Source organism: Kerstersia similis (assembly GCF_965139615.1).
Lineage (GTDB): Bacteria > Pseudomonadota > Gammaproteobacteria > Burkholderiales > Burkholderiaceae_B > Kerstersia > Kerstersia similis.
In genome coordinates this window covers 57,672-288,357 of record NZ_CBCSIQ010000001.1, presented here as the reverse complement: position 1 = coordinate 288,357, position 230,686 = coordinate 57,672, and the positions used below count along the sequence as shown (strand labels likewise).

The following is a 230,686-nucleotide window of genomic DNA, read 5'->3' as shown; positions in this document are numbered from 1 at the left end:
ATCCCCGCGAAGCCTTCAAGGACGCTGACATTGCCCTGCTCGTCGGCGCCCGTCCCCGCGGCCCCGGCATGGAGCGCAAGGACCTGCTGAACGTCAACGCCAAGATCTTCACGGAACAAGGCAAGGCCCTGAACGATGTCGCCAGCCGCGACGTCAAGGTGCTGGTCGTCGGCAACCCCGCCAACACCAATGCCTACATCGCCCAGCAATCCGCCCCGGATCTGCCCGCGAAGAACTTCACCGCCATGCTGCGCCTGGACCACAACCGTGCCCTGACGCAACTGGCCGACAAGGCTGGCGTGGCCGTGGCCGATATCGAGAAGCTGGTCGTGTGGGGCAACCACTCGCCCACGATGTACCCCGACTATCGTTTCGCCACCGTCAATGGCAAGAGCCTGAAGGCGCTGATCAATGATGACGCCTGGAACCGCGACGATTTCATCCCCACCGTGGGCAAGCGTGGCGCCGCCATCATCCAGGCCCGTGGCCTGTCGTCGGCCGCTTCGGCCGCCAATGCCGCCATCGACCACATCCGCGACTGGGTGCTGGGCAGCAATGGCAAGTGGGTCACGATGGGCGTGCCCTCGGACGGCTCCTACGGCATTCCTGAAGGCATCATCTACGGCGTGCCCGTCATCACCGAAAACGGTGAATACAAGCGTGTCGAAGGCCTGGAAATCGACGAATTCTCGCGCGAGCGCCTGGACTTCACGCTGAAAGAACTGCTCGAAGAGCGTGACGGCGTCAAAGACCTGCTATAACCCCATACAGATGCCCGGCCGCATGCAATCGCGGCCAGACACCTGATGATCAACGCCCGCCCGGCATCGCCTGGCGGGCGTTTTCCATTGGCGCGGCCCGCCGTTTCGCGCCCAGGCCGCAGGACTTAAAAGCGCTCGTCCAGAATCGCGGGCATGACCAGTTCCCGCACAAAGCTGGCATCCGAGAGGGCCAGGATGGTGCGCACCATCGCCACCACATCATGCAGCGGCACCAGCTTGCCCTCACCGCGCCAGGCCGCCTGAGACGCAGGCACAGCCAGGTCATCGGTCGTATTGAGATAACCCAATTGCAGGGTGGTCACTCCCAGCCGGGCATCCCGAAACCCTTCCCTCAAGGCATCCCCCAGGCCGTTGAGCGCGCTTTTGGTGGCGCCAAATGCCACCTCGGGACGGCCGCATTGGCGCAGCGCCGAGGTCGAGCCTGTCAGGATCAGGCGCGGCCGTGCCGAGGTCAGCAAGCGCGGCAGCAAATGCTTGATGACCAGCAACGCTGCCGTCACGTTTACATCCACCATGCGCATCAGATCCGCGTCGGCGTCCTGGGTGAAAAAATAATCGGCCGTGAAAGCCTTCTCTTCCCACAGGCCCAGGTTGTAGATCAGGACATCCAGGGATTCCGGCGCGACTTGCGCCAGCTGCGCCGCTGCCGCCGCAGGCGCGGTGAGATCGGCCTCCACCCAGCGGCATGCCACGCCGGGCGGCACACTCAAGATCGCCGGCGTACTTCGCGAGACGCCAATCAAGGTATCCCCCGGCTGGCACAGCCCTTCTGCAAAAGCCCGGCCCAAGCCCTGGCTGGCGCCCACAATCATGATCTGCATCCCTTCCCCTTTCTTGTTTCCACCCGCAACCCAGGGCTGCGCGCACCTTGCCAGGCCTGCTGCCCGAGCGCGGCATTGTGTCACACCCTGGATCGCCGTGCCTGCCGCCAACGCCGCTGCCGTTCCAATCGCCATGGCAAATGCGAACCAGTCTTATGTCTTATATAAGACTATTGCAGCCCCCCTGCTTTTCCCATTACAATACTCAGTGTTTCAAGTCCCTTTTTGCAGGCAAATCAACCATGCTAGAAGCCTACCGCCAACACGTCGCCGAGCGCGCCGCCCTGGGCATTCCGCCGCTGCCGCTGTCCGCCCAGCAAACCGCCGGCGTTATCGAACTGCTGAAGAATCCGCCTGCGGGCGAAGAAGAGTTCCTGCTTGACCTGATCACGCACCGCGTGCCGGCCGGCGTGGACGATGCCGCCAAGGTCAAGGCATCCTATCTGGCCGCCGTGGCCCATGGCACCGAGTCGTGTCCGCTGATCGACCGCTCTCACGCGGTCCGTCTGCTGGGCACCATGCTCGGCGGCTACAACATCAGCGCCCTGATCGAACTGCTGGACGATGCCGAAGTCGGCATGCTGGCTGCCGAAGGCCTGAAGAAAACGCTGCTGATGTTCGACGCCTTCCATGATGTGCAGGAAAAGGCCGAGAAAGGCAATGCCAACGCCCAGGCCGTGCTGCAAAGCTGGGCTGACGGCGAATGGTTCACCAGCCGCCCGGAAGTGCCGGAAAGCATGACCATCACCGTCTTCAAGGTGACTGGCGAAACCAATACCGACGATCTGTCGCCCGCCCCTGACGCCTGGAGCCGCCCGGACATCCCGCTGCACGCGCTGGCCATGCTCAAGAACCCGCGTCCCGGCATCGAGCCTGATGACGCCGGCAAGGTCGGCCCCGTCAAGTTCCTCGAATCCCTGAAAGACAAGGGCCACCTGATCGCCTACGTCGGCGATGTGGTCGGCACCGGTTCTTCGCGCAAATCCGCCACCAACTCGGTGCTGTGGTTCACTGGCGAGGACATTCCCTTCGTTCCCAACAAGCGCTTCGGTGGCGTCTGTCTGGGCGGCAAGATCGCCCCCATCTTCTACAACACCATGGAAGATGCCGGCGCTCTGCCTATCGAACTCGACGTATCGCAAATGGAAATGGGCGACGTCGTTGAACTGCGCCCCTATGAAGGCAAGGCCCTGAAGAACGGCGAAGTCATCGCCGAATTCAAGGTCAAGTCGGATGTGCTGTTCGACGAAGTGCGCGCCGGCGGCCGCATTCCGCTGATCATTGGCCGTGGCCTGACCGCCAAGGCCCGCGAAGTGCTGGGCCTGCCCCCCTCCACGCTGTTCCGCCTGCCGCAGAACCCTGTCGATAGCGGCAAGGGCTTTTCACTGGCGCAGAAGATGGTCGGCCGTGCCTGCGGCCTGCCGGAAGGCCAGGGCGTGCGCCCGGGTACCTACTGCGAACCCAAGATGACCTCCGTGGGCAGCCAGGACACCACCGGCCCCATGACCCGCGACGAGCTGAAAGACCTGGCCTGCCTGGGTTTCTCGGCCGACCTGGTGATGCAGTCGTTCTGCCACACTGCCGCCTACCCCAAGCCCGTGGACGTCAAGACGCACCACACGCTGCCCGAGTTCATCAGCACCCGTGGCGGCATCTCGCTGCGCCCCGGCGACGGCGTGATCCACTCCTGGCTGAACCGCATGCTGCTGCCGGATACCGTCGGCACCGGCGGCGACTCGCACACCCGCTTCCCGATCGGCATCAGCTTCCCGGCCGGTTCGGGCCTGGTGGCCTTTGCTGCCGCCACTGGCGTCATGCCGCTGGACATGCCGGAATCCGTGCTGGTGCGTTTCAAGGGCAAGATGCAACCCGGCGTCACGCTGCGTGACCTGGTCAATGCCATTCCGCTCTACGCCATCAAGCAAGGCCTGCTGACGGTTGCCAAGCAAGGCAAGAAGAACATCTTCTCCGGCCGCATCCTGGAAATCGAAGGCTTGCCCGAGCTGAAGGTCGAACAGGCATTCGAACTGTCCGACGCATCGGCCGAACGTTCCGCCGCAGGCTGCACCGTGCGCCTGAACAAGGAACCGATCATCGAATACATCAACAGCAACATCGTGATGCTGAAGTGGATGATCGCCAATGGCTACAAGGACGAACGCAGCCTGGCTCGCCGCATCAAGGCGATGGAAGCCTGGCTGGCCGACCCCAAGCTGCTGGAACCGGATGCAGACGCCGAATACGCCGCTGTCATCGACATCGACCTGGCCGACATCCATGAGCCCATCGTGGCCTGCCCGAACGACCCGGACGACGTCAAGACGCTGTCCGACGTTGCCGGCGCCACCATCGACGAAGTGTTCATCGGCAGCTGCATGACCAACATCGGCCACTTCCGCGCAGCGTCCAAGCTGCTGGAAGGCAAGCGCGATATCCCGGTCAAGCTGTGGGTGGCTCCGCCCACCAAGATGGATGCCGCCCAGCTGACCGAAGAAGGCCACTACGGCGTGTTCGGCACGGCAGGTGCGCGCACCGAAATGCCCGGCTGCTCGCTGTGCATGGGCAACCAGGCGCAAGTCCGTGAAGGCGCAACGGTGATGTCCACCAGCACGCGTAACTTCCCGAACCGCCTGGGCAAGAACACCTTCGTGTACCTGGGTTCCGCCGAACTGGCCGCCATCTGCTCGCGCCTGGGTCGCATCCCCACGAAGGAAGAGTACATGGCCGATATTGGCGTCATCAATGAAAATGGCGACAAGATCTACAAGTACCTGAACTTCGACCAGATCGCAGACTACAAGGACGTTGCAGACAGCGTCAGCGTGTAATGCAAGGCCGGTGCCCGCACCGGCTACCTCGCACAAGCCCCCCTTCGCAGGGGCGGCTTCAAGAAAGCCATGCCCTATCTGGGCATGGCTTTTTTCATGCCCGTCCGGATCAGAGCGCGGGCTAGGATAAAAGCCTGAACGCGTGCTCCCTCGCCTGCACATGCAGGCGGACAGCCTTTTTTCCAGGCGGTTTTTTTGCCTGTATTTCCCGTTTCTCATATTGGCACTGGCCGCCAGCCTGAGCGCCTGGTCGGCACCCACGCTCGCCGCCCCTGGCAACAATGCCGACATGCTGCTCCACAATGGCCGCATCTATACCGAGAATCCCCAGCAGCCCTGGGTGGAAGCCATTGCCATCAAGGATGACAATATCCTGGCCCTCGAGCGTCAAGGACAACAATCCCTAGCCTGTCATTGAAGCGCTACCTACCCGCGCCGATCCTCATGGCCAGCGTGCCGGCCAGACGCTGAACCCGGAACAGGCCATCCAGCTGGAGGAGGCCCTGCGCATCTTTACCCAGGCAGGCGCCAAGGCCATCGGGCGCGAGGAGCAGACGGGCACACTGGAAGTCGGGAAATCGGCCGACATCATCGTGCTGGACCGTGATCTCTTCACTATCCCGACGGCAGACATCAGCAATACCGAAGTCTTGCTGACCGTGTTCCAGGGCCGCCCGGTTCACACCGCCGTACCAGCCCAGCGCTAAGCCCGGCACCCCGTGGCGGACGGGCACCAGGCCATGGCGCCCCCGGCCACCCGCTACGGCCCTGCGCCCAACCCTGGCCCACTGTCGGGCCCGGCTCGCCGCCATGCCAGAAGCGCCCTGCCGGAGGGCAGCTGCCGTACCACTGACTACAAGGGCGTGGGACGGCAGCTGCCCCCCCTTACAAGCAACCGCTCTTACAGGAAACGCTCCATCCAGTTTGGCAGCGGCAGCGGTGGTTCCTGCCGCCAGATACGCCGGAACAGCAGTCCCAGTTCGGCGCTGCCTGCCGTGTCCTGGCTCTCCCAGGCACTGGGCACGACATGCTGCCACTGCCCCTGAGCATCCTGCTCGGCCATTTTGAAGCGAAAGGTGTAGCTGCCCGGCACCCCCATGCGCAGGTCCGTCACCACCAGCGCGTTCCCGCGCTGGTCATAGCGCAGCCAACCGTCCGTGAACCAGCGCAGCCGCTGATGCAAGGGGTCGGTTGCCAGGGCCTGTGCCAGATCCTGATTCAAGGGCTGGCGCAGCAACTCGGGCGGCGCCTGGTCGAACAGACCACTGACGGCCTCGTAATAGGACCCATCCGGCGTCCGGGCCAGCACCCGCCAGAGCAGGGTATTGAACGGCATGGGCACGCCGCGCAATTCAGTGACCGCCACCCCACGCGCCTGCAACGCCACCGAGACCCGGTGTTCAGCCACCATCCGGCTGATGCAGCCAAAGCCCAGGTACAGGGTGCTGAATACCAGGGCGGCCGCCATCAGGCGGCGGGCCCTGGCCGTGCAGCCACGCCAGACGCCATATATCACCGCGCCCAGCAAAGGCAGGGTATAGACAGGGTCAATGATGAAGACCGCTGCCCAGCTCGCGGGTACCGGTTGCAACGGCCAAAACAACTGAGTGCCGTACACCGTGAACGCATCCAGCAAGGGATGCGTCAGCAGCACCAGCCATAAGGTCAGGAACAGGCGCCGCCAGCCATAGGCCGCCTGCGGCCAGCGCCAGCGTATCAGGCCGGTCAGCACGGCAGCCAGTCCGGTCAGGACGAACAGGGAATGCGAAAATCCGCGATGATAGGTCATCATCGACACCGGGTCGGCATAGCGTATCAGCACATCCAGGTCTGGCAATGTTGCCAGCGCCGCACCATACGCCAGGGCCCGCCGCCCTTGCCATCGTCCCAGCAGGCTACCCTGCAGGGCACCCCCCAGTACTGCCTGTGTCAATGAATCCATACCTGGCTTCTCCCGCCTATCCCTGTCCGTGTGCAACCAGCCGCGCATGCACAAAACATGCCCCGGGCAAGCCCGGCCCTTGTCGGAGCCTAGGCACGGCGGGCTGGCCTCCGCCACCGCTGTCGGGCAAAAAAAACGGGAAGCCGGCCTGAGCCGCCCTTCCCGTTTCCAGCCAGCGGGTGTCCGCCAGCCGCTGCGCCGGGGCATGCCCCGGCCACATTCACTTCATCAAGGCATTACCCTGACGCACGGCACTTTGCAGCGCTTCCATCGCCGGACGCTGGCCCGACAATGCCGCCGCCAAGGCATCATTGAGCACCACGGCGACCTGCGGATAATTCGGCAGGCGGAAGCCGCGGCTGGCCACCGTCGGCGCACTTTCCAGCGAGGCAATCAGTTTCTGCGTCCCCGGAATGCGGTCATAGAAAGACACATCGGCTGCCAGGAAGGCCGCTTGCGTCAGCGGCAGATAACCGGTCTTCTGATGCCACTCGGCAGCCACCACCGGCGTAGCCAGGTAGGCCAGGAACGAGGCCGTCGCCGCATCGGAACCTCGATCGTGCCCCTTCAGCGCCCACAGCGCACTGCCGCTGATGAACGGCTTGCCGGGCTGGCTCGTCACCTGCGAATAGTAAGGCAGCGGCGCCACGCCGAACGACAGCGTATTGGATGCCATCAATTCCCCCAGCGCCCCCGAGCCTGTCGTCAGCACGCCGCAACGGCCGCGCGCAAATGCCAGGTTCGCTTCGTTGTCATTGGGGAATTCCGTCATCAGGTGGCCGCGCTTCCAGCTGGCCATCAGCGAGATATGGCGCATATACAGCACATCGAAATTCAGGCTGGGCTTGCCACGGCCCAGGCCGTTATCCGCTGTGGCATACAGCTTGCCGTTCACCGGCGCCAGGTTCTCCAGGTGCACGGTCAGAGGGTCGCCAGTCGCATAGGCGCATTGCAGATCGGTACGCTCATAGAGCTGCGCCAGTTCGTTCTGCAGATCGTTCCAGGTGCGAGCCGGCTGTGCCGGATTCAGGCCTGCCTTGCGATAGGCGTCGATGTTGTAGAACATCACCGGTACTTCCGCCATCCACGGGAACGCCAGCAGGCGGCCACGGCCATCACGCACAAAGCTGCTGGCCTGCGGCAGGAACCAGGCCTGGTCGCGGATCGGGTGCGTGGCAAGCAACTGGTGCATGGGCAAAATGGCTGCATGTTCCGCAATGACTTCCGGCGAATGCTGGTCACTGATCTGCACCAGTTGCGGCGCATACTTGCCGGCTATCGCCATCGCGGTTTCGCGCGCCAGCTCATCTTCACCATTGAAACCACGCAACACGACCCGGACATTGGCCTGGCTTTTGTTGTAATCCGCGGCCAGTTTGTCGAACTCGGCCTGATTGCGGCCCGTCAACGTATGCCAAACCTGCACTTCCTGCGGCGCGGCCCAGGCGACGGCAGAACCGGATACACCCAATGCCAGCGCCAAGGCCTGGGGCAAGCGACGCATCGCCTGCAGCATATGGCCAGAAAACAAGCGGCCAGAAAACTCTTGTTTGATGCTCATAGATGACTCTGACTTTAAACGCCTAGAAAGGGGAACTCGGGTTCCGGACGACGGCCGGATACGATATCCGCCAGCGCCCGGCCCGAACCGGCACCCATGGTCCAGCCCAGTGTGCCGTGCCCGGTGTTGAGATAAAGGTTGGCAATGCGCGAACGGCCGATCAAGGGCACGTTGGACGGGGTTGCAGGACGCAGCCCGGTCCAATATGCCACGTTGTCGAAATCCAGCGCATCGGGGAACAGCTCTCGCGCTACCCGCGTCATGGCTTCGCAGCGCTTATTATTTAGAGAACGCGAATACCCAGAAAGTTCCGCAGTGCCAGCCATGCGCAGTTTGTCGCCCAGGCGGCTGAACACAATTTTGTGACCGCTATCGGTCAGGCTGGCCATGGGCGCCAGTTCCGGCGCGATCACGGGGAAGGTCGCGGAATACCCCTTGGCGGGATACACCATGCAACGCACTCCCAGCGGACGCAGCAATTGCGGGGAAAAGCTGCCCAGCGCCACGACGAAGGCATCGGCACGCACGATCTCATAATGGCCTTCGGGCGCAATGACTTCCACACCGGTGATGCGCCCCTGCTCGCAAAGCAGGCGCGTGATCCGCGTCGAAAAACGGAAGTTGACACCGGCAGCCTCGGCACGCTGCGCCAGCGCCGCAGTGAATTTATGCACATCACCGCTTTCATCTTCAGGGGTGTAGTCCCCGCCGACGATCAGATGGCGGCTGGGCGCCAGCGCAGGTTCGATCTGCACGACTTCATCGGTCGAAACGACCCGGCGCTCCACGCCGAAATCGCGCATCATGCCGGCCGCTTCCTGGGAATCGTCGAACTCTTCCTGGCTGCGATAGAAATTCAGGATGCCGCGTTCCAGGTGGTCGTACTCAATGGACAGTTCGCGGCGCAATTCACGCAGGGTGCTGCGGCTGTACTCCGCCATCCGTACCATCGCACGGATGTTGCGCGGCAAACGCGAAGGCAGGCACTCACGCAGGAAGGCCGCGCCCCACAGCCACTGGTGCCAGTCCAGCTGCGGACGGAACAGCAATGGCGCATCATCCTTGAACAACCATTTGAGCAACTTCAGCGGCGCATGGGGATTGGCCCAAGGCTCAGCATAGGAAACCGAAATCTGGCAGCCATTGGCAAAACTGGTTTCCTGTGCAGGCCCCGTACTGCGATCCAGCACTTCAACCTCATGGCCTGCCTGACGCAGCCACCATGCGCTGGAAGTGCCTACCACCCCGCTGCCCAACACCACAACTCTCATGCTGTTCCCCCCGTTTTCCAGGATGCAAACCTTTGCTGCGCACATGATTCAGCATGGATGCATGCGCGCGTTGACTCTGATCGCCCACCCCGCAGGCGATAATCGCTGAGTGTAACGCTCCGGCTGCCATCCCGCAGCCCTAAAAAACGACAAGATGGGTGCCGGCCCGCCTGGGCGCTACCGCCAGGCCGTTCACACTTGCAAGGCCGCCAGATCTGCCGCATTGGTAAAGGCATCCGAGAAAAACCGGGCTTCAGACAGGCCCCCACGCTGCAGGAAATCGCGTCTTGCCGCTTCCACCATAGCAGGCGCGCCACAGGCATACACCTGCCAACCCGACAAGTCAGGCAAATCCTGCAAGACGGCCTCATGCACCCATCCGGTCCTCCCTTGCCAGCCGTCCGCTGCCTGCGCATCGGACACCACTGGAATATAGGAGAAATCCGGCATCTGCTGCGCCCACTCACGCGCCTTGGCGTCGTGGTAGAGATCCACCGGCCGGCGCCCGCCCCAGTACAGGCGCACCTGGCGGCGCAAGCCTTGTGCGCGCATGTGCTCCACCATGGACTGCACCGGCGCGAACCCTGTACCGCTGCAGAGCATCACGATGGGCGCAGCGTCATCTTCCCTCAGGAAGAATGAGCCTTGCGGTCCTTCGATGCGCAGGATTTCCTTGATGCGCATCTGCGTCGCGCCGACGCCAAATACATGGTCGGTGAACAGACCGCCAGGCACATGGCGCAAATGCAGTTCCAGGGTTTTGGCTTGCCCCGGCGCACTGGCCACGGAATAGCTGCGTCGCACACCGTCTTTCAAAAGGATATCTACATACTGGCCGGCGTAGTATCGGAAATTCTCCGTCGCCGGCAATTGCAATGTCAGAATGGCCACATCGGCCACGGGGCGCTCCATCGCCAGAACGCGCACCGGCAGCTTGCGGATTTCGATATCCGTCGCCAAACGCACCTGATGGGACTCGATGACCATGTCGGAGGTGGGCGTGACCTGACAGAACAGCGTGTATCCCGCAGCGATATCCGAGGTCGGCAAACTTTGCGCCACGGCACCGCCAGCCTGGAACTCGCCGCTGATCACCTTGCCCTTGCAGCTCGAACAGGCGCCGTTACGGCAGCTGTAGGGCAACACAATGCCTGCCGCAAGCGCAGCATCCAGCAGATTCTGGCCCTCCTCTACGGAGAAGACATGATTGGCGGGAATAACGGTGATGTGATGTGACATGAACGGAAATCATCAATGCCATTCCGGACCCTGCGCGGCCCTGGCCGCCTGGCGACCGGAATGGACCAGACTTGAAAAACTGCGCGGTTTGCCGGCGACTGACCAACGGTCATGGCCATGGCTGCCATACCAGACGATCAATCCCAGGCCCTCAATTCCAGACCCTCGATCTCAAGCCTCCCAGTCCTGGCCGGCAACGCCCGGCCCGACGGCAGCGCGCACATCAGGACAAACATCCTGGCTGCCCGATGAACAGGCCACACGGACAGGTCACAGGCGCCAGGCAGAGCACCAGGCTGTAAGCCGGGTTGCGTCATAGAAGCTTGATTTTAGACGGTATAGCGGCTGAACGGCCAGGGGATGCGGCACCGCTCCCCCCGGACAAGCAGACGGCGGGGATAGCAGGCCGGAACGCGCCATGATGCCACACGACATTGGTGCACGTGCACCCTTCCGATATCGGGTTAGCTCCAAATATCTGCAACATGAAAAATCTGCTTCAATGGATTGCAAACTCGCCCGGTGCGTGACCCACGCTCGCGGCCCTGTCGCCACCTGCCCATACCCTCCGGCACACGGCCAGCACGGATTTCTGTCCCCTTTCATCAAAGCAAGGAGAAATCGCATGCGCAATCCCTTTTTCCCTTTCTTCCGTCGCCAAGGGCCGACCCTCAATATCCTTGCCACCCTCCTGCTTGGCAGCGCCGTGGCCGCAAGCCCGGCACAAGCCCAGACACAGTTCGTCAGTATCGGCACGGGCGGCGTCACTGGCGTGTACTACGCCGCCGGCGGCGCCATTTGCCGCCTGGTGAACAAAGACCGCAAAGACCATGGCCTGCGATGCTCGGTTGAATCCACCGGGGCTTCGGTGTTCAACATCAATACCATCAAGGCCGGGGAACTGGACTTCGGCGTGGCGCAGTCCGATGTGGCCTACAACGCCTATCACGGGGAGGAACAATTCAAGGACGCCAAGTACGACAAACTGCGCTCGGTGTTCTCCCTGCACCCCGAGCCCTTCACCGTCATGGCTCGCAAGGAAGCCAATGTGAAGTCCTTCGACGATTTCAAGGGCAAGCGCTTTAACGTCGGCAACCCCGGATCCGGCACGCGGGCTTCGCTGGAACAGTACCTGGCGGCGCGCGGCTGGACGCTGAAGGACTTTGCGCTGGCTTCCGAACTGCGCGCCGATGAGCACGGCCCTGCCCTGTGCGACGGCAAAATAGATGGCTTCATCTATGGTGTCGGCCACCCTTCGGCCAATATCCAGGACCCGGCCACGACCTGCGGCGCGCAACTGGTGCCGCTGACCGGCCCCGCCGTGGACAAGCTGGTCAATGACCACGACTACTTTGCAAAAGTCACCATTCCTGGCGGCCTCTACCCCAACAATCCCGATGACATCGACACCTACGGGGTGCTGGCCACGGTAGTCACCTCCGCCGATGTGCCTGACGAAGCGGTCTATCGCATTACCAAGGCCGTCTTCGATAACTTCGACGATTTCAAGAAGCTGCACCCGGCCCTGGCGCACCTGACGCCTGAGGAAATGATCAAGAACGGCCTGTCCGCCCCGCTGCATCCCGGCGCGGAGAAATACTACAAGGAGCGCGGCTGGATGTAATGCCCGGACAGTGCGCCATTCCCGGCGCCCTGTCCTTGCGGGGATGCGCCCGACCAGGCCAGGCCGCGCCCCCCGCCCACGGACCGGCTGCGCCGGTACGCCGCAACACAGGAGGCATGCCATGAGCCACACCCCGCAGACACCCTCCACCGATCTCGAACAACTGGTCGCCGACGTCGATCGCGGCGGGCGCAACGCTGGCGGCCTGGCCGGCGCCGTGCTGGCCATCGGCGCCTTGCTCTGGTCGCTGTTCCAGCTCTGGTACGCCTCGCCCTTTCCGTTCGACCTGGGCATAGGCATCTTCAACGACACCGAAGCCCGTGCCCTGCACCTGGGCATCGCCATGTTCCTGGGCTATCTGGCCTATCCGTTCAGCAAACGCTCGCCGCGCGATCGCATGCCGCTCTACGATTGGCTACTGGCGCTGGCGGCCGCTTTCTGCGGCGCCTATCTGTATCTGTTCTACGTCGAGCTGTCGCGCCGTCCCGGGCAGCCTACCCAGTTCGACATCGTTTCTGCCGCACTGGGGCTGGTTCTGCTGCTGGAAGTCACGCGCCGCGCGCTGGGCGCCCCCATGGCCGTCCTCGGCCTGGCCTTTGTCATCTATGCCATGGCCGGCCCCTATATGCCCGATGTGCTGGCCCACCGCGGCGCTTCGCTGGAACGCCTGGCCTCGCACATGTGGCTGACCACGGAAGGTGTCTATGGCGTCGCGCTGGGCGTGTCGGTCTCGTACATCTTCATTTTCGTCCTGCTGGGCTCGCTGCTTGACAAAAGCGGGGCCGGCAACTACATGATGCAGGTGTCCTTTGCGCTGCTGGGGCACCTGCGCGGCGGGCCCGCCAAGGTGGCCGTGGTGTCCTCTGCCGTCAACGGCCTGGTTTCGGCCTCTTCGGTCGCAAATGTGGTCACTGGCGGCATATTCACGATTCCGCTGATGAAAAAAGCCGGCTATGGCGGCATACGCGCAGGCGCCATCGAAACCGCATCCTCGGTCAATGGCCAGCTCATGCCGCCCGTCATGGGCGCCGCCGCCTTCCTGATGATCGAGTACGTGGGCATCCCGTACACCGACATCATTCGCCACGCCATCCTGCCGGCGTCGATTTCCTATGTCGCGCTGTTCTATATCGTGCATCTGGAAGCCCTGAAACTGGGCATTCAGCCCATGATGTCAGCCGGCAAACCGAAAACCCCGCTGCAGAAACTGGCCGGCTGGGGCATGGGTATCTCCGGCACGCTGGTGGTCATGGGCCTGGTCTATTACATCGGCATAGGCGTACAGGCGATGGCCGGTGCAGCGGCCATGTGGATACTGATAGGCCTGCTGGTGATCCTGAACATCTGGCTGCTGCGCATGGCCGCGCGCCATCCCGACCTGCCGACGGATATCAGCATCACCAACCCTCAGCGCCCCGAAACCTGGCCGACCGTCCGGGCCGGACTGCACTTCCTGATTCCCATCGGCGTGCTGGTCTGGTGCCTGAGCATAGAAGAGCTTTCCGCCGGCCTGTCGGCCTTCTGGGCCGCCGTTGCCATCCTGCTGCAAATGGTGACGCAGCGCCCGCTGACGGCCTGGTTCCGTCATCAGGCGACCATGCCGGCATGGCGCCAGGGTGCCACTGAAGCCATCCTGGGCCTGCAGGATGGCGCGCGCAACATGATAGGCATCGCCATCGCCTGCGGCACGGCCGGCCTGATCGTTGGCGGCATCACGCTCACCGGGCTGGGGCTGCGCATGACCGCCTTCGTGGAAATGGTGTCCATGGGCAATGTTCTGGCGATGCTGTTCTTCACCGCCCTGGTCTGCCTGATCCTGGGGCTGGGCATGCCGACCACGGCCAATTACATCCTGATGGCCACGCTGATGGCGCCAGTCATCGTCGAACTCGGCGCCCAAAGCGGGTTGATCATCCCGCTGATTGCCGTGCACATGTTCGTGTTCTATTACGGCATCATGGCCGACATCACGCCGCCCGTGGGCCTGGCTACCTTCGCCGCTGCGGCCATTTCCGGCGAGGATCCGATCAAGACCGGCCTGCAGGGCGTGACCTACGCGCTGCGGACGGCCTTGCTGCCCTTCATGTTCGTATTCAACCCGATGCTGCTGCTCATCGACGTCGAAGGCTGGTGGCAGCTCAGCCTGGTGATCATCGGCGCCACGCTCGCTTCCATGACTTTTGCCGCGGCCACCATGCGCTGGATGCGCGTTCGCGCCAATCCCGTGGAAGTCGTCGTGCTGCTGCTCGTGACCTTCATGCTGTTCCGGCCGGACTGGTTCATGAACCAATTCTATGAGGAATACCGTGAACAGCCGGCTGCCGATATCTATCAGGTCGCGGCCGAGCTGCCTGACAATGGCCGCCTGGTGGCCATCATCCAGGGCTACAACATCGAAGGCGATGAGCTTTCCAAAACCGTGGCCGTACGCCTGCCCGCGCTGCCGGCGAATGCCCAGGCAGCGGCAGGCAGCACCGACGCGGCGGCAGACCCGGCGATGGCGCGCAAGGCGCTGGGCATGCAGCGTCTGGCCCTGGCCGGATTGCAGTTCATGGAATTGGGAGATACGGTACAGATCATGAACGTGCGTTTTGGCAGCACGGCACGCAAGGCCAGCTGGGAACAGGGCTGGGACGTCCGCAGCCTGAAAATCCCCAACCCCGACCGCCCATCGCCGTTTGTCATCTACCTGCCGGCCCTGCTGTTGCTGGCGCTGGTCTGGTGGCAACAAGGCCGACGCCTGCGCCATGCGCCGCCAGCAGGAACGGCGATGATGCCAAGCCGTCTGCGCAACGCAGGCCAGTGACACAAGGATCACAGGCCGAAGGTCAAGCGATACGGGCCGCCATCCTGGCCGGCCCGTATCGCATCAACGCTGGCGCAGTACACGCCTGGCGAATGCCTGGAATTCACCGACGATCCCGCGCCGGAATGCCAGTACGCACAGGACAAAGATCACGCCCATGATGACCGTCACCAACGAACCCACCTTATCCGCCAGCACGTTCTGCAAGGTCACGATGGTGCCGGCGCCCACGACCGGCCCCAGCAGCGTCCCCATCCCGCCCACCAGTGTCATCAGCACGACTTCACCGGACATATGCCAATGCGCATCGGTCAGTGTGGCGAACTTGAACACCAGCACCTTGGTTGCACCAGCCAGCCCGGCAAACCCGGCTGACAGGACAAACGCAAGGAGCTTGTAGCGGCTCACGTCGTAGCCCAGCGAAATCGCACGAGGCTCGTTCTCGCGGATCGCCTTGAGCACTTCGCCAAATGGCGAATGGACGATACGGAAAATCAGGCCGAACGCCAGGACGAAGATCGCCAGCACGACATAGTAGAGATTGATGTCGCTATTGAGATCCAGGCCAAATATCGTGCCGCGCGGGACCCCTTGCAAACCATCTTCCCCTCCCGTAAACGGTGCTTGCAGGAAAAGAAAAAATACCATTTGCGCCAAGGCCAGCGTAATCATCGAAAAATAGATGCCCTGCCGGCGAATCGCCAGCAAACCGATGATCAGCCCCAACACGGCAGCCACGAGCGTACCCGTGATCACGCCCGCCAGCGGTCCGAAGGACCAGACCTTGATCGCATGCCCTGCCACATAGGCGGCTGAACCAAAAAAGGCAGCATGGCCGAACGACAGCAATCCGGTATAGCCCAGCATCAGATTGAATGCACACGCAAACAACGCGAAGCACAACACCTTCATCATCAGAATGGGATACACCAGCGCCGGCGCGCAAAGCCCCAAGATCAACAGGACAAGATAGAGGAACTGCGATGCCTTGAATTTCATGACGCCTCCTTGCCGAACAGGCCCGCCGGACGCAGCACCAGAACAATGGCCATGATGACGAACACGACCGTCGCCGATGCCTCCGGATAGAACACTTTGGTCAGGCCTTCAATCACTCCCAGCCCCAGCCCGGAGAGAATCGCCCCCATGATTGAACCCATGCCGCCAATCACCACCACGGCGAACACGACAATGATGAGGTTGGACCCCATCAGCGGGCTGACTTGCAGCACCGGTGCTGCAAGCACCCCGGCAAGTCCGGCCAGTGCAACGCCAAAGCCATAGGTCAGCGTCACCATGATGGGCACATTGATCCCGAAAGACTGGGTCAGCGCAGGGTTTTCGGTGGCGGCACGCAGATATGCCCCCAACCGCGTCCGCTCGATCATGAACCATGTAAACAGGCACACCGCCAAGGACGCCACAATTACCCAGAGCCGGTACTTGGGCAGGAACATGAAGCCCAGATTGAAGACACCAGTCAGTTGCGGCGGAATGGCGTATGGCTGCCCCGATACGCCGTAGGCATCCCGAAACAAACCTTCCAGGATGAGGGCAAGCCCGAACGTCAGCAGCAAACCGTAGATATGATCCAGCTTATAGAGCCGCCGCAACAGCGTGCGCTCTATCACCATGCCGAACAGGCCTACGGCCAGCGGCGCCAGCAACAGCGACCACCAATAATTGATGCCCAGGTAGTGCAAGCCCATCCAGGCAAACATGGCGCCCATCATGTAGAGCGCCCCGTGCGAAAAATTGATGATGTTCAGCAAGCCGAAAATCACGGCCAGCCCCAGGCTCAACATGGCGTAGAACGCCCCGTTGACCAGCCCCAGCAACAATTGCCCCATCAGCGCGGGCAATGGCACGCCCAAGAGTTCCATCATGGCTCATACCCCCAGGTAGCGGCGCAGCAGGTCCTGCCGTTGCGGCAGTTCCTCGCGTGTCAGCTCGGCCACGGCCTGGCCGTGCTCGATGATGTACATGCGATCGGCCAGCGGCGCTGCAAAAGCGGCGTTCTGCTCGACCAGCAAAATGGTGTAGCCCTGTCCCTTGAGCGTCTGGATCACCAGGCCCAATTGCGCCACGATCACCGGGGCCAGGCCTTCCGATATCTCGTCGAGCAGAAGCAACCGCGCGCCGGTGCGCAGGATACGGGCAAGCGCCAGCATCTGCTGCTCGCCTCCCGAGAGCTTGCCCGCAGGGCTATGCCGCCGTTCCAACAGATTGGGAAACATCGCATAGAGCGCCTCGACACTCATGCCGCCACTGCCGACCCGGGGCGGCAGCAGCAGGTTTTCCTCACAGTTGAGACTGGCGTAAATGCCGCGTTCTTCCGGGCAGTAGCCCACGCCCAGGCGGGCAATACGATGCGGCGGCAAATCAATCGCCTCGCTCCCGTTGATCGTAATGGACCCCGTACGCCGCCCGGTCAAGCCCATGATGGCTCGCAGCGCCGTCGTCCGGCCGGCGCCATTACGGCCCAGCAAGGTCACGCACTCCCCCTTCATGACATTCATATCCAGGCCATGCAGGATATGAGACTCGCCGTAATAGGCATGCAAATTCGTTATACGCAGATATTCGATGCCCATGTCATTGCTCCCCGGCACCGCCCATATAGGCCTCGACCACGCGCGGATCACTGGCGACGGCGGCATAATCGCCTTCGGCCAATATCGCGCCACGCGCCAGCACGGTAATGCGATCGCAGATACCGGACACCACTTTCATGTTGTGCTCTACCATCAGGATGGTCCGGCCCTGCGCCACCTTGCGAATCAAGGCCATCACCCGCTCGACATCTTCATGCCCCATGCCCTGAGTGGGTTCGTCGAGCAGCATCAACTCCGGTTCGAGCGCCAGCGTGGTCGCAATTTCCAGCGCGCGTTTGCGGCCATAGGGAAGCTCGATGGCGATCATGCCCGCGCTGTCCTCCAGCCCCATTTCCGCGAGCAGCGCCATGGCACGACTGTTGAGCTGATCCAGCACGCGCGACGGGCGCCAAAAGTGAAATGACATGCCCAACTGGCGCTGCATGGCGATCCGGACATTGTCCAGCACAGTCAGATGGGGGAATACGGCAGATATCTGGAATGAACGGACGATTCCTTGCCGGGCGATACGCGCCGGTGTTTCACGGGTGATATCGACACCGTTGAAACGGATGGTGCCGCGCGTCGGGGTCAGGAACTTGGTCAACAGGTTGAAGCAGGTTGTCTTGCCCGCGCCATTGGGACCTATCAGGGCATGGATGTGGCCACGTCGAATCTTCAGATCGACGCCGGCCACCGCCACAAACCCCCTGAATTCCTTGGCCAGACCTGCTGTTTCCAGCACGTAGTCATGGTTTGAATCCAAAGTTGTCTCCTTCCTCATCCTTCTATCGGGTGCCTTGTCTCAGGCCTGGGATGCAAGCAGGTTATAGATACTGGAAAAATCCAGTCGGCCATGTCCGGCCTTGCTGTGCAGATCGTACAAATTGCGTGCCAGCGCACCGAGCGGCGTCGGTGTGCCGGTCGCCAATGCGCTTTCCTGGGCCAGGCCGAGATCCTTCAACATCAGATCGACGCCGAATCCATCTGCATAGCCATGGGACGCGGGCGCCTGCGCCATCACCCCAGGGCAAGGGTTGTAAACCTCCAGCGTCCAGTTACGCCCTGAACTGCGCAGCATGACATCTGACAGCACTTGGGGGTCCATGCCGTTGGCGATGCCCAGCCGCAAGGCTTCGCTGGTCCCCGCCATGAGTATGCCCAACAGCATGTTGTTGCATACCTTGACGGTCTGGCCGCTGCCGCAGCCCCCGGCATGGAAAATATTCTTGCCCATGGCTTCCAGCAAAGGCCTGCCCCGCTCGAACGCCGCCGCCTCGCCGCCAACCATGAACGTCAGGGTGCCCGCCTTGGCGCCACCGGTTCCCCCGGAAACCGGCGCATCCAGCATGATGTGGCCGGCTTCAGCGGCTGCCGCAGCGACCTTGCGCGCCACGGCTGGCGCGATGGTGGAGCAATCCACCAGCAAGGTGCCCACGGGCACCTGGGCCAACACGCCCGCTGCGCCCAGATACAACGCTTCCACATGCCGTGAAGCCGGTAGCATGGTGATGACAGCTTCCGCCCCCTCCAGCGCCTGGCTGACCGACCCGCTACGCTGCCCCCCTGCTGCCGCGAACGCTGCCAGGGCGGCTTCGGCCAAATCGTAGCCATGCACCTGATGGCCCGCTGCCACCAGGTTCACGGCCATGGGCAAGCCCATATTGCCCAGTCCGATGAATGCGATCTTCATATTGTCTGCTCCTTGGCGATCACTTCATGGCAATCGTGGTATTGACGCTGCCGCCCTCCGCATCCTGCTGGAACCAGCGTGCCGTCACGGTCTTGGTCTGTGTCCAGAAGCTGATCGCCTGCTTGCCGTTGGGGCCCAGATCGCCCAACTTGGAGGCCCGCGACCCGGTAAAGCTGAAATAGGCAACCGGCACGGGAATTGGCACATTGATACCCACCTGGCCAACGTCAATTTCATTCTGGAATTTGCGGGCGGCCCAGCCACTGCTGGTGAAGATGGAAGTGCCATTGCCATTGGGATTGGCATTGATGAAGGCAATCGCCTCGTCCAGGGAATCCGTCCCGGCCAACAACAGCACCGGCCCGAAAATTTCCTGGTCATAGATTTCCATGCCTGGCCGCACCCCGGAAAACACACTGGGGCCGATAAAATTGCCGCGTTCGTAACCAGGCACCTGATAGCCCCGGCCATCCAGCTCAAGCTGCGCCCCCTGCTCGACGCCGGACTGAATCAGACGCTCGACACGCGCCCGTGCCCTGGGGTTGACCAACGGCCCCAGATCCGCTTCACGATCCATGCCCGGCCCGGCACGCAGCGCACGGGAGCGCGCCACGATCTCCGGCAGCCAATCCCGCGCCTGGCCGACCAGAACAGCCACCGAATTGGCCATGCAGCGCTGGCCTGCGGCCCCGAAGGCCGAACCCAGCAGGTTGTTGATGGCCTGATCCTTATGCGCATCGGGCATGACGATGCAATGGTTCTTGGCGCCCATCATGGACTGCACCCGCTTGCCCGCCTCGGTCGCGCGGCGATAGATATGGGTGCCCACCGCCGTCGAACCGATGAACGACAAAGCACGGATATCCGGGTGATCACACAGGCTGTTGGCCACATCGGCCCCGCCATGTATGACATTGAGCACCCCCGGCGGCACGCCCGCCTGATGGGCCAGTTCCACCAGCAGCATGGTCGAACTGGGCACCTGTTCGGACGGCTTGAGGATGAAGGCGTTGCCGCATGCGATAGCCATCGGAAACATGAAGCACGGCAACATCACCGGAAAGTTGAATGCCGTAATCCCGGCGCCGACGCCCAGCGGCTGCAGCAGGCTATAGACATCAACCCCGGTCGCTGCGTTCTCGGCGATTTCCCCTAATTGGAGGGTCGTGATAGCGCAGGCATGCTCGACCACTTCCAGCCCCCGCGCCACCTCACCCTCGGCGTCGGGCAGGGTCTTGCCATGCTCCCGGGTGATCAGCTCGGCCAGCTGTGAAGTATGTTCGCGGATCAGTTGCTGCAAGCGCAGCATCACCCGCATCCGGGCTCCAAGCGAGGTATTGCGCCAGCTCTGGAAAGCACGTACCGCGCTGGCCACGGCCAACTCGACCTCCTCCGGTGTTGCCAGCGGTACTTGCGCCACCACTTCCTGGGTAGCGGGATTGGTGACATCAAGCCATTGGGTGCTGCGGGAGGGATAAGGCTTGCCATCAATGAAATGCGGAATGCACGGCACAGCCGTTTGCGGCGAACTCATGGTGATACTCCGTGTGAAGGTTCAGGCCAGGTTGTGCTTACTGGACCAGGGGGCAAGTGGAGGCGGACAGCGGCTTGAAGGCCAGGTCAGCCGGAATGGTGGTAATCAGCTTGTAGTAGTCCCAAGGTCCCTTGGACTCCGCAGGCGTCTTGATCTGGTACAGATACATATCGTGAATGACGCGGCCATCCGGACGGATGGAGGCATTGCGCATCACCGCATCGTCAATCGGCAGCTCACGCATTTTTTCCATTACGACCTTGTAGTCATCGGTACCCGCAGCGGCCACCGACTTCAGATAATGCAGCGTGCTGGAGTACACCCCCGCCTGCACCATGGTCGGTTTGTTACCCCGGTGGCGCTGCTCGAAACGCGTCGAAAACTCCCGCGCCCGATCATCCATGTCCCAATAGAAGCCATCGGCAAAAATCAGGCCCTGTGCTGCATCCAGGCCCATCGCGTGGACATCGGACAGGAAGATCAGCAAGGCCGCAATGCTGGGCGAACCGCTGCCGATGCCGAATTCCTGAGCCGTCTTGATGGCATTGATCGTGTCCTGGGCGCCATTGGCCAGACCGATCACATCCGCGCCCGAAGCCTGGGCCTGCAGGAGGAACGAGGAAAAGTCGTTATTGTTGAGCGGGTGCCGGATCGCACCGACCACGGTGCCGCCATTGGCCTTCACCATGTCGCCGGCTTCTTTCTCAAGAGAGTGGCCGAATGCATAGTCCACGGTCAGGAAGTACCATTTCTTGCGCCCCTCCCGCGTCAAGGCGGCGGCAGCGCCGGCAGCCTGGGAATAGGTATCGAACATCCAGTGAAAGCCATTGGGCGCGCATTCGTCATTGGTCAACAGCGCCGTTGCCGGCCCGCTGTACATGGCAATGCCGCCCTTCTCGCGTATCAATTTCTGGATCGCCAGCGCCCCGGCAGAATTGGTCAGATCGACGAAGGCATCGACATGATCGCGATCCATCCATTCGCGTGCCTTGGCGGAAGCGATATCTGCCTTGTTCTGGTTGTCTGCCGACAGCACTTCGATGTTCATGCCTTTGCATTCGGCCTTGAGACAATCCTCCACCGCCATTTGCGCGGCGACCACCGAACCGGCCCCGCCCATGCCCGAATACGGGCCGGCCATATCGGTCAATACACCGATCTTGACCACATTGTCCGAAATCTGGGCCTGTGCAGTACCGCATGCCGCTGCCGTCAGGGCGAGCGCCGCCCAACGCTTGGAATAAGCTGCCATAGTTGTCTCCTCGGGTTGTCAATCGGATAGCCGGCGTACCGGATTCCTGTTTTTTGTGAACCGAGTATAGCGATGCGTTTCTGGGGCAAGTTAGCTAATATATGCAGCACCACTTTGCATTTATGCACAACGACGTTATGCGGCAACGCACAATAAATCATGAATCCAGCCCGCCTGAACTGGGATAACCTGCGCATTTTCCTGGCCGTCGCCCGTGCCCATACGGCACTGGATGCCGCACAACTGCTGGATATGGATCACTCCACCATTACCCGGCGTTTACGCCGCCTGGAAAATGAAATCGGCTCGCTGCTGTTCAGCCGTACCACGCAAGGTCACGCATTGACCCCTGAAGGCACGCGACTGCTGAATCACATCGAAAAGATCGAAGCCACCCTGGGCGCGATGGAATCCGATATCAGCAACGATGCCCAGGCGATCAGCGGCCAGGTCAGGCTCGGTGCCACCGAGGGTTTTGGCTGCACCTTTCTGGCGCCGCACCTTGCGCACTTCTGCGATCAACATCGTGACATCGTGGTGGATCTGCTGGCTGTGCCGCGTTTCGTCAATCTGTCCAAGCGCGAAGCGGATCTGGCCATTACCATTGAGCGGCCTGCAGCAGGGGCTTATGTCGCTTGCAAGCTGTCAGACTACCGGCTCCAGCTCTACGCCACCTCGCGCTACCTCGCCACGCATCCGCCCATTCGCAACCTGCGCGACCTGGCCTTGCACCGGTTGACCGGCTATGTGGATGATCTGGTATTCAGTGCGGAATTGAGCTATCTGGCGCAGATCGCGCCGCAGTCGCGGGTATCGCTGCGCAGCACCAATGTGATCGCCCAATTGCATGCGGCGCGCCAGGGCAAGGCGTTGGCCGTCCTGCCCTGCTTTCTGGCGGCGGACGCCACCGACCTCATCCCTGTGTTGCCGGGCAAGGCGCGCATTACCCGGAATTTCTGGCTGGTCACACCGGCAGAACACCGGCAAGTCACTCGGGTACGGGTGCTGTGGGATTATCTGCGGTCGGTCGCTGAGTTGAACCAGGACTATTTGATGGGCGAAACCACCACCATGCGCTGGCTGGCGCCGCCCCGGCATGAACCGGCAGGCAGGCTTTGACCCTACCCCCACGGAGCAGCAGCGCTCACAGCGCCACTGCCCCGTGCAGGCAACGCGGACCTGCCCTAGCGATTACGCCAAGCCTTCCTCGTCATCGACCGCCCACAAGCGCGGTTGGCGCGGCCGGACATCAAGCTGGCGGCCCTTGCGGGCACGCTTGCCCAGATAGGCCAACAGGCCTTCCCCGGCCAAGACATCCTCCACTTCCTTCTTGCGATAGATACCCGACAAGCGCAAGCCGCCTTCGCCGGCCGCAACGATCTGGGCAATGCTGTCCTTGGCGTCCAGCCCCATCAGAATGGTGCCGCGCCCACCGGCAGCCAGCTTTTTCACTTCAGCCAGTTCAATGACCAGCAGACGCTCCTGTTCCGAGAGCAAGGCCAGATAACGCGCATCGGGAGCGCATGGCACCGGGGCCAGCAGGCTGTCGCCGGGTTCGATCGTGACATATTGCTTGCCGGCACGCTGCCTGCTGGTGGCATCCGACAGTTTGATCTGGAACCCGTAGCCGCTGGCGCTGGCCAGCACCCACCGGCTGTCCGGAGCGCCTGCGAACATGTGAATGATGCGGCTGCGCGGCTCCAGTTCGATCATGCTGGTTACCGGCGCGCCGTCGCCACGCGCCGAAGGCAGGCTGGAGACGGCAATGCTGTAGGCCCTGCCGGTGTCGCTCAGTGCGATCAGCGTATCCGTCGTGCGGCATTCAAAAGCGCCATACAGCGCGTCCCCTGATTTGAAGCCGAATTGCGCGGCATCGTGCCCATGTCCCTGGCGTGCACGCAACCAACCCTGCTGAGAGACGATGACCGTCACCGGCTCATCGAGCACCTTGGCTTCCATGACGGCCCGCTCCGCCGGCTCGATCAGGGTGCGGCGTTCATCACCATAAAGCTTGGCATCCGCTTCGATTTCCTTGACGATGGCGCGCTTGAGCGTCGCCTCATCATCCAGCAAGGCCTGCAATTTTTCCAGCTCCTTGCGCTTGTCGGCCAGCTCCTGCTCGATTTTGAAGCCTTCCAGCCGCGCCAACTGACGCAGGCGCATTTCCAGGATGTCGTCGGCCTGCCGCTCGCTGAGCTTGAAACGCTTCATCAGCGCCTCACGCGGCGTATCCGAATCGCGGATGGTCTGAATGACCGCGTCCACATCCAGATAGACCACCATGCGCCCTTCCAGCACATGAATACGGTCGGCAACCTTGTCGCGCCGGAAGGCCGTCCGCCGGATCACGGTTTCGCGGCGGAACGCCAGCCATTCCGTCAGTATCTCGCGCAGCGAGCGCTGGCGCGGCCTGCCATCCAGCCCGATGCAGACCAGATTGATGGCCGCATTGCCCTCCATGCTGGTGCGCGCCAGCAGGGCCGTCGCGAACTCCTCGCGATCCACGCGCGACGACTTGGGCGCAAACACCAGCCGCACCGGCGCATCCTTGCCGGACTCATCACGCACGGTATCCAGCAGGTTCAGCATCAGCGCCTTGGTCTGCTGCTGCTCGGCGCTGAGCGCCTTCTTGCCTGCCTTGGGCTTGGGGTTGGTCAGGTCCTCGATCTCCTCGAGCACCTTCTGGCCGGACGTCCCCGGCGGCAATTCAGTCACCACCAACTGCCACTGGCCGCGCGCCATTTCCTCATAGTGCCAGCGCGCCCGCGCTTTGATGGAACCCCGCCCGGTACGGTAAATCTGTGCAATGTCCCCCGGCGGCGTAATGATCTGGCCGCCACCGGCAAAGTCCGGGCCGGGCACCATCTCATAAAGCTCTTCGTCCGACAGATTGGGCTTTTTCAGCAGGGCCACACTGGCACGCGCAACTTCGCCCAGGTTATGCGACGGGATTTCCGTCGCCATACCCACTGCGATTCCCGATGCGCCGTTGAGCAGCATGACCGGCAAACGCGCCGGCAACATCAGCGGTTCCTGATAGCTGCCGTCATAGTTGGGGCCGAAATCTACCGTGCCTTCATCCAGCTCATCGAGCAGCAGGCGCGCGAAAGGCGTCAAACGCGCTTCGGTATAACGCATGGCCGCTGCGTTATCGCCATCGCGCGACCCGAAATTGCCCTGGCCGTCGATCAGCGGATAGCGCAGCGTGAAATCCTGCGCCATGCGCACCAGGGCGTCATAGGCCGCCTGGTCGCCGTGCGGGTGGTATTTACCCAGGACGTCGCCCACCACGCGCGCGGACTTGACCGGTTTGGCGCCAGCCTGCAGGCCCATGGCATGCATGGCATACAGAATGCGCCGCTGCACCGGTTTCTGGCCATCGCCCACCTCGGGCAGGGCGCGGCCACGCACCACGGAAACGGCGTAATCCAGATAGGCTTGTTCGGCATACAGCCCGAGCGTCAGATCACCATCCGGATCCTGGTCGGCGTCCCGTTCATCAAAATTGGGGTTGAAATCGTCAGTCATATATCCAGCTCGGCCAGGTTGCCCTTGTCTTCGATCCAGCTGCGGCGCTGCGCCGCTTCGCCCTTGCCCATCAGCATGTTGAACATGCGCCGGGTATCGTCACGGCCCAGCGGCCCGTAAGCCACGCGCTGCAAGCGCCGGGTGTCCGGGTTCATGGTGGTTTCCCACAGATGCTCAGGGCTCATTTCGCCCAGCCCCTTGAAGCGGCTGATGCGCCAGCTATCCTCGCGCACGCCTTCCTTGCGCAATTTTTCCAGCAGGCCGTCCAGTTCGCCCTGATCCAGGCAGTAGATCTTGCGCGGTGGCCGCTTGCCCTGCGCCGGCACATCGACCCGGAACAGCGGTGGCCGGGCCACATAGATGTGTCCCGCTTCCACCAGTCGGGGAAAGTGTTGCAGGAACAGGGTCAGCAGCAACACCTGGATATGCGAGCCATCGACGTCGGCGTCCGACAAAATGCAGATGCGGCCATAACGCAGGCCGGACAGGTCAGGCGTGTCTTCCGGGCCATGGGGATCCACGCCAATGGCCACGGAGATATCGTGGATTTCATTGTTGGCGAACAGGCGGTCACGCTCGACCTCCCAGGCATTGAGCACCTTGCCGCGCAGCGGCAGCACCGCCTGGAAGGATTTGTCCCGCCCCATCTTGGCCGAGCCGCCGGCCGAGTCGCCCTCGACCAGAAACACCTCTGTGCGCGACACATCGCTGGATTCGCAATCGGTCAGCTTGCCTGGCAAGACGGCCACGCCGGAACTTTTGCGCTTTTCCACCTTCTGCGCGGTACGGACGCGCGCCTGGGCCTGGCGTATCGCCAGTTCCGCGAGCTTGCGCCCATACTCCACATTGGAATTGAGCCAGAGATCCAGTGCGCCCTTGACGAAGCCCGACACCAAGCGAACCGCATCCCGGCTGTTCAGCCGTTCCTTGATCTGGCCCTGGAACTGAGGATCCAGCACCTTGGCGGACAACACAAAACTGGTACGTGCAAATACATCCTCGGGCAATAGCTTGATGCCCTTGGGCAGCAGGCCGTGCAATTCCACGAACGACTTCACCGCCTGGAACAGGCCATCGCGCAGCCCCGCCTCATGCGTGCCGCCGGCGGTCGTCGGGATCAGGTTGACATAGGACTCGCGCGCCACCTGGCCCTCGGCCGTCCAGGCCACCACCCAGTCGGCGCCCTCGCCCTGGGCATGATGCTCGTCATCGGCGCCGGCATGCTCGCCGCCTTCGAAGAACGGCACCAGCAACTCCGCGCCATCCAGCGCTTCGGCCAGGTAATCATGCAGCCCGTTTTCATAGCGCCAGGTCGTTACCGCACCGGTTTTTTCCACCTTGAGCACAACCTTCACCCCTGGCAGCAGCACCGCCTTGCTGCGCAACAGGTGGGTCAGCTCGTTGAGCGGAATCGTGGCGCTGTCGAAATAGCGGCTGTCCGGCCAGAGCCGGACTCGCGTCCCCGACTTCTTGCGGCCAGCCTCCGGGCAAGGCGCCAGCGCTTCGATCAGCTCGCCCCCGGCAAAGGCAATGCGATGCACCCCGCCGTCACGCCACACCGTCACTTCCAGCCGCGTGGACAGCGCGTTGCTGACAGATACCCCGACCCCGTGCAAGCCGCCGGAGAACGCATAGGCGCCGCCATCCTGTTTATCGAACTTGCCGCCTGCGTGCAGGCGCGTGAACACCAGCTCCACCACTGGCGCCTGCTCTTCCGGGTGCATGCCGACCGGAATGCCGCGCCCGTCGTCCTCGACCGTCATGCTGCCATCCTGGTGCAAAGTCACCTGGATCTGCTTGCCGAAGCCAGCCAGCGCTTCGTCGGCCGCGTTATCTATGACTTCCTGGAGGATATGCAGCGGATTCTCGGTGCGCGTGTACATGCCCGGGCGCTGCCGTACCGGCTCCAGGCCTTTCAGGACGCGGATGGATGCTTCGTTATATCGCGGTGTCGCCACGCAATTGCTCCGACTACTGTGGAAAAAAACAGACATTTTAAGGAAAGTCGGCGCCTTGCGCTCTTTTACATGCCAAACTTGTCCTCGTTCGCCCTCAAGCAACACTCGGCGCGCCTCTCCAGCCCGCACAGGCTGCCAGAAGGCACGATACAGTGTTATGCTCACAGCTATCAGTATCACCTTATTCATGGGAAACCCAAACGGCCTGGCGCCCCGCCCGGCCTTTCCCGCCACGAGAATCCATCATGAGTGAAGCCATCAAGCACATCAGCGACGCCAGCTTTGACGCTGACGTCCTCAAGTCCTCCCAACCCGTCCTGGTCGATTACTGGGCAGCCTGGTGTGGTCCGTGCAAAATGATCGCCCCCATCCTCGAAGAGGTCGCCCGCGACTTTGCCGGCCGTCTCACGATCGCCAAGCTGAACGTGGATGACAACCCTGAAAGCGCCGCCAAGTATGGCATCCGTGGCATCCCGACGCTGATGCTGTTCAAGGATGGCCAGGCCGTCGCCACCAAGGTTGGCGCTGTCTCGAAGGCCCAGCTGACCGCTTTCCTCGAAAGCTCGCTGTAATTCGCAGTCACGGGGCAGGCCAGCATGGCCCTGCCCCGACGCGCTCGGCGTCCTCTATCGCCGGCCAGCATCTTCTTACGAACAAGTCCTTTCTTTCCATCCCCTCTTTTCTCCGCTCATGCACCTGAATGAACTGAAGGCGCTGCACGTCTCGCAGCTGCTGGAAATGGCCGCGAGCCTGGATATCGACAACGCCAACCGGCTCCGCAAACAAGAGCTGATGTTCGCCATCATGAAGCGCCGTGCCAAGCAAGGCGAGCAGATCTTTGGCGATGGCGTGCTGGAAGTGCTGCCCGATGGTTTCGGCTTCCTGCGTTCGCCCGACACCTCCTATCTGGCCAGCCCCGACGATATCTATATCTCGCCCTCCCAGATCCGGCGCTTCAACCTGCATACCGGCGACTCCATCGAAGGCGAAGTGCGCGTGCCCAAGGATGGCGAACGCTATTTCGCCCTGGTGAAGGTCGATCGTGTCAACGATCAGCCGCCCGAAGTGCTCAAGCACCGCATCATGTTCGAGAACCTGACGCCGCTGCACCCGGATTCTCCGATGCGCCTGGAACGCGACATCAAGAGCGAAGAGAACCTGACGGGCCGTATCCTCGACATCTTCGCGCCCATCGGCAAGGGCCAGCGCGCCCTGGTCGTCGCCAGCCCGAAGTCGGGCAAGACCGTGATGATGCAGCACATTGCCCATGCGATCACGGCCAACTACCCCGACGCCTACATGATCGTGCTGCTGGTCGATGAGCGTCCCGAAGAAGTGACTGAAATGCAGCGCACGGTGCGTGGCGAAGTCGTGGCTTCGACTTTCGACGAACCGGCGACGCGTCACGTGCAAGTCGCGGAAATGGTGATCGAAAAGGCCAAGCGCCTGGTCGAAATGAAGCGCGACGTTGTGATCGTGCTGGACTCCATTACTCGCCTGGCGCGTGCCTACAACACGGTCGTGCCGTCCTCCGGCAAAGTGCTGACCGGCGGTGTGGATGCCAACGCCCTGCAACGCCCCAAGCGTTTCTTCGGCGCCGCGCGCAACCTGGAAGAAGGCGGTTCGCTGACCATCATCGGAACGGCGCTGATCGAAACCGGCAGCCGCATGGATGAAGTGATCTACGAAGAATTCAAGGGCACCGGCAACTGCGAAGTGCATCTGGAACGCCGCCTGGCGGAAAAGCGCATCTACCCGGCCATGAACCTGAACAAATCTGGTACCCGCCGCGAAGAACTGCTCATCAAGGCAGACCTGCTGCAAAAGATCTGGGTACTGCGCAAGTTCATTCACGAAATGGACGATGTCCAGGCCATGGAATTCATCCTCGACAAGATGCGCAAGACCAAGAACAACGCCGAATTCTTCGACATGATGAAGAAGTAAGGCTGACGCGGCCCAGCGCCAGCGTCAAGCAAGGCCAGCCCGGTGCAAGCATCAGGCTGGCTTTTTTTTGCGTCTGCGCTGATCAGTTGCCGGTCGGAATGTAGTTCAGCTCTTCCGCGCGGCTGACGGGCGTGGCAGGTTTTTCCTTTTCCAAGGCCTCGACCTTGGGATCGTTCCAGCTACCGGTCACTTCATACTCCAGCCGCATGGCACGCGCCAGGGGATCCTTCAGCAGCCATTGAGCCAGGAATGTGCCGACCCCGACGACAGGATTGATCACAAACCCCATGGCGACCGATGCACCGCTGACATCCAGATTCGGCGTCACGACGGCGCGCAGGTTCCAGGTTTGCTGTACCAGATCTGTCCCGCCATGCAGCACCACTTCGGCTGCCGGCCCGTCCACTGCCAGCGACTTGATATCCATTTCCGGCCCGGCCAACAGCACGGAACCCGTAATGCTGTCGAAGGGGAAGCCGTCCTTGAAGGCTTCTCCCGGACGCGCCTCCAAGCTCAGAACGCGCGACAAGGATTGCAAAGACAGGACTTCAAGCACCCTGGCGCTGCGTGACCGCATGTGCACAAACCGCCCCTGTTCCAACTGCAGGGCCACCGAACCGCTCAGGCTGCGGCCATCCTGGCGCCAGGGGAAGTCCAGCCAACGCATGCTGGCCGTCGCCTTACCCCGTCCACCGCGCACCGTATCCTCCAGGCCCCAGACATCCAGCCATTTGCCCAGGTCGCTGACCGCCGCATTCAGATTCAGCGCCAGCCCGCGCCCCGGGCCTTCAACCTGCCAATTGCCGGTAGCGCTCAACACGGCACCGGGTTGGCCCAGCACCAGGCTATCCAACCCCCAATCACCGCGTGCATTACGGTTCTTGCCGCGCATCTGCAACTTGCCCAGCGCCTGGCCGCGCCAGGACAGCTGATTCACGGTCACATCCAGATCCGGCAACCGGAAGGCTGAAGACACCGTCCAGTCCGGCCCGTTTGCCGCGCCCGTCACTTCTGTCTGATGTTCTGGATCTTGCGGCCATGCCAGACGGTTGAACTCCGCCAGCAGCACGGGATGGGACGACTGCGGCCGCACGCGCCAGTCCAGGCTGCCGTCCAGCTCACTGCCCTGCACATTGATGCGCCAGCCGCCACGCGGCTGGCTCTCGGCGACCAGATTGACCTGATTCCACTGCGTCGCAAATGCATGCACCCGCTCGGCAGCCAGGCGCACATGCGTCAGCGACGGCAGCACTGGCCGGCCGCCCGGCTCGCCCTCATCAAAATCGCTGATAACCTGATCCCAGGCCGCCCAATCGAATTCAGGCATATGCAAGTCCAGCCCCATGCCGCGCTCGGGCATCGTCAACGCCGATGCGCCCTCGACCAGCGCGCCACGCCAGAAATAGGCCTCACGATGGGCCGGATCATGTTCCAGCCGCAATTCGCCTATGCCGCCAATGCGCGCGGCCAGCACTTCGCTGCCTGCGGCCTGCCCCGGCCGCCAGGAAAACGCCACCGAACGGCGCGCCTGCGCCGCCTTGCCCAGCGGCGCGGGGAAATCCAGGTGGGTGCCCTGCAAGCTGCTGTCCACCTGCAACCACATCTGATCGCTGGCATCCATGCCCAGCCGTGCCTGATAGGGAATCACGCCGCTGAATCGCGCCGCTGCCGCCGCAGGCAGCCAACGCGTCAAACTCTCTGCCGCAAGGGCGCCGTCTATTTGCAGCGCGGCATCCAGATCCTTGCGTGTCAGGCTGCCGCCCAAGCGAAACTCGCCGCCCAGGAAACTGCCTTTGATATCCCTGGCTGCGATCCCGTCATTGTCGAAATCCAGCGATCCGCCCAGTGCGCTGAACACCGGAATCTCGGGCTTGATTTCCACCTGCCCGCCCTGCAAGGCCAACGTGCCCCGAACCTGGCTGTCCACACTGTGCATGAGGGGAACCTCCAGCTTGAGCCCCATGCCCCAGCTGCCGGTGGCACGCACCTGCGGCAACACGGTATGCCCCAGGATCTGCCCAAGATCGGAATGCTGCAGCAGCGCCAGATAATTGCGAGCCTCTCCGGCCAGCGTCGCATCAATGGCCAGATGGGCGCCCTGGCGATACAGATCCGTGAGGATCGCCGTCGCCCGGTTCACGGCCACACGACTCAATGGCCCGGTAACCAGACGCCCCGCATCCAGTTCCAGGCTCAGCACGTTCTGCAGCAGCCGCATGCTGCCATTGGCCTCAACTATGGCCGGCCAGCCCTTGTCTTGGCCGTGCGCCGGCGCATAGTCCAGGTTCATCCCGGTGAAACTGCCTGCCAGTTCGAAGCGGGACTGCTCGTCAGCGGGCGTTTCAAACGGAAACTCATCCAGATTGCCGCGCAGCTGCAACACGCCTTGATTCAGTTGCCCGGACTGCAAGGCCGCCGCCAGCCAGTGCCGGGTTTCCTCATCCACGGCCAAAGGGAAGTAGCGATGCAAGGCAGGCAGAGACAAGCGGGCAATGTCGCCTTGCAAGTCAGCCCAGCCCGCCGCGCTGCCTGCACGCTGCTGCCACTGTCCTTGCAGCGTCAGCGCCAGATCCTCGTTGGCCAGCGCCAAGCGCCGCAGGCCCGCCGACCAGCCCTGGCTGCCCGCGCCGCGCAGCTCGACCACCGCGTCTGCCTGCGCCAGCGGCAAGCGCTGCTCGCCAAACTCTTCCGGCCACCAGAGCGCGGCATCCCGCAACGCGGCATCCACATACATGCGCTGCCCATCCCTGGCTGGCGTCACCCACGCCGGCAGCGCACCTGCCGTTTCAGGCCAGAGCGTCGCCGGCGCGCCATCGGCATAGAAGCGGATGGCGCCGGCCTGCAAGGCAGCCGCCTCGCCTTGCCATGACAGGTCCTGCGCCTGCATATCCAGCACCACATGATCCAGGCTGCCGTCCTGCAGCAGGGCCCAAGCCTGGCCGGATACCCGTCCTTGCTGCAATCCTGCTGCACGCACCGGCAACCAGACGGACCAGCGCGCCAGATCCACGCCCGTCACGGCCGCGTACAGGCGGGCATCCCAGCTCGGCTGGTTGGACAGCGCCTCGAACCAGCGCCGGTCAAACTCGCCTCTCAGCGTCAGGCTGCCAGCTTCGGCACCCGGCTCGGCCGGCAACTGCGCCGACAGGCCGAACGCATGATGTGCAAAACGGTTCAGAAAACGCGCCTGCACCGAGCTCAGCAGCAGTACCGGCGCATCGGGATCATGCAGCTCGTCGCGCCAGCGCACCACGGCATCCCGCACCACCCATTCACGCTGCTTGCCCAGCCAACGCAAGACACGCTCGCTGTCGGCAGGATCCTCGGATGCTGTCTGCCCTTGCGGGCCGGCCAGATGTATCTGTCCCTGCGCATCGCGCCGGATGGATAGATCCAGGCCCCGCACTTCCAGATAGAGAAACAGGGGTTCCCATTGCACCAGGCTGCGCCAGGACATGACTGCCTGCACTTCCGGCAGGCTCAGCACCTCGCCGTCATCGCCCTGGATGCGTATTCCTGACAACTCCAGCCGGGCGTTGAGCCCGAGCCAATCCGCCCTGACCTGTCCGATATCGACCTGCGCCCCCAGGGCGCGCGAGGCGACCCGCTCGATGGCGGGCCGGAACTCATCCACCTGCGGCAATACCGCATAGCGCACGACCAGCAAAGTCCCTGCCGCCACCAGATACACCGACAGCAGCAGCCAGAACATCAGGTGCAGGAATTTCCTCAGCCGGCGCAATGCAGTCCGTCCTCGCGCATGGGTCCTCTTGTTGTATTCTGCTCAAAGCCAAGCAGCATCGGCCCGCCTGCCCCGGCGCTCCTTGCCGGACCACGCATCGCCCGGCAAAAATGCAACCGCACGAACAGGTTTCGATCACTGCTTCTTTGGATAATCAATCGTTATTGCAACTGTGCAATAGGTATATTAGACATCAGAAACCGCTTGCGTTCCCGGCCGCGACGCATGCAAGCCTTTCCGTTGTGCCGCCACTGTCCCGAGCTACCGCCATGACCGCCCTTTCTCCACTCGCCAAGCCATCATCCGGCACCCCGATTGCCCTGCAGTCTGCGCTGCGCTGGTCGGAATACCTGACCCGCCGCCTGCAAGCCCAGCCCGGGCTGCAAACCTTCGTAGAGGCCCTGGCCGCGGCGCCGGTTGACCGGCAAGTCATTGAGCAGCAATTCCAGGAACTGGCGGGCGCCCCAACCGAGACCGTGCTCGATCCGGAGACCGCCAAACGCGTCCTGCGGCAGCTGCGCGAACGCATTTTCTGTGCGCTCATGGTGCGGGATATCGGCGGCCTAGCCCCGCTGGAGGAAGTCACCCAGGGCGTGACGGCGCTGGCGGAACTGGCCGTTGCCACGGCCTATCGCACAATCATGGCCGAACTGATCCGCACGCACGGCACGCCACGCGACCCGGCCACTGGCGCGCCCCAGGAAATGATCATCATCGGCATGGGCAAGCTCGGCGGCGGTGAACTGAATGTTTCCTCCGACATCGACCTGGTGATGCTCTATGGAGAAGAAGGCGAGACGGAGGGACCGAGGAAACTGAGCCATCACGAGTTCTACGGCCGGCTGACGCAACGCATGATGCCCATCCTGGCCGATAACGATATCCATGGCTATGTGTTCCGCACCGACCTGCGGCTACGGCCCGATGGCGATGGCGGACCGCTGGCCTGGAGCCTGGAAGCCCTGGAGCACTATCTCTTGCGCCAGGGCCGGGAATGGGAACGCTATGCCTGGCTGAAAGCACGTGCCTTGCCTGCACGCGCCTTTCCGGACAGCCAGCTCGAAGAACAATGGCAGCAAATGGAAAGCCTGCGCATTCCTTTCGTCTATCGCAAATATTTCGATTTCGACGCCATAGCCGCCTTGCGTGCGCTGCGCGAGCGAATCGGCAATGACTGGAACCGCCGCGCCCACGCCCGGAACGGCATAGAAGCCAGCCATAACATCAAGCTGGGCGATGGCGGTATCCGGGAAATCGAATTCGTGGTGCAGCTCGCCCAACTGATGCGCGGCGGGCGGCAACCCACCTTGCAGGAACGCAACCTGCTGCTCGCCCTGCAGGCGGAACAAGATGCGGGCGTCATCCCTGCCGAAGAAAGCTTGCAACTGGCACAGGCTTACCGGTTTTTGCGCCGCACCGAACATATGCTGCAATATCGTGCCGACGAACAGACCCATTTGTTGCCCGCCGATCCGGAACGCCTGCATCAGCTGGCTGCGGCGATGGGCATGGAAGCCGCCGACTTCGAGGCCACGCTGGCCCGGCACCGTGCCAATGTCACCCGCATCTTTCAGGATGTGTTCCACCTGACCGGCATCAGCCGCACCATCACGCCGGGGAACGACAGCGACAACCCGGACGATGGGCCCGATGTCCATGAAACCCTGGAAGCCCTGGCAAAACAACACTTCCCCACGCAAGCCGATAGCCTGCTGCAGCGCATCCGCGCCATGCTGGGCGGCCACCGCATGCGCAGCCTGCCGGCACTCAGCCGCGAGCGGGTGGAGCGGCTTTTGCCTGCCGTCCTCGAAACGGCGGCACGCACCGACGCCCCCCATGATGCAGCCGTGCGGCTGCTTGACCTGATCGAACACATTTCACAACGCAGCGCCTATCTGGCGCTGCTGGCGGAATACCCAGAAATTCTGACACGCGTGGCCCGTATTGTCGGCGCGAGCCCCTGGGCTGCGCAGTACCTGACCCAGCATCCCTTGCTGCTCGACGGTCTGATTGACTGGCAAACCCTGGCCGAACCCCTGGATGTCCAGCAACTGGCGCAGCAACTGCACAGTGAACTCGACGCCTGCCTGCTGCCAGACGGTACGCCCGATATCGAACGGCAGATGAACCTGATGCGGGACACCCAGCGCCAGGCCAGCTTCCAGCTGCTGACCCAGGATCTCGAAGGGACGCTCAGTGTCGAGGCCCTGGCAGACCAGCTCTCCAGCCTGGCCGATGCGCTGCTGAATGAAACCATTCATCGCATCTGGCCGATGGTCAAGCGCGGCAGCCCGCTGCAGCAGCCCCGCTTTGCCGTCATCGCCTATGGCAAGCTGGGCGGCAAGGAACTGGGCTACACATCGGATCTTGACCTGGTCTTCATCTATGAAGACCCGGACGACAATGCCGCCGAACAATACGCCCGCCTGGGACGGCGCATGACCTCCTGGCTGACCACCATGACCTCATCCGGCCGGCTCTACGATGTGGACCTGCGCCTGCGCCCGGATGGCGACGCCGGCTTGCTGGCCGTCTCTTATGATGCCTTCGCCCGCTACCAGCGCGACCACGCCTGGCTGTGGGAACACCAGGCGCTGACCCGGGCACGCTTTGCCGCCGGCGATACCAGCCTGGGGGAGCGTTTCGAAGCCCTGCGCCGGGAAATCCTGCTGCGCCCGCGCGACCCTCAGGTACTGGCCGCGGAAGTCCGCGCCATGCGCCAGCGCATCAGCGACGGCCATCCCAATCCCACGCCGCTGTTCGATATCAAACACGACCGTGGCGGCATGGTGGATATCGAATTCATCACGCAGTATCTGGTTCTGCGCCATGCCTGCGAGCATCCGGCGCTGCTGGATAACCTGGGCAATATCGCGCTGCTGCGCATCGCCGGGGAACTGGGCCTGCTACCGCCAGAGCTGGCGCGGCAAGCAGGCGATGCCTACCGCGTCATGCGCCGCGTGCAGCATAATCTGCGCATGCGGGGCGACGAAAAGGCCAGGCTGCCCGCTGACCAGATGGCCAGTGAACGTGCGGCCGCCGAACAGCTCTGGCAATTCATCTTCGGCCCCGAACGTCCCTGACCTTTCCCGACTGCCCCGCCCCTATGACTCATAGTGACTCTCCCATGATTACCCTGCATCACCTGGAACACTCGCGCTCGCAGCGCATTATCTGGCTGCTGGAAGAATTGGAACTGGAATACCAGATTCAGCATTACGCCCGCGACCCCGACACCCATCTGGCCCCGGCGGCACTGCTGGCGATCCATCCGCTAGGCAAAGCCCCTGTTCTGACCGACGGCGATGCCGTCATCGCCGAATCCGGCGCCATTATTGAATACCTGACCGATCGCCATGGCGGCGATCACGGGCTGCGGCCGGACCCCGGTACGCCGGAAGCGCTGCGCTGGACCTACTGGCTGCATTTCGCTGAGGGCTCGATGATGCCGCCCTTGCTGGTGGAGTTCATTTTCCGCCGCGTGCGCAAGGCGGATATGCCCTTCTTTGCGCGCCCCATCGCAGAACGCATTGCCGACAGCGTCGAAGAAGCCTTTGTCCACCCCAATCTGGAGCGCCAGCTGGCGTTCATGGAAAGCGAGCTGGCACAGCGCGACTGGTTTGCCGGGGATGCTTTCAGCGCCGCAGACATTCAGCTCAGCTTCCCGCTGGAAGCCGCTGCCGCGCGCGATTGGCTCACACCGGAACAGCACCCGCGCCTGCTCGACTGGCTGGCGCGCATCCATGCCCGGCCTGCCTATCAGCGCGCCCGTGAGCGCGGTGGCCCCTACGAACTTTAAATACCCGCCAGGCTGGCCGCCTGCCCGCTGTGGGTGCGGCCTCCGGACTGCCGGAAACAGCCATATGGTTCCAACGCCATCTCATAAGAGACAGCGCTATACTGGCGATGTCCCGGTCAGTGATCACTTCGACTTTCACGCCGGGCGAGCGTTTTCAGGGCGGGGTGAAATTCCCCACCGGCGGTAGGCGTGTCGCAAGACACGCGAGCCCGCGAGCGCCCGGCAGCCTGTCTGCCGGGGTCAGCAGATCCGGTTCAATGCCGGAGCCGACGGTCATAGTCCGGATGAAAGAAAGCGCGCGAAATCATCTTCCTCGGCCTACGGCCGAAGGCTGTGCTTTCTCGTGTCCTCTGCCCTGATTCTGGAACTCAGTTTTCAATGGGAATACCATGAATCAGTCTCTGTCCCGCAATACCCCTCTTCCCCGCCACACGCCGCGCTATGCCATCATTCAGGCAGGCTGGCATGCGGACATCGTCGGCCAGGCCCGCCAGGGCTTTCTCGATGAGCTGGCCGCGCATGGTTATGCTGCCGATAGCGTCGATACCTACACCGTCCCTGGCGCTTTCGAGATCCCGCTGCATGCCCAGCGGCTGGCACGCAGCGGACGTTATGACGGCATCATCGCAACGGGCTTCGTGGTGGACGGCGGCATTTACCGCCATGATTTCGTCGCCTCGGCCGTCATCGACGGCCTGATGCGCGTCCAGCTGGATAATGATGTGCCCGTGTTCTCCGTCGTGCTCACGCCGCACCATTTCCATGAGCATGACCAGCACCAGGACTATTTCTTCCGCCACTTTTCACAGAAAGGTGCGGAAGCCGCCCGCGCTGCGTTGCAGACCGTTGCCAGCCTGGAGCAATTGCCCACTTCCGCCGCCGAACTCGCCGCCGCCTGAGCGCCGGTTAGCCAAACCCGTGCCCTCGCCCGCCCTGCCGGGCGAGGGCGCAAAAAAATGCCTCTGCTGCTTGGTTGCAGCAGAGGCATTTTCACTTCCGGCCCGACAGCCGCCAGGCCGGAAGTAAGTCTCGCCTGCCCCCAGGTCGGCACTCAGTGAGCGCCGGCGGCCTCCCCGCCGGCGGCCGCCCGATTCGGGCGCTTGGCAATCCAGACCAGCGGGATCAGCATCATGAAGATGATGGCCGACACATAGAAAATGTCATCGGCCGCCAACATGAATGCCTGCTGGTTCAGCAGCTTTTCCACCTGCGCCAGCGCCTGCTGCGCCGACATGCCAGCAGCCTGATAGGTTTCCAGCGCGTGCTGCAAGGCGTCCGAACCCGGCAGCATATGTTCGGCCAGTTGCGCATGGTGCAGGCTCGCGCGCCGCTCCCAGAAGGTCGTGGAGACCGACGTTCCCACGGCGCCGGCCGTGATCCGCACGAAATTGGACAGACCCGATGCCGCCGGCATGCGCTCGGGCGCAATGCTCGATAGCGTCAGCGTCATCAAGGGAATGAAAAAGAAGGCCAGGCCTATCCCCTGGATCAGCGTGGGGATCATGATGGTGCCGAAATCCACCTGGGTATTGAAGCGCGCCCGCATGAACAACACCAGTGCGAAGACCAGGAAGGAGAAGGTCGCATACTTGCGCGGATCCACCCGGGCAATGCTTTTACCGACGTATGGCGAACATACCAGGGCCAACAGCCCCACCGGCGCCATGGCCATGCCCGATTGCGTCGCGGTATAGCCCATGTACTGCTGCAACCATAGCGGCAGCAACACGACATTGCCGAAAAACAGGCCATAGCCGATGGAAATCGCCAGCGTTCCCGTCCAGAAGCTGCGTATCCGGAACAATGCCAGGTCCACGACCGGGTGGCGCTCCGTCAACTCCCAGGCCAGGAAGAATACAAACCCCACCACCGCCACCACCGCGCAGGCCACCACCATCGGAGACTGGAACCAGTCATGCTCCTTGCCGATATCCAGCATGATCTGCATGGCGCCCACCCACAAAACCAAGAGGGCCAACCCGATGCTGTCGATGGGCAAGTTGCGCCGCACGGTTTCGCGATCGCGGAAAATGCGCCAGGTCACGAATACCGCCAGGATGCCCACAGGCACGTTGATATAGAAGATCCACGGCCAGCTCATGTTGTCCGTGATCCAACCGCCCAGCAAAGGCCCGGTCACCGGCGCCACCAGCGTTGTCATCGACCATGCCGCCATGGCCAGCCCCGCCAGCGCCTTGGGATAGCTCGACAACAGCAGCGCCTGCGACAGGGGAATCATGGGGCCGGCCACAAAGCCCTGCAGCACCCGGAAGGCAATCAGCAATGGCATATTCGGCGCCAGGCCGCAGAGCCAGGACGACAGTACGAACAAAGCCACGCTGAGTACAAACAGGCGCACCTGCCCGAAGCGCTGCGACAGCCAGCCCGTCAACGGTACGGAAATGGCATTGGCCACGGCAAAGCTGGTGATGACCCAGGTGCCCTGCGTCGCGCTGACACCCAGGTCGCCAGCAATGGCTGGCAAAGAGACGTTGGCGATCGAAGTATCCAGCACGTTCATGAACACGGCGGCCGATAGCGCCAGCGTGCCCATGGTCCGCGCCCGCCCCTCCAGCGGGGGCAAAGGCTGCATCGCGGCCGTCATGATCAGTTCACGCCCGCGGCCGACGCTGCCATGCCAAGCTTGACGACGGCCTGCGGCGCGCCCAGGTTGGCGGCGACGATGCGCGCCACATTGGCTTCAGCGCCTTCTTCCTGCTGACGATACACCCCGGTTTGCGCAAACGGCTCGGTGCGCGGCGCGCTGGCCAGCATGCCGCCGTCCTTGTCGCTGACCTTGACCTTCACATCCATGGACAGGCCCACGCGCAGGGGATGCTCAAGCAGTTCCTCGCCCGTCAATTCAATGCGCACCGGCACGCGTTGCACCACCTTGATCCAGTTGCCCGTCGCATTCTGGGCTGGCAACAAGGCAAAGGCCGCACCCGTGCCGACACCCAGCCCGGTGATTTTGCCGCTATAGCGGACTTTCGTGCCATAGAGATCCGCCGTCAGCGTGGCTTCCTGGCCCAGTCGCAGGTCACGCAGCTGGTTTTCCTTGAAGTTGGCTTCCACCCATACCTCACGCAGGGGCACCACCGTCATCAGGTTCGAGCCCGCCGACACGCGCTGCCCGAGCTGCACGGTACGCCGCGCCACATAGCCGTCGGTCGGTGCCAGCACCGCCATGCGCTCATTGGCCAGATACGCCTCGCGCACTGCCGCAGCCGCGGCCTGTACCGCCGGGTGATGGATTACATCCGTGCCATCGGTCAGCGCCTGGTTGCTGGACAACTGTTCACGGGCTGCTGCCACCGCTGCTTCAGCCGCTGCCAGGGTGCTACGGGCCGCAGCCGATGCCGCCTCGGCATGCCGCAGTTCCTCGTGCGACACCGCGCCATTGCTGGCCAGCGTCGTGCGGCGCTTGCGGTCGTCCTCGGCGCGTGCCAGATCACTGCGCGCCTTGACGACTTCGGCCTGGCGCAAGGCGATCTGCGCATTCAGGGTTTCGTTATCGGCATACAAAGTCCGTGCCTGACGCACGGCCTGCGCCAGCTGGGCTTCGGCCTGCTCAAGCCGGATATGGGCGTCGGCGGGATCCAGGCGCACCAGCACCTGCCCGGCCTTCACGAAATCCATGTCGTCCGCATAGATGGCCTCGACCGTTCCTTCCACCCTGGGCGTAATCTGAATCACATTGCCCTGGACATACGCATTGTCCGTGGTCTCGTAGCGGCCACCCAGCAACCATTCGTAGGCACCAAAGGCGAGCGCCGCCAGCACCACCACGAAGGTCACGCTCAGCAGCACCTTGCGGCGATGCCTGGTCGCCGCGGGATCCAGCTTCTGCTTGCTACTGCTTTTTACGTCACTCTTTTGCGTGTGATTGTCGTCACTCATGGCAAATTTTCGCTGAACAATGAAAAAACCCGGCGTTTGCCGGGGTGAAAACAACCAGCCTGCCGGCCGGCGCGTGCTTACGCCCGGCCTTGCCGGAACCTGGCGGCCACTAGCCCTGCCAGCAACTGGCGCCGCCCGATCAGGCCCAAAGCATCAAGACAGCCTCTCACGCCTGCCCCGACCTATCCAGCAATGTCTGCTGCATGCGACGCAGATAGGCCTTGAGCTGCGCGACTTCGGTTTCAGAAAAATCCTGGAGCCCCAACTCATGCACATCCCGCAGCACCAGCGGAATCCGGCTGGCCACCTCGCGGCCCTGTTCGGTCAATTCGATACGCACCACGCGCCGATCCGACTGGCAGCGCCGGCGCCGGCACAAGCCCTTGGCTTCCAGCCTATCGAGCATGCGTGTCATGCCACCGGCATCCTGCATACAGCCGCGCGCCAGCTCTGCCACCGTATCCGCCTGCCCGGTATAGAGCTTGAGGATCGGGTGCCACTGCGCGTTGGTCAGGCCGAAAGGCTCCATGCGCCGCTCGATTTCCTGACGCATTGCCGCCAGCGAGGAGCGCATCAACCAGCCCACGCTATCCATCAGGTCATAGGCCTGGATGAATTCCTGTGTTTTGCCTTGGTCTTCCATGGGTGAAAATATTATTTGCCTAGTCAATGACTGTCAAAGCATTGATTGATCCAGAATGAGAAATCGGCTTTGAAATCTGTTTCACTGGCTTACGCCAGCAGGTGCTAATTCAGCAGGCATGCACGCACTCACACGTGCCGCAGCATGGAAAAAGCCCCCGGATTCCGATCAATATCGGTTTCCGGAGGCCAGTTTCTGCAAGACCAAGGGTATCGCGTATCGCTGAGACGCTCAGCTCGGCATATCATCCGCCGGCATCATCAACGCATACCCACGGTTGCGATAACTGCGGATCTGCGGCCTGCCTTCCTGGCCGGCACGCAAGCTGAGTTTGCGGCGCAGGTTGCTGATATGCGTATCCAGGCTGCGATCCAGCGGCTCGATGGAACGCCCCAAAGCGGTTTCCGTCAGATGCTCACGGCTGATCATGGCGCCCGGACGTCGCATCAGGGCGGTCAGGATGCTCGTTTCCGCCGCTGTCAGATAAACCTGATTGCCGCCCACCCGCACTTCCGAGGATGCCGAATCCAGACTCAGGTCGCCCACTTGCAGATACCGGCTGGCCGCATCGGCCTGGCTCACCTGGCGCCGCAGACAACCATGCAGGCGCGTCCAGAGAATATCGAAATCCACCGGCTTGCGGACGTAATCGCTGGCGCCGCAGCGCAAGCCCATCAGCCGCTCGGTATCGCCTTCGCTTTCAATCAGCATCAACACCGGCATATCGGAACGACGCCGCAAGCGGGTCAGCAGCGAAAAACCGTCGTTTTCAGGCAGACCGGCGTCGATGATGGCGAGATCTACCCGCTCATGCAGCACGAAATTCCAGGCGGACTCTCCGTCTGCCGCCAGATGGACAGACAACGGCGCAGCAAGCGCCAAGGCGGGCAGTACCTGGCGCAGCACCGTCGGGCCGGAAACAATCAGGAAAGAAACGGATTTTGCATAGGGGCAGGCGTCAACACGCGGCTCGCCCGCAGGCGGCGCAATAGTCATGTCCTGCTTATCCAGAGAGGCTTGTTGCATAGGACAACAGCGAAGAGTGTTCCGAGGAATTTCCAAAGTATTCAAAAGATACGTATGGAAATCATTTTTTTAGCACAAGGCAAGCAATACCGCAACTTATGATGCGAATCGTTTCTATTTTTAAGTTGAAGATTTGCCAACGCAATACGGCAAAATAAAGATGGCTTAAGACACAGGGGCCAACCTCAAGAAAACAGGGCTTTCCAAAGGCAGAACCAAGGAAAAATCCACACCCATCCCTTGTGTGGCATGCGTTTAAGCCGCTTTCCCCATGACCGCATCCGTTGCTGCGCAGTGCCCCGGCAATATACCCGGATCGCCAGGAAGCGCAAGCGCCATTCACGCGCCCGGATGCAGTGCAAAGGACGCGAACACCCGGCGCCAGGCCAGATCTGGCGGCCATCAGGCCCCGAAAACTTATCCCCAGGGCCTGTGAATAAGTCGGTGGAAAAGCTTGGCATATGTCATGCAAACGCAATAATGACGAGCGGGGCTGGTTGACTGAGCAAAATTTGAACACTGCCGCCATTTTCTCGGCAGCCGCCCTCGTCCAACCTACTCCCGCACCTCCAGCGCGTGCCTTTAGCACCTACCCTCTACCCCTGCCATGCACAGCCGCCGCACCCGCAGCAGGCGGGGGCTGCAGGGCCGGTAGGCAGCGAGCGGCGCCCGCTGCGCTAGCTGCCACACAGCCACCAGCACCGGACTGCGTCAGGAAACCGGCGCAGGCGACAGCGACGCGCGCTGCCCGGCTGCCCTGTTCCCGCAATCACTGATCCAGCGTCGCGCCGCCATCGACCCTCAGATCATGCAGCGTAATATGGCTCGCCCGCGCCGACAGCAAAAAGAGCACGGCATCCGCCACCTCGTCGGCTGTCGCCAGCTTGCGCAGCGGAATGCCCAGACGGTATTGGTCCGGCTCTCCGGCGATCAGGTTCTCGCGAGACAGCTCCTGGCGCAAGGGCGCATACGGCAGCACCATTTCCGTTTCTCCCGGAGACACGATATTGCAGCGCACGCCATAGCTGGCCAGCTCCAGCGCCAGGCAACGTGTCAGCTGGGCAACGGCCGCCATAGAGGCCGCATACGCACCCATGCCCGCTCGCGGCGTTGCCGCCGCACTCGAACCGATATTGACGATCGCCCCCCTGCGCCTGGCCATCATGCCCCGCGCCACGACGCGATTGAAGTTGAATGCCCCCATGGTGTTGACTTCGAACGCCCGCATCCAATGGGCCGGCGCCACCTCCACGATACGCCCCAGCTGCAGCAGGCTGGCCGCGCTGACCAGCTTCTCGATGGGGCCGAGCATCTGCTCTGCGGCGGCAACCGCCAGTTCGACAGCCGCCGCGTCGCTGACATCCAGATTGGCCAGATGCAACTGCGCCGGGGCGGCATCTGCCTCCAATACCTGCAGGCTTGTGCCCAGCTGGTCGAATACCGCTACTTTTGCGCCCGCCGCCAGCAAGCGGCGGGCGAGCACCAGCCCGACCCCACTTGCCGCACCGGAAATCGCAACGCAGACACCGGCAAACTCATCGGTATATCCGTGGTACCCCGCGCTTTCCGACATACCCTTCCCCTTCTTTCATTTTCACGCTCTTCCAGGCCTGGCCGGACATACTTTTTAACATCGACTTCCCCCGGCAGGAGGCCAGGAGGCGGCCTCGTCGTAGAAACCCTGAGACAGAATGAAACTCCTGCCCGCTCGGCGTGGCTAGCCGCAGGGATTCGGCCTAAAATGCCGAGTTCCGGATAAGTTTTGAAAGCCAGCGCCCTAACGCCTGGCTCGCCTGCCATGACGACTACAGACACACTCGCCAACCGTAAACCGCTGCAATTGCCTGCCGGCCGCAAGAAAGTGCTGCTGCATTCCTGCTGCGCGCCCTGTTCTGGCGAGGTCATGGAAGCCATGCTTGTCTCCGGCATCGAATACGACATTTTTTTCTACAACCCGAACATCCACCCGGTACGCGAATACGAAATTCGCAAGGAAGAAAATATCCGCTATGCCGAACAGCACGGCATCAAGTTCATTGATGCCGACTACGACATGGACAACTGGTTCGATCGCATCAAAGGCATGGAAAACGAGCCCGAACGCGGTATCCGCTGCACCGCCTGCTTCGACATGCGCTTCGAGCGCACGGCGCTCTATGCCCACGAACACGGCTATGACACCATCACCAGCTCGCTGGGCATCTCGCGCTGGAAGGACATGAACCAGATCAACGGCTGCGGCGAACGCGCCGCCGCGCGCTACCCCGAACTGGTTTACTGGACCTACAACTGGCGCAAGGGCGGCGGCTCGGCGCGCATGATCGAAATCAGCAAGCGCGAACAGTTCTACCAGCAGGAATATTGCGGCTGCGTCTATTCGCTGCGCGACACCAACCGCCATCGCCGCGACCAGGGCCGCGAACGTATCAAAATCGGTGTGAAATACTACGGCGTGGAAGAAACCTCGCTGGAAGACTGATCCTGCCCGACGCGGCCTGCCCGACGCGCCGCAACCTTCCCCCTGCCCCCGCACAGAGAGCCCGCCATGCCCAGCTCACGCTCACGCCGTTTCATGCAGATAGATGTGTTTTCGGCGCAAGCCTATCAAGGCAATCCGCTGGCCGTGGTGCTCGACAGCGAAGAAATCAGTGATGCCGCCATGCAGCGCTTCGCCAGCTGGACCAACTTGTCGGAAACCACATTTCTGTTGCCGCCCAGCCCCAGCGGCCAGGCAGCCGGGGCGGATTACCGGGTTCGTATCTTCACGCCCGGCGGCGAACTACCTTTCGCCGGCCACCCCACGCTGGGCAGTTGCCATGCCTGGCTGACGGGCGGTGGCAAGCCGCGTACCGAAGGCCTGGTCATCCAGGAATGCGCACAAGGCCTGGTTCCCTTGCGGCGCGACCCCGTCAGCGGCCTCTGGGCCTTCGCTGCCCCTGCCATGGCATGCGGCGACATCGACCCCGGCCAGTATGAGGCACTGCTCCGCGCAGCAGGTTTGTCCGCCGGGCAGGTCAAGGATAGCGCGATCCTGGCCAATGGCCCGACCTTCCGCGCCTTGCTGCTGGATACGCCGGCATCCGTCCTGAACCTGACGCCGGATCTGCCCGCCCTGCATGCCCTGGACATACAGCTGGGCGTGGCCGCACGCCATGCGCCCCCCGGCGGCACGAGCGCAGACCTGGAAGTCCGGGTCTGGTTCAACACCGGCAGCACCTTGACCGAAGACCCGATCACCGGCAGTTTCAATGCCAGCCTCGCGCAGTGGCTGATCGGCCGCGGCCATATGGCCGCGCCATATCTTGCCAGCCAGGGAATCAACCTGGGCCGGGCCGGACACGTGCATCTCTCGCAGGACGACAGCGGCCAGGTCTGGGTAGGCGGCCATAGCAATACCTGCATCAGCGGCGAGGTCATACTCTGACCCATTCCGCAGCCAGGTGCCATCGCGGTTGGCCCACGGCGCTTCGTCCCACAAACCTGCCCTCCGTCGCTGGCCATGCCGCCCATGGAGCAGCGTCAAGGCCGGCGGCGACACACCGGTTACAGCAATTCCTTGCGCAATTCCGCTGCCGATTTCGGTGACAGCAGGCCTGGCGCGACGTCCAGTACGCTGCGTGCCCCCCGTTCGCCCGCCTGCTTCAGCCTGTAGGCTGCCCGTGCGTATGCCACCAGCACGCTGGATGTGAATTCCGGGTTGCTGTCCAGCGCCAGCGCATATTCCATGATCTGCTTGCTGCCTGCGCCCGTGGTGCCGCTGCGGATCACAAAACCGCCATGCGGCATGGCATTGTGTTCCTGGCGCAGCGTCTCGTCGGAAATGAAGGTAACGGTCGTGTCGTAGTCGGCAAAGTAATCCGGCATGCTGATGATGGCCTGGCGAACCTGTTCGGGGTCGGCGCCTTCGGCGAGCACCACGAAACATTCACGCTTGTGCTTTTCACGCGTGTTCAACACCGGCTGCTCGCCATCGCGCACGCGCTGAACCGCTTCCGGTACCGGCACTGTGTACTGCACGCCGCCCTTGACGCCGGGCACGCGGCGCACCGCATCCGAATGTCCTTGACTCAGGCCCTTGCCCCAGAAGGTATAGGTAGCACCTTCCGGCAGGATGGCCTCACCGAACAGCCGGTTGAGCGAAAACAGGCCCGGATCCCAGCCCACGGAAATCAATGCCACGTTGCCGCCAGCCTGAGCCGCCTCATCCACGGCCGCAAAATACTCAGGGATCCGGGCATGCGTGTCAAAGCTATCGACCGTGGTGAAATTACGCGCCAGCGCCGGGCCTTGTTCCGGCAAATCGGTGCGCGAGCCGCCACAGAGAATCATCACATCCACCGCTGCACGGAAATTCCCGATGTCGTCCCACGGATGCACCGGCACAGCGGGATCCAGCAGCGTCACGCTGGCAGGCGGACGCCGGGTGAATACGCCCACCAGTTCCATATCGCCATTCTGTGCCACGGCCGATTCCACGCCACGGCCCAAATTGCCGTAGCCTGCGATGCCAATCCGGATTTTCTTACTCATTGTCCCATTCCATCCAGCCAATATGAAAAACGCCGCCCCTGCCGGCTGAACAGGGCATGACGTACAAAAAAGAAGAAATTTTACCCGCAGCCTCTGTGCGGGCGTCGCTTCAGTCTCAGCGCCCCGGCGCCCCGAAGCGAAAGCTCGATACCGTCACGCCGCCACGGAACCCGGTCTCGTGATAGGTCAGTGCGGCCTGATCCTGCTCTGCCGCCCCGACGGCCACCATGAGCGGCAACAAATGCTCTTCGCGCGGATGCACCTGACGGGCATAAGGCGCCGCTTCCCAATCGAGCAAGGCCTGGGTGCGCTCGGCCGCCGGCAACGCCATGGATGCGCACAGCCAGGCATCGAACGCCGTCGAACTCTCTTGTGCTGCCGGGCCGAAGGCGCGCAGGTTGTGGTAGCTCAAGCCGCTGCCAATGATCAACACCCCTTCCCGGCGCAAGGGCGCGAGCACACGTCCCAGCTCCACATGAATGCGCGGCTCCAGCCCCGCCATCAGCGAGAGCTGCACGATGGGCATATCTGCTTCCGGATAGGCCACCACCATCGGAGAATAGACGCCGTGGTCATAGCCGCGCAGGCCATCGCTGGCCACCGGCAACCCGGCCGCCCGGATCATGGTTTCGACCTGCGCTGCCAGCATCGGGTCGCCAGGCGCCGGATACGTGACATGGTAAGTGTGCTCGGGAAAACCGTAGTAGTCGTAAATCATGGGTGGGCGCGGATGCGCCTGCACTGTGAATGCCGGTGCTTCCCAATGCGCGGACACCATCAGAATAGCCTTGGGTTTAGCGCCGGCATCCTCCGGCATACGGCGCAGCGACTGTGCCAGACCGGCATAGGGGCCATCCAGCATCCCTGCCATCCAGGGCCAGGGACCACCGCCATGGGAAATGAAAAACGTGGGAAGTTCTTGTGTCATGCGAGGCCATTCTTAAAAATAGGGGCGGCACGGCCGGCGCCAGTGCCGGCAACATCCGCTCAGGTATCGGGGGACAGCGTGGGCGCCTGCCCCAGCCGCTCTGCCAGAAATGTCATCAATACCCGCAGTTTAGGCGGCAAGTGCCGGGTTGGGGGATAAAGGATCCAGGCCTGCCCGCTGTAGTGAGTACGGAACGACCACTCGGGCAGCACCTGCAGCAGATGCCCTGCCTGCAGGGACTGGCGCGCGGTGAAATCCGGCAGACTGGCAATTCCGAGATGATGCAGGGCCGCATCCAGTCGTACCCCGGTATGGTTGGCGGCATAGCGCCCACGCACCGGCACCGTCACGCTTTTGCCGGCACGCACGAATTTCCAGCGCGCATCGGCCGGCGCTTCGCCCAGATAGATGCAGCTATGCTGCTTCAGATCCTGCGGATGCCGGGGAGTACCGTAACGTTCAAGATAGGCCGGCGTCGCGCACAGCATGTGTTCTATCGCCACCAGCGGCCGCCCCATCAGCCCCGGCGGCGGCTGATCGGTAATGCGGATCGCCAGATCTATGCCGGCTTCGATCAGATCCAGCGGCCGGTCATCCAGACGCAGCTGGATATCTACCTCGGGGTAGCGCTGCAAGAATTCCGGCATATGCGGATGCAAGACGAAGCGTCCGACGGCCTTGGGCACACTGACGCAAACCCTGCCGCGCGGCACCTCGTCATAGCACCCGGCACTGGCCATCACGGCCTGCGCCGCCTGAACCATGTCCGTACACCCCGCGTACACCTCACGCCCGCTCTCGCTCAGGCGCAGCTTGCGGGTCGTGCGCAGCAGCAGACGGGTCCCCAGCGCTTTTTCCAGCCTGGCCACCGCCCGGCTGGTGGCCGATGGCGTACTGCCCAGCTGCCGGGCCGCGCCGGAAAAACTGCCGCATTCCACCACCCTGGCGAATACCGCCATTTCCGTCAGCAACGCCACATCCTGATTTGTGCTCATAGCGCAAATATTATTTGAATAGACAGGTAATTATCGCTTACGCAGCAATTTCATACACTGGCTTTCAGCACATGCCGTCCCGTTAACCGATACCACCTCTCATTCATTGCACCAGTTATCATGCCTTTGCACCTCAACAGCCCGCTCCTGGATTCCGAGCCCCTGAGCCAGGCTTCCCATCGCCGTATCCGGCTCAAGCTGGACATTCTGCAAGCCCCTGGCTCCTTCAAGATACGGGGCATCGGGCTGGCCTGCGAAAGCTACGCCCGGCAAGGCAAGCAACGCTTCATCGCCTCATCCGGCGGCAATGCCGGCATCGCCGTCGCCTACGCGGGGCGCCGCCTGGGTATTCCTGCCGTGGTCGTGGTACCGCAATCCACCCCTGAACCCGCGCGCGAACGCATCCGCCAGCAGGGTGCGACATTGATCGTGCATGGCGCTGCCTGGCACGAAGCCAATGCCCTGGCCCAATCATTGCTGACCGACACGGATGCCTTCATTCACCCTTTCGATGATCCCTTGCTCTGGCAAGGGCACGCTTCCTTGATAGATGAACTGGCAGCCTGCAGCGCCGCCCCGGATGCCATCGTGCTATCCGTGGGCGGTGGTGGCCTGTACAGTGGTGTCGTGGAAGGCCTGCGCCGCAACGGTTGGGACAAGGTCGCCATCATCGCGGCCGAAACCGCTGGCGCGGACTCCTTCGCACGCGCCATCGCTGCCGGAGAACGCATTGCACTGGACGCCATCACCAGCGTGGCAACGTCGCTGGGCGCCAGGCAAGTCTGCGAACAAGCCTTTCAACTGAGCCGGCAGCATCCGACCCGCCCGGCCGTCGTCAGCGACGCCGCCGCCCTGCAGGCGTGCGAGCGTTTCCTGGATGACCACAGAATGCTGGTCGAACCCGCCTGCGGCGCCGCCCTGGCGCTGCCTTACGATAATGCGCAAGTGCTGCAGGACTACCAGGATATCGTCCTGATAGTCTGCGGTGGCGTGATCCTGCCGCTCAATGCACCGGGATCACAGAGCCCTCATAACGATCGCGGATGAAGGTCGCCATTTGCGGGGATTCTAGGACTTCGGCCAGCCGCGTCACCCGCGCGTCCTGCGCCAATGCCGGGGAAGTCACCAGCACATTGGCATAGGGATTGTCCGCGACACGCTCCAGCGCCAAGGCATCCCGGGCCGGTTTCAGGCCGGCTTCCAGCGCGTAGTTGCCATTGATAATGGCCAGATCCACATCCGGCAGCACCCGTGGCAACAAAGGCGACTCGACTTCGGAAATGCGCAACTTGCGCGGATTTTCGGCAATGTCCGCCACGCTGGCCAGGCCCTTGGACGGATCCTCCAGCCCCGGCCGCAGGCGCAGCAGGCCCTGGTCCTGCAACAGGAACAAGGCGCGGCTGAGATTGCTGGCGTTGTTGGGCAATGCCACCACGGCGCCGTCAGGCAGATCCCTCAGATTGGCATGACGGCGCGAATACAGGCCCAGGGGCTCGATATGCACAGTCGCCACGACGGCGAATTTCTGCCCCAACGCTTCTTCCTGCGTGCGCAGATAGGGCACATGCTGGAAAAAATTCGCCTGCACATCGCCCCCCGCCAACAAGGCATTGGGATTCACACCATTGGGAATTTCAATGATTTTCAGCGCCAGGTCATCCGCCAACTGCCCGGCCTGTTCCAGAATTTCCGCGTGGGGAATGGCGTCTGCCGCGACGATCAATGTCGTTTGGGCGACTGCGCTGGTGCCCATTGCTCCCAGGCAAACCGCCAGGCCGGTCAGTACATGGCGCCATCCTGCCTGGCGGCGCAACGTCACTCCCGCAATATTGTTCTTCATTCTTGCCGCTCCCATAGAAAAATCGCAACCTTCCGGCCATCTGGCCGGCTCGACACTCAGGCAGGCGCGCCCGCCTTTTCGAGCACATCCGCGTAATAGCGTTGCGCCACATCAGGATGGGAGCGCAAACGTCCCTTGAGATAGTTCAGCCCCACCTGGCGCAGCAGCGGGTTGAGCGGATCGGTTTCCGGCCCCAAGGCCTGGGCCGCCAGCTCGGCGGGCAAGCGATAGAGCGGCACTTCCGCATCCAGCCGCGCCCCCAGGAAGAAGGCAACCGACAGGCGATCACGCCCCGACGGTGGCGTCACCACCTGGTGCACCGTCGCGCGCAGATAGCCGTTGGTCGCCAGCTCGAGCAACTCCCCGATATTCACGACGAAAGTGTTCTCGATCGGATGCGCGTCGATCCAGCGCCCGTCCTTGCCTTCGACCTGCAGCCCACCCTGCTCGTCCTGCAGTACAAAGGTGATCAGACCGCTATCCTTGTGCGGCCCGACGCCCTGATCGCTGCCGGTCTGTTCGCGGCCGGGGTAACGGATGATCTTGGCATGTTCGTTGGGCTCACGGCCATACAGCGCGTCGAATGCATTCTCTTCCAGGCCCAGCGCCAGGGCAAAGGCGCGCAGCAAGCGCAGCGTGGTGCGGGTCATTTCCGCTTGCCACGCCTGCAATACCGGACGCAACTGCGGCAAGCTTTCCTCGGGCCAGAGATTTGGCCCCTGCAGGCGTGCCCAGGGCGGCGTATCCGGGCCAATCTCGCGCACGGCGCGTTCGGCGCCGATATCGAACTGTTCGCGCCAATCCTGCCGCCCTCGCGTGTACTCGGCCGCAGCCAGCGAATAGCCGCGGAAATGCGGCGAATGAATCATCTGCACCGTCAGCTTATCGGCCTGGGGCAAGGCGAAGAACTCTCGCGCCCGCTGTTTGACGGCCTGCAGTAGCGCCGGCGGGATGCCATGGCCGGTAATGTAGAAAAAACCGATTTCACGCGCGGCATAACGAAGATCGGCCAGGAAGGCTTCACGCTGTGCCGGGCTGCCGTCCAGCAGTGACAGATCCAGAATAGGCAGTTGTTCAGCAGTAAGATCAAGACTCATGGCAGTAAGCGCCTTTAAGCAGAAACGAGACAAAAACAGACATCAGAACGCCGGCAGCAAAGTGCCGCTATAGCGTGTTCTCAGCAATTCGCGCACCTCATCGGACTGGAAGGCGCGCGTCAAAGGCGCGACCCACGGCTGGCCGCGGTCCCGTTCCCGTACCACCAGTACATTGGCGTAAGGTCCGCCAGGCGGCTCCAGCGCAATGGCGTCGCGGGCCGGCAGCAAACCGGCCTGCGAGGCTTCGGCGGTAATAATGGCGCCGGCATCGACATCATCCAGCGCCCGCGCCAGGATCAGCGAATCAATCTCACGAATCTCAAGCTGGCGCGGGTTGGCAACGATATCCAGCGTGGTCGCGTTGTCGCCGCGTTTGACATCCAGATCCGGACGCAAGCTAATCAGCCCGTAATGCTGCAGCAGCAACAGGGCGCGATTGCGATTGGTGTCATCCCCCGGGATCCCCACCAGCGCCTTTTCCGGTAGATCATTCAAGGATTTGTATTTGCGCGAATAGATACCCAGGGGCGCACTCAGGGTGTGCGCTACCGGCGCCAGCGCATAACCATGCGCCCGTGTCTGCCCGCGCAGATAGGGCTCGTGCTGGAAGGCATTGGCGTCCAGATCGCCATCGTTGAGCGGTCCGTTGGCGTTGAGATGGCCGGTGAACACCACGGGTTTGATCTGGATGAGGCCTTCCCGCGCAGCCGCCCGGCTGGCCGCTTCAGCCACATCTTCCATGACGCCGCCGCTGATGCCCAGCCGTACCGTCGTTTGCGCCTGCACGGAGGCGGCCAATCCAAGCGTCAGGACGACCCCGGCCCATAAGGTTTTTTTGATATTCAACATGACTGAAAAACGTTTGTTCATTCGGTTTGAGCACCCGGAGCCTGCCGCTCCGGCTTCAGCATCAAAGATGCGCCAGCGCCTGCGCCAGATCGGCACGCAGATCGTCGATATGTTCGATCCCGATCGACAGGCGCACGGTTTCTTCGCGTACCCCCGCTTTGGCAAGCTCGTCGGCAGCCAGCTGGCGATGCGTGGTCGAAGCCGGATGCGTGGCCAGCGACTTGGCGTCCCCGATGTTCACGAGACGCGTAAAGAGCTGCAAGGCATCAAGAAAACGCGCACCGGCTTCGCGTCCGCCCTTGACACCGAAAGTCAGCACCCCTGACGCCTGCCCGTTCAGATATTTCCGGGCCAGTGCGTGATCGGGATGGCCCGGCAAGGCGGCATAGCTCACCCAATCCACCTTGGGGTGTGCCTGCAGGAACTGCGCAATCGCCAAGCTGTTCTGGTTGATGCGATCCAGACGCAGCCCTAGCGTTTCAATCCCCTGCAAGATCAGGAAGGCATTGAAGGGCGACAGCGCTGCGCCGGTATTGCGCAGCGGCACTACGCGGGCCCGGCCGATATAGGCCGCCTCTCCGAGAGCTTCGGTGAACACCACGCCGTGATAACTGACCTCCGGCTCGTTGAGACGCGGATAGCGGGCTTTATGCTCAGCCCAGGGGAAGCGCCCGGAATCCACGATGGCTCCGCCCAGGGTGGTGCCATGCCCGCCCAGGTACTTGGTCAGCGAATGCACCACGATATCCGCACCATGCTCAAAAGGACGCAGCAGATAAGGCGTGGCCACGGTGTTATCGACAATCAGCGGAACGCCATGACGATGCGCAATCTCGGCAATCGCGGCGATATCGGTAATGTTGCCCAGGGGGTTGCCGATGGACTCCACGAACACGGCCTTGGTGCGCGCATCGAACAAGGCCTCGAACGAGGACGGATCCGCCCCGTCGGCAAAGCGCGTGACAATGCCGAATTGCGGCAAGGTATGCGCAAACAGGTTGTACGTGCCGCCATAGAGCGTGGACGCCGAAATGATGTTGTCGCCCGCTTCGGCCAAGGTCAGGATCGAATATGTCACGGCCGCCTGGCCGGAAGCCAGCGCCAGCGCGCCTACGCCGCCCTCCAGGGCTGCCAGCCGCGCTTCCAGCACCGCATTGGTGGGATTGGTTACCCGGGTATAGATGTTGCCCTCGACCTTCAGGTCGAACAGATCAGCGCCATGCTGGGTGTCATCGAAAGAAAAAGCGGCGGTCTGATAAATGGGTACGGCCACGGCGCGGGTGGTGGGCTCGGGGGAGTAGCCGCCGTGTACGGCGACCGTCTCGAATTTCCAATCGGGTGTTTCCTGCTGCGGCATGATGCGCTTCCTTGTCTGGCAACCATTGACGAGACAAGGTTATGGGGGCCGCACCGTTTTTTGAATAACCACTTCGCAATATGCTAATGCTCAGTCAGGCATGACTGCGGCAGCGGCGCCAGGCTTCCGGCATCCGCGCCAGGCTTCATAACCAGCATGCACTTGCTCATGACTTGTTGGTACATCGCGCCCCGCGCCGGCACTCCTACAATGATTTCCACCCATGCCCGGCTCTGCGGGCACCTGTCGGATTCTGCTGGCCCGTGACCGTCACCTCGCACGTTGCCGTGCCGACGCGTCCCCCGCCGCCCCTTCCCACGCTCTCCTCACGTTCATTTTCCCGTCCATGACCCACCGCGAAGTCCGATTCCCCAATACCGTCCCAGACATCCACCGCCCCTGGCAGGCCGCCGCCGACCGCTACAGCCACCATGCCTACCGCCGCGTCGGCAGCAGTGGCCTGCTGCTGCCGCCGATTTCACTTGGCCTGTGGTGGAACTTCGGGGATGAACATCCTTTTTCCCGGCAGCGCGACATCCTCACGCATGCCTTTGATCGCGGCATTACCCACTTCGACCTGGCGAACAACTACGGCCCGCCGCATGGCGCGGCAGAAGAAAACTTCGGCCGCCTGCTGCGCAACGAGTTCCGGCCCTACCGCAGTGAGCTGGTGGTTTCCACCAAGGCTGGCTGGCCGCACTGGCCCGGCCCCTACGGCAATTTCGGCTCGCGCAAGTACCTCATCAACAGCCTGGATGAATCCCTGCGCCGTCTCAGCACGGATTACGTGGATATCTACTATTCCCACCGCGTCGATCCTGACACCCCCATCGAGGAAACCATAGGCGCGCTCGATACCGTTGTCCGCCAGGGCAAGGCGCTCTATGTAGGGATTTCTTCTTATTCCGCAGAGCGCACGCAGCGTGCCGTGGAATTTGCGCGCAGCCTGGGCACGCCGCTGGTCATCCATCAGCCGGCCTATTCCCTGCTGAACCGCTGGGTGGAAAATGGCCTGCTCGACACCCTGGAACAGACCGGCCTGGGCCTGATTGCCTTCACGCCGCTGGCCCAAGGCCTGCTGACCGACCGCTTCCTGCAGGATCGCAATGCCGCACACGCATCCAAGCGCTTTTCATTTGATGCGTCCCATCTGTCGGAAGACAATCTGCGCCGGCTGCGCGACCTGGCCGCCATCGCCCGCGCACGCGGCCAGACCCTGGCGCAGTTGGCCATCGCCTGGCTGTTGCGCAACCACCGGGTGTCCTCCGTGCTGGTCGGAGCGTCCTCCACCGCGCAACTTGATGAAAACCTGGCGGCACTTGCCAACACGGCCTTCAGTACCGAGGAACTGCAAGCGATCGACCAGGCGGTGCAAGGCGACAGCGGCATCAACCTGTGGGCGCAATCGTCCGATCTGTAGGCATCACGCCGCGCATCCGGGCAGCCTCGAACAGCAGGCCCACGCCAGGCGTGGCCGGATGCCCGGCTACCCCGCTTGCAGGCTCCAGCCCTGTTCGCTTGCAAGCAAGCGGTCGGTCAGCGCCAGCTGGCTCAGGAACGCCTCATCATGGGACACGACTACCAGGGCCCCTGCATACGCCTGCAGCATGCTTTCAAGCGCCTGCATCGAGGGCAGATCCAGGTGATTGTTCGGCTCATCCAGCAGCAGCAACTGCGGCGGCGTATCGGCATACATCACCCTGGCCAAAGCCGCTTTGAGGCGCTCGCCACCACTGAGCATGCCGCTGGGCCGCGTGACAGCCCCGGCATCCAGCCCCAAATGCGCCAGCCGCATGCGCAATTCCCCTTCGGGCAGGCTGCCATTGACCGCCTGCATCTGCGCCAGCACGGAACGCGCCGGATCCAGGTCAGCCAACCCCTGATCCAGATAGACCACCGGCACGGCAACATGGCACCTCCCCGACACCGGTTGCAACTGGCCTGCCAGCACTTTCAGCACCGTGGACTTGCCACAGCCGTTCGGGCCGATCACCCCTATCCGCTGTTGCCCTGCCACCCGTAAACTGAGTGTGCGCGTCGCGCCCTCGACATGAGGCAGCACCACTTCCTCCAGGCTGGCGACACAGCCGGGCGCATGCGATGCACCAAGCGGCGCATGCATCACGATCTCTCCGTCTTCCGCCACTTGCCGGGCCGCTTCACGCACCCGCTGATTAGCCTGCTCGCTGGCTTCGGCTTGCCAGCGGCGCAACTTGCCTGCAGACCCCTGGCTACGCTCTTTCTGCCGATCCAACAGGATTTTGGCCTGGTTCGCTTCGCGCCCCTGGCGGTTGCCGCGTGCCTGCCGCTTTTCCTGGCGTTCGCGTTGCTCGCGCAGCCGCTGTTCGTCCCGCTGGCGCTCCAGCTTGCGCTGCGCCAGGCGCTCGATCGCACTTTCCCGCTCACTGGCCAGGCATTGCGCATAAAACGTGTAATTCCCACCATAGCTGCGCAAGCCCAATGACGACAGCGCCACGATGCGCTCCATGGTGTCGAGCAAACCTCGGTCATGGCTGACCACCAGCAAACCGAGCTGCCAGCGCTGCAACTGCGCCAGCAGTGCCTGCCGGGTACGGATATCCAGATGGTTGGTCGGCTCGTCGAGCACCAGGAAATCCGCTTCCGACAACATGGCGCCGATCAGTGACAAGCGCATGGCCTCCCCGCCGCTGAGCCGGCTGGCCGCGACGGTTTCGTCGAGATGACCCAGCCCGCTACGGTCCAGTTCGTCGTGCAGGCGCTGGCGGATATCCCAAGCATCGCCCACGGTTTCGAAATCGGCAGCAGCGCTGCTGCCCGCCTCGATACGCGCCAATGCATCCAGACGTACCTGCACGCCAGTCAGGCTGGCGACCGTCGCCCCTGGGGCCGGCACCAGCTGTTGCGCCAGGTAATACACCTTGCCGGAACGCAAGCATCGTCCTGCGCTGGGCGGCAACAGCCCGGACAACAGGCGTGCCAGCACGGACTTGCCAACGCCATTGCGCCCCACCAGGCCGGTGGCACGTAGATCGAAATGTTCGTTCAGGTCGGAAAAAAGCGTCCTGCCGTCAGGCAAGACATAAGACACGCCTTCCAGCGTCAGAGATGGACTTGTATAGGGACTCGTCATGGTCACTCCAGAAATGCCAGAAACTCCCCCTGCTCATCAGGGTAGGTGGAGACTGACCGTCACAGGGACGGTGGCATTAATGGCGCATGACGAATACCTCGGCAGTAAACCCGGAATGGGTGATAACTATAAAGTATAGCGACAGACCCGGCACAAGGGAAACACTCACGCCCATGGCGAACCCGCGTCGTTCACGCAACAAAAAGCCCTGGCCGGCCAGAAGCGGCAGACCAGGGCCAGGATCCAGGAGAGCCCTGACGCCAGGCTGGCGTCAGGCATCCCGAAACCGATGCGTTTACTGCAGGGTACGCTCGAACACGAACTTGCCTTCGCGCCAATCGACCGGCACCACATCCCCCGGACCGAATTTGCCCTCCAGGATGAGGCGAGCCACAGGATTCTCGATTTCCTGCTGGATCGCGCGCTTGAGCGGCCGGGCACCAAAGACCGGATCGAAACCCGCCCGGGCGATTTCCGCCAGCGCCGTTTCCGTGACATCCAGATGCATATCCTGCTGTTGCAGGCGCTTGTCCAGACGCTGCAGCTGGATGGCAGCAATATCCTGGATGTGCTTGCTGTCCAGGCCATGGAACACCACGACTTCGTCGATACGGTTCAGGAACTCGGGGCGGAAGGACTGCTTGAGTTCTTCCCACACCGCGCTCTTGACGGTTTCGTAGGGTTCGCCCGCCAGCAGCTGGATCTGGTGCGACCCGAGGTTGGAGGTCATGACGATCACTGTGTTGCGGAAGTCCACCGTGCGGCCCTGACCATCGGTCAGGCGGCCATCATCGAGCACTTGCAGCAGCACGTTGAATACATCCGGGTGCGCCTTTTCGACTTCATCGAGCAGCACCACGCTGTACGGCTTGCGGCGCACGGCTTCGGTCAGGTAGCCCCCTTCCTCGTAGCCCACATATCCGGGAGGCGCGCCAATCAGGCGGGCCACCGAGTGCTTCTCCATGAATTCGCTCATGTCGATGCGGATCAGGTGCTCGTCGGAATCGAACAGGAAGTCTGCCAGCGTCCGGGTCAGTTCGGTCTTGCCCACGCCCGTCGGGCCCAGGAACAGGAAGGAACCGTAGGGGCGCGACGGATCAGCCAGCCCGGCCCGCGAGCGACGGATCGCATCGGCCACCAGGCTCACGGCTTCGTCCTGGCCGATCACGCGGCGGTGCAGGTAGTCTTCCATGTGCAGCAGCTTGGCACGCTCGCCCTGCATCATCTTGGACACGGGAATACCCGTGGCACGCGACACCACTTCGGCGATTTCCTCTGCCCCGACCTGGGTACGCAACAGGCGCGGCTTGCCGCTGTCGGCAGCATCCGCAGACTCTTCCGTACGCTCCGCCGCCTTCAGGCGCGCTTCCAGTTCAGGCAGCTTGCCGTATTGCAACTCCGCCAGTTTGTCGAACTGCCCCTTGCGCTGCAGCTCCGCCATCTCGGCGCGGACCTTGTCGATTTCTTCCTTGATGGACTGCGTGCCTTGCACGGCCGCTTTTTCCGCCTTCCAGATTTCTTCGTAGTCGTTGTACTCGCGCTGCAGCTTGTCGAGTTCTTCCTCGATGGCCTGCAGGCGACGCAGCGATGCGTCGTCGGTTTCCTTCTTGACCGCTTCGCGCTCGATCTTGAGCTGGATGATGCGGCGATCCAGCTTGTCCATGACTTCCGGCTTGGAGTCGATCTCCATGCGGATGCGCGCCGCTGCCTCGTCGATCAGGTCGATGGCCTTATCGGGCAGGAAGCGGTCGGTGATATAGCGGTTCGACAGCTCGGCGGCCGCCACGATGGCCGGGTCGGTAATCTCGACGCCGTGGTGCAATTCATAACGCTCCTGCAGACCGCGCAGGATAGCGATGGTCGATTCCACATCAGGCTCGTCAACCAGCACTTTCTGGAAGCGGCGCTCCAGCGCAGCATCCTTTTCGATGTACTTGCGGTATTCGTCCAGCGTGGTCGCGCCTATGCAATGCAGTTCGCCGCGCGACAGCGCAGGCTTGAGCATATTGCCGGCATCCATGGCGCCTTCCGCCTTGCCCGCGCCCACCATGGTGTGGATTTCGTCGATGAAAACAATGCTGCGGCCTTCGTCCTGGGAGAGTTCCTTGAGCACGGCTTTCAAGCGCTCTTCGAACTCGCCACGGAACTTGGCCCCTGCCAGCAGGGCAGCCAGGTCGAGTGACAACACGCGCTTGCCGCGCAGGCTTTCCGGCACTTCGCCGTTGACGATGCGCTGCGCCAGGCCTTCGACGATGGCGGTCTTGCCGACGCCGGGTTCACCGATCAGCACCGGGTTGTTCTTGGTACGGCGCTGCAGGATCTGGATCGCCCGGCGGATTTCGTCATCGCGGCCGATGACCGGATCCAGCTTGCCCTGGCGAGCGCGCTCGGTCAGGTCCTGGGTGTACTTGCCCAGGGCTTCGCGCTGGCCTTCGGCGTCCTGGTCATTCACGGCTTCGCCGCCACGCACGGCCTCGATGGCGCTTTCCAGCGCCTTGCGCTGCAGTCCGGCTTCGGCCAGCGCCCGGCCCACCGGGCCTTTGTCTTCCGTCAGCGCCAGCAAGAACAGTTCGCCAGCGATATAGGCATCGCCACGCTTGCCTGCTTCCTTGTCGGTGCGGGCCAGCACGGCTTGCAGATCACGGCCGATCTGCACATTGCCATCACCGCCCTGCACCTGGGGCAAAGCCTTGATGGCGGAATCGAGCGCAGGCGCCAGGCGGTTGACCGCCACCCCGGCGCGGGCGAGCAAAGCCGCAGCGCCGCTATCCTGGTCAGCTAGCATGGCAGCCAGGACGTGCGCGGGTTCAATATAGGGATTGTCATTGCGTACAGCCAGGCTCTGAGCATCGGCCAGTGCCTGCTGGAACTTCGTGGTGAGCTTGTCGAATCGCATAATCTACCTTGAGCAGAAATCAGTGGGGCCATGAGGCCCGATACACCAAAGATGCGGGCAACATCGCTGATTTTCAAGACTTGTCCACAGGTTGTCGTTGCGCTGGCTCAAAAAAAGCCGGCACCGCAGCACAAGCATACTCAGAATGGATGAAATTATCAGCGTCCGGTGTGCTGCAAGAGGCACACTCCCGGCGACATCACGCCGTCCGGGCGCGGATAGACGCGCCGCTGGCGGCACGTCCCGCCCCGCCAAGCGAATTCAGGCGCTGGGCCGCGTCAGGATATAAGCCGCGGAAGCCAGCATGAACACGCCCACGCCCAGCGCCAGCCACAGCCCGGGCTGGGCGGACAGGAAGAAAATGGCATAGCCGGCTGCAATACCGCTGCAGGCATAGGCCTTGGCCCGTGGAGCGATCGCCCCCCTGGCCTGCCAGTTGCGCAATACCGGCCCAAAGGACGGATGATTCAGCAGCCACTGCTCCCAGCGCGGCGAAGAACGCGCAAAACACCATGCGGCACCGATCAGGAAAACGGTGGTCGGCATCACGGGCAGCAACGCGCCGATGATGCCCAGACCGACCAGCGCCAGCCCCAGCGCGAAGTATCCCCAGCGCACGACCCGGTTACGTACGGGGACGTTCACGGGCGGGGCCTGCTCTTCAGGCTTCATGCCTGCCTCCCGGACAGGCCGGCCAGCACCTGCAGCGCCGCGTGGGCGGCGGACAAGCAGGTGGCGGAGCAAGGAAAGCGGGGCATACGATCCGGCAAAAAAGACAGGCTGAGGCGCCCGGAAGCACAGGCAAGGCGATGCGAAGGCTGCCTTTGGTCTGAATTGTGCAACAGCGCCTGCCAAAATGCCAGGCAAAATCCTGCCGGATCGCTGCGGCGCCGGGCTGCGGCGCGATAATGGTGAAATGTCGAACACCCTCCCGCGCCCGCTGGGCATCACCTTGGGCGATGCCGCCGGCATCGGCCCGGAACTCGTACTGAAACTCTATGCCAAGGGGCTGCCCTACCCGGCCATCGTCTATGGCGACGCGGGTGCCCTGGCGCGCGCCCGCGCTTACAGTGGCGCGGCTGCCGCCAGCCTGGAGCTTCAGGCCATAGACCACCCCCGCGACGCCTGTTTCCGTCCCGGCCTCATTCCCGTCATCTCGCGCGCCACGCCGCTGCCTGCCGAGCTGCCGCTGGGCCAGGTCAGCGCGTTGGCGGGACGATCGGCCTACGAGGCCATTTGCCATGCCATCGACGATACGCTGGCCGGACACCTGCATGCGGTTGTGACAGCCCCCATCCACAAGGAAGCCCTGCAGGCGGCGGGTGTCGATTTCCCGGGCCACACGGAGATCCTGGCGACGCGCTGCGCCACCGATGACTATGCCATGGTGCTCGTCAACGACTGCCTGCGCGTGCTGCTGGCCACTATCCATATCGCCCTGTCGGAGGTTCCGGCGCGCATCACGCCGGCAGGCCAGCGGCGCTCGCTGGCGCTGGCGCATCGGGTGTGCCGCCAGCTGGGCGTGGCGCATCCCCGCATCGCCGTCGCGGGCCTGAACCCGCACGCCGGGGAAGGCGGGAAATTCGGCCTGGAAGACCGGGACATCATCGCCCCTGCCATCGCCTGGGCCAGAGCCCAGGGCTACGATGCCAGCGGCCCCTGGCCGGGAGACACGGTATTCATGCGCGCCCGACAGGGTGAATTCGATATCGTGGTTGCCCAGTACCACGACCAGGGCCTGATCCCGGTCAAGTACCTGGGGCTGGATCAGGGCGTGAACATCACCGCCGGCCTGCCCATCGTACGCACCAGCGTGGACCACGGCACGGCATTCGACATCGCCGGCAAGGGCATTGCCGACGAAGCCTCGTTGCGCGTCGCCTGTGACATGGCGGCGGCCATGTCGCCCGAAGCCAGATAGATAGCCGGTCCGGCGTGGCGGCGGGCCGCAGGCGGCATGGCCCTCGTCCGGCAGTGCGACGGCTGGAAACAAAAACGCCAGCCCCCAGGCTGGCGTGAGATGCTCTCGGCGCAAGCGCCCGGGCCAGGCACTTAATAGCCCGAATCAATCATGGCATTGCCCTGGGTGTAGTTCAGGAAGCGGGTGCTCGAACCCTGGAAGGTCAGGCGCACGGTACCGATAGGGCCGTTACGCTGCTTGCCGATGATGATTTCCGCCGTGCCCTTGTCCGGGGAATCCGGGTTGTACACCTCATCACGGTAGATGAACAGAATCACGTCGGCGTCCTGCTCGATAGCGCCGGATTCGCGCAAGTCACTCATCACCGGACGCTTGTTAGGACGCTGTTCCAGACTGCGGTTCAGCTGCGACAGCGCGATCAGCGGGCAATTCAGTTCCTTGGCCAGGCCCTTGAGCGAACGGCTGATCTCGGAAATTTCAGTTGCTCGGTTCTCGCCTGCGGAGCTGGCTGACATCAGCTGAATATAGTCGATGATGATCAGGCCCAGCTGTCCGCACTGGCGCGCCAGGCGCCGGGCGCGGGCGCGCAGTTCGATGGCTGTCAGGGCTGGGGTTTCGTCGATATAGACCTGCGCTTCCTGCATGGTCTTGACCGCATGGGTCACACGCGGCCAGTCTTCGGCCAGCAGCTTGCCGGTACGCATGCGGTGCTGGTCCAGCAAGCCTACCGAACCCAGCATACGCATGGCCAGCTGCACCGCTCCCATTTCCATGGAGAACACGGCAACCGGCAGGCCTTCATTGATGGCTACATGCTCGCCGATGTTCATCGAGAACGAAGTCTTGCCCATGGAGGGACGGCCGGCAACGATCACCAGGTCGCCCGGCTGCAGGCCGGAAGTCATCTTGTCCAGATCGGCAAAACCCGTGGGTACGCCGGTCACATCCGAGGTGCTGTCGCGGTGGTACAGCTCGTCGATACGCTCGACCACCTGCTGCAGCAGCGGCTGGATTTCCTGGAAACCCGCCGCGCCGCGGGCACCTTCCTGAGCAATCTGGAACACCTTGGCTTCGGCTTCATCCAGCAACTGGCGGGCGTCCTTGCCCTGCGGGTTAAAGGCTGCCGCGGCGATGTCATCAGCCACCGTCACCAGCTTGCGCAACATGGCGCGCTCGCGCACGATTTCCGCATAGCGGCGGATATTCGCGGCCGAAGGCGTGTTGTGCGCCAGCGCATTGAGATAAGCCAGCCCGCCGGCCTCTTCGTTCTTGCCCGAACTGGCAAGCGATTCATTGACGGTAATGACGTCAGCCGGCCGCGCCAGGTTGATGAGACGGACGATATGCAGCCAGATCAGACGGTGATCGTGACGATAAAAGTCTTCTTCGGTAAGAACGTCGGCAATGCGATCCCACGCGCCATTGTCCAGCAGCAGACCACCGAGCACCGATTGTTCGGCTTCGATGGAATGCGGCGGCACACGCAGGTAATCCAGTTGAGACTCAGCAGGCAAGGCACTCACAGCGCGCAGTACTCCATAAACAGCCCGTCAGACAGGCGCATACCTCTTTCGCCGGCGGGGACACCCCGGGGGAAAGTACGTATGCAAAGCCGATATTGTCGCACTAAACCGCCACGGGCAATCCGGCTCGGCCCGGCGGCCGACAGAAGACGCCTGCGGCCCGCCCTCGCCAGCAACCCACGCGCTGCTCAGTCCGCCCTGTCCAGGGGTTGCGCTAGGAAAATCCCTAATTTTTAAGAAATTCGGGAACCCACTCAAAAGAAAACATACAAATCATTATCATTGATTAATTTCCAGCTACGGTACTGCAGCAGATCGGCCGCCCGCCACCGATGCGCCGTCTAACCGGATTCGCCCGCCCAGCCCAAAAATACTGCCATGTCCCGCTCAGGCTCTTCCCCGCCCAGGCCCCAGTCATCCGCCAGTCCGGCCGAACCGGCACCCGGCATGACCGCCGAATCCGCCGTCCTCAGCGTCAATGAAACGCTGGCCTATGGCATGAGCAAGCACTTGCTGAGCCAGGCAGCCAGGCAGCAACAATCCAGCCTGAACCGCCATGCCCGTCCGGAACCCGGCAGGAAACGCATCTCGTCTTTCAAGCAACTGACGCGCTGGGCGCGCAATATGATTGCCCCCGGCCTGCTGATCTACAGCGAAACCCATATCCCGGAAAACACGGGCTTCCGCAAAGGCTACTACCGGCAAATGCACTGGATGGCCAGCGAACTCGATGGCCGCGTCCATCTGCAACTTGAAGTTCTGACCATCCCTGCCCGCACGCATCAGCTGCATGTCCATATCCTGGTGCGTCTCAGCCAGCATGCGCAGATGCGGCTCTACCATCGTCTGGGCACCATAGATCACCAAACGGTGCTGGCCGAACTGGGCAACCTGATTTCCCACCTGCACGGCCTGCTCACGCTCTACCAGCACTCGCCCATGCAACGCGACTGGATGATCACCACGCCGCGTGGCGTCTTCGTCCTGGCCCGCGATATCCACCAACCCGGGCTGCTCATCATCAAAACCTGGATCAGCAATCACCGGCTGTACGACGGCTCACCCCTACAGCGTGCGGTGCGGCAGGCCCAGGCCGAAGGAGAAGGGCTGATCATCAACCATCCCCCCTTCTACCCCATTCTTTCCCAAGCCCGCCTACAAGCCAACCTGCCCACCCAGCTGCCCCTGTACCAGCTTTTCAACCAGATATTGCAAAGCCAGTACCCGACGCATTCCCCCATGCCCGAAGCCATGAAATTCAGGGCCAGCCTGACGGTGGACGATACCGGCGCCGAGATCCCCCTGGCGCCCTGCGAACCCCGCAAGCTGCTTGCCCCGCCCATCGCGGCGCCACTGCCTGCGGGCCAGCCGCCCCGCAAAGTTCTCACCAGCGGCCGGCCGGACCTGGGGCTGGATTCTGACTTTCTCAGCAAATATGCGCACGTGGCCCGGCTCCGTCCCTCGGATATTTCCCGGCGCGTCACGCCGGCCATCTACGAGCAATCCTCACTGCGGCCACCACGCTGAGCGGCGGCTCAGCCCTGGTGACAGCGACTTTCCTAGGCGGCTCCCGAGCCGCCCTGGCCGGGCTCGCCTTCCAGGGCCACCAGCAGCCGGGCCAGTTTATCGTCGAGATCCGCCAGAACCTCGGCCGGAATCCGGGACAGTATCTGCCGTTCGTGTTCGACAAAAACCTCCACAGCGCGATTGATCAAGGACAGGCCGGATGCGGTCAGCTGCACCAGCATGCTGCGCGCATCCTGCGCATTGGGCACACGCTCGATGAACTGCCGAGCCTCCATCCGCTTGAGCCTGTGCGTCATCGTGCCAGATGTCACCATCAGCGAAGAAAACAGTTCCGTCGGGCTCAGGCAGTATGGCTGGCCCGCGCGCCGCAAGGTCGCCAGCATATCGAACTCCCACACTGCCAGCTCGAACTCGGCCAGCGCCGCTTCCAGCTGTGGCTCCAGCAAGCCGGCGCAACGCTTGATGCGTCCGATCGGCCCCATGGGCCGGGCATCCAGCTCCGGGCGTTCGCGCCGCCATTGCGCAAGAATGGCATCTACCGAGTCTGCTGGACGGGGGGTATGGGCGTCGTTCATTTATCTTGACTTCAAGGTATTTAATGTACACAATGATTTTACCTTGAACTAAAGATAAATTCATGAACGCCTCTCCTGCCTCCCTTCCCTGGCGTGATGTCCTGCTGACAGCCCTGGGCCCCAGCATATGGGGTTCAACCTATATCGTGACGTCTGAAATTCTGCCTCCGGATCGCCCGTTCACCGCGGCGCTCATCCGGGTTCTGCCCGCCGGCATCCTCTTGCTGCTGTTCACCCGCTGCCGGCCAGCCCGTCAGAACTGGTGGCGCCTGATTGTCTTGAGCGCACTGAATATCGGTATTTTTCAGGCCTTGCTGTTCGTCGCCGCCTACCGGCTGCCCGGCGGCCTGGCAGCCGTACTGGGCGCCATCCAACCCTTGCTGATCATGCTGCTGAGCTGGAGCATCGACGGCCGTTCGCCCTTGCGCAGCACGCTTTGGGCAGCCGTTGCCGGCGTGCTGGGCATGGGTATTTTGCTGCTCTCGCCACAGACGGTCTTCGAGCCTATCGGCATTGCTGCCGCCCTGCTGGGCGCCGCCGCCATGGCAACCGGCGTCTGGCTGACCCATCGCTGGAAACTGGACATGCCGGTGCTGGCGCTGACCGGCTGGCAATTGCTGATCGGTGGCCTGATGCTGGCCCCCGTCGTCTGGCTGCTTGAACCACCGCTGCCCACGCTAACGCTGGCGCAGTGGTCTGCCTATGCCTATCTGTGCCTGGCAGGTGCGATGCTTGCTTACGCGCTCTGGTTCCGTGGCGTTGCCCGCCTGCCTACTGTGGCCGTTGCGTCCCTGGGCCTGCTCAGCCCCCTGACTGCCGTGGTGCTGGGGTGGGTTCTGCTGGCGCAATCCATCACCGGTACGGCGCTGGTGGGGCTGGTCATCGTGCTGGCCAGCGTCTTTGCCGTGCAGTGGACCGCCACCCGCCCACACTGACCCGCCACGGCTCGCGATGGGCCCCCCCATCCGCCGCCATGCCCGCCGGGCCTGCGCGCTTTCGTTCCGGCTTCCGTCTTTGTCCGGCAAGTGCGGAACGGGCCCGCGTGCCGCAAAGCGCGGCTTGCCTTCAACCGCAATCCACCTGCAGACGGTTGAAGTCATGGGCGCGCAGCTTGTCATCCTCGATAAAGGCCATGAGCCGCGCGCCATCCTGCCAGCACCAATTGAAGGCCTCATGCGACTGCAAAGTCAGCAGCGAGCGCCAATGCGAGCCGCTGGGATGCTCCTTCAGGTTCGGCGTCGGGTCATAGGCCAGACTGTCCCAGGAGGGCCGCCCCAACAGATAGTCGCGCGGCAAATCGCCGCTTTCTTCCAGGGCTTCGAACCAATCGCTGATCTCGTCGAACGACACAGGCCAGTCATCGCGGAGTTCCTCGTGGCGAGGAATGTCGATGCCGTTTTCAAAACGCAGCTCATGGCTGCGCGTTACCCAGCGGTGGGGCGCCTGAATCTCGTGCAAGTCACTGGTATTTGGCCAGTAGTACGCTTTGAGGTAGTTTTCGTCACGCCAGAAAATGGCGTCGTCCTCATCAAAACCATAGAACAGGGACAACAGACCGCTGGCGGGCAGCTCAGCCGGGCGGTCCGGCCCAGCTGGCAATTCCGCGAAATTGATCTGCCCGACAAACAGATAATGCCCCTCCGGATGCTCGGGCCAGGCAAACCCCACGGGTACCACGGGCTGGCCGCCAAAGCGGCTTTGCCGCGCCGCGCCCTGGGACTGGCCCAAGCGGATCGCCACAATCGGCTGAGCCAGGTTCAGGAAATAGGATTTGTGCGCCTTCAGCAGGGGCGAGGCATCCAGGTGCCGTTCGAGCGTGTTGAGATTCATATCGCCTTGTATCGTGGCTGACCGATCCAGAGGTTTCAGATCATGTCCGGTTCCGCCGGATTGTAATCATCCGGCAGAACCGTTCGGCGGCACCCGCCGCGCCCTCATGTCCTCGGCCAGCCGCTCAGGCCATCACGCTGCCTTGCGCAGTTCGCGCGCGGCCTCCACCATGGCTTCCAAGGCCGCCCTGGTTTCCGGCCAGGCGCGCGTCTTCAGGCCGCAATCCGGATTCACCCACAGACGTTCCTTGGGCAAGCGCGACGCCGCCTTCTTCATCAGCTCGACCATCCACTGAACTTCCGGCACATTGGGCGAGTGAATGTCATAGACGCCAGGGCCGATGTCGTTCGGGTAATGGAACGTTTCAAAGGCTTCCAGCAGCTCCATGTTCGAACGCGAGGTTTCAATGGTGATGACATCCGCATCCATGGCGGCGATAGCGTCGATGATGTCATTGAACTCCGCATAGCACATGTGGGTGTGGATCTGCGTATCGTCACGCACACCCGCCACCGAGAGGCGGAAGCAGTCCACTGCCCAATCCAGATACGCCTCCCAGTCGGCACGGCGCAAGGGCAGGCCTTCGCGAATGGCGGGCTCGTCGATCTGGATGACACGGATACCCGCCTGCTCCAGATCCACCACTTCATCGCGCAACGCCAGCGCCAGCTGCCGGCACGTATCTTCGCGCGGCTGGTCGTCACGCACAAACGACCATTGCAAAATCGTGACCGGGCCAGTCAGCATGCCCTTGACGGGACGCTCGGTCAGGGACTGGGCATAGGCAGACCAGCCCACGGTCATGGGCGCCAGACGGGCAACGTCACCGAAAATGATAGGCGGCTTGACGCAGCGGGAACCGTAGCTCTGCACCCAGCCGTTGCGGGTAAACGCAAAGCCGGCCAGCAGCTCACCGAAATATTCCACCATATCGTTGCGCTCGGGTTCGCCGTGCACCAGAACATCCAGCCCCACTTCTTCCTGAAAGCGGATCACCGCTTCGATCTCTTTGCGGATGGCCGCCTCATAAGCCGCATCAGTCAAGGCACCGGACTTCCAATCACGGCGCAGCGCGCGGATTTCCGCCGTTTGCGGGAAAGATCCTATCGTGGTCGTCGGGTATGCCGGGAGCCGGAGCAAGTTCTGCTGGGCAAGCAGACGTTCAGGGAAAGGTGCACGCTCGCGCGACACCTCGGCCACCGCCCCCAGGCGACGCTCCACGGCGGGGTTATGGATGCGACGCGAGTGACGACGCGCTTCCAGCGCCTTGCGCTGGGCCGCCAGCGCTGCCTGCGTTGCTGCGTCGGCATTGCCCCGCACCGCAGCGGCCAGCCACTTCACTTCGTCCAGTTTCTGTACGGCAAAGGACAGCCAGCTTTTCAATTCCGCATCCAGCTCGGTCTCGTGGGCCAGATCCACCGGCACGTGCAGCAGCGAGCACGAGGGCGCCAACCAGAGGCGCTCGCCCAGGCGTTCCTGGGCAGGCGCCAGCAGCGCCGCCGCAGCGTCAAGATCCGTGCGCCAGATATTGCGGCCATTGATCACGCCGGCCGACAGAATCTTGTCGGCGCCCAGGGCGTCCAGGACGGCATCCAGCTGCACCGGAGCGCGCACCAGATCCACATGCAAACCGGCCACGGGCAGCGCGGCAGCCGTCGCCAGATTGTCCTGCAATCCGCCGAAATACGTCGCCAGCAATACCTTGGGGCCGACATGGCCCAGGCGGGCATAGACCGCGCCAAAAGCATCGCGCCAGGCCTGCGGCAAATCCAGCACCAGAATGGGCTCGTCGATCTGCACCCATTCAACGCCCTGATTCGCCAGCCGGGCCAGAATATCCGCGTACACGGGCAGCAGCGACGGCAGCAGCGCCAGCTTGCCTTCATCACCGGCACCGCCGGAAAACGCATCGCCCTTGCCCAGCCACAGCCAGGTCAACGGCCCCGGGATCACCGGTTTGGCTTGATAGCCCAAGGCCTGTGCCTCGGCCACCTGTTCAAACAGATAATCGCGTGCAATGCGGAACGTCTGGCCCGGGGTCAGCTCGGGAACGATGTAGTGATAGTTCGTATCGAACCACTTGGTCATTTCGCAGGCCGCAGCCGGTGTACCGGACGGTGCCCGGCCACGCCCCATGCGAAACAGGGTATCCAGATCGACGTCCGCACCGGACGGATGGCCAAAACGCGCCGGCACCGCCCCCAGCAGCGTGCTCCACTCCAGGATGTGGTCATACCAGGCGAAATCCCCTACCGGCACCTGCGCTACCCCCGCCTCGGCCTGCACACGCCAATGCGCAGCGCGCAGTTGCGCCCCCGTGGCCGTCAAGGCTGCCTGATCCTGCTTGCCCGCCCAATACGCTTCCACTGCACGTTTGAGTTCCCGTTGCGCACCGATACGGGGGAAACCCAAATTATGAATTTTCGTCATATATAAATATCCCTATGCAAATTATTTTCAAGACAAGTCTATTTTGCTAGGGAATACCGCAATGACAAAATCAAATATCGCATTCATAAAATGAGATAAACTCATGTTATTCATCAGGCATGAGCAAAATTCATGGAAACTCGCCGTGCCCTCACCTTGAACGGCCGGCCACCTGATGTCACCGCTCGAATTCACCGACTCGAATCCATCGCCCAGTTTCACTCTTTATTACAAGACAGCGCCATTTGCCATGTCGGCGACCCTCGGAATGCCCCTGCCCGCCGGGCAACGCTTCCCTGGCCCGGCTACCGCGAGGCTGGCCTCCTGCCGCTGCTCTGCCCTGACACCATGATCGAAATTCGCCACCTGGAAACCCTGTGCGCCATCCGTGACGGCGGTAGCCTCCTGGAAGCCGCCGAACGGCTACATGTCACGCAATCTGCGCTGTCGCATCAATTGCGTGAATTGGAAAGCCGCCTGGGCGTTTCGCTCCTGAACCGGCGCACACGCCCCGCCAGGCTGACCACAGCCGGGCTGCGCCTGCTGGCGCTCGCCGACGACATCCTGCCCAAGATGCGCACTGCCGAACGAGAAATTACCCGTCTGGCGGCGGGCCGCACCGGCCGCCTGCATCTGGCCATCGAATGCCATTCCTGCTTCCAGTGGCTCATGCCTGCGATGGATGAATTCCGTGCCAAATGGCCGGAAGTTGCCCTGGATCTATCTGCTGCCTTTTCCTTTGCGCCCTTGCCTGCCCTGCTGCGCGGCGACCTGGATCTGGTCGTAACCTCCGACCCGCAGCCGCTGGACGCCATTACCTACGTTCCCCTGTTCCGCTACGAGCTGGTGCTGGCTGTCTCCCAAAGCAGCCCGCTGGCCGAATACGATCATATCGACGCCATTCATCTGGCGGATCAGACCTTGATCACCTATCCGGTGGAACGTCAGCGTCTGGATGTCTTCACGGCTTTTCTGGACCCACAGGACATCGAACCCGCTGCGATTCGCAAGGCGGAACTGACGCCCATCATCGCCCAACTGGTCGCCAGCAACCGTGGCGTTGCCGCTCTGCCCAACTGGGCGCTGACGGAGTACCTGAACCAGGGCTGGCTGCATATTGCCAAGCTGGGCCGCCAAGGGGTATGGCGCACGCTGTACGCAGCGGTACGCGCCGAAGACGAACACGCGCCCTATATGCAGGAGTTCCTGAAAATTGCCCGGACCGTCTGTTTCAAGACGCTGTCCGGCATTCATGAGGTCTAGTCGGAAAACCCCTCAAGCCCGTCAAACCCCTCAGGCTCGGATTCGCCACGCAAGGCAGCCTTCAGCACCTTGCCCACCACATGCCCGGCAAACCCCCGAGCCGCCAGGAAACGGGCCTGGCGCGCGTACTCCTTGGGTGTGTCGGGTAAAGCCTTGCCGTCGAAGCGTTTGCGCCAGACCTGCACGGCACGCTCGTACTCCGTCGCGCGCAAATCTTCGGACAAGGTATCCAGCAATTCATCTGCCACGCCCTGACGACGCAAATCACCGATGATGCGTCGCTCGCCCTGGCGGGCGCTGCGCTGATTCAGCATGCTGCGCGCGTAACGTTCATCAGACAACCAGCCTTCGCGCTGCAAGTCGTCCAGCAACGCCGTCAAGGTTTCAAGATCGGGCGCATGCGGCACAAGACGGCCGCTCAGTTCCTTGCGGCTGTACTCCCGGCGCGACAGCAAACCCACGGCCCTGGCCTTGAGTGACGGCCCACGCCGCTCCGCACTGGCAGCCGGGCCATCAGTATCCGAGAGTCGGGCTGCGGACTGAACTGCGGACCGGGCCACAGAATGATCTGTAGATCGAGTTGTAGAGCGGGCTGCGAACCGGGCAGCCTGCCCGGCAGGGGATCGAGCAGCGTCGCTACCCGGCTCCATCGCTGCGGCTTGCCGCGCTGGCACGGCCTCAAACGCATCAGCAGGCTCGGCCATGCCCCCTGGGGGGGCATCAACAAAGCAATCCGACTCGAAATCTTCGTCTTCATCCAAGACTTTGTAGGCATCGCCCAGCGTGGCGCGCAGCGGCGCCGGCCGATTTTCAGTCTCAGCGTCAGCACGCCGATCCGGGTCGTCATGGCGCCTGGAGGCAAACCCACCCAGGCGCCTGTTGCCGTTACGCCAGGCTGAATTCACAAGCGTCAGTCGGCGAAGTCGCCTTCGGCCTCACCCTTGCCCGCTGCCGAGGCGACTGCCGCAGCCCGCAGGGAAATTCCCAGGCTTTCGCGCACCCGGTTTTCAATTTCCACTGCCGTTTCAGGGTGTTCCTTCAGGTACTCGCGGACATTGTCCTTGCCCTGGCCGATGCGCGTGCCGCTGTAGCTATACCAGGCACCGGATTTTTCGACGATCCCTGCCTGCACCCCGAGGTCGATGATTTCGCCTTCACGCGAAATGCCCGAGCCATACATGATGTCGAATTCGGCCTGCTTGAACGGCGGCGAAACCTTGTTCTTGACCACCTTGACGCGGGTTTCATTACCCACGACTTCATCGCCACGCTTGATGGAACCGATACGACGGATGTCCAGGCGAACGGAGGAATAGAACTTCAGCGCATTGCCCCCCGTCGTGGTTTCCGGGTTGCCGAACATCACGCCGATCTTCATGCGGATCTGGTTGATGAAGATCACCATGCAATTCGTGCGTTTGATGGTGGCAGTCAGCTTGCGCAAGGCCTGGCTCATCAGGCGGGCCTGCAGGCCGGGCAGCGAATCGCCCATGTCGCCTTCGATTTCCGCCTTGGGCACCAGCGCCGCGACGGAGTCGATGACGATCAGATCGACCGAACCGGAACGCACCAGCGCATCCGTGATTTCCAAAGCCTGCTCACCGGTATCGGGCTGGGAGATCAGCAGGTCGGACAGGTTCACGCCCAGTTTGGCGGCATACTGCACATCCAGGGCGTGCTCGGCGTCGATGAACGCGCAAGTGCCGCCTATCTTCTGCATTTCGGCGATGACCTGCAAGGTCAGCGTGGTCTTGCCCGAGGATTCCGGACCATAGATTTCCACCACACGGCCACGCGGCAGGCCGCCGACGCCCAGGGCAATGTCCAGCCCCAGCGAACCGGTAGAAACGACCTGGATATCGTGCTCGACCTCGTTGTCGCCATAGCGCATGACGGAGCCTTTGCCGAACTGTTTCTCGATCTGCGACAGCGCGGCGGACAGCGCCTTGGCCTTTTCCGACGCGGCGGCCTTGCTGAGTTTGTCGTCCATGTATGAATCCTTAAGCTGAATAGATGCCCGGAAGCTGACCGGAGCTGCTGAATTGTCTTGCTTGTCTTGCGGAAATGGCTTCCGGGCTGCCCGGCATGGTGGCCAGTGCAAGCCTTCAGGCTTCCTGCCAGGCCATCCCTGCCAGAAAACTTCCTGATGGCCCGCGCGGCGCACCGATAGCCAGGTACCGTCGGCATTATGGCATCAGATTATACTGTACAAAAAACCAGCATGACAAATCCGCCACACCCTGCCGCCATCCGCCTGATCCCGGCTGACGATTCCTGACACTTCCCCACCCGCCTGGCCGCCCTCCCCGCCATGGCGGCATGGGCACTTGTCCATGGAATTATTCAGGACTCTGTCAGACCAGAGCGACTAGACTGGCTTCCATGATGGCGGACACCGGTTCCCCCGCATGGCAGGCGCAGCCCCCCTGTGCCACATGTCCGGTACCGCTTCATCGCTGGCGCCGTGCCCCCGCGAGCAATTCGCACGACGCCGAGCGTTCCCCAACGGCCTGGTCTCTGACCAGGCCGTTTTTTTTTCAGCGCCTGATTCCTTCCCGCTGCGGCCACGCCCAGACTCCCCCGGTGCCGCTGCCGTCCGCCAGCCCGGCCATGATTTGCGGCATCAGCGGAGGCTTGCGCGCCCGCCACCGCCGCCCACGGCCCGCCCCACAGCAGGGCTTGCCGGACAGCGCCCGGCACGAACACCCCTCTGCAGCCTGCTGAAATCAGCCGCACCGGGCGAGCGGGACGCGGCTTCAAATGCATGCGTAACCGGCACAGCCCCCCCTTTTTTCCCGGAATTCCGAGCCTGCCCACCCCAGGGCAGCAAGTCACCGTGCAACTTTTTCAAAAGAAAATATTCGGGGTTTTCCCGGTAAATTCTCAATTGATGGGAATAATTTCCAAGAAAAACGCCACAAATTGATAATCTTTGTCACATCACTCAGTTTGGAGCCCGATGGTGACAACAGATCAATCCGTCGGGGCAGGCGCAGATCGCGTGCTGTTCGTACTGGCTACGCTGGCGCGACACGATGCCCCCCTCAGTATTGCCGCCTTGGCCGAACAGACCGGTCTGGCCCAAAGTACGCTTTATCGGCAGGTCGCCCTGCTCAAGCGATGGGGATTTGTCGCCGAGCATGAAGGCGAATACGGGCCCGGGCCGCTGAGCGTGCAGCTGGCCTGGGGATTCGACCAATCCTCCTATCTGATCCACGAAGCCCAGCCGGATATGGAAGCCCTAGCCGCCGCATCTGGCGAAACCGTCGGCCTGCTGGTCACGGTAAAGGATCAGGCCGTCTGCCTGGACATGGTTGAAAGCCAGCATCCGCTGCGCTGCTCTTTTACTAAGGGGCGCGGCCTGCCGCTGACGCGGGGTGCCTCCGCCAAGTCCTTGCTGGCCTTCATGTCCCCGGCACGCCAACAGGCAGCGCTGAGCTATCTAGCCCAGGACGCCAGCATTGACAGCGCGCGCCTGAACATCGAGTTGAACGCCATTCGCGCCCAGGGATACGCCGTGACCGACAGTGAAGTTGACTCCGGCGTGTGGGGGGTAGGCGTGCCGATTTTCCAACGACCGAATCAAGCCATCGCTTCGATCACGCTGATGGCGCCCTCCACCCGCGCCTCCAAGCGGCCCCAGGCCTTGATCGAGATGACAACGGCCGCAGCCAAACGCATTTCCGCACGGCTGCAACAACGCTAAAAGCCCTGCCTGCTTTCCCGACCGCCTCCTCCCATCAACCCAACCCTTGCGCAGTTCCTGTTTTCTCGCCGCTAACCACGCCGTTCCCTCCCCAGCATCCACTTTCCTAGGATTGACCATGACGACACGTCGCACATTGCTAACCGCCGCCCTGACCCTGAGCCTGGCCTGGGGCGTAAGCCCGGCACACGCGCAGGACACCATACGCGCAGTGACAGACGCCACCTTCCCCCCGATGGAATTCGTCAAGGACGGCCAGCGCACCGGTTTCGATATCGACCTGGTTGAAGCACTGGCCGGCAGGATGGGGAAAAAAGTGGAGTGGATAGACATCGACTTCAAGGGTCTGATCCCCGCACTGCAAGCCGGTCGCGCCGATATCGCCATTTCCGCCATTTACATCACGCCCGAGCGCAGCAAAGTGGTGGATTTCACCGAGCCGTACTACGCCGGCGGCCTGGCTGTGCTGACCAAAAAAGATGGGCCGGTGAATACCGTGCAAGATCTGGACGGCCGCCGGGTGTCGGTTCAGGTGGGGACCAAATCGGTCAACTACCTGAAAGAGCACCACCCCGCCGTGCGGCGCGTAGAAGTCGAGAAGAACCAGGAAATGTTCAACCTGGTGCAGATCGGCCGCGCAGACGCCGCTGTGACCGGCAAGCCCGCCGCCAAGCTGTTCGCCCAAAGTTCGCCCGACATGAAGGTGCTGGACGAACAGATCACGACGGAAGAGTACGGCATCGCAGTCAACAAGAACAACCCCGCACTCACCCGGGAACTGAACGCTGCGCTGGAACAGATCAAGGCCGACGGCAGCTACCAGGCCATCGTCAACAAGTGGTTTGAGGCACCTGCACAATGAACCTGGATTTCGCTCCCGTCTTTGCTGATTTCGATGAGCTGCTCAGTGGGGCCATGGTCACCATCGAGGTGACCGCCTGCGCCCTGCTGCTGGCCTGCCTGATTGGCCTGCTGATCGGTGTGGGCCGGCTCAACCCGAAGCGCTACATCATCTACAACCTGTGCAGCCTGTATCTGCTGCTGTTCCGTGGTACGCCTCTGCTGGTGCAGTTGTTCATCTGGTTCTTCGGCCTGCCGCACTTTGGCATCACCTTGCCGGCATTTGCCTGCGGCGTCTTGGGCCTGGCCATGTATTCGGGCGCCTATGTCTCGGAAATCGTCCGTGGCGCCATCCAGTCGGTTGACCGCGGACAAACAGAAGCGGCCCGTTCGCTCGGGATGTCCTCGGGCATGTCCATGCGCGCCATCGTGCTGCCGCAAGCCGTGGTACGCATGATTCCGCCCCTGGGCAACGAGTTCATCGCGTTGATCAAGAACTCGGCGCTGGTGTCGCTGCTGACGATTCACGACCTCATGCATGAAGGCCAGAAAATCATCAGCGTGACCTACCGTTCGCTGGAAACGTATCTGGTGGTGGCCTTGATCTATCTGGTACTCACCACTGTCACGATGTTGATTTTGCGGGCAGTCGAACAGCGCCTGCGCGCCGGAGGAATGGTGCAATGAACGCCAGCACAAAAACCGCCCCGAACGCTGCCAGCACGCAGCAAGAGATGATCCGTATCCGCAATCTGCACAAATCCTATGGTGATCATGCCGTGCTGCGCGGGATCGACTTCGATGTCCAGCCCTCGCAAGTGGTCGTGGTCATCGGCCCCAGCGGCTCCGGCAAAAGCACACTGCTGCGCTGCTGCAATGGCCTGGAAGTCGCGCAGGGCGGAACGGTCGAAATCTGTGGCCAGACGCTGCTCGACAATGGCAAGCTGCTGCCCGACAGCGCGCTGAACCACCTGCGCATGCAAGTCGGCATGGTTTTCCAGGGGTTCAATCTGTTCCCCCACCTGACGGTCCTCGAGAATGTCACGATCGGTCCGCGCAAGCTGCGCGGCATGCAACGCGAACAAGCCAACGCCCTGGCGGAAGACTTGCTGAAAAAAGTCGGTCTGAGCCAGAAAATGGCAGCCATGCCGGCCAGCCTGTCGGGCGGCCAGAAACAGCGGGTGGCCATTGCCCGGGCGCTGGCCATGCAGCCCAAAGTCATGCTGTTCGACGAGCCGACCTCGGCACTCGACCCTGAACTGGTCGGCGAAGTCCTGCAAGTCATGAAGCTGTTGGCACGCGAAGGCATGACCATGATGGTCGTGACCCATGAGATGGGGTTTGCCCGCGATGTGGCAGACGTCGTGGCGGTCATGGACGGCGGCGTCATCCTGGAATCCGGAGCGCCGGAAGTCATATTCAGCCAGCCGCGTGAGCCCCGTACCCGGGAGTTCCTCCAGGCGGTCCTGACAGCAGGACAGGGAGGGCTGGCATGAATGCCACGCTAGCAGATGCGAGCCTCTGGACCGCGCGCGACGACAGCGCGGAGCACGGTGATACTCGCAGACTGGCACATATCGTCACGCAGGACGCCGGCCAGCCGGCGCCGGGCGAGGCCGTGCTGCTGGGCTTTGCCTGCGATGCGGGCGTGGCACGCAACCAGGGCCGCATCGGGGCCGCAGCCGGCCCCGCCGCCATTCGCCGCTTCCTGGCCGGGTTGCCGGCGCATGGTTTGCAGCGGCTGCTGGATGCGGGCGACATCGGCTGCGCCGGTGATGCGCTGGAAGCGGCCCAGGAAAACCTGGGCGCCAGCCTGGCTTCTCTGATGTCCCAGGGCGCCCGCCCCGTCATTCTGGGCGGCGGTCATGAAATCGCCTGGGGCAGTTTCCAGGGACTGGCACGCTGGCTGGCCGAACATGACGATAAGGGCCCTGTCCTTGTGCTGAACCTGGACGCCCATTTCGATTTGCGCACCGGCCGCCCGGGCAGTTCAGGCACACCTTTCGACCAGATCGCCAATCATTGCCAGGCGCACGGCCTGCCCCTGCAGTACGCTTGCCTCGGTGTGTCCCGCGTATCGAATACGCCTGCGCTATATGCACGGGCCGCTGAAATCGGCGCAGTCTGGGTCGAAGACTACGACATGCAGGAACGCCACCTGCAGGCGCGTCTGGCGGATGTCGATGCCTTGCTTGCCGCGGCCCGGCATGTCTATCTGACCGTCGATCTGGATGTCCTGCCCGCAGCCGTGATGCCTGGCGTATCAGCCCCTGCCCCCTACGGCGTGCCGCTGGCCGTGATCGAAGAAATCGTGCTGCGCGTCAAAGCCAGCGGCAAGCTCAGGCTGGCAGACCTGGCGGAATACAACCCGCGTTTCGATTTGGACAATCATGGCGCCCGCACCGCCGCACGCCTGGCCTGGCATCTGCTTGCCCCTTGAGACGCAACTTTTTTCCGGCCGGCTGACACGGCGGCGCCTTCGCAAAGAGGCGCCGCCGGTTCCATTTCCGCTGCCTGCCAGACTCTCGTCCGGACGATCGCCCCCCGAGCCGGTGCGCAACGGGACACCAGCGGCGCTCCATCGGAAACTGACACAAGCTGTAGCCAAGGATGGCACATTGCAGCCCCCCTCCCCGCCGGGCCTGTATTAGAATGCCCACTTTTGCGAGCGCGCCATGTGGTTCAAGAACCTGAAACTCTATCGTCTGAATCCCAGCTGGAATCCCAGTGTGGACGAGCTGGACGAACAGCTGGCCGCCCTGGCTTTCACCCCCGGCAACAGCTCGCAAGCGCAGACATTGGGCTGGACACCGGTACGCGAAAATGGCCGGTTTGCCCACGCCATCGGCGACCAGATCCTGATTTCGCTGCGCACGGAAAAGAAGCTGCTGCCCAGCACCGTCATCAATCAGGTTGCCAAGGAACGCGCTGCCGATTTCGAAGCCCAGCAAGGCTACAAACCGGGCCGCAAGCAAATGAAGGAACTGAAGGAGCGCATTTATGATGAACTGCTGCCGCGCGCCTTCAGCATCAGCCGCGACACCCTGATCTGGATCGACCGCAAGAACCGCTGGCTGGCCATAGACGCCGCCGCGTCCGCCAAGGCTGACGAAGCCCTGGGCCTGCTGGCCAAGACCCTCAGCCCCTTTCCCGCCGAACCGCTGTATGTCGAGCAATCCCCTGGCGCGGCGATGACCAGCTGGTTGGCCGATGATGAAGCGCCCGCTGGCTTCACCATCGACCAGGACACCGAGTTGCGCGCCGCCGGCGACGGCAAGGCTGCCGTGCGCTACGTCAAGCATGCTCCCGAGCCTGAAGAGCTGCGCCGCCATATCGCCAGCGGCAAACAATGCACACGCCTGGCCCTGACCTGGGAAGACCGTGTTTCCTTCGTTTTGTCCGATGCCTTGGACATCAAGCGCATCGCACCGCTGGATGTTCTGGCCGAAAACAGCGAAGCCGCAGGCCTGGCGGAAGATGAGCGCTTTGACGCGGATATGGCCCTGATGACAGGTGAACTGGCCAAGCTGGTGGCCGCGCTGGTGGACGCGCTGGGCGGCGAGAAAAAATCCAGCTAACTCTCGGTTTCGGTTTCGGCATCCGCCCTGGCTGGCGGATGCCTGCTTCTTCTCAATACCGCCGCGCGCGCCCGAAGTCTTCGTCCGCCCGGCGACCCCTCGTCATTTTCCCGTCCTGTCCATTTGTCTCCCGGCAACTTTGGGGCGATACTTGAAGCCAGCAGCTTCGCCTGCCGCCTTTTCCCCTAAGAGCCGACTTCAAACCTGGACACCCAGACATGGATCTCGCCGCTGCATTCTGCCAACGACTGGCCATCGCTCATCCCATTATTCAGGCACCCATGGCGGGTGTAGCGACGCCTGCGCTGGCGGCTGCGGTCTCCAATGCCGGGGGCCTGGGCTCCCTGGGCATAGGCGCCAGCACGACGGAACAGGCGCGGCAAATGATACGCGCCACGGCCGCCCTCACGCCGCATCCGTTCAACGTCAACGTCTTCAGCCACGCGCCCGCTCGCCGGGACGCGGCACGCGAAGCAGCCTGGCTGAACCATCTGGCGCCACTGTTCGCCCGTTTTGGCGGCCAGCCGCCCAGCCAGCTTCAGGAAATCTATTTCAGTTTTCTGGGTGATGATGGCATTCTGGACATGCTGCTGGAAGAGCGCCCGGCCGTTGTCAGTTTCCACTTCGGCCTGCCCGGACCGGTGCAGGTTCAAGCGCTGCACGATGCCGGCATCTACCTCATGGCCAGCGCCACCAGCCTTGAAGAAGCCCGCCGCATCGAGGCGGCCGGCCTGGATGCTGTTGTCGTGCAAGGAATAGAAGCCGGTGGGCACAGAGGCATCTTCAACCCCGAAGGCCCGGACGAAGCACTCGGCACCCTGGCGCTGCTGCAACGCCTGAGCGGGCAAGTCCCGCTGCCGCTGATTGCCGCAGGCGGTTTGATGACGGGCCGCGACATTTACGCTGCCTTGCAGGCCGGCGCCTCTGCCGCCCAGTTGGGCACGGCCTTCATCCTCTGTCCGGAATCATCAGCCAATGAGGCCTATCGCGAGAAATTGCGCCACCCGGACGGCCACGAAACCCGCCTGACACCCGTGCTCTCAGGCCGGCCGGCACGCGGCCTCGTCAACCCCTTGATCCGCCACGGCGAAGCGCCCGGCAGCCCGCGCCCCGCCGACTATCCGCTGGCCTACGATGCCACCAAACAGCTCAGCGCCCTGGCCACTGCCCAAGGCGACTCCGGCTACGCTGCCCAATGGGCCGGGCAGGCCTTCGCACAGGCCCGCGAACTGCCCGCCGGAGACTTGGTGCGCGTCCTGGCCGATGAGTTGGCATCTGCCATTTCCTGAGACCCAAAGTCAGCCTGCCCGCTCCCTCAGCAAGCTGACTCACTTAGGGTGTTGCCGGTAGCACGACATCCTCCTCCGTACGAGAAGCAGCCTGTTGCGCCACAATCTTTCGCAGCCCCTGCAACAAGGCGTCGCCATCAATGCCGCGTCGCTCCACCGCCTTGACCCAGTTCCCGGCAACACCTTCCGCTGCCTCTTCTATCTCAGCATAATCCGCTGGTGCGATCGTCACGACGGAATCTGCCGGCATCGCTGCCATACCGGCAGCCATGTCTGCATCCCAGACCTCGCTAAACCGCTGATTCAGTGCCGGGCCACTATGCCTTTCGATGATTTGCTGCAAGTCCGGCGGCAAGCTCTCGAACTTCTTTTTATTCATCAAGACTGCCAGTACCGTGGTGCTGAACGCCCCGGCACCGGACGGAGGGTTGCTATGATGCTCAGTCACCTCATCCACCTTGATTTCGCGGATGCTGGCTCGCGGGCTGGGATATAGCCTGCTGGTGCAACGGCCTTGGATAGAACATAGCTATGAAGGCCTACCATTGATTACCCGTCCCATCCTGCCAGATATCCACCGCGAAACCGTCGTGATGGTCTGGCCCGAGCATATCCAGTGCAACCCGCGCCTGCAGGCGCTGATAGATTTCGCCCGCCGTACGGTCAAACTCAGCCAGGCCTGGCCAGTCTCATGACTGGCACCTGGCACTTTCCTAAAACAATCCAGTCGCTACCTGCAAATCAGCGCTTACCGCTCAGCGATCCCGGTGATCCGCTTCCCCCGCCTTCCAGTAGCCGCTGGCGCTGACACGGTGTACCGGCATTTCACGCTCTTGCAGGTAGTGCTTGCGCAAGGCCTTCACCATGGCCGATTCCCCTGCTACCCAGATATAGCCAGGCCCCGCCGGGAACGGCCGGAACATGAGGCTTTGGCGCAGCACGCTGCCGGCATCGCCCTGCGCCTGCAACCAGGCGATGCGCATGCTGGCCAACGTGTCTATGCGCTGGCGGTCGGCCTGGGTGGCGATTTCCGCATACACCTTGACCTTGACCCACGCCGGCAAGGTTTCCGCAATGACCTGGATCGCCGGCAAGGCTGTCGCGTCTCCCGCCAGCAGTACCCAGCGTGCATCGTCTGGCAGTTCAAAGCGCCCGCTGCGCGGGCCGGCGATCAGCAGCCGTTCGCCCACCTGGGCGCCAGCCGCCCAGGCAGAGGCCGGACCTTCATCGCCATGCATGACAAAGTCCAGGTCCAGGGTCGCGGCACGACGGTTGATGCCTCGGATGGTATAGGCCCGCCCCTCTCCCGAAGGCAAAAAGACTTTGAGCCAGGCAGCCGGCGCCTCCACTCCTTCTGCCTCCAGGAAGGCAGGCATTTCATTACCGCCCAAGGTGATGCGCCGCATATGCGGCGTCACTTCCGTTACTGCGATGACTTCGGCAGCGGCACGCACCATGCCGGATTTGCTCTGTTCAGTCATGATGACCTCCGCCGCCCCGGCGCAGCCGGGCGTTCAGTGCGGCACGCCGCCCCATCGCGCCCAGGCCGTTGCCAGGCATGAAATTGGATGCTCGTGACATATGTTCTCCAAAATACAGATATTCGTCAGTCGAGTGCGCCGGCCCGAGCCCGCGCCTCCGTCCCACGGAAAGAGGCCTGAGCCGCGTTTATCAAGCCGGCCGCGCCGGTCACAGCGCCTGTTTCCGTGATGTCACGTCATAATATGAGTAATTACTCGCATTTAATACTCGCTTTGGCCATCGCTCATGCAAGCGCTCCAACAGCCCCGAAAAACGCCGCGGCAGGCGCGTTCACGCGCCTTGGTCGAAGCCATTCTCGAAGCAACTGCTCGCGTTTTGTCAGAACGCGGCTATGCCGGCACCAGCACCAATCTCGTTGCCGAACGCGCAGGAGTCAGCATCGGCTCGGTGTATCAATACTTTCCCAACAAGGATTCACTGATCACTGCCTTGCATGAACGCCATGCGGCGCAATTGCATGCCGTCATGACGGCAGCGCTGGATCTCCCTCAGCCCGCCACGCTGCGGGAGCGGCTCACGGCTATCGTCAGCGCCTGGCTGGCAGCGCACCGGGTCGAACCGGAACTGCATCGCGTCCTGGAAAAAGAATTCCCGTTCTATGATGTTCCGCCCGAGGAAAGCCCGGCTGACCAGGCCATCTTCAAGCAATTCCGCCAGATACTGGAACGCCATCGAGAGGAAATCCAGCCCCCGGACCTGGATCTGGCGACCTGGGTGTTGCTGCAAACCATGGAGGCCCTGATCCATGCCGCCGTGCTCTCCCCCTGGCCGCAATTCCCGGAAGACGCCGTGCAACAGGCCATTGTGGATACGCTGTGCGGCTATCTGTACATGGGCGGCCCAGGCCCTGATGCCGCCCCCCGCGCCACGATGTCATNCCCGCCTCCGGTTTCCCCCCAATGACCTTCTGTTGTTCGGCTTTCATCGCCTCATCCCAGGATGGATGCATCGCCCGCCAGGACAGCGCCATTGACTAGCGGGAACGCACCAACGAGACAGTGACGCCAGGAAAAGATTGCGGCTATGCCACGTTCATGCGTACGGTGGGCCAGCTGCGCCTGGATCAATGCAAGGGCCGCACCAGCAGCAGCGCACACAGCACCAGCATGAAGACTGCCACCAGCGCATCCAACACCCGCCAAGCCGCCGGACGCCTGAACACCGGCAGCAGCAAGCGCGCGCCATAGCCCAGGCTCAGGAACCAGGTCACGCTGGCCAGGCAGGCCCCGGCAGCAAAGGCCCAGCGCGCCATGCCGCCGTACTGGGTCGATAGGCTGCCCAGCAAGACCATCGTATCCAGATAGACATGCGGGTTGAGGAATGTGAAGGCCAGGCAGGCCAGCACCACCCGGCGCCGACTGGCCAGCCCGGCTCCGGCCTGTGTCATGGCGGCCTGCCCGCGCCAGGCACGCCAGGCCGCCATCCCTCCATAAACCGCCAGAAAGGCGGCGCCCCCGAAGCGCAGCGCTTGCAACAAGCCCGGCCAGGCGCTGACCAGCACTTCGATGCCGGCCACTCCGCAGATGATGAACAGCATGTCGCTCAGCGCACACAAGCCTATCACCAGCCCGACATGCCGCCGTGCCAGGCTCTGTCGCAAGACGAACGCGTTCTGCGCACCGATGGCAATGATCAGCCCGGCGCCGGAAAAAAAACCTGTGGTTGCAGCAGCAAAGTACATAAGGGTGAAGCCAGCATGGCGAGATGGAAAGTGCCTATGCTGGCGGACAGCCTGAATTAAGACTAACTATTTTTTCTGTACCATATGAAGAATTTCTTAATACAAGATTGATCCCGGAAACCGCTTGTGGACTTGATACACCCCCAACTCGCCGCATTTGCTGCCGTACTGGAAGAAGGCAGCTTCGAGGCGGCCGCACGGCGCCTGGCCGTCACGCCATCGGCCATTTCCCAGCGCATCAAGGCGCTGGAAGACAGGCTGGGCCAGGTGCTGATCGTCCGCCAGGCGCCCTGCCGGCCCACACCGGCCGGGGAACGCCTGTTGCGGCGCGTGCGCCCCATGCAGGCGCTGCAGGCCGAGGCGCTCGCCGACTTCCTGCCCGCAGACCAGGCGGGCAGCACTCACCCCATCGTCATCGCCGTCAATGACGATTCCTTGGAAACCTGGTTCGTGGCTGCCCTTGCCTTGCTGCACCAGCGCCATGGCCATGTTTTCGATATCCGTGTCGATGACCAGGACCATACGCTCAACCTGTTGCGCGACGGCTCGGTGCTGGGTGCCGTCACCGCTGACCCGCAGCCTTTGCAGGGCTGCAGTGTCCAGCCACTGGGCACAATGCGCTACCGCGCCATTGCCGCCCCCGGGTTGCGCGAACGCTACTTCGGGGCCGGCCTGAATGCGGCGGCTTTCGCGGCTGCCCCCATGATCGTTTTCAACCGCAAGGACGCGCTGCAATGGCGCTTCGTGCGCCGGATCACCCGCGCCCGCCTGACGCCACCCATCCATTACATTCCCACCTCCAAGGGTTTCGTGGAGGCCGCCGCACGCGGCATGGGCTGGTGCCTGGCACCCGAATCACTGATCGCGCCCGGCCTGCAGGATGGCACGCTCAGCCTGCTGGACGCGAACCGCTGGCTGGATGTGCCGTTGTATTGGCAACATGCCGCCATCCGCTCAGTCACTTTGCAGCAGATCACGCAGGCGCTGCGCGAGGCCTCGGCGAGCGCACTGCGATAGGCGCATCCGCTGTCAAGGTGGCGTACCCGGCCCGTAGCATGAGCGAGTCATGGCAAACCCGCTCGCCCGATCCACCGCGCACGGATGCCCCGTTCAGCCGCGCTGCTTTCCCAGCCAACTGTCATGCAGCCATTTTTCAGTCTGGCGATGGCCGGGAAAGCTTATCCAGACGATATCGCGCTCAAACACCATCGGCTTTTCATCGCTGCCAACAATCACCCAAAACCAGCGCCCGTCCGCCAGGTTGCGCGCTTTCACCTTCATGCCAGTTAAGGTCACGGTTGTACTACGGCCGTCTTGCCACACGCGGATCGGCTCATCATGCGGGTCTATCCAGCTGATCTGCATACGCGGCAACAAATCCGGGGCAAGCTCATGCAGGAATTCGCGCGCAACTTGTTCGCTGCGCTCACGCGACGGCAAGGGCTTGCCGGCCAGGTCCAGGGAGATATTGGCGAACCCCTTCAGCGTGCCGTCCGCTGCCATTACGGCGCTGAAGTGCTCGCCCGCCAATCCAGCATTGCGACCATCGCGACGCTCATGCCGGAACAGCGTCGCGCTGTCTCCGTCCACCCGCACCGTCCGCTGCAGCACTTGTACATGCGTATCAGGCACAAAGCGCGCAACTGGCCCCAAGGGGTCGGGTGAAACCGGATGGTTAACAGGGGAAGACATTGAAGAGGATGGGACTGTCACGGCAAGAGGCTCCGGTTTGGAAGGCGTGGATTGGGCAAACGCTGCGTGGCCGGTCATGGACACGAATACGGCAAACAGCGCGGGCGTACGAAATTTCGGCATCTGTGGCTCTCCTTGCTAGAAACGCCGGGGAACAAACGGAACCGGGTTCAGCCATTGCAGTTGAAACGCCTGGGCTGCAGCCAGGCTGGCTCCCGGGGAAAACGGGAAAAAACATTTGCCGTGTTCTTTCCCCATGAAACAAATAAACCTGACGTCAAGTGTAGATTTGAGGCAAAAAAAGGACGGCAACACGCCGTCCGTCCCGGCTCAGGCTTGCTGCCGCGCCTCGTCTAGCAGGGCTTTCATGCGCGCAATATTGGCCATCAGGTCACGCTCGAAGGCCTGCATTTCCAGCAGCTTGCCACGGGTGGCCTGCAACTGGGCTTCCAGTATTTTCAGCACCTGCTCCTTGCCCTTGATTCCGCCAGGATGATCAAAGTACAGGTCTATGACCTGACCGATTTCCTCCAGGCTCAAACCCAGGTTTTTCAATGCTGCTATCTTCTCAAGACGCAGCACGGCCTGCTCGTCGTAATAGCGGTAGCCCGCACCTTCGCGCTCTGCGGGGCGCAAGAGACCGATACGTTCGTAGTAATGAATCGTGCGATGGCTGACGCCCGCCCGCTGGGCAAGCTCACCGATCTGCAGCAAAGCAGGAGAATGCGACATCATAAACCTTACGTTAGGTGTAGATTTATTCTAGAGGCCGCGTCCATCTCATGTCAAGCCGGATACCCCATAAAAAAAACCGCAGCCAGAGGCTGCGGTTTTCTCTGCGCCATCCCCCAGTGATGGGTGACAGCGCTACGAACTTGCCGGAATTAGGCCAGCAGTTCGATGTTCTTGGCGTTCGGGCCCTTGGGGCCTTCGCCGATTTCATAGCTCACGCGCTGGTTTTCTTCCAGCGACTTGAAACCGTTGATACGGATTTCGGAGTAGTGAGCGAAGAGATCCTTGCCGCCTTCATCGGGAACGATGAAGCCGAAGCCCTTTTCAGGGTTGAACCATTTAACGGTACCGGTTGCCATAACTGAAAACTTCCTTGAATAAACGGGCGAAACGCCCGGGATTGCCAGAAACGATCAAGGAAGGGACGTCGAACACAACCTAGATACCAACACTGGGCGACTGGTGTACTGAAACCCGCGTCGCTTGACCATCTGCGTCTCCACTATGACTGGAATTTCAGCCGCAGTCAATCGGAAAATCGGAAATTTTTTAAATTGTATTTCCGAGGGCATCCGGAATCGCTGCGGAAAAGCCGCCGTGCGAACCGTAATACCCTCAAAAAGCGCATCAATCCTGGTCTTTTCAAGCTTTAACGAAGATGGGCATTACGGCCATGACGATCGGATGGTGCGGTCGGAATATCCACAAAAAGATTCCAGACAGCAATAAACAAAGCAGCAATCAGCGGCCCCATCACAAACCCATTCAGGCCGAACAGCGTCAATCCGCCCAAGGTGGAAATCAGCACCAGATAGTCAGGCATACGCAAGTCCTTACCTACCAGCAGCGGACGCAGCACATTGTCCATCAGACCGATCACCAGGACGCCATACAGCAGCAGGAAGACGCCTTGCCAGGTGGCGCCGGTGACCAGGAAATAAATGGCGACCGGGCCCCAGATCAGGCTGGCGCCGACGGCCGGCAGCAAGGACAGGAACGCCATGACCACGCCCCAGAGCAAGGCGCCCTGAATCCCCAGGAACCAGAAGCTCAGCCCGCCCAGCAGCCCCTGGGCCGCAGCCACGGCAATGTTGCCCTTGACGGTCGCACGCACGACGGTGGTGAAGTTGCGGGCAAGGTTTTGCTTGTGCATGTCGCTCAGCGGCACCGCACGGCGAATGCGCTGCGACAGCCAAGTGCCATCGCGCAGCAGGAAGAACAGCAGGTACATCATGATGCCTGCGCCCACCACGAATTGCAGCGTGTTCTGCCCCAGACTGACTGCATGGGACGCCACATACTGGCTGATCTGCATGATGGTAGATGCCACTTTCCCCTGCCCGCCGGTTTCCTCTCCTGTCAGCCGCACCACATATTCCTGCAGGGAAGGCGGCAAAGCGTTGATGATCTGGTGGAAGTACAGCGAAAAATTAAGCTGCCCGGAACTGATGCGCTCGTAGAGCGCAATGATTTCCTTGACCAGCGCCCCGGTAATGAACGCCACGGGCAGGATCACGCATAGCAGAGCCGCGCATAAGGTCACAAATGCCGCAAGGTTCTTTCGGCCACGCATGAGGCGCAACATGTACTGATTCAAGGGCATGAACAGCACCGCCAGCACCGTACCCCAGAAGATCGCCGTGAAGAACGGCAGCATGAGCCAGAGAAAAGCCAGCGAAACCACCGCCAGCAACAGGACGAAGACCCGATAGTGCAAATGTGCAGAGCGCATAGTCGCCACTGTAAAAAATATAAGGAAGAACGCCGCTAAGGGAAAACCTGGGCGCGGCTGGTGAATACTAAGCGAAAACCCGTTTATCCGGGCATATTTGTGCAACAGACTGCAGTCGGGCTCACGGCGTCCTGGACGCGCATTGAGTATGATGCAGGGCGCGGCCTTCAGCCCGGCTTGTGCTGGATCAAGCGCGCCTGCCCCTGGCATGGCGCCGCCTGCCAACAGGCTCTAAACTGCCGCCTATCGTCTTTCTGGAGTACCACATGACCCACGCTGCGGAAAAGGATGTCGTCATCGTCGGCGCCGGCCCCGCCGGCCTGTGCCTGGCACGCGCCCTGTCGGCGGGCGGCCTGTCCGTCACCCTTGTTGAACAGCAGCCAGCCGCCAGCCTGGCCGATCCCGGCTTTGACGGCCGCGAGATCGCCCTGTCGCACGAGTCGCGCCAATTGCTCGAAGAATTGGGCGTCTGGCCTCTGATTCCCGACGCCGAGATCTCCTTGCTGCGCGACGCCCATGTGTTCAATGGCAGTTCGCACCATCCGATGGCCATTACTGCGCAGGCCGGTGGCAGCGAACAGCTGGGTTGGCTGGTGCCCAATCACTGTATCCGGCGTGCCGCCTGGCAGGCGCTGGCCGGCCGGCCCGGCATCGAAGTGCTTGACGGCGCCAGCGCGGTCGGCGTGGAACCGGGCCCGGACAGCACGCTGGTGCGCCTGGCGGATGGCCGCCAACTGCGCACCCGGCTGCTGGTCGCCGCCGATAGCCGCTTTTCCTCGATGCGGCGCGCCATGGGCATAGGCGCCTATATGCATGATTTCGGCAAATCCATGATGGTAGGCCGGCTGGAACATGAAGCCGACCACGGCCATGTCGCCTGGGAATGGTTCGGTTACGGACAGACCCTGGCGCTGCTGCCGCTCAACGGCCGCCAGGCCTCTGCCGTGCTGACCTTGCCGCACCACCAGATCCAGGCCCTGCAAGCGCTGGACGACGCGGCCTTCGCCGAGGAAATGGGCAAACGCTTCGACCACCGCCTCGGACAAATGAAAACAGCAGGCACCCGCCATGTCTATCCGCTGGTCGGCGTCTATGCTTATCGTTTTGCCGGACCGCGCTTTGCGCTGGTTGGCGATGCTGCCGTCGGCATGCACCCGGTGACCGCCCATGGTTTCAACCTGGGCCTGCGCAGCGTCGCCAGCCTGTCGCGCCAGGTGCTGACCGCCGCTCGCCGCAATGCCGACATCGGTGACAGCAGCTGGCTCAAGCGCTATGAACGCGCCCACCGGCTGCACACCCTGCCGCTGTTTCTCTCTACCAATCTGGTGGTTGCCATGTTCACCAATGACACGCCACCAGGACGCCTGCTGCGCGAGGCCACCTTGCGCCTGGCCAGTTCGGCCAGCCCGTTCAAGCGCTTCGTCGCATCGCGACTGACCTGACACGGACGCCTCTCATCGCCATGCAGACTCTGGCTTCCGATACCCTGTCTGTCGAACTGGTAGCCGTCCTGGCCGCCGCCGACAGCCAGGCCCCCTCCGTTCTGACCACCCAAGGCGGGCTGACCTTCCCGGCCGGCCCCTTCGTGATGGCGCACCGTTCGCTGCAAGCCGGCTTGCGTGGCTGGGTAGAAGCCCAGACCCACCATCCGCTGGGCTATCTCGAACAGCTCTACACCTTTGCCGATCGCGGCCGCCATGCGGACGCGCCGGACATGCGTACCATCTCCATCAGCTATCTCGGCCTGACTCTGGCTGGCGATGCGCCGGCGGATCTGGATGCCAGCTGGCGCAGCTGGTACGAATATTTCCCCTGGGAAGACCGGCGTGACGATAGCAATGCCGCCCTGTTTGCGGATATCGCCACCCGCCTGCAAGCCTGGGCCCAGGCCCAGCCGCGCGGCCTGCGCGAACGCCAGTGGCAACGCTGCTGTGCCTTGTTCGGCCTGGAAAACGATATCTGGGACGAAGAACGGACGCTGCCGCGCTACGAATTGCTCTACGAGGCCGGCCTGGTGCCGGAATCGCCCACTGCCGGCAGCCCCTTGCTGCCAGGGCGCAGCATGCTATACGACCATCGCCGCATTCTCGCCACCGCCATGACGCGCCTGCGCGCCAAACTCAAGTATCGACCAGTCATTTACGAGCTGATGCCCGCCAGCTTCAGCCTGCTGCAACTGCAACAAGCCGTCGAGGCCTTGGCAGGCCGACGCCTGCACAAACAGAATTTCCGACGCCTGATCGCGCAGCAGGATCTGGTCGAAGAAACCGGCGCCTCCACGCAGACGGGCGGACGTCCGGCCAAGCTCTACCGTTTTCGCCGCGGCGTGCAGATGGAACGCGCCCTGGCTACGGGCGGACGGCTGCCGCTGATGAAATCCTGAGGCAGCGCTGCAGCAACCCTGAAACCACAATGGGCGCAGCGGCATCCGCGCGCCCATTGCGTTCCTGTCGGGTATCCCGCTGTCAGGCGCGCACGACGCGCCCCTGGCCTGCCCCCCAACCGGTCACGGCCACGCCAATGGCCAAACCGCCGAAGAGCCACCCCGAGCTGGCATAGCTGCCCGTCCATTCCAGCAGCAATCCGACCATCAACGGCCCCAGCGCCGCCAGGATATAGCCACCGCCCTGCGCCATGCCCGACAAGCGTGCGGCCACGGCAGAATCGGCGGCGCGCAGCACAATGAATGTCATGGCCAAGGCGATCAGCCCTCCCTGGCCCAGCCCTTGCACCACCATCCACAACCAGGCCAGCGACAAGGGCAAATACAGCAGGCCCAGCAGCGCGCCGCCCGCACACAAGGCCAGAACACTGGCAATCCAGCGTTGATCCCGGCAACGCACTACAAAATGCGGCACCAGCAAACAGGCCACCATCTGCACCACGATAGATACCGACACCATGACGCCCGCCATGCCCGCGTCCATACCGCGACTGCGCAAGATAGGCGCCAACCACCCAAACACGCAATAGGCCAGCGCCGATTGCAAACCCATCAAACCCGTCAACTGCCAGGACAAAGGATCACGCCACACGGCTGCCGGACGCTGCGGCGCGCGCGGCGGCGCCCGATGCGCGGGCAGGCGCCGCAGATGGATGCCCCAGCATACCGCCACCAGCGCGGCCGGCAAGGCCCAGGCCGCCAAGGCCAGGTTCCACTCGGACGCACGCGCCAGCGGCACGGTCAGTACGGCCGCACATGCCGCGCCCGCGCACAGAAAAGTCGTGTACAAGCCCGTCATCAATGCCATGTGCTGGGGAAAATCGCGCTTGACCAGGCCAGGCAGCAGCACATTGCCGATGGCAATGGCCGTTCCAGCCAGTGCAGAAGCCAACAGCAGCACGCCGGGCGATTCGACGAAACGCAGCGCGGAGCCGACTGTCAGCAACAATAGCGCCCAATACATGGTGCGCTCCACCCCGAAGCGGTTCGCCAGGATGGGAGCCGACGGCGCGAACACGCCCAGGCAGATGACCGGCAAGGTCGTGAGATAACTGGCCTGCGCGGCTGACATATCCAGCGCATCCATGATTTCCGGCAGCAATGCCGCCAGACTGGGAAATACCGGCCGCAAATTACTGGCAATCAAGATCACCAGCACCGCATACCAAAAGCGCTGACCAACGGCTGGAGCGCTGCGCGGCGCTGCCGTCTGTTGTTCTGTCTCCGTCATTCCTGCTCCATTGCATGCTGCCTCAGGGCAGTCTTGAATTGGTTCAGATAGAAAAACAGACGCCGCGCCACGCCTGCGGTAAAACGCCCTCCCCCTGGGCGTCAACTGCATTCAGGATTTCAGCTGTCTTCGCCCGCATGGATCCGGCGCTGCTGCGCACGGCGCACCGCGACATAGAACACCATGAACCACAGAACCGGCACCGCGACGCCGCCCAGCGGCACATAAGCCAGCGCCGCCATGCGGAACCAGTCCGGCAGATTCAATTGGGATTGGCACACATTTTGTCCGCCACCAAAGGACAGACAACTATCCGAGAACACTACCAGCGCCAGCCCCCAGAGCGCCGTGCCTGCCAGGCACAAGCCCCACCACAGCCGCACCCGGGCATCCGTGCCACGCAACTGGCGCAAAAAAGCCGGCAAGCTCATACACAGCAAAGGCAGCACAGTCAGGATCAGAAACAGCAGGAAGGTGTAAAACATGGCACCGCTTCGCATCAGAAAAATGCCGGCATCACTCTGTGCCGGCTCGCTGCCGAGAGAATACGCCATTCAGCAGGCTTTGAACACCATCCGCCACGCCACGGTTCCGGCGCCGGAACGGGCGTCGGTTCCCTGGTGAAGGGGGATGGCCTTGTGCTTCGTAACAATATCGCGACACATGGGCAGCCGGCTCGACAGCCAGTCCTGGCGCGGTTCGCGCGCCATTTCCGGCGCAAATACAACCACTACATTTATGGTATTTAAAAAATAGAAACACTATATCTAGTAGTATTTTGCTATTCTCCTTTCCAGACCCTCACACGCATCCCGCCCCGCCGCCGCCTACGTCCCTGTTCTTTTTCGCGTAAGCGGGAGGTTTGCCCCACCATTCCAAGGAATAGCAATCATGATCGTTACTGTTTACAGCAAGCCGGCTTGCGTCCAATGCGTCGCCACATACCGTGCGCTGGATAAACAGGGCATTTCCTATCAGGTCATAGACCTGACGGAAGATGCCGAAGCACTGCAGACGGTGCGCGATCTGGGCTACCAGCAGGCCCCCGTCGTCGTGGCCGGCACGGATCATTGGTCGGGTTTCCGCCCCGACAAAATCAGCACCCTGGCCTGACGCGCAGGCCGCGCGTCCAGGCCAGGCCGGCACCAAAGCCTGGCAGGCAAAACATGCCCAGCAGGCACAAAACCGGCCAGCCAGCACATCCGTCACCCACAGGAACAGGATTCCCGACCATGGGCCAGATCGTCTATTTCTCAACCAGTTCCGGCAATACCCGGCGTTTTGTCGAGAAACTGGGCTTACCGGCCCACCGAATCCCCCTATCCTCGCGTGATGCTTTTCTGCTGGCCCCCGAGCCCTACATCCTGATTGTTCCCACCTACGGCGGCGGCCACCCGGTCGGCGCCGTTCCCAAGGCCGTCATCCAGTTCCTGAACCACGAAGGCAATCGCGAGCGCCTGCGCGGCGTGATCGCCGCCGGCAATACCAATTTCGGCACGGCCTATTGCCTGGCCGGCACCATCATCGCGCAGAAGTGCAAGGTGCCGCTGCTTTACCGCTTCGAAATGCTGGGAACAGAAGAAGACGTCATCAAAGTCCGCCACGGAGTGCAAGCATTTTGGAAACGACAACACTGATACCGAAAGCCGCCACCAATACTGAGCTGGATTACCACGCACTCAATGCCATGCTCAATCTGTTCGATGAGCAGGGGCAGATCCAGTTCGACAAAGACCGCATGGCAGCGCGGCAGTATTTCCTGCAACACGTGAACCAGAACACGGTGTTCTTCCACAACCTGCAGGAAAAGCTCGATTACCTGGTGGAAAAGGAATACTACGAGGCCGATGTGCTGCGCCAGTATTCGCCGGATTTCATCCATCAGCTGTTCACCGACGCCTACGCGCGCAAGTTCCGCTTCCCCACCTTCCTGGGTGCCTTCAAGTATTACACCAGCTATACGCTCAAGACCTTCGACGGCAAACGCTACCTGGAACGCTATGAAGACCGCGTCTGCATGGTCGCGCTCGCATTGGCCCAGGGCAACGAAGGCCTGGCACTGGCGCTGGTCGATGAAATCATCAGCGGCCGCTTCCAGCCTGCGACGCCTACCTTCCTGAACGCCGGCAAGAAGCAGCGCGGCGAACTGGTGTCGTGCTTCCTGCTGCGCATTGAAGACAATATGGAGTCCATCGGCCGCGCCATCAATTCGGCGCTGCAACTCTCCAAGCGCGGCGGCGGCGTGGCCTTCCTGCTGAGCAACATCAGAGAAGCCGGCGCCCCCATCAAGCAGATCGAAAACCAGTCCTCCGGCATCATTCCCATCATGAAGCTGTTGGAAGACGCCTTCTCGTACGCCAACCAGCTGGGTTCACGCCAGGGCGCTGGCGCGGTGTACCTGAATGCCCACCACCCCGACATCCTGCGTTTCCTGGACACCAAGCGCGAGAACGCCGACGAGAAAATCCGCATCAAGACACTGTCGCTGGGGGTGGTGGTTCCCGATGTCACCTTCCAACTGGCGCGCGACAACGAGGACATGTACCTGTTCTCGCCGTATGACGTGGAACGCGTCTATGGCAAGCCCTTCGGCGATATCAGCGTTACGGAAAAATACCGTGAGATGGTGGACGACCCGCGCATCCGCAAGAGCAAGATCAATGCGAGAGAATTCTTCCTGACCTTGGCCGAGATCCAGTTCGAATCGGGCTATCCGTACCTGATGTTTGAGGATACGGTCAACCGCGCCAACCCCATCAAGGGGCGGATCAACATGAGCAATCTGTGCTCGGAGATCCTGCAGGTCAATGCGCCGGCCAGCTACGACCCAGACCTCTCCTACACGGACCTGGGCAAGGACATTTCCTGCAATCTCGGCTCGCTGAACATCGCCAAGACCATGGATTCTCCCGATTTCGGCCGTACCGTGGAAGTGGCCGTGCGCGGCCTGACGGCCGTCTCCGACATGAGCGATATCCGTTCGGTGCCCTCCATTGCCCATGGCAATGCCCAATCGCACGCCATCGGCCTGGGGCAGATGAACTTGCACGGCTATCTGGCCCGCGAACGCATTTTCTATGGTTCGGAAGAAGGCGTGGACTTCACCAATATGTACTTCTACACGGTGACCTACCACGCTCTACACGCCTCCAACCTGCTGGCCTATGAACGCGGCCAGCGCTTTGCCGGCTTCGAGGAATCCAAATACGCCAGCGGCGAATACTTCGACAAATATACGGAACAAGCCTGGCAGCCTGCCACCCCGCGCGTGGCCGAGCTGTTCCGGCAGGCCGGCATTGCCATTCCCACCCAGGAAGACTGGCGCGCACTGAAGGCCGCCGTACGTGAACACGGGCTCTACAACCAGAACCTGCAGGCCGTGCCGCCTACCGGGTCGATTTCATACATCAACCATTCGACCTCCAGTATTCACCCCATCGTGGCCAAGATCGAAATCCGCAAGGAAGGCAAGATCGGACGCGTCTATTACCCCGCCCCTTACATGAACAACGACAACCTGGCCTATTACCAGGATGCCTATGAAATCGGGCCGGAGAAAATCATAGACACCTATGCCGCCGCGACCCAGCACGTGGACCAGGGGCTGTCACTCACGCTGTTTTTCCGCGACAGCGCCACGACGCGCGATATCAACCGGGCGCAGATCTACGCCTGGCGCAAGGGCATCAAAACCATCTATTACATCCGGCTGCGCCAGATGGCGCTGGAAGGCACCGCCGTCGAAGGCTGCGTGTCCTGCACGCTATGAGCCGCCACCTCAGAACCACGGAAACTGCCATGAGCACCAACCCGCCCAGCCCGCTGGCCGCCAAGCGGCTCAAGCGCGTCGATGCCATCAACTGGAACCGCATCGAAGATGACAAGGACCTCGAAGTCTGGAACCGCCTGACCGGCAATTTCTGGCTACCCGAGAAAGTCCCCCTGTCCAATGACATTCCCGCCTGGGCCACGCTGACGCCGCTGGAGCAGCAGACCACCATCCGGGTATTCACCGGACTGACGCTGCTCGACACCATCCAGAACACAGTTGGCGCCCCCGCGCTGATCCATGATGCGCTGACGCCACACGAAGAAGCGGTGTACACCAACATCAGCTTCATGGAAGCCGTGCATGCGCGTTCCTACAGCTCCATCTTCTCGACGCTGTGCCTGACGCCGGATGTGGATGACGCCTACCGCTGGAGCGAGGAAAACGAAGCCCTGCAACGCAAGGCCAGCCTGATCCTGGAACGCTACCGTGCCGACGACCCGCTGATGCGCAAGGTGGCCAGCGTTTTCCTCGAATCCTTTTTGTTCTACTCCGGCTTCTACCTGCCGATGTACTGGTCCAGCCGTGGCAAGCTGACCAATACCGCCGACCTGATCCGGCTCATCATCCGCGACGAAGCCGTGCATGGCTACTACATCGGCTACAAGTTCCAGCGCAACCTGGAGCAGGTCTCCGAGGCGCGCCGGCTGGAGGTTAAGGATTATGCCTTCGAACTGCTGCACGAGCTGTACGACAACGAAGTGCGCTATACCGAAGAGCTATACGACGGCGTCGGCTGGACCGAAGACGTCAAGAAGTTCCTGCATTACAACGCCAACAAGGCCTTGATGAACCTGGGCTATGAATCCCTGTTCCCGGCAGCCGTCACCAACGTCAACCCGGCCATCCTGGCCTCTCTATCCCCTGGCGCCGACGAGAACCACGATTTCTTTTCCGGTTCCGGCTCTTCCTATGTCATAGGCAAGGCCGTCAACACGGAAGACGAGGACTGGGCCTTCTAGGCTGCTGCCGCCCCTCCCTCCCAAAACCCTGCTCCGGCAGGGTTTTTTTTCGCCCTGGCGATCATGCCAGGCACCAGCCGTCGCACCCTTCATTGCCGCACCCGCACAACACGCGGCTGCCAGGCCATACCGCACAGGCAGCACTGGCTCGGCCGCCCCTGGCCGCAAGCTTTGCGCCCCGCTTTTCGCATAAAAATATTGCAACGCAGCAATTAATTAATAACAACAACTAATTAACATATGGAAAGAAATATTTCAAGGGCAAAGCAAAATCGCATGAAAATTGCGTGAAATTTAAAATATCCGTTTAAAACGTGCTGATTTACCGTTGAAACGCCAAAAATTATCGCAAATCGTGCGCAAATTATGTGTTACAAAACAATTTCAAAGTCGCCATACAGAAAAACACTGATGCCGTTTTCCTGTATTGGCTGACGAGATTTATTTATCAAAAATAACAAATAAGACCGAACAAAAGACAGTTTTCACCAACCACCAACAACATCAAGGAAGTTCATGAAGACCAAGCACTATTTCGCCGCCGCCTGCGTTCTCTCATGTTTGACCACAACCGTCCAGGCTCAGGAAGTCACTCTTTACGGCATGATTGATACCGGTATCGAGTGGACCAACAAGGTTCCTCAAGGCCCGGTGGGTAGCGATGCTGGCACCTCCAGCCTGACGCGCTTTCCGATTGCCACCGGCGGCATTGCCCCCTCACGCTGGGGCATGAAGGGTTCGGAAGATCTGGGCGATGGCTATCGCGCCTTCTTCCAGCTCGAAAGCGGTTTCTCGCCCGGCGACGGCAACAGCGCCCAGGCCGGCCGCCTGTTCGGACGCACGGCCATTCTGGGTATCAGCAGCCCTTACGGCACCATCCAGCTGGGCCGTCAATACACGCCCACCACGCTCTACCTGATGTCGCCTGCGGACGTCATGGGCCCCAGCGTGCACGGCCTGGGCAACTTTGACCCCTACATTCCCAATGCGCGTGCCGACAACGCCATCGGCTACACCAACAAGATCGACAACTTCACCTTCGGCGGCACCTACAGCTTTGGCCGCGACAATGCCACGGGCGGCCCCTCCGGCACCACCTGCGGCGGCTCGGCCACCAACCACAACGGTTCCTGCAAGGAAAAAGGCGTCTATGTGAAGTACAACGCCGCCAACTATGGCTTTGGCGCCGCGTTCGACCGCGTTACCGGCGGCCCCAATGAATCCTTCTGGGGTTTGGGCAGCCTGCACGCGCACGATGACCGCTTCGGCCTCAACGGCTACTACACCTTCACAAGCGACCTCACGCTGAGCGGCGGCTGGATGCAACGCCGCCACAAACCGGATACCAACGCCACCCCGGGTGAAATCAAGTTCACGACCAACACCTTCTTTGTCGGCCTGTCCTATCCCATTGGACGCTTTGTCATCAATACCCAGCTGGTGCGGATGATCAGCAACTCCGACTCGGAAGCAGAAATGGCAGTCAGCCGCCGCCGCGGCAACGGCGAAGCGACCGCCCTCTACCTGCGCGGCATCTATAACTTCTCCAAGCGCACCTCGGGCTACATCACCACCGGCCACATGCGCAACCAGAAGAACAGCGCTGTCAGCGTCACGCCCGGCATCGGTGTGGCCGCCTGGGGCGGCGCTGCCGTCGGCAGCAACCAGACCGGCGTCATGATCGGCCTGAACCACCGCTTCTGATCCCGCGCCGGCACCGGCTTTCCCCCGCCCCGGTGCCGACAGGAGGTACGGCGCCGCAGCATGGCCTGCTGCGGCGCCGTTTTTTTGGCCAGGTATCTTGCCCCCTTGCCCCGGAACGGAATCGGCCTAGACCCTGGCGGGATCCACCTTGCCGCTATCTATCCCGTAGCGCTGTATCGCCTCCGTCACCCGTCTGCGCTCGATTCGGCCCTCATCAGCCAAGGCCGTCAAGGCTGCCAGCACAATGAAGTGTCGATCGACCTCGAAGAACGCGCGCAGCGATTCCCGCGTATCGGAACGGCCGAAACCATCCGTGCCCAGGGAAATCACGCGGCGGTCCCGGATATACGGACGAATCTGGTCCGCAACGATCTTCATGTAATCGGTCGCCACCACCAGCGGCCCGGCATGCGCCTGCAGGCATTGCGTCACATAAGGCATCCTGGGCGCTGCCTCGGGGTGCAGCATGTTCCATCGTTCGGCCGACATGCCCTCGCGGCGCAGTTCCGTCAGGCTGGTCGCGCTCCAGATATCGCTGGCAATACCGAAATCCCTGGCCAGCAGTTCACCGGCTGCGATCACCTCACGCAAAATCGCGCCACTGCCCATCAGTTGCACCTGCACCGGCCCGGCACTCTCCACGCCGGGCCCTGGCGGCAAGCGATACATCCCCTTGAGGATGCCTTCTTCCGCGCCGGCAGGCAGGCCGGGGTTCGGATAGTTTTCGTTCAGCAGCGTGATGTAGTAGTAAATGTCTTCCTGCGCCACGTACATGCGCCGCAAGCCGTCATGGATGATCACCGCGAGTTCATAAGCGTAGGCCGGATCGTAGGAAATGCAGTTCGGGATGACGGAAGACAGCACATGGCTGTGGCCGTCGTCGTGTTGCAGCCCTTCGCCCATCAGCGTCGTTCGCCCGGAAGTCGCTCCCAGCAGGAAGCCCCGGGTACGCGCATCCCCGGCGGCCCATGCCAGGTCTCCCACCCGCTGCAGGCCGAACATCGAATAGAAGATATAGAAGGGAATCGCAGGCAGGCCATGATTGCTGTAGGCGGTTCCGGCCGCGATCCAGGAGGCGATCGCCCCGGACTCATTGATGCCTTCCTGCAGGATCTGGCCGTCCCGTGCCTCCTTGTAGTAGCTCAGCTGGCCCGCATCCTGGGGCGTGTACAGCTGCCCTTGATAGGAATGGATGCCGATCTGGCGAAACAGGCCTTCCATGCCGAATGTCCGCGATTCGTCCGGTACGATGGGGATGACCAACCGGCCCAGTTCGGGATCCTTCAGCAGGGTGGTCAGGATGCGCACGAAAGACATCGTGGTGGAAACGCCACGCTCGCCGCTGTCTTTCAACTGCGTGGCGAAGGCGCTCAGGGGCGGAATGGCCAGCGGCGCCAATGCTGCTGAACGTGCCGGCACATAGCCGCCCAGCTCGGCCCGGCGCCGCGAGAAATAGCGTGCTTCCTCGCTGTCCGGCGGCAATTGCAGATACGGCATGTCTTCCAGCTGGTCATCCGGCACCGGCAGGCCGAAGCGGTCCCGGAAGGCACGCACCGCATCCTGGCTCATCTTCTTCAACTGGTGGTTGATGTTCTGGCCTTCACCGGCTTCGCCCATGCCATAGCCCTTGACGGTCTTGACCAGCACCACGGTCGGCTGCCCTGTGGTGCGCACGGCCTGCGCATAGGCGGCATAGACCTTTTCCGGGTCATGGCCGCCTCGGGCCAGCCCCCAGATGTCGTCGTCGCTCAGGTGCGCGACCAGTTCGAGCAGCTCCGGATACTTGCCGAAAAAGTGCTCGCGCACATAGGCGCCGCTCTGCGACTTGAAGGTCTGGTACTCGCCATCCACGCATTCCATCATGCGGCGGCGCAACAGGCCGCTCGTGTCGCGTGCCAGCAGATCATCCCAGCCGCTGCCCCAGATGACCTTGATCACGTTCCAGCCCGCCGCCCGGAAAGTGCCTTCAAGCTCCTGGATGATTTTGCTGTTGCCGCGCACCGGTCCGTCCAGGCGCTGCAGATTGCAATTGACGACAAAAATCAGGTTGTCGAGGCGCTCGCGCCCGCCCAGTGCGATGGCTGCCAGCGACTCGGGCTGATCCATTTCGCCATCGCCCAGGAACGCCCAGACCTTGCGTCCCTCATGCGCCAGCAAGCCGCGATATTCCAGATAACGCATGAACCTCGCCTGGTAGGCTGCCGTCAACGGCCCCAGTCCCATGGATACCGTCGGAAATTGCCAGAACTCCGGCATCAGGCGCGGGTGCGGATAGGAAGACAGGCCATCACGGCCCGCCTCGCGGCGGAAATTGTCCAGCTGGGCTTCGCTGATGCGCCCTTCCAGATAGGCCCGGGCATAGATGCCTGGCGCCGAGTGACCCTGGATATAGACCATGTCGCCACCGAAGCTGTCGGTACGGCCACGAAAGAAATGATTGAACCCAACGTCGTACAGCACGGCTGCCGATTGATAGGTAGCGATATGGCCGCCGACATTGGAATGCTTGCCCGCCCGCAGGACAGTCACCATGGCATTCCAGCGGATATAGGCGTTCAGGCGCTGCTCGATGGCCAGATCACCGGGATAGGCAGGCTGGCGGGCCCGGCCAATGGTGTTGACATAGGGCGTTGTCACCCGGCCATGCAAATCGCCATGCCGTTCGGCGTCGAAATCACTCAGTTGGTCGAGCAGATAGTGCGCCCGCGGCCGCCCTTCGGCCGCCACCACGGCCTCCAGCGCCTCGAGCCACTCTCGTGTCTCTTGGGGATCAACGTCGGAAAATGCGCTTGACTGCATCATGGCAGGCCTCCAAGTGGTTGTGGCGTTGTCTAAACACGCGTCGCAAGCCCCAGGGGTGCTGCGCGGCCCCTGGCCGCCTGGCTGCCCCGGCATACGATTGCAAATGCAATAATAGCATTTGCAATTATATTGAGAAGACAGGGCTGGGATAAAATTGCATATGCAATCCATCCCGTCCCTGCCCAGGAGCCCCTTCATGCCGTCCGAGCCGTCTGATCTCTGGTATTCATTTGTGCGCGCGCACCGCATGATGATTCGGGAAATCGAGCATCGCCTGGCAGCCGCCGGCCTGCCGGGCTACGCCTGGTATGACGCGCTCTGGGGCCTGGAGAGCGGGCCGGACGGCACCCGCCGGATGCACGAGCTGGCGGATGTCCTGGCCATCGAGCGCTATAACCTGACCCGCCTGATCGACCGCCTGGAACAGGAAGGCCTGGTCACGCGTTCGCGTTCGGCCGCCGACGGGCGCGCCGCCTTCGCCTCCATTACCGAAAGCGGCCGGGTGCTGCGCAAAAAGATGTGGCAGGTTTATGAATCGACAGTCGCCGAACTCTTCCTCAGCCAGTTCGGCCAGGCTGAACAGGCCGTCCTGGCAGATGGCCTCAACCGCACGGCAGCCGCCGTGCGCGCCGCTACCGGCCAGGCACGCAAATAGATGCAAAGACCAGGCCAAAACTTGGTCTGGTCTGACTCAGTCTGACTGGCCCGGTTGATAGCGCTGCAGGGCCTGCTGTATCACGACTGGCGGCAAGAAACCGTCTGCCACCAGGCTCATGAGCGCTTTCACAACGATCCAGCGCGCCTCCAGCGCAGTGCCCGCACCCTCGCCTGCCGTACGCAAGGAATCCGCCCCCAGCGCCTGGAACCGCCCCGGGACGAACGCACCGATCTGAGCGGCAATGAAGTGACTATAGCCAGTCACGGCAATTACAGGCATGCGACTGCCTGCCAGGCACTCATGGATATGCGCCGACTTCGGCCGCGCCCGAGGATGCAGCAGATTCCAGCGTTCCGCCGCATGCCCGTCCCGCGCCAGGCGGGTATAGCTCGGACAGCTCCAGACTTCGCTGGCAACGCCCCAGTCGTCCGCCAGCAAGGCCGCTGCCTGCCTGACGGCACCAAGCGTCCGTCCCGCTCCCAGCAGCCGCACGCCGGCTGTGTGCGGCGGCAAAGGCCCGGACAGACGATACATGCCCTTGAATGCCTGCCAAGCTTGGCGCCATGGCAGCGCTGCCGACGCGATCGCATCGTCATGCATGGAGAAATAAACAAAATCCGCCTTGCCATCGACATAAACCCAGCGCAATGCCACTCGCAACATGGCGAGCACTTCCGCACCGGAAGCCGGATCATAGGGTACGCCAACCATACTGGACGATAGCCAAAGCGGCAATGCAGGCTGCACGCTTTTGGGCCAGGCCGACGCGCGGATTTCAGCCTCGTTGAAGAAAACGCCCCGCTGCCGGCTTTCGTCCAAAGCGGCATGCAAGCCCGCCAGCGATGACGAATGCAGCATGTACAGCAATGGTTTTTGCGCCTGCGCACGCGTCTCGCGAAACCACAGCGGCCAGGCACTGACATGGCCAGTGCCTGGCCAAACGCCAGCCTGCGCAGCGGGCGCACCATGGATGCCTTCCAGTCCGTCCCAGCCCCCCTGTTCCGGCTCGGCCCCTTGAACCACCCAGGCCGCCGAACGCCGTATGTCCTCCGGCGCCAACACGGCTGCCGCTGCACGCATGGCCGCCCGCGGCGACAGGCGGCCGCAACGCTGTACCAGGGTCTTGTCCCTCAGGCGCAGCAGGCATGTCGTGGCTGCCTGCCTCACGGCGCTGCTGGGCCGTTGTGCGCTTCCTGCTTCCATGTCATCTCCCTCGGATATGACGGCACGGCTCCGGCGCTCGACCTGCGACGTACCCATCAAATCATACAATTGCAATTACAATCATTGTATTTGCAATTATATTGCCGGGCAACGCAAACAGGGCCGCCCAATAATGGCGCAGCCCTGCTACGGCTCAGCTCAAAGACGATGCTCAGAAATAGCGCTTCTTCTGAAATACCCAGGCCACCAGGCCGCTGATAAGCACCATGCTGATGACAATGGCGGTGAAGGCGCCCGGCTCTTCCTGGTAAGGCAGCGGCACATTCATGCCGTAAATGCTGGCAATGAGAGTCGGAATGGACAACACGATTGTCACGGCCGTCAGGAACTTGACGATGTGACTGACGTTGTTCTGGATGATATTGCCGTAGGCATCCATGACGTTGTTCAGATTGAGCTGGCTGATATGCGTCACGGCATGCGCCTGCTCCAGCTCCGCCTGCGCCACCTCGAACATCGCCGTCTCCTCCGGCCCGAGCGGCAGAGAGGCATCATGGCGTATCCGATGCATGACGTGCATCATGTTCTTCAGCGCCGTCGTCATGTAGATCAGGCTTTCATTCAGGTAGAGCAAGGCATACAGTTCCCGGTTCCGGTAGGAACGCGCCAGCTCGGCTTCCGCGCTGGCGATGTCCGCATCTATGTCCTGCATGACGCTGCCGAAGGCCTGGGCAATGCCCTCCACGATCGCCATGACATTGCCGGCCTGCCGGCCGGGTGCCAGATGCAGGCCGTGCCTATGGAAAAGATCCGGCGAAATCGCCGACACCTGGCGGCTGACCGTCACGATCAGGTCGCCTGCCACGATGACGCCCACTGGCAGGCTGCGATACTTCACATCCTCATCAACCGCGCTGACGCGCTCGTCGCGGCAGGGTTCGTGCAACAAAACCAGGCAGGCCTGGCCTTGCCGTTCTACCCTGGGGCGTTCTTCCGGGCGCAGCGCATCTTCGAAGAAGGCCGACGGCAGGCCGGTCGCGCTGGCGAGCTGAAGCCACTCCTCCTGCTGCGGGTCTTGCAGCTGAATCCAGCCGCAAGCCGGAATGGCCTCAGTCCGAACCAGGCGGCCCTGGGTATCTTGGGTATAAATGTGCATCATGCTGGTAATTCTCCGCAGGGTTCCGTGCAGCAGGCCTGAAGCCTTACTGCCGCAGGTATTTTTTCTTGTAGAAAACAAAGATCAGCGCCGCGCTGAGCAACAGCATGCCCGCCCCGACCACCACGGTGGAAATCCACTCTTCCTCATAAGGCAAAGCCACGTTCATCGAAAAAATGCTGCCTATCATCGTCGGGATGACCATGATGATGGTGAGCGCCGTCAGCACCTTGAGCACCGAATTGAGGTTGTTGTGAATGATGGCGGCATAGGCGTCCATCAGGTTGCTCAGGCTTTCGCGCCGCATCTCCGTGATTTCCGCCGCCTGGCGGATGTCGATCAGAATGTCGTGCAGTCGGCGTTTCTCCTCTTCATGGATACGGATATCCTGCCCGGCCATCAGGCGCCGGTAGAGAATGGCCATGGCACTGAGCGCCGTCGAAAAACTCACCAGACTCTTGTTCAGCGCAATCAGCGCGAAAAGCTCGGTATTACGGTAGGACGACTTGATTTTCTTCTGCAGCACCGCCACCTGCCGATTGATCCGTAGCAGGCTGTCGTCGTAGGCCTGGGCAATGGCACGGAACAGCAACAGACTGATCCGGGTCTTCATATAGCTGCGGAAATCCCCATGACGGCCCTGCAGCAATTCATCCACCAGATCGAGCTTTTCACGCGACACAATGACCAGATGGTCTTGCACATGGATCACACCCACCGGGGTGGTGCGCCAGGCCGGCGCGTCGCCCGCCATGCGCCGTGGCGCATTGACGACGATCAGCGTGGCGCCTCCCTGCTGGGCGATGCGCGGCAGTTCGTCGCGATCCAGCGAATCCTCGAAGAAATCCAGGGGAATGGCCAGCGCTTGCGCTACCCGGTCGATTTCACCCGCGTCTGGATTTTCCATGTGAATGATGGCGTTGTGGGCAATATCCCCGACCCGGGCCAGCATGCCCGCGTCATCGCTTTTATAGAAATGCAGCATAATTTTTGTTCCTGCAGTATCAGAGGATGCGGCGTGCCTTGAAGCCGGCCACCATCAGTGCCGCCAGCAACAGGCCCAGCAGCCCGAGCACCGGCAATGCAAAGGGTTCATCCTGGAATGGCAGCGGCGTGTTCATGCCATAGATCCCTGCGATTCCCATGGGAACCGCAGCAACGATGACAAAAATGGACAGGTACTGCACGACCAGGCTCAGGTTGTTTTCCACCGCCGCCGCATAGGCATCCATCAGGTTGCTCAGATTGATGTTGTGGATTTCGGCCATGGCACGTGCCTGGCTGGTTTCAACCATGGCGTCCTCCAGCATCTGGCGTGCCAGGGGATGCTGGCGCACCAGCATTGATGCCGACACACGCTGCAGGAGTTTGAGGTTCGCTTCCAGCGCGCCGAACAGCTGATTCAGGCACTTGTTATGTTCCAGCAGATCAAATATCTGGCGGTTCACAATGGCATGCTTGAGCTGCGCCTCAATGCGGTCCACGCCCGCGTTGATCTCCCGCAAGGCGTCGATGAAACGGTGTGCGCCGTCGTGCAGCAAGCTTGCTGCCTGCAGGCATCCCCCCGCCTCCGCAGCGTCTTCCTGGCGGATCAGAGGTGCTGCGGCCTGAGCGGCATGGCTGCCTACCAGGACATGCTGCGCATTGGCCAGCAGCGAGACATAGCCGATGGTAAAGGGACGCGCCGCCCCTGCGCCTGAAGGAACGGGCACGGCAAAGACCAGCAGGATGGCGCCATCCTGCTCCTTGAACAACGGTCGCCCCTGGCGAGGCGTCAGGCAGACGTCGATCAACGATGCAGCAAATCCGTAGCGTTCGGCCAGCGCGCGCCATTGTTCGGCCCCGGCAGGCAGCGCCACTGCCGAGGACGCTCTGCCGCTGCTGCGCCAGAGAGGCGGCAGGCCCGCTGCCGGCTGGAATTGGTTCAACATGGAAACCCCTTATATTGCTGCCCCTTGCCACTACGATCTGGCTTGCACGCCCTGAACGAGCGTATCCGGCAAAGCAGGCCACCCGGCCTGCCAGGTAGGCAGGAGACAATGGAAATCAAGTTTGGCCGCCATGCTGGCCTAGCGGCCTATTTGGCCTACTGGCCGTCACGGCCGGAATCCGCGACGCTAGAACTGATGCGTGATGCCTAGGGCTGCGCGCCGGGTTCGCGGCGCATCCTCCCCCACGACATCCTCCATGGCGTAACGCTGCCCCATGGCGACAAAGCCATAGAGTGACGTACGGGGAGACAGGGCATGGACATAGCCCAGCGACATGACACGGACCGTCCCGGCGCGATCGCCGCCATCCTGCCAATGCCAGCTCGGTCGGGCCTGCGACCACTGCAATTGCAACTCGTCCTGGCCCATCGGCACGGCAATGCCGGCATACACGGCATCCAGGCGGCCGCCATCCAGAAACTCTGCGGGGCCCATGCCTGGCAGGCCCATGGCTTCCAGCCCGGCCGGACCTTCCCCGCCGTTGCGTCCCACAAACCCGTTGCGCTGGCGACTCCAACCCGCCGCCACTCGGGCGAACTCGACATCCGCGCTCAAGCCCAGTTGCAAAGTGGCAGGCCGGTGCGCCTGGCCTGCCTCCCCGGCCACGCGCCCCATGGTTTCATAGCTGGCTACCAGCAGCCAGTCGTCCATGGAAAACTGCAGCGCGCTGCTGAACACATGGGCCCGCCCCTTCTCGAAACCGCGTTCACCGACATCCGGGCTATAGCTCAAGCCCGCCTGCAGCCCATGCCACTGAGGACTGATCCAGCCCAACAGATTCGACACCTGGTAGTTATCGGATGCCCGCATCAAGGCTCCCATGCCGAAATCCTTCCAGCCGGCGATTTCAATCCCGGAAACAAAAACCTGCCCCGCGGTGAACTGCCGCCCCAGGCGCAGCTCGCCCATTCCTTCGCTGCCCAAACCGATCCAGGATTGATAATTGAACAACCGGCCCGGTTCTTCGGCACTGCCGGTGGCCGCATCCAGCCCGCCTTCCAGCGCGAAGTTCACATAGGCGCCGTCCGCCAGATCCTCCCGCCCTCGCAGCCCCCAGCGTGAATCGGTCTGTCCACCGCTCAGCAAGCCGGTTCCCGTGCCCGCGCCTTTGACATGGGTTGTGACCACGCCCACATCCACCGTGCCATACAACGTCACTTCGGCAGCTTCCAAGGTGCGCGGCGCCCCCAGGGACAGAACGGCCACGGCCATGCCCGTTCCCAGCACACCGGCCTGGCATTGCCATTGGCGTCCGGCCTGACGTCCCAGCTGCCGCCAGATGCCCGCCAGCGTCAGGCGTGGCGCTTCATGCGCAGGTTCTTTCAGCAGCAGGCCCAGCAGGGTCTGGTTGCCGGTCGCCAGAACCAGTGCACTGCCGCTGCCGGCCAGCACCCGATCCCCCATCGCGCAACTATCCGGCCAGGCTTGAAAAATAGCCCGATCGAGCAACAGGCCCTCCTGGCGAATCAAGCGCACATCGGCGGGGACGATATCGCCGGCCCCCAACTGAATGATGTCGCCCGGCACCAGCAGGCTGGCCGGCACCCGGCGCGCCAGATCATCCTCCTGGCCGTAGGTTTCCAGCCGCCGCAAGACCGACACCCGGCGATCCTTCAGGCTGCGGGCCAGCCGCGCCAGCGCCGGCGGCGCAGCGGCGGGAATACGGGGCCGGTTCGGGCCGTGGCGCACCAGGCGGCGCAAGACCTCTTCGAAAGCCAGGCCGGAGATATCGCTGGACAGTACTCGCAGGCTATCCGCCAGCGTCAAGCGTGCATGTTCCTGCAACGCGCAGCGGGCGCGCCGGACACTGAATCCCGCCGGCATGGGTGGCACCGTGCTGCATGACGCAGCGCGTGAAAAAAACAAGGTTCGCATGAGGGCATCCTGTAAACCGCGCAAGGCGGAATGCCCCCGGCGAAACTATCGGGCCGAGCACACCCCTGCCCTTGCTGGTGAAAGGCAAAAGTCGTCAATCAGGAGGAAAGTCGGGGGGGCGCCCGCCGGCTTGAGCATCAAGCCAACGGGCCTACTCTCGTCATCATCCATCGGTTCGGCTCCATGAAAATGCTGCATTGCTGCCGCCCGGTTCCCGTCTGTCGAATCCCGCTGCTGCAACGAAAAAGATTGTCGCACCCGGCCGGGCGCAATGCTATTGGCCTCTTGGGTTGCCATACGACATCTTTCGATATGCCGCCGATACCTTCGGATAGTGCGCACCCCCATCATGCGCGGATATCCCGCCACCACCGGCGTCCCCAACGAACAAGATCCGCTTGATGGGCCTTGTCCGCGCCCGGCCAGCCGCCCCCGCCCGTCAGCGCTGCGGGCGGAAAAGACAACGGCCCGGCAAGCCCCTCAAACACAGGAGCCGGCCGGGCCGTTCGGCGCTGAAACGGGTCAGCGCAACAGATGCAGGTAGTGCAAGTGTTTCTCGTACTGGTCCAGGATATCCCCGATCACCGCATTGCGGTTCCAGCCCATGATGTCGTAGTTCTGGCCGCCTTCCTTGAGGTGCACCTCGGCACGGAAGTACTTGCGTTCATCGTTGCTGTCATCGTCGTTGTTGACGGTGAAGGTCGGGCGGGCATAGGCGCGGGGCTGCACCTCATAGATGAAGTCGATTTCATCGCCATGCATGACTTCCAGGCGTATGCCGCCCTGCTCCAGCTCTGTCACCTTGACGTCCTGCGTATTGCCTTCCAGCTCCTTGGCCACATCCTCGCAGGCCGGTTTGACGACTTCCTGAATGAAGCGATTGACGTGCGCCCGACGCGGCATGACCATGAGATTGCGCAGCCGGCGGCGCCAGTTGTCATCGCCATGCTGGGCGCGCGGCGCCAGGTGGTTCTGGTAGCGCATGCCGCGCTTGACCAGATCCAGCCGCAAGGCGCGCAACAAGCCTGCCAGCACCGCCAGCAACACCACCGCAAACGGCAAGGCACTGATGATCGTCATGGTTTGCAAGGCAGCCAGGCCGTCGGCCAGCAACAGCACAATGGCCAGCACACCCATGGAGATCGACCAGAACACCCGCTGCCAGACCGGATTATGCTCGCTGCCGCCGGACGCCAGGAGGTCCACCACCAACGCTCCCGAGTCAGCCGAGGTCACGAAGAAGATCAACACCATCACCACGGCCAGGTAGGACATGAAGGTTGCCATCGGCAACCGGTCCAGCAAGGCAAACAGCGCCAGCGAATTATCGGATTTCACGATCTGGGCCAGCTCGGTGTAGCCATCGGCCAGCAGCATATGGATGGCGGTATCACCAAATACCGTCATCCACAGGAAAGTGAAGCCCGCCGGCACGAAAATCACACCGCCCACGAATTCGCGGATCGAGCGGCCACGCGATACGCGGGCAATGAACATGCCGACAAAAGGCGACCAGGAAATCCACCAGGCCCAGTACAGCAGTGTCCAGCCGCCCATCCAGTCGGTCTGCTCATAGGCGTACAAGTTGAACGTCTTGCTGACGATCTCCGACAGATAGGAGCCCGTGTTCTGGATGAATGCCTTGAGCAGAAACACCGTGGGGCCAGCCAGAAACACGAACAGCATCAGCAGGATCGCCAGGATCATGTTCAGTTCGGACAGGCGGCGTACGCCCTTGTCCAGGCCGGAGGCCGCGGACATCGTAGCCAGCGCCGTCGCGACCGCGATCAGGATGATCTGCACGGTGGTATTCACCGGCACATCCAGCAGCAGGTTCAGGCCGCTGTTGATCTGCAGCACGCCGAAACCCAGCGATGTCGCCACGCCGAACACGGTACCGATGATGGCGAATACATCCACGGCATGCCCGATGGGACCACGGATCTTGTCACCGATCAGCGGATACAGGGCGGAACGCAGCGTCAGCGGCAAGCCATGGCGGAACGAGAAAAACGCCAATGACAGCGCCACTACCGCATAAATGGCCCAGGCATGCAGCCCCCAGTGAAAGAAGGTAATGCGCATGGCCTCTTTGGCCGCCGCCACTGTCATCGGGTCGCCAACCGGGGGAGCGATGGTGTGCATCAGCGGTTCGGCCACACCGAAGAACATCAGGCCGATGCCCATCCCGGCGCAGAACAGCATGGCGAACCAGGTGGTATTGCTGTAGTCAGGCTGGCTATGGTCCGGCCCCAGCTTGATGCTGCCATAGCGGCTGATCATGCAGAACATGACGGACAGCAGGATCAGCGCGACCGTCAGGATATAGAACCAGCTGGCATTGATGACGATCCAGTTCTGCACGACGGCGAACAAGGCCTGTGCCCGGATGGGGAAAACCGAAGTCAGAACGACCAGCAGCAGGATCAGGCCTGCCGCCGACCAGAACACGGGCGGATTGATAACAAGTTTCGGCCTGCTGCCGGTGGGAGATGCTGCCATACACCACTCCTGCAAATCAGGCGACAGCACATCGGAATCCACCGTCGAGACGGCAGACCCCGATCTATTGCCGCAGTGTTAATCCCATTAACGCATTGTTGATGCGAGATACCGCTTTCAACGCCGAAAATCCGGCATCGACGATCTGGGGTGAAAGCCCTTAATCGTAACGGATCTCCACATTATCTGCCCCCAACCATGTCACCAGGTTGTCAAACATTTGATCTGCCATACGCACGCGCCAGGATTCTCCCAGCTGTATCAATGCCGTCGCATCCGGACGCTGATAGAGGATTTCCACTGGCACACCGAGAATCCCATTTTCCGGTTCGGCACGGAACGGATTGAGGGTACGGCGCAACGCCGCGGTATCGGCCTTGGCCTGCGGAATGGTCAGGCGCAAGGCCCGGGCCCGTGTCTCGCGCGCAGCCTGCAGATCGAACAGGGATTCAGCCACAATGCGCGTGCCGCCGGAATAATCGTCGTGGCTGACCTTGCCCTGCACGATCAGCAACTGGTCTTCACGCAAGCGATTGCGGTTCTGTTCGTACAGTTCGTTGAATACCGACACTTCCAGCTGCGCAGTGCCATCGTCCAGCACGGCGAACAGCATTTTGCCGCGCCGCGTCAGTTGCGTGCGGACGGAGCTCAGCGCACCGGCCAGCCACTGCAATTCGCGCGAGGGCTCGATGCGTGTGAGCGGGGTGGGAACAAAACGCCGCACCTCGTCACGCCAGGCGTCGAACAGATGGCCGCTGAAGAAAAAGCCCAGGGCCGCCTTTTCCTCGGTCAGACGCGTGCGCAAATCCCAGGGCGGCACCTTGGCCAGTTCACCGGCCACGACAATGGCGGCATCGTCATCGCCGAACAGCGACACCTGGTCTGCGCTGCGCGCCGCCTGGTCAGCAGCTTCCATTGCCAGCGGCACCGAGGCCAGCAGCGCCGCACGGTTATCGTCCAGCCCGTCGAACGCGCCGGCACGAATCAATGCTTCGATGGTGCGCCGATTCACCGAATGACGGTCGATACGGCGGCAGAAATCGAACAGATCACGGAATGGCCCGGCCTGGCGCACCCGCAGGATTTCCTCGACGGCGCCCTGCCCCGTCCCCTTGACGGCACCCAGGCCATAGCGCATGGTGCGCGGCGGCTTGCCCTTGGCGGTATATTCGTCCTCGACCGGCTCGAAGCGGTAGGCAGAGGCATTGACGTCCGGCGGCAACACCTTGACGCCGTTATCCAGGGCATCGCGCACAAAGGTCTGGACCTTGTCGGTGTCGTCCATATCGGACGACAGCGTGGCGGCCAGAAACTCTGCCGGATGGTAATACTTGAGCCAGGCCGTCTGGTAGGAAATCAGCGCGTAGGCGGCCGAGTGCGACTTGTTGAAGCCGTAGCCCGCGAACTTTTCCATCAGGTCGAAAAGCTTGACGGCCAGATCGGCGTCATAACCCTTCTCTACCGCGCCTTTCTCGAACAGCTCGCGGTGCTTGGCCATTTCCTCGGGCTTTTTCTTGCCCATGGCGCGACGCAACAGGTCGGCGCCCCCCAGCGAGTACCCGCCGATGATCTGCGAGATCAGCATCACCTGTTCCTGGTACACAATCACGCCGTAGGTACTCTTGAGCGTGGCTTCCAGATCCGAGTGAAAATAATCGACCTCGGCACGGCCGTGCTTGCGGTCCACGAAGTCATCCACCATGCCGGATTCCAGCGGTCCGGGCCGGTACAGGGCCAGCATGGCGATGACGTCTTCAAAGTTGCTGGGCCGCAGTTTCTTGAGCAGCTCCTTCATGCCGCGCGATTCAAGCTGGAATACCGCCGTGGTATTGCCTTCGCACAGCAGGCGATAGGCGTTCACATCGTCCAGCGGCAGCGCCATGACATCGAAATCGCGCATGCTCGGGTTGAACTGGCGCACATAGCGCACCGCCCAATCCAGGATGGTCAGGTTGCGCAAGCCCAGAAAGTCGAACTTCACCAGGCCGACGGCTTCGACATCATCCTTGTCGTATTGGGACACGACGCTGGTTTCGCTGCCCGGCTGGCAATACAGCGGGCAGAAATCCGTGAGTTTCCCCGGGGCGATCAGCACGCCCCCGGCGTGCATGCCGATGTTGCGGGTCAGCCCTTCCAACGGACGCGCCAGATCCACCAGCGCGCGCACTTCCTCTTCCTGCTCGTAGCGTTCACGGAAAGCCGGTTCGTTTTCCAGCGTCCGCTCCAGCGTCCAGGGGTCCGCCGGATTGAAGGGAATCATTTTCGACAGGCCATCGCAGAACATGTATGGCATGTCCAGTACGCGGCCGGCATCACGTACCACCGCCTTGGCGCCCAGCGTGCCGAAGGTGGCGATCTGGCTCACGGCGTCGCGGCCATAGCGCTCCTTGACATACTCGATCACACGCTCGCGGTTGTCCTGGCAGAAGTCCACGTCGAAGTCGGGCATGGACACCCGCTCGGGGTTCAGGAAGCGTTCGAACAGCAAGTCATAGCGGATCGGGTCCAGATCGGTAATACCCAGGCTATAGGCCACCAGAGAACCAGCGCCCGAGCCCCGCCCTGGCCCGACCGGCACGCCATTGCCCTTGCCCCAGTTGATGAAGTCCGCCACGATCAGGAAGTAGCCGGGAAACCCCATCTGGATAATGGTGCGGCACTCGCGATCCAGCCGTTCGTCATAGACAGGCCGTTCGCGGGCACGCTGTTCGGCGTCGGGAAACAGGAATACCAGCCGTTTCTCCAGGCCTTCGCGCGACAGCTGGATCAGGTAATCATCCAGCGAGATGCCGTCTGGCGTCGGGAAATTGGGCAGTTGCGGCTGCCCCAGCGTCATCACGAGGTTGCAACGCCGGGCAATTTCCACAGTATTGGCCAGCGCCGCAGGCACATCGGCAAAACGCTGCGCCATTTCCTCCGAACTCTGGAAATACTGCTGATCGGTAAAACGCCGCACCCGCCGGGGGTTGCCCAGCAACTCCCCTTCGGCAATACAAACCCGCGCCTCATGGGCCTGGAAATCATCGCGTTTCAGGAACTGCACCGGATGCGTGGCGACGACCGGCAGGCCGAGCCTGGCGGCCAGGCGCATGGCCGCCTGCACATAGGCCTCATCGCCATCCCGCCCGGCGCGCTGCAGTTCGATATAGAAGCTGCCCGGACAACGTTGCTGCCAAGCCCGGGCCAGCGCCTCGGCCGCAGCCAGATTGCCGGCTTCCAGTGCTTGCCCGATATCGCCCATGCGGCCGCCGGACAGCACGATCAGGCCATCGGCGCTGTCTAGCCATTCGCGCCGGACCTGCGCCCGCCCGCGCTGCGTATTGCCCAGCCAGGCACGCGTCAGCAGATCGCATAATTGCAGATAGCCGTTCCAATTGCGTACCAGCAACAGGACACGGAAAGGCTTGTCCGGATCTTCGTCATTATTGAGCCAGACATCGCAGCCTGCCACTGGCTTGAGGCCAGCTCCCCTGGCGGTTTTATAGAATTTGACCAGGCCAAACAGATTCGTCAGGTCGGTCAGGGCCACGGCCGGCTGGCCGAATGCCGCAGCCTGTTTGACCAGTTCGGGAATCCTGATGATGCCATCCACGACCGAAAACTCGGAATGGACACGCAAATGGACGAAGGGGGTAGCGGGAAGCGATGCAGTCATGGGGCAGGATTGTAACCATCTGGCAGCCCGAGCATGCAGCAAACATTGGTTACGGATGCTTGCACAGACCGTGCCAAGCCCCCGCCATGCGCCTACAATTGAAACATGCACGCGCACCGGTGCCTCGGAGCCGCCTTCCGCATCCGCACCCGCGCTGGTTCCGCTGTTTATTTAATCCAGGAGTCACTGGCAATATGAAATGGATCATACCGGGCATCTGGCTGGCCGCCATCCTGTTCGCCCACTTCCGGGGCCGTGTCCGCTTCCCTCTGCACAAGCAGTTGCTGGATCACTCCATCCTGCTCGCCCCCGTCAACGCGTTCATGGTGCTCTTCTCCAAAGTGCCCACCACGCCCTATCTGGATGAAAAATACCTGCCGTCGTTGAAAAAACTCGACGACAACTGGGAAATCATCCGCGACGAGGCGCTGGCCATGGCGGAAATGCGACACATCAAGGCCGCACAAAAGCATGACGATATCGGCTTCAACTCGTTTTTCAAGGAAGGCTGGAAGCGTTTCTACCTGAAATGGTATGACGCCCGCCACCCCTCCGCACAGAAGCTGTGCCCACGCACCGTGGCGCTGCTCAATGAAATTCCCGAAATCAAGGCCGCCATGTTCGCCGAGCTGCCCGCCGGCAGCAAGCTCAATGCCCACCGCGACCCGTACGCCGGTTCGCTGCGCTATCACCTGGGGCTTTCCACCCCCAACGATGACCGCTGCTACATCAACGTGGACGGCATCCACTACAGCTGGCGCGACGGCGAAAGCACGATTTTCGACGAAACCTATATCCACGACGCCCGCAACGACAGCGAAGGCAACCGCATCATTCTGTTCTGCGACGTCGAGCGCCCGATGCGCTGGCGCTGGGCCCAGGCGTTCAACAACTGGTTCGGCCGGGTCGCCATCTCCGCTGCCAGCGCTCCCAACGAAAGCACCGACAAGACCGGCGCCATCAACAAGCTGACCCATTTCCACTGGGTCATCGACCAGAAGCGCAAGGCTTTCAAAAAGTGGAACCGTACGGTTTACAAGCTGACCAAATACGCCCTGATCGTGCTGGTCGTTCTTGCATTCATCCTGCTCTGATCCCTCAGGCAGGACGAGCCATGGCGGCAGGCTGACAACAGCCTGCCGCTTTTCTTGAGGCCTGGCCGATGACCGTCCAACTGCTGCTGGCGCTCGTTCCCATTGCGCTGCTGATCGCGCTGGGATGGTGGTTGCGGCAACGCGCATTCCTGTCGGAGCATTTCTGGCCGCAAGCCGAACGCCTGGGCTATTACATCCTGCTGCCCGCACTGTTTCTGCACGGCTTGGCCAGCGCGCAGCTGGACGGCGTTCCGGTCGCGGCCATGGTCACCACGCTGATCGTGTCGCTGCTGGTGGTATCGGCGCTGCTGGTCTTGCTGCGCCACCGCCTGCCTGTAGGCGATGCTGCCTTTACCTCGGTATTCCAGGGCGGCGTCCGCTTCAACAACTATGTCGGTGCCTCGGTGGCCGTCGGCCTGTTCGGCGCGCAAGGCATTGCGCTGGCCGCTGTCGCCACGGCCACGATCGTGCCGACCGTGAATATCCTGTGCGTCCTGGTCTTTGCACGCTACGGCAGCATCCAGTCACCCTCACTCCTCCACTTGCTGCGCCACCTGTTCACCAACCCGCTGGTGGTCGGCTGTTTCATCGGCATCGTGCTGCATGTCAGCGGCCTGGGCATGCCCGCAGGTATTGGTCCCGCCCTCAAGGCGCTGGGCCAGGCCTCTTTGCCACTGGGCCTGCTTTGTGTCGGTGCCGCGCTGGATTTTTCCACTTTGCGCAGCTGGCTACGCCCGGTAGCCATTGCCTCGGTGGCGAAATTCCTCGTCTTGCCCCTGGCAACGCTGGCCGCCTGCCGTGTCTTTGGCCTGCAAGGCCCGGCCGCCATTGCCGCGCTGATGTTCCAGGCGCTGCCCACGGCGTCTTCGTCCTACATCATGGCCCGCCAGCTGGGCGGCGACGCGCCGTTGATGGCGGGAATTATCGCCACGCAAACCGTGCTGGCCGCGCTGGCCTTGCCCCTGGCCGTCATGGCGGCGCTGGCCTGAGGCCAGCCCCGCCACCGCCTCCGCAATCCCGGGCGTACATGCACGCGCCAGACCGTCCTGGAATACAAAATCCCCCTGCCGGCAACCTTGCCGGCAGGGGGATGGCCACCAGCGCGGGCTGGGCGCCAGCCTCTCAGGCCGGCGCCTGCGCCTTGCCTCTACCCCAGGTGTTCTGCGAAGAAAGCCAGGGTACGCTGCCATGCCAGCCTGGCGGCATCGGCATCAAACGCGGCGCGATGGTCGCAATTGAACCCGTGGTCGGCTGCATACACATGCACAGTGACATCATGCCCGGCCTGCGCCTGGCGGAAGGCCGCGACGCTGTCCTGCGGAATATGCGTGTCGCGCTCGCCGAAATGCGCCAGAACCGGCACCTTGGGCGTTCGCCCGGCTTCTGCCGGTGTTGTCACGCCGCCGCCATAATAGGCCACGGCGGCAGCCAGGCCGCTGGCATTGGCTGCCGCGCGCCAGGCGATCAAGCCGCCATAGCAAAAGCCGACGATGCCGACCTTGCCGCCAGCGGCTTGTGCGGCATAGTCGATCACGGCCTGCACGTCGCCCGCCGATGCCTGCGCCACACCTTCGAGCGCCGATTTCAGCGCAATGCCGCGCTTCATGTCCTCCGGCGCATACCCCATATCCACGCCCGCTTCGATCCGTTCGAAGATCGCCGGCGCCAGCGCCAGGTAGCCCTCCTGGGCGTAGCTGTCGGCCACGGCCTGGATATGGGCGTTGACGCCGAAAATCTCCTGAATGACCACAATCGCGCCACGCGGCGTGCCCGCCGGCCTGGCTTCATAGACAGGCAGGCGGAAACCGTCACGTGAGTCGATCTGAATGAACTGGCCCATTTTCTCTCCTTTGCGTCATGTCCCGAATAGGGGGATACCGGATAATTGGTCCCGGACAGAACCGGGTTCTGCTTGTGGCGCAGGCGACCGGCCTGCGCCTGATTTCAGCGCCGCAACGACTCCCAAGCTTTCTGCAGGCGTTTGACCGACACCGGCATGGGCGTACGCAGCTCCTGGGCGAACAGGGCCACGCGCAATTCTTCCAGCAACCAGCGGAACTCATCCAGCCGCGCATCGGGTGCCCCTTTGCGGGCAGCGCGCTCGCGCTGCCACAGGGTGTTGAGGGTCGCGAACTCCGCCAACAGCTTGGCGTCACGGGCAGGATCGGCGCGCAATTTGTCGATGCGCGCCACGGCGGCCTTCAGGTAGCGCGGAAAATGCTTGAGTTGCGCATAGGATGTATCACGAATGAACCAGCGGTGCACCAAAGCCTGCTGCTGTTGCTGCAGGTCGGCATAGGCCTGCGCATGCGCCTTGGCCTGGGGCAGCTTGCGCTGCAGGGCCGTCCACTCGGTCAGTACCTCATTGACCAGGCGCGCCACTTCCTGAGCCAACAGGCCCAGCCGCCCCTTGCCCTCGGTGACGCGGCTGGCGAATTCCTCCGCGTTCACCGGCCACGGTTCAGCCAGGCAGGCTTGCGACAAAGCGCAGTCCAGCAGCTGATCGCGCAATTCCTCCACCGTCCCCAGCGGCAGATACAGCATACCCATGGTATTGAGATCACGCAGGTTTTTTTCCTGGAACTTCACCTGCTCCTTCAACGCCAGGCGGAACAGCCGCAGCAAGCCCTGACGATGGCGGCGGCGTGCTTCCTGAGGGTCATCGAACACATCCAGATCGCAGGACTGGCCGTTATCCACCAGCGCCGGATAGCCGATCACCGACTGTCCCTTGCGGCGGATTTCCATGACCTCCGGCAGCTCACCAAAACTCCAGCTGCTGATGTTGTCATGCGCCAGCGCTTCGGACACCCCCGCGTCCCGCGCGGCGACCTGTTGGAACTGATTCTGCGCCTGGCGCCCGTGTTCGGCGCGTATCGCATCCAGATTGCGTCCGGCTGCCAGCATGCGGCCATGTTCATCCACCAGGCGAAAGTTCATGAACAAATGCGGCGGCAAGGTTTCCAGCTTGAAATCGCCGGGCGCCGGACGTACCTTCACCTGTTCCCACATGTCCGCCGCCAGCGCCTCCAGCAGCCCCATGCCAGGGTTCTCCAGACGCTCGAACCAGCGTTCATAGAAGTCGGCAGCGTACTGGGGCAATGGCACGCAATGGCGCCGCATCTTCTGCGGCAACGATTTCAGCAGCAAATGCACCTTTTCCTTGAGCATGCCCGGCACCAGCCATTCGCAGCGCTGCGCATCCAGCTGGTTCAACGCGAACAACGGGACCGAAAGCGTCACGCCATCCTTGGGTGAACCCGGTTCGAAGTGATACGACAGCGCCATGGAAACGCCGGCCCACTCCACCTGCTTGGGGAAAACATCGGTCGTCACGCCCGCCGCTTCGTGGCGCATCAGGTCTTCACGCCGCAGCAGCAGGGCCTGGGCCTGCTCGCGCGACAGACCTGCATACCATTTCTCCAGCGATGCCGTCTGGCTGATCCCCTCGGGCAGCAGGCGGTCATAGAACGCGGCGATCAGGCTATCGTCCACCAGAATATCGGGGCGGCGCGACTGGTGCTCCAGCTTTTCGATCTGCGCAATCAGCTTGCGGTTGCGCGCCACGAAATCCGCCTTGGTGTCGATTTCGCCCGTCACCAGGGCTTGCTGGATGAACAGCTCACGCGCGTGCTCGGCATTGACGCGGCCATACTGCACCCGCCTGCCGGTATAGATGGGCAGACCGTAGAGCGTGGCGCGTTCATTGGCGACGACCTGGCCGGATTTCTTTTCCCAGCGCGGGTCCGACCAGCTGCGCCGCAGCAAATGGCTGCCCACGGACTCCACCCAGGTCGGTTCGATGCGCGCCACACAACGTGCATACAGCCGGGTAGTTTCCACCAGTTCGCCCGCCAGCACCCAGCGCCCGCCTTTTTTTGCCATGCGAGAACCCGGGTGTATCAGGAAGCGTATCTCGCGCGCGCCCTGATACTGCCCTCCTTCTTCGCTGCGCAGGCCGATATTGCCCAGCAAGCCGGCCAACAAGGCACGATGCAACTGTTCGTAGGTCGCATCCGCGCTATTGATGCGCCATTCGTGTTCCTGCACCAGCGCCAGCAGCTGGCTATGCACATCACGCCATTCGCGCATGCGCAAGGGAGACAGGAAATGCTGCCGCAACACGCCGGCCTGCTTGCGCTGCGACAGGCCGCTGCCGGCCTGTTCGCCATACCAGCGCCACAGTTTCAGATACGACACGAACTCGGATTTTTCGTCCTGGAAACGTGCCTGCGCCGCCTCCGCCGCTTCGCGTTCGGCCAGGGGGCGGTCTCGCGGATCCTGTACCGACAGGGCCGAGGCGATCACCAGCACTTCCGCCAGGCATTGTTCATGGCGCGCGGCCAGGATCATGCGCCCAACACGCGGGTCCAGCGGCAACTTGGCCAGGTCGCGTCCGGTACGCGTCAAGGCATTGGCGTCGTCCAGCGCCCCCAGTTCCTGCAGCAGCTGATATCCGTCAGCCACCGCCCGCCCGGTGGGAGGTTCGACAAAGGGAAAGGTTTCAATATCGTCCAGCCCCAGCGCCTTCATCCTCAGGATGACCGCCGCCAGTGACGAGCGCAGGATTTCCGGATCGGTGAATGGCGCGCGCGAATTGAAATCGCCCTCGTCATACAGCCGGATACATACGCCCGGGCCCACCCGGCCGCAACGACCGGCGCGCTGGTTGGCCGATGCCTGGCTGACCGGCTCGATGCGCAGTTGCTCAACCTTGTTGCGCCAGGAATAGCGTTTGACCCGCGCCAGGCCGCTATCGACGACATAACGAATGCCTGGAACCGTCAGCGAGGTTTCCGCGACATTGGTCGCCAGCACAATGCGCCGCGCATTGCCACGCGGCCGGAAAATGCTTTCCTGCTCCGCCTGCGAAAGACGCGCAAACAAAGGCAAGATTTCCGTACCGGCCCGCACATTGCGCCCCAGCGCCTCTGCCGCTTCCCGGATCTCCCGTTCGCCCGGCAGGAACACCAGCACATCCCCCGGGCCCAGGCGCGCGCATTCATCCACGGCATCGACAATGGCATCGACCAGATCGCGCTCTTCATCCCGTTCGCGCTCCCGGCCGCGGCCATTGCCGGTCTGGCGCGCCGCCGTCTCGGCATCCTGTTCTTCACGCACCGGTCGGTAGCGGATTTCCACCGGATACAAACGCCCCGACACGGCAATGACCGGCGCCGGCTTGCCGTCGGCATCGGCGAAATGCGTGGCAAAACGCTCGGCATCAATCGTGGCCGAGGTGATGATCACTTTCAAATCCGGCCGGCGCGGCAGAATCTGCCGCAGATATCCCAGCAGGAAATCAATATTCAGGCTGCGCTCATGCGCCTCATCAATAATGATGGTGTCGTAGCGCCGCAACAACGGATCGCGCTGAGACTCGGCCAGCAGGATGCCGTCCGTCATCAATTTGATGGCGGCGCCCGGCCCGGCTTTTTCATTGAAACGAATTTGATACCCCACCAGTTCGCCCAGCGGGGTATTCAGTTCTTCCGCAATACGCTTGGCCACGGAGGTCGCGGCAAGACGCCGCGGCTGCGTGTGGCCTATCATGCTGCGCCCAGCGGCACGGCCGATTTCCAGGCAAATCTTGGGTAGCTGCGTGGTTTTCCCGGAACCGGTCTCACCGCTGACGATCACCACCTGGTGCGCCTGAATGGCGCGGGCGATTTCGTCCCGGCGGGCGCTGACGGGCAGATCTTCCGGATAGCTGATGGCGGGAAGCACGCGTGGCTGCGTATGGGCGGCACGGCCTTTGGCCGGCGCGGATGACTCTGACATGGAACTCCTGTGAACTGGCGCGGATACCGCAGGCGGGACCTCTTGTCTGTGTTCGAACACAGCGCGGGCATTTTGCAGCATCCAAACGGCACGCTGGCCGCTGGCAGATATTATAATTTTCCTGTCCGGGCTGCATCCGCTTCCCGGATTCCTGCCGCCGGCCCCTGGGCCGGCCTTGTTTTAACTGGCGCAGCAACGACGTCCTGCGGCACCAGCGATGGTCAGATCTTCTGCTGTCTTTCTGTCCCGCTGTCTGTTCTGCCCTGCGCTCCGCTGCCTGCCACGGATCCTCCAGCCTCCTTCCTACCCATTTTCAAGTCTTAGCCTGACATGCCCGACGACCCCGTACCAGAAATTCTCTCTGCCCAGGAAGCTCCTGAATTTGCGCCCGCGCAATTCGTGCGATGGTTCCGCGACGTTGCGCCCTATGTACATGCATTTCGAGGCAAAACCTTCGTCGTGGCCTTCGGGGGCGAATTGGTACAGGAAGGAGCGCTCAACGCGCTGGTACAGGATTTATCGCTGCTGTCCGCGCTGGGCATCCGGATGGTGCTGCTGCATGGCTCACGCCCCCAGGTCAATGAACAGCTCCGCCTGAAAGGCTATGCCAACCGCTTCGGCCTGGGCCTGCAGCCCATGGATGCCGCCGAACTGGAGTGCGCCAAGGAAGCTGCCGGCGAAATCCGCCTGGATATCGAAGCAGCCTTCAGCCAGGGGCTGCCCAACACCCCCATGTCTGGTTCGCATATCCGCGTGATCTCGGGCAACTTTGTCACTGCGCGGCCCGCCGGCATCATCGACGGCGTCGATTACGGACATACCGGCAAAGTGCGCAAAATCGACATCGACGCCCTGCGCTTTGCCATCAGCCATGACTCCATCGTACTGATTTCCCCGTTGGGCTTTTCTCCTACCGGAGAGGCCTTCAACCTGGCGGTAGAGGAAGTCGCCACCAGCGTCGCCGTCGCCTTGCGTGCCGAGAAATTGATTTTCCTGACGGAAAACACCACGGTGCACAATCCGGACGGCAGCGTCGATACCGAGCTGGCGCGCGAAGATGCCGACAATCTGCTGGCCACCTCCGCGCTCGATGAAGTCACTGCCTATTTGCTGCGCTATGCCTCCCTGGCCGTCAAGCGCGGCGTGGCGCGTGCGCATCTGGTGCCTTTCACGCTGGATGGCAGCGTGCTGCTAGAAATCTTCACCCACGATGGCGTGGGCACCATGGTGGTCGAAGATACGCTGGATGACCTGCGCCCGGCCACACTGGATGATGTCGGCGCGCTGCTGCAACTGATCGAACCGCTGGAGGCCGATGGCACACTGGTGCCGCGCGGCCGTACCACCATCGAACGCGATGTGGACAATTTCAGCGTGCTCGAACACGATGGCGTGATTTACGGCTGTGCCGCGCTGCATGCCTTCCCCAAGGAACAGATGGCGGAAATGGCCTGTCTGATCGTCCACCCGGAATGGCAAAGCGAAGGCGGCGGCGACAAACTGCTGCGCCATATCGAAACCCAGGCGCGCCAACGCGGCTTCAAGCGGCTGTTCGTGCTGACCACACGGACCTCGCACTGGTTCATCAAGCGCGGCTTTGTCCAGGGCGGCATTACCGACCTGCCGCGCGAACGCCAGGCCAACTACAACCGTTCGCGCAACAGCATGGTGTTCATCAAGCGCCTGTAGGCGTCCTTATGGCGCTGCCTGCCCGCCAGGGCAGCAGCGCCTGGGCCCGTGCCACGCGCACGCCTACAAGCGTTGCCCCGCCGGCGCATCCCGGCCAACACCGGCCCAAGGCCCAAGCTGCCTGGGCAGCTGGGCATGGCAGGTTAACGCCGCCCTGGTCTGATATACCCCGGCAAACCTAACGGCTATGCCGCTCATCCCGCTGCCGGGCATTTAAAATCCCGGGAATGCAGGCATGGCTGCATGACCGCCATGCTTCCCCTTTCACCCCGGGCGCTGCCGCGCCCGGCCCGCTGCGCCTATCGACCGGCCTGCTTGCCGGCAGGCGCAACGCACGTTATTTCCAGAGGTACAGCGATGCCCCGTATGATCCAATGCGTCAAACTGAAGAAAGAAGCCGAGGGCCTGGAACGCCCGCCTTACCCCGGCGCGCTGGGCCAGCGCATCTGGGAGAGCATCTCCAAGGAAGCCTGGGAGGAATGGCTGGGCATCCAGACGCGCCTGGTCAATGAAAACCGCCTCAACCTGGCCGACGCTCGTGCCCGCAAATATCTGACGCAGCAAATGGAACGCCATCTGTTCGAAGACAGCCAGGTCGAAGCTCACGGCTTCGTGCCGCCCTCCGCCTGATGTCTCGGCTACCGGGCACCGGCCACCGGCTGGCCGGCCCGGTTTCTGCCGCAGCGCCTTGGCTATGCACTCAGGCCAGCCATTTGAGATAGCTGCGGCGCTCGATATCCTGCACCTCGATCGTGACGGAACAATGTGTCAAGGGCAGCACCTGCAACTGCGCCAGCACCGCCTGCGCGAACGCCTGCTTCTGCTCATCGGTGCGGCCTGCCAGCAAGCGCAGCGTGACATGAATGAACTCAGCTGAGTCAGCCCCGACGCAATAGGCGTCATAGGCTTGTGCCCGCACCTTGATATCACTGCCATCCGGTTCGAACAAGGCCGAATCCATGGCCCCGGCAAACACCTGCCTGACCAGGCTCCGGCCATCCAGTGCCGCGGCATGTTCGATAATGCAATGTGGCATGTCGCCCTCCTTGAAAAGCCGCTGTCTTGCCTGCTTGCCTGCTTGCCTGCTTGCCTGCTTGCCTGCTTGCCTGCTTGCCTGCTTGCAATAGCATACTGCCCGGAAGCCTGTTCCCCGCAAGGGGACAGACGTCCGGGCAGACGAAATGCGTTTGCCGCGTATCGCCCCGCTTCACCGCTCAGACGCGGCAGAGCGACACGCAGACACCTCAGGATTGCGCGTTATTGCTGTCGCTGGCCTGTTTTTCGTGAATGCTGATGGGTTCTTCACCAGCCGCCGTACGCTCGGCATTCTTCACGCCGGTATGACGCACATCCGCGCCGTGCACCATATAGATCACGCGCTCAGCCATGTTCTTGGCATGATCGCCGATGCGCTCAAGCGCGCGCGCCACGAAAATCATGTCAATGGCACGCGAAATCGTGCGCGGATCTTCGATCATATAGGTGATCAAATGGCGCAGCGCGGCTTTCCATTCGCGGTCCACTTCCTTGTCGCTGCGCACGACGGCAGCAGCCTGCACCGCATCCTGGCGCGCGAAGGCGTCGAGGGTCTGACGCAGCATGGTGACTACGCTATTGGCCATATGACGCAGCTCGATCACAGGCATGCGTTGCTGCTCTGAATCGTGGATGCGGCGGGCCAGCGAGGCGATCTTGTCAGCCTCGTCGCCCGAACGTTCCATATCGGTCAGCATCTTGGAGACGGCCAGCAGCGTACGCAAGTCAATGGCGGTAGGCTGATGCAGCGCCAGCGTGAGGCCAATGCGCTCGTCGATTTCCACTTCGCGGCGATTGACTTCCTTTTCGCGCTCACGCACTTTCTCGAACAGCACCGGGTCGTTACCGGCCAGCGCATCGACTGCTTCGCTGATCATCGCTTCAACGACACCGCCCATCTGCAGGAATTGGGAACGGATGGTTTCCAGATCCGTCGCAAACTGCCTGTTGGTATGCTCACTCATCCTGTGATCCCTGCCTATTCAAAACGATCCATGTGAAGAACGCCGGCCACCTCCAGGCGTTTGCGCTGCGGCATGCTCAATCGCCCATGCCGGTGCGCAGGAGCGCCCATTCAGGCGCCCGCCTCTGATGGCCTTATGTCAGAAAGAGATCTTATGACCTAATCATGACAAATTCATGAACGCGCCATACACCGCATGGCCACCGTTCTTCAACCGCGCGCACCCGGCAACAACCGTTGTACGCCGTCACGCCCGGCCAGCAGCGCAAGGTTGGCGCCACGCAGCGCAAACAGGCCGCAGGTGACCACTCCGGGCAGATTGTTGATTTCCTGCTCCAGGCGCGCCGGGTCAGTGATTTCCAGCCCTGCCACATCCAGGATGACGTTGCCGTTATCCGTCACGAACCCCTCGCGCAGCGTCGGCGTGCCACCGAAACCGTGCAAGGCACGCGCGACGGCTTCGCGCGCCATGGGCAGCACTTCCACCGGCAGCGGAAAGCGGCCCAGGCGCCCGACCAGCTTGCTTTCATCGGCGATGCAGACGAACTGCTCCGCCACCGAGGCCACGATTTTTTCGCGCGTCAGCGCACCACCGCCGCCTTTGATCATGTTCATGCCTGCGTCGATTTCATCGGCGCCGTCCACATAAACCGGCATATGCGTCACATCATTGAGATCCAGCACCGCGATGCCATGACCAGCCAGACGCTCCGCACTACGCACGGAACTGGCGACTGCACCCCGGAAACGGCCGGCGTAACGCGCCAGGCCGTCGATGAACAGGTCTGCCGTGGAACCCGTCCCGACACCGATGATGACGTCGGCACCCAGCATGGGTTCGATATATGCCAAAGCGGCGTCAGCCGCCTGCTGCTTGAGTTGTTGCTGCGACAACATGAATGAAACCTGTCAGTCAGAAAAAAGAGAAAACATCATACGCCCACCCGGCCTGAACGGCAGCCGGCTTGAACCCGCGTCGCGTGCCCGGTGCAGCCTGTACCCGCCAGGCAACGCCTGCGCTATCCGCCTGGCGGGCAGGCAATGCCAGACCATGCCCGCCCGATCGCGCTCACGCAGACAGAAAGCGCGCCGCATACGCGGCTTCACGAAAACCAACACCCACCTTGCCTTGGCTATCGACCGCTACCGGACGACGCACCAGCGCCGGGTATTCGGCAATCAGCGCCAGCCAGGCGGCATCGCCATCCGGGCTGCGCGCCGATTCCGGCAGATTGCGCCAGGTCATCGAGGCCCGGTTCACGAGTTTTTCCCAGCCGCCCAGTTGCGCTGCCCAATCGCGCAGCAGTGCCGGGTCTATGGGGTGGTCGCGATAGTCCACAAACGTATGGGCGACCCCATGGCTGTCCAGCCAGGCCCGCGCCTTGACGCAGGTACTGCACTTGTTCAGACCATAAAGAACCAGACTCATGACGCGATCTCCTTGCGCTTTTGCAGGCGATAGGCAATGAGCACGCATATACCTACCGCCACAATAAAGATAGTGGCCAGCGCGTTGACCTCGGGCTTCAGCCCCAGGCGCACACGGGCGAAAATTTCCGGGGACAGCAATGTCGAGCCCGGCCCCGAAAGGAACGAGGCAATCACCACATCGTCCAGCGACAGCGTGAATGCCAGCAGCCAGCCGGCCGCCAGTGCCGGAGCGATCAGGGGCAGCGTGATGCGGAAAAATACCGTCAAGGGCGTCGCGCCCAGATCCAGCGCAGCCTCTTCCAGGGAGCGGTCAAACTCGCGCAGGCGTGACTGGATGATCACCGCCACATAAGCAGTGGCCAGCACCACATGCCCGACCCAGATGGTAAAGACCCCCTGCCCCTCCGGCCAGCCCGTCAGATTGTGCAGCTCCACGAACATCAGCAGCAGCGAGATCCCCAGAATGACCTCGGGAATCACCAGCGGCGCACTGATCATGGCAACGAACAGCGAAATGCCGGGAAAGCGGCGCATGCGCGCCAGCACATACCCTGCCCAGGTGCCGATGATGACCGCCATGGTGGCCGTCATGGCGGCTACGCGCAATGACAGCCACGCCGCCGACAGCAGCACATCATCGTTGAGCAGTTCACGGTACCAGCGCAGCGAAAAACCGCTCCACTTGGTCACCATCTCCGAAGCATTGAAGGAAAACACGACCAGCGTCAGCAGCGGCAGGTACAGAAAGCCGAAACCCAGCACGAAACTGAGCGCGCGCAGCCAGGGATTGGGCTTCATGCCTTGTCCTCCACATCGCCCGCCACCCGCATCTGGCGCATCTGGTTGCGCTGGAACCAGACAAAAGGCACCAGCAGGAACAGCACCATCACCACCGTAATGGAAGCCGCGACCGGCCAATCCGAATTGCGTGAGAACTCATCCCAGACCAGGCGTCCCATCATCAGCGTATCGGCGCCGCCCAGCATTTCCGGAATGACGTATTCCCCCACGCACGGAATGAAGACCAGCAGTGCCCCCGCCACGATACCCGGCCAGGCCATAGGCAAAGTGACATGAATGAAGGCCGACCATGGCCGTGCGCCCAGGTCGTAGGCCGCTTCCAGCAAGCGGTTGTCGAGTTTCACCAGCGTGGCGTAAAGCGGCAGGATGAAGAAAGGCAGATAGGCATAGACCATGCCGACATACACTGCAAAATCCGTGCGGTACATCGGGATGGGCGCGTCGATGATGCCCAGCCACAGCAACAAGCTGTTCAGCAGGCCATCGTTGCGCAGAATGCCCACCCAGGCATAGACCCGCAACAGCAGCGAGGTCCAGAACGGCAGGATGACCAGCAACAGCAGCAGGCCGCGCACGGCGGGCGCAGAGCGCGCGATGTAATAGGCCAGCGGGAAGCCGATCAGGATGCACCAGACCGTCGTGACGGCCGCCATCTTGAGCGAATTCAGGTAGGTGGCGACATACAGCGAGTCGTTCAGCAGCAGCAGGTAACCACGCAAATGCAGGGAAACATGCAAGGCCTCTTCCTTGAACTCGGCCAGCGCCGTATAGGGCGGCAGGCCGAAGTCCTGGTCGGCAAAGCTGATCTTCAGCACCAGCAGGAAAGGAACCAGCAAAGTCAGCGCCAGCCACAGATAGGGTGGCACGATGGCCAGCAGCCGCGACAGGCTGGGCAGGCCCGAGCGCTCATGGCGCCAGCGTTTGAACATCATGATGCCAGCACCACGCCGCTATCGGCATCCCAGGTGATATACACCTCGTCGTCGATGCCGGGGGCATCTTCGCGGGCCAGCATCAGGCCGGGCACACTGGCCTCCACGACCTTGCCGGAATCCAGCCGGATCTGGTAGAGCGCATAACTGCCCAGCCAGGCCATGTGGCTGACCACGCCACGCGCCCAGTTGACCTCGCCGGCCGGCTGCTCCCGGCGCACCAGCACGCTTTCCGGCCGCAAGGACACATAGACTTCCATGCCCAGCGGCTCGCTGATGCCGTGATTGACATACAGCTGCCGCCCCAGCTCCTCGCAGTCGATGGCCACGTGATCCGGTTCATCCACGACGATGGTTCCGGTGAAGATATTGGTTGAACCAATGAAGCTCGCGACAAAACGCGAGTTCGGGAAGGCATAGACATCCTGCGGTGTGCCGCACTGGACGATTTCGCCATCCGTCATCACCGCCAGGCGGTCGGCCATGGTCATGGCCTCCTCCTGGTCGTGCGTCACCATGATGCAGGTCACGCCCACCTGATTGAGGATGCGCACCAGCTCAATCTGGGTTTTCTGGCGAATCTGCTTGTCCAGCGCCGACATGGGCTCGTCGAGCAGCAGCAGCTTGGGGCGCTTGACCAGGCTGCGCGCCAAAGCCACCCGCTGCTGCTGCCCGCCCGAGAGCTGATTGGGCTTGCGCTTGGCATACGGCACCATCTGCACCAGGTCCAGCGCCTCATAGACACGCTCGTGGATTTCCGTCGGATCCACCCCTTCCTGCTTGAGACCGAAGGCGACATTGGCCTCCACCGTCATGTGCGGGAACAGCGCATAGGACTGGAACATCATGTTCACCGGCCGCCGGTACGGCGGCACCCTGGCGATATCGACGCCATCGAGCAGAATCTGGCCCGAGGTCGGCTGCTCGAAGCCTGCCAGCATGCGCAGCAGCGTCGATTTGCCGCTGCCCGAGCTGCCCAGCAACGCGAACAGCTCATTGCGCCGTACGGACAGATTGACGGAACGCACAGCCACCGTTTCGTCAAAAATCTTCACCAGATCGACAAGTTGCACGAAATCATCCGGATCCACAGCAAAGGGCTGCACCGGGGCGCGGTTTTCCACCATGATGTTCAAAAGCCTGTTAAATCAGCGTCCGGACTTGAGGGAGTTCCAGAGCCGGGTCTGCAATTGCTGGATCCGCGGCGGCTGGGGCTTGATCACGTACAAGGTCTGTGCGACTTCGGGGGCCGGATAGATCATGGGATTGTTCGCCACTTCCGGGTTCACGAATTCGCGCGCGCTCTTGTTGGCATTGGGGTAGAACATGTGGTTGGTAATGGCCGCATGCACCTTGGGCGTTTCAATGTAGTTGATGAAGGCATGAGCCGCATCCACATTGCGCGCATCCTTGGGAATTGCCATCGTATCGAACCACGCCGGCGCGCCGCCGGCCGGGATGAAGTAATCCACCTCGAACTTCTGCCCCGAGGTCTTGGCGCGATGACGGGAAATCATGACATCGCCCGAGAAACCATAGACCATGCAGAGATCGCCGCTGGCCAGTTCGTCGATATAACCGGACGAGCTGAACTGGCGAACGTACGGGCGAATCTTCTTCAGGACCTCCACTGCTTCCTGGTAGTCGTCAGGATTGCTACTGTTGGGATCCTTGCCCAGATAGTGCAATACGGCCGGAAAGACCTGTGCCGCTTCATCCAGGATGGAAATACCGCAGCGCTGCAGCTTGGCAGCATTTTCCGGCTCGAACAGCAATTTCCAATCAGCCAGATCAACATCCTCGCCCAGGATTTCCTTGGCCTTGGTCACGTTGAAGCCCAGGCCATTGGTACCATAGCCCCAGGGGATCAGGTATTCGTTGCCGGGATCGACGGTCGCCACCAGCGCCATCAGGTCGGGGTCCAGATGCTCCCAGTTGGGCAGCTTGCTCTTGTCGAGTTTCTGGTAGAGGCCGCCCTGGATCTGCCGGGCGGCATAGTGCGTGGACGGCACCACGACGTCGTAGCCCGAACGGCCGGCCAGCAGCTTGGATTGCAACATGTCGTTGCTGTCATAGACGTCGTAACGCACCTTGATGCCGGTATCGGCCTCAAAGCCCGACAAGGTATCCGGTGCCGTGTATTCCGCCCAGTTATAGACGTTAACGACCTTATTATCCTGCGCCATGGCCGGCGATAGGGTCGCCACCGATAGCGCCGCGCCAGCCAGCGCGCCCGCGAGCGCACGCCTGCGCGACACGTTCAGGATTTCTTCCCCCATGATGACCCCCGCGAAAATCCGCATGTGTGAAAAGCCCGAATCATAAAGCCTTTTGCCGGTGAGAACGGGCAAAAATGTGAAGAAATCGACACGCATCAACCGGCTTCACGGCCTCGGGCCGGCGGGCCAGTCCATCCACGGCGTTCCCTGCTGGCGTCAGGCCGCCGTGCAACGCATGTAAGCGCCCGAGAATATCTGCCAGGCCTGCCCACCCAAGGCCTCTCCCCCCACTTTCAGAAACGAGCGCCGCAGGCGCGCGAGGGTTTCCCGCCGTTGGGTTTCGTCCAGGCCCAGTCGTCCTCTGTCCATGTCTATGATCCAGGCCGCGCCGGACGTGTCGAACATCAGGTTGTAAACATTCAGGTCCGCGTGATAGACCCCCGCCTGGTGCATATCGAACACCGCCTGGGCCGCCAGCGTCAGGGCGCAGCTATCCTCCAGGCGCCGAGCCAGCGGCACGGCGCCGGGAATGCGGCGCGTCAGCAAGGCTGCCCGATACCACAGGCCGCTACGCCAATAACCGGCGGCCAGCACCTGAGGCACCGGCAGACCGACGGCCCGCATGGCGGCCAGCAGGCGGAATTCGCGGAAGGGCCGGGTGAAATCCTCGCCCTGCCACAGGTAACGGTCGCGATTGATGCGCGCCAGCAGGCCGCCGCGCCGGTAGCCCCGTAACACGGCGGCCCCGAAACAACCTTCGACATACCAGGCGGCCTGGCGGCCACCGGCCCCGACCGGCTGTGCACCGTCAGGCGGCGCCAGCCAATGCGGCCCGGGCTCAGCCCCGGCCGCCTCACTGCACTGCATGCCCACCTGGGGATCGACCATCATGGCGCCATCGTGCCAGCGCACGATATACTCGCCCGTGCCGTTCAGTGCGGCCGGGTCATGCGTGTCAGCCTTCACGATTGCGCATCCAGTCGGCAACGCCGAAAAAGGTATGCACCAGCCGATCGACCAGCGGCTCGGGCACGTTTTCATCCACCAGGGCGCGGCCCATGCAGGCGACCCACTGATCCCGCTCCTTGATGCCGATCGGGAACGGCATGTGCCTTGCGCGCAGGCGCGGATGCCCGAAACGGCTGATATACAGATCCGGGCCGCCGAAGTATCCGCTCAGGAACCAGAACAGTTTATCGCGCGCCTCGTCCAGGCTTGGACCGTGTACCGCACGCAGTTCACGAAAGTCGTCTTCCAGGTCCATCAGGTCATAGAACCGGTCCACGATGGCACGCACACCCTGCTCTCCCCCCAGATGTTCGTAGAGGCTGCGGCTGGCATCATAGGGTTCGAAAATGGGTTGCACGCGACTCATGAATAACCTTGCATACCATGCGTAGTATTATTATTAAGATATTACAGCTGCCGCCGGTTTGGCGTGATCCGCATGGTAACCGATGCGCGGCCAGCTCCTGGGGGTGCTGCACGATAGCTTCTCCCCTCGCTGCACTGAAAAAATTCTGGTTCCCACCGCGCTGCCCACCCCTCTTCCAGCGCTGTCGGCAGCCTTCCCCTCAGGATCAGGAGCAAACTCACCATGCGTAAGAACTGGCTTGCCATCGCCATGGCATCCGTCGCCATCATCGCCACCGCACCGGCCAGCGCCGCTGCCCCTCTGAAGATGGCCTACGCGCTGTCGCAACAGTCCCATTATGGCGCCGGCGGCGAAGCCTTCGCGCAGTCCCTCACAAACGCCAGCGACGGCCGCTTTACCGTGCAGCAATTCGCCAACAGCGCTCTGGGCGGCGAACGCGAAGTGCTGGAAGGCCTGCAGCTGGGCACCATCGACCTGGCGATCGTCTCGACGGGCGCCACGCTGAACTTCGTGCCCTCCACGGGCGTCTTCGACATCCCCTTCCTGATGCGCGACCTGGATCACGCCCGCACCGTCCTGGACGGCCCGATCGGCGAAGGCATGCTGGAAGATTTCTCCAAACGCGGCCTGGTCGCGCTGGCCTGGGGCGAGCAAGGCTTCCGCCATCTGACCAATAACGTCCGCCCCGTCAGCACGCCTGCGGATGCCAAGGGCCTGAAGATCCGCGTGACCGAAAACCCGGTACACATTGCCGCCTTCCGTGAAATCGGCATGCTGCCCACGCCTATGGCCTGGCCGGAAGTGGCCACCGCCCTGCAGCAAGGCACCATCGACGGCCAGGAAAACCCGTTGTCGGTGATCGTCTCGGCCAAGCTGTCGCAGATCCAGAAGCACCTGTCCCTGACTTCGCACGTCTATGCCCCCACCGTCATCATCGCCTCGCCCTCCGTCTATGAAGGCCTGAGCGATGCCGACAAGGCGCTGTTCAAACAAGCGGCGATCGACGGCGCCAAGGCCATGCGTGACTATGTCGATAACGTCGAAAAGACGGGCCTGGAACAACTCAGCGCCGACGGCATGCAAATCACCACCGATATCGACCGCGACGCATTCCAGAAAGCCGTTCAACCGGCCTACAAGGATTACGAAAAGCGCTATGGCGCCGCATTGATCAAGTCCATTCAGGACACCCAGTAAGCTGGCCTGAGCCAGGACTGCGGGGGCGCCCCAGGCGCCCCCTAGCCATGCCCGGTGTTGCACCGCAACCTCGGGCGTTTCTCTTCCCGAGATCTCTTTATCATGCGTCTGCTCTGCCTGTTCGACCGTGTGCTGTTCCGCGCGGTCTCCCTAATTACTCAGGTTTTGCTGCTCGTCGCCGTCGCGACCGCCTTCTACCAGGTGCTTACGCGCTTCGTCCTGCAAGCCCCCTCCGACTGGAGCGAAATCCTGACCCGCGCCGTTCTGATCTGGACGGTCATGCTCGGCATTTCCCTGGCCTTCCGCCATGGCGCGATGATCAGCGTCGAAATGCTGCGCGAACGCCTCAAGGGCACGCCCTTGCGCATTCTGGAATGGGTACTGGCGCTGATCTGTGCCGGATTCCTGCTGTTCCTGGCCTGGATCGGCGGACAAATGACCCACCGCGTGCGCTTCCAGAGCATGCCCAGCCTGGATATTTCGATTTCCTGGATTTATCTGTCCATTCCCGTGGGCACGACCCTGGCCGCCATTGCGGTCTTTGCCCGCTTGTTCGACCGCGACGCCGCTGCGCCTGAGCGCAATGACGCGCAAGGTTGATGGACTGAATACGGAATCCTCGCCATGTCCCAATTGATGATTATTTCGATGCTGGTGTTTTTCGGGCTTTCCATCCCGATCGCCGTGTCCATCGGTCTGTCCAGCCTGCTCGGCGTTGCCTCCAGCAACCTGACCTGGCTGGTCGTTGCGCAGCAGCTGTTTGCCGCGCTCGACAAATACCCGCTTGTCGCCATTCCCTTCTTCATTCTCGCCGGCAATCTGATGGAAGCCGGCGGCATTTCCGCCCGCATGGTGGACTTCGCCAAGAGCCTGGTGGGCGGCATGCAAGGCGGCCTGGCCTGCACCTGCGTGCTGACCTGCATGATCTTCTCAGCGGTCGCAGGCTCCAGTGTGGCCACCACTTTCGCCGTGGGCGCCATTCTGATTCCCGCCATGGCACGGCACGGCTACCCCGTCCCGTTTGCGGCGTCGCTACAGGCGGCATCCGCCGAGCTGGGCGTGATTCTGCCGCCGTCCATCCCGATGATCCTGTATGCCGTCTCGACGGAAACTTCCACGGGCGAACTGTTCATCGCCGGCGTTTTCCCCGGCCTGCTGATCGGCTTTGCGCTGATGGCCTATGCCTGGTTCTATGCCCGTCGCAACGGCCTGGGCAAAAATGACGGCGACGGCCGCCTGGCCGTCTGGCCTGCCTTCAAGCGCGCCTGGCTGGCATTGCTGATGCCCGTCATCATTCTTGGCGGGATCTACGGCGGCATTTTCACACCAACCGAAGCATCGGTCGTGGCCGTGGTCTATGCCTTGCTGGTCGGCATGTTCATCTATCGCCAGATGAGCTTCAAGAATTTCTCCCGCGTGTTGCACCGCTCGGTGATTTCTACCGCCGTCATCATGTTCATCATTGCCAACGCCGGGGTGTTCAGCTTCCTGCTGAACCGCGCCGGCGTGCCGGACATGCTGGGCGCCTGGTTGAGCACCCTGTTTTCCGACCAATTCACCTTCCTGCTGGGTGTTAACGTCGCGCTCTTCGTGATCGGGATGTTCATCGAAACCTCGGCCTCCATCGTTGTGCTGGCTCCGCTGCTGTTGCCCGTCGCCGTGCAGTTCGGCATCGACCCGGTACATTTTGGCGTCATCATGATCGTCAACCTGGCCCTGGGCATGATCACTCCGCCGCTGGGCGTCAACTTATTCGCGGCCTGCTCCATCGCCAAGATTTCGCTGGAACGGTTGATGAAACCCCTGGTGCCGCTGGTGATCGTGGTGCTGCTGTGCCTGATGCTGATTACCTACATTCCGGAAATCTCGCTGTGGCTGCGTGACGTGTCTTACGGCCGCTAGCGGGTCGGCTGCCCCGCCCAAAACTGGCGCACTGCCTGTGCTCGGCTCTTTTGCCGGGCGCGGGCAGTGCGCCAAATTCTTTCTATTTCCAGGCTTCGGTAACCAGGCATTTCGTGCCGGATTTCTCCCGGCAAAGGGCGTTATCATGCCCGCGTCCCAATGATCAGCAAACATTAAACAAGCGACGCCGCCTGCCTGCCAAGCGCGCGCCAGCCTCACGGGCGCCCCTGGTTTATGAATTTCCTCTCGCTAGAGTTCTCGGCTTTTTTCCTGCTGTTCCTGCTGCCCTATTGGGCTTGCCAGACTGCGCCCCGCATCCAGAACCTTTTGATCCTGCTGGCCAGCTACTACATTCTGGCCAGTTTTCATGTGTATTTCGCACTGGTGCTGGGCGCTTACACACTAGGCATACACCTTTGCGCCGGGCTGATCGCCAAGCAACGCACCCACGGACGCTGGGCGCTGGGCATCGCGCTCGGCCTGGCGGTCGCCAGCCTGGCCTTCTTCAAGTATTTCGACTTCTTCAGCGAAAATCTCAATGCCTTGCTGCTGGCATTCGGCCTGCAGGATTTCCTGCCAGCCCTGCAGGTCATGGCGCCGCTGGGCATCTCCTTCTACACCTTTCACTCGATCAGCTACCTGGTTTCATTGCAGCGCGGCGAAACCCAGCGTGTGCCGCTCTTCGACCTGGCGCTGTTCCTGGCCTTTTTTCCAAGCGTCATTGCCGGGCCGATCAACCGGGCGCGGGATTTCCTGCCGCAAATCCAGGCCCACGCACCGCGCCAACTCAACGAGTATCCGCGCGGGTTGCTGCTGATCGTGCTGGGTATTCTCAAAGTCGTCTGGCTGGGGGCGATGCTGGGCGAGCGCTGGGCCGACCCGGTGTTTGCCAATCCGACGGAATACCATGCGCTAGACGTTCTGCTCGGCCTGACGGCCTACAGCTGGCAGATTTACTTGAATTTTTCCGGCTACACCGACCTGGTAACCGGTCTGGCGCTCTTGCTGGGCTTTCATCTGCCGGTCAACTTCAATGCACCCTACATGGCGACCAATCTGCGCCATTTCTGGTCGCGCTGGCACATCAGCCTATCTACCTGGATCCGCGACTATCTCTACATCCCGCTGGGCGGTTCACGTGCCGGGTTCTCGCGCACCCAGGCCAATCTGATGATCGCCATGGTGCTCTCCGGGCTGTGGCACGGCGCCAGCCTGAACTTCCTGGCCTGGGGCGCCATCCATGGGCTCGGCATGATCCTGTTGAACGGCGGGGACAGGCTGCTTGGCCGTGACTGGCTGGCCGGCAGGTCGCCTTTGCTGGCCAACACCGCCACCGTGCTCTATGTCGGTTTCGCCTGGATATTCTTTCGCAGCCAGACGCTGGAACAAAGCCTGGATTTCATCCACGCCCTCTTCAGCAACTTCCACCAGCCGCTGCTCTTCAACTCCCCGCTCTATCTACTGCTGGCCTGGCTGTGCCTGCTGCTGTATCCCCGTTTTTCCCGTCTGGTCCGGCTGCTGCTGGACCGCTCCGGCCAGACACCCTGGGTATTGCAACCCCTGGTTCTGATTGCGCTGGTATGGATAGGCATGACGCTGTCGCCTCCCGGCATTCCTGGCTTCATCTATGCAAAGTTCTAGCCCGGTGCCGGTCCGCCGGCCATTCCTCAAATTGATGTACACGCTATTGCTGACCGGCGTTGCCCTGGTCTGGCTGATGCAGCGCTCCATCAGCAACTACTGGCTGGAGGTGCACCACCAGGAACTGAGCCTTCCCGTGCTGCAGGATTCCCTCGTCTGGCAGGCCGGCGGTGCCCTCCAGCATGACTGGATGCGCTACCAGAACGCGGGCGTGCTCGCACTGGCCAAGGCTGACGAGCAGATGCGGGAGCGCTTCAACCAAGCCTGGCTGCCGGCCACCGCTGAAATCCGTGCTCCTGGAATCCGTGCTCCTGAAACACACTCGCCCGAGGCACGGCCACATGCGACGCGGCATCCAGAGACAGTTAGCTCTGAAGCGCTTGCCTCTGAAGCGGTTCCAGCCCCGTCCGCCGCCGTAGCATCCGCCACCCTGTCTGCCACACCATCCCTGGCAACCGCCGCTACCGGCCTGACGCCTGACTGGCCCAACCCGGAGACGCCCTCCCTCACCCAGGGCAGCTACGTTTGGCCAACGAGCCCGCCGCCACGCCCGTCGATCTTTCCCACCATCTCCGTGCCGGACACCCGCCTGCTCCTCGCCTCGGCCGCCCGCGCCGCCGCCTCAGTACCGCCCGATGCCGGAACCAATACCGCCATCCACGCCACCCTTCACGCCACTATCAACGCAGCCTCCGACGCGGCCACGCATGTGGAACCCCAAGCGGAAACCAACGCTGAAACCAACGCGGGCGTTGACGCAGGCAGCAACGCCGCGGCGGCCGCTACCGCACGTGTCGCCACGCCAACGGAATCCGCGCTGTCGGCCTCAGCCCCGGAAACGCCAGTCCCTGCGTCGCCACCCGCCAAGATCACGCTGCATGCTGGTGATACCGTCTTTTTCGTGGGCGACTCGATGATGCAGGGGGTCGCCCCGCATGTGCGCAAAACCTTGTTCAAGACGCATGGCATAGAGAGCCTGGATCTCAGCAAGCAGAGCAGCGGCTTGGCTTATACTGGCTTTTTCAACTGGCCTGCCACGGTTGAAAACACGCTCGCCAGCCACCCAGACATCCGTCTGATCGTCGTCTTTCTCGGCCCGAACGACCCCTGGGATTTCCCTCTGGTTCGCGGCCAGCCCTTCCTGCGCTTCAAGTCTGCGGAATGGGAGGCGGCCTACCGCGATCGCATCCGTGCCGTGCTCGACAGCGCCCGGCAACATCAGGCTCATGTCATGTGGCTGGAAGTGCCGGCCATGAAAAAGGATACGCTCAATCAGGCCATGAATTACCTGAACACCTTGTATGCCTCGGAAGTCACCCAGGCCGGCGGCCAGTTCGTTGCCCTCAACGGATTGCTGGGCAATGAAGACGGGGTTTATTCCGCTCACGCACAAGTCGGCGAACGCCGTCTCAAGGTACGCATAGACGACGGCATCCATTTCACGGTCGCAGGCCAGCGCCTGATCGCCGACAGCATCCTGGATCGCATCGAAGTCGCGCCAGCACCGGAAGCAAGCGAATGATGTTTTTGCCACCAAGGCGCCGGCTTGCGATGTTGCTGTTCTTGCTGGGGCTGACGGGCGGTTGCAGCCCCTATCCGCCCATGCAGGCTGCCGCCGCAGCCCCCGCACCGCCAGTCATTCCAGCAGCAAGCATCGCCCCGAAACCCGTCGGCGGGGAAGCGATTGCCTCTGTTCTCGGTGCCGGACTGACGGATTTCGGCGACCCGAATCGCAACCGCCTGGTGCAGCAGGTGCACGCCATGCAGCAAGGCCGTGCCGCAGGCACGCTATCCATTGTTCAGCTGGGCGACTCGCACACGGCCTCGGACACCTTTACCTCCGGCCTGCGCCGTCAGTTGCAGGGCACGCTGGGCCAGGCCGGCGTCGGTTGGATCGCGCCCATGGATGTGCGCGGCCAAAGCCATATGCTGGTGAAAATTCGCTCCAGCCATTGGCAGCTGACCAGCAGCCGTACCGAAGAACACCCGGCCTTTCCTCTGGGGGGCAACATTGCCACGCCGCTGCGCAGCGGCGCCCGCATCCAGGTGGAGCTGCGCCAGCCCGACAACGCGCTGTACCGGGCGTCCTTCCTGGTGCGCCAGCCGCATTCCGGGCAGGCGCTGATCGTGGAGGATGCGCGTGGCCGCCGCCAGACCTTGCGCCCTGCGCAGCCAGGCGACAGCTGGCAAACCGTCACGCTGGATCTGCACCTGCCTTTTTCCATCACGGCGCCGCAGGCGGAAACCGTCCAGCTCGGCGGCATCTGGCTGGAAAAGGCCCATGCCCGCGGCCTGATCGTTTCGCCCATCGGCACCAATGGCGCGCGTCAGACGATTTGGAACAAATGGTCGCCGGACTGGCTCGCCCAGCTGGGCGCCACCCATGCGGATCTTGTCATCCTGGCCTATGGCACCAATGAATCCTTTGACGACACCCTGGTCGCACAGGACATGGCCCACAATCTGCGCACCGGCATCCGGCAAATCCGCCAGGCCCTGCCCCAGGCAGCCATCCTGATCATCGGCATCCCGGACGCCATGGATCGCACCCGGCCCGACCACGCGCCATGCCAAGCACGCCGCCCCGCCATGCACGACACCGTACGACAAGTGCAATGGGAGATCGCCAGCGAGGAAAAAACCCTGTTCTGGGACTGGAAGCAAGCCATGGGCGGCGCCTGTCCGATGCTGGAATGGCAGCAACGGGAATGGGTAGGCAAGGATCTGGTGCACTTCACCATGGAAGGCTACCAGGAAAGCGCCCGGCGCTTCCTGGCGGATTTCCTCGTTTTCCTGAACCCGCGCTGACACTTTCAGCCATCGCCGCCGGCCCTTGCCGGCCCTTTTCCGATGCATGGCGGACCAGGCAGGCTTGGCCGCAGCCGACCTGTCCGCCAAGAAAAAAACAAGTGGCGGCACGGATTTTTTCTTTTGCTAACAAGCATCGCGCCATCCGGCTGGAATCACCGCTTCCGGCATCTTGCTCCTGGCCTGATAGCCGGTATGATGGCGAAACTCGGTCTGCCGTCTTTCAAACGGCTGCCCTAGCCGTTCCTGCACGCCAGGTTGCAAACCTGCATCGCCCCGTACTGGATCGCTGCCGTGAAGCACCTGCGCACCGGCCTCCAGGCAACCTTGCTTACTTTCCGGAAGAAGTTGCATGTCAACAGCCGCATCCTCTGCCCATCCCACCATTCGGCCCAATTCCTGGTTACGGGAATTGACCACGCTTAAACCCGCGCACTGGCGCTGGGGCGTTTCCATCCGTGCCGCCATCGGCATGGGTTTGCCCCTGGCGCTGGGCATTGTGTTCGACCAGTTGGCCGCCAGCCTCTGGATCGCCATGGGAACACTGCTGCAAGCCAGCGCCGAACGCGAAGGCCCATACAAGGCCCTGTTCTGGAAAATCGCCATTTCCGCGCCCATGGGCGCCGCCGGCTGCCTGCTGGGCTATCTGAGCGATTACTCCTGGGGGGTGGTCACTGTCACCATGGTGTGCGCCGCCTTCCTCGGCAGCATCATCAGCAGCTACAACGCCGCCCTGTCCACCGGCAGCCTGCAGGCGCTGGTCATGGGAACGGTCATGACCGGCAACGGCCATATCGGCCCGGACTTCTGGTTGCCCGCGCTGATGTTGCTGGCCGGCAATGCCTTCTATGCCCTGATGCTGGGCATAGAAGCCTTGATCTTTCGGCAACGCTCCCACCGTGCGATGCTGGCTTCCCTCACCCGCTTGCTGCGTTCGCTGTCATTGGCCAAGGCTGACGGGCAGGATACCGACGCCATCCGCCGCCAGGTAACGGACGCGCTCAGCGTGCTGTATGCGCAAATGCTGCAAAGGCGCGCCCATGCGCAGGGCCGTAATCCGCTGATCGAACACACCGCCACCTCGCTCCAGCGCTTCGATAATCTTTTCGCCTGTATCATGGCCTGCACCGACCCGGACATCCTGCGCCGTGCGGCAGAACAACTGCTCCCGATCAGCCAGGCCCTGGCCGACGGCGGCAAAGGCCCCGCCAGCCAGGTGCGCCCGCAGGACCCCATCGTGTTGCGGGCCGTGCAGGCGCTGGCCGACTCTTTCTGGAATAGCGAGCCCTCCCCCGGGGAACAGGCCGCAGGGCGGAAAACACCCGCCCATCCCCAGGCTCAGAATAGGCGGCTGCGCATCCTGCTCGACCGGCTAACCCCTGGACGCGCCACCATTTCATCCGCGCTGGCGCTTTCCTTGTGTGTCGCCATCGGTTTTTCACTGCACTGGATAGATGCCAAAAGCCATTGGTACTGGGTGCCAATGACCATTCTCATCATCATGAAGCCGGATTTCGGCTCCATTTTTGCGCGTACCGTTCTGCGCAGCATAGGCACCAGCATTGGCGTCATCATCGGCGCCTTCCTGCTGGCCGTGCTGGAACCCGGCGCGAGCTTCGTCATCATCATGGCGCTCATCGCCACCACGCTGCCGTGGGCTTCGCAGCGTTCCTATGCCATGTATGCGCTGGCGCTGACGCCGCTGGTACTGGTGCTGATCGACTTCGTCACCCCGGAAACGCATGGCATCAACTATGCCGTGCTACGGCTGGTGGATACCCTGTTGGGCGGCCTGATTGTGCTGGTATTCGGATACGCCATCTGGCCCAAACGCCATGAACGCCAGCTGGAACAAGCCTTTCGGCAAGCCCGCAAGGCAATTGCCGCCTATCTGTCTGCCAGCCTGCCCAAGCCCGGCCATACGCCCGATAGCCAGCAAACCAGTCTCTGCCGCCGCACGGCCTACGGCACGCTGGCCGATATCCGCCTGCAATTGCAGAAATCCTTGACCGAACCGCCCCCCGCCGGCCCCGAAGCCGCCGCCTGGTTCCCCTTGATCACCAGCGCCGAGCGGATCTGCGATGCCATCACCGGCTACTGCGCCAGTGCCAGCGAGCACCCGGACCCCGCGCAGCTCGCCGAACTGGAACGCCTGGCGAAACTACTGGCCTACGCCTCGCACGCCGAAGGCAGCCAGATCGAGCGCGACAGCGTCTTGGACAACTCGCCGGAGTCCGCACTGATCAGCCTGGTGCGCGGCGAAATGGCGCATATTCACAATTTCGCCGAAGCTGCCCCCGAACCTGTTCATACCAGCGCCTGAAGCCGTCTCCGGCGTCCTGTCAGAGCACGGACGCCGGCTGCCTGCCTTCCCGGATAGAACGCAGAATGGCATTGAGCATGATGCCGTACAGAGGCACGAACATCAGCAGGCTGACCGCCAGCTTGATGACGTAATCCACGAACGCGATCTCCACCCAATGCTCGGCCATGAAGGGATTGCTGCTGCGCCAGAAGGCGATAGAGAAGAACGCAACCGTATCCAGCGCCTGCCCGACAATGCCGGACGCCGCCGGCGCGACCCACCAGGGCACATCACTTTGGCGAATCCGGTCAAAAACCTGGATATCCAGCAATTGCCCCAGCACATAAGCGGCAAAACTCGCCAGCGCGATACGGAACACGAAGCTGTTGAATTCCCCCAATGCGCCGATGCCACTGAACACGCCATCATGGAAGAGGACGGACACGACATACGATGCCACCAGCGCCGGCAGCATGGTGCGGGCAATGACGCGGCGCGCGGCATGTTTACCGATGAGCCGTACCGTCAGGTCGGTGGCCAGGAAAATGAAGGGAAAACTGAAGGCGCCCCAGGTGCTGTGAAAACCGAACAAGGAGATGGGCAGCTGCACCAGATAATTGCTGGCAATGATCACCAGCACATGAAAGGCGACAAGCAACAGCAGGGGAATGGAGACCTGTTCGCGCAAATCATTGCGCAGGCCAATCGCAGAACGCGTGGTCATGAAGAACCTTTTTGATGAATGGGGTAAGGGAACCCATTGAAGAAACTGCGGCGTGCGCCGCACTGAGCGGAGCATTCTACTGGTTTTCCGAAGACGCCGCATCCCGCAGTTCCTGATTCCTTGCCCTCGGGATTTGCAATTGGACGCGCCGCGCTTCCCGTAGCATAGTGATAGGCATTACGCCATCCTTCTTCCGTCAGCCATGACCGCCAGTCCTTCTCCTGCCAATGGCAGCGCCGCCCCTTCGCCTGCAGCGCCGCGACATCATGCCCTCATCGCCACTATTACCGTCTGCGCCCTGCTGGGCGGCTGGCTGGCCAACGGCCCGCTGCCGCTGGAGCAGGCCATGGCGCTGGCGCTGGCCATTTTCAGTATCGGGCTATGGGCCACAGCAGCCCTGCCGGAATACCTGACGGCCCTGTGCTTTTTCCTGCTGGCCATGCTGTTGCATGTCGCGTCGCCTGCCGTCATTTTTTCCGGCTTCAACTCCTCGACCTTCTGGCTGCTGTTCAGCGGCCTCATCACGGGCGCAGCCGTACGCCACACCGCCCTGGACCAGCGCTGGGCCAACTCGCTGGCAGCACGGATGAGCCAGCGCTATGCCAGCGTCGTCGGCACGATCATTGCCTTCAGCGTCGCGCTCAGTTTCGTGCTGCCATCGTCCATCGGACGCGCCGTACTGCTGATTCCCATCGTTACCTCCCTGGCCGGCCGCCTTGGTTATGAACCAAGCTCCCAGGGGCGCACCGGGATGCTGCTGGCGACAGCGCTGGGCACGCATATTCCCGCCTTCACCATTCTGCCGGCCAACGTCCCCAACATGCTGATGGCCGGTACCGCCGAAACCCTGTACGGCTACATGCCCACCTACACGCAGTACCTGATGCTGCACTTCCCGGTGCTCGGTTTGCTCAAGGCCCTGGTCCTGGCCAGCCTGATTCTCTGGCTGTTTCCGGCCGGCCCCGCACATGCGGACGGACTGGCCCGCGTGCCGCGCACACCGCCGACGCCACTGCAACGGCGCCTGATGATAACGCTGGGGCTGTGCCTGGTCTTTTGGATGACGGATGCGCTGCACCATATCGCGCCAGCATGGATCAGCCTGGCCGCGGGCATCTATTTTCTCTGGCCTGGCTCCGGCCTGACCAGCAAGCGCTGTATCAACGAAGAAATCAACATCGGCTCCTTGCTGTTCATCGGCGGCGTCATGGGGCTGGGCGCCATTGTGGCCGCCACCGGCCTGGGGGGAACGCTGGTCGATGCCGCCAGCACCCATATCGGCCTGGCGGAAGGCGCCCCCTGGCAGAAAGTCGCCATGCTGGGCGGCATCGGTACGCTGGTAGCGCTGTTCACCACCCTGCCCGGCGTTCCCGCCATCATGACGCCGCTGGCCGAATCCCTGTCGCAAACCACCGGCCTGCCTCTGGCAACCGTCTTGATGAGCCAGGTGCTGGCCTTCTCCAATGTCATCCTGCCCTATCAGTCGCCGCCCCTGCTGGTCGCCATCCAGCTGGGTAAAATCGACCTGCGTGCCGCCACCCGGCTCTGTCTGGCCCTGGCCGCCGTCACCCTGCTGATACTGACACCGTTGGATTTGTTGTGGTGGCACCTGCTGGGCTGGATCTAGCATGCGCTCCGAAAGCGCGCCCGCGCCCCACCTCCCCCCTGTCTTTGCAATTACGGCGCCATGGACATCTATCAATTGCGCACCCTGCTAACGGTTGCCCGGGCAGGCAGCATCACCCGGGCGGCCGAACAGTTGTTCCTCAGCCAGCCCGCTGTCAGCGCGCACATCAAGTCGCTGGAAGACGAGCTGGAGCTGGCGCTGTTCGAACGGACGCCGCGCGGCATGAGCCTGACCCCGGCGGGGGTGCAGCTGTACGCCCGTGCGGAACAGCTGATGGCGCTGCACCACGATATGCTGGACGAAGCGCGCCGCTTGCGTGGCACGCTCAGCGGCACTTTGCGGCTGGGGCTGCCCAGCGCTGCCGGCGGTACCTTGCTCGGCGCGCTGCTGGGCGCGCTGGCCTCCCGCTACCCGGATATTGACATCGACCTGCACTATGCAAGCTCCGTCGAGATCCTGCAACGCCTGCGCAGCGGTGCGCTGGACGCCGGCATACTGGCTGACGCCGGAGTGGATGACAGGGCACTGGCGCGCATCGAGCTGTACCGCTTCGGCATCTTCCTGGCTGCCGCCCCCGGCCTTGTCAGCCAGGCCGATACGCCAGACTGGCAGCAGCTGGCCGCCTTGCCGTGGGTCTGTCCTGGCCCGAGCACCTGCTGCGGCCTGGCGGCAGAGCAGGTATTCCGGACATATGGCTTCCGGCCTGGCCGCCTCTTCAACGCCGACCATGAAAGCACGACGCGCGCGCTGGTCGCCGGCGGCATTGGCCTGGGTTTCCTGCACGAAACCACTGCCCGCGCAGCGCAGGCAGCGGGAGAAGTCGAGCTGATCGGCCGTCAGGCGCAACACCAGGCCAGCATGGTGTTCGCCTGGCAAGTGCAGCGTTCAGGCGACCCCTTGCTGGCCGCAGCCATCGACACCGTGCGCGAGCTGCAGGCCAGCGGCGCCCTGATGCCGCCCTGATGCCGCCCTGATGCCTCCCTGATGCCCCCTTAATCCCGCCCCGATAATCCCGGCAGCGACGCCCGGCCCGGTTATACCCCAGGCAGTCACTCTCCCCTCAGTAACACCCGGCTTTCAAGTAGCATGGTGCTCCGCTGCCATGCGCCTGACCGCGCCAGGATCGACACCATGCATATATCCTCCGCCATTCCCCTGCTGCGTATTTTTTCCGAAGACAAGGCACGTGAGTTCTATCTCGATTACCTGGGATTCAGGATCGACTGGGAACACCGTTTCCATCCAAGCATGCCCTTGTACCTGCAGATCCGCCGTGACGACCTCGTCCTGCACCTGACGGAACATCATGGCGACACCACGCCCGGCACCACGCTGTTCATCCCGCTGCACGGCATCGAGATACTGCATGCGGAACTGGCGGCCAAACCCTACCGCTACGCCCGCCCCGGCGTGGAGACCGTGGACTGGGGTCGAGAACTGACCGTTACCGACCCGTTTGGCAACAGGCTGCGCTTCTGCGAGCAGGCGCACGGCTGATCGCTCCGGCGCCGGCGTCACAGCCTGCGGTCAACAACGGCCGATCCAGGCATGCCCGGGATGCTGCAGCATCAGCGCTTGCTTCAGCCAGGCCCGCTCCCCGGCCGTCATGGCTGGCAGGACCCGCTCGAAATCCTGCTCGTCTTTGGGCCGTTGATACTTGGCCTTGAACAGCAAGACCCCCGCAGGCCGCAGATACGGAATGCCCGTGGCACTGACAGCCACCATATCGCGGCGCGGCCGGGTCAGGCCCGGATCACGCTTGTAGGCCCAAGTTCCTGGCGTGCCGGGTTCTACCATCATGTCGGCCCGCCAGCACCCGGCCGCATCCTCAAGACACCAAATCTGGAAAATATCCGCTGCAGGCGCCTCTGCCGGCGCCAGCGCAGCCACCTGCCCGTCTCCTGCCGCATAGAACGACAGGCCTGCCAGCGCCTGCCGGAATCTGGCAATATCCTCGCGCAGCACCGTGAATTCCAGATCATCATGTTCGCGTGTCTGGCGGCCGTGCCAAAGATCCAGCGCCCAGCCGCCCACCACGCACCAGGGCCTGTCAATCCGGTGCAGGCGCCGCGCCAACTCATCCGGCTGCCAGCACAGCCAGGGCAGCGCATCCAGCGCTGCTGTCGAAACGTCCATTACTTTTCCTTGCGCCGCACCCACCGGGCAAAACCGGCATGAAGCCTGCGGCGTGGCATCCGCTATCTGGGCGATTGATCCGCCGCCACATCAGCGCAGGCGCGCCAGCGCTTCGTCCAGACGTTCCACCGGCCAGATTTCCAAACCCTCGATGGCCTGTTTGGGTGCATTGGCCTTGGGGATCAGGGCAATGCTGAAACCCAGCTTGGCCGCTTCGCGCAAACGTTCCTGCCCGCGCGGCGCTGGCCGGATTTCACCGGCCAGGCCGACTTCGCCAAAGGCGATCAGCCCTTCCGGCAAAGGCCGGTCGCGCAAGGAAGAAATGATCGCCAAGAGCACAGGCAGATCCGCTGCGGGTTCGGTAATGCGCACACCACCGACGGCGTTGACGAACACATCCTGATCATGGGCAGCGATGCCGGCATGGCGGTGCAACACGGCCAGCAACATGGCCAGGCGATTGCCTTCCAGGCCCACGCTCAGACGGCGTGGGCTGGGTGCATGCGACGCATCGACCAGGGCCTGGATTTCCACCAGCAGCGGCCGCGTCCCCTCCTGGGTGGCCATCACGCAAGACCCGGCAACCTGCCGGGCATGCTGTGACAGGAACAGCGCCGAAGGATTGGCCACCCCGCGCAGGCCGCGGTCGGTCATGGCGAACACGCCCAGTTCATTGACTGCGCCGAAACGGTTCTTGAAGGCTCGGACCAAGCGGTACGACGAGTGCGTATCCCCTTCGAAATACAGCACGGTATCAACAATATGTTCCAGCACACGGGGGCCGGCCAGAGCGCCGTCCTTGGTCACGTGGCCGATCATGACCACCGGCACGCCGGTCTGCTTGGCCTGCCGGGTCAACTGTGCCGCGCACTCCCGCACCTGCGACACCGACCCAGGCGCTGCGCTCAATTCAGGCGAATACACCGTCTGGATCGAGTCGATCACAGCCACGGCCGGTTTTTTTTCATTGAGCGCCTGCTGAATGGCATCCAGCCGAATTTCCGCCAGCAAGTCCACGCCTGCGCCGCTCAAGCCCAGACGCCGCGCCCGCAAGGCCACCTGATCGGCGGATTCTTCACCTGTGACATACAACACGCGCTCACTCTGCGCCATGGCGGCCAAAGCCTGCAGCAGCAGCGTGGATTTGCCGATACCGGGGTCTCCCCCGATCAGCACCACTGCGCCCGCCACCAGCCCGCCCCCCAAAACCCGGTCGAACTCGGGCAGGCCGGTCGGCAGGCGCGGCAACTCGCGCGCCTCGATCTCGTCCAGGCTGCGGATCGGCGCCGTACCGGCCAGGGAAGCATAACGATGGCCGCCGGCAGGTTCGGCCACCGATTCCACCAAGGTATTCCAGGCATTGCAATGCGGACATTGCCCTTGCCACTTGGGCGTACTGCCGCCACATTCCGAACACTGAAAAACCGTTTTCTGGCGGCCAGCCGATTTACTTGCCATGATGATTCCGAAATCCCTTACAGCATGGGCCGGCGCAGACCGGCCCCCCCATCAACGGCGATGACCTGCCCTGTCATGAATGCGCTTTCACGCTGCAACAGAAAGGCGACCACCCCGGCCACCTCTTCTGCCGCCCCCAGCCGCCCCAGGGGCAATTGCGCCAGCGCCTGCTTTTCCGCGTCCGATCCCAGCGGATGACGCTCACGGAAATCTTCCGTTTCCACCGGCCCGGCCAGCACGGCGTTGACGGTCACGCCCGCATCCGCCAGTTCCAGCGCCCAGGCGCGCGTACACGCCGCCAGCGCGGCACTGGCCACCGCATAGGCAGTCGTTTCCGACGCCTGCCCCCACCAGCCGTGATGGCACACGTTCACGATACGTCCGGTACGGCGCACGCGCATGTTCTCCTGCAAGGCCTGGGTCACCTGCAAGGCCGTCCGGACGTTGCGGTCGAACACATCGTAAAGATCGGTCAGGGACACCTCGCCCAGCGGCGCCGGTACGTTCAGGCCGGTGCTGTTGACGATGGCATCTATCGGATACTTTTCCCGGATCGCCCGCAGCATATCGGCCATCCGGCCAGCATCATGGGGCGGACACTGGTACAGGATGCCGGGAAACTCGATGGGCTCTTCCTCGCCAGCCACGCCGACGACATGACAGCCGCGATCAGCCAGCAGCCGCGAGATGGCCCAGCCCACTCCGGAACACGCGTCCGTTACCAGTACACACAGCCCTTTCATCCCACTACTCCTTTATGTGCCGTCTTTTCTTATATGCCGTCTTGCCTGCAAGCTGCCAGCTTCTTCCCGGCACACCGTGCCGGGCTAGCCTTCCACGACTTGCGGCACCCGCGCTGCGAGCGCGCAAATCAGTTCATAACCCAGCGTATTGCCAGCAGCCGCCACCGCATCCACCGACGGCCCACCTTCTCCCCAGAGCACGACAGGGGCGCCCACTCCGGCATGCGGCACCGGCGTCAAATCCACCGCCAGCATATCCATCGACACCCGGCCCAGCACGCGCGCCGGGACGCCTGCGACCGTGACAGGCGTGCCAGTCGCGGCAATACGCGGATAGCCATCCGCATAGCCACAGGCCACCACGCCAATGCGCATGGGCTGCTCGGCACGGAACAGCGCACTGTAACCAACTTCATCGCCCGGCATCAAATCGCGCACGGCAATCAGCCGGGCCATCAAGGTCATGGCCGGACGCAAGCCCAGCTCCGCTGCCGACTGATCGGCAAACGGCGAGGAACCATACAGGCAGATGCCTGGCCGCACCCAATGCTGAAAACCGTCCGGGCGCGTAGCCAACGCAGGATAACGCAAAGCGGCTGCCGAATTACAGACGCTCACCGGGCCATCGTAAGCACCTGTCACCTGATCGAACACCTGCATCTGGGACGCCACGCCTGCCGCGCCATCGGCCTGGGCAAAATGCGTCATGCGCCCGACCGAAGCAATCCTGCCCTGCAGGCGCAGCTGTTGCGCCTGCTGCCAGGCAGCGGCATATTGCACCGGCGAGAACCCCAACCGGTTCATGCCGGAATTCAATTTGATGAACACATTCACCGGCGCAGGCAGGGGCGTATGCGCCAGCATGGCCAACTGCTCCGAATGATGCACGGCCGCGCTGATGCCATGCCGCGCCAGCACCGCCAGATCGCCGGGCTCGAAAAAGCCTTCCAGCAACAGCAAGGGGCCTTGCCAGCCGGCTGCCCGGCATCGCAGCGCCTCTTCGATATCCAGCATCGCCAGCCCATCTGCCTGCGCAAACCCCTGGACGGCGCGTTCGATGCCATGGCCATAGGCGTTGGCCTTGATCACCGCCCAGATGGAAGGCATGCGCCCACCTGTGGCGGCAACCGATCGCTGCAGACCCTGGCGCACGACGCCCAGGTTGTGGGCCATGGCGGAGATGGAGATTTTTGCTGAAATGGGGCGAGGCATGATGACGGCACGAAACAGGAAATGCCACCGGCGGCACGAACGCCGGCAGGCAGTGGAAGACTGGCGTATGAGGAGGCAATAGGATACTGCTGCCCCGTGCCGGAAGAAACCGCCGCCATGCAAAATCCGGCGCCCCGCCGGAATCAGGCCTTCAGAATCCGCGCATGATGGTCAATATGGCCGTCAATGAAGCTGGAAATGAAATAGTAGCCATGGTCATAACCTGCCCGCCGGTTCAACACCAGCGCTTGTCCCGCCGCCGCGCAGGCCTGCTCGAACAGGTGCGGATGCAATTGCTCCTGCAGGAAACCATCGTCCAGGCCCTGGTCAATCAGGATACCTTCAGGAAACACACAGCGGCCCGCCTTGCGCATCAGCTCGCTCGCATCGTATTGCGCCCAGGCGGCCCGGTCATCCCCCAGGTAGCCGCCCAATGCCTTGTGCCCCCAAGGACACTGGGACGGTGCAGCGATGGGTGCAAAGGCAGACACCGAACGGAACACATCCGGGTTGCGCAAGGCCAGCACCAGGGCGCCATGCCCTCCCATCGAATGCCCGAAAATACCGGTACGCGCCGGGTCGCCCTGGAACTCGCGCTGCACCAGCGGCACCAGTTCCTTCACGATATAGCTGTCCATGCGGTAATGCTCGCGCCAGGGCGCCTGCGTCGCATCCAGATAGAACCCCGCGCCAGTACCGAAATCCCAGCTGTCATCCTCTCCGGGAACGCCTGCCCCCCTGGGGCTGGTGTCCGGCGTCACCAGGATCATGCCTGCCTGCGCCGCCAGGCGCTGCGCGCCCGCCTTGATCATGAAGGTTTCTTCCGTGCAGGTCAGTCCTGCCAGGAAAAACAGAACCGGTCGCCTGGCCTGTGCATCGTGCGTGCCTGCCTCGGGTGGCAAATAGACGGAAAAACGCATGGGCAGGCCGATTTCCGCCGATAGGTGGCGGTAATAGCGCTGACTGCCCTCAAACGCACGATGCTGCGACAGCAATTCCAGCTCAGACATGTCTTCCTCCGGTATTCATCTTCGGCGGGATAGTACCGCAGATGGCGGCCCGATCCGCGATCCGCCAGCGCCGGCATCAGCCCAGGATCTGGCCGAGCCATTACAATAGCGCGCTGCCGCGCCTTCCTTCCGTTTCTGTGCTTGCCCATGGCTGTCGGACACTACGAAAACTTCCCCGTTGCTTCCCTGCTGCTGCCACGCCGCCTGCGCCCGGCCGTGCAAGCGATCTATCGCTATGCGCGCAGCGCCGACGACATTGCCGACGAAGGCAATGCCTCCGATGCCGAGCGGCTGGCGGCCTTGCGCGCCTATGCCCAGGCCTTGCACGCCTGTGAAAAGGGCCAGGAACAGCAGTTGCCGCCAGCGCTTGCACCCATCTTTCAACCGCTGGCCCAGGCCATGCGCGAACATGCGCTGCCCTGGCAAGCCTGCCATGACCTGCTCTCCGCGTTCAGGCAGGACGTCAGCACGACGCGCTATGCAGACGCAGCCAGCCTGCTGGATTACTGCCGCCGTTCCGCCGACCCCGTCGGCCGGCTGATGCTGGGCCTCTATCGCCATACCGGCAATCGCCAGAGCCTGAGCCAGGCCGACGCCATCTGTACCGGCCTGCAACTGGCCAACTTCTGTCAAGATGTGGGCATAGATTGGCAACGTGGCCGGCTCTACATCCCGCTGGATGAGCTGGGCGCATATGGCCTGTCGGCCGAGCAACTGCCCGACTGCCGCACCCTGCCTGCCTGGCAGGCGCTGATGGCGGCGCAGACGGCCAGGGCACGCAGCCTGCTGCAGGCGGGCCGGCCCCTGCCGCGGCAACTGGGCGGCCGCATCGGCTGGGAGCTGCGGCTGGTGATTCAAGGCGGACTCCGTATACTTGAACGTGTGGATGCCGTGCGCGGCAATGTTTTCGACCATCGTCCCGTTCTGGGCACCCGCGACTGGGCGCTCATGTTCTGGCGTACTCTTGCATCATGACACCCGACGAATACTGCCAGGACAAAGCCGCACGCAGCGGCTCCAGCTTCTACTATGCCTTCCTGTTCCTGCCCCCGGAACGCCGTCGCGCCATCATTGCGCTCTATGCGCTGTGCCGCGAACTGGATGATGTCGTTGACGAAGTCAGCGACCCCAGCCTGGCCCGGGTCAAGCTGGGCTGGTGGCGCACCCAGGTCGCGGCCATGTATCAAGACCGCCCCGAACACCCCGTCACGCGGGCGCTGCAGCCGCACCTGCAAGCCTATGGCATCGACCAGGCCCGCCTGGAGGCCATCATCGACGGCATGGAAATGGATCTGGATCAGAACCGCTATCTGGACTGGCCCGGCCTGCGCAAATACTGTTGGCACGCGGCCGGCGTTGTCGGCGAGCTCTCCGCCGGCATCTTTGGCTATCACGACCCCGCCACGCTGGTCTATGCAGAAAAACTCGGCCTGGCCTTCCAGCTCACCAATATCCTGCGGGATGTGGGCGACGATGCCAGACGCGGCCGCATCTACTTACCGGTCAACGATTTGCAGCAGCACGGCGTGCGCGCCGCCGACATCCTCAACGGCAACGAAACCGAGGCATTCCGGCAGCTGATGCGCTTCGAGGCCGAGCGGACACGCCAGCTCTATCGCGAAGCCGTGCAGGCGCTGCCGGAAGCCGACCGGCGGGCGCAGCGCCCTGGCCTGCTGATGGCTGCCATCTACTACGCGCTGCTGGAAGAACTGGAACGGGACAACTGGCAGGTCCTGCACCAGCGCATCTCTCTGACACCGTTGCGCAAGCTCTGGCTGGCCTGGAGCACCTGGGTCAACGGCGGCAAGCGCCTGGTTCGCCGGCTGGGCCAGCCGGCGGCATGAAAGTCGCTGTCATCGGCGGCGGCTGGGCAGGACTGACAGCCGCCCTGGCCCTGCGCGATGCCGGCCTCGCCCGCGTGACGGTTTTCGAAGCCGGCCAAGGTCCTGGCGGCCGGGCTCGCCGTATTGAACATCCCGGCTTTCCTGCCGGGCTCGATAACGGCCAGCATATTCTGCTGGGCGCCTACCATGACACCCAGGCACTGATCACCAGGCTGCGCCGCGACGCCCCGGAACGCCCCCTGGTGCGCTACCCCTTGCACCTGGAAAGCCTGGACGGCAGCTTCAAGCTCCGCGCCCCCCCACACCTGCCGGCACCGCTGCACATGCTGCTGGCCCTGGCGGGTGCAAGAGGCCTGAGCCTGGCTGCGCGCTGGCAAGCCGTCCGCCTGATGCTGACGCTGCAACGGTGGCGCTGGCAAGTGCCTGCGGACTGGAGCGTCGAACAATTGCTGAAGCGCCTGCGCCAGGGCCCGGCGCTGCGCCAGCGGCTTTGGCACCCGTTATGCCTGGCTGCCATGAATACGCCGGTTCATGCGGCCAGCGCTGCGCTCTTTGTCCGCGTGCTGCGCGACGGGCTGGCCGGATCCCGCCAGGCGAGCGACCTATTGTTTCCTGCCTGCGACCTCGGCGCACTCTGGCCCGACGCCGCCGTTCAGCAGCTGGATTGGCGTCCCGGCGTCCCGATCCGGAACATTCATGCGCTGGCATCCGGCTGGCGGATCGGCCCGGACATGCCGGCAGGCTCCGCTACGGCCACGCCGGAGGATGACACCTACGACGCCGTGATCCTGGCCGTACCGCCACCGCAGGCCGCACGCCTGCTGCAGGGCCTGCCAGACGCCCCCGGCGCCGGCGCGCTGCTGCAGGCCCTGCATGCTTTTGAATTCGAAGCCATCGCCACACTCAACCTGCGCCTGGCCGCCGCCTGGCGCCTGCCGTTCCCCATGATGCAACTCGATGATCAGCACGGGCTTCAGCCCGGCCACTGGATCTTCGACCGCGCCATGCTTACCGGGCGCAGCGAATGCGGGGAAATCAGCATCGTCGGCAGCGTCGCCGGGCCCTATCTGGCACGCGGCCGCGACGCGCTGGCGCAAGCCATGGATGCCCAGTGGCGCGCCCAATGGCAAGCACGCACAGCACGCGCCGTGACGCAGCCCCCGCCACCCGACACCTGCGCCCGGGCCTTGATCGTGGAAAAACGCGCGACCTTTGCCGCACGCCCCGGCCTGTTCCGCCCTGGTGCCACCAGCCCCTGGCCCCGCCTGTATCTGGCGGGCGACTGGACCGACACCGGCTACCCCGGCGTACTGGAAGGCGCCGTACGCAGCGGCCAGGAAGCCGCCAGGCGACTGCTGGGCAATCGCTGATTTCCTGCGGACGACAGACAGTCCTCGGCCAGCGGTCCTGCCATCCAGCTGGACGATGGGACGATTGGCCAGCCGCCAACCGGCAGGTTTGCCGACACGACATGATATTTCACGCGGCCTATCAATGAAAAACCCCTGAAAGCCCGTGGCCTCCAGGGGTTGCTCATGCCCTTGCGCCGTCGATTACAGCTGGGCGCGGGCCATCAGGTACTGGCGTACGGCCTGGGCATCATTTTCCAGGACATCCACACGCTGCGGGCGACTTTCCAGATCCGCCAATGCGGGCGGCAGCGGAGCGCGACGGCCCAGGGCCTCCTCCAGCGTTTCCGAGAACTTGGCCGGCAGCGCCGTTTCCAGCACCAGCATGGGCACACCCGGCTCTACGTATTGACGGGCGACATGCAGACCGTCCGCCGTGTGCGGATCAATCATCAGGCCATCGGCGGCAAACACGCTGCGGATGGTCGCCAGGCGATCGCCATGCGAGCTGGCCCCCGCCACGAATCCGTATTCGCTTTCAAAGCGCGGCAGCTCGGCCGACAGATCGAACTGGCCGGTCGCAGCCAGTTCGCGCCAGAGATCCGCCACGCGCGCGCCGTCACGCCCCACCAGATCAAAGATGAAGCGCTCGAAATTCGAGGCGCGCGAGATATCCATCGACGGGCTGGAAGTCTTGTAGGTATGTACGGAATCGCGCGGACGATAGATACCGGTGCGGAAAAACTCTTCCAGCACGTTGTTCTCATTGGTGGCCACCACCAGGCGCCGCACCGGCAAGCCCATGCTGCGCGCAATATGGCCGGACAGTACATTACCGAAGTTGCCCGACGGCACGGCAAACGAGACCTGCTGGCCGGGGCCGCTCGTGGCCTTGAGCCAACCGTGGAAGTAATACACGACCTGGGCAGCGATGCGTGCCCAGTTGATCGAGTTGACGGCCCCCAGGCGGTATTTGGACTTGAATTCCAGGTCGCCGGCCAGTGCCTTGACGATATCCTGGCAATCATCGAACACGCCCTTGAGGGCGATGTTATGGATATTGGCATCCTGCAGCGAGAACATCTGCGCGCGCTGGAATGCGCTCATGCGGCCATGCGGCGACAGCATGAACACCTGCACGCCACGCTTGCCGCGCAGTGCATACTCCGCCGCCGAACCGGTATCACCCGATGTCGCGCCCAGAATATTGAGCGTGGTTCCGCGTTGGGTCAGGACATATTCGAATACCTGGCCCAGGAACTGCATCGCCATGTCCTTGAAGGCCAGCGTCGGCCCTTCGGACAAGCCCAGGAGCGAAATGCCATCGCCCAGCGGACGCAGCGGCACGACTTCGTCGTCTGCGAACACGCCCGGCGCGTACGCAGCGTGAACCAGGCGTTCCAGGTCTGCGGCCGGAATGTCGTCGGCGAACAGGCTCAGCACCTTGACGGCCAGCGCCGGGTAGGAGAGGCCGCGCCAGGATTCCAGCGTCTCGGCGTCCAGGCGCGGGAGCTGTTCGGGAATGGCCAGGCCGCCATCGGGCGCCAGGCCTTCAAGCAGGATGTCGGAAAAGCTTTGCGGCGCCATGCCGCCACGGGTAGAGATGTATTTCATTTCAGATTTTCCAGGCGCAGACGGGTCACGCGGGAATGCACGAAGGGCAGTTGCTCGATGCTGGCAATGGCTGCATCCACATTGCGCTCCACGGCTTCATGCGTCAGGAAGATGATGGTCGCGCCATCTTCGGCGGGCTCCTGGATCATGGATCCGATGGAAATGCCGGCACGCGACAGGATACCGGCGATATCCGCCAGCACACCCGGTTGATCCTGCACTTTGAGCCGCAGGTAGTATGCCGTCTGGACTTCGCTGATGGGCAGGATGGGCAGATCGGACAGCGCATCGGGCTGGAACGCCAGGTGCGGCACGCGATTGTGGGGGTCGGCAGTATGCAGGCGGGTCACATCGACCAGATCAGCGATCACGGCGGATGCGGTCGGCTCGGCGCCGGCCCCTTGTCCGTAATACAGGGTGGCGCCAACGGCATCCCCCCAGACCAGCACGGCATTCATCGCCCCTTCGACATTGGCCAGCAGGCGCTGCGCCGGCACCAGCGCCGGATGCACGCGCAATTCGATGCCGTCAGCACGACGGCGCGTCACACCCAGCAATTTGATGCGGTAGCCCAGGCGCTCGGCATGAACGATGTCTTCCTGCTCCAGCTGGCTGATCCCTTCGATATGCGCCTTATCGAACTGTACCGGCACGCCAAACGCCAGCGATGCAAGCAGCGTCAGCTTGTGCGCGGCATCCACGCCTTCGACGTCGAAGGTCGGGTCAGCTTCGGCATAGCCCAGGCGCTGCGCCTCGGCCAGGACAGCGGCGAAGGGCAAGCCCTTGCTGCGCATTTCCGACAGAATGAAGTTGGTGGTGCCGTTGATGATGCCGGCCAACCAGCCGATGCGGTTGGCCGTCAGGCCTTCGCGAATCGCTTTGATGATGGGAATGCCGCCGGCCACCGCAGCTTCGAAAGTCACCATGACGCCACGCTTGGAGGCGGCGGCAAAGATTTCATTGCCATGCACCGCCAGCAAAGCCTTGTTGGCCGTCACGACATGCTTGCCTTGCGCAATGGCTTCCAGCACCAGCTCGCGCGTCAGCGTGGAGCCGCCTATCAGCTCGACCACGATGTCGATGGCCGGATCGCGCACGACGGCATACGGGTCGGCCGTGACCGTCACATCGTCATCGACCCGGGCACGCGCCTTGGCCACATCGCGCACGGCAATGGCAGCCACTTCAATACAGCGCCCGGCACGGCGCGAGATCTCCTCGCCATTGCGACGCAGGACATCCCATACGCCGCCACCCACCACTCCCAGGCCCAGCAGGCCAACTTTTATTGGTTTCATCTCAACAGACCATCCTTGCGAAACATTTCCTTGATACCGCGTACGGCCTGGCGGATACGCTGCTCGCTTCCAGGATGCGCACTGACATCAAAACCTTGGGCACCACGAGGGCCACCCGCCCCCTCCCCGCCTTGCCGGCGCCCGGTTGGCCGGCCGCCGCACCCACTGAACCCAGCCTCTTCCAGTCAGGCTGCCATGGGCCGGATCACAACCAGGCAGGCCGACGACCAGGCGTTCCCTGGAATCCGGCGGGAACGGCGCATGGACACGGAAGTTAGCGGCAAAATCGGGAAAGAAACCGGATGACGGATTTTACGATGCCGCGCATGCCGAATCCATTAATCTAGCGCATGGACGCCTGCGCGGCAAATGAACCCGCCGCGTTCCGGCCCGCCAGGGCACAAACCCGGGCCGTAGTGTCGCGGCCCGGCATCATAGTCTGATACAGACCGGCCTCCAACATCCCTTTTCATCATGCTAGGCTTGCTGCCATGGACAAAATACCGCACCGCCGCCGACTTCTCGCCCAAGCCGCTGCGCTTGGCCTGGTATCGCTGTTGCCTGCCAGCGTTTTCGCTGCCGCGCCCAGCACCGGAACCCAGCCTGCGGGCAAACCGCAGCTGCGCCCGGGCGACTTTTACTGGCACCCGGAAATCGCACCGGCCGGCCCGCTGATCGTCCTGGTCAGCCTGGATGAACAACGCCTGTATGTCTATCGCAATGGCATTGCCATTGCAGCCTCTACCATCAGTTCAGGCAAGGAAGGACACGAAACCCCCACGGGCGTTTTCACAATCCTGCAGAAATCCAAGGATCACCGCTCCAATCTCTACAACAATGCGCCCATGCCTTACATGCAGCGCCTGACCTGGGATGGCATCGCCCTGCATGGCGGCTCCCTGCCCGGCTACCCCGCATCGCATGGCTGCGTCCGCCTGCCGCAGAAATTCGCGCAAAAACTCTTCGCCGAAACGCGGCGCGGCGATACCGTCGTGGTCAGCGATGCCAAGGTGAACCCGGCTGCCGTCGCCTTTCCCGCCTTGCTGGCGCCCGTCGCCAGCGACCCGACACAGTTGCCAGCCGCCCTGGTTGCCAGTTTTGAAAGCGGGGAGTTCTGGGATCCCGGCCTCGCACCGGAAGACGGCCCGGTCAGCATTCTGGCCAGTCTGGCGGAACAGCGCGTCTATGTCCTGCGCGATGGCATCGTCATTGGCGCTGCGCCACTGGTCGCCTCGCCGGAAGCTCGTTTCGACGGCACGCTGCTGCTGGTCATGGGCGATGAAATGCTCGATGAACCCAGCCCGCTGGATCCGCAACTCCCGCGCCACCACTGGACCAGCTACGCCCTGCTGGGCAATCCGCCGGAATTGAGCACGCTGGAGGATGGCATCAAGGCCCCGCCTGAATTCATGCACCAGCTCTATGGCGTGCTGAAGCCCGGCACCACCATTCTGGTGACCAGCCTACCTGCCATCCGCCCGGAACCGATGGCGCCCGGCGCTGCACCTGCTGCCCGTATCCTGGAATCGGATTACTGACGGCCCACGCACCGCGACACGTCACCTGCCCCAGGCCTGCCCAAGGCTGGCCTGGGGCGCAGATTCAGGCCAGCCAGCGCACCCGGCCGCCCACCAGCGCCGACTGGCTCAGCCATTGGCGGTCAGGATAGAAACTGAACAGAAAAGCATTGTCAGCCAAGGTATTGATCAAGGGCCGCGCCACTTCGTTGCGCACTGCCGGGCACCCCCAGCTGCGGCCCAGGCGGCCCTGAGCCCGGATGATGTTCTGGCTGACATACGGCGCCCCATGAATGACGATGGCGCGCGCGAAAGCCTGATCATTGAAGCCGGGTTCCAGGCCATGCAGGCGCAGGGAATATCCGTTCCTGCCAGTATAGGTGGCGCCCGCCTGGAACGCGCCCAGGCTGGACATATGGCTTTCATGGATATTGGAGAAATGCTCGGCCATGTTGTCGCCCGTCTTGCGGCCATGGGCCACCCACTCCTCGAACAGCAAGGCCTTGCTTTCCAGATCGAAGATCCACAAGCGTTTCTGCGTCGATGGCAGGCTGAAATCTATGACGGCCAAGGATCGCGGCGCCACCTTCAACATGGACTCACGGCGCGCATTCTCCAGCGCCTGCACGGCCAACACCAAAGCCTGGCTCGACAGGCCCGGCGCCTGTGCCGATAGCGCAGCGGCCATCAGCCTGGCATCGGCACTGGCGCTGACACCCGCCAGACGCGACAGCGCGGCTTCTTCACCGCGCCGCGCGGCCCAGGCCGGCAGCGCCAATGCCCCCAACATGCCCGCCATGCCACGTAATGCGGCCCGGCGGCCCTTACCATTGAATATAGGCTGATTCATCGGAACCTGCGCCAAGCAAAAACAAAAACACCGTGCCAAGCGGCCATGCAGGCAGCAAGCACACCCTCGCGTGATCAGGCCCTGCAAGGGCCCGCAGACCAGCGGCAAAGCCAGCCATCATGGCCAGCCATCAGGTTCTGCCCACTGCACCCGGCTACCCCCATGAGGCCAGCCAGACCGCCAGGAACCCTGAACGACCGCAATCCATCAAACGAGTGTACTGCAAGGGACGGACGATAAATCCCCTACTTCCATCAGGGATGTCACGCCGCCGGACTTTTTACATTTTCGCGTGGCCGGCGCCTGAATTGCGCCGGGGTTGAACCTGGGTTGCGCCAGAGTTGCCCCCCCCGGGACATGAACCCTGCCTCGGTCGCTGCCCCGGCCTTTATCCCGGCGCCTGGCGGGACTCAGCTTGCCTGGCTCACCAGCAAGGCCACCCCGGCCACAATCAGCACGATACCGACCGTCTCGCGCCGGGTGGGGGTCTGCGCGAAGAAGCTGCGCGAAATCATCTGCGCGAACAGCACTTCGATCAAACCCAGGGTTCGCACATTGGCGGCGCTGGTCAAGGCAAATGCCAGAAACCAGCACTGCGACGCGGATGCCCCCAGAAAACCGCCAGGAATGGACGGCAGCCATGCCCGAGCGCAGGCCACCAGCAGCTTGCGGTCAAACAGCAGCATCCAGGCCATCAGCAGCAATACCTGGATGCCGAGTGACCAAACCAGGGCCCAGGTGGAATCCAGGACAAAGGAACCCGAGCCGATCTGCAGAATGGCGCCTCGAAAGAAAACGACCGAGATGGCAAACATGGACCCCGAAAACAGGCCCAGGAAAATCGGCCGCCAGGAACCGCCGCCCGCCATGGCACCCGCCGAGATCCGCGACATCAGCACCACGCCGACCGATGCCAGCAAAATGGCGCCCATGCCCAGCCAGGACATCGGATCGCCCAGCACCGCCATGCCGAACAAGGCGACCTGAATAGGTTCGGTCTTGATCCAGGCCGTCACCGTGACGAAAGAACGCTCTTTCATGGCTGCCAGCATCAGCGCCGTCGCGGCAATCTGCGTGATGGCGCCCGCCAGGATGTAGCCCAGAAACGCCGTGTTCACACCCGGCGCGGGATGCCCTTCCCAGGCCAGCACGACTGCCAGGAACAATAGCGCAAAAGGAAAACCGAACAGAAAACGCACCTGCGTGGCCCCCAGCGTGCCCAGGGTGCCGGTCAGGCTGCGTTGCGCCGCATTCCGGCCAGCCTGAAAGGCGGCAGCAGCGATCGTGGCGGGAATCCAGAGCCAGGCGAGTTCCATATGCAAAGACAAGAAAAAAATGCAGGTCAGAAAGAAGAGCGGCCCAGGCGAAAAACCGCCAAAAAAACCGCCAAAAAACCGTCGTAAAAACGGTGGGAAAACTGCCCATGGCAGCCCAGACCAGCCATGGCCGCCCAGGCGCAGCAGATGATGGCCGTCAGATAAGCGGCAGAAACCATCAACGCTGGCTCAATGCGAGGCCATCCGGGCGCCGGAGCGCCGCAAAGGCCACCGGGATGCGGGCCGCCGGAGTGTGCGAAACGAGAATCAACGCGATGGGATGATACGCCCATGCCCGGACAGCTCCACCCCGACATGACACAATGTGTACAAACCGCTGGGCTCGCCGCTGCGCCCGGCCATGATCCCGGCGGGACCGCCAGACCCTCTTTGCTGCGCACGGATTGCCGAACCCGGGCTCGGGTTTGCGCTATTATCAGAACAAGAATGACACCGGGCGCTGTACCGCTGGGCCACCTTCCTTTCCCCGGCCTGGCGACGCCCTCTACGGAGTCCTTGCTTGAAACTGCATTCCGATCCCGCCACTTCCCTCAACACGGTCACGGCCTACGGCGATGACTACATAGAAATCAACCAGGTGCGCTACACCCATGCGGTTGTTTTCGGCCCCGAAGGCGAAATTGGCCACTGGCCGGTTTCGCGTCCGGAAGAGATTGCCGCTCCTCATCTGCGCCAGGCCGCCAGGCTGGAAGACCCGGCCGCCAACCCCCTCGCCTTTCTCGATGAGCCGGAACAAGATGCCGTCCCCCGGCGCTCGCCGTATTCCCCCGAAGTGCTGTTGATCGGCACCGGCATGCGCCAGCGCCTGCTCGCGCATGCCTTGCTGCTGCCGCTGCTGCGCGCCGGCGTCGGCGTAGAAGTCATGGGCACCCAGGCGGCCGCACGCACCTACAATATTTTGATGGCAGAAGGCCGGCGCGTTGTCGTCGCGCTGCTTCCTACCGGAGACCAGCAAGCATGAGCCAGATCCAGATCGGTCATCCCGTTCCGTCTTTTGTCGCGGAAAGCACCATCGGCCCCATCAGCCTCGCTGAATGCGCGGGCCGCGCCGTGGTGCTGTATTTCTACCCCAAAGACAATACGCCAGGCTGTACCACGGAAAGCTGCGACTTCCGCAACGACTATGCCGCCTTCATCAAGGCCGGCTGCCTGGTATTTGGCGTCTCGCGCGACAGCCTGCGCTCGCACGAAAACTTTGCCGGCAAGCACGAACTGCCCTTTCCACTGATTTCCGATCCTGACGAGACCCTGTGCAACCTGTTCGGCGTCATCAAGATGAAGAACATGTACGGCCGCCAGGTACGCGGTATTGAACGCAGCACCTTCCTGATCGACGCCACCGGCAAGCTTGTGCAGGCCTGGCGCGGCGTCAAGGTCCCCGGACATATCCATGAAGTTCTCCAGGCAGCGCAAAGCATAGGCTGAGCCTGCTGCCGACCGGGCCTGCGCCATGCCGTCAGCACCGTACCGCCGGTACCCTGACTGCCTGCGCCAGGCTAGACACTACCGTGTTCCTTAGAACGTTTCCCAGCGCGCCTTTTCCGGAGCCAACTGTTCATGCCTCTTCCCAAGCTGCCAGTCCGTCCCGCCACGATTCTTGACGCCCCTGCCAAGGCACCGGCCTATCGGCCAGCCCCTCGCAAGGCGGAGCCCGTCGCCGCGCTCGCTCCTCTCGCTGCAGTCGCCACGGAGGCCCAGGAAGCCAGTGCCACCGCACCGGTTTCCCAGACGGCTACCGCAGTGCGGGCGACGCCGCCCGCCGTCCCGACGCCCTCTGCTGCCCCCCCTGCGGTCTCCGCCCGACAGACCGCAGACAGCGTACCGGCAAGCCAGCCGGCGCAGGCTGCGTCAGCAGCGCCCGAGGCGCCCAAGGCACCCGCCAGGCCCGGCCGCAAGCAGGCGGCACGCCAGGTTGCGCCCCCCGCCGCCGCAGCCGTGGAATCCGATGTGCCGCAGGCGCCGGTCGCGCCGCTGGTTCCTGTGCCTGCCAGCAGCGCGCCTGCAGTGCCTGTGGCGGCCGCACCCACCCGTTCGCGCCGCCGCGGCCGCCATGTTGCCAACGACCCGCGCAAACTGTTCGTTCTGGATACCAACGTCCTGCTGCACGACCCCAGCAGCCTGTTCCGCTTCCAGGAGCACGACGTCTATCTGCCGATGATGACGCTGGAGGAACTGGACCATCACAAGAAGGGCATGTCGGAAGTCGCCCGCAACGCCCGGCAGGTCAGCCGCTCGCTGGATGCGCTGATGGATGTCACCCCCGACATCACGCAGGGCATGGCGCTCAGCGCCCTGGGCAACAAGGATGCCAGCGGCAAGCTGTTGATCCAGACCACCGCCATGGAAGGCGCCTTGCCGCCCTCCTTGCCGGTCGCCAAGGCAGACAACCAGATCCTGGGCGTGCTCAAAGCCTTGCAGGACAGCCGTCCGGAACAGCCCGTCGTCCTCGTCTCCAAGGACGTCAACATGCGCCTGAAGGCGCGTGCGCTGGGCATGTATGCGGAAGACTACTTCAATGACCAGGTGCTGGAAGACTCCGACCTGCTCTATACCGGCCTGCTGCAGTTACCGGAAAACTTCTGGAACAAGCACGGCAAGGACATCGAATCCTGGCAACAGGGCGGCACGACGTATTACCGCATCCATGGCCCGCTGTGCAGCCAGTTCACGGTGAATCAGTTCGTGTTCCTGGATGGCGCCCTGCCGCTGCATGCCCGCGTCAAAGAAGTCAGCGGCAAGACTGCCGTCCTCGCAACGCTGCGCGACCACTCCCACGGCAAGAACAACGTCTGGGGCATTACGGCCCGCAACCGTGAACAGAATTTCGCCCTGAACCTGCTGATGGACCCCGATTGCGACTTTGTGTCGCTGCTGGGCCAGGCAGGCACCGGCAAGACCCTGCTGGCGCTGGCCGCCGGCCTGGCCCAGGTGCTGGAAACCAAGCGCTATACCGAGATCATCATGACGCGCATCACCGTGCCCGTGGGCGATGACATCGGTTTCCTGCCCGGCACGGAAGAAGAAAAGATGCAGCCCTGGATGGGCGCGCTGGACGACAACCTGGAAGTCCTGCACTCGACCAGCGGCACCAACGGCGGCGACTGGAACCAGAATGCCACGCTGGACCTGATCCGTTCGCACATCAAGGTCAAGTCGCTCAACTTCATGCGCGGCCGCACTTTCCTCAATAAGTACCTGATCATCGACGAAGCGCAAAACCTGACGCCCAAGCAGATGAAAACCCTGGTCACCCGCGCCGGACCGGGAACCAAGGTCGTCTGCCTGGGCAATATCGCCCAGATCGACACCCCGTACCTGACCGAAGGCAGCTCCGGCCTGACCTACGTGGTGGATCGCTTCAAAGGCTGGCCGCACGCCGGCCATATCACCCTGCAACGCGGCGAACGCTCGCGCCTGGCGGACTACGCCGGCGACGTCCTCTAAGCCTGGCAACACCATGGCCGGCTAGCCCTGAAACCAGGGGTAGCCGGCCATTTTGCGTCTTATTGAGCAAAGTCAATTACAATCCTTTGAAATCATCGGACAGATTCCGGGCAAATTTCAAACGTTTGTTCGATGCTCTGCCCGGGTCTTACGGTATGCCTGCTGCCGCCTCTCTCACGGAATTCACACCCATCCATGGCCAAACGAGTCCTCCTGCCCTCTGAAGCCGTGCACTGTTCCAGTTGCATGCTGGGGCATGTCTGCCTGCCGATTGGCATGAATACCCACGACGTCGCCAAACTCGATGGCCTGATCAAGGAGCGCCTGCGCATCGAAAAAGGCCAGCCGCTCTACACGCTGCACGAACCCTTGACGGCGATCTACAGCGTCCGCATCGGTACCCTCAAGACCCAGATCGAAAATGCCCAGGGGCAATTCCAGATCACCGGCTTTCACCTTCCCGGTGAAATTGTCGGCCTCGATGGCATGGTAGAAGGCCACCATGTCTCCAATGCCGTCGCCCTGGAAGATGCCGAAGTCTGCGTCATCCACCTGGAAGACCTGGACAATCTTGCACGCCACCTGCCCAGCCTGCAGCAACAGATCCTGCGCCTGATGAGCCGCGAAATTTCGCGGTCGCACCAGATGCTGATGGCCTTGGGATCCATGCGTGCCGAACAGCGTCTGGCGGCATTCCTGCTGAATCTTTCCACCCGTCTCTCGGCGCTGGGCTACTCCTCCACCGAGTTCGTCATGCGCATGAGCCGTGAGGAAATCGGCAATTACCTGGGGCTCACCCTGGAAACCGTCAGCCGGCTGTTTTCACGTTTTGCCCGCGAAGAGCTGATCCGCGTCAATCAGCGCCAGGTGCAACTGCTCGACAAAGAGAAGCTGCACAAGCTGATCGAAAAAGAAAAAGACGCCGCCTGAACGCGGCAGCCCCGGCTCGCCGGCCAGGGTTCTGCCCTCTTGCCCGACATAGCCGGCCCTATATGGCGCTATGGCGCTTCATATATCTTTCGGCCGGCAAAATAAGTGGCCAGCACCTGGGTCTCTTTCAAGGCTGCGGCATCGACCGCCAGCACATCCCTGTCCAGGACAATAAAGTCTGCCTGTTTGCCCGCGGCCAATGATCCGATCTGCTCAGCCTGGCCGATGGCCTGCGCGGCATGCCGGGTATAGGCCAGCAGCATGCTGCTGGCATCCATGCGCTCGGCCGGGTTCAAGCCCCCCTCGGGCCCCAGGCGCGTCATTGCATGGTGCATGGCTTCCCAGGGGTTGGCCGTTGAAATCGGCCAATCGCTGGCACCCGCAATGACGGCCCCCTGCGTTTGCAGAGAGCGGGCCGGATACTGCCCCATGAACGCCTGCTCGCTCAGATAGGGCTTGACCAGATCCAGCAGGTAATTGTCCATCTCGGCCCAATGCAGCTGCATCACAGCGATCACGCCCAGGCGCGCAAAACGGGGATAATCCGTCGGATCCACCAATTGCAGATGCGTGATGGAGTGCGATATGCCGCTCTCCCGCCGCTGGCGGGCGCACTCGAAGGCATCCAACGATTCACGCACGGCTCGGTCGCCCAGCGCGTGGATATGCACCAGCCAACCGCGCGCATCCGCCGCATCCACCAGTGCCTGCAAGCCATCACGGCTCAGCAACATCTCGCCGCGCATGCCTGAATTGCCATACTGGCCTAGCAGGGCGGCGCTTTGCGCCGGATACTCCAGCACGCCATCGGCAAATATCTTGATTCCTGGCAGGCTCAGGTTAGGGATCCCCAGGAACTGCTGCCGCACCTCTGCCAGCCGATCCAGATCTTCCGCATCGCTGAACGGGCTGACAACCAGCAGGGCTGCCACATGGGCGGTCAGCTCCCCCGCTTCGGCCAGGGCGCGATATGCAGGCAGAATACCCGTGCCCGTACTGCCTGGCGCACGCGAAAACAAGGCCTCGCCCGGGCCGGCATTGGCAGCCGGGTCCATCCAGGCCGTAATGCCATAGCGATTGTTGGCCTGCACGGCAAACCTTGCTGCCGCCAGCAACTGCGCGGCGTCCGGCCGCGGCAACTGCAGCGTTGCCAAATCCACGCCGGCATCCACCAGGATGCCGTCAGGCTCACCCTCCGGCCCCAGCCCCACGGTATGCCGTTGCGCCGCCGTCAGGCGCTGCGCATAGTCCCGATTGATGCCTGCCTGGGCCCGCATGGCGCGATTGGCCCAGGCTGTATGCAGATCAGACCCCATCAGCAACAGGGCTTGCCCCTCCCAGCCAGGGCCGTCGAACGCGGCAGACAGACGCTGAGGGTCAGCCCAGGCATCGGGATTCACGCCAAACACCACCAGCGGTTCGCCCGCTTTGCCGCCTGCGGCGGCGCGCCACGCCTGCACCCGCCGGACAAGCTCGGGCAACGCCAACGCCTCGTCCTCCAGGTTCGGCGACAACGCGGCCAGACCTCCGATCACCGCATGGGTATGCGCATCTATGAGCCCTGGCAAAACCCGCTTGCCCTCCAGGTCTATCACCTGAGTCTGCGGCCCCCGATAGGCCAGCACCGCATCCTGCCCGCCAATGGCCAGGATGCGCCCATCCTCGACCGCAAATGCCTGCGCTGCAGGCTGCGCCTCGTCCGCGGTAAACACCTGGGCATTGATGAAAATGGCGTCGGGTGCGGCCTGAACCGTCATCGACAAGCCGGCCAATGCCCCTGCCAGAACCCCCGCCCAGACTGACAGGCACGACGTTTTCACAATAGCCATGGATGACTCCTGTTGCGAACGGCTTACTGCCAGGATGATGCCCAGGCCGGCCACCGGCTCGGGCTTGGCCCGCCCTGACCGACCGGAAGCATGGCGCAATGGGACAATGGAAAAAGGCGGCGTCCATGCGCTGCCTTTTTCCATCCTTGCCCGTTTTCTCTGTGCTCGCGCTCCAGGCTAGCGCTGCTCGTCCTTGCCGCCCGGCGGAAACGGAAAAGTGGAAAACAGGTTGCGTGCCTGATCCTGCATCTGGCCCTGCATCTGCACGAACAGATTCTTGCTCTGTTCTATGTAGTTGTTCATCATGCTCTGCACCATGGGCGCCTGCACGTTCATGAACTGCGCCCAGACTTCGGGGCCGAACTGCTTGCCGTACAAGCCTTGCGACTGTTCGGCCATCCGTTCCTGGATTTCCATGAATGCCTGCAGGTTCTTTTCCAGGTACGAACCCATGATGCCCTGCATCGCGTGACCATAGAAACGGATGATCTGCGCCAGCACCGGCGCCGAGAACATCGGCATGCCGCCGCTCTCTTCTTCCAGGATGATCTGCAGCAGGATGCTGCGCGTCAGGTCTTCGCCGGTCTTGGCATCGACGACCAGGAACGGCTCGCTGGCAATGACCAATTGCTTGACGTCAGCCAGGGTGATGTAGGTACTGGTTCGCGTGTCGTACAGACGGCGATTGGGGTATTTCTTGATGAGGCGTTGCGCCGCCTCGGCTGGCTTGGCTTGAGTCATGGCAATCCTGATAAAACTTCATTTGCAGCGGCGCCCCGAATGGCGGGCGCCGGACGGCGGTTTCCTCACCCCATGTGCAGGCCACCATTGACGGAGAAATCCGCCCCGGTGGCAAAACCTGCATCAGGCGAGGCAATCCAGGAAACAATGGAAGCAATCTCTTCCGGTGTTCCCAGGCGGCGCACAGGAATGGTTCCAACGATCTTTTCCAGCACGTCGGAACGTATGGCGCGCACCATTTCGGTACCGATATAGCCGGGGGAAACCGTATTCACCGTTACCCCCTTGTTGGCCACTTCCTGGGCCAGCGCCATGGTGAACCCATGGAGACCGGCTTTGGCCGTGGAATAGTTGGTCTGGCCGAACTGGCCCTTCTGGCCATTGACCGAGCTGATATTGATGATACGACCCCAGCCGCTGCCCACCATGTCCTCAATCACCTGCTTGGTCACGTTAAACAGGCTGTTCAGATTGGTGTTGATGACTGCCATCCAATCCTCGCGGCTGAGCTTGCGAAAGACGCCATCGCGCGTGATCCCGGCATTGTTCACCAGCACATTGACCGGCCCCAGTTCAGCACGAATTTTCTCAAACGCCGCGACAGTCGAATCCCAGTCGGCCACATTACCCACTGACGCGTGGAACTGGAAGCCATCGGCCTCCTGCTCGTCCAGCCACTGGCGCCAATCCCGGCTGGGGCCGCAACCGGCCACCACGATATAGCCGTCACGTGCGAGGCGACGGCAGATTGCCGTTCCAATTCCACCCATTCCACCCGTGACATAAGCAATTTTCTGACTCATTTTGTGTCTCCTCTTATTCCCATCTTTATCGCAACACGCGCCCCATGCGGGCCATCTTGCCGGAAAACCGGCCCTGGCGGTATCGGTATTTGCATTGCCCCGCCCTCAGACGGCGCCGGCAGACGCCGCCCCGGCCGACACCCATGGCGGTCGTGCCGCACGACGGCCATGGCCGGTTCCAGGGCGGTGCTGCGTATTCAGCGCTGCTTATTATTCAGCCTTGACGCCTACATAGCGGCCGGGCGCCGGCTCCAGGGGCTGATAACGGGCGTTACCGGGCTTCTGCGGCGCCCGACGCTCGCGTCCTCCGTGCGGCGCCAGCCAAGCCAGCCAATCGGGCCACCAGCTGCCCACATGCTGCTGGGCGGCTTGCAGCCAGGCGTCCGGATCGTCATGCTGGCCGTCTTCAAGGATCCAGTGCTGCCGGCGGCTGCCGGCTGGCGGGTTGACGACACCGGCAATATGGCCCGACGAGCCCAAAACAAAACGGGTAGGCCCGCGCAGCAGCTCAAGACTGGCGTAGGCGGTTTTCCAGGGCACGATGTGATCATCGCGCGAGGCATACACATAGGTCGGCACATCGACCAGCCCCAGATCCAGCGACTCGCCGCAAACCTCCAGCGCCCCCGGAATGCACAAACGGTTTTCCAGGTAAGCCTGGCGGAAATACCAGGTGAAGAATGGGCCGGGCAGATTGGTGCCGTCCGCATTCCAGTACAGCAGGTCGAACGGCGGCGGTGTATCGCCTTTCAGGTAGTTCGACACGAAGTACGACCAGACCAGTTCACGCGGCCGCAAGAAGGCGAAAGTCGTGGACAGTTCGGTCGCCCGCAGCAAACCGCCTTGCCCCAGCGAGGCATCGCGCAACGCTGCATGGGCCTCATCGACAAAGACCTTCAATACCCCGACGTCGCGGAAATCCAGCATGGTCGTCAGCAAGGTGAGCGCCGCCACCGGTTGCTCGCCGCGTGCCGCAGCCACGGCCAGCGCCGCGCCCAGCAGGGTGCCGCCGATACAAAAGCCCAGCGCATTGACCTGGGGCTGGCGGGTGATATCCGCCGCCACCGCCAGCGCACGCAAGACGCCGTCCTCGACATAGTCATCCCAGCTGGCCTGCGCCATGGTATCGGCATCAGCATCGTCCGGCTGCGGGTTGCGCCAGGACACCATGAATACGGTATGCCCGGCTTCAACTGCATGCCGCACCAGGGAATTCTCCGGACGCAAATCCAGGATGTAAAACTTATTGATGCAAGGCGGCACGATGACCAGCGGCCGCGAAAACACCTTGGGGGTGAGCGGATCGTACTGGATCAACTGGAACAAGGCATTTTCATAAACCACGGACCCCGGGCTGACACCCAGATTGCGCCCCAGTTCGAATACGCTCTCATCGCTTTGCAACATGCGGCCACGCCGCACATCCGCGAGCAGGTTCTCCATGCCTCGGGTCAGGCTGGCGCCCGCGCTTTCACTGGCACGACGGATCACATCCGGATTGAGCGCCAGGAAATTCGACGGCGCACTGGCTTCCAGCCACTGCATCAGGCTGAATTCCAGGCGTTCGCGCGCCTCGTCGGACAGATCGACCGTACGCGCCATGCGGGTCAGGGTCTGCTCTGCCAGGACATGCAAATGCGCCAGCAACAGGTGTTGCTGGCTTTCGGCCCAGGCCGGCGCGCTGAAACGCCTGTCCCGCAGGGACGGCAATGCCCCCGTCTGCCAGGCTTGCAGCAATTGCTGGTAGGCAGCTGTAAATTCCTGCTGCATAAGCTGCCACGCCTCGGGCGGACAGAAAACCGGTACTGAATCTGACGCTGCTGCCTTTGGTCCGCCCACATCCTCTCCCTATCTTCTTGCTGCTTTTCTGATGTTGCCTGCGCCCGCCTGGGCTGTCAATGCGGCAGCGCAACATAGCGCTGCCGCCCGACTCAGGGCAACCAGGCCAAGGTCGCCAAACGGCCGGTCATGCCGTCGCGCCGATAAGAAAAAAATGCCTGCGCGTCACTGAAGGTGCATTCACCGCTTTGCGCAACGACTTCGACGCCAGCCAGGCGCAGGCGGCGTTCGGCCAGCGCGGGAAGATTCGCCAGCCATTTCCCCGGCACCCCGGGACGCGGCTGAAAGGCTTCGGCCGCAACCGCATCGACACTGACAAACGCCTGCCTGACTTCTTCGCCGACCTCGAAAACAGACGGGCCGATGGCGGGACCGATCCAGGCGCGCCACCCGACCGGATCGGGACATTTCTGCCGCAGGGCGTCCAGCGTGGCCTCCAGTACGCCTGCTGCCAGACCGCGCCAACCGGCATGGGCCGCGCCCAGTGCCTTGCCATGCGCCTCGGCAATGACCACCGGCAGACAATCCGCCGTCAGAATCGCCAGCACACGACGCGCCTGGGCCGTCACAACGGCGTCGGCCTCGGGCTCCTCTCCGTCGCCCAGCGGCGGGCCGTCGGCATCATAGACACGAATACCGTGTACCTGCCGCAACCACACCGGTGCGCCCGGCAGCGCCGCCGCCAGGCGATTGCGGTTGCGCACCACGGCCTCGGCATCATCGCCTGCCAATGCACCCAGATTCAGGCTCTCGAAGGGCGCCAGGCTGCTGCCTCCCTGCCGCGTCGTCGTAAATGCCGCCGCGCCCAGCCAATCCGGCGCCGCCACTACCGGCAGGCCCGCCCGATCTACTCGTCCCATGCGATTGTCTCCCTGACTTGCTGCATATCGGCAGGCACAGGCGCCTGCCACTGGCGCAGCCCGTGGCCTGCCGGATCGTCGAAACGCAGGGCACGCGCATGCAGCATTTGCCGCTGCGCACTGCCCACCCGGCGGCCACCGTAGATTTCATCCGCCAGCAAGGGATGTCCCAAGCTGGCGAGATGTACGCGTATCTGGTGCGTGCGGCCCGTTTCCAGCCGGCACACCACTGCCGTCACAGGCAGCCCATCGACTTTTCCGCGCGCCGCTACCGCATAGTGCGTCACCGCTGGCTTCGGCGCCACCGGGCTCTCCACCGCCATGCGGACCGGCACACGCCGGTCACGGCCGATGGCGCGGTCCACGATACCATCCCGCGCCACCCAGCCATGCACCAGGGCCAGATACTCCCGCCCCATGGTACGCGCCTGCAGCTGCCGCACCAGATGCGTCTGGGCCAATTCATTGCGCGCCACGACCAGCAGCCCGGAAGTATCTTTATCAAGCCGATGCACAATGCCTGCACGCGCGACGGCGGCCAGCTCCGGATAGCGGAACAGCAGGCCATTGAGCAAGGTGCCATGCCAATTGCCCGCGCCGGGATGCGTGACCAGCCCGGCGGGCTTGTTGACGACAATCCAGTCCGGGCTGTCGGCCATTACCTCGAAGGCGACATCCTCCGGCTCGAAGGCCTTATCTTCGGGCGCCGGCTGCGGCACGACCGTCAGCACATCGCCCGGATAGACCGTACTGCGGACCTTGGCCGGCGCCGGATTCTCATTGATACGCACCGCACCCGCTTCGATCCAGCCCTGCAGACGGGCCCGCGAGTGCCCTTCAAGCAGCGCGGCCAAGACCTTGTCGAGCCGGTCGGCGCGGAACGATTCCGGCACAACCAACTCCAAAGCGTCATCATCTGACAAAGAAACCGGGCTATCAGTACGTTCAGGCATGGTGTCGATCTTATAATCAGCCCGGAATGCTAACACCAAGGATATATTCCGTGATCAGCCAGATTGCCATTTCCTTCCGCCGTCGCGGCTCATTCAGCCGCTCCGTGCTGCTGCCCATCGTCCTGGGCTCGGCCGTGCTGCTGTCTGCATGCGGCACTGCCGGCCGCGAACGCGACATCACTGCCACCTGGACGGCGGAACAGCTTTATCAGGACGCCAAGGCGGAAATCGACTCGGGTAACTGGACTGCTGCCCGCAACCGTCTCGTCAGCCTGGAAAGCCGCTACCCCTTCGGCGTCTATGCCCAACAGGCAATGATCGACCTTGCCTATGTCAACTGGCGCGATAGCGAGCCGGACCAGGCACTCGCCACGATCGACCGCTTCCAGCAACAGTATCCCAACCATCCCGGCACGGATTACATGCTGTACCTGAAGGGCCTGATCAGCTTCACGCCGCCCAGCGCTTTCATGGCCAACCTGACGGGCCAGGATCCCTCGGAACGCGACCCCAAGGGGCTGCGCCAGTCGTACGACGCCTTCAACGAGCTGATCACGCGCTACCCGGACAGCAAGTATGCCCAGGAAGCCCGTGACCGCATGGCATGGCTGGTCAATACCATCGCCATGAACGAAGTACACGTCGCACGCTATTACTTCGAACGCGCCGCCTATCTGGCCGCCATCAATCGCGCGCAGGCCGTCATCACCGATTTTGAAGGGGCGCCCGCCACCGAAGAAGCCCTCAAGCTCATGGTGCTGGCCTACGACAAGCTGGGCCAGAACGACCTGCGCGACGATACCCAGCGCGTGCTGCTGGCCAACTTCCCCAATGCCACGCTGGTCATGAACAGCGACTATGACGACAAGCCGTCGTGGTGGAACCCGATCGGCTGGTTCTGATCACCGGTATCCGGGCGACCATTCCAGAGGATGCGCTGACGGGCACAGGCGGCCCGGCAGCGACATTGCGGCGTCGCCCCTGCCTGCCCATCGGGCCGGGGCGGCTGTCGCCTACTCCTGGGGGCTGGTTCCCACCGGCGCAGCACCGGCGCCTGCCGCCGCCCTGGCTGCACGGCGTTCATGGAAGAACGCTTTCACATCCTCGACGCTGCGGGTGCGTTTGAAGGGCGGCAATCCGCGCCACAGACGCTTGCCATAAGGTTTGTCCACCAGCCGGCTATCGGCCACCATCAAGACTCCCCAGTCCGACTCGGTACGGATCAGCCGGCCCGCGCCCTGCTTGAGCGCAATCGCGGCTTCCGGCAATTGATATTCCCCGAAAGGATTGCCGCCACGTTCGCGGCAGGCCCGCACCCTGGCCTCGACCACCGGGTCGTCCGGCGGCGCGAACGGGAGTTTGTCGATCGCGACCAGGCGCAGGGCGTCACCCGGCACATCCACGCCTTCCCAGAAGGTGGCGCTGCCCACCAGCACGGCACGCGGCTCCTTGCGAAACCGCTCCAGCAGCTCGCCGCGCGCGCCCTGCCCCTGCCGCATCAGCGGCCAATCCCAGCCGCGTTCGTCATAGATGACCTCAAGCGCCTGGGCAATCCGTTCCACGGCCCGCAAAGTAGTGCACAACACCAGCGCGCCGCCTTCGCTGGCCGCCAGCACATCGGCCAGCATGGCAACAAAGTCTTCGGTAAACCGGGGCGACTGCGGTTCGGGCAGCGAACGCGGCACGAATAGCAGGCCCTGCGACGCATAATCAAAAGGCGACTCCCAATAGCCGATATCCGCCCCCGACAAGCCCAGCTGGTCGATGAAGTGCGCAAAATCTCCCCAGACCGATAACGTGGCCGAGGTCATGACCCAGGCCTGCCCAGGCACCCGGCAGCGCGAAAAAGTGTCACTGACCGATAGCGGTGCGCGCTGGATGCGCAAGTGATGCGCCCCCAGTTCCACCCAGCGCACGGCAGCGCCGGACGCCGTCCCGGCAGCGGCATCCGGGGCGCTGCCAGCGGCAGGTGCTGCCGCCGCGGGCGCTGTCTTGCCTTGCCAGCGCGCCAGCCGCGCAGCCATGCCCTGCACTGTCCGTTGCGCCGCCGCCAGATCAGGGTGGCGCTCGGCACAAGCCTTGAGCACGGCTTCCATTTGCGCCAAGGCATCGCCAACCGCCTCCAGCCTGCTGCTGAAATCATCTATGCCGAAACGCAGCAGGTTTTCAAGCGTGGCCTTGCGGCCCGGTACCTGCTCCAGCGGTGCACAGCTCAACCGCCATTCACGCACCGCCGTTTCCAGCGCGCCGCACAGCTCGGCCCAATGACAGGATTCGCGCGCCTGGGCCAGCCCCACTGCCTGCACCTGGCGCGCCAGATCCAGCAACTGGTGCGTGGACAGGCTATCGCCCAGGAAACGCGTGGCGGTATCCGGCAACTGGTGGGCTTCATCAAAAATCACTGCCGAGGCTTCCGGCAGCAGATCGGTCACGCCTTCTTCCCGCAAGGCCAGATCCGCCATGAACAAAGCGTGATTGACCACGACGATATCGGCTTCCTGCGCCTGGCGACGCGCCTTGATCACAAAGCAATCGCGCACGTTCGGGCATTCCTGCCCCAGGCAGTTGTCATGCGTCGAAGTGACGCGCTGCCAGATTTCGGCGGTTTCCGGCACCGTTGCCAAGTCGGCCCGGTCGCCGGTCTGGCTTTCGTTGGCAAACAGACGGATGCGCCGCAGCTGGCTGATTTCTGCGCGCGAGCGCAGGCCCCTGTCGTCCTGCTCAAGATTGGCCAGGTGATAGTGGCAGACATAATTGCCGCGCCCCTTCAGGAGGGCCACGGTAGCGGGTACCGCAAGCGCCGCCCGTACCCGAGGAAGGTCGCGCTTGAATAATTGATCCTGCAGTGTCCGGGTACCGGTGGAAATCAGCACTTTGCCGCCCGCCAGCAGGGCAGGCACCAGATAGGCCCAGGTCTTGCCCGTTCCCGTACCGGCTTCGGCCACCAGCGTGGAACCGTTGCTCAATGTTCTGGCAATGGCGCGCGCCAGCTCCACTTGCGCCGCGCGCGGGCGGAACCCCGGCACCCGGGCCAGCGCCCCATCCTCGGCAAACTGCGCCGCCACCTGTGTTTCCAGCATGAACCTTCCGTATGAATTGCGGCCATGATCGGCCGCCGCGCGGCATCTGCTGCCTATATCACGCAGCGCAATGCTGCGTGATGCTGCAGCCCATCGGCGCTGCCTGGCCATGATTTCCAGGGCCGCAGCGCAAACCAATGCAAGATCATAGCGCCTGCCGCACGGCCGACCCAGGCACTTATGGCAAAATCGGCCACTTGTCCTGTTGATTCATCCTGTAGATTACCTGGTACTCCATGTCTGACACGACCGCCATTTACGTTGCCGAATCGCCCGAACTGGCCCAGCAGCGCATCATTGCCCAGCTTGCCACGGAACTGTCCGTCCGCGCCGCCCAGGTGGCCGCCACGATCGGCCTGCTCGACGATGGCGCCACGGTTCCTTTCATCGCCCGCTACCGCAAGGAAGTGACCGGCGGCCTGGATGACACGGTGCTGCGCAACCTCGAAGTGCGCTTGTCCTACCTGCGCGAACTCGAAGAACGCCGCAGCGCCATCCTCGCTTCCATCCACGAACAAGGCAAGCTGACCCCGGCCCTGCACCAGGAAATTTCGCAGGCTGATACCAAGCAACGGCTGGAAGACCTGTACGCGCCCTACAAGCCCAAGCGCCGCACCCGTGCGCAGATCGCCCGCGAAGCCGGGCTGGATGCCCTGGTCGATGCCATTCTTGCCGATGCCACGGCCGACCCTGCCACGCTGGCCGCCAGCTACCTGAACGCCGAGGCAGGTTTTGCCGACGCCAAGGCCGCGCTGGACGGTGCGCGCGACATTCTGGCCGAGCGCTATGCCGAAGACGCCGACCTGCTGGCCAGCCTGCGTGATTTTGTCTGGCGCACCGGCCTGCTTTATGCCAAGGTCGTGGAAGGCAAGGAAAGCGAAGGCGCCAACTTCCGCGACTGGTTCGATTTCAACGAAACGCTGCGCAGCCTGCCGTCGCACCGCATTCTCGCCTTGCTGCGTGGCCGCCAGCAAGGTGTGCTGGACCTGCGCGTAGGCCTGGAAGCCGAACAGGAAGCCCTGCTGCCTCACCCCTGCGTGTCGCGCATCGCCCATCATTGCGGCTGGAACGACTCGCTTTACGCTGCTGATGCCACGGCACGCGAACGCTGGATCGGTGATGTTTGCCGCTGGACCTGGCGCGTCAAGTTGCTGACCGCCTTCGAAAGCGAAATGCTCGCCCGCCTGCGCGAAGATGCGGAAGCCGAGGCCATCCGCGTCTTTGCCGCCAACCTCAAGGATCTGCTGCTGGCCGCCCCAGCCGGCCCCAAAGCCGTGCTGGGCCTGGACCCTGGCATCCGCACCGGCGTCAAGGTAGCTGCCATCGACCGCACCGGCAAACTGCTGGAAACGGCCACGGTGTATCCCTTCGAGCCGCGCCGCGACCGGGAAGGCTCGCTGCGCACACTGGCGGCGCTGGCTGCACGCCATGGTATTGAACTCGTCGCCATCGGCAATGGCACTGCCTCGCGCGAAACGGAAAAGCTCGTGGCCGACCTGATGGCGCGCCACCCGGAGCTGAGCCTGACCCGCGTCGTGGTGTCTGAAGCCGGCGCCTCGGTCTATTCCGCCTCGGAACTGGCGGCACTGGAATTCCCCGACCTGGACGTCAGCCTGCGCGGCGCCGCCTCCATCGCGCGCCGCCTGCAGGATCCGCTGGCGGAACTGGTCAAGATCGACCCCAAAGCCATCGGCGTGGGGCAATACCAGCATGACGTCAATCAACGGGAACTGGCCCGCTCCCTGGACGCCGTCGTCGAAGACTGCGTGAACGCAGTGGGCGTGGATGTGAACACGGCATCCGCCGCGCTGCTGACCCGAGTATCGGGCCTGAGTGCGCTGGTGGCGCGCAATATCGTTGCCTATCGCGACCAGCACGGCCCCTTCCCCGAGCGCAGCAAGCTCAAGGATGTTCCCCGCTTCGGCGACAAGGCATTCGAGCAGGCGGCCGGTTTTCTGCGCATTCCCAATGGCGCCAATCCGCTGGATGCGTCTTCGGTGCACCCGGAAGCCTACCCCGTCGTGGCCCGTATCCTCGACAAAATCAAGGCAGACGTTCGCCAGGTGATCGGCCAGCGGGAAGCGCTCAAAGGCCTGTCGCCCAGCGAGTTCACCGATGAGCGCTTCGGCCTGCCCACGGTACGCGACATCTTTTCCGAACTGGAAAAACCGGGCCGCGACCCGCGCCCGGAGTTCAAGACCGCGCAATTCAAGGAAGGCGTGGAAACGCTCAATGACCTGTTGCCCGGCATGGTGCTGGAAGGCGTGATTACCAACGTGGCGAACTTCGGCGCATTTGTGGACATCGGCGTTCACCAGGACGGGCTGGTGCATATCTCGGCGCTATCGGAAAAATTCGTGAAGGATCCGCGCGATGTGGTTCGGGTCGGCCAGACGGTCACCGTCAAGGTGCTGGAAGTGGATGCGGCGCGCAAGCGCGTCGCCCTGACCATGCGCCTCAATGACGATGCACTGCCTGCCGCACGCCGCGGCAACGATGCGCCTGCCGGCCGGCGCAGCAATAGCCCGGCCGCAGGACAAGGCGGCAAAGGCCGTGGCGATGCCGCGCCCTTCAACAATGCCATGGCAGCAGCCCTGGCCAAGCTGAAGCGCTGAACGTCCCAAACCTAGGCCACACAGCCAAGGCCACAGCGAAGGCCACCAAGGTTCCGCCCCGCAACGTACAGAAACGGCGCAGGGCGGCCACGACCGCCACGGCTCTCGGCATGGCTTGCCACTGCCGGCTGTCATTCCACCTGACCCGACACTGTCCCCGGCCCTCTCATCATGCTGCCCCGGCGCACCTGCCGCGGCTGCGGACAGCGTGGCAGCCCGCCCGGCAGCGGATTTCCCCTGCCCGGCTGCCCTGATCCAGCCGCCATGCCCGCCTGCGGGCATGGCCCTGAGCCCCCGTTTCAAATTTCCTGCACATTCCCGGGTTAGAGTAACGTTCCCAGCGATCCGAGGTTTTCATGATGTCCGCTCGTCCGTCTTCCGGCTCCTTCCGCTTTTCTGCACGGCACGGCCAGCGTCCTCTGCTGCTGGTATTACTGGCCCTCACCCTGGTGGCTTGTTCCAATGAAAAGGCCGCGCCGCCACCCGCCCCGGTCGCAGAGGTCATCGTGCAGCCGGTCGCCACGCAGGCCTTGGCTGTCAACCAGCGCTTGCCCGGTCGTACCGTGGCCTACATGATCTCCGATGTCCGCCCTCAGGTCGGTGGCATCCTGCAGAAACGGCTCTTCACGGAAGGCCAGGACGTCAAGGCGGGCGAGGTGCTGTACCAGATCGACCCGGCCAGCTACCAAGCAGCCCTGGACAGCGCCAAAGCCAATCTGGCCCAGGCGGAAGCGGCCGTGCTGGCAGCCCGCCCCAAGGCCCAGCGCTATGCCAACCTGTTGAAGCTCGACGCCGTCAGCCAGCAGGCGGCCGATGAAGCTCAGGCCACGCTGCGCCAGAACGAAGCGGCGGTTCTGGCCGCCCAGGCCGCACTGCAGACGGCTCGCATCAATCTGGACTACACGCGGATCAAGGCACCCATTTCCGGTGTGGTGGGAACATCCAGCTATACCCCTGGCGCGCTGGTGACCAGCAATCAGGAAACACCGCTCACCACGATCCGGCAGCTCGACCCTATCTATGTGGATGTCTCGCTTTCCAGCGCGCAGCTGCTGTCTTTGCGCAAACGTATGAGCAGTGGGGCACTCAAGTCCGCAGGCGAAGCCATAGACGTCCGTGTCCTGCTGGAGGACGGCAGCACCTACGACCAGACCGGCTCGCTGGCATTCATCGGCACCTCGGTCGGCACCGGCACGGGCGATGTCCTGCTGCGCGCCGTACTGCCCAATCCGGATGGCCTGCTGCTGCCCGGCATGTATGTCCGGGCGGAACTGCCCATGGCCATCAATGACAATGCCATCCTGGTGCCGCAAAGCGCCATTACCCGCAACACCCGTGGCGAAGCCACGGTACAGCTGGTGGACGACGACAACCAGCTCAGCCAGCGCGTCATTCAGCTGGGTGATGCCCTGGGCGACCAATGGATCGTGCTCTCCGGCCTGCAGGCCGGCGAACGCCTGGTCATCGCGGGAGGCAGCCGGCTCAAGCCCGGCGCCACCGTGAACCCGGTGGAGGCAAACAGCCAGGCGGTGGCCGCTGCGCCCGCTCCTGCCGCACGCTAATCCCGCGAGGAGCCTGACGACGTGTCCCGCTTTTTCATTGATCGCCCCATCTTCGCCTGGGTTATCGCCATCGTCATCATGCTGGCCGGCCTGCTGTCGATCAAACTGCTGCCCCTGGAGCAGTACCCGGATATCGCCCCCCCTTCCGTCTCCATCCGCGCCACCTACAACGGCGCATCGGCCGAAACGGTGGAAAACTCCGTCACGCAGGTGATCGAGCAGCAGATGACCGGGCTGGACAACCTGATGTACATGTCCTCGACCAGCAGTTCGTCGGGCACCTCGCAGATCTCGTTGACCTTTGAGTCGGGCACCAACCCGGATACCGCCCAGGTACAGGTGCAGAACAAGCTGAAACAGGCGGAACGCATGCTGCCCGAGCCGGTGCAGGATACCGGCGTCACCGTCACCAAGTCGTCAGGCAATATCTTCATGGTGCTGGCCTTCACCTCCGAAGACGGCAGCATGAACCGCACCGATATCGCCGACTACATGGCGGCGACGTTGCAGGACCCCATTGGCCGCGTCAATGGCGTGGGCAATGTGCAGGTGATGGGATCCAAGTATTCCATGCGTATCTGGCTGGATCCGGACAAGCTGCGCACCTATAACCTGATGCCTTCGGATGTCTCCAATGCCATCCAGGCACAGAACAACGACGTTTCATCGGGTGCCCTGGGCGCACTGCCCTCGATCCAGGGGCAACGCCTGAATGCCACCATCAGTTCGCGCAGCCGCCTGCAAACGCCTGAACAGTTCGAGCGCATCATTCTCAAGGCTGCCCCCAACGGCAGCGCGGTCTATCTGTCCGATGTCGCGACCGTCGAACTGGGCAGCGAAAGCTATGCCATCAGCAGCCAATTCAACGGCAAGGTATCCGCCGGCCTGGGCATCGAGCTGGCCAGCGACGCCAATGCCCTGGATGTCTCGCATGCGGTCAAGGAAAAACTCGCGCAACTGTCCGAGTTCTTCCCGCCGGGCCTCAGCTACCAGGTTGCCTACGACACGACGCCCTTCGTGCAGATTTCCATCAAGGAAGTCGTCAAGACCCTGATCGAAGCCATCGTCCTGGTGGTGCTGATCATGTACCTGTTCCTGCAGAACTGGCGCGCCACCCTGATCCCGGCCATTGCCGTGCCCATCGTGCTGCTGGGAACCTTCGGGGTTCTGGCCGCGCTGGGCTACTCCATCAATACACTGAGCATGTTCGGCATGGTTCTGGCCATCGGCCTGCTGGTGGACGACGCCATTGTCGTGGTGGAGAACGTCGAACGGGTGATGATCACAGAAGGCCTGTCGCCCCGCGAAGCCACGCGCAAATCCATGGGCCAGATCACCGGCGCCCTGGTTGGGATCGCCCTGGTCCTGACTGCAGTGTTCCTGCCCATGGCCTTCTTTGGCGGTGCAACCGGCATGATTTACCGCCAGTTCTCGGTCACGATCGCGGCATCCATGATTCTTTCGGTACTGGTCGCCATGACGCTGACGCCAGCCCTGTGCGCCAGCTTTCTGAAGCCGCTGCCCGCCAGCGCCCATGCCAGCCGGCGCGGCCCGTTGGGCCGCTTCTTCGGCTGGTTCAATCATGCCTTCGACCGCAGCGCCACGCGCTACCAGCACGGGGTGCGCCGGGTCATCACGCATCGGCTGGCCTCCTTGTTCGTCTATGTGCTGCTGCTGGCCGTGATGGCCTTGCTGTTCTGGCGCCTGCCGACCTCGTTTCTCCCGGAAGAGGATCAAGGCATCCTGATGGTGCAGGTCAAGCTGAACCCCGGCACCACGCAGGAAGTCACGGTCGAAACCATGGGCAAACTGACCGATTACGCCCTGAGCCAGCCGGAGATCCAGTCCGTCATGGCCATTTCCGGCTTCAGTTACAGCGGCAACGGCCAGAACGTCGGCATGGCCTTCGTCAAACTCAAGGATTGGTCTGAACGCCAGGCCAATGCCCAGGAAATCGGCCGGCGCATTTCCGCTGAAATGGCGAAGGTCAAGGACGCACAGATCTTCGCCATGGCGCCCTCCGGTATTCCCGGCATGGGCCGCAGCACCGGCTTTACCTTGCAATTGCAGGATCTGGGCGGCGTCGGGCATGACGCGCTGGTCGATGCCAAGAATGAGTTGCTGCGCCTGGCGGCCGATAACCCGAATCTCATCAATGTCCGTTATGGCGGCCAGGAAGATTCCCCCTCGTTCGATATCAAGATCGACGATGCCCGGGCGGCGGCGCTGGATGTCTCGCTGGTGGACATCAACAATACGCTCTCCATCGCCATGGGCGGCTCCTACGTCAACGACTTCATCAATCGCGGGCGTATCAAGAAGGTCTATGTGCAAGGCGAGGCGGAATCCCGCATGTTGCCGCAGGACATCAACCGCTGGTGGGTACGCAACAGCAACGGGGAAATGGTGTCGTTCGCCGCCTTCTCGACCAATGACTGGAGCCAGGCGCCCGCCGCGCTGGCGCGCTTCAACGGTTCAGCCGCGTTGGAAATTACCGGCGAGCCTGCGCCCGGCGTCAGTTCCGGCACGGCCATGACCGAAATCGCCAGCCTGGTCTCCCGCTTGCCGGCCGGCATCGGCTACGCCTGGTCAGGCCTGTCTTACCAGGAACAGATCTCCGGCGCACAGGCGCCGCTGCTCTATGCCGTCTCGCTGCTGTTCGTTTTCCTGTGCCTGGCGGCGCTTTATGAAAGCTGGTCGATTCCGTTTTCCGTCATGCTGGCCGTGCCCATCGGTATCGTGGGAGCGCTGCTGCTGACCTATTCGCGCGGCCTGGCCAATGACGTTTACTTCCAGGTCGGGCTGCTGGCTACGGTCGGCCTGGCCGCCAAGAACGGTATCCTGATCGTGGAGTTTGCCCGGGATCTGGAAAGCCGGGGCATGAACCTGATAGACGCAACGCTACACGCATCCCGAATGCGCCTGCGCCCCATCATCATGACTTCGCTGGCCTTCCTGCTGGGCGTTTTCCCGCTGGTGATCAGTTCCGGGGCCGGCGCCGGCGGACGCCACTCGCTAGGCACCGGCGTGTTCGGCGGCACCCTGGTCTCCACCCTGCTGGGCATTTTCTTCGTACCGCTGTTCTATGTCATCGTGCGCAGCCTGATGCCTGGGCGCAAGCGCGTCACGCGCCATGATGAGGATCCAAGCTGATGTCTGCCTCTCCCTATCCTCTGCGCCGCCTGGGGCTTGCCGCGTTGTTGTTCGCCCTGGCCGGCTGCACCACGCTGGCGCCCGATTACGAACGTCCGCAGCCGCCGGTTCCCGCCAGCCTGGACGGCACCGCCAACCCGGCGGCCGCCTACGCACCTCTCGCCTGGCGCGCGGTTTTCGCTGACCCGCAACTACGCCAGGTCATCGAGCTTGCCCTGGCCAACAACCGCGACCTGCGCGTGGCCCTGCTCAATATTGAAAAGGCGCGCGCGCAGTACCGCATCCAGCGCGCCGACAGCTGGCCATCGGTCAATCTCAACGGCCAGCACAGCGCATCTCGCGCCGTTGCGGGCGAAGACGGCACCCAGGTCAACCGCGGCAGCTCTCTGCAGGCCGGCCTGAGCAGTTGGGAACTGGATCTGTTCGGACGCCTGCGCAGTCTCAATCAGCAAGCGCTGGAGACCTATCTGGCAACGGAACAGACCCAACGCAGCACCCAGCTCAGCCTGATGGCCGAAACAGCAAGCGCCTGGCTGGAGATAGCCGCCAGCAAGCAGCGCCTGGCTGTGGCGCAGGATACGCTTGCCAGCCAGCAGCACACCCTGAAACTGACCCGTGCCATGCATGAAGAAGGCGTGGTTTCCGGCGTTGACCTCGCTTCCGTGCAAGCCAGCGTGGAAAGCGCCAGGGTGGATGTTTCCACCTATAAAACGGATCTGGCCCAGGCCCGCAATGCGCTGGACCTGCTGACAGGCATGCCGGTGCCAGCCGGACTGCTGCCCGATGCCGGACACGGCGCCATGCAGGCGTCCGTCGCCCTGAGCGCGCTGCCGGCAGGCCTGCCCTCCACCGTGCTCCTGCAACGCCCGGATGTCCAGGCTGCGGAACATGCGCTAATGGCGGCAAATGCAAATATCGGCGCCGCCCGCGCCGCCTTTTTCCCCCGCATCTCCCTCACCGCAGGTGCCGGCATAGGCAGCCAGGGATTGTCGGATCTGTTCGATGGCGGCGGGCACCGCATCTGGTCGTTCGTGCCCAGCATCACGCTGCCCATTTTCAATGCTGGCGCCTTGCACGCCGAACTGGATGTCGCCACCGTGAGTCGCGACATCAACGTTGCCCAGTACGAGCGCGCCATCCAGACCGCCTTCAGGGAAACGGCCGATGCGCTGGCCGTGCGCCAACGGATTGCGGAACGCCTCGATGCCCAGCAGGCACTGGTCGCCGCCAACCAGCGCAGCTACGACCTCGCCGATGCGCGCTACCGCAACGGCGTGGACAGCTACCTGGAAACCCTGACCGCGCAGCGCAGCCTGTACAGCGCACGCCAAGGCCTGATTGGCCTGCGGCTGGAGGAAGCCATCAACCGCATCACGCTGTTCAGGGTGCTGGGCGGCGATGCCGGCAACGAAGCAGCGCCCGTGCTGGCCTCGTCAGCCAGCGCGCAGCCTGCAGATACCCCCTGACCCGGAGACGGGCCAGGAGCGCGTCCCGCCCTGCCGCGTCACCACGGGCTGAGCGGGATGCGCCGCCGCGCGCCTGCGCCGGTCTTACTCTCGATCTGCACCCTTGAGAACAGCCCCGCCCCGCTCCTTCAGGATCAGGACCAGGCTGCGGGTACTCTCGGCGTAGGTGTCGCAAGCACCAGCGGCCCCCATCTCGCGCAGTGCGCTGCCGATATAAACCGAAAAATATTCTTCCTGGCCCACGCCCATATGACTGGCGACCTGCTGGGCCGTGCCGGCAAGCAGGGCAGCATCACCCGCCTCCAGGCCTTCGAGAGTGCAATTGCTGGCAACAAGATTCGCCAGCGCCAAGCCATGCAGCGAGGGCTCGGAAGCCCACTCGGCGATCTCGCTCTCGGGCGGCGTCTGGATCACGGACAGGACCTCGCGTTCAGCCGCCTGCCCAGCCGTGGCAAACAGGCCAGCCAACGCCACCAGCACCCCCATGCGCAAGCGTAGAAGCAAAGAACTTGAAAAAATTTCAGGGAGAATCATGGTGAGATGAGCCCGGATGCGTATGCGGATCCGGCAGCAGGAAACACCCGTTCAGCGCTTCCTGCTGCCTGCCTGGGCTGCCGCCCAGGCAGGCAGCACAGAGGACCATCAGGCCTGTTTCAAGACTTCCAGTTCCCAGCGCAGGCGCTCGTCGAAACCCGCCACATCCTGGCCCCCGGTGGCCAGCGCTGCGCCATCCAGCGATACCACCCAGGCGCCATCGACGAAAGCAATGGACACATTATCCGGCTCTGCCACCAGGCGGCGCGTGACCGCACCGATATCCTTAGGATTGGCAAACACGCGCGACAGCAGCAGCTCCTCGCCATTGCCGCTCAGCAAACGGAAGCGGAACGCGCCATCCTCGTCACGGAAACTCACAAAGCGCGGCGGCTTTGGCGCGACAGCGCTTTCTTCCTTGTTCGCCACCGGTGCCACCGCTGTCTTCAGGCTGCGCAGCCCCACGGCGGCACGCAAGGTTTCCAGTGCAGGAACGGATTCCTGACGCGCCTTGCGGGCACCCGCCAGCAGGATGTCCTCGATATCATCCGGCCTTGCGATCAGTGCCTCATAACGCTCGCGCATGGGCGCCAGCAAGCGTTCCAGCAAGACCAGAAATGCCTTCTTGGCATCGCCCCAGCCCATGCCGTCGAGCAGTTGCTGGCGGAACACTGCCGTTTCCTCGGCGCTGCCGAAGGCGCGATAGAGCGTGAACAGATGCGATGCATCCGGGTCCTTGGCTTCGCCCGGCTCACGCGAGTCGGTCACGATGCGCATGACGGCATCCTGCAAGGCACGTGCACCGCCCGCAAACAAGGGAATGGTGTTGTCGTAGCTCTTGGACATCTTGCGGCCATCCAGGCCCGGCAAGGTCGCGACTTCTTCGGCGATCTCGACGGCCGGCAGCACGAACAGATCCTTGCCCTGGCCGTACAGATGATTGAAGCGCTGCGCGATATCGCGGGCCATTTCCAAATGCTGGATCTGGTCACGCCCCACCGGCACGCGATGGGCATTGAACATCAGGATATCGGCCGCCATCAGCACCGGATAGGAAAACAGGCCCATGGTGATGCCATCATCAGCCTCTGCGTCGCGGGCCAGGTTCTGATCCACAGCCGCCTTGTAGGCATGCGCGCGGTTCATCAGGCCCTTGGATGTCACGCAGGTCAGCAGCCACGACAGTTCCGGAATTTCCGGAATATCGGACTGACGATAGAACGTGACGCGCTCGGTATCCAGCCCTGCGGCCAGCCAGGTCGCTGCAATTTCCAGACGCGAACGCGCAATACGCTCGGGATCATCGCACTTGATCAAGGCGTGGAAGTCGGCCAGGAAGAAATAGGCATCGACATCCGGCTCGGTGCTGGCGCTGATCGCCGGGCGGATGGCGCCCGCGTAATTGCCCAGATGGGGAATGCCGGTGGTGGTAATGCCTGTCAGTACACGCGTAGTCATGGTATCGGGAGGAAAGCAAGGCTGAACGGAACCCGGCTGCGCAAGACCTGCGCAACACGGATTAACGGCTCAAGTGTAACGCGGCTCATCGCAGGCACGCAGGACAAGCCGCCCGCCCTTGCCCGCCATGACACGAAAAGCAGGCAGTACCGGCCGGGCAGCCCCCGGCCGTGAGGTTTACAGCGCGGACACCATGCGGCGCTCGCTCTCCAGGTACTCACGCGACTGCATTTCCACGATACGCGATACCGTACGGTGAAACTCGTTGGCCATGGGGCCATCTACGTACAGCTGCTCGGCCTCGCACTCCGCCGACATGACCAGTTTCACCTTGTGGTCGTACAGCACGTCGATCAACCAGGTAAACCGCCGCGCGGCAGACGCATCCCGCGCAGTCATGCGCGGCACATCGGACAAAAGCACCGCCTCGAAACGGGCGGCCAGTGCCAGGTAATCATTCTGAGAACGCGGACCGTCGCACAGCGTCTTGAAATCAAACCACACGACGTCTTCCGCCAGGCGGACTGCCCGCAGTTCCCTATGCTCCACCTCCAGCACCGGCGGCTCCTGCCGCGGCGTGTGGGCGAAGTGCGCAAAGGCACGCTCCATATGGGCATCGGCCTGCGGCCCGAGCGGCGTGTAATAACAATCGACCTGCTCCAGCGCACGCTGGCGATAGTCCACGCCGGTATCGACGTTCATGATGTCCATCCGATCCTGGATCAAGGCGATGGCAGGCAGGATCCGGTCGCGGTGCAGGCCCTCGGGATACAAGGTGGAAGGCTCGTAATTGGAGGTCATGATGAAGGACACGCCATACTCGAACAGCTTGAGCAGCAGCCGGTAGAGGATCATGGCGTCGGCTACGTCCGAGACATGGAACTCGTCGAAGCAGATCAGCTGGTATTTGTCGGCGACACGGCGCGCCACTTCGTCGAGCGGATCCTCCATGCCTTTGACGGATTCCAGCTCTTTGTGGACACCGCGCATGAACTCATGGAAATGCAGGCGTCCCTTGCGTTCGACAGGCGCCGTCTCAAAGAACGCATCCATCAGGAAGCTTTTGCCGCGCCCCACGCCGCCCCAGAAATAGACGCCGCGCGGCGCCGGCTCATGACGCCGGAACAAGCGGCCGAACAGACCGCTTTCGCGCTTCAGATAGACTTCCCAATCGTCGTAATAGCGTTGCAGGCGCTCTATCGCCGTGCGCTGCGCTGCATCAGGCTTGTAGCCGCGCTCGGCCAGAGCATGTTCGTAATACTCGATGACATTCATGCGCCCATCACTCCTTGGCATGCGCAGACAAAGCGAAAGACGCACCGGCATGCGCCATCATCTTCCGCTCAAAAGAACGATTGTACGGGCGGGTTGGCAGCAGAAACATAGATATCACGGAAAATCCTGTCAAAACCCCCGGATGTCTCGTCTGAACTGCCCGCCGGCCATGCCGGTTTCTTGCCGGACACTTCACGCCAACCGTCCCGCCAGCGGATCCGACCTTAATCTGCCTGTCCCTCAGGCGGCAACAGCCGCAGGCAATGTTCGGCCAGGTCCTGCGCGAACGGCTCGACCGTCGCGGCGCGAGCCGCGATCAGGTCATCGGTCGCGCCATGCACACCAGCATAGATCAGCAGCGCGACCATACGCGGCCTGGGCGCAGCCCAGACGCCTGCTGCCGCCCCGCCCTCGACGATGTGCAGCAGCTGGGCCAGGATGGCGTTGCGCGCCGGGTTGTCACGATCCAGGTGGTGATGGTTGGTATAGACCATATCGTGCGTGCGGTACGTCTGCGCATACGCCGCGACGCTGGCCTCAATCCAGGCGCGCAGGCGCCCGGCCCAATCGTCCTCGGCGCAGGCCGCCACCGCGCGCTCCAGACTAGCCAGGAACTGCTGGGTATAGCGACGCTCCAGCGCTTCCAGCATCTCACTCTTGGAGGAAAAGTAATGATAGAAGGTGCCCTTGGCCACCTGCGCCTTCTCAACAATTTCACTCACCGTCGTCGCTTCCACCCCTTTCTCCAGGAACAGGGTTTCAGCGGCCGCCATCAATTCTTCCAACCGGACTTCGGCGGGTTTGGTTCGCGCCGTCGCCGCCTTGGCAACGACAGTCGCAGGAACGGGCGGATCCACAGGATTGACGGTCATCCTTCTCGACTCTTGGTTAGCGGTTCATCGGTATATCACTGCCGGGGACACCACGGCCAGACCTGACGGCAGCCAGCAGTGCTTTTCTGTCCCAGCCTGAGCAGAACGGGACGGAAAAGCCGCTGGCAGTCTAATTGAAATCTTCTCATAGCCCCTAAAAAAAATCGAACATTTCATTGACCGACGGTCAGTCGATTGATAGCATGCATTGGAATCGAGATAACAATTCGCATTTCCAGCAACGGGAATCCCTCACCATGAACACCGCACGCCGTCGTGCCGCATTGGCTGCTGCCTATCTAGGCACCTTTCTTGCCACACTGGATATCAGCATCGTCAACGTGGCGCTGCCCACCATGCAAACCGCTTTGCATACCGACATTGCCGGCTTGCAGTGGGTCGTCAACGCCTATGCCATCTGCCTGTCCGCATTGATGCTGTCTGCCGGCCCGGCCGCTGACCGCCACGGCCACAAACGCGCCTGGCTGGCCGGCGTCATTCTGTTCACGGCAGGCTCTGCCGTTTGCGGACTGGCTCCGAATCTAGGCATCCTGTTGGCCGGCCGTGCCATTCAAGGCGTTGCTGCGGCCCTGCTGATCGCTGGCGCCCTGCCCATCCTCACGCATATTTTCCCGGAGCCCAAGGCGCGCGCCAGCGCTATCGGCGGCTGGTCTGCCTTCTCGGCCCTGGCCTTGATTCTCGGGCCGCTACTGGGCGGATTGCTGCTGGACAGCCTGGGCTGGCAAAGCATTTTCCTCATCAACCTGCCGCTAGGCCTGCTGGCGGTTGCCCTGGGAGCCTGGGGCATTCCGGAACGTCGTTTTCCCGACCATGCCGCCCGCGACCCCTGGGGCCAGGCATTGAGCGTCATCGCGCTGGGCGCCTTGGCCTACGGCCTGATCCAGGCTGGAGAAACCGGATTCCTCACGCCATTGACCTTGCTGACGCTGGGCCTGGCGCTGGCCGGTTTCGTTCTGTTCATCCTCGTGGAACGGCGTGTCGCACGACCTCTGTTGCCTTTGGCCCTGTTCCGCCACACGGCTTTCGTCCTGGCCAACAACGCCTCATTCATGCTGGGCTTCGCCTATTACAGCAGCCTCTTTTTCTTCTCCATCTACCTGCAGCAGATCCACGGCTGGTCTCCGGTGGAAACCGGCTGGCGCATGATGCCGCAATTCGTCGTAACGGCTTGCCTCTCCATGCTGTTCGGGCGCCTGGGCATGTGGCTGTCGGTACGCACCCTGATGCTTTGCGGCTATGCACTGATTGCTGTCGCCATGTTCGCGATGATGGGATGCGACGCCACGACCGCCTACGGAGTCATCGGTTTGAATCTGGCCTTGCTGGGCGCCGGTGCAGGGTTGGCCGTGCCCGCCACCAGCCTGGTCATCATGGGTATGGCCCCGCCGGAACAGGCGGGCTCTGTCTCGGCCACCATGAATGCGCTGCGCCAGGCTGGCATGACGCTGGGCATTGCCTTGCTCGGTGCGCTCATGAGCAGCGATGCCACCCGGCAACTCGCGTTGCGCGCGGCCAAGGCAGGCTTGCCTGACGCAAGCGCCCTGGCGCAACAGGTCATTACGCAGCATCGGTTCCCTGCCGGGCTGGCCGCGCAGCTGGCGGACAGCTACACCGCCGCCATGACCAGCGGCTTCCATCTGGCCATGCTGGGCGCCGGTCTCGCCAGCCTGCTGGCGCTTGCCGGGCTGCTGCGGATGCGCATACCGGCGCCCGCGCAGGCATGACGCTGTTTGCGCCAGGCGTGCCGCCCTGACTCAGTCCGTGCCAGCCCTGGCCAGCCAACCACGCAGGAACAACTCCAGCGCAGCAATGGCCTGGGCCAGCCGGCGGTTGCCATCTTCCCCGTCTGCAATCCAGAAGGCGGCTTCCGCCAGGCTGCCGTAAAGCAGGGACGCCAATGCCTGCGGATTTGCCTCGGCCACCACGCCCTGCTCAATCAGGCGACCGATCAGGCGCTGCATGGAGTCCACGCAGTGACGCTGTGACTCCGGCGTGGCGCCCCCCAGCACGGCCCTGGCATCACGCAACACAATGCGCTGAATTTCCGGCTCCAGCGCCATCTCCAGATATGCGCGGCAACGGCCACGAAACCCTTCCCAATCCCCTTCGGCGGCATCGGTAATGGCTTGCAGGCGCGCATCCATTTCCGCATCTATCTGATCCACGACTGCCGCCAGCAATCCCTTCTTGTCACCGAAATGGTGATACAGCGCGCCGCGCGTCAAACCGGCTTGCGCAGTCAGCTCGTCCATCGACGCATCGGCATAGCCTTTTTCCCCAAACGCTTGACGGGCCGTTGCCAGTAAGGCTGCCCGGGTTTCCTCCATATCGGCACGGGTACGGCGAACCATTTCCTCTCCTTTACATACTTTTCGTATGATTATTTACATACGTTCCGTATGAATATATGATTTCATACATACGACATGTATGTATTTTCCCTGCCTTGCCTTCTGCCGGCAAGCGCAAATTCGCCGGAGCATTCAATGGCAAACCCTTATCGAGCACTTTTCACCATCCCAGGCACCAAAGGCTTCACCCTGGCCGGCCTGCTGGCGCGCCTGCCGCTGCCCATGTCTGGCATAGGCATCATCACCATGTTGTCGCAATTGCGCGGCAGCTATGCCTTGGCGGGCGCCGTCGCCGCCACATTTGTCCTGACCTACGCCCTGGTGTCGCCGCAGATTTCCCGTCTGGTGGATCATTATGGCCAGCGTCGCATCCTGCCTATCGTCACCCTCCTCAGCACCCTTGGCTTCCTGCTCCTGATAAGCGCCAACGGATTGCAGGCCCATGATGGGCTGCTGTTCATCGGTGCTTTGCTGGCAGGCTGCATGCCCAGCATCTCGGCCATGGTACGCGCGCGCTGGACAACGCTGTACCGTCACCAGCCACTTTTGCAAACGGCGTATTCACTGGAAACCGTCCTGGATGAGCTGACGTTCATTGCCGGGCCACCGTTGGCAGTGGGCCTATCTGTAACGGTCTGGCCGCAGGCGGGCCTGGCGGCTGCCGCGATATGCCTGCTGATCGGCGTCTCTGTCCTGGTGGCACAACGCCGCACCGAGCCCCCCGTCACAACAAGACGCACTGCCATCACAGGTGCCAGGCCCGTGTTATTCCTGCCACATATGGCCTGGCTGATCCTGCTCATGACGGCCATGGGCGTCATCGTCGGCACCGTGGATATCGTCAGCGTGGCTTTTGCCGAACACGCGGGCCAACCCGCTGCCGCCAGCCTGGTGCTATCTGCCTATGCCGCAGGCTCATGCCTGGCCGGCCTGCTATTTGGCACCATCAAACATCCCGCCCCCCTGCATCGCCTGCTCCTGGCGGGCGGGTGCGCGACGGCCGCCACCACGCTTCCCCTGCTGCTGGCCGGCAGCATCCCGGCGCTGGCGGGTGCCGTTCTGTTGGCCGGTTTGTTCTTCTCTCCCACCATGATCGTAGCCATGTCGCTGGTTGAGCGCCTGGTGCCGGAACAGCGGCTGACCGAAGGCATGACCTGGCTGCTGGCCGGTTTGAATATCGGCGTTGCCCTGGGTGCGGCGGCATCTGGCCAGATGATAGATGGAGGCAGTGCAAACACGGGATTCCTCGTTTCTGTCGGCGCAGGCGCCGCAGTGCTGCTCATCACCTTGCGCAGCCACCACGGCCTGCGTACCCATGCCGCCCCGGCCACGGCGTAATCGCCGCTGGGCCCCAGACCCCCACAGCACCACCGAGCCGCCTAGCGGCTGCGCCACAGCCGCGACAGCCGCGACAGCGCGGCCACTGCGCAATCCCCCCAAAGTCAAGACCCCCTTGAGTCAAGAACCCATTCCACGCCCCTATCATGCCTGCATCACCAATCAGCACGAATCCGACCACTTCCTCCTGGCTGGCCGTCACGACGGTCAGTCTTGCCACGTTCTCAGTCGTCACCACCGAAATGCTCCCAGTGGGCCTGCTGACCCCGATCGCGGAGACGCTGGACATTTCCACCGGCACCGCCGGCCTGATGATTTCCTTGCCTGCACTGCTGGCCGCGCTGTTCGCCCCCTTGGTGGTCATCAGTGCCGGCAACAGGGATAGGCGGGGCATTCTGTGCACACTCCTCACACTCCTGGTCATCGCCAACCTGGCCTCCGCCCTGGCTCCCAGCCTGCCCTGGATGCTGGGCGCACGTATCCTGGTGGGGTTCTGCATGGGCGGCATCTGGGCCATTGCCGGTGGCCTGGCGTCCCGGCTCGTTCCTGCACATGCCGTCGGCATGGCGACTTCCCTTATCTTTGGCGGCGTGGCCGCCGCCTCGGTACTGGGCATGCCCCTGGGTGCATGGCTGGGCGAGCTTGCCGGATGGCGCTGGGCCTTCGGCAGCATGGCCATGCTGAGCGGGCTGGTGCTGCTGCTTCAGCTTGTCGCGCTTCCGGCGCTACCGGTCAATCACTCCTCCTCCCTGAAGCAATTCGTCGAGCAATTTGCCAATCGGCCTCTGCTGTTCGGTCTGCTCATGACCGTGCTGCTGGTTGCCGGGCACTTCCTGGCCTTTACCTTTGTGCGCCCCCTTTTGCTCTCGGCGGCCCACATTCCGGCCCACTGGATCGCCAGCTTGCTGTTCGGCTACGGGCTGGCGGGCATTGCGGGCAACTTCCTGGCCGGTCTGCTTGCCGGGCGGCATACTGCACTGACGCTGGCCATCATTGCACTGGGGCTGCTGTTGACGCCGCTGCTGTTCCTTGCGGCCGGCCACACGCCGCTTGGCGGCACATTCACGCTGATGATCTGGGGCCTGGCCTATGGTGGCGTTTCGGTCGGCTTGATGAGCTGGATGATGAAAGCCGCGCCCGATGCCATTGAAATCGCCACTGCCTTGTATGTAGGGGTATTCAATATCAGTATCGCCCTGGGTGCCTGGTCGGGCGGACAGATCGTGGATCGCTACGGCCTGACAGGCAATCTCCGGCTCATGACGGGGTTCGCCGCGCTGGCCTTGCTATTGAGTGCCGGCCTGTGCCTGCGCATACGGCTACGTACCGGCGCAACCCAGCGGTGAAGCGCAGCAGAGCCAGGGCCGCCAATCGGGCCTGTGCCTCTCTTTCCATCCCCGGAACGGCCAGCATGGCAGGGTTGGCCGCACCGATGGCTGGCTGCTGCCAACTGCCGCCTGCAATAAAAAAACCCCTTTCCTGACGAAAAGGGGTTTTGCTGTTTCCTCACCCGCCCAAGGCGGGCAGGGATCAGAAGTTCAATGCACGCTTGTCCACCGCCAGAGCGGCTTCCTTCATGGCTTCCGACAGGGTCGGGTGAGCATGGCAGATGCGGGCGATGTCTTCAGCGGCGCCACGGAATTCCATGATGGTCACGGCTTCGGCAATCAGCTCGGATGCCACCGGGCCGACAATATGCACACCCAGGACTTCGTCGGTCTTGGCATCCGCCAGCACCTTCACGAAACCGGTGGTGTCACCCAGCGCACGCGCGCGGCCATTGGCCAGGAACGGGAAGCTGCCAGCCTTGTAGGCACGGCCTTCCTTCTTCAGTTGCTGCTCGGTCTGGCCCACCCAGGCGATTTCCGGCGAGGTGTAGATCACCCACGGAATGGTCGCGAAGTTGACATGGCCGTGCTGGCCGGCGATGCGCTCGGCAACCGCCACGCCTTCTTCCTCGGCCTTGTGCGCCAGCATCGGGCCACGCACCACATCACCCACGGCCCAAACATTGGGCAGGTTGGTGCGGCACTCGGCGTCCACGGCGACGAAACCGCGCTCGTCCAGGTTCAGGCCCACGGCCGGAGCGTTCAGGCCGCCCGTGAACGGCACGCGGCCGATCGACACGATCAGGCGATCCACCGTCAGCTTCTGCTCTTCGCCAGCAGCGTTCTTGTAGCTGATATCGACCTTCTTGGCGGAAGGCTTGATTTCGCTGATCTGCACGCCAACCTGGATATCCAGGCCTTGCTTGGTGAATGCCTTCAGGGCTTCCTTGGCAACCTGCTGATCGGCAGCAGCCAGGAATTCCGGTGCCGCTTCCAGCACGGTCACAGCCGCACCCAGACGACGCCATACGCTGCCCATTTCCAGGCCGATCACGCCGGCGCCGATCACACCCAGCTTGCCGGGCACGGCATCCAGACGCAATGCGCCGTCATTGGACAGGACAATTTTTTCGTCAAACGGCACGCCCGGCAATTCGCGCGGGGCCGAACCCGTCGCCACGATCACATGGCGGGCAACCAGGTTTTCCTCGGTCTTGCCGGTCACGTTGATGGACCAGCCGCCTTCGACCTGGCCTGCAAATGCAGCATGGCCATGGAAGAAGGTGACCTTGTTCTTCTTGAACAGGTACAGGATGCCTTCGTTGTTCTGCTTGACGACTTCGTTCTTGCGGCCGATCAGCTTGTCCAGATTCAGCGACACGCCTTTCAGTTCGATGCCGTGTTCGGCAAAGTGGTGATTGGCCTGATCGAAATGCTCGGACGATTGCAGCAGCGCCTTGGACGGAATGCAGCCGACGTTGGTGCAGGTACCGCCGGGAGCGGGGCCGCCCTTGGCGTTTTCCGCGGCATCAACGCAAGCCACGGACAGGCCCAGTTGTGCGGCACGGATCGCGGCCACATAGCCGCCAGGGCCAGCGCCGATGACGACAAGATCAAATTGCTTGGACATGATTGGGGAATCTCTCGCTAGTGTCGGCGTGCCGGCCATGCATGACGCATGGCACGGCAGCCTCGGGGACGCAGCCCGCTTGCGGCGGCCGCTGCGAATGACCGGCCCCGGCAGGCGCTGCCGGGGCCATGCTGGTGATTACAGATCCAGCAGCAGGCGCTGCGGGTCTTCCAGCGCTTCCTTCATGGCGACCAGACCCAGAACGGCTTCGCGGCCGTCGATGATGCGATGGTCATACGACATGGCGAAGTAGTTGATCGGGCGAATCACGACCTGGCCGTTCTCCACGACCGGGCGCTCACGCGTGGCGTGAATGCCCAGGATCGCAGCCTGGGGCGGGTTGATGATCGGGGTGGACAGCATCGAGCCGAACACACCGCCGTTGGAGATCGAGAACGTACCGCCGGTCAGCTCTTCCAGGCCCAGTTTGCCTTCGGAAGCGCGCTTGCCGAAGTCGGCGATCTGCTTTTCGATGTCTGCGATCGACAGCTGGTCAGCATTGCGCAGGATGGGAACCACCAGGCCACGCGGGCTGCCGACAGCGATACCGATATCGAAGTAGCCGTGGTAGATGATGTCCTTGCCATCGACCGAAGCGTTCAGGATCGGGTACTTCTTCAGTGCGGCAACCACGGCCTTCACGAAGAAGGACATGAAGCCCAGCTTGACGCCGTGTTCCTTTTCGAAGCGGTCCTTGTACTTGTTGCGCAGGTCGATCACAGCCTTCATGTTGATTTCGTTGAAGGTCGTGAGGATGGCGTTTTCGCTTTGCGATTGCAGCAGACGCTCGGCCACGCGGGCGCGCAGGCGGCTCATCGGCACGCGCTGTTCCGGACGGCCATCCAGCGACAATTGCACCGGTTGTGCAGCAGCCGGCGCAGCAGCGGGCTTGGCGGCAGGTGCCTGGGCAGCCAGGGCGTCGCCCTTGGTCACGCGGCCGCCACGGCCGGAACCTTCCACCGAGCTGGCTTCGACACCCTTCTCGGCCAGGATCTTGGCAGCAGCCGGAGAGGCCACGCCAGCAGCGCTGGCAGCAGCAGGCGCTGCGGCCGGCGCAGCAGCGGCAGCGGCGGGGGCGGCTGCGGCGGCGGGAGCAGCAGCGGCGCCCTTGCCTTCGGTGTCGATCTTGGCGATCAGTTCACCGGAAGTCACGGTGCTGCCGTCGCCACGGACGATCTCGGCCAGCACGCCAGCCTTGGGCGCGGGCACTTCGAGCACAACCTTGTCGGTCTCGATTTCGATCAGGATTTCGTCAGCGGCAACGGCTTCGCCGGGCTGCTTCTTCCAGTTGAGCAGGGCGGCTTCCGAGACGGACTCGGAAAGCTGCGGGACAACAACGTCGATAATGGCCATTATGTTCTTCCTGTATGGATATTGGTTCTGTTCCGGGATGGATTACTTGCTCAGCACGAAGCCCTTGAGCTTGCCGAAAGCCTGTTCGATAAGGGCCTTCTGCTGCTCGTTGTGCTTGGCGAGATAGCCCACGGCGGGCGAAGCGGAGGCGGGACGGCCCGCATAGCTCAGCTTCTGGCCAGCGCTCATGTTTTCATACAGGTGGTGCTGGATGTAGAACCAGGGGCCCTGGTTCTGCGGTTCGTCCTGCACCCACACCACTTCAGCAAGATTCGGGTACTTCGCCATTTCCGCAGCGAAATCCTTGTGCGCGAACGGATACAGCTGTTCCACGCGGACAATGGCGACATCTTCCGCGCTACGTTCGCGACGGGCATGCACCAGGTCGTAATACACCTTGCCCGAGCACACCAGCAGGCGCTTGACCTTATCCTGCTGAATAGCCTGATCCACTTCACCCAGCACCGGGTGGAAGTGGCCGTTGGCCAGTTCTTCCAGGGGCGAGCCGGCATCCTTGTTGCGCAGCAGCGACTTCGGCGTGAAGATCACCAGCGGCTTGCGGAACTGACGGATCATCTGGCGACGCAGCAGGTGGAAGATCTGCGCCGAGGTCGTGGGTTGCACGGCCTGGATGTTATTGTCGGCGCAAAGTTGCAGGAAGCGCTCAATACGGGCAGACGAGTGCTCCGGGCCCTGGCCTTCATAGCCATGGGGCAGCATCATCGTCAGGCCGCACTGGCGGCCCCACTTGGCTTCGCCGGACACGATGAACTGGTCGATCACGACCTGCGCGCCGTTGACGAAGTCACCGAACTGGGCTTCCCAGATCGTCAGCGTGTTGGGCTCGGCGGAGGCATAGCCGTACTCAAAGCCCAGCACCGCTTCTTCGGACAGCACGGAGTCGATCACCGTGAACGAGGCCTGATCTTCAGACACGTTCTGCAGCGGGATATAGCTGCCGTCGTTCCAGCGTTCACGCTTCTGGTCGTGCAGCACGGCATGACGGTGCGTGAAGGTGCCACGGCCGGAGTCCTGGCCGGTGATGCGGATCGGGTAGCCGGCAGCCACCAGCGTAGCGAACGCCAGGTGCTCGCCCATGCCCCAGTCGAGGTTGATTTCGCCCCGGGCCATTTCGGCACGGCTGTTCAGCAGGCGCGCCACCAGCGGGTGCACCGTGAAGCCTTCCGGCACTTGCGTCAGCTTCTCGCCGATACGCTTGAGTTCGGCCAGCGGCACGCCGGTATCGGCATGATCCGTCCACTTGGCGTTCAGGAATTGCGTCCAGTCGGTCGCGTACTTGCCCTTGTAGTTGGTCAGCACCGGCTCGATGGTGCGTTGACCGTCTTCCATCAGCTGGCGGTAGGCGGCAACCAGCTCGTCGCCACTGCCGGCCGGCAGGATGCCCTGGCTTTCCAGCTTGTCGGCGTACAGCTGACGGGTACCGGGGTGCTGGCCGATGCGCTTGTACATCAGCGGCTGCGTCAGCGCCGGCGTATCCTGTTCGTTGTGGCCCAGCTTGCGGAAGCAGACGATATCGACCACGACATCGTGGTTGAATTCACGACGGTAATCCAGAGCCAGGCGGGTCACGAACACCACGGCTTCGGGATCGTCGCCGTTAACGTGGAACACCGGGGCTTCGATCATCTTGACCACGTCCGTGCAATACAGTGTGGAACGCGAGTCGCGCGGGTCAGAAGTCGTGAAACCGATCTGGTTGTTGATGACCAGGTGCACCGTACCGCCCGTACCGTAGCCGCGGGTCTGCGCCAGGTTCAGCGTTTCCATGACCACGCCCTGGCCGGCAAAGGCGGCGTCACCGTGCACCAGCACCGGCAGGACTTGCTCGCCCTTGGTATCGCCACGGCGATCCTGGCGGGCACGCACACTGCCCTCGACCACGGGGTTGACGATTTCCAGGTGGGACGGGTTGAAGGCCAGCGACAGGTGCACGGGGCCGCCGCGCGTCGAAAGATCGCTGGAGAAACCATTGTGGTACTTCACATCACCGTCGGTCAGGCCTTCGGCGTGCTTGCCTTCAAATTCGGCAAACAGATCGCCCGGCATCTTGCCCATGATGTTCACGAGCATGTTCAGACGGCCACGGTGAGCCATGCCGACGATGATTTCCTGCACGCCCGATTCGCCGGCGTGATTCACCAGCTCGTCCATGGAGACGATGAAGCTTTCACCGCCTTCCAGCGAGAAGCGCTTCTGGCCGACGTACTTGGTGTGCAGGAAGCGTTCCAGGCCTTCGGCCTCGGTAAGCTGCTGCAGCACATGGCGTTTCTGGTCAACGGTCAGATCCGGATGCGAATGCACCGACTCCAGGCGCTGCTGGATCCAGTGCTTGGCCTTGGGATCGGAAATGTGCATGAACTCCGCGCCGACAGAACCACAGTAGGTGTCGCGCAGTGCCTTGAGGATGTCGCGCAGCGTCATCCGGTCGGCCGTCGTGAAATACGTGTCGGTCGCCGCATAGACCTGGTCCAGGTCGGACTCGGTCAGGCCGTAGTAGGCGGGATCCAGCTCCGGCAGTTGCGGGCGCTCGTGGCGCTTGAGCGGATCCAGCTCGGCCCAGCGCGAACCCAGCGAACGGTATGCCGAAATCAGCGTCTGGACGACGATCTGCTTGCTGGCGACGGAAAGGTCGGGTTCCTGGACGCGGACGGCAAAGGCATTGGCCCGGGCGCGCTCGGCAAAGGATTGGACGATGGGAGCGTGAGCCCTGTCGCGCGTGCCTTCCTGACCATCGGTTGCAGGCTGATGCTGCAGCTGGTCGAAATAGGCGCGCCAGTTTTCAGGCACGGCACCCGGATTGTCCAGGTACGTTTCGTAGAGTTCTTCTACGTATGGCGCGTTCCCCCCAAACAGGTATGAGGAGGACAGGGATTCTGTTTGCGATGACATGTAACGCTTCACCTTTCCGGGCGTTTCACCCTTGACGATGCAGGAAAACCTTCCGCGACACGGCCAAACCGGTTAGCGGATAGCGGGGCAGAAGGCGACGTGAACGAGCCTCAATAGCCGTATTGCAGTCCAGTATAGCGCTTTCATACCATTTGAGGCCCCTTCCAAACCCTTTTTCGGCGCCATTCCAGTCCAAGTGCGCCGGCGGAAAATAATTTTGTGCGGCGCGATGGCGGCAGTAGCTAAGACTTAGCCGCGACATGCCAAACAGATGCCGTTCGATAAGTCCAAATTAGGTCTTGCCGCCCTGCGCTGCAAAAACCGTTAATGCAATGCAACACATGACACTCGCCCGCAGCTCGGCGTTTTCGGGTATCTTTTGTTTCTTGCCGGAGCAAACGCTGTACTCGCGGCCCTACTTTCTCACTTGTCTTTCAGAAAGTCCATGGACGAAAATCTGACCAAACTGGCGCTGGATTACCACGCCTACCCCAAGCCCGGGAAAATCTCGGTCACTCCCACCAAGCCGCTGGCCAACCAGGATGACCTGTCCCTGGCCTACTCGCCAGGTGTCGCCGCAGCCAGCATGGCCATCCATGCGGAAGGCAATGCCGCCGCCGCGCGCTATACCTCGCGCGCCAACCTGGTCGGCGTCATCACCAACGGCACCGCCGTCCTGGGGCTGGGCAACATCGGCCCGCTGGCCGCCAAGCCGGTCATGGAAGGCAAGGGAGGCCTGTTCAAGAAATTCGCCGGCATCGACGTCTTCGACATCGAGCTGGCCGAAACCGACCCTGACAAACTGGTCGATATCATCGCTGCGCTGGAGCCCACGCTGGGCGGCGTGAACCTGGAAGACATCAAAGCGCCCGAATGCTTCTATATTGAGAAGAAGCTGCGCGAGCGCATGAGCATCCCGGTGTTCCACGACGACCAGCACGGCACGGCCATCATCTCCGGCGCCGCCGTCATCAACGGCCTGAAAATCGTCGGCAAGTCCATGGACTCGGTCAAGCTGGTCTGCTCCGGCGCCGGCGCAGCCGCCATCGCCTGCCTGGACCTGCTGGTCAGCCTGGGCATCCGCCGTGAAAACATCTACGTCGTGGACTCCCGCGGCGTGATCACGGTCGGCCGCGAGCCCAACATGGAGCCCAACAAGGCCCGCTATGCGCAACAGACCGATGCGCGCACCCTGGCCGACATCACGGTGGGCGCAGACGTGTTCCTGGGCTGCTCGGCGCCTGGCGTCCTAAACGCAGACATGGTCAAGACCATGGCCGACCGTCCGCTGATCCTGGCGCTGGCCAACCCCGAGCCGGAAATCCGTCCCGACATCGCCAAAGCCGCCCGTCCGGATTGCATCATTGCCACCGGCCGCTCGGATTATCCCAATCAGGTCAACAACGTCCTGTGCTTCCCCTTCATTTTCCGTGGCGCCCTGGATGTCGGCGCCTCGCGCATTACCGAGGAAATGAAGCTGGCCTGCGTGCATGCCATCGCCACGCTGGCCCAGGCGGAACAGAATGACGAAGTCGCCGTGGCCTATGCCGGCCAGGACCTGAGCTTCGGCCCCGACTACATCATTCCCAAGCCCTTCGACCCGCGCCTGATCGTGGAAGTGGCATCGGCAGTGGCCCGCGCCGCAGAACAGTCCGGCGTCGCCGCCCGTCCGATTCAGGACATGGATGCCTACCGCCAGGAGCTCCAGGCCTTCGTTTACCACTCCGGCCAACTGATGCGCCCGCTGTACAAGCAGGCCCGCCAGGCCCCCAAGCGCGTCATTTACGCGGACGGTGAAGAAGAACGCGTGCTGCGCGCCGTACAAACCGTTGTGGACGAGAAGCTGGCCTTCCCGATCCTGGTGGGCCGCCCTGCCGTGATCGACATGCGCCTCAAGAAACTGGGCCTGCGCCTGGAAGCCGGCACGCACTTCGAGGTCGTTGACCCTGAGGATGACGTTCGCTTCAACGAAACCTGGCAAGCCTACTATCAGCTCAAGGCCCGCCACGGTGTCACCCCTGCGGTCGCCAAGGCCATGATCCGCAAGCACAACACGCTGATCGGCGCCCTGCTGGTCAAGCGCGGTGATGCCGACGCGCTGATCTGCGGCGTGAGCAGCCGCTATGACAACCAGTTGCGCTACATCGACGATGTCATCGGCCGCAAACCCGGCATCAAGGCCTATGGCGCGCTGAACGTCCTGATGCTGCCGGAACAGACCCTGTTCATCACGGATACGCACGTCAACGAAAACCCCAACGCCGAAGAGCTGGCAGACATCACCATCCAGGCAGCGCATGAAATGCGCCGCTTTGGCGTGGAACCGAAGATTGCGCTGCTGTCGCACTCCAATTTCGGCAGCCGTCCCAGCGAATCGTCGAACAAGATGGCCCAGGCACGCGAACTGCTGGCGCAACAAGCGCCCGACCTGGAAGTCGATGGAGAAATGCATGCCGATTCGGCCCTGTCCGAGAAGATCCGCAAGCTTTCCTTCCCTGACAGCACGCTGCATGGTCGCGCCAACCTGCTGGTCATGCCCAACCTGGACGCCGGCAACATCACCTACAACCTGCTGAAAATGACCGGCAGCCACGGTGTCGCCATGGGCCCCATCCTGCTGGGCGCCGCATTGCCCGCACACGTGCTGACCAACAGCGCCACTGTGCGCCGCATCGTCAACATGACGGCGCTGGCCGTGGTGGACGCTCAGCAGCACGCTGACGCAGCCAACTGATCGCCAGCCCCGCCATGCGGGGCTGGCCGACAGTGCGTTCGGTAACGCACGACAAAAAATCCCGGCGGACACCACTCCGCCGGGATTTTTCTTTGGCTGACTGCCTATGACACGCAAGCATCATGGCAGACTGTCAACGCCGCACTTCCAGGTGCGGCTGTCTCCCGGAACCCTGCCCCACGCAGCGTTCCGCCTCCTCCATACCCGATGGCTACCGCCCGAAGCCGCAGCGGCCCAACACGTGCATCCGGCAACCCGCCCGAGACAGCAGGTGCGGCCTGCGCCGCGCCGCCGGATGCCTTCCCTCCGCCGCCATCGGAAAGCGGAGGGAAGCGACTACCTGATTACTGCCGGCTGGCTGGCGGGACGACTCCCGCCAGACCAACCGCCATCCGCCACGATCAATGCTGGGCGGCGAACTGGGCTTCCTCGGTGGAGCCGGTCAACGCAGTGGTTGACGAGGCGCCCCCTTCGACGGCCTGGGTCACCGCGTCGAAGTAGCCGGTTCCCACTTCGCGCTGGTGCTTCACTGCCGTGAAACCACGTTCGCCCGCGGCGAATTCCTTTTCCTGCAACTCCACGAAGGCGCTCATATTGCGGCGAGCGTACCCGTAGGCCAGGTCAAACATGCCGTAGTTCAGCGCATGGAAGCCAGCCAGCGTGATGAACTGGAACTTGTAGCCCATGGCGCCCAGCTCGCGCTGGAACTTGGCAATCGTGGCGTCGTCCAGGTTCTTCTTCCAGTTGAAGGAAGGCGAGCAGTTGTACGACAGCAGTTTGTCCGGGAACTGACGGTGAATCGCTTCGGCAAAGCGGCGCGCATAGCCAAGATCCGGCACCGAGGTTTCGCACCAGACCAGATCGGCATAGGGCGCGTAGGCCAGGCCACGGGAAATCGCCTGTTCGATACCGGGACGCGTGCGGAAGAAGCCCTCGACCGTACGCTCGCCAGTGATGAAGGGGCGATCATTTTCGTCAATGTCGCTGGTCAGCAGATCGGCCGCGTCGGCATCCGTACGCGCCACCAGCAGCGTCGGCACATTCAGCACATCGGAGGCCAGGCGGGCTGCCGCCAGCTTGGCAACGGCTTCACGCGTCGGCACCAGCACCTTGCCGCCCAGGTGGCCGCATTTCTTGGCCGAGGCCAGTTGATCTTCAAAGTGCACGCCCGAGGCGCCCGCTTCGATCATGGCCTTCATCAGCTCGAATGCATTCAGCACACCGCCGAAACCGGCTTCCGCATCCGCAACGATGGGGGCGAAGTAGTCGATATAGCCCTCATCGCCGGGATTGCGTCCTTCCATCCACTGGATCTGGTCGCAACGCTGCAGGGCGTTATTGATACGGCGCACCACCTGGGGCACGGAGTTCGCCGGGTACAGCGATTGATCCGGGTACATTTCGCCAGCCAGGTTGGCGTCCCCGGCCACCTGCCAGCCCGACAGGTAGATGGCCTTCAGCCCGGCCTTCACCTGCTGCATGGCCTGGTTGCCGGTCAATGCGCCCAGGGCGTTGACGAAAGGTTGCTCGTGCAGCTGTTGCCACAGCTTCTCGGCGCCACGACGGGCCAATGTGTGCTCGATACCTGCCGTGCCCTGCAAGCGGACCACTTCTGCCGCATCGTAGTCGCGGCGGATACCCTTCCAGCGCGGGTTCTCGGCCCAGTCTTTCTGCAATTCACGGATCAGGTTTTCACGGGTGCTCATGGTTTGCCTCCTCAGCAGCTTCTTTGGATTGACGATGGAAAAATTGAAACTGTTGGGAGAAATTCTAAGTTTTATATGCGCCGCAACATTGCTCTGACTCCTGCACAAGATAAATTTATTTTTACTTTAAATTCAATAAGATACAAAAAAACAACCACACTATGAAATGATACATCCGAGATGTGAAAAATGATTTTTCGCGGCGCAACAAACATTTTTCACCAGATAAGCAGGCCTTTTCACCATATAAAATATGGGCATCTTTTTCTTTGCCTGCGACACCGCCATGAGCCACACTTCCCTGCCTGCCGCCACACTGCTGGGCCAGACCGTCAGCTACCCCGATCACTATGATCCCAGCGTCCTGCAAGCCATCCCCAGGGAACCCGCGCGCCAGGCATTGGGCTATACCGATCCACTTCCCTTCCAGGGCGCCGATATCTGGCGCGCCTACGAGCTATCCTGGCTGAACAGCCGCGGCAAACCGCTAGTCGCCACCGCGACCTTCAGCTTGCCTGCCGATAGCCCCAACCTGATCGAATCCAAGTCATTCAAGCTTTACCTGAACAGCCACAACCAGACCCGGCATGCCAGTGCGGAAGCCTTGCGCGCGCAATTGGTCGAGGATCTGTCCCGCGTGGCGCAAGCGCGTGTGGGCGTTGAACTGCAACTGGATGCGGCAGCCATGGCCACGCCTGACTTGGCTGAACTGACCGGGCATTGCATCGACGAGCTGGATATCGACATCGAGCATTACTCGCCCGCCCCCGAGTTGCTGGCCTGCGCAGACAGCACCGGCATGGTAGAGGAGACGCTGGTGTCACGCCTGCTGCGCTCCAATTGCCCGGTCACCGGCCAGCCGGACTGGGGCAGCGTACAGATCCACTATCGAGGCCGCGCCATCGACCATGCCGCGCTGTTGCGTTACATCGTCTCTTTTCGTACGCACACCGGTTTCCACGAACAATGCGCGGAGCAGATATTCCGTGATTTGATGGTTCGCTGCGCCCCCATCGCGCTACGTGTCCATGCCTGCTACACCCGGCGCGGCGGCCTGGACATCAACCCCTGGCGTGCCACGCCTGGCATGGCCGCTCCCGGCGCGGTGCGCACTCCGCGTCAATAGCGCGGCAAAACGACGCCAGGCGGCCACGGCAGCCACCGGCGTCGCGCACGGGCAGACACCATCCATCGTCTGCCCCTTACGGTGCAGCGTGGCCAGGCATCAGCAGAATCATGCCCGATGCTCACGGAATGCCGCCGCCAAGGTACGCAAGGCTGCCCGTGAGCGCTGATCGGTCAAAGTGGAATGCAGCATGATGCGCGAGGCCGGTAGCGCGGGCAGCCCCAGTTTTTGTCCGACCTCCACAGTATCCGGCGGCGCCAGCCGGCAGGCAAAAGCAGCCACGGCCAACCCGGCTGAAACGGCAGCCATGACGGCGGCATGGCCGCCGCCCACGAACACTTCATTCCATTCAATGTCCGCGCCCGCCAGGGCGCGCACGGCAATATCCCTGACCCCGCAGCAAGGCGCCAAGGCCGCCAGGCGCAAGGCCTTGCCGGGCTGCTGGTGAAAGGCAGGCGCCGCATACCAGCCAAAGTGTTCCGGCCCCAGATCCTCACCATCGCGCCGGTCATCTTCTTCGCGCACGATCACGGCATCCAGATTGCCCGCGTCGAAGGCATCCAGCAGACTGCGCGCACTTTCCATGCGCACTTCGATGGTCAGCGCTGGATCGCGCTCATTCAGGCGCGACAGCAGCAAAGGAATTTCCGGCCCTGCCACATGCTCGGCAATACCCAGTCTAAACCGCCGGCAATCGCAGGATAACGCCAGCAGCGCGCGATCGTGCGCCGCCAGGAAATCCCGTGCCGGATTGAGAAATACCAGCCCCTGCGCCGACAGGCGCACCAGCCTGGGCGTGCGTTCGATCAGCTTGTAACCCAGGCGCTCTTCCAGGCGCTTGAGACGTACGCTGATCGCCCCCTGTGTGCTGCCCAAGGCCTCCGCGGCCCGCGTGAAACTCTGGAAATCCGCAATGCTGACAAAGGCCTGCACCGATTCCACATCCAGGCTGGGTTTACCCATCAATCATCCAAAATTGTTGTCTCTGATATACCCAATCATATCATTGCCAAATGGTATGTCTGCTTCCTACTATCCCCAGCTCAAGATTCCCGCCTGCTCCTCTTCGTCCGGACAGGCGTTTCACTCCCCCGGAAGCCGTCATGCCTTCAACATTCTCCCCCTCTTCACAGCGCCAGCGCCGCTATGCGCTGGCAGCAGTCTGTCTTTCCTCTCTGATGCTGGGCCTGGAAATTTCCAGTGTTCCGCCCATTCTCTCCACCATCGAGCAAGCCATGCACGCCAGCTTCCGGCAACTGCAATGGGTCATGGCCGCCTATACCATCGCCACGACCACCATCTTGATGGCCGTGGGCACCCTGGCCGACCGCTATGGCCGAAAACGGATATTTACCATCGGTATCGTTGCCTTCGGCGCGACCTCGCTGCTCTGCGGACTGACCAGCAGCGCCTCCGTCCTGATCGCCGCGCGTTTTCTGCAGGGCCTGAGCGGCGCAATGATGCTGATCTGCCAGATCGCCATTCTGTCCAACCAATTTCGAGACAGCAGCGAGCGCAGTTCGGCCTTCGCCTGCTGGGGCATTGTCTTTGGCGCAGGACTGGGCTTCGGCCCTATCGTCGGCGTGCTGATTCTGGCGCTAGCCAGCTGGGAGTGGGTGTTCCTGATCCATGCGGTGCTGGCAGTGTTGGCTCTGGCACTCAACCAGGCAGGCGTGCAGGAATCCCGCGACCCACAGGCGACCCGGCTGGACATTGCCGGTATTCTGACGCTATCGCTCACCGTATTCTGCCTGGTGCTGTATGTCACGCAAGGGCCGGTACTGGGTTTCAGCAGCCCGCAGGCGCTGGGCATCATCGGACTGTCCGCCCTGGGATTGACGGGTTTCATCATCGCTGAACAGCGCAGCCCACGCCCCATGTTGGACTTCCAGGTCTTTCACGTGCGCAGGTTTTCCGGCGCACTGCTGGGCTCCATGGGGCAGAATTTCAGCTTCTGGCCCTTCATCATCTACCTGCCCATCTATTTCCATATTGGCCTGGGCTATGACGCCATCCATACCGGCCTAGCCCTGCTGGCCTACACGCTGCCCACGCTTTTTGTTCCTCCGGTCGCGGAACGCCTGGCCGTGCGCTACCACCCCGGCTACATCATTCCGCTGGGGCTGGCCACCATTGGCCTGGGCTTTCTCATCATGCTGGGCAGCAATCACTCCCCACAAACAGGCTGGCTGATCCTGCCGGGCTGCATACTGGCCGGCATCGGGCTGGGCCTGGTCAATACCACGGCCACCAACACCATCACCGCCGCCTTGCCAGCTGAACGCGCCGGCATGGCTTCTGGCGCCGATACCAGCGCCCGGATGATTTCTCTGGCCTTCAATATTGCAGTAATGGGGTTTCTGCTGGTGGAAGGCATCATGGCTGCGCTGCGTCGCCCGACAGGCCTGGGCGCGGCCGCCACGGAACCCGCCACGCTACGCCTGATCGCCGAAAAAATCGCCGCCGGAGATCTTGGCATCAGCCAGCAGGCAGGCAGCCTGCCCGGCGTGAACCAACTGGCGGCCGCCAGTACTGACGCATCCTGGCACACGATATTCAATCAAGCCCTGATCGCAGGGTTCGACTGGGTCATGCTGTATGGCGCACTCAGTGCTTTTGCGCTGGGCCTGTGCAGCTTTCTGATCTTCGCGCCAGGTCGCGCAAGCCGCACATGCCCCCGCCCGATTGAACTCAGGAGGACGAACGCTCGCTGATGATGGGCCAGGCCCGCTTCATATAGAACAGCATTGACCACAAGGTCAGAATGGCGGCCACAATGATCAGCACGCCGCCAATCTGACGCGCCGGAAACCAGGCAATGGCGTTGTCCAGCAACAAGCAGGGAATCGCCACCATCTGCGCCGCAGTCTTGAATTTTCCGATGCGATGGACAGCCACGCTGGCCGCCGCACCGATTTGCGCCATCCATTCCCGCAAAGCGGAAATGGTCAGCTCACGGCCAATGATAATCAGCGATACGAAAACATCGACCCGTCCCAGATCCAGCAGCACCAGCAGCACGGCACTGACCATGAGCTTGTCTGCCACCGGATCGAGAAAAGCGCCAAACGCGGAAGTCTGCTTCCAGCGGCGCGCCAGCCAGCCGTCGAACCAGTCGGTCAGTGCAGCCAGCACGAACGCGGCCGCTGCAACAACGTCCCGCACCGGCACAGACAGCCAGGATTCAGGCAAATAAAACATGCCGACCACCAGCGGGATCATGACGATACGCAGCCAGGTCAACAAGATGGGAAGATTCAGCGGCATGGAAAATCAACGATGTTTACAACGGCGTATGCTAACCCAAGCAGGTTGCGGCGTCAGGCGCGCCGACCATACCGGCGCCCCTTCGAGCCATTCTAGCGCCTGTTGCGATGAAACGCCCAACCCGCCTTGCGCTTCAGGCATGCCGCAACGCTTAAGGCATCAATGCAACGCATCATAGATGCGCTGCGCCAAACCCTGCGAAATCCCCTCAACCGAGGCCAGATCATTCACACTGGCCCGAACAACCCCCGAAAATCCGCCAAACCGGGCCAACAAACGCTGGCGGCGGCGGGCACCCACGCCTTCAATCTCCTCCAGGCGCGACACCAGGCGCGTCTTGGAGCGGCGCGCGCGCATTCCTGTAATCGCAAAGCGGTGCGCCTCGTCACGGATCTGCGCCACCAGCATCAATGCCGCCGACTCCAGACCCAGCGCACGCGGCTCACGCCCATCCGCGAAGACCAGGGTTTCCAGGCCGACCTTGCGGCCTTCGCCTTTCGCAACACCGACCAGGGTACCGATATCCAGCCCCAATTCGCTGAAAACCTGACGTGCCATTTCCACCTGGCCGCGTCCACCATCAATCAACACCAGGCCCGGCATCGGCGCATCGCCATCCGCCACTTTGCCGAAACGCCGTGAAAGCACTTGCCGCATGGCCGCGTAGTCATCGCCCGGCGTGATACCGGCAATGTTGTAACGCCGGTACAGCGTAGGCTGCATTTCATGATGCGCATACACCACACAGGAAGCCTGCGTCGCTTCGCCTGCGGTATGGCTGATATCGAAACATTCAATGTGCAAGGCATCCAGCGCCTCAGGGTCGGTGTCCAGCTCCAGCGTTTCCGCCAGCGCCAGCGTCCGCGCCGTACGCGCCCCGCTTTCGCTCAAGGCGCGCGCCAGCGCCAGGCCTGCATTCTGCTGCGCCTGTTCCAGCCATGCACGCCGGATACCCTGAGGCCGCAGCACCATGCGCGACTTCCGGCCCGCCTGTGCCGACAGCAGCTCCAGCAAGCCAGGATCAGGCCAGGCGTGGGAGCAGACCAGCACTGGCGGCAAAGGATGGGCCAGATAATGCTGGGCGGCAAAAGCGGCCAGCACTTCGCCCAGCTGAACCTCCTGCTGCCCTGCCGTCTGCGCCGGAAACACGGCCCTGTCGCCCAAATGACGCCCGCCCCGCACCATGGCAAGGTTCACGCACGTCCGTCCTCCGGCACTGGCAACGGCAATGATGTCCGCATCCTCCGCATCTGCATCTTCCATGGTCTGTTGATGCAGAATACTGGCCAATGCTCCCATCTGGTCTCGCAGCACCGCTGCCGTTTCAAAGTCCAGCGCTTCCGACGCTGCAAACATGCGCTGCTCGATTTCCTTGAGCAAATCTTCCGCCTTGCCATCCAGAAAGGCGGCGGCACGCTGCACATCATGCTGATACGCTTCCAGCGACACCTGCTCCGTACAGGGGCCGGAACAACGGTGGATCTGATACAGCAGACAGGGCCGTGAACGGTTGGCGTAAACCGCATCCTCGCAGGTTCGCAGACGGAAGACCTTCTGGATGATCTGCATGGTTTCACGCACCGCACCACCGTTGGGGTACGGGCCGAAAAACCGCCCCGGCCCGCTAGTCGAGCCACGATAGTAGGCCAGCCTGGGCGCCGCATGCGCGCTCAGCTGAATGTAGGGATACGACTTATCGTCGCGAAAGATGATGTTGTAGCGCGGCTTGAGCTGCTTGATCAGGTTGTTTTCAAGAATCAGCGCTTCCGCCTCGGAACGCGTCACCGTGACTTCGATGCGCGCGACCTGGGCCACCATCAAGGCAATGCGGGGGCTGGCCAGCGTCTTCTGGAAATACGAGGACACCCGTTTCTTCAGGTCTTTGGCCTTGCCGACATACAGCACCTCGCCATTGGCGTCCAGGTGCCTATACACCCCCGGCAAGCCCGGCAATTGCGCCAGGAACGCCTTGATATCAAAGGGCTCGTCTGCCGCGCCGGCGCCTTCCGCCGCGTCCTGCCTGCTATCCATTGCGCGTCCGTCAGCTAGGCAGCGCCGTGCGCCGACGGAAACCCGGCCAACTCATCGACCTGCTGGCGCGAGTGACGATACAAAGGCTGCGCCTGCAGCGCCTGCCAATCCAGCGGCGCGCTGCGCGGCAGCAAGCGCTGAATACGCGCCGCAGCCGTCAAATCGACAGGACGCGCCAGCCGCGCCAGCAATTCATCGGCCAGATCGGGGCGGTTGCACACCAACACCATGTCACAACCCGCGTCCAGCGCCGCTTCCGCTCGCGCCAGAATATCCCCGGCAGCCGTTGCCGCCTCCATGGTGAGATCGTCGGAAAACACCACGCCGTCATAGCCCAGGCGCTCGCGCAGAATGTCCTGAATCCAGCGGCGCGAGAACCCGGCCGGCTGGCTGTCCACTTGTCGATACACGACATGCGCCGGCATGACGGAAGGCACAACGGCATCCCCCAGCCAGGCATACGGCGCGCCATCTTCAGCCAGGATGGCTTCGAGGCTGCGATCATCCACCGGCATCTCGTGATGCGAATCCCCTTCCACATAGCCATGGCCAGGGAAGTGCTTGCCGCAATTGGCCATCCCGGCCAACAGCAGACCATGATTCAGCGCGCGCGCCAGGCTGGCAACAATCGCCGGTTCCCGATGCAAGGCCCGTTTGCCGATGACTCGGCTGCCGCCATAATCCAGATCCAGTACGGGCGTGAAACTCAAATCCACGCCGCAGGCGCGCAATTCGGCGGCCAGCACATAGCCCGCTGCCGTCGCCAGACGCTGCCCCAGGAAGGGATCGCTATCCCAGGCTTCGCCCAAGGCACGCATGGCCGGAATATGGGTAAACCCATCGGTGCGAAAACGCTGTACCCGCCCACCCTCATGATCCACGGCAATCAGCACAGGGCCGGAACGCGCGGCGCGGATCTGCGCCGTCAAGGCCTCAAGCTGGGCACGATCCTGATAATTGCGCGCAAACAGGATCACGCCGCCAGTCAGCGGATGGGCGATGCGCGCCGCTTCGGCCGGCGTGAGCGCCAACCCTTCGACATCCACCATGACCGGGCCGGGTAGCAGCTCACTACGGGTTTCCACGCCAGACATTTTTGCTATACCTTTTTCTCTACGATGACAGTCGCAGCAGCCAGATCGGTTTCATCCGTCAAGGAGATATGGGCCGCGCCAAAACGCGCAACATACCATTCCAGCAGTTCTCCCGCCAAGACCACCACCGGCCGCCCCGATGCCTGATTGAGCGTCTGCATGCGATTCCACCACATCGGATGCCGCATCCCCAAGCCGACGGCCTTGGAAAATGCCTCTTTGGCGCAAAAGCGGGTTGCCAGATAGCGTACGCCACGCCTGGGGTCACGCTGCTTGCGGCGCTGATAGACCAGCCATTCGTCAGGACCGAGGATCTTCTGGGCGAAGCGCTCGCCGCGCCGGGCCAGCGTCTGCTCCAGGCGCGGGATGCGCAGCAAATCCGTGCCCATGCCGGCAATGGCGCCCGGCATCTGCTCGGCGCCGACCGCTTGTGAGGTAACGGGTGTATTCATACAGCTACTGTAGCGCAAAGCCCATGCCGGCGTCGCGTCCGGCAGCGACGCGAACCAATGCTAGAACAGGCCGCCAGGGTAATGCATGATCATGCTCATCAGGGCATCGGGATCCTGCGGCCGGGCGAACAGAAAGCCCTGCAGCTCATGGCACCCTTCGGCCACCAGCCAGTCCCGCTGCTCCTCGGTTTCCACCCCTTCGGCCACCACCCGCAAACCCAGGCTGCGCCCCATCCCTATGATGGCCCGCACGATCGCCGCATGATGCATATCGTTCGGCAGCTGGCTGACGAAACTGCCGTCAATTTTCAGGCGACTCACCGGGAACTGAACCAGGTGCGACAGACTGGAGTAACCCGTGCCGAAATCATCCAGTGCAATGGAAATCCCTTTGGCACTCAAGCGCTGCAAGGTTTGCCTGACGCTTTCAACCTCGCTGATCAGCATGGTCTCAGTGATTTCCAGTTCGATCTCTGCGGGGGCTACCCCATACATTTCCAGGATGTCACACAAGTTTTCATAGAAATCCACCTCCAGCACCTGCTCCACCGTGATATTGACGGAAATGCGCAAGCGCTTTCCCATCTGCTCACGGATCAGCTGGCTCTGGCGGCAAACCTCGCGCAGCACCCAATATCCCATAGCCGCGGACTTGCGGGAATCTTCCACCAGAGGCACGAACACACCTGGCGCGACCAGACCGAAATCCGGATGCTGCCAGCGAATCAGTGCTTCCGCACCCAGCACTTCGTAGTCCTTCGCATCGACCTGCACCTGGTACTGCAGAAAAAACTCATTGTTTCGAATGGCACGATCAATATCCTTGGTCAGGGTGGAAAGCCGGTAAATGTCATGCGCCGCCTTCGGGGTCAGATAACGCATCCCCTCACTTTCCTGGCGTGCCAGCGTTCGCGTGCTCAAGCCCAGCACCAAACTGCTTTCATCTTCCTTGCCGTGCGCCGTGACAGAAATGCTGGCACTGACCTTCAGCTGATGACTACCGCTCCAGAACGGCTCGGTCATCTGCGAAATCAATTCGTCCAGCAAACTCAGCAATTCCTGCTCTGCGGCCTGGGGCAGAATAATGAGAAACTCATCGCTCTCCAGCCGTGCAAGATAACCCTGGTGCTGCCCCGCTTGCCGCAAGCGCTGAGAAACTGCTAATAAAACCTGATCGCCTGCGCGATGTCCATAGCGATTATTTATCTGCTTGAATTCATCGAGATCTATAAGGATGTAATAAAGCAGTTGGCCTGGCGCATAATGCGCATTGATATATCGTTTTTGCTGCCAGAAGTATGACTCTGCCATCAGGCGATTGGGCAAACCCGTCAATAGGTCGAAACCTTTTTCATGCTGGGTAAAGTCCTGTTCCCGCACTTCTTCGGCAAACAGGTAATAGCCCTGGGTATCGCAATTATCTAGCAGATACAAACGAAACTGGCAATCCAGGCATTCCCTAGCCCCATGCCAGACTGCTCCTCGCGTTGCCGCCCAAGTGACCAATTCGCGCCACTTATCGAACTGCTCGTGCTGAGCCTGCAACAACACCGGACCCGGTGTGCGGTCCTTGAAGCCGTATTCACGAAAAATACTGACTACCGGTTGTCCATAGCCCTTATTTGGCAGAAAACTCAACAACGCTGCGGCAGCGCTATTGAACCAAACTATGCTGCCATCCAGATCGAGCCTGAATATGGCAATTGGAATATGACCAAGAATGGACAGGTAATTACTGCCCTCGGGCGGCAGCCAGTTATTCTCCGCAGCCTTGTAATTGTAATTAGCCGGCACGCCATTCGGATACACCCTTACCCCCCGTTCCGAGCCAAAACCCACATACCAGCGAGCACTATAAAACATTGTTATCAAGCCTGCCAATACTGGGAAAACTATTTACAGGCCCTTATGTTATTTAATCAATATTAGTAAACCCATAAGCTTAAGTTGAATAAATTCTTAATTTTGATAATAATTAAATCCTGCTATCACCAAAACAAACCGATATAAAATCTGACGACAACGACTTCACGCCCTATTTTCCTCGCGCCAGATGAAAAAAAGCCATGGCGCGCAAGCGACGCCATGGCTTTTTTGCTGCTTCAGCCCGGGATCAGGTGAGCGCGGCCCGCACAATCAGGGCCTTCATTTCACGAATGGCAGCCTCCCAGCCCACAAATACAGCCTGGGCCACAATGGCATGGCCGATATTCAACTCGGAAATTCCCGGCAAGGCTGCCACGGGCTGCACATTGCCGTAGTGCAGGCCATGCCCGGCATTGACGCGCAAACCACCCTGCTTGGCGATGCCCACGGCCAGACGCAGACGCTCCAGCGCCTGGGCCGCACGCTCACCCTCGGCTTCCGCATAATCGCCGGTATGCAACTCGATCACTGAGGCGCCGGCCTGCTGCGCAGCTTCGATCTGGCGCGCATCAGGGTCGATGAACAAGGAGACCCGGATACCGGCTTCCTGCAAACGCGTCACGGCATCACGCACCTGAGCGGCATGGCCCAGCACATCCAGCCCCCCTTCCGTCGTCAGCTCCTGGCGTCGTTCCGGCACCAGACAGACATCATCCGGGCGGATCTGGCAGGCTATCGCCAGCATTTCCTCGGTGATCGCACACTCGAGGTTCATGCGCGTCAAGAGCTTGGGCCGCAATGCCACCACATCCGCATCCTGGATATGGCGGCGGTCCTCGCGCAAATGCAGGGTGATCAGGTCGGCACCTGCGGCTTCCGCACGCAACGCCGCCTCGACCGGATCCGGATAGGAAGTCCCACGCTGCTGGCGCAAGGTCGCAACGTGATCAATATTGACGCCCAGTTCCATGGCTGCTGTCCTTGCCTAGATCGCTCAGTTGGCCGCTGCCGTGGCGGCGGCTGCGGCGGCATCGGCCTGCGGTTGCACCGCCGGCTCGTCGGCCTTCCAGCCACCACCCAGCGCCTTGTAGAGCGCCACCCGGTTATTCAGCGAGGCAGCCTCAGCCTGCACCACCGCCTGCTGGGCGGAGAAGTGCGAAATCTGGGCCGTCTGCACCTGCAGGTAGCTGTCCACGCCGGTTTCGTAGCGCAGGTTGGAGAGTTCCAGCGTCCGGCCGGCCGCCGTCTCCTGGGCACGCAGCGACTTCAGCTGATTGCCGTAGGTCGCTTCGCCAGCCAGCGCATCCGCCACTTCACGGAATGCCTGCTGAATCGTCTTTTCATAGTTGGCGACGGCCAAATCCTTGCGCACTTCCGCCAGATCCAGATTGGCTTGCAAGCGCCCGCCGGTGAAGATGGGCAGATTGATGACCGGAATGAAAGACCATGCGCCCGAACCACTGCCGAACAGATCGGACAGATGGGTGCTGGCCGTGCCGAATTGCCCGGTCAGGGAAATGCTGGGGAAGAAGGCTGCACGAGCCGCGCCGATGCTGGCATTGGCCGACAACAGCTGGTTCTCCGCACCAAGGATATCCGGGCGCTGCTCCAACAGCGTCGATGGCACGCCAACCGGCACATCGGCAATCAGCTGGCTGTTGCCAAAAGGAGCTGCTGCCGGCAGATCAGCCGGCAGCTCCTGGCCGATCAGCAAGGCCAGCGCATTCTTGGCCTGCATGGACGAGCGCTGCAGCTGGGCCAATTCCGCGTCAATGGCATCGCGCAGCCCCAGGGCCTGGTTCAGTTCCAGTTCCGTGGCCACACCGCCTTCAAAGCGGGCCAGCACCAGTTCATAGGAAGCCTGGCGCGCCTCGCGGGTCTTGCGGCCCAGATCCAGCAGCGTCTCGGCCGCGCGTTCGGCAAAGTAGGCATTCGCCACTTCCGTCACCAGGGCAATGCGCGCCGTCCGGGCTGCCTGCTCGGTGGAAAGGTATTGCTGCAACGCGGCTTCGGACAGATTGCGCACCCGGCCAAAGAAGTCCAGTTCATAGGACGTCATCGCCAGCCCGGCCTGGTAGGCCGTGCTGAGCGCCGGGCTGTCGGGGCCGCCGGCGCGCAGCTGCTCAGCCGTCCGGCTGCGCTGCACCTGCCCGTTGGCACCGATGGTCGGCAACTGGTCGGCGCGCTGGATGCGATATTGCGCCCGCGCCTCTTCGACACGCAACAGCGCCATGCGCAGATCGCGGTTGTTGTCCAGCGAAATGCCGATCAAGGTCTTGAGCTGGGGATCAAGAAAGAACTCCTGCCAGCTGATGTCCGCAGCCGAGCGCGCCGCATCGGCGCCTGCCTGGTTCGCCTTCCAGGTCGCACCGGTCGGCGTTTCCGGACGCTCGTAGGTAGGAGCCAGCGAGCACGCGCCCAGCGCAAGAGTCAGCGCCAACGGCAGCATGCGCACCGAGAAACGCCCCTTGTCATGCCTTACATGCCGGGCATGCTGTGAATCTTGCTTGATAGTCATGCTTTATTCCCTTCTTCCTTGTCTATCTGTGCTTCTGCCTCAGCCGCTACCGCCTGCGCGCCCAGCAGGCGCGGACGGGTCTTGAAAATCGACATGACGACAACGAAGAACACAGGCACGAATACTACAGCGAATGGCGTGGCAGCAAGCATGCCGCCCAACACGCCGGTACCCACCGCGCGCTGGCTGGCCGCGCTGGCGCCGGTGGCCAGAGCCAGCGGTACCACGCCCAGGATGAACGCCAGGGACGTCATCAGGATCGGGCGGAAGCGCAAGCGTGCCGCTTCCATCGTCGAATCGAGCAACGTCGCTCCCCGTGCATAGGCATCCTTGGCAAACTCCACGATCAGAATGGCGTTCTTCGCCGACAGACCGATCACGGTAATCACCCCGACGTGGAAGTACACGTCATTGGCCATACCCATGGCTCCCACCAGCACGACCGAGCCCAGCACCCCCAGTGGTACGACCAGCATGACCGACAGCGGAATGGCCCAGCTTTCATACAGCGCAGCCAGCACCATGAACACCACCAACAGCGCCAGCCCCATCAGAATGAACGTCTGGTTGCCAGCTTCCCGCTCCTGGTAGGACAGACCGTTCCAGGCGTAGGTGAAGCCCTTGGGCAACTGGGTCATCAGGTTTTCCATTTCCTTCATGGCATCGCCTGACGAATAGCCCGGTGCCGCGCTCCCTTCAATACGCACCGCAGGGAAGCTGTTGTAGCGTACCAACTGAACCGGCCCCTTCGACCATTCATAACTGATGAAGGTGGACAGCGGCACCATCTCACCACTCTTGTTGCGCGCATTGAGCTTGAGGATCTCATCGAGCTCCATACGGTAGGCCGTATCCGCCTGCACCCAGACGTTCTGCATGCGGCCGCTATCCGGGAACTTGCCCAGATACGCCGAACCCAGGCTGGTGGAGATCAGACCGGCCAGCTCGGAGAAATCGACGCCCTGCGCAGCCGCCTTGACACGATCCACCGTCAGCGTCAGCTGAGCCCCCGGCCCCAGACCCGTAATACGTACCTGCGACAGCACATCGCTGGCGGATGCCAGGCCCAACATCTGAGCAGCAGCGGCATTCAGCGCGGGAATCCCCTGGCTGGACACATCCATCAGACGGAAGTCGAAGCCGCTGGCGTTACCCAGCGAAGGAATGGCGGGCAGGTTGACCGTCACCACCAGTGCATCCGGAATCCCCATCAGCAGCTTGCCCATACTAGCGCCAGCAATGGCTTCCGCACTGGAGTCAGGCGCCGTGCGATCTTTGAAGTCCTTCAGCACCACGAAGGCAATAGCCGCGTTGTAGCCGCTGCCGTTGAAGCTGAAGCCACGCACCGTCACCATGTTTTCCACATACGGATTGGCCTGGAAGTAATCCTCCACTTCCTTGATGACCTCATTCGTACGGTTCGTCGAGGCACCGGCCGGCAACTCGATATTGGTAATAACAAAGCCCTGATCTTCCTGCGGCAGGAAGGATGTCGGCAAACGCATGAACAACCAGCCCATCACCACGACCAGGATCAGGAACAAGACCATCATGCGGCCCTTCCAGGTCAGCAGCTTGCCCACGCCACGCTCATAGCGATGCGTCAGGCTATCGAAATGACGGTTGAACCAGCCGAAGAAACCCTTCTTCTCGGTCTGATGCTCGCCTTTCTTGATCGGCTTGAGCAGCGTGACGCACAACGCCGGCGTGAAGGACAGCGCCATAAACGCCGAGAACAGGATGGACACGGCCATGGCCACGGCGAACTGGCGATAAATCACCCCGACCGAACCACTCATGAAGCCCAACGGCAAGAACACCGTGGTCAGAACCAGCGTGATACCCACGATAGCGCCGGTAATCTGCGGCATCGCCTTCTTGGTGGCCTCTTTGGGTGATAAGCCCTCCTCGGCCATGATGCGTTCGACGTTCTCCACCACCACGATGGCATCGTCCACCAGAATCCCGATCGCGAGCACCATGGCGAACATGGTAAGCACGTTGATCGAATACCCCAGCAGCAGCATCACGGAGAAAGTACCGAGCAGAGCGACCGGCACCACCAGCGCTGGAATCAGCGTGTAGCGGACGTTCTGGAGGAACAGATACATCACCAGGAACACCAGCAGCAGTGCCTCGAACAGCGTCTCGATCACTTTCTGGATAGAGGCCTGCACATAGGGTGCGGTGTTATAGGGGATTTCATACTTCACGCCATCGGGGAAGAACGGCGCCATCTCCTCGAGCACCTTGCGCACCCCCTGGGCCGTTTCCAGCGCATTACCGTCCGGCGTCAGCTGGATGGCGAATGCGGCAGAAGGCTTGCCGTTCAGGCGCGATGCGAACTGATAGCTGTCCTGGCCCAGTTCGATGCGCGCGACGTCACGCAGACGCACCGTGGTGCCGTCCGGATTGGCGCGCAACAGAATGTTGCCGAACTCTTCCGGCGTCTTGAGCTGGCCGCTCACCATGACGATGGAAGTCGTCGCCTGGTCGCTGGCCACCGGCGGCGCGCCCAGCGAGCCCGAGGGCACCACCACGTTCTGCTGGCGAATGGCCTGATTCAGTTCATTGACGCTGATGTTCAGGCCGGTCAGCTTGACCGGATCCAGCCAGACGCGCATGGCGCGCTGGGCCGCAAACAGCTGGAACTTGCCGACACCGGGCACCCGCGACACCGAGTTCTTCAGGTTGCGGGTAATGTAGTCAGCCAGGTCCACCGCGTCCAATCGACCATCTTCGGAGTACAGCGCAGCGATCAGCAGGAAGCTGGCGCTACTCTGCTCGAAGCGCAGGCCCTGCTCCATCACAGCCGTGGGCAACGAAGCCGACACGTTGGACACGCGGTTCTGCACGTCCACCTGCGCCATGTCGGGATCGGTTCCCGGCTGGAACGTCACCGTGGTTTGCGACTGGCCGAACGAATCCGCGACGGACTCGAAGTACAGCAGGTTCTTCGCTCCCGGCAGCTCATCTTCGATGATACTGGTCACCTGCTCGGAAACGTCCTGCGCAGACGCGCCCGGATACGTGGCCGTGATCGTCACAGACGGCGCGGCCACTTCCGGATACTGGGCGATGGGCAGGTTCGGGATCGCAAGCAAGCCCGTCAGCGTAATGAACAACGCAACCACCCAGGCAAAGATGGGGCGTTCTATGAAAAATTGAGGCATGGAATCTATCTCGCGATACGGTACTGGGAATCACCTGGGGCCCAATGGGCCAGCCAGGTGTGCTCGACCTCGCTATGAATCATTTGGCCTCCGCAGGCGCGGATGCTGCAGCGGGTGCTGCATCTCCGGCTTGCTGCTTCCAGGGATGGGCGATGACCTTGGCGCCCGGGCCGATCTTCTGGAAGCCCTCGACCACCACGACATCGCCGCTCTTGACGCCTTCCTGGATCACCCATTGGCCTTGGTAGGGAATGCCCACCTTGACCGGCGCCACGGCGATGGTGTCACCGTCGCGCAGCAGGAACACGCTGGCAGAACCGTCCACTGCCCGCTGCAGCGCTTGCTGCGGGATCAGCACGGCATTCTCGTCGTAGCCCTGTTCCAGCTTGACCCGCACGAACATGCCCGGCAACAGCTCGGCTTCCGGATTCGGCACTTCGGCGCGCAGCTTGACCTGGCCGGTGCTGGGATCGACGGTCACGCCGGTAAACAGCAGGCGGCCCTTGTGATCATAAGGCTGGCCATCCAGCATGATCGTCACAGGCGCTTCATCAACGCGCTGCACCGTACCGTTATTGAATACCTTGCGCAGCTGAGCCAACTCCGCCGTGCTCTGATTGAAGTCCACATAGATCGGGTTCAATTGCTGAACCGTGGCCATATGCGTTGCCGTACTGCCTTCCACCAGCGCACCTTCGGTCACCAGGGGCTCGCCAATGCGCCCGCTGATGGGCGATGTGACCTTGCTGTAGCCCAGGTTGATCGCCGCCGACTCCAGGGCGGCCTTGGCAGCCGCCACGGCCGCTTCGGCCTCGCGTGCGCCAGACAGCGCATTGTCATATTCCTGGCGGCTGACTGCGTTGACCTTGACCAGCGGCTCGTAGCGCTGCGCCAGCGCGCGCGCGCTCAACAGCGCGGCTTCGGCCTGCTTGAGCTGGGCACCGGCCTGGTTATAGACAGCCTGCAATTGCGCGCGGTCGATCGTGAACAGCAGTTCGCCAGCCTTGACGTCACGGCCCTGTTCAAAATTGACTTTCTCCACGATACCGGTCACGCGGGCCCGCACCTGCGCATCCCTGACCGCATCGACACGTCCCGGCAATTCGGAAATGATGGGCACGCGCTGCTGTATCGCAGACACGACCTTGACTTCCGGCTGCATTTGCGGCGGCCCTTGCGGCTTATCGCCGCACGCCGCCAGCAACAACAACATGGCACCCGTTACCACGATGCGTGGCGCAGTGAAAGAGATAGGCTTGGCTCGCATAGAAACCCTGTATTGAATCTGCTTGGCGTCAGTCACTGGCCTGCCCCTCCCGAGGCGACATCCGGCCATGACTATGGCAACACGACCGCACGATAGCGCGGCCATGGGTGAGATAGCTGAAAGAATGACTTAAACCAGGTAACCACCCCGGTAGCTCGCTGAGTGTAATGCGAAAACAACGCAATTTGCAGCACCTGCAACAAGGTGAAGTACCTGGAAAATAAGGTCGCAGGCGCAATCAGCAAGCTGTCCGGCATCACGATTTCCCACAGAAAATTCACGGCATCTAATATTACCTCGAAGCGGTGTCTTTCCAATGTTTTCAGGCGAATTGCGAAAGTTCGCGGCAAACGCCGGCCTCGCCCCGTTTCCACCGCGCCGGATACCCTTTGCCTGGCACCTCGCCACCAGTTCAGAGCGAACCCCCATGGCGCTCCCTCTGCCGTCAATCGCAGAACATGTCACGCAGATCCCGCAAGAAGCTCAGACTTGACGGACGTTTCCTGCATTCTGTCGCGTTGACAAAAAACCGTCCGGGCGGTATCTTCCCCTGCCATGTCGATCGCCCATCAGCGCAAGAAACAGCCTGAATCAGTACGCCGGCAGTTGCTGGATGAAGCCGCGCGAATTGCCCTGGAGCACGGCCTGGCCGGGCTGACCCTGCAAGCCGTCGCCCGGGAAGCGGGAGTCAGCAAAGGGGGGTTATTGCATCATTTCCCCAGCAAGCATGCCTTACTGGAAGCCATGTGCGATGAGTTTCTGCGGCGCCTGGACGGGCAGATCGCGGCACTCATGCAGCAGGATCCGGTAGTGCAGGGGCGTTTTGCCCGCGCCTACCTGGATGCCATGACCAGCGCGCCGGCCAGCGGCCCGTCGCAGCGCTGGGCAGTATTCTCCGTCATGCTGCAATCCGAGCCTGCGCTGCGTCTGCGCTGGCATGAGTGGGTCAGCCGACGGCTGCAGGACGATTACGGCGGCAAGGTTTCCGTCGCCGCCTGGATAGTCTGGTTCGCGACCGATGGCCTCTGGCTGTCGGATCATCTGGGCAATCCCCGACCGGACAGCGCTGAACGCCTGTCCATCATCGCCCGCCTGAGGGCGGAAACCTACCAGCAGGATGGCAGTTTCATCCTGCAACAATCCCGCTGCGAAGCATCGCTTCGCAGTGCTGCAGCCGGCGAAACGCCTGCCAGCCCCGATATGTCGCCCGGCATCCAGCCTGGCCCTGCCATTATCGGATGCTGAGCCCCCGGTACGCAGCAAATTCCGGCTAGCGCCCGCTGCTTCCGGCCCGTGACCCGGCCCGGCGGCCGGCATTGTTTTTTTCACCCAGGCCTATACGCGCCAGATACTCTGTGACCGACTCATGATCCAGACGCCTTATTACCTGATAGACGAATCCCGCCTGCTGCAAAACATGGAAAGGATCGCCTACTTGCGGCAGCGTTCCGGCGCCAAGGCGCTGCTGGCCCTGAAATGTTTTGCCACCTGGTCCGTCTTTGGCCTGATGCGCGAGCATATGGACGGCACGACCTCCTCCTCATTGCTGGAAGTCCGCCTGGGCCGCGAAAAGTTCGGCGGTGAAACCCATGCCTACAGCGTCGCATACAGCGACGGCGAGATTGCCGAAGTCGTCTCCCATGCCGACAAAATCATCTTCAATACCATAGGCCAGCTGCAGCGCTTCCGCCAGGCAGCCGACAGCATTCCCCGCGGGCTGCGGCTCAATCCGCAGGTCAGCAATTCACCCTATCTGCTGGCCGACCCTTCCCGCCCCCACAGCCGCCTGGGAGAGCATGACCCGGCGCGTGTCGAGGCCATCATGGGCGATATCAATGGCTTCATGATCCACAACAACTGCGAAAACCGCAGCTTCGACAGTTTCGACCAGATGCTGTCGCGCATCGAGGATCGCTTCGGACGCCTGATCGCCAGGGTGGACTGGATCAGCCTGGGGGGAGGCGTGCATTTCACCGCCGACGACTACCCGCTGGACGCCTTGGCCGATCGCCTGAAGGCCTTTGCCGAAAAATATGGCGTGCAGATTTACCTGGAACCAGGCGAAGCGGCCATCAGCGGTAGCGCAACGCTGGAGGTCTCGGTACTGGATACCTTGAACAATGGCAAGGAGATTGCCATTGTCGATAGCTCCATCGAAGCCCACATGCTGGATCTGCTGGTCTATTCGCTGCCCGCGCGTATCGAGCCCGATACCGGCGAGCATCGCTATATGGTGTGCGGAAAATCCTGCCTGGCAGGCGATATTTTCGGCGAATTCAACTTCGCCCGGCCACTGCAAGCCGGCGACCGCCTCTCCATCCAGGACGCCGCGGGCTACACCATGGTGAAAAAGAATTGGTTCAACGGACTGAACATGCCCGCCATCGTGGTGCGGCGCCTGTCCGGCGAAACAGAAGTCGTCAAAACCTTCGGTTACGACGATTATGCCGCGAGCCTTTCCTGACAGCCGTCGCTGGCAAGGCTCTCCCGATTGTTCCCCTTTTCTCAACGAGGGTTTGATCGAGAAATGAAAAAAAATGTCCTGATTATTGGCGCCGGTGGTGTCGGGCAAGTCGTGGCCCACAAATGCGCCCAGAACAATGATGTGCTGGGCGACATACACATCGCCTCGCGATCCATTGAAAAATGCCGTGCGATTGCCAGCGATGTGCAAGCACGCGGCAGCCTGAAAACTGCCGGCCGGCTTGAAATCCATGAACTGGACGCAATGGATAGCGCCGCCACCCGCGACCTGATAAACAGGACGAATGCGCAGATCGTCATCAATGTTGGCTCGGCATTCGTCAACATGCCGGTGCTGGAAGCCTGCTTGGAAACCGGCGCGGCCTATCTGGATACCGCCATTCACGAAGATCCTGCCCAGGTCTGCGAACAACCTCCGTGGTACGCCAACCATGAATGGAAACGCCGCGACGCCTGCGATGCCAAAGGCATCACCGCCATCCTGGGCATAGGCTTCGATCCCGGTGTCGTTAACGCCTATGCGGCGCTGGCCGTCGAAGAATACTTCGACAGCATCGACTCGATCGACATCATCGACATCAATGCCGGCTCGCATGGCCGCTATTTTGCGACCAACTTCAATCCGGAAATCAACTTCCGCGAATTCACTGGCACCGTCTGGACCTGGCAGGACAGCGCCTGGAAAGCCAACCGCATGTTCGAGGTCAAACGTGAAGATGACCTGCCTGTCGTCGGACGCCAGACCAGCTATCTGACCGGCCATGACGAACTGCACTCGCTATCGCAACACCTGAATGTGCCAACCATCCGTTTCTGGATGGGTTTCAGCGAGCATTACATCAACGTTTTCAACGTACTGAACAATATCGGCCTGCTGTCCGAAAAACCTGTCACGACAGACAGCGGCCATTCCGTCGTGCCGCTGCAAGTGGTCAAGGCCGTACTGCCCGACCCTGCCTCGCTGGCACCGGACTATACCGGTAAGACCTGCATCGGTAATCTGGTCAAGGGCCGCTGGCAAGGCCAGGAACGCGAAGTCTTCATTTACAACATCTGCGACCACAAAGCCGCCTATGAAGAAGTCGGCAGCCAGGGGATTTCCTATACCGCAGGCGTACCGGCTGCCGCAGCGGCCGTGCTGATCGCTACCGGCCAATGGGACGTCAAACGTATGGTCAACGTCGAACAGTTACCGGCGCGCCCGCTGCTCGCCCTGCTGGAAACGATGGGCCTGCCTACCCGTATCCGGGATGAGCGTGGCGAACGCTCTGTCTTTGACGAAGAACCGGAACTGGCAGAAATCACACGCGCGTAAATTCGCTCGCTGCGTGCCGGGCCGTCTGCCACTAACGCCTCCCAGCCGGGAGGCGTTTTTTCATGTCATCTCTGCCGCGCCGTTCAGGCAGCCATGAACGGCACCACCCGAATGCGGTGCGACACCAGCATTTGCTGCAATCCTTGCAGGCGCTCCATCCCCTCGCCGCCCGTCACGGTATAGCGATGTGTTTTCCCCGCCGCCGTGACACTGAACCCGGCGCCCCCGCCACGCCAGCGCCGCCCCTCTCCGTAGCGGATTTCCACCTTGCTCACATCGCTCAAGGAATAAAAGACCCGCAGGAGATTGCCTACATACAATTTGCCGTCCCTGACCGACATCAATGGCCGGCCCCGCCAGCCTGCCCGTTGCCACAGCACGTGGCGCATCAGCAACCCCAGCAGCAGGACCCCAAAGGCCAGGGCAGCCAGGGCCAGCGGCCCGACATGCCGCAGCACGGAATGCGCCGTCGCCACTTCCACCAAGCTGGCCGGCGTCAACTGCCCCGACTCCAGGCGCGCGCGGAACGCCCGATCCGTCAACGGCGGCAAGGATGTATCCTGCAGCCATTGCCGGGTGTCCTCGTCGGCAATCCGGTACAAAGGGGCCTGTAGGGCCGCCGACCCTCGGTCTCCGACCAGGAAGTAATCATGCTGGCCATGACGCCAGACCTCCCCCAAGGCCTGCCTCACCGTACCCAGCGGCTGCCATGGGCCCGGCGCCCCCTCTTCCACGCGCATCAGCCGCGTCCAGCGCTCCCGTACGACCCTTCCCCCCTGCCTGCCACGCCGAATCCACTCGGTACCGGAATACAACAGCCAGGTCTGCGTGCCATCGGTCGCCAGTCGCGGCGCCAGTTGCTGCCAGTTGCCACCAAGCCCCCCTACGGGCGCCAGCAACGCCACGGCGGCGCGCACCGGGTCGGCGTAATAGATCCCCTCCCGGCCAGCCAGCAGCATGTGGTTCAAGGATGCGCCCGAGGCCGCCAGCGGCTGATACGGCCCCAATGCCGGATCAAACGCCAGCGCCCCGGTATAAGCGCCGTGCCCGATGGGGTCGATCAGGGTTTCCGGCGCGCCAGCACCTTCGACACGCACCACATACAAGGACGGATTCGCCGCCAGCGCCAGCTTCTCACCCTGGTAATACACATGCCGTGCGTCTGCGAAATAATCGCTGGGCCCATGATCGCGACCCGCTCTGCGCAAGGGCAGCTGCCGGATACTGGCCGGGTCGGCATCTGGCAGCCGCCGGCCCGCGTGATAAACGGAATGGCCATCCGTCACCAGATACTGGCCGTCCAGCGCCCGGTAGTCCCCATCCCCTTCCGGCAATCTCACCCAGGGATAATGATGAGATTGGCGACGTTCGCCCAAGCCCCAGGCATGGCGCTGCGCTTGCCAGAACCCGGCCCACCCCTGCTGCGCGGGATTTGCCACTGTCCGGGGACCACAGAAATAGGCATGACGGCCATCGCCAAGATAGCCTTGCCCGAGGTACTGCGTACGCGCAGGATCCAGGCCTGGCAGGCTTTGGCTACCGCAATAGACCTGTCGCTGGTCACGGCCGAGATGGCGGGTGCCCGGCTGATCGGACTCAATCGGCGCGAAACTGGCCGGATCCGCCCCCCGCAACGCAACCAGGCCAGCGCCCAGAACCCGCGCATGCACGACACCAGCCACCCGATAGAAGTCACTGAAGCCGTAACGCTGGCTGTCATCGGCCACCGGCCGATCGGTATCCCGGAAAAGGATCAGGCCCATATCTGCCACGACCAGCAAGACCAATAGCACAGCACTCCATGCCCCGATACGCTGTTTGCGCGTCATGCAACGACCACTCCCTCTTCGATCCGCATGACGCGCATTGTAATCAGCGTGCCGCCCGGCGGCATGGCGCCACTGCAGCGTCCGCCGCCCACCCTGGCACAGGGCTCAGGATTGCCGGAAAAAGGCAAAAATCAGCAAGCTGAGCACGGCAATCAAGCCGGCCGCGACCAGCAGGACGAGGCTATGGGAAGCACTGAACGCCAACCGGCCGGCCTCGGCAATCGCCTGCGCGGTGTCCCCCGTCATGCTCCGGGCCGCCAGCATCGCCTCGCCAATGGAACTGGATGCAAGATCGGCCACCTCTAGCGGCAGGCCTTCCGGCAGGCGGATGGAACGTTGATAGCTGGATGCCATCACCAGGCCAAAACCGGCGATGCCCAATCCGGTGCCCAGGTCATAGCTCGTGGCCTCCAATGCCCCGGCCGACCCGGCCTTCTCTTCCGGCGTGCTGCTCATGATGGCCACGGAAGCCGCTGTCAGACCGATGCCCAGCGCCAGGCCAAAGCCCACCATCAGCACGATGACGCCTGCGCCAGCATGCGAAAAATCACTGAATGCCAGCCCGGCAATGCTTAATGCCGCGAGCGCCAGCGAACCCGCCGTCACCATACGCAGCCCGCACACCTTGAGCACCCTTCCCGTCAATGGCCCGCCTATCGCGGACGCAATCATAAGCGGCAACATGAACAGCCCGGCTTCCAGCGGGCTGCGCCCCGTCACGAACTGCAACTCCTGGGCCAGCAGCAACTCCACGCCTGACAATGACCCCATGACAACGAGTGCCATCAAGACCCCCATGCGGATCGCCGGCTGCGCAAACAGCGTCATGTCCAGCATGGCGTACCTGGCCTTCAGCTGAATGCGGACAAACCAGGCCAGCAGGCCGCCACCCAGGCCGATCATGCCAAGGCTCTGCCAGGCAGCACCACCGCCTTTCAGCCCTGACTTGATGGCATACACAGTAGCCAGCAACCCCAGCATCAGGAGCAGCGCCTGTGCCGGCTGCCAGGCGCCGCGCGCGAGCACGGCCTGGCGTGGCCCCAGCCACATGACCAGGGGCACGGCGACCAACAGGATCGGCACATTCACCAGAAACACCGACCCCCACCAGAAATGCTCCAGCAGCACACCACCGGCAAGCGGCCCCAAGGCGGCGCCCGCCGAGGCAACCGCGCCCCAGATGCCCAGCGCCGTGGCACGTTCGCTATCGTCCTTGAACGTCTGGCGAATGATCGCCAGCGTGCAAGGCATGGCCATCGCCGCCCCGACTGCCATCAATGCCCTGGCGCTGATCAGCGCCAGGGCTGTCGGCGACACGGCAGCCAGCGCCGAGCCCAAGCCAAAGACAGACATGCCCAGGGACAGCAGGCGGCGATGCCCGACGCGATCCGCCAGCGTTCCCATGGGAATCAATAGACTGGCCATCAATAGCGGATAGACATCTATGATCCACAGCACTTCGGTGCCAGTGGCCTGCAGCGCCAGCGTCAAGGACGGGATCGCGACATGCAGGATGGTCATGTCCACCACGATGGGAATAAATGCCAGCATGACAACCAGCAAGACGATCCATCTGTTTTGCTGCTGGAAATGCATCAAGAACCTCATTGGATTGAATCTCAAGACCGCCCGCCGCGCGACGCCGCCTTGCGAGAGAGGACTGCCGCCTTGCCTCCTTGCCTCATGGCGGGCCACGGCGGGCAAGACACCGGTGGCTTTATACCTGAATCACCCTATCCTTTCTTGATTCTGTAAGGGCTCGCCGCAGTTTCTTCGTAGATCCGGCCTACCACGGCAACACGCCTTCCCCCATTTGCAGGATGGCATCGCATAAGAGCACCGCCAACCGCTGCGGTATGCATCCGTAAAAAAACCTTCCCGCTCCGGGCATTGGCCCGGAAGCTGGGAAGGTCCTGGCACGGCGTCCGGCGCCGGCGGGAAAACAGCCGCTTAGCCGAAACGGCCCGTAATGTAGTCTTCCGTTTCCTTGCGCGAAGGCTTCACGAACATCTGCCCGGTCTCGCCAAACTCCATCAGCTCGCCCAGGTACATATAGGCGGTGTAATCGGAGCAGCGCGCAGCCTGCTGCATGTTGTGAGTCACGATCACCACCGTGTACTCTTTCTTGAGCTCCGCGATCAGTTCTTCGATCTTGGCCGTGGAGATCGGATCCAGCGCCGAGCAGGGCTCATCCAGCAGCAGCACTTCCGGCTTGATCGCCACACCACGGGCAATGCACAGACGCTGTTGCTGGCCGCCCGACAGGCTATGGCCGCTCTGATGCAGCTTATCCTTCACTTCGTTCCACAAGGCTGCCTTGCTCAGCGCCCATTCAACGCGTTCGTCCATTTCGCCACGGCTGAGCTTTTCAAAGAGACGCACGCCAAAAGCGATATTGTCGTAAATGCTCATGGGGAACGGCGTCGGTTTCTGAAACACCATCCCGACCTTCGCGCGCAGCAGCGAAATATCCATCTTGGTGGTCAGGAGGTTTTCGCCGTCGAGCATGATCTCCCCTTCGGCACGCTGACCGGGGTACAGCTCATACATGCGATTGAAGGTACGCAGCAGGGTCGATTTACCGCAACCCGACGGGCCGATGAACGCCGTCACGCGATGCTCAGGAATCGTCATATTGACGTTGCGGATGGCGTGGAACTTGCCGTAATAGAAGTTCAGGTCGTTGACCTGCAGTTTGGCAGGTTCGCTCGGGATCTGGATGTGCGGTGCACTCGTCTTGACGGCGGTAGCGGTATTTTCCATGATGAATCCTGGACAGCAGAGTATTCGGGTCGTATGCGCGGGTGAGCGACGTTTATTGCTTGCGGAACAGACTGCGCGCAAGGATATTGATGGCCAGCACGAAGAGCGTGATCAACGCGGCACCGGCCCAGGCCAGCGTGTTCCAGTCCTTGAACGGGCTGGCCGCATATTGGAAGATCACCACCGGCAGGTTGGCCATGGGCGCGTTCATATTGAACGACATGAACTGGTTGGACAGTGCGGTGAACAGCAGCGGTGCGGTTTCGCCGGCGATACGGGCCACGGCGAGCAAGACACCGGTGATCATGCCGGAACGGGCCGCACGGTAACAGACCATCAGAATCATGCGCCACTTGGGGCAGCCGAGTGCGAAGCAGGCCTCACGCAAGCTGTTGGGCACCAGCAGCAGCATGTTGTCGGTCGTACGCACCACCACCGGAATAACCAGGATGGACAGCGCGACAGCGCCCGCCCAGCCGGAGTAGTGGCCTACCTGATAGACATACACCGAGTAGATGAACAGACCGATGACGATGGAAGGCGCAGACAGCAGCACATCGTTCAGAAAGCGCGTGGCCGGGGCCAGCCAGCCGCGCTGACCATACTCGGCCAGATAGGTACCGGCCAGAATGCCGATCGGGGTGCCGATCAGCGTCCCGACACCCGCCATGGCGAAGCTACCGAGAATGGCGTTGGCCAGGCCACCGGTTTGCCCCGGCGGCGGGGTGATTTCGGTAAACAGCGACAGCGAAATCGCGCCGCCCCCCTTGATCAGCAGGGTCAGGATGATCCAGAACAGCCAGAACAGGCCGAAGATCAGCGTTACCATCGACAGACCCAGCATGATCTTGTTGGTCATGCGGCGGCGCTGATAGATGCCGTTCTGCATATTGATGACCGACTTGTTGCCGGAGGAAATGGAATTCGTGGACATGATGGCTCTCTCTTGCCTAATATTCCCGGTGGCGTTCAGCTCTTCGTGCCTTCGGAGCGCGACAGGCGCAGCAACAGCACCTTGGAGCAGGCTAGCACGACCGTCGTGATCAGGAACAGGATCAGGCCCAACTCAATCAACGCGGATTTCTGCATGCCGCCGGCTTCGTTGAATTCATTGGCCAGCGCGGAAGCAATCGAATTGCCCGGTGCGAAAATGGAGTCCGGGATACGGAAAGCATTACCGATGACAAAGGTCACCGCCATGGTTTCCCCCAGCGCCCGCCCGAGCCCCAGCATGACGCCGCCGATGACGCCGGAACGCGTGAACGGCAGCACCACTTTCCACATCACTTCCCAGGTACTGCTGCCCAGGCCATAGGCCGATTCCTTGAGCATGGGCGGCACCAGTTCGAAGACATCGCGCATCACCGAGGCGATGAACGGGATGATCATGATGGACAGGATCAGGCCGGCGGTGAAGATACCGATACCGAAGGGCGGGCCGGAGAAGAAGCCGCCAATGACGGGAATGCTGCCCAGCACCGAAATCATCGTCGGCTGCACATACTGCTGGAACACCGGCACGAAAACAAACAGGCCCCACATCCCGTAGATAATGGACGGGATGGCGGCCAGCATTTCAATGGCGGTGCCCAGCGGGCGGCGCAGCCAGGCGGGCGACAGTTCCGTCAGGAACATGGCGATACCGAAAGACACCGGCACGGCGATGATCAGGGCAATGAAAGAGGTCAGCAGTGTGCCGACGATGGGCACCAGCGCGCCATAGGACTCCTGCACCGGATCCCATTCATTGGTCCAGAGGAAGGACAGGCCATATTCGGAAAGCGTTTCGCGGCTGCCGTAAATCAGCGACACCATGATCGCTGCGAGCAGAATAAAAACCAGGAAAGCGAATATTCGGGTGAGGTTCTTGAACAACGCATCCATCAGTGCGTTGCGGTTGGGGGTTTCGGGGACCGGGACACCTGTCGCAGCCTCTGGCTGACGTACAGCCTGTTCGCTGTTTTCCATTACCGCACTCATGGGTGCATCTTCCTAATATTCAACAGAACCATTGCAAAAAAAAGCCGGGGTATGTTTTGACGCAGCCCCCGGCTCAGCGAGGGCGGAAGCCAGCGCTTCCGCCCTGCCCTGCAGATTACTTCCAGATCGCGGCGCCGTCGGCAGCCTTGATTTCCTGCGTCCAGGTGCTGCGAATCTTGTTGGTCACGGCTTCAGGCAGCGGCACGTAGTCCAGCGCGGCGGCAGAGGCCTGGCCGTTCTTGAACGCCCAGTCGAAGAACTCCAGCACAGCCTTGCCCTGGGCCGGCTTGTCCTGCGTCTTTTGCACCAGGATGAAGGTGGCAGCCGTCACGGGCCAGGAATCATCACCCGGCTGGTTGGTCAGCACCACGCCCATGCCGGGCGCTGCGTCCCAGTCGGCGTAGGCGGCGGCAGCGGCGAAAGCCTTCTGTTCAGGCTGAACGAACTTGCCGGCGGCGTTTTGCAGCTGCGTCCAGGCCAGGTTGTTCTGCTTGGCGTAGGCGTACTCGACGTAGCCGATGGAGTTCTTCAGCTGGCCGACGTAGTTGGCCACGCCTTCGTTACCCTTGCCGCCCTGACCCACCGGCCATTTCACGGCCTTGCCTTCGCCAACCTTGTCCTTCCAGTCAGCGTTGACCTTGGACAGGTAGTTGGTCCAGCCGAACGTCGTGCCCGAACCATCCGAACGGTGCACCACAACGATATCGGTGCTCGGCAGGTTAATGTCGGCATTCAGTGCTGCGATGGCGGGGTCATTCCACTTGGTGATCTTGCCCAGGAAGATATCGCCCAGCACTTGGCCCGACAGTTTCAGCTGGCCCGGCTGCACGCCGTCGATGTTCACCACGGCAACCGTGCCGCCGATCACAGCGGGGAACTGCAGCAAGTTGTTTTCTTGCAGCTTGTCAGCCTTCAG

At 62.5% G+C, this 230,686-nt stretch carries 180 protein-coding genes, 1 pseudogene and 1 riboswitch (2 of these 182 only partly in view); of the genes and pseudogenes, 74 read left to right on the top strand and 107 right to left on the bottom strand.

The window, feature by feature from the left end:
• Nucleotides 1-761, top strand: the 3' portion of a protein-coding gene (locus tag ACNA1V_RS01140) for a malate dehydrogenase (protein WP_415831727.1). The gene continues 226 nt to the left of window position 1, outside the view; only the last 761 of its 987 coding nucleotides appear in the window; its start codon lies off the left edge, out of view; it ends in the stop codon at nt 759-761.
• Nucleotides 762-886: 125 nt separating this feature from the next.
• On the opposite strand, the gene ACNA1V_RS01135 is transcribed toward ACNA1V_RS01140, so the two are convergent.
• Nucleotides 887-1,603: an SDR family NAD(P)-dependent oxidoreductase gene (locus ACNA1V_RS01135; protein WP_415831726.1), complete on the bottom strand. Its 717-nt coding sequence runs from the start codon at nt 1,601-1,603 to the stop codon at nt 887-889.
• 242 nt (nt 1,604-1,845) lie between these two features.
• Here ACNA1V_RS01135 and acnB point away from each other — a divergent pair, with 242 nt between their 5' ends.
• The 3 genes from acnB (at nt 1,846) to ACNA1V_RS01120 (ending at nt 5,138) form a co-directional block, all read left to right on the top strand.
• A complete protein-coding gene (acnB, locus tag ACNA1V_RS01130) occupies nt 1,846-4,431 on the top strand; it encodes a bifunctional aconitate hydratase 2/2-methylisocitrate dehydratase (RefSeq protein ID WP_415831725.1) in 2,586 nt (861 codons plus the stop codon).
• Nucleotides 4,432-4,720: 289 nt separating this feature from the next.
• Nucleotides 4,721-4,849, top strand: coding sequence for a hypothetical protein (locus ACNA1V_RS01125; protein WP_415831724.1), 129 nt, complete (start codon nt 4,721-4,723; stop codon nt 4,847-4,849).
• Nucleotides 4,845-5,138: an amidohydrolase family protein gene (locus ACNA1V_RS01120; RefSeq protein WP_415831772.1), complete on the top strand. Its 294-nt coding sequence runs from the start codon at nt 4,845-4,847 to the stop codon at nt 5,136-5,138. Before ACNA1V_RS01125 ends, ACNA1V_RS01120 begins: the two co-directional genes overlap by 5 nt.
• A gap of 194 nt (nt 5,139-5,332) precedes the next feature.
• On the opposite strand, the gene ACNA1V_RS01115 is transcribed toward ACNA1V_RS01120, so the two are convergent.
• From ACNA1V_RS01115 to ACNA1V_RS01100, 4 genes are all read right to left on the bottom strand, one after another.
• Entirely contained in the window at nt 5,333-6,373 is a 1,041-nt protein-coding gene (locus ACNA1V_RS01115) for a metal-dependent hydrolase (RefSeq protein ID WP_415831723.1), read from the bottom strand.
• A gap of 220 nt (nt 6,374-6,593) precedes the next feature.
• A complete protein-coding gene (locus ACNA1V_RS01110) occupies nt 6,594-7,934 on the bottom strand; it encodes an extracellular solute-binding protein (RefSeq protein WP_415831722.1) in 1,341 nt (446 codons plus the stop codon).
• Nucleotides 7,935-7,948: 14 nt separating this feature from the next.
• Nucleotides 7,949-9,205 carry a D-amino acid dehydrogenase gene (locus tag ACNA1V_RS01105; RefSeq protein WP_415831721.1) on the bottom strand — a complete coding sequence of 419 codons (1,257 nt, stop codon included), beginning with the start codon at nt 9,203-9,205 and terminating at the stop codon, nt 7,949-7,951.
• A gap of 192 nt (nt 9,206-9,397) precedes the next feature.
• Complete coding sequence (locus tag ACNA1V_RS01100) at nt 9,398-10,444, bottom strand: CDP-6-deoxy-delta-3,4-glucoseen reductase (protein WP_415831720.1); 1,047 nt, start codon at nt 10,442-10,444, stop codon at nt 9,398-9,400.
• Between the two features lie 625 nt (nt 10,445-11,069).
• Between ACNA1V_RS01100 and ACNA1V_RS01095 the strand changes: the two genes are divergently transcribed.
• Nucleotides 11,070-12,068 (top strand): TAXI family TRAP transporter solute-binding subunit, encoded by a 999-nt coding sequence (locus ACNA1V_RS01095; RefSeq protein ID WP_415831719.1) that lies wholly within the window; start codon nt 11,070-11,072, stop codon nt 12,066-12,068.
• A gap of 121 nt (nt 12,069-12,189) precedes the next feature.
• Nucleotides 12,190-14,874: a TRAP transporter permease gene (locus ACNA1V_RS01090; RefSeq protein WP_415831718.1), complete on the top strand. Its 2,685-nt coding sequence runs from the start codon at nt 12,190-12,192 to the stop codon at nt 14,872-14,874.
• A gap of 63 nt (nt 14,875-14,937) precedes the next feature.
• Here ACNA1V_RS01090 and ACNA1V_RS01085 read toward each other — a convergent pair whose 3' ends face one another.
• From ACNA1V_RS01085 to ACNA1V_RS01055, 7 genes are read right to left on the bottom strand one after another with little or no spacing between them, the layout of a single operon-like run.
• Nucleotides 14,938-15,873, bottom strand: coding sequence for a branched-chain amino acid ABC transporter permease (locus ACNA1V_RS01085; RefSeq protein ID WP_415831716.1), 936 nt, complete (start codon nt 15,871-15,873; stop codon nt 14,938-14,940).
• On the bottom strand, nt 15,870-16,757 hold the full coding sequence (locus ACNA1V_RS01080) for a branched-chain amino acid ABC transporter permease (protein WP_415831771.1): 888 nt from the start codon (nt 16,755-16,757) through the stop codon (nt 15,870-15,872). The genes ACNA1V_RS01085 and ACNA1V_RS01080 overlap by 4 nt, the downstream gene beginning before the upstream one ends.
• Nucleotides 16,758-16,763: 6 nt before the next feature.
• A complete protein-coding gene (locus ACNA1V_RS01075; protein WP_415831715.1) occupies nt 16,764-17,468 on the bottom strand; it encodes an ABC transporter ATP-binding protein in 705 nt (234 codons plus the stop codon).
• A gap of 1 nt (nt 17,469) precedes the next feature.
• Nucleotides 17,470-18,234, bottom strand: a complete 765-nt coding sequence (locus ACNA1V_RS01070; protein WP_415831714.1) for an ABC transporter ATP-binding protein — start codon at nt 18,232-18,234, stop codon at nt 17,470-17,472.
• A 39-nt stretch (nt 18,235-18,273) separates the two neighbouring features.
• The gene (gene mmsB, locus ACNA1V_RS01065) at nt 18,274-19,161 is read right to left on the bottom strand and encodes a 3-hydroxyisobutyrate dehydrogenase (RefSeq protein WP_415831713.1); all 888 of its coding nucleotides are present in this window, start codon (nt 19,159-19,161) and stop codon (nt 18,274-18,276) included.
• Nucleotides 19,162-19,180: 19 nt separating this feature from the next.
• The gene (locus ACNA1V_RS01060) at nt 19,181-20,695 is read right to left on the bottom strand and encodes a CoA-acylating methylmalonate-semialdehyde dehydrogenase (protein ID WP_415831712.1); all 1,515 of its coding nucleotides are present in this window, start codon (nt 20,693-20,695) and stop codon (nt 19,181-19,183) included.
• 37 nt (nt 20,696-20,732) lie between these two features.
• Nucleotides 20,733-21,947, bottom strand: a complete 1,215-nt coding sequence (locus tag ACNA1V_RS01055) for an ABC transporter substrate-binding protein (protein WP_415831711.1) — start codon at nt 21,945-21,947, stop codon at nt 20,733-20,735.
• A 159-nt stretch (nt 21,948-22,106) separates the two neighbouring features.
• Here ACNA1V_RS01055 and ACNA1V_RS01050 point away from each other — a divergent pair, with 159 nt between their 5' ends.
• Nucleotides 22,107-23,066 (top strand): LysR family transcriptional regulator, encoded by a 960-nt coding sequence (locus tag ACNA1V_RS01050; RefSeq protein ID WP_415831710.1) that lies wholly within the window; start codon nt 22,107-22,109, stop codon nt 23,064-23,066.
• A gap of 72 nt (nt 23,067-23,138) precedes the next feature.
• Here ACNA1V_RS01050 and parC read toward each other — a convergent pair whose 3' ends face one another.
• Nucleotides 23,139-25,475 carry a DNA topoisomerase IV subunit A gene (parC, locus tag ACNA1V_RS01045; protein WP_415831709.1) on the bottom strand — a complete coding sequence of 779 codons (2,337 nt, stop codon included), beginning with the start codon at nt 25,473-25,475 and terminating at the stop codon, nt 23,139-23,141.
• Complete coding sequence (parE, locus tag ACNA1V_RS01040) at nt 25,472-27,469, bottom strand: DNA topoisomerase IV subunit B (RefSeq protein WP_462937396.1); 1,998 nt, start codon at nt 27,467-27,469, stop codon at nt 25,472-25,474. Before parE ends, parC begins: the two co-directional genes overlap by 4 nt.
• A gap of 209 nt (nt 27,470-27,678) precedes the next feature.
• On the opposite strand from parE, the gene trxA reads away from it, so the two are divergent.
• Together trxA and rho are read left to right on the top strand one after the other, a co-directional pair.
• Nucleotides 27,679-28,005 carry a thioredoxin TrxA gene (gene trxA, locus ACNA1V_RS01035; protein WP_415831707.1) on the top strand — a complete coding sequence of 109 codons (327 nt, stop codon included), beginning with the start codon at nt 27,679-27,681 and terminating at the stop codon, nt 28,003-28,005.
• Between the two features lie 118 nt (nt 28,006-28,123).
• A complete protein-coding gene (gene rho / locus ACNA1V_RS01030; RefSeq protein ID WP_415831706.1) occupies nt 28,124-29,380 on the top strand; it encodes a transcription termination factor Rho in 1,257 nt (418 codons plus the stop codon).
• A gap of 82 nt (nt 29,381-29,462) precedes the next feature.
• On the opposite strand, the gene ACNA1V_RS01025 is transcribed toward rho, so the two are convergent.
• Nucleotides 29,463-33,122 carry a YhdP family protein gene (locus tag ACNA1V_RS01025; RefSeq protein WP_462937395.1) on the bottom strand — a complete coding sequence of 1,220 codons (3,660 nt, stop codon included), beginning with the start codon at nt 33,120-33,122 and terminating at the stop codon, nt 29,463-29,465.
• 269 nt (nt 33,123-33,391) lie between these two features.
• On the opposite strand from ACNA1V_RS01025, the gene glnE reads away from it, so the two are divergent.
• The 3 genes from glnE (at nt 33,392) to ACNA1V_RS01010 (ending at nt 37,820) form a co-directional block, all read left to right on the top strand.
• Complete coding sequence (glnE, locus tag ACNA1V_RS01020; RefSeq protein ID WP_415831704.1) at nt 33,392-36,205, top strand: bifunctional [glutamate--ammonia ligase]-adenylyl-L-tyrosine phosphorylase/[glutamate--ammonia-ligase] adenylyltransferase; 2,814 nt, start codon at nt 33,392-33,394, stop codon at nt 36,203-36,205.
• A 44-nt stretch (nt 36,206-36,249) separates the two neighbouring features.
• Nucleotides 36,250-36,921 (top strand): glutathione S-transferase, encoded by a 672-nt coding sequence (locus ACNA1V_RS01015; RefSeq protein WP_415831703.1) that lies wholly within the window; start codon nt 36,250-36,252, stop codon nt 36,919-36,921.
• Nucleotides 36,922-37,067: 146 nt separating this feature from the next.
• Nucleotides 37,068-37,221, top strand: a riboswitch (FMN riboswitch).
• Nucleotides 37,222-37,310: 89 nt separating this feature from the next.
• Entirely contained in the window at nt 37,311-37,820 is a 510-nt protein-coding gene (locus ACNA1V_RS01010) for a 6,7-dimethyl-8-ribityllumazine synthase (protein WP_415831702.1), read from the top strand.
• Nucleotides 37,821-37,972: 152 nt separating this feature from the next.
• Here the strand turns inward: ACNA1V_RS01010 and ACNA1V_RS01005 are convergent, their stop codons facing one another.
• The 5 genes from ACNA1V_RS01005 to ACNA1V_RS00985 form a co-directional block, all read right to left on the bottom strand.
• The gene (locus tag ACNA1V_RS01005) at nt 37,973-39,526 is read right to left on the bottom strand and encodes a DHA2 family efflux MFS transporter permease subunit (RefSeq protein WP_415831701.1); all 1,554 of its coding nucleotides are present in this window, start codon (nt 39,524-39,526) and stop codon (nt 37,973-37,975) included.
• Between the two features lie 2 nt (nt 39,527-39,528).
• The gene (locus ACNA1V_RS01000; protein WP_415831700.1) at nt 39,529-40,821 is read right to left on the bottom strand and encodes an efflux RND transporter periplasmic adaptor subunit; all 1,293 of its coding nucleotides are present in this window, start codon (nt 40,819-40,821) and stop codon (nt 39,529-39,531) included.
• A gap of 166 nt (nt 40,822-40,987) precedes the next feature.
• A complete protein-coding gene (locus ACNA1V_RS00995) occupies nt 40,988-41,464 on the bottom strand; it encodes a MarR family winged helix-turn-helix transcriptional regulator (protein WP_415831699.1) in 477 nt (158 codons plus the stop codon).
• 231 nt (nt 41,465-41,695) lie between these two features.
• A complete protein-coding gene (locus ACNA1V_RS00990) occupies nt 41,696-42,460 on the bottom strand; it encodes a response regulator transcription factor (protein WP_415831698.1) in 765 nt (254 codons plus the stop codon).
• 799 nt (nt 42,461-43,259) lie between these two features.
• Complete coding sequence (locus tag ACNA1V_RS00985) at nt 43,260-44,063, bottom strand: SDR family oxidoreductase (RefSeq protein ID WP_415831697.1); 804 nt, start codon at nt 44,061-44,063, stop codon at nt 43,260-43,262.
• A gap of 225 nt (nt 44,064-44,288) precedes the next feature.
• Here ACNA1V_RS00985 and ACNA1V_RS00980 point away from each other — a divergent pair, with 225 nt between their 5' ends.
• Nucleotides 44,289-44,969, top strand: coding sequence for an epoxyqueuosine reductase QueH (locus ACNA1V_RS00980; RefSeq protein WP_415831696.1), 681 nt, complete (start codon nt 44,289-44,291; stop codon nt 44,967-44,969).
• 66 nt (nt 44,970-45,035) lie between these two features.
• The gene (locus ACNA1V_RS00975; RefSeq protein WP_415831695.1) at nt 45,036-45,914 is read left to right on the top strand and encodes a PhzF family phenazine biosynthesis protein; all 879 of its coding nucleotides are present in this window, start codon (nt 45,036-45,038) and stop codon (nt 45,912-45,914) included.
• Between the two features lie 119 nt (nt 45,915-46,033).
• Here the strand turns inward: ACNA1V_RS00975 and ACNA1V_RS00970 are convergent, their stop codons facing one another.
• From ACNA1V_RS00970 to ACNA1V_RS00960, 3 genes are all read right to left on the bottom strand, one after another.
• Entirely contained in the window at nt 46,034-47,020 is a 987-nt protein-coding gene (locus ACNA1V_RS00970) for a diaminopimelate dehydrogenase (protein ID WP_415831694.1), read from the bottom strand.
• Between the two features lie 115 nt (nt 47,021-47,135).
• On the bottom strand, nt 47,136-47,948 hold the full coding sequence (locus ACNA1V_RS00965) for a DODA-type extradiol aromatic ring-opening family dioxygenase (protein ID WP_415831693.1): 813 nt from the start codon (nt 47,946-47,948) through the stop codon (nt 47,136-47,138).
• Between the two features lie 59 nt (nt 47,949-48,007).
• Entirely contained in the window at nt 48,008-48,943 is a 936-nt protein-coding gene (locus ACNA1V_RS00960) for a LysR family transcriptional regulator (protein WP_415831692.1), read from the bottom strand.
• A gap of 120 nt (nt 48,944-49,063) precedes the next feature.
• Here ACNA1V_RS00960 and ACNA1V_RS00955 point away from each other — a divergent pair, with 120 nt between their 5' ends.
• A complete protein-coding gene (locus tag ACNA1V_RS00955) occupies nt 49,064-49,990 on the top strand; it encodes a pyridoxal-phosphate dependent enzyme (RefSeq protein WP_415831691.1) in 927 nt (308 codons plus the stop codon).
• Here the strand turns inward: ACNA1V_RS00955 and ACNA1V_RS00950 are convergent.
• The 4 genes from ACNA1V_RS00950 to ACNA1V_RS00935 form a co-directional block, all read right to left on the bottom strand.
• Nucleotides 49,947-50,783, bottom strand: coding sequence for a MetQ/NlpA family ABC transporter substrate-binding protein (locus tag ACNA1V_RS00950; protein WP_415831690.1), 837 nt, complete (start codon nt 50,781-50,783; stop codon nt 49,947-49,949). The genes ACNA1V_RS00955 and ACNA1V_RS00950 overlap by 44 nt on opposite strands.
• Nucleotides 50,784-50,839: 56 nt before the next feature.
• The gene (locus ACNA1V_RS00945) at nt 50,840-51,880 is read right to left on the bottom strand and encodes an isopenicillin N synthase family dioxygenase (RefSeq protein ID WP_415831689.1); all 1,041 of its coding nucleotides are present in this window, start codon (nt 51,878-51,880) and stop codon (nt 50,840-50,842) included.
• Nucleotides 51,881-51,922: 42 nt separating this feature from the next.
• Nucleotides 51,923-52,729, bottom strand: a complete 807-nt coding sequence (locus tag ACNA1V_RS00940) for a MetQ/NlpA family ABC transporter substrate-binding protein (protein ID WP_415831688.1) — start codon at nt 52,727-52,729, stop codon at nt 51,923-51,925.
• Nucleotides 52,730-52,790: 61 nt separating this feature from the next.
• Nucleotides 52,791-54,086: an O-acetylhomoserine aminocarboxypropyltransferase/cysteine synthase family protein gene (locus tag ACNA1V_RS00935; protein ID WP_415831687.1), complete on the bottom strand. Its 1,296-nt coding sequence runs from the start codon at nt 54,084-54,086 to the stop codon at nt 52,791-52,793.
• Nucleotides 54,087-54,432: 346 nt separating this feature from the next.
• On the opposite strand from ACNA1V_RS00935, the gene mgrA reads away from it, so the two are divergent.
• Nucleotides 54,433-55,506 (top strand): L-glyceraldehyde 3-phosphate reductase, encoded by a 1,074-nt coding sequence (gene mgrA, locus ACNA1V_RS00930; protein ID WP_415831770.1) that lies wholly within the window; start codon nt 54,433-54,435, stop codon nt 55,504-55,506.
• Between the two features lie 66 nt (nt 55,507-55,572).
• Here the strand turns inward: mgrA and ACNA1V_RS00925 are convergent, their stop codons facing one another.
• The 3 genes from ACNA1V_RS00925 to ACNA1V_RS00915 form a co-directional block, all read right to left on the bottom strand.
• Nucleotides 55,573-57,198, bottom strand: coding sequence for an ABC-F family ATP-binding cassette domain-containing protein (locus ACNA1V_RS00925; protein WP_415831686.1), 1,626 nt, complete (start codon nt 57,196-57,198; stop codon nt 55,573-55,575).
• Nucleotides 57,199-57,493: 295 nt separating this feature from the next.
• Nucleotides 57,494-60,094, bottom strand: coding sequence for an ATP-dependent chaperone ClpB (gene clpB, locus ACNA1V_RS00920; protein WP_415831685.1), 2,601 nt, complete (start codon nt 60,092-60,094; stop codon nt 57,494-57,496).
• Nucleotides 60,095-60,355: 261 nt separating this feature from the next.
• Nucleotides 60,356-60,766 (bottom strand): YbaN family protein, encoded by a 411-nt coding sequence (locus tag ACNA1V_RS00915; protein ID WP_415831683.1) that lies wholly within the window; start codon nt 60,764-60,766, stop codon nt 60,356-60,358.
• A gap of 244 nt (nt 60,767-61,010) precedes the next feature.
• Here ACNA1V_RS00915 and pdxA point away from each other — a divergent pair, with 244 nt between their 5' ends.
• Nucleotides 61,011-62,015: a 4-hydroxythreonine-4-phosphate dehydrogenase PdxA gene (pdxA, locus tag ACNA1V_RS00910; protein ID WP_415831682.1), complete on the top strand. Its 1,005-nt coding sequence runs from the start codon at nt 61,011-61,013 to the stop codon at nt 62,013-62,015.
• Between the two features lie 131 nt (nt 62,016-62,146).
• On the opposite strand, the gene ACNA1V_RS00905 is transcribed toward pdxA, so the two are convergent.
• A complete protein-coding gene (locus tag ACNA1V_RS00905; protein WP_415831769.1) occupies nt 62,147-63,529 on the bottom strand; it encodes a replicative DNA helicase in 1,383 nt (460 codons plus the stop codon).
• A 456-nt stretch (nt 63,530-63,985) separates the two neighbouring features.
• On the opposite strand from ACNA1V_RS00905, the gene ACNA1V_RS00900 reads away from it, so the two are divergent.
• Nucleotides 63,986-65,065, top strand: a complete 1,080-nt coding sequence (locus tag ACNA1V_RS00900; protein ID WP_415831681.1) for a hypothetical protein — start codon at nt 63,986-63,988, stop codon at nt 65,063-65,065.
• Between the two features lie 32 nt (nt 65,066-65,097).
• Here the strand turns inward: ACNA1V_RS00900 and ACNA1V_RS00895 are convergent, their stop codons facing one another.
• The gene (locus ACNA1V_RS00895; RefSeq protein ID WP_415831680.1) at nt 65,098-65,640 is read right to left on the bottom strand and encodes a MarR family winged helix-turn-helix transcriptional regulator; all 543 of its coding nucleotides are present in this window, start codon (nt 65,638-65,640) and stop codon (nt 65,098-65,100) included.
• A gap of 62 nt (nt 65,641-65,702) precedes the next feature.
• On the opposite strand from ACNA1V_RS00895, the gene ACNA1V_RS00890 reads away from it, so the two are divergent.
• The gene (locus ACNA1V_RS00890; RefSeq protein ID WP_415831679.1) at nt 65,703-66,575 is read left to right on the top strand and encodes an EamA family transporter; all 873 of its coding nucleotides are present in this window, start codon (nt 65,703-65,705) and stop codon (nt 66,573-66,575) included.
• Between the two features lie 130 nt (nt 66,576-66,705).
• On the opposite strand, the gene ACNA1V_RS00885 is transcribed toward ACNA1V_RS00890, so the two are convergent.
• Nucleotides 66,706-67,470 (bottom strand): YwqG family protein, encoded by a 765-nt coding sequence (locus ACNA1V_RS00885; RefSeq protein WP_415831678.1) that lies wholly within the window; start codon nt 67,468-67,470, stop codon nt 66,706-66,708.
• Between the two features lie 132 nt (nt 67,471-67,602).
• Nucleotides 67,603-69,900 (bottom strand): 5-methyltetrahydropteroyltriglutamate--homocysteine S-methyltransferase, encoded by a 2,298-nt coding sequence (gene metE / locus ACNA1V_RS00880; protein WP_415831677.1) that lies wholly within the window; start codon nt 69,898-69,900, stop codon nt 67,603-67,605.
• Between the two features lie 348 nt (nt 69,901-70,248).
• Here metE and ACNA1V_RS00875 point away from each other — a divergent pair, with 348 nt between their 5' ends.
• Nucleotides 70,249-71,163: a LysR family transcriptional regulator gene (locus tag ACNA1V_RS00875; protein ID WP_415831768.1), complete on the top strand. Its 915-nt coding sequence runs from the start codon at nt 70,249-70,251 to the stop codon at nt 71,161-71,163.
• Here ACNA1V_RS00875 and recX read toward each other — a convergent pair.
• Together recX and recA are read right to left on the bottom strand one after the other, a co-directional pair.
• Nucleotides 71,160-72,068: a recombination regulator RecX gene (gene recX, locus ACNA1V_RS00870; RefSeq protein WP_415831676.1), complete on the bottom strand. Its 909-nt coding sequence runs from the start codon at nt 72,066-72,068 to the stop codon at nt 71,160-71,162. The two genes, ACNA1V_RS00875 and recX, sit on opposite strands and share 4 nt — an antisense overlap.
• 5 nt (nt 72,069-72,073) lie before the next feature.
• Nucleotides 72,074-73,153 carry a recombinase RecA gene (gene recA / locus ACNA1V_RS00865; RefSeq protein ID WP_415831675.1) on the bottom strand — a complete coding sequence of 360 codons (1,080 nt, stop codon included), beginning with the start codon at nt 73,151-73,153 and terminating at the stop codon, nt 72,074-72,076.
• A gap of 969 nt (nt 73,154-74,122) precedes the next feature.
• Between recA and ACNA1V_RS00860 the strand changes: the two genes are divergently transcribed.
• The 7 genes from ACNA1V_RS00860 (at nt 74,123) to ACNA1V_RS00830 (ending at nt 80,576) form a co-directional block, all read left to right on the top strand.
• Nucleotides 74,123-74,869: an IclR family transcriptional regulator gene (locus tag ACNA1V_RS00860; RefSeq protein WP_415831674.1), complete on the top strand. Its 747-nt coding sequence runs from the start codon at nt 74,123-74,125 to the stop codon at nt 74,867-74,869.
• Nucleotides 74,870-74,987: 118 nt separating this feature from the next.
• Nucleotides 74,988-75,731 carry a transporter substrate-binding domain-containing protein gene (locus tag ACNA1V_RS00855; protein ID WP_415831673.1) on the top strand — a complete coding sequence of 248 codons (744 nt, stop codon included), beginning with the start codon at nt 74,988-74,990 and terminating at the stop codon, nt 75,729-75,731.
• On the top strand, nt 75,728-76,396 hold the full coding sequence (locus tag ACNA1V_RS00850; RefSeq protein WP_415831672.1) for an amino acid ABC transporter permease: 669 nt from the start codon (nt 75,728-75,730) through the stop codon (nt 76,394-76,396). Before ACNA1V_RS00855 ends, ACNA1V_RS00850 begins: the two co-directional genes overlap by 4 nt.
• A gap of 47 nt (nt 76,397-76,443) precedes the next feature.
• Nucleotides 76,444-77,205, top strand: coding sequence for an amino acid ABC transporter ATP-binding protein (locus ACNA1V_RS00845; RefSeq protein WP_415831767.1), 762 nt, complete (start codon nt 76,444-76,446; stop codon nt 77,203-77,205).
• The gene (gene hutG, locus ACNA1V_RS00840; RefSeq protein ID WP_415831671.1) at nt 77,202-78,149 is read left to right on the top strand and encodes a formimidoylglutamase; all 948 of its coding nucleotides are present in this window, start codon (nt 77,202-77,204) and stop codon (nt 78,147-78,149) included. The genes ACNA1V_RS00845 and hutG overlap by 4 nt, the downstream gene beginning before the upstream one ends.
• 235 nt (nt 78,150-78,384) lie before the next feature.
• The gene (locus tag ACNA1V_RS00835) at nt 78,385-79,287 is read left to right on the top strand and encodes a recombination-associated protein RdgC (RefSeq protein WP_415831670.1); all 903 of its coding nucleotides are present in this window, start codon (nt 78,385-78,387) and stop codon (nt 79,285-79,287) included.
• Nucleotides 79,288-79,505: 218 nt separating this feature from the next.
• Nucleotides 79,506-80,576, top strand: coding sequence for an NAD(P)H-dependent flavin oxidoreductase (locus ACNA1V_RS00830; RefSeq protein WP_415831669.1), 1,071 nt, complete (start codon nt 79,506-79,508; stop codon nt 80,574-80,576).
• A 43-nt stretch (nt 80,577-80,619) separates the two neighbouring features.
• Here the strand turns inward: ACNA1V_RS00830 and ACNA1V_RS00825 are convergent, their stop codons facing one another.
• Nucleotides 80,620-81,024, bottom strand: coding sequence for a type 2 periplasmic-binding domain-containing protein (locus tag ACNA1V_RS00825; RefSeq protein ID WP_415831766.1), 405 nt, complete (start codon nt 81,022-81,024; stop codon nt 80,620-80,622).
• Between the two features lie 22 nt (nt 81,025-81,046).
• Between ACNA1V_RS00825 and ACNA1V_RS00820 the strand changes: the two genes are divergently transcribed.
• Nucleotides 81,047-81,271 carry a type 2 periplasmic-binding domain-containing protein gene (locus tag ACNA1V_RS00820; protein ID WP_415831668.1) on the top strand — a complete coding sequence of 75 codons (225 nt, stop codon included), beginning with the start codon at nt 81,047-81,049 and terminating at the stop codon, nt 81,269-81,271.
• A 60-nt stretch (nt 81,272-81,331) separates the two neighbouring features.
• On the opposite strand, the gene ACNA1V_RS00815 is transcribed toward ACNA1V_RS00820, so the two are convergent.
• On the bottom strand, nt 81,332-82,057 hold the full coding sequence (locus ACNA1V_RS00815; RefSeq protein ID WP_415831667.1) for a siderophore-interacting protein: 726 nt from the start codon (nt 82,055-82,057) through the stop codon (nt 81,332-81,334).
• A 286-nt stretch (nt 82,058-82,343) separates the two neighbouring features.
• Between ACNA1V_RS00815 and ACNA1V_RS00810 the strand changes: the two are divergent.
• Nucleotides 82,344-82,995 (top strand): annotated as a pseudogene (locus ACNA1V_RS00810) (TetR/AcrR family transcriptional regulator); the annotation flags it as partial.
• A gap of 186 nt (nt 82,996-83,181) precedes the next feature.
• Here ACNA1V_RS00810 and ACNA1V_RS00805 read toward each other — a convergent pair.
• Nucleotides 83,182-83,799 (bottom strand): LysE/ArgO family amino acid transporter, encoded by a 618-nt coding sequence (locus tag ACNA1V_RS00805; RefSeq protein ID WP_415831666.1) that lies wholly within the window; start codon nt 83,797-83,799, stop codon nt 83,182-83,184.
• Between the two features lie 126 nt (nt 83,800-83,925).
• On the opposite strand from ACNA1V_RS00805, the gene ACNA1V_RS00800 reads away from it, so the two are divergent.
• The gene (locus ACNA1V_RS00800) at nt 83,926-84,816 is read left to right on the top strand and encodes a LysR family transcriptional regulator ArgP (RefSeq protein WP_415831665.1); all 891 of its coding nucleotides are present in this window, start codon (nt 83,926-83,928) and stop codon (nt 84,814-84,816) included.
• Nucleotides 84,817-84,909: 93 nt separating this feature from the next.
• Here the strand turns inward: ACNA1V_RS00800 and ACNA1V_RS00795 are convergent, their stop codons facing one another.
• The 4 genes from ACNA1V_RS00795 to ACNA1V_RS00780 all read right to left on the bottom strand — a co-directional run bounded on the left by ACNA1V_RS00795 (nt 84,910) and on the right by ACNA1V_RS00780 (nt 87,955).
• Entirely contained in the window at nt 84,910-85,569 is a 660-nt protein-coding gene (locus ACNA1V_RS00795; protein ID WP_415831664.1) for a hypothetical protein, read from the bottom strand.
• 252 nt (nt 85,570-85,821) lie between these two features.
• Complete coding sequence (locus ACNA1V_RS00790; protein WP_415831663.1) at nt 85,822-86,226, bottom strand: MerR family transcriptional regulator; 405 nt, start codon at nt 86,224-86,226, stop codon at nt 85,822-85,824.
• A gap of 149 nt (nt 86,227-86,375) precedes the next feature.
• Nucleotides 86,376-86,582, bottom strand: a complete 207-nt coding sequence (locus tag ACNA1V_RS00785) for a cold-shock protein (protein WP_068374683.1) — start codon at nt 86,580-86,582, stop codon at nt 86,376-86,378.
• Between the two features lie 290 nt (nt 86,583-86,872).
• Nucleotides 86,873-87,955 (bottom strand): AI-2E family transporter, encoded by a 1,083-nt coding sequence (locus ACNA1V_RS00780; protein WP_415831662.1) that lies wholly within the window; start codon nt 87,953-87,955, stop codon nt 86,873-86,875.
• Nucleotides 87,956-88,221: 266 nt separating this feature from the next.
• On the opposite strand from ACNA1V_RS00780, the gene ubiM reads away from it, so the two are divergent.
• Nucleotides 88,222-89,397 carry a 5-demethoxyubiquinol-8 5-hydroxylase UbiM gene (gene ubiM, locus ACNA1V_RS00775; protein WP_415831661.1) on the top strand — a complete coding sequence of 392 codons (1,176 nt, stop codon included), beginning with the start codon at nt 88,222-88,224 and terminating at the stop codon, nt 89,395-89,397.
• A gap of 20 nt (nt 89,398-89,417) precedes the next feature.
• Nucleotides 89,418-90,338, top strand: coding sequence for an NUDIX hydrolase (locus ACNA1V_RS00770; RefSeq protein ID WP_415831660.1), 921 nt, complete (start codon nt 89,418-89,420; stop codon nt 90,336-90,338).
• A gap of 82 nt (nt 90,339-90,420) precedes the next feature.
• Here the strand turns inward: ACNA1V_RS00770 and ACNA1V_RS00765 are convergent, their stop codons facing one another.
• Together ACNA1V_RS00765 and ACNA1V_RS00760 are read right to left on the bottom strand one after the other, a co-directional pair.
• Complete coding sequence (locus ACNA1V_RS00765) at nt 90,421-91,629, bottom strand: CynX/NimT family MFS transporter (protein ID WP_415831659.1); 1,209 nt, start codon at nt 91,627-91,629, stop codon at nt 90,421-90,423.
• Between the two features lie 119 nt (nt 91,630-91,748).
• On the bottom strand, nt 91,749-92,114 hold the full coding sequence (locus ACNA1V_RS00760) for a hypothetical protein (protein ID WP_415831658.1): 366 nt from the start codon (nt 92,112-92,114) through the stop codon (nt 91,749-91,751).
• Nucleotides 92,115-92,520: 406 nt separating this feature from the next.
• Here ACNA1V_RS00760 and nrdH point away from each other — a divergent pair, with 406 nt between their 5' ends.
• The 5 genes from nrdH (at nt 92,521) to ACNA1V_RS00735 (ending at nt 98,124) form a co-directional block, all read left to right on the top strand.
• Entirely contained in the window at nt 92,521-92,742 is a 222-nt protein-coding gene (gene nrdH, locus ACNA1V_RS00755; RefSeq protein WP_415831657.1) for a glutaredoxin-like protein NrdH, read from the top strand.
• A 119-nt stretch (nt 92,743-92,861) separates the two neighbouring features.
• The gene (gene nrdI, locus ACNA1V_RS00750; protein ID WP_415831656.1) at nt 92,862-93,266 is read left to right on the top strand and encodes a class Ib ribonucleoside-diphosphate reductase assembly flavoprotein NrdI; all 405 of its coding nucleotides are present in this window, start codon (nt 92,862-92,864) and stop codon (nt 93,264-93,266) included.
• Entirely contained in the window at nt 93,248-95,398 is a 2,151-nt protein-coding gene (nrdE, locus tag ACNA1V_RS00745; protein WP_415831655.1) for a class 1b ribonucleoside-diphosphate reductase subunit alpha, read from the top strand. The genes nrdI and nrdE overlap by 19 nt, the downstream gene beginning before the upstream one ends.
• Before the next feature lie 29 nt (nt 95,399-95,427).
• Complete coding sequence (gene nrdF, locus ACNA1V_RS00740; RefSeq protein WP_415831654.1) at nt 95,428-96,420, top strand: class 1b ribonucleoside-diphosphate reductase subunit beta; 993 nt, start codon at nt 95,428-95,430, stop codon at nt 96,418-96,420.
• A gap of 516 nt (nt 96,421-96,936) precedes the next feature.
• Entirely contained in the window at nt 96,937-98,124 is a 1,188-nt protein-coding gene (locus ACNA1V_RS00735; protein WP_415831653.1) for a porin, read from the top strand.
• Nucleotides 98,125-98,250: 126 nt separating this feature from the next.
• Here the strand turns inward: ACNA1V_RS00735 and aceE are convergent, their stop codons facing one another.
• Nucleotides 98,251-100,926, bottom strand: a complete 2,676-nt coding sequence (gene aceE / locus ACNA1V_RS00730; protein ID WP_415831652.1) for a pyruvate dehydrogenase (acetyl-transferring), homodimeric type — start codon at nt 100,924-100,926, stop codon at nt 98,251-98,253.
• Between the two features lie 196 nt (nt 100,927-101,122).
• On the opposite strand from aceE, the gene ACNA1V_RS00725 reads away from it, so the two are divergent.
• Nucleotides 101,123-101,581: a MarR family winged helix-turn-helix transcriptional regulator gene (locus ACNA1V_RS00725; protein ID WP_415831651.1), complete on the top strand. Its 459-nt coding sequence runs from the start codon at nt 101,123-101,125 to the stop codon at nt 101,579-101,581.
• A 36-nt stretch (nt 101,582-101,617) separates the two neighbouring features.
• Here the strand turns inward: ACNA1V_RS00725 and ACNA1V_RS00720 are convergent, their stop codons facing one another.
• The 7 genes from ACNA1V_RS00720 to dnaE form a co-directional block, all read right to left on the bottom strand.
• A complete protein-coding gene (locus ACNA1V_RS00720) occupies nt 101,618-102,787 on the bottom strand; it encodes a transketolase-like TK C-terminal-containing protein (protein WP_415831650.1) in 1,170 nt (389 codons plus the stop codon).
• 172 nt (nt 102,788-102,959) lie between these two features.
• A complete protein-coding gene (locus tag ACNA1V_RS00715; protein WP_415831649.1) occupies nt 102,960-103,907 on the bottom strand; it encodes a magnesium transporter CorA family protein in 948 nt (315 codons plus the stop codon).
• Nucleotides 103,908-103,950: 43 nt separating this feature from the next.
• Nucleotides 103,951-104,889, bottom strand: a complete 939-nt coding sequence (locus tag ACNA1V_RS00710; RefSeq protein ID WP_415831648.1) for a magnesium transporter CorA family protein — start codon at nt 104,887-104,889, stop codon at nt 103,951-103,953.
• A 19-nt stretch (nt 104,890-104,908) separates the two neighbouring features.
• Complete coding sequence (locus ACNA1V_RS00705; RefSeq protein ID WP_415831647.1) at nt 104,909-105,835, bottom strand: CorA family divalent cation transporter; 927 nt, start codon at nt 105,833-105,835, stop codon at nt 104,909-104,911.
• A 186-nt stretch (nt 105,836-106,021) separates the two neighbouring features.
• Nucleotides 106,022-107,770 (bottom strand): porin, encoded by a 1,749-nt coding sequence (locus tag ACNA1V_RS00700; protein ID WP_415831646.1) that lies wholly within the window; start codon nt 107,768-107,770, stop codon nt 106,022-106,024.
• A gap of 522 nt (nt 107,771-108,292) precedes the next feature.
• Nucleotides 108,293-110,272, bottom strand: coding sequence for a BCCT family transporter (locus tag ACNA1V_RS00695; RefSeq protein WP_415831645.1), 1,980 nt, complete (start codon nt 110,270-110,272; stop codon nt 108,293-108,295).
• A gap of 160 nt (nt 110,273-110,432) precedes the next feature.
• Nucleotides 110,433-113,927 carry a DNA polymerase III subunit alpha gene (dnaE, locus tag ACNA1V_RS00690; RefSeq protein ID WP_415831644.1) on the bottom strand — a complete coding sequence of 1,165 codons (3,495 nt, stop codon included), beginning with the start codon at nt 113,925-113,927 and terminating at the stop codon, nt 110,433-110,435.
• Between the two features lie 194 nt (nt 113,928-114,121).
• On the opposite strand from dnaE, the gene lpxO reads away from it, so the two are divergent.
• Nucleotides 114,122-115,021 (top strand): lipid A hydroxylase LpxO, encoded by a 900-nt coding sequence (gene lpxO / locus ACNA1V_RS00685; protein WP_415831643.1) that lies wholly within the window; start codon nt 114,122-114,124, stop codon nt 115,019-115,021.
• 68 nt (nt 115,022-115,089) lie between these two features.
• Entirely contained in the window at nt 115,090-116,010 is a 921-nt protein-coding gene (locus ACNA1V_RS00680; RefSeq protein WP_415831642.1) for an AEC family transporter, read from the top strand.
• A gap of 158 nt (nt 116,011-116,168) precedes the next feature.
• Here the strand turns inward: ACNA1V_RS00680 and ACNA1V_RS00675 are convergent, their stop codons facing one another.
• Entirely contained in the window at nt 116,169-116,861 is a 693-nt protein-coding gene (locus tag ACNA1V_RS00675; protein ID WP_415831641.1) for a dienelactone hydrolase family protein, read from the bottom strand.
• A 104-nt stretch (nt 116,862-116,965) separates the two neighbouring features.
• A complete protein-coding gene (gene hrpA, locus ACNA1V_RS00670; RefSeq protein ID WP_415831640.1) occupies nt 116,966-120,802 on the bottom strand; it encodes an ATP-dependent RNA helicase HrpA in 3,837 nt (1,278 codons plus the stop codon).
• Nucleotides 120,803-121,132: 330 nt separating this feature from the next.
• Here hrpA and argA point away from each other — a divergent pair, with 330 nt between their 5' ends.
• Nucleotides 121,133-122,491 (top strand): amino-acid N-acetyltransferase, encoded by a 1,359-nt coding sequence (gene argA / locus ACNA1V_RS00665; protein WP_415831639.1) that lies wholly within the window; start codon nt 121,133-121,135, stop codon nt 122,489-122,491.
• 357 nt (nt 122,492-122,848) lie between these two features.
• Entirely contained in the window at nt 122,849-123,121 is a 273-nt protein-coding gene (locus tag ACNA1V_RS00660) for an oxidative damage protection protein (protein ID WP_415831638.1), read from the top strand.
• A 70-nt stretch (nt 123,122-123,191) separates the two neighbouring features.
• On the opposite strand, the gene ACNA1V_RS00655 is transcribed toward ACNA1V_RS00660, so the two are convergent.
• The 10 genes from ACNA1V_RS00655 to ACNA1V_RS00610 all read right to left on the bottom strand — a co-directional run bounded on the left by ACNA1V_RS00655 (nt 123,192) and on the right by ACNA1V_RS00610 (nt 131,248).
• Complete coding sequence (locus tag ACNA1V_RS00655; protein WP_415831637.1) at nt 123,192-123,527, bottom strand: 5-carboxymethyl-2-hydroxymuconate Delta-isomerase; 336 nt, start codon at nt 123,525-123,527, stop codon at nt 123,192-123,194.
• A 208-nt stretch (nt 123,528-123,735) separates the two neighbouring features.
• Entirely contained in the window at nt 123,736-124,491 is a 756-nt protein-coding gene (gene phoU / locus ACNA1V_RS00650) for a phosphate signaling complex protein PhoU (RefSeq protein WP_415831636.1), read from the bottom strand.
• A gap of 209 nt (nt 124,492-124,700) precedes the next feature.
• On the bottom strand, nt 124,701-125,387 hold the full coding sequence (rpiA, locus tag ACNA1V_RS00645) for a ribose-5-phosphate isomerase RpiA (protein ID WP_415831635.1): 687 nt from the start codon (nt 125,385-125,387) through the stop codon (nt 124,701-124,703).
• Nucleotides 125,388-125,559: 172 nt separating this feature from the next.
• On the bottom strand, nt 125,560-125,919 hold the full coding sequence (locus tag ACNA1V_RS00640; RefSeq protein WP_415831634.1) for a Spx/MgsR family RNA polymerase-binding regulatory protein: 360 nt from the start codon (nt 125,917-125,919) through the stop codon (nt 125,560-125,562).
• The gene (locus tag ACNA1V_RS00635; protein ID WP_415831633.1) at nt 125,916-126,719 is read right to left on the bottom strand and encodes an ABC transporter permease subunit; all 804 of its coding nucleotides are present in this window, start codon (nt 126,717-126,719) and stop codon (nt 125,916-125,918) included. The genes ACNA1V_RS00640 and ACNA1V_RS00635 overlap by 4 nt, the downstream gene beginning before the upstream one ends.
• Nucleotides 126,716-127,651, bottom strand: a complete 936-nt coding sequence (locus tag ACNA1V_RS00630) for an ABC transporter permease subunit (RefSeq protein ID WP_415831765.1) — start codon at nt 127,649-127,651, stop codon at nt 126,716-126,718. Before ACNA1V_RS00630 ends, ACNA1V_RS00635 begins: the two co-directional genes overlap by 4 nt.
• On the bottom strand, nt 127,651-128,781 hold the full coding sequence (locus ACNA1V_RS00625; RefSeq protein ID WP_415831632.1) for an ABC transporter ATP-binding protein: 1,131 nt from the start codon (nt 128,779-128,781) through the stop codon (nt 127,651-127,653). The genes ACNA1V_RS00630 and ACNA1V_RS00625 overlap by 1 nt, the downstream gene beginning before the upstream one ends.
• 21 nt (nt 128,782-128,802) lie before the next feature.
• Nucleotides 128,803-129,840: a polyamine ABC transporter substrate-binding protein gene (locus tag ACNA1V_RS00620; RefSeq protein ID WP_415831764.1), complete on the bottom strand. Its 1,038-nt coding sequence runs from the start codon at nt 129,838-129,840 to the stop codon at nt 128,803-128,805.
• A gap of 249 nt (nt 129,841-130,089) precedes the next feature.
• A complete protein-coding gene (locus tag ACNA1V_RS00615; RefSeq protein WP_415831763.1) occupies nt 130,090-130,764 on the bottom strand; it encodes a 3-deoxy-D-manno-octulosonic acid kinase in 675 nt (224 codons plus the stop codon).
• Between the two features lie 64 nt (nt 130,765-130,828).
• Nucleotides 130,829-131,248 carry a group II truncated hemoglobin gene (locus ACNA1V_RS00610; protein ID WP_415831631.1) on the bottom strand — a complete coding sequence of 140 codons (420 nt, stop codon included), beginning with the start codon at nt 131,246-131,248 and terminating at the stop codon, nt 130,829-130,831.
• 222 nt (nt 131,249-131,470) lie between these two features.
• Here ACNA1V_RS00610 and ACNA1V_RS00605 point away from each other — a divergent pair, with 222 nt between their 5' ends.
• The 7 genes from ACNA1V_RS00605 to ACNA1V_RS00575 all read left to right on the top strand — a co-directional run bounded on the left by ACNA1V_RS00605 (nt 131,471) and on the right by ACNA1V_RS00575 (nt 141,119).
• Nucleotides 131,471-132,445 (top strand): TRAP transporter substrate-binding protein, encoded by a 975-nt coding sequence (locus ACNA1V_RS00605; protein WP_415831630.1) that lies wholly within the window; start codon nt 131,471-131,473, stop codon nt 132,443-132,445.
• A 102-nt stretch (nt 132,446-132,547) separates the two neighbouring features.
• Nucleotides 132,548-133,045: a TRAP transporter small permease gene (locus ACNA1V_RS00600; RefSeq protein WP_415831629.1), complete on the top strand. Its 498-nt coding sequence runs from the start codon at nt 132,548-132,550 to the stop codon at nt 133,043-133,045.
• A 24-nt stretch (nt 133,046-133,069) separates the two neighbouring features.
• Complete coding sequence (locus tag ACNA1V_RS00595) at nt 133,070-134,347, top strand: TRAP transporter large permease (RefSeq protein ID WP_415831628.1); 1,278 nt, start codon at nt 133,070-133,072, stop codon at nt 134,345-134,347.
• 234 nt (nt 134,348-134,581) lie between these two features.
• Nucleotides 134,582-135,988, top strand: a complete 1,407-nt coding sequence (locus tag ACNA1V_RS00590) for an MBOAT family O-acyltransferase (protein ID WP_415831627.1) — start codon at nt 134,582-134,584, stop codon at nt 135,986-135,988.
• Nucleotides 135,975-137,510 (top strand): SGNH/GDSL hydrolase family protein, encoded by a 1,536-nt coding sequence (locus ACNA1V_RS00585; protein WP_415831626.1) that lies wholly within the window; start codon nt 135,975-135,977, stop codon nt 137,508-137,510. The genes ACNA1V_RS00590 and ACNA1V_RS00585 overlap by 14 nt, the downstream gene beginning before the upstream one ends.
• 29 nt (nt 137,511-137,539) lie before the next feature.
• Nucleotides 137,540-138,796 (top strand): GDSL-type esterase/lipase family protein, encoded by a 1,257-nt coding sequence (locus ACNA1V_RS00580; protein ID WP_415831625.1) that lies wholly within the window; start codon nt 137,540-137,542, stop codon nt 138,794-138,796.
• 352 nt (nt 138,797-139,148) lie between these two features.
• Entirely contained in the window at nt 139,149-141,119 is a 1,971-nt protein-coding gene (locus ACNA1V_RS00575; protein WP_415831624.1) for an FUSC family protein, read from the top strand.
• A gap of 19 nt (nt 141,120-141,138) precedes the next feature.
• Here the strand turns inward: ACNA1V_RS00575 and ACNA1V_RS00570 are convergent, their stop codons facing one another.
• On the bottom strand, nt 141,139-141,825 hold the full coding sequence (locus ACNA1V_RS00570; RefSeq protein ID WP_415831623.1) for a 7-cyano-7-deazaguanine/7-aminomethyl-7-deazaguanine transporter: 687 nt from the start codon (nt 141,823-141,825) through the stop codon (nt 141,139-141,141).
• 202 nt (nt 141,826-142,027) lie between these two features.
• Between ACNA1V_RS00570 and ACNA1V_RS00565 the strand changes: the two genes are divergently transcribed.
• From ACNA1V_RS00565 to ACNA1V_RS00555, 3 genes are all read left to right on the top strand, one after another.
• Nucleotides 142,028-143,452, top strand: coding sequence for an SLC13 family permease (locus ACNA1V_RS00565; protein WP_415831622.1), 1,425 nt, complete (start codon nt 142,028-142,030; stop codon nt 143,450-143,452).
• Nucleotides 143,453-143,512: 60 nt separating this feature from the next.
• Nucleotides 143,513-144,415 carry a LysR family transcriptional regulator gene (locus tag ACNA1V_RS00560; protein ID WP_415831621.1) on the top strand — a complete coding sequence of 301 codons (903 nt, stop codon included), beginning with the start codon at nt 143,513-143,515 and terminating at the stop codon, nt 144,413-144,415.
• 168 nt (nt 144,416-144,583) lie between these two features.
• Nucleotides 144,584-144,949: a glyoxalase superfamily protein gene (locus ACNA1V_RS00555; RefSeq protein ID WP_415831620.1), complete on the top strand. Its 366-nt coding sequence runs from the start codon at nt 144,584-144,586 to the stop codon at nt 144,947-144,949.
• A 30-nt stretch (nt 144,950-144,979) separates the two neighbouring features.
• Here ACNA1V_RS00555 and ACNA1V_RS00550 read toward each other — a convergent pair whose 3' ends face one another.
• The 5 genes from ACNA1V_RS00550 to fghA form a co-directional block, all read right to left on the bottom strand.
• Entirely contained in the window at nt 144,980-145,588 is a 609-nt protein-coding gene (locus ACNA1V_RS00550; protein WP_415831619.1) for a nucleotidyltransferase domain-containing protein, read from the bottom strand.
• Between the two features lie 90 nt (nt 145,589-145,678).
• Nucleotides 145,679-147,046, bottom strand: coding sequence for a DNA repair protein RadA (gene radA, locus ACNA1V_RS00545; RefSeq protein ID WP_415831618.1), 1,368 nt, complete (start codon nt 147,044-147,046; stop codon nt 145,679-145,681).
• A 17-nt stretch (nt 147,047-147,063) separates the two neighbouring features.
• Complete coding sequence (locus ACNA1V_RS00540) at nt 147,064-147,789, bottom strand: SDR family oxidoreductase (RefSeq protein ID WP_415831617.1); 726 nt, start codon at nt 147,787-147,789, stop codon at nt 147,064-147,066.
• Between the two features lie 84 nt (nt 147,790-147,873).
• On the bottom strand, nt 147,874-149,001 hold the full coding sequence (gene alr / locus ACNA1V_RS00535) for an alanine racemase (protein WP_415831616.1): 1,128 nt from the start codon (nt 148,999-149,001) through the stop codon (nt 147,874-147,876).
• A gap of 143 nt (nt 149,002-149,144) precedes the next feature.
• On the bottom strand, nt 149,145-150,011 hold the full coding sequence (fghA, locus tag ACNA1V_RS00530) for an S-formylglutathione hydrolase (protein ID WP_415831615.1): 867 nt from the start codon (nt 150,009-150,011) through the stop codon (nt 149,145-149,147).
• Between the two features lie 147 nt (nt 150,012-150,158).
• On the opposite strand from fghA, the gene hpnC reads away from it, so the two are divergent.
• Genes hpnC through hpnE form a run of 3 tightly spaced genes read left to right on the top strand, consistent with a single transcriptional unit; the run spans nt 150,159 to nt 153,225 of the window.
• Nucleotides 150,159-150,986, top strand: coding sequence for a squalene synthase HpnC (gene hpnC, locus ACNA1V_RS00525; RefSeq protein ID WP_415831613.1), 828 nt, complete (start codon nt 150,159-150,161; stop codon nt 150,984-150,986).
• Nucleotides 150,983-151,855 carry a presqualene diphosphate synthase HpnD gene (gene hpnD, locus ACNA1V_RS00520; protein ID WP_415831611.1) on the top strand — a complete coding sequence of 291 codons (873 nt, stop codon included), beginning with the start codon at nt 150,983-150,985 and terminating at the stop codon, nt 151,853-151,855. The genes hpnC and hpnD overlap by 4 nt, the downstream gene beginning before the upstream one ends.
• Nucleotides 151,852-153,225, top strand: a complete 1,374-nt coding sequence (gene hpnE, locus ACNA1V_RS00515; RefSeq protein WP_415831610.1) for a hydroxysqualene dehydroxylase HpnE — start codon at nt 151,852-151,854, stop codon at nt 153,223-153,225. The genes hpnD and hpnE overlap by 4 nt, the downstream gene beginning before the upstream one ends.
• Nucleotides 153,226-153,408: 183 nt before the next feature.
• Here the strand turns inward: hpnE and thrC are convergent, their stop codons facing one another.
• Nucleotides 153,409-154,818 (bottom strand): threonine synthase, encoded by a 1,410-nt coding sequence (thrC, locus tag ACNA1V_RS00510; RefSeq protein ID WP_415831609.1) that lies wholly within the window; start codon nt 154,816-154,818, stop codon nt 153,409-153,411.
• A complete protein-coding gene (locus ACNA1V_RS00505) occupies nt 154,815-156,116 on the bottom strand; it encodes a homoserine dehydrogenase (RefSeq protein ID WP_415831608.1) in 1,302 nt (433 codons plus the stop codon). The genes thrC and ACNA1V_RS00505 overlap by 4 nt, the downstream gene beginning before the upstream one ends.
• A 491-nt stretch (nt 156,117-156,607) precedes the next feature.
• Between ACNA1V_RS00505 and ACNA1V_RS00500 the strand changes: the two genes are divergently transcribed.
• A complete protein-coding gene (locus ACNA1V_RS00500; RefSeq protein ID WP_415831607.1) occupies nt 156,608-157,654 on the top strand; it encodes a L,D-transpeptidase in 1,047 nt (348 codons plus the stop codon).
• A 64-nt stretch (nt 157,655-157,718) separates the two neighbouring features.
• Here ACNA1V_RS00500 and ACNA1V_RS00495 read toward each other — a convergent pair whose 3' ends face one another.
• Nucleotides 157,719-158,483 (bottom strand): murein L,D-transpeptidase catalytic domain family protein, encoded by a 765-nt coding sequence (locus ACNA1V_RS00495; RefSeq protein ID WP_415831606.1) that lies wholly within the window; start codon nt 158,481-158,483, stop codon nt 157,719-157,721.
• Nucleotides 158,484-158,893: 410 nt separating this feature from the next.
• The gene (locus tag ACNA1V_RS00490) at nt 158,894-159,811 is read right to left on the bottom strand and encodes an EamA family transporter (protein WP_415831605.1); all 918 of its coding nucleotides are present in this window, start codon (nt 159,809-159,811) and stop codon (nt 158,894-158,896) included.
• A 508-nt stretch (nt 159,812-160,319) separates the two neighbouring features.
• On the opposite strand from ACNA1V_RS00490, the gene ACNA1V_RS00485 reads away from it, so the two are divergent.
• The 4 genes from ACNA1V_RS00485 to fnr all read left to right on the top strand — a co-directional run bounded on the left by ACNA1V_RS00485 (nt 160,320) and on the right by fnr (nt 164,194).
• Nucleotides 160,320-160,781: an Mth938-like domain-containing protein gene (locus ACNA1V_RS00485; RefSeq protein WP_415831604.1), complete on the top strand. Its 462-nt coding sequence runs from the start codon at nt 160,320-160,322 to the stop codon at nt 160,779-160,781.
• Nucleotides 160,778-161,245: a peroxiredoxin gene (locus ACNA1V_RS00480; protein WP_415831603.1), complete on the top strand. Its 468-nt coding sequence runs from the start codon at nt 160,778-160,780 to the stop codon at nt 161,243-161,245. The genes ACNA1V_RS00485 and ACNA1V_RS00480 overlap by 4 nt, the downstream gene beginning before the upstream one ends.
• Before the next feature lie 132 nt (nt 161,246-161,377).
• Nucleotides 161,378-163,264, top strand: coding sequence for a PhoH family protein (locus tag ACNA1V_RS00475; protein WP_415831602.1), 1,887 nt, complete (start codon nt 161,378-161,380; stop codon nt 163,262-163,264).
• Between the two features lie 195 nt (nt 163,265-163,459).
• On the top strand, nt 163,460-164,194 hold the full coding sequence (gene fnr / locus ACNA1V_RS00470; RefSeq protein ID WP_415831601.1) for a fumarate/nitrate reduction transcriptional regulator Fnr: 735 nt from the start codon (nt 163,460-163,462) through the stop codon (nt 164,192-164,194).
• Between the two features lie 68 nt (nt 164,195-164,262).
• Here fnr and ACNA1V_RS00465 read toward each other — a convergent pair whose 3' ends face one another.
• The 6 genes from ACNA1V_RS00465 to ACNA1V_RS00440 form a co-directional block, all read right to left on the bottom strand.
• A complete protein-coding gene (locus ACNA1V_RS00465) occupies nt 164,263-166,023 on the bottom strand; it encodes an amidohydrolase (RefSeq protein ID WP_415831600.1) in 1,761 nt (586 codons plus the stop codon).
• 177 nt (nt 166,024-166,200) lie between these two features.
• Entirely contained in the window at nt 166,201-166,764 is a 564-nt protein-coding gene (phaR, locus tag ACNA1V_RS00460) for a polyhydroxyalkanoate synthesis repressor PhaR (RefSeq protein ID WP_415831599.1), read from the bottom strand.
• Nucleotides 166,765-166,829: 65 nt separating this feature from the next.
• Nucleotides 166,830-167,567 (bottom strand): acetoacetyl-CoA reductase, encoded by a 738-nt coding sequence (phbB, locus tag ACNA1V_RS00455; protein WP_415831598.1) that lies wholly within the window; start codon nt 167,565-167,567, stop codon nt 166,830-166,832.
• Between the two features lie 210 nt (nt 167,568-167,777).
• Nucleotides 167,778-169,337: a PHA/PHB synthase family protein gene (locus tag ACNA1V_RS00450; RefSeq protein ID WP_415831597.1), complete on the bottom strand. Its 1,560-nt coding sequence runs from the start codon at nt 169,335-169,337 to the stop codon at nt 167,778-167,780.
• A gap of 161 nt (nt 169,338-169,498) precedes the next feature.
• Nucleotides 169,499-170,266, bottom strand: a complete 768-nt coding sequence (gene pgeF / locus ACNA1V_RS00445) for a peptidoglycan editing factor PgeF (RefSeq protein ID WP_415831596.1) — start codon at nt 170,264-170,266, stop codon at nt 169,499-169,501.
• The gene (locus ACNA1V_RS00440) at nt 170,254-171,219 is read right to left on the bottom strand and encodes an RluA family pseudouridine synthase (RefSeq protein ID WP_415831595.1); all 966 of its coding nucleotides are present in this window, start codon (nt 171,217-171,219) and stop codon (nt 170,254-170,256) included. The genes pgeF and ACNA1V_RS00440 overlap by 13 nt, the downstream gene beginning before the upstream one ends.
• A 122-nt stretch (nt 171,220-171,341) precedes the next feature.
• On the opposite strand from ACNA1V_RS00440, the gene ACNA1V_RS00435 reads away from it, so the two are divergent.
• On the top strand, nt 171,342-172,121 hold the full coding sequence (locus tag ACNA1V_RS00435; RefSeq protein WP_415831762.1) for an outer membrane protein assembly factor BamD: 780 nt from the start codon (nt 171,342-171,344) through the stop codon (nt 172,119-172,121).
• A gap of 111 nt (nt 172,122-172,232) precedes the next feature.
• Here the strand turns inward: ACNA1V_RS00435 and ACNA1V_RS00430 are convergent, their stop codons facing one another.
• Nucleotides 172,233-174,299: an ATP-dependent DNA helicase gene (locus ACNA1V_RS00430; protein WP_415831594.1), complete on the bottom strand. Its 2,067-nt coding sequence runs from the start codon at nt 174,297-174,299 to the stop codon at nt 172,233-172,235.
• Between the two features lie 236 nt (nt 174,300-174,535).
• Here ACNA1V_RS00430 and ACNA1V_RS00425 point away from each other — a divergent pair, with 236 nt between their 5' ends.
• The 4 genes from ACNA1V_RS00425 to ACNA1V_RS00410 all read left to right on the top strand — a co-directional run bounded on the left by ACNA1V_RS00425 (nt 174,536) and on the right by ACNA1V_RS00410 (nt 183,095).
• Entirely contained in the window at nt 174,536-176,914 is a 2,379-nt protein-coding gene (locus tag ACNA1V_RS00425) for a Tex family protein (RefSeq protein WP_415831593.1), read from the top strand.
• Nucleotides 176,915-177,270: 356 nt separating this feature from the next.
• Nucleotides 177,271-178,476, top strand: a complete 1,206-nt coding sequence (locus ACNA1V_RS00420) for an efflux RND transporter periplasmic adaptor subunit (protein WP_415831592.1) — start codon at nt 177,271-177,273, stop codon at nt 178,474-178,476.
• 21 nt (nt 178,477-178,497) lie between these two features.
• On the top strand, nt 178,498-181,629 hold the full coding sequence (locus ACNA1V_RS00415) for an efflux RND transporter permease subunit (protein WP_415831591.1): 3,132 nt from the start codon (nt 178,498-178,500) through the stop codon (nt 181,627-181,629).
• Nucleotides 181,629-183,095 (top strand): efflux transporter outer membrane subunit, encoded by a 1,467-nt coding sequence (locus ACNA1V_RS00410; protein WP_415831590.1) that lies wholly within the window; start codon nt 181,629-181,631, stop codon nt 183,093-183,095. The genes ACNA1V_RS00415 and ACNA1V_RS00410 overlap by 1 nt, the downstream gene beginning before the upstream one ends.
• A gap of 84 nt (nt 183,096-183,179) precedes the next feature.
• Here ACNA1V_RS00410 and ACNA1V_RS00405 read toward each other — a convergent pair whose 3' ends face one another.
• The 4 genes from ACNA1V_RS00405 to ACNA1V_RS00390 form a co-directional block, all read right to left on the bottom strand.
• Nucleotides 183,180-183,629, bottom strand: a complete 450-nt coding sequence (locus ACNA1V_RS00405; RefSeq protein ID WP_415831589.1) for a hypothetical protein — start codon at nt 183,627-183,629, stop codon at nt 183,180-183,182.
• A 108-nt stretch (nt 183,630-183,737) separates the two neighbouring features.
• Nucleotides 183,738-185,087 (bottom strand): tryptophan--tRNA ligase, encoded by a 1,350-nt coding sequence (locus ACNA1V_RS00400; RefSeq protein ID WP_415831588.1) that lies wholly within the window; start codon nt 185,085-185,087, stop codon nt 183,738-183,740.
• A 177-nt stretch (nt 185,088-185,264) separates the two neighbouring features.
• Nucleotides 185,265-186,362 carry a cell division protein ZapE gene (gene zapE, locus ACNA1V_RS00395; protein ID WP_415831587.1) on the bottom strand — a complete coding sequence of 366 codons (1,098 nt, stop codon included), beginning with the start codon at nt 186,360-186,362 and terminating at the stop codon, nt 185,265-185,267.
• Nucleotides 186,363-186,586: 224 nt separating this feature from the next.
• A complete protein-coding gene (locus tag ACNA1V_RS00390; RefSeq protein WP_415831586.1) occupies nt 186,587-187,234 on the bottom strand; it encodes a TetR/AcrR family transcriptional regulator in 648 nt (215 codons plus the stop codon).
• Nucleotides 187,235-187,491: 257 nt separating this feature from the next.
• On the opposite strand from ACNA1V_RS00390, the gene ACNA1V_RS00385 reads away from it, so the two are divergent.
• On the top strand, nt 187,492-188,979 hold the full coding sequence (locus ACNA1V_RS00385) for an MFS transporter (RefSeq protein WP_415831585.1): 1,488 nt from the start codon (nt 187,492-187,494) through the stop codon (nt 188,977-188,979).
• Nucleotides 188,980-189,009: 30 nt separating this feature from the next.
• Here ACNA1V_RS00385 and ACNA1V_RS00380 read toward each other — a convergent pair whose 3' ends face one another.
• Nucleotides 189,010-189,606, bottom strand: a complete 597-nt coding sequence (locus tag ACNA1V_RS00380; RefSeq protein WP_415831584.1) for a TetR/AcrR family transcriptional regulator — start codon at nt 189,604-189,606, stop codon at nt 189,010-189,012.
• A gap of 135 nt (nt 189,607-189,741) precedes the next feature.
• Here ACNA1V_RS00380 and ACNA1V_RS00375 point away from each other — a divergent pair, with 135 nt between their 5' ends.
• On the top strand, nt 189,742-190,944 hold the full coding sequence (locus ACNA1V_RS00375; RefSeq protein ID WP_415831583.1) for an MFS transporter: 1,203 nt from the start codon (nt 189,742-189,744) through the stop codon (nt 190,942-190,944).
• Nucleotides 190,945-191,090: 146 nt separating this feature from the next.
• Complete coding sequence (locus tag ACNA1V_RS00370; RefSeq protein ID WP_415831582.1) at nt 191,091-192,290, top strand: MFS transporter; 1,200 nt, start codon at nt 191,091-191,093, stop codon at nt 192,288-192,290.
• Nucleotides 192,291-192,474: 184 nt separating this feature from the next.
• On the opposite strand, the gene lpdA is transcribed toward ACNA1V_RS00370, so the two are convergent.
• The 3 genes from lpdA to ACNA1V_RS00355 all read right to left on the bottom strand — a co-directional run bounded on the left by lpdA (nt 192,475) and on the right by ACNA1V_RS00355 (nt 198,165).
• On the bottom strand, nt 192,475-193,902 hold the full coding sequence (gene lpdA, locus ACNA1V_RS00365) for a dihydrolipoyl dehydrogenase (protein WP_415831581.1): 1,428 nt from the start codon (nt 193,900-193,902) through the stop codon (nt 192,475-192,477).
• 138 nt (nt 193,903-194,040) lie between these two features.
• Nucleotides 194,041-195,255 (bottom strand): 2-oxoglutarate dehydrogenase complex dihydrolipoyllysine-residue succinyltransferase, encoded by a 1,215-nt coding sequence (odhB, locus tag ACNA1V_RS00360; RefSeq protein WP_415831580.1) that lies wholly within the window; start codon nt 195,253-195,255, stop codon nt 194,041-194,043.
• Nucleotides 195,256-195,297: 42 nt separating this feature from the next.
• The gene (locus tag ACNA1V_RS00355; protein ID WP_415831579.1) at nt 195,298-198,165 is read right to left on the bottom strand and encodes a 2-oxoglutarate dehydrogenase E1 component; all 2,868 of its coding nucleotides are present in this window, start codon (nt 198,163-198,165) and stop codon (nt 195,298-195,300) included.
• 445 nt (nt 198,166-198,610) lie between these two features.
• On the opposite strand from ACNA1V_RS00355, the gene ACNA1V_RS00350 reads away from it, so the two are divergent.
• Nucleotides 198,611-200,899: an NADP-dependent malic enzyme gene (locus ACNA1V_RS00350; protein ID WP_415831578.1), complete on the top strand. Its 2,289-nt coding sequence runs from the start codon at nt 198,611-198,613 to the stop codon at nt 200,897-200,899.
• A 401-nt stretch (nt 200,900-201,300) separates the two neighbouring features.
• On the opposite strand, the gene aceA is transcribed toward ACNA1V_RS00350, so the two are convergent.
• A complete protein-coding gene (gene aceA, locus ACNA1V_RS00345) occupies nt 201,301-202,605 on the bottom strand; it encodes an isocitrate lyase (RefSeq protein ID WP_415831577.1) in 1,305 nt (434 codons plus the stop codon).
• A 286-nt stretch (nt 202,606-202,891) separates the two neighbouring features.
• On the opposite strand from aceA, the gene queF reads away from it, so the two are divergent.
• Entirely contained in the window at nt 202,892-203,731 is an 840-nt protein-coding gene (gene queF / locus ACNA1V_RS00340) for an NADPH-dependent 7-cyano-7-deazaguanine reductase QueF (protein ID WP_415831576.1), read from the top strand.
• A gap of 108 nt (nt 203,732-203,839) precedes the next feature.
• Here queF and ACNA1V_RS00335 read toward each other — a convergent pair whose 3' ends face one another.
• Nucleotides 203,840-204,694, bottom strand: a complete 855-nt coding sequence (locus ACNA1V_RS00335) for a LysR family transcriptional regulator (RefSeq protein ID WP_415831575.1) — start codon at nt 204,692-204,694, stop codon at nt 203,840-203,842.
• Nucleotides 204,695-204,834: 140 nt separating this feature from the next.
• Here ACNA1V_RS00335 and ACNA1V_RS00330 point away from each other — a divergent pair, with 140 nt between their 5' ends.
• A complete protein-coding gene (locus ACNA1V_RS00330) occupies nt 204,835-206,445 on the top strand; it encodes an MFS transporter (RefSeq protein WP_415831574.1) in 1,611 nt (536 codons plus the stop codon).
• On the opposite strand, the gene pgsA is transcribed toward ACNA1V_RS00330, so the two are convergent.
• The 9 genes from pgsA to ACNA1V_RS00285 form a co-directional block, all read right to left on the bottom strand.
• Nucleotides 206,423-206,998: a CDP-diacylglycerol--glycerol-3-phosphate 3-phosphatidyltransferase gene (gene pgsA / locus ACNA1V_RS00325; protein WP_415831573.1), complete on the bottom strand. Its 576-nt coding sequence runs from the start codon at nt 206,996-206,998 to the stop codon at nt 206,423-206,425. The two genes, ACNA1V_RS00330 and pgsA, sit on opposite strands and share 23 nt — an antisense overlap.
• A 159-nt stretch (nt 206,999-207,157) precedes the next feature.
• The gene (gene uvrC, locus ACNA1V_RS00320) at nt 207,158-209,029 is read right to left on the bottom strand and encodes an excinuclease ABC subunit UvrC (protein ID WP_415831572.1); all 1,872 of its coding nucleotides are present in this window, start codon (nt 209,027-209,029) and stop codon (nt 207,158-207,160) included.
• Nucleotides 209,030-209,043: 14 nt separating this feature from the next.
• Complete coding sequence (nagZ, locus tag ACNA1V_RS00315) at nt 209,044-210,123, bottom strand: beta-N-acetylhexosaminidase (protein WP_415831571.1); 1,080 nt, start codon at nt 210,121-210,123, stop codon at nt 209,044-209,046.
• A gap of 5 nt (nt 210,124-210,128) precedes the next feature.
• Complete coding sequence (gene acpS, locus ACNA1V_RS00310; RefSeq protein ID WP_415831570.1) at nt 210,129-210,575, bottom strand: holo-ACP synthase; 447 nt, start codon at nt 210,573-210,575, stop codon at nt 210,129-210,131.
• A gap of 60 nt (nt 210,576-210,635) precedes the next feature.
• Nucleotides 210,636-212,438: a putative bifunctional diguanylate cyclase/phosphodiesterase gene (locus tag ACNA1V_RS00305; protein WP_415831569.1), complete on the bottom strand. Its 1,803-nt coding sequence runs from the start codon at nt 212,436-212,438 to the stop codon at nt 210,636-210,638.
• 250 nt (nt 212,439-212,688) lie between these two features.
• The gene (gene pdxJ, locus ACNA1V_RS00300) at nt 212,689-213,411 is read right to left on the bottom strand and encodes a pyridoxine 5'-phosphate synthase (protein ID WP_415831568.1); all 723 of its coding nucleotides are present in this window, start codon (nt 213,409-213,411) and stop codon (nt 212,689-212,691) included.
• Between the two features lie 24 nt (nt 213,412-213,435).
• A complete protein-coding gene (locus ACNA1V_RS00295) occupies nt 213,436-214,890 on the bottom strand; it encodes an efflux transporter outer membrane subunit (protein WP_415831761.1) in 1,455 nt (484 codons plus the stop codon).
• A gap of 65 nt (nt 214,891-214,955) precedes the next feature.
• Nucleotides 214,956-218,132 (bottom strand): multidrug efflux RND transporter permease subunit, encoded by a 3,177-nt coding sequence (locus ACNA1V_RS00290; protein ID WP_415831567.1) that lies wholly within the window; start codon nt 218,130-218,132, stop codon nt 214,956-214,958.
• A 79-nt stretch (nt 218,133-218,211) separates the two neighbouring features.
• Nucleotides 218,212-219,399, bottom strand: coding sequence for an efflux RND transporter periplasmic adaptor subunit (locus ACNA1V_RS00285; RefSeq protein WP_415831566.1), 1,188 nt, complete (start codon nt 219,397-219,399; stop codon nt 218,212-218,214).
• Between the two features lie 555 nt (nt 219,400-219,954).
• Between ACNA1V_RS00285 and ACNA1V_RS00280 the strand changes: the two genes are divergently transcribed.
• From ACNA1V_RS00280 to ACNA1V_RS00270, 3 genes are all read left to right on the top strand, one after another.
• Nucleotides 219,955-220,644 carry a TetR/AcrR family transcriptional regulator gene (locus ACNA1V_RS00280; protein WP_415831565.1) on the top strand — a complete coding sequence of 230 codons (690 nt, stop codon included), beginning with the start codon at nt 219,955-219,957 and terminating at the stop codon, nt 220,642-220,644.
• A 121-nt stretch (nt 220,645-220,765) separates the two neighbouring features.
• Entirely contained in the window at nt 220,766-221,863 is a 1,098-nt protein-coding gene (locus ACNA1V_RS00275) for a carboxynorspermidine decarboxylase (RefSeq protein ID WP_415831564.1), read from the top strand.
• A 63-nt stretch (nt 221,864-221,926) separates the two neighbouring features.
• Nucleotides 221,927-223,198 (top strand): saccharopine dehydrogenase family protein, encoded by a 1,272-nt coding sequence (locus ACNA1V_RS00270; protein WP_415831563.1) that lies wholly within the window; start codon nt 221,927-221,929, stop codon nt 223,196-223,198.
• An 83-nt stretch (nt 223,199-223,281) separates the two neighbouring features.
• Here the strand turns inward: ACNA1V_RS00270 and ACNA1V_RS00265 are convergent, their stop codons facing one another.
• The 6 genes from ACNA1V_RS00265 to pstS form a co-directional block, all read right to left on the bottom strand.
• Nucleotides 223,282-225,027, bottom strand: a complete 1,746-nt coding sequence (locus tag ACNA1V_RS00265; RefSeq protein WP_415831562.1) for a DKNYY domain-containing protein — start codon at nt 225,025-225,027, stop codon at nt 223,282-223,284.
• A 105-nt stretch (nt 225,028-225,132) separates the two neighbouring features.
• On the bottom strand, nt 225,133-226,623 hold the full coding sequence (locus ACNA1V_RS00260; protein ID WP_415831561.1) for an MFS transporter: 1,491 nt from the start codon (nt 226,621-226,623) through the stop codon (nt 225,133-225,135).
• Between the two features lie 354 nt (nt 226,624-226,977).
• Complete coding sequence (gene pstB, locus ACNA1V_RS00255) at nt 226,978-227,790, bottom strand: phosphate ABC transporter ATP-binding protein PstB (protein WP_415831560.1); 813 nt, start codon at nt 227,788-227,790, stop codon at nt 226,978-226,980.
• A gap of 52 nt (nt 227,791-227,842) precedes the next feature.
• The gene (gene pstA, locus ACNA1V_RS00250; RefSeq protein ID WP_415831559.1) at nt 227,843-228,724 is read right to left on the bottom strand and encodes a phosphate ABC transporter permease PstA; all 882 of its coding nucleotides are present in this window, start codon (nt 228,722-228,724) and stop codon (nt 227,843-227,845) included.
• 35 nt (nt 228,725-228,759) lie between these two features.
• Nucleotides 228,760-229,770, bottom strand: a complete 1,011-nt coding sequence (pstC, locus tag ACNA1V_RS00245) for a phosphate ABC transporter permease subunit PstC (protein ID WP_415831558.1) — start codon at nt 229,768-229,770, stop codon at nt 228,760-228,762.
• A gap of 115 nt (nt 229,771-229,885) precedes the next feature.
• Nucleotides 229,886-230,686 carry the 3' portion of a phosphate ABC transporter substrate-binding protein PstS gene (pstS, locus tag ACNA1V_RS00240; RefSeq protein ID WP_415831557.1) on the bottom strand. It continues 243 nt past the right edge of the window, so the window shows 801 of its 1,044 coding nt (coding positions 244-1,044); its start codon lies beyond the right edge, outside the window; the stop codon is at nt 229,886-229,888.

Coding starts and splice junctions, on each gene's coding strand:
- ACNA1V_RS01135 (WP_415831726.1), bottom strand. CDS start 1,603: ATGCAGATCATGATTGTGGGCGCCAGCCAGGGCTTGGGCCGGGCTTTT.
- acnB (WP_415831725.1), top strand. CDS start 1,846: ATGCTAGAAGCCTACCGCCAACACGTCGCCGAGCGCGCCGCCCTGGGC.
- ACNA1V_RS01125 (WP_415831724.1), top strand. CDS start 4,721: ATGCTGCTCCACAATGGCCGCATCTATACCGAGAATCCCCAGCAGCCC.
- ACNA1V_RS01115 (WP_415831723.1), bottom strand. CDS start 6,373: ATGGATTCATTGACACAGGCAGTACTGGGGGGTGCCCTGCAGGGTAGC.
- ACNA1V_RS01110 (WP_415831722.1), bottom strand. CDS start 7,934: ATGAGCATCAAACAAGAGTTTTCTGGCCGCTTGTTTTCTGGCCATATG.
- ACNA1V_RS01105 (WP_415831721.1), bottom strand. CDS start 9,205: ATGAGAGTTGTGGTGTTGGGCAGCGGGGTGGTAGGCACTTCCAGCGCA.
- ACNA1V_RS01100 (WP_415831720.1), bottom strand. CDS start 10,444: ATGTCACATCACATCACCGTTATTCCCGCCAATCATGTCTTCTCCGTA.
- ACNA1V_RS01095 (WP_415831719.1), top strand. CDS start 11,070: ATGCGCAATCCCTTTTTCCCTTTCTTCCGTCGCCAAGGGCCGACCCTC.
- ACNA1V_RS01090 (WP_415831718.1), top strand. CDS start 12,190: ATGAGCCACACCCCGCAGACACCCTCCACCGATCTCGAACAACTGGTC.
- ACNA1V_RS01085 (WP_415831716.1), bottom strand. CDS start 15,873: ATGAAATTCAAGGCATCGCAGTTCCTCTATCTTGTCCTGTTGATCTTG.
- ACNA1V_RS01080 (WP_415831771.1), bottom strand. CDS start 16,757: ATGGAACTCTTGGGCGTGCCATTGCCCGCGCTGATGGGGCAATTGTTG.
- ACNA1V_RS01075 (WP_415831715.1), bottom strand. CDS start 17,468: ATGGGCATCGAATATCTGCGTATAACGAATTTGCATGCCTATTACGGC.
- mmsB (WP_415831713.1), bottom strand. CDS start 19,161: ATGAAGATCGCATTCATCGGACTGGGCAATATGGGCTTGCCCATGGCC.
- ACNA1V_RS01060 (WP_415831712.1), bottom strand. CDS start 20,695: ATGAGTTCGCCGCAAACGGCTGTGCCGTGCATTCCGCATTTCATTGAT.
- ACNA1V_RS01055 (WP_415831711.1), bottom strand. CDS start 21,947: ATGGCAGCTTATTCCAAGCGTTGGGCGGCGCTCGCCCTGACGGCAGCG.
- ACNA1V_RS01050 (WP_415831710.1), top strand. CDS start 22,107: ATGAATCCAGCCCGCCTGAACTGGGATAACCTGCGCATTTTCCTGGCC.
- parC (WP_415831709.1), bottom strand. CDS start 25,475: ATGACTGACGATTTCAACCCCAATTTTGATGAACGGGACGCCGACCAG.
- parE (WP_462937396.1), bottom strand. CDS start 27,469: ATGTCTGTTTTTTTCCACAGTAGTCGGAGCAATTGCGTGGCGACACCG.
- trxA (WP_415831707.1), top strand. CDS start 27,679: ATGAGTGAAGCCATCAAGCACATCAGCGACGCCAGCTTTGACGCTGAC.
- rho (WP_415831706.1), top strand. CDS start 28,124: ATGCACCTGAATGAACTGAAGGCGCTGCACGTCTCGCAGCTGCTGGAA.
- glnE (WP_415831704.1), top strand. CDS start 33,392: ATGACCGCCCTTTCTCCACTCGCCAAGCCATCATCCGGCACCCCGATT.
- ACNA1V_RS01015 (WP_415831703.1), top strand. CDS start 36,250: ATGATTACCCTGCATCACCTGGAACACTCGCGCTCGCAGCGCATTATC.
- ACNA1V_RS01010 (WP_415831702.1), top strand. CDS start 37,311: ATGAATCAGTCTCTGTCCCGCAATACCCCTCTTCCCCGCCACACGCCG.
- ACNA1V_RS01005 (WP_415831701.1), bottom strand. CDS start 39,526: ATGACGGCCGCGATGCAGCCTTTGCCCCCGCTGGAGGGGCGGGCGCGG.
- ACNA1V_RS01000 (WP_415831700.1), bottom strand. CDS start 40,821: ATGAGTGACGACAATCACACGCAAAAGAGTGACGTAAAAAGCAGTAGC.
- ACNA1V_RS00995 (WP_415831699.1), bottom strand. CDS start 41,464: ATGGAAGACCAAGGCAAAACACAGGAATTCATCCAGGCCTATGACCTG.
- ACNA1V_RS00990 (WP_415831698.1), bottom strand. CDS start 42,460: ATGACTATTGCGCCGCCTGCGGGCGAGCCGCGTGTTGACGCCTGCCCC.
- ACNA1V_RS00985 (WP_415831697.1), bottom strand. CDS start 44,063: ATGTCGGAAAGCGCGGGGTACCACGGATATACCGATGAGTTTGCCGGT.
- ACNA1V_RS00980 (WP_415831696.1), top strand. CDS start 44,289: ATGACGACTACAGACACACTCGCCAACCGTAAACCGCTGCAATTGCCT.
- ACNA1V_RS00975 (WP_415831695.1), top strand. CDS start 45,036: ATGCCCAGCTCACGCTCACGCCGTTTCATGCAGATAGATGTGTTTTCG.
- ACNA1V_RS00970 (WP_415831694.1), bottom strand. CDS start 47,020: ATGAGTAAGAAAATCCGGATTGGCATCGCAGGCTACGGCAATTTGGGC.
- ACNA1V_RS00965 (WP_415831693.1), bottom strand. CDS start 47,948: ATGACACAAGAACTTCCCACGTTTTTCATTTCCCATGGCGGTGGTCCC.
- ACNA1V_RS00960 (WP_415831692.1), bottom strand. CDS start 48,943: ATGAGCACAAATCAGGATGTGGCGTTGCTGACGGAAATGGCGGTATTC.
- ACNA1V_RS00955 (WP_415831691.1), top strand. CDS start 49,064: ATGCCTTTGCACCTCAACAGCCCGCTCCTGGATTCCGAGCCCCTGAGC.
- ACNA1V_RS00950 (WP_415831690.1), bottom strand. CDS start 50,783: ATGAAGAACAATATTGCGGGAGTGACGTTGCGCCGCCAGGCAGGATGG.
- ACNA1V_RS00945 (WP_415831689.1), bottom strand. CDS start 51,880: ATGAGTCTTGATCTTACTGCTGAACAACTGCCTATTCTGGATCTGTCA.
- ACNA1V_RS00940 (WP_415831688.1), bottom strand. CDS start 52,729: ATGTTGAATATCAAAAAAACCTTATGGGCCGGGGTCGTCCTGACGCTT.
- ACNA1V_RS00935 (WP_415831687.1), bottom strand. CDS start 54,086: ATGCCGCAGCAGGAAACACCCGATTGGAAATTCGAGACGGTCGCCGTA.
- mgrA (WP_415831770.1), top strand. CDS start 54,433: ATGACCCACCGCGAAGTCCGATTCCCCAATACCGTCCCAGACATCCAC.
- ACNA1V_RS00925 (WP_415831686.1), bottom strand. CDS start 57,198: ATGACGAGTCCCTATACAAGTCCATCTCTGACGCTGGAAGGCGTGTCT.
- clpB (WP_415831685.1), bottom strand. CDS start 60,094: ATGCGATTCGACAAGCTCACCACGAAGTTCCAGCAGGCACTGGCCGAT.
- ACNA1V_RS00915 (WP_415831683.1), bottom strand. CDS start 60,766: ATGAAGCCTGAAGAGCAGGCCCCGCCCGTGAACGTCCCCGTACGTAAC.
- pdxA (WP_415831682.1), top strand. CDS start 61,011: ATGTCGAACACCCTCCCGCGCCCGCTGGGCATCACCTTGGGCGATGCC.
- ACNA1V_RS00900 (WP_415831681.1), top strand. CDS start 63,986: ATGACCGCCGAATCCGCCGTCCTCAGCGTCAATGAAACGCTGGCCTAT.
- ACNA1V_RS00895 (WP_415831680.1), bottom strand. CDS start 65,640: ATGAACGACGCCCATACCCCCCGTCCAGCAGACTCGGTAGATGCCATT.
- ACNA1V_RS00890 (WP_415831679.1), top strand. CDS start 65,703: ATGAACGCCTCTCCTGCCTCCCTTCCCTGGCGTGATGTCCTGCTGACA.
- ACNA1V_RS00885 (WP_415831678.1), bottom strand. CDS start 67,470: ATGAATCTCAACACGCTCGAACGGCACCTGGATGCCTCGCCCCTGCTG.
- metE (WP_415831677.1), bottom strand. CDS start 69,900: ATGACGAAAATTCATAATTTGGGTTTCCCCCGTATCGGTGCGCAACGG.
- ACNA1V_RS00875 (WP_415831768.1), top strand. CDS start 70,249: ATGATCGAAATTCGCCACCTGGAAACCCTGTGCGCCATCCGTGACGGC.
- recA (WP_415831675.1), bottom strand. CDS start 73,153: ATGGACGACAAACTCAGCAAGGCCGCCGCGTCGGAAAAGGCCAAGGCG.
- ACNA1V_RS00860 (WP_415831674.1), top strand. CDS start 74,123: ATGGTGACAACAGATCAATCCGTCGGGGCAGGCGCAGATCGCGTGCTG.
- ACNA1V_RS00855 (WP_415831673.1), top strand. CDS start 74,988: ATGACGACACGTCGCACATTGCTAACCGCCGCCCTGACCCTGAGCCTG.
- ACNA1V_RS00850 (WP_415831672.1), top strand. CDS start 75,728: ATGAACCTGGATTTCGCTCCCGTCTTTGCTGATTTCGATGAGCTGCTC.
- ACNA1V_RS00845 (WP_415831767.1), top strand. CDS start 76,444: ATGATCCGTATCCGCAATCTGCACAAATCCTATGGTGATCATGCCGTG.
- hutG (WP_415831671.1), top strand. CDS start 77,202: ATGAATGCCACGCTAGCAGATGCGAGCCTCTGGACCGCGCGCGACGAC.
- ACNA1V_RS00835 (WP_415831670.1), top strand. CDS start 78,385: ATGTGGTTCAAGAACCTGAAACTCTATCGTCTGAATCCCAGCTGGAAT.
- ACNA1V_RS00830 (WP_415831669.1), top strand. CDS start 79,506: ATGGATCTCGCCGCTGCATTCTGCCAACGACTGGCCATCGCTCATCCC.
- ACNA1V_RS00820 (WP_415831668.1), top strand. CDS start 81,047: ATGCTGGCTCGCGGGCTGGGATATAGCCTGCTGGTGCAACGGCCTTGG.
- ACNA1V_RS00815 (WP_415831667.1), bottom strand. CDS start 82,057: ATGACTGAACAGAGCAAATCCGGCATGGTGCGTGCCGCTGCCGAAGTC.
- ACNA1V_RS00805 (WP_415831666.1), bottom strand. CDS start 83,799: ATGTACTTTGCTGCTGCAACCACAGGTTTTTTTTCCGGCGCCGGGCTG.
- ACNA1V_RS00795 (WP_415831664.1), bottom strand. CDS start 85,569: ATGACCGGCCACGCAGCGTTTGCCCAATCCACGCCTTCCAAACCGGAG.
- ACNA1V_RS00790 (WP_415831663.1), bottom strand. CDS start 86,226: ATGATGTCGCATTCTCCTGCTTTGCTGCAGATCGGTGAGCTTGCCCAG.
- ACNA1V_RS00785 (WP_068374683.1), bottom strand. CDS start 86,582: ATGGCAACCGGTACCGTTAAATGGTTCAACCCTGAAAAGGGCTTCGGC.
- ACNA1V_RS00780 (WP_415831662.1), bottom strand. CDS start 87,955: ATGCGCTCTGCACATTTGCACTATCGGGTCTTCGTCCTGTTGCTGGCG.
- ubiM (WP_415831661.1), top strand. CDS start 88,222: ATGACCCACGCTGCGGAAAAGGATGTCGTCATCGTCGGCGCCGGCCCC.
- ACNA1V_RS00770 (WP_415831660.1), top strand. CDS start 89,418: ATGCAGACTCTGGCTTCCGATACCCTGTCTGTCGAACTGGTAGCCGTC.
- ACNA1V_RS00765 (WP_415831659.1), bottom strand. CDS start 91,629: ATGACGGAGACAGAACAACAGACGGCAGCGCCGCGCAGCGCTCCAGCC.
- ACNA1V_RS00760 (WP_415831658.1), bottom strand. CDS start 92,114: ATGTTTTACACCTTCCTGCTGTTTCTGATCCTGACTGTGCTGCCTTTG.
- nrdH (WP_415831657.1), top strand. CDS start 92,521: ATGATCGTTACTGTTTACAGCAAGCCGGCTTGCGTCCAATGCGTCGCC.
- nrdI (WP_415831656.1), top strand. CDS start 92,862: ATGGGCCAGATCGTCTATTTCTCAACCAGTTCCGGCAATACCCGGCGT.
- nrdF (WP_415831654.1), top strand. CDS start 95,428: ATGAGCACCAACCCGCCCAGCCCGCTGGCCGCCAAGCGGCTCAAGCGC.
- ACNA1V_RS00735 (WP_415831653.1), top strand. CDS start 96,937: ATGAAGACCAAGCACTATTTCGCCGCCGCCTGCGTTCTCTCATGTTTG.
- aceE (WP_415831652.1), bottom strand. CDS start 100,926: ATGATGCAGTCAAGCGCATTTTCCGACGTTGATCCCCAAGAGACACGA.
- ACNA1V_RS00725 (WP_415831651.1), top strand. CDS start 101,123: ATGCCGTCCGAGCCGTCTGATCTCTGGTATTCATTTGTGCGCGCGCAC.
- ACNA1V_RS00720 (WP_415831650.1), bottom strand. CDS start 102,787: ATGGAAGCAGGAAGCGCACAACGGCCCAGCAGCGCCGTGAGGCAGGCA.
- ACNA1V_RS00715 (WP_415831649.1), bottom strand. CDS start 103,907: ATGATGCACATTTATACCCAAGATACCCAGGGCCGCCTGGTTCGGACT.
- ACNA1V_RS00710 (WP_415831648.1), bottom strand. CDS start 104,889: ATGCTGCATTTCTATAAAAGCGATGACGCGGGCATGCTGGCCCGGGTC.
- ACNA1V_RS00705 (WP_415831647.1), bottom strand. CDS start 105,835: ATGTTGAACCAATTCCAGCCGGCAGCGGGCCTGCCGCCTCTCTGGCGC.
- ACNA1V_RS00700 (WP_415831646.1), bottom strand. CDS start 107,770: ATGCGAACCTTGTTTTTTTCACGCGCTGCGTCATGCAGCACGGTGCCA.
- ACNA1V_RS00695 (WP_415831645.1), bottom strand. CDS start 110,272: ATGGCAGCATCTCCCACCGGCAGCAGGCCGAAACTTGTTATCAATCCG.
- dnaE (WP_415831644.1), bottom strand. CDS start 113,927: ATGACTGCATCGCTTCCCGCTACCCCCTTCGTCCATTTGCGTGTCCAT.
- lpxO (WP_415831643.1), top strand. CDS start 114,122: ATGAAATGGATCATACCGGGCATCTGGCTGGCCGCCATCCTGTTCGCC.
- ACNA1V_RS00680 (WP_415831642.1), top strand. CDS start 115,090: ATGACCGTCCAACTGCTGCTGGCGCTCGTTCCCATTGCGCTGCTGATC.
- ACNA1V_RS00675 (WP_415831641.1), bottom strand. CDS start 116,861: ATGGGCCAGTTCATTCAGATCGACTCACGTGACGGTTTCCGCCTGCCT.
- hrpA (WP_415831640.1), bottom strand. CDS start 120,802: ATGTCAGAGTCATCCGCGCCGGCCAAAGGCCGTGCCGCCCATACGCAG.
- argA (WP_415831639.1), top strand. CDS start 121,133: ATGCCCGACGACCCCGTACCAGAAATTCTCTCTGCCCAGGAAGCTCCT.
- ACNA1V_RS00660 (WP_415831638.1), top strand. CDS start 122,849: ATGCCCCGTATGATCCAATGCGTCAAACTGAAGAAAGAAGCCGAGGGC.
- ACNA1V_RS00655 (WP_415831637.1), bottom strand. CDS start 123,527: ATGCCACATTGCATTATCGAACATGCCGCGGCACTGGATGGCCGGAGC.
- phoU (WP_415831636.1), bottom strand. CDS start 124,491: ATGAGTGAGCATACCAACAGGCAGTTTGCGACGGATCTGGAAACCATC.
- rpiA (WP_415831635.1), bottom strand. CDS start 125,387: ATGTTGTCGCAGCAACAACTCAAGCAGCAGGCGGCTGACGCCGCTTTG.
- ACNA1V_RS00640 (WP_415831634.1), bottom strand. CDS start 125,919: ATGAGTCTGGTTCTTTATGGTCTGAACAAGTGCAGTACCTGCGTCAAG.
- ACNA1V_RS00635 (WP_415831633.1), bottom strand. CDS start 126,719: ATGAAGCCCAATCCCTGGCTGCGCGCGCTCAGTTTCGTGCTGGGTTTC.
- ACNA1V_RS00630 (WP_415831765.1), bottom strand. CDS start 127,651: ATGTTCAAACGCTGGCGCCATGAGCGCTCGGGCCTGCCCAGCCTGTCG.
- ACNA1V_RS00625 (WP_415831632.1), bottom strand. CDS start 128,781: ATGGTGGAAAACCGCGCCCCGGTGCAGCCCTTTGCTGTGGATCCGGAT.
- ACNA1V_RS00620 (WP_415831764.1), bottom strand. CDS start 129,840: ATGGCGCAGGATAATAAGGTCGTTAACGTCTATAACTGGGCGGAATAC.
- ACNA1V_RS00615 (WP_415831763.1), bottom strand. CDS start 130,764: ATGATGGTCGATCCCCAGGTGGGCATGCAGTGCAGTGAGGCGGCCGGG.
- ACNA1V_RS00610 (WP_415831631.1), bottom strand. CDS start 131,248: ATGAGTCGCGTGCAACCCATTTTCGAACCCTATGATGCCAGCCGCAGC.
- ACNA1V_RS00605 (WP_415831630.1), top strand. CDS start 131,471: ATGCGTAAGAACTGGCTTGCCATCGCCATGGCATCCGTCGCCATCATC.
- ACNA1V_RS00600 (WP_415831629.1), top strand. CDS start 132,548: ATGCGTCTGCTCTGCCTGTTCGACCGTGTGCTGTTCCGCGCGGTCTCC.
- ACNA1V_RS00595 (WP_415831628.1), top strand. CDS start 133,070: ATGTCCCAATTGATGATTATTTCGATGCTGGTGTTTTTCGGGCTTTCC.
- ACNA1V_RS00590 (WP_415831627.1), top strand. CDS start 134,582: ATGAATTTCCTCTCGCTAGAGTTCTCGGCTTTTTTCCTGCTGTTCCTG.
- ACNA1V_RS00585 (WP_415831626.1), top strand. CDS start 135,975: ATGCAAAGTTCTAGCCCGGTGCCGGTCCGCCGGCCATTCCTCAAATTG.
- ACNA1V_RS00580 (WP_415831625.1), top strand. CDS start 137,540: ATGTTGCTGTTCTTGCTGGGGCTGACGGGCGGTTGCAGCCCCTATCCG.
- ACNA1V_RS00575 (WP_415831624.1), top strand. CDS start 139,149: ATGTCAACAGCCGCATCCTCTGCCCATCCCACCATTCGGCCCAATTCC.
- ACNA1V_RS00570 (WP_415831623.1), bottom strand. CDS start 141,825: ATGACCACGCGTTCTGCGATTGGCCTGCGCAATGATTTGCGCGAACAG.
- ACNA1V_RS00565 (WP_415831622.1), top strand. CDS start 142,028: ATGACCGCCAGTCCTTCTCCTGCCAATGGCAGCGCCGCCCCTTCGCCT.
- ACNA1V_RS00560 (WP_415831621.1), top strand. CDS start 143,513: ATGGACATCTATCAATTGCGCACCCTGCTAACGGTTGCCCGGGCAGGC.
- ACNA1V_RS00555 (WP_415831620.1), top strand. CDS start 144,584: ATGCATATATCCTCCGCCATTCCCCTGCTGCGTATTTTTTCCGAAGAC.
- ACNA1V_RS00550 (WP_415831619.1), bottom strand. CDS start 145,588: ATGGACGTTTCGACAGCAGCGCTGGATGCGCTGCCCTGGCTGTGCTGG.
- radA (WP_415831618.1), bottom strand. CDS start 147,046: ATGGCAAGTAAATCGGCTGGCCGCCAGAAAACGGTTTTTCAGTGTTCG.
- ACNA1V_RS00540 (WP_415831617.1), bottom strand. CDS start 147,789: ATGAAAGGGCTGTGTGTACTGGTAACGGACGCGTGTTCCGGAGTGGGC.
- alr (WP_415831616.1), bottom strand. CDS start 149,001: ATGCCTCGCCCCATTTCAGCAAAAATCTCCATCTCCGCCATGGCCCAC.
- fghA (WP_415831615.1), bottom strand. CDS start 150,011: ATGTCTGAGCTGGAATTGCTGTCGCAGCATCGTGCGTTTGAGGGCAGT.
- hpnC (WP_415831613.1), top strand. CDS start 150,159: ATGGCTGTCGGACACTACGAAAACTTCCCCGTTGCTTCCCTGCTGCTG.
- hpnD (WP_415831611.1), top strand. CDS start 150,983: ATGACACCCGACGAATACTGCCAGGACAAAGCCGCACGCAGCGGCTCC.
- hpnE (WP_415831610.1), top strand. CDS start 151,852: ATGAAAGTCGCTGTCATCGGCGGCGGCTGGGCAGGACTGACAGCCGCC.
- thrC (WP_415831609.1), bottom strand. CDS start 154,818: ATGAAATACATCTCTACCCGTGGCGGCATGGCGCCGCAAAGCTTTTCC.
- ACNA1V_RS00505 (WP_415831608.1), bottom strand. CDS start 156,116: ATGAAACCAATAAAAGTTGGCCTGCTGGGCCTGGGAGTGGTGGGTGGC.
- ACNA1V_RS00500 (WP_415831607.1), top strand. CDS start 156,608: ATGGACAAAATACCGCACCGCCGCCGACTTCTCGCCCAAGCCGCTGCG.
- ACNA1V_RS00495 (WP_415831606.1), bottom strand. CDS start 158,483: ATGAATCAGCCTATATTCAATGGTAAGGGCCGCCGGGCCGCATTACGT.
- ACNA1V_RS00480 (WP_415831603.1), top strand. CDS start 160,778: ATGAGCCAGATCCAGATCGGTCATCCCGTTCCGTCTTTTGTCGCGGAA.
- ACNA1V_RS00475 (WP_415831602.1), top strand. CDS start 161,378: ATGCCTCTTCCCAAGCTGCCAGTCCGTCCCGCCACGATTCTTGACGCC.
- fnr (WP_415831601.1), top strand. CDS start 163,460: ATGGCCAAACGAGTCCTCCTGCCCTCTGAAGCCGTGCACTGTTCCAGT.
- ACNA1V_RS00465 (WP_415831600.1), bottom strand. CDS start 166,023: ATGGCTATTGTGAAAACGTCGTGCCTGTCAGTCTGGGCGGGGGTTCTG.
- phaR (WP_415831599.1), bottom strand. CDS start 166,764: ATGACTCAAGCCAAGCCAGCCGAGGCGGCGCAACGCCTCATCAAGAAA.
- phbB (WP_415831598.1), bottom strand. CDS start 167,567: ATGAGTCAGAAAATTGCTTATGTCACGGGTGGAATGGGTGGAATTGGA.
- ACNA1V_RS00450 (WP_415831597.1), bottom strand. CDS start 169,337: ATGCAGCAGGAATTTACAGCTGCCTACCAGCAATTGCTGCAAGCCTGG.
- pgeF (WP_415831596.1), bottom strand. CDS start 170,266: ATGGGACGAGTAGATCGGGCGGGCCTGCCGGTAGTGGCGGCGCCGGAT.
- ACNA1V_RS00440 (WP_415831595.1), bottom strand. CDS start 171,219: ATGCCTGAACGTACTGATAGCCCGGTTTCTTTGTCAGATGATGACGCT.
- ACNA1V_RS00430 (WP_415831594.1), bottom strand. CDS start 174,299: ATGCTGGAAACACAGGTGGCGGCGCAGTTTGCCGAGGATGGGGCGCTG.
- ACNA1V_RS00425 (WP_415831593.1), top strand. CDS start 174,536: ATGTCTGACACGACCGCCATTTACGTTGCCGAATCGCCCGAACTGGCC.
- ACNA1V_RS00420 (WP_415831592.1), top strand. CDS start 177,271: ATGATGTCCGCTCGTCCGTCTTCCGGCTCCTTCCGCTTTTCTGCACGG.
- ACNA1V_RS00410 (WP_415831590.1), top strand. CDS start 181,629: ATGTCTGCCTCTCCCTATCCTCTGCGCCGCCTGGGGCTTGCCGCGTTG.
- ACNA1V_RS00405 (WP_415831589.1), bottom strand. CDS start 183,629: ATGATTCTCCCTGAAATTTTTTCAAGTTCTTTGCTTCTACGCTTGCGC.
- ACNA1V_RS00400 (WP_415831588.1), bottom strand. CDS start 185,087: ATGACTACGCGTGTACTGACAGGCATTACCACCACCGGCATTCCCCAT.
- zapE (WP_415831587.1), bottom strand. CDS start 186,362: ATGAATGTCATCGAGTATTACGAACATGCTCTGGCCGAGCGCGGCTAC.
- ACNA1V_RS00390 (WP_415831586.1), bottom strand. CDS start 187,234: ATGACCGTCAATCCTGTGGATCCGCCCGTTCCTGCGACTGTCGTTGCC.
- ACNA1V_RS00385 (WP_415831585.1), top strand. CDS start 187,492: ATGAACACCGCACGCCGTCGTGCCGCATTGGCTGCTGCCTATCTAGGC.
- ACNA1V_RS00380 (WP_415831584.1), bottom strand. CDS start 189,606: ATGGTTCGCCGTACCCGTGCCGATATGGAGGAAACCCGGGCAGCCTTA.
- ACNA1V_RS00375 (WP_415831583.1), top strand. CDS start 189,742: ATGGCAAACCCTTATCGAGCACTTTTCACCATCCCAGGCACCAAAGGC.
- ACNA1V_RS00370 (WP_415831582.1), top strand. CDS start 191,091: ATGCCTGCATCACCAATCAGCACGAATCCGACCACTTCCTCCTGGCTG.
- lpdA (WP_415831581.1), bottom strand. CDS start 193,902: ATGTCCAAGCAATTTGATCTTGTCGTCATCGGCGCTGGCCCTGGCGGC.
- odhB (WP_415831580.1), bottom strand. CDS start 195,255: ATGGCCATTATCGACGTTGTTGTCCCGCAGCTTTCCGAGTCCGTCTCG.
- ACNA1V_RS00355 (WP_415831579.1), bottom strand. CDS start 198,165: ATGTCATCGCAAACAGAATCCCTGTCCTCCTCATACCTGTTTGGGGGG.
- ACNA1V_RS00350 (WP_415831578.1), top strand. CDS start 198,611: ATGGACGAAAATCTGACCAAACTGGCGCTGGATTACCACGCCTACCCC.
- aceA (WP_415831577.1), bottom strand. CDS start 202,605: ATGAGCACCCGTGAAAACCTGATCCGTGAATTGCAGAAAGACTGGGCC.
- queF (WP_415831576.1), top strand. CDS start 202,892: ATGAGCCACACTTCCCTGCCTGCCGCCACACTGCTGGGCCAGACCGTC.
- ACNA1V_RS00335 (WP_415831575.1), bottom strand. CDS start 204,694: ATGGGTAAACCCAGCCTGGATGTGGAATCGGTGCAGGCCTTTGTCAGC.
- ACNA1V_RS00330 (WP_415831574.1), top strand. CDS start 204,835: ATGCCTTCAACATTCTCCCCCTCTTCACAGCGCCAGCGCCGCTATGCG.
- pgsA (WP_415831573.1), bottom strand. CDS start 206,998: ATGCCGCTGAATCTTCCCATCTTGTTGACCTGGCTGCGTATCGTCATG.
- uvrC (WP_415831572.1), bottom strand. CDS start 209,029: ATGGATAGCAGGCAGGACGCGGCGGAAGGCGCCGGCGCGGCAGACGAG.
- nagZ (WP_415831571.1), bottom strand. CDS start 210,123: ATGTCTGGCGTGGAAACCCGTAGTGAGCTGCTACCCGGCCCGGTCATG.
- acpS (WP_415831570.1), bottom strand. CDS start 210,575: ATGAATACACCCGTTACCTCACAAGCGGTCGGCGCCGAGCAGATGCCG.
- ACNA1V_RS00305 (WP_415831569.1), bottom strand. CDS start 212,438: ATGTTTTATAGTGCTCGCTGGTATGTGGGTTTTGGCTCGGAACGGGGG.
- pdxJ (WP_415831568.1), bottom strand. CDS start 213,411: ATGGAACTGGGCGTCAATATTGATCACGTTGCGACCTTGCGCCAGCAG.
- ACNA1V_RS00295 (WP_415831761.1), bottom strand. CDS start 214,890: ATGCTGCCGTTGGCGCTGACTCTTGCGCTGGGCGCGTGCTCGCTGGCT.
- ACNA1V_RS00290 (WP_415831567.1), bottom strand. CDS start 218,132: ATGCCTCAATTTTTCATAGAACGCCCCATCTTTGCCTGGGTGGTTGCG.
- ACNA1V_RS00285 (WP_415831566.1), bottom strand. CDS start 219,399: ATGCGAGCCAAGCCTATCTCTTTCACTGCGCCACGCATCGTGGTAACG.
- ACNA1V_RS00280 (WP_415831565.1), top strand. CDS start 219,955: ATGTCGATCGCCCATCAGCGCAAGAAACAGCCTGAATCAGTACGCCGG.
- ACNA1V_RS00275 (WP_415831564.1), top strand. CDS start 220,766: ATGATCCAGACGCCTTATTACCTGATAGACGAATCCCGCCTGCTGCAA.
- ACNA1V_RS00270 (WP_415831563.1), top strand. CDS start 221,927: ATGAAAAAAAATGTCCTGATTATTGGCGCCGGTGGTGTCGGGCAAGTC.
- ACNA1V_RS00265 (WP_415831562.1), bottom strand. CDS start 225,027: ATGACGCGCAAACAGCGTATCGGGGCATGGAGTGCTGTGCTATTGGTC.
- ACNA1V_RS00260 (WP_415831561.1), bottom strand. CDS start 226,623: ATGCATTTCCAGCAGCAAAACAGATGGATCGTCTTGCTGGTTGTCATG.
- pstB (WP_415831560.1), bottom strand. CDS start 227,790: ATGGAAAATACCGCTACCGCCGTCAAGACGAGTGCACCGCACATCCAG.
- pstA (WP_415831559.1), bottom strand. CDS start 228,724: ATGTCCACGAATTCCATTTCCTCCGGCAACAAGTCGGTCATCAATATG.
- pstC (WP_415831558.1), bottom strand. CDS start 229,770: ATGAGTGCGGTAATGGAAAACAGCGAACAGGCTGTACGTCAGCCAGAG.